Genomic DNA, 164,258 nt, shown 5'->3' on the forward strand with positions numbered 1-164,258 from the left:
GCTATATGGAAGCCGTGGCCGATCTGACTGCCCTCATCCTGGGCGGCGCCACTGAAGCGGCGGGACTTGTAGGTGAGGAAGGCGCCGGAGTCACGGGCCTTCCGGGTGCGCTGGAAGACGAGGCCCAAGCCGGCTAGGAAGCCACCTGCTGCTTAGGGCCGGTTCACGTCAGTAACCCTGACCACCGCAGTACCGGTCTCGTCTGAGATCTTTCGATGGGTGAGACGTCACGTATCCCAAAGGTTGTGAGACGGTCCGTGCTTCCATCGGCCGGCTTATGGGACGTCTCTGGCGTGAAGTCAGCGACGGCTCAATCTGTTGAACGAAAATATTCTCCAGGTTTCAACAAGCGATAGCAGCATACTCAGAAGTACGTGACGGGAGTTGAGGCTAAGCATTCGGAACCGAGGTTACCTGGCCAAGCCGGCTTTCTGCTTATCATCGGCGGGATGCTGGTCGTTGCGATTGGTTGTGCCTTCCTGTTCTTTATACTTTAAATTTTGAAGGTTTTGACACCAGTCGAGTTCCTCTCCGCCTCCGGCCTGACCTGGTCATCACATGCCGGGGACAACATCACACCCACTGCGAACCAGCCTGGGCTGGCTTACCCCCTCCGTCTCCACCGCCCTGACCGGACAGCCCACAGCGGTCACAGGTGACCCGCCGATCATGGTGCAGCGTCTACCAAGGCCAGTCAACCTATTCACAGCGACAACTTCAGCCTCACCGACCGGGCCCATCACCCAGACCGAATGCGCCATGAAATCAGCGAGGTCACAACGGTCACGGACCATGTCGTTGAGGCCGCACGCCCCACGGCCGGTCCCGGACTGCTGGCTCTCCCACGTGAGAGGATGTCAACCGTGCGGGTTCTGCTCGTGGAAGATGAAGTCCTGCTGGCTGAGGTGATCCGGCAGGGGCTAAAAGCTGCGGGCTTCGTCGTGGACGTTTCCCATGACGGTGTGGACGGGCTGTGGGCCGCCACGGAGAACCTGTACGACGTCGTCGTGCTGGATGTGATGCTTCCGGGCATGCACGGGTACGCGGTCCTAAAACAGCTGCGTGAACGGCAGAACTGGGTGCCTGTGATCATGCTGACGGCCAAGGACGGCGAATATGACCAAACGGATGCCTTCGATCTGGGGGCAGATGACTACTTGATCAAGCCCTTCAGCTTCCCCGTGCTGGTCGCTCGGCTGCGGGCACTCATACGCCGCGGCGCTCCGGAACGGCCGGCTACCCTGGCGGTTGGCTCACTACGGCTGAACCCGGCAACGCGGCACGTGACCCGAGATGGGCAGGTCATCTCCCTGACCGCCCGGGAGTTCGGTCTGCTGGAATACCTGATGCGCAGGCCCGACGAGGTTTTGTCGAAGGCCCAGATCCTCGACAACGTCTGGGACCCGGATTTCCGGGGCGATGACAACATCGTCGAAGTGTATATCGGGTATCTGCGGAGGAAAATCGATGAGCCGTTCGGCCTCAACACGCTCGGCACAGTACGGGGCATGGGCTACAGACTCAGCGCTGACTAGGATTCGCGACGGGGACATCCGCAGAGGGTTCGGTAATTGGCCGGACCATCGGCGGGAAACTAAATTCGAAGCGGCACCAGCCCTGTAACGTCTCGGTAGCAGTAACGCGACCGTTATGTGCCTCTACGATGCCACGGGTGATCGCCAGACCCAGGCCACTTCCGCCCTGCTGGCGCGACCGGCCCTGATCCAGACGGACGAAGCGCCCGAAGATCCTTTCCCTGTCGACCACCGGCACGGGGGGCCCATCGTCATCGATGGTCACAACCACAGCCTGAACCGTCACCGACAGCTTCACGGCAATGGCCCCTGCCGCATGGCGGTCCGCGTTATCCAGCACATTCCGGAAGGCCTGGCCCAATCGGACCGGATCTCCCGCGATCTTGGCCGGAACGAGGTCAGCGGTAATCCGGTGCCGGCTCGTGGCGTTCACTTTGCGCAATTCAGTGGCCAGAACATCATCGAGGTCGACGTCCTCACGGCGGACAGCCAGACCTTCATCGTCCGCCTTGGACAACGTCAGGAGATCCTCTACGAGGCCCTGCAGCCGTTGCGTCTCCTCGGTAAGGATCGGTTGCATCCCCCGCCACGTCTCTCCGGAGGCGTCCGAAATGGAGATGTCCAGACCCGTGCGGATGGTTGCAATCGGGCCCCGCAACTCATGGCTAGCGTCGGAGACGAACTGCCGTTGCCTTTGATCGCCCGCTTCAATCCTGTCAAGCATGGAGTTCATCGTGGCCGCTAGAGCCTGCAACTCGTCACCCGTGCCGGGAACATCTACCCGCTCACCCAGCCTTCCGGCGCCAATGCGGCTGACCTGCGTCCGGATCGTTTCCACTTGCCGCAGGGAACGCCCGACGAGGAAATGCACCGACCAGGCCACCACGCCCAGCAGCAATGGCATAGCCACCAGCAACAACCAGGAGACAATCCGGACCGAGTCAGACTGGGGCTGAATGGTCCGGGCCGCCAGAACCCAATACCTGCTGCCTTCATCATCGACGCCCAACACCACGAGATAGCGTTCGTCACCGTCCCCCAGGAGACCGGGCGCAGACACCTTGTCGGTCGCGATCTGACCCGCAGTCGGCCTAAGCGAACTGAGCGGCGTCTGCAAAATCTTGGGCTCGGAGGCCCCGACGACCTTCCCTCTGTCATCGATGATCTGCACCAGGGGGTCCTTCTTCACGGTCTCGGCGACCGAGATGCTGGCATCTTCGATGTCCAGGTTGTGGACTAATGCTGCTACGTCCTGGACCTTGGTCCGCAGGAAACTGTCTGTACCGGCAACGAGCGCGGACTGCAGTGTCAGGACCAGCAGCAGCCCACCGGTCAGTAGCGCGACGGCGACGACGGCGACTGCAGCCAGAGCGGACTGCCAACGGAGTCCACGACGCAAAGAGACCCAGCGCCCTTGCCGTGCTTGTGATAACCGAACCGGGAGCGCGGCGGTGGATGACGGATCCGGTCGGTCCATGGTTCAAGGATTCAGGCTGAACCGTCCCGGCGCAATGGGAGACTCTGCCGTCTCAGTTTCCTCTCAGGTGCTTTGCTGATCATGGAAGGTAGCTGGATATGGGGTACAGATACCAAACGAAAGCATCGGACCATGACCGTCATCGGCAATTGGCCAGACCCAATGTGATGTGAGCAGCGCGGCGTGCCGACTGCATTTACTTCTCGAACTGACGGGCGGTGTGGGTCATAACCTCAACCGCCGGATCAACGCAGCAAGAACCTCACGAACCGCCCGGGTCCCCCGGCGTGGTGCCGGCGTAATCTGAAGCCAGGTCGGTGGCGGGAACCTTGACGTTCGAAGCCAAGTGGGACGGGTACATTCACTGCACACTGTCAATCCATGGCCCATCGGCCTGCGGCCGGTCAGCCAACTTGTTGCGCGCCGATTAGCTCCGTCATGTGCCGCTCACGTGTCTTACAGCCGAGGCGACTGTTCGTTCGGTGAGACGGCTCAGATCCCAAGCCTTCCGAGACACTGGTGGGCTATTCGTGCATCGACATGATCAAACCGGCGGGACGGCGACAATGTGAATCAACGGTTGTACGCTCCGAAGATGCCGGAAACCTAACGGGCGCCCATCCGAAGGAGGAAGGGATGAACGCTGCTCTAGCTGTTTGGGCTTGCTGGCTCTATGCGGGGTCGCCCTCGCCGTTTTCGCCGCCGACACCGTTTCCAACGTCCTGGGGATTTTGCTGGGCGTGGTTGGGATTGTCGGATTCATCCTGGCCAAGATGCGTCGGAGTAAATAGATCCCGCAGTTCCTACCGGGTGCGATTCGTCATACCGGTCGCGATTCGGCCACACTTATTGGCCAGCGACCGGTCGCGCTCTGCTCAATCGGTTCGGGCCTGTGAGCTGCGACTCTTCGTCCCGAATCTCTTGCTCAATATACCCCCCGGGGGTATATTTAAGGTGTTGTCAGTGAAGTGGTATGTCCAGGTCGGGTGAGCCGCCGGCCGTCACAGCCGTTCAACCCCAGCAGCCATCGAATCGAACCGTTTTGAAGGAATGGAACTGACATGTGTGGAACTGAATCCCGCAAGGAACTGCCGCTGGTATCGGCCGCGTCCGGCTGCAGCTGCTGCTCAAAGGAAGCCGCCAAAGAGGTGACCGTGGCCGGGGATGCCGAATACGCCCTCGAAGGGCTCACCTGCGGCCACTGCGTGCAAACAGTTGAGAAGGCCGTCACCGCCGTGGCGGGTGTTGATGCGGCATCCGTCGTGCTCGTTCCCGGCGGCCGCTCACGCTTGGTTATTTCCGGAGCCGTCGCTGAGGCAGAGCTCCGTGACGCTGTTGTTTCCGCCGGGTACAGCCTGGCCACCCGCTAATCCGGTCCCTCCGCCCTGCCGGCGCCCTTTGGCTCTCGCAGGCCGGTCCGATCCCCGCAAGGAGGAATCATGGAAGACCACACTCGGCACCATAACCATTCCGCGCCCATCGGCGCCGCCCACGGCACTCCCCCCGCACCCGCCGCGGCTATCGCCACGGCTCCCGCCCACGACGGCCACCATGAAGGCCACGGCCCCGACGATGACCACGTCGTCCACACCCACGGCCAGCACGCCGGCCACAGCACGGCAATGTTCAAGGACAGGTTCTGGCTGACCCTGGTCCTGTCGGTGCCGGTGGTCTACTTCAGCCCGATGTTCGCTCACCTGCTCGGGTACATGCCGCCGGAGTTCCCGGGGTCGGCCTGGATCCCGCCGGTCCTGGGAACGGTGATCTTCCTCTACGGAGGCATGCCGTTCCTCAAGGGCGGCCTGAACGAACTCAGGACCCGGCAGCCGGGGATGATGCTGCTGATCGGCATGGCCATCAGCGTCGCCTTCGCCGCCTCCTGGATTACCACCCTGGGCATTGGCGGCTTCGACCTCGACTTCTGGTGGGAACTGGCCCTGCTGGTGGCCATCATGCTGCTGGGCCACTGGATCGAAATGCGCGCCCTCGGATCCGCCCAGGGAGCCCTGGACGCCCTCGCAGCCCTGCTGCCGGATGAAGCAGAACGCATCACCGACACCGGCACCGAGACCGTCAGCGTCTCCGAGCTCGAGTCCGGTGAAACCGTCCTGGTCCGTTCCGGTGCCCGGATGCCGGCTGATGGCACGGTCATCGACGGGCAGGCCGAGTTCGACGAGTCCATGATCACGGGTGAATCCAAGACCGTGCTCCGCTCCCCGGGCGACACCGTCGTGGCGGGCACCGTCGCCACGGACAACACTGTCCGGGTGCGGGTCACCGCCGTCGGGGATGACACCGCGTTGGCGGGGATCCAGCGGCTGGTCGCTGAAGCGCAGGCCTCTTCCTCACGGGCTCAGGCCCTGGCCGACCGGGCAGCGGCGTCCCTGTTTTACTTCGCCACGGTTGCCGGTGTCATCACGTTCATCGCTTGGACGCTGCTGGGCAGCGTCCCTGACGCGGTCACGCGCACCGTAACGGTTCTGGTGATCGCCTGCCCGCACGCCTTGGGCCTGGCCATCCCGCTGGTGATCGCCATTTCCACCGAACAGGCAGCCCGCGCCGGCGTGCTAATCAAGAACCGGATGGCACTGGAGCGGATGCGCACCGTCGACGTCGTCCTGTTCGACAAGACCGGCACCCTCACCAAGGGCGAACCCGAGCTCAAAGACGTCACCACGGCTGACGGCATCAGCCCGGAGGAGCTGCTGGCCCTGGCCGCCGCCGTCGAGTCCGACAGCGAACACCCCGTGGCGCGCGCCATCGTCCGGGCCGCCCGGCAACAGGGCCTGAACATTCCACAGGCCACAGGATTCACGTCCATGACAGGCCGCGGCGTCCGGGCGGCGGTGGATGGCCGCACCCTGCAGGTCGGCGGCCCGGCCCTCCTGAAGGAACTCGGCATCACGGAACCCGGCACCCTGTCGGCTTCCACCCGGGAGTGGATGGGACGCGGCGCGGCGGTGCTGCACATCGTGGACGGACAACGTGTCCTCGGGGCCGTGAGCCTGGAAGACGCGGTCCGGGAGGAATCGCGGCAGGCCGTGACTGCCCTGCAAAACCGGGGCATCAAGGTCGCCATGATCACCGGCGACGCCCGCCAGGTCGCCGCGGCCGTCGCGGCCGAGCTGGACATCGACGAGGTCTTCGCCGAAGTCCTTCCCGCGGACAAGGACAAGAAGGTCGCCGACCTCCAGGGACGCGGACTGAAAGTGGCCATGGTCGGGGACGGGGTCAACGACTCCCCGGCTTTGGCCCGGGCCGAGGTCGGCATCGCGATCGGCGCGGGCACCGACGTGGCCATGGAATCCGCGGGCGTGGTCCTGGCCGGCAACGACCCCCGGGCTGTCCTGTCCATGGTCGACCTGTCGCGGGCCAGCTACCGGAAGATGTGGCAGAACCTGGTGTGGGCCACCGGCTACAACATCATTTCCGTTCCGCTGGCCGCCGGGGTACTGGCCTTCGCCGGCGTCGTGCTCTCCCCGGCCGCCGGCGCGGTCCTGATGTCCGCCTCCACGATCGTGGTCGCCCTGAACGCCCAACTGCTGCGCCGGGTGAAACTGAACCCGTCCGAGGTTCGCTGACCTCAAAGGCACCACCGGCCAATGGGCGACATGGACCAGTGGCCGGTAGCCTAGAAGTCACAGCAAATCCCGCACAGTAAGGAGGAACACCTTGAGCGCAACGGATCACCGCCGCGCGGCCGCGTTCCTCCGCCGTGCGGGCCTGGTTGCCGCGGTGCTGGCCATCATCGCCGGCATTTTCGGCATGCACGTTCTGACCACCACCCATGCCATGCACTCCCCAGCCTCAGCCACGGCAGGTGCCGAGCCGCATGCCACGGCAGTATCCCCTGACCATGCAGGACACTCCATGACCGTCCCTCACCCAGGACGCTCCCTGGAGCAAGACCGGCCCGGGGCTGTCGTGGGGCAGTGTTCTGAGTCAGGGGACTGCACGAGCATGCACGCCATGACTGTGGCCTGCACCCCGTCAGCGAAAACCGCGTCCATGGCGGCACCGCCACCGGGCACACTCGTGCTCGGCATCAGCAACAACACCGCGCCAGCCGGTGCTGTTACCGGCCAGTGGTCCTATCTTCCCGGCAGCCCGTCACCCTGCGAGCTGTCCATCAGCAGGACGTAAAAAGGGCCCAGCGCCCCGGGCCCCGCCTGGCGCACGCCCCTTTTATCCTGGCCGGTCCCGTCCCGCGGGCCCGTCAGGGGCATCACCGATGCATCCTATCCCTGCGGCGCCATTGCGCCAGCTGATGTTTTGAAGGACCTGATTTCCCATGAACAAGAAGTTTCTGACCCTTTCCGCAACCGGCATCGCCGCGGCCATCGCGCTGGCAGGCTGCGCCTCCGGATCCGGCACCGGCTCCTCCGGCACCTCCATGCCGATGGACCACGGCAGCTCCTCTGCCAGCGCACCTTCGAGCAGCGCCCCGGCTGCGGCCGCGGACCACAACGCCGCGGACGTCACTTTCGCGCAGATGATGATCCCGCACCACGCACAGGCCGTACAGATGAGCGACATGATGCTGAAGAAACAGAACGTGCCGGCCGAGGTGACGGCCCTGGCCACCAAGATCAAGGCCGCTCAGGGCCCGGAGATCGAGACCATGACCGGCTGGCTGAAAGGCTGGAACGAACCCACCACGATGCCCTCGGGTCACAGCATGGACGGCATGATGAGTGACGCGGCCATGAAGACGCTCGAGTCCGCCCAGGGCGCCGAAGCGGCCCGGCTCTTCCTGAGGCAGATGATCTCCCACCACGAAGGGGCGATCATGATGGCCAAGACAGAAAACACCGCCGGCAAGAATGTCGACGCGGTCAAGCTCAGCAAGGACATCGTCACCGCCCAGGAAGCCGAGATCCAGGAGATGCAGAAGCTGCTGGCCACCCTCTAGCCAGCCCGCAAACGGCGCCGGCCCTCCGCCCCCTTGCGGCGGGGCCGGTGCCGGACACCGCGTCCCTTCTTCCCCTCGATTTCCCGGAGCTTCCCATGCCCATCTCCCCCAAAACCGTCCGGCGGGCCACAGCCGTCAGCGCCAGCATCGCAGCCCTCGTCCTCGCCCTGGCGGCCTGCACACCGGCGCCCGAACCATCAGCCGGCGCATCGACCGCTGGGCAGGCCGGCAGCGGCCTGCCCAGCGCCCACGTCCACGGCCTGACCGTCAGTGGCGACACCAGCCAGGTCCTGCTGGCCACCCACGATGGGCTGTTCGACGTGAGGAAACAGCCCGCCAGAAAGATCGGTGACACCAACGACCTGATGGGTTTCACCGCCGGCAAAGACAGCGGCGTCTTCTACGCCTCGGGCCATCCCGGTGAAGGCTCCGACCTCCCCAACCCGCTCGGGCTGATCAAATCCGTCGACGGCGGCAAGACCTGGGAACAGCTCTCCCGGCAGGGCGTCTCGGACTTCCACGCCCTGACCACCACCAAATCCGGCATCGTGGCCTTCGACGGAACACTGTGGACGAGCCCGACCGGCAAGACTAAAACCTGGAAAAGCGTGAGGGTCGACTTTGCCCCGGCCTTCCTCGCCGGGCACCCCGACACCGACACGGTTCTGGCGACCACTCCCAGAGGGGTCCAGCGCTCCACGGACGGTGGCGCCACCTGGAAACTGGTGAAGTCCAGTCCCATCATCATGTTCCCCGCCTTCGCCGACCCTGGCGACGCGGTCGGAGTCGAACCCGACGGGACAGTCCACCTCTCAACCGACGGCGGTACGACCTGGACGAAGAAAGGCCGGATCGACGGCCAAGTCAGGTGTATAGCAGCGGTCAAGGGCGCCAACGGCAAGCCGTGGATCTGGGCCGCCACCACGGAAAGCATCCTCGTCTCCACCGACGGCGGAACGACGTTCCGGCCATCTGACGCAGCCTGAACCATGGACCTCGCAGAATTCTTCGGCTCAACGACGACTTCCGACGCGCTGCTCATCGCCATCCCCCGGGCGATGACAGCGGGACTTGGTGCCCTTCCTTCTCCCCAAACACAAGGACAACCCGCATGAGTGTCCCCAAAAAGCCTTCCACCGATCGTCAGGCGATCCTGGCCTCCCTCAAAACCCAGCAAAAGGCCAAGCAAAGGAAAAGGAACCTCCTGGTCTACGGCGGCTTCGGGCTGCTCCTTGCGGCCATCATCGCCGCGGTGGCCATCACCGTCACCGGCTCCATCCAGGGAAAAAATGCGTCCGTAGAAGCTGCGAAACGGCCCATCGAGGGGATCCAGACTTACACTGGACTGTCCCGGAACCACGTCCAGGGCGCCGTCACCTACCCCCACGAACCCGGGGCCGGCGGAGACCACTCCCCCACCTGGACCAACTGCGGCATCTACACCGAACCCATCAGCGAAGAACGCGCGGTCCATTCGCTGGAACACGGCGCCGTGTGGCTGACATACAACCCCAGCCTCCCTCCAGCGGAAATCAACAAGCTCACTGCCCTCGCCAAAGACAAGCCCTACATGCTCCTCAGCCCGGACAAGGACCAGAAAGCTCCCGTCACCGCCACGGCCTGGGGAACCCAGCTGACCCTGCAGACCGCCGACGACACACGCATCCCCACCTTCATCAACGCCTACGCCCAGTCTCCGAAGGCACCGGAACCCGGCGCCCCCTGCACCGGAGGGGTTGACGGATGAGGAGCTGCAGCCCGAGCGTGCTTACTGCTGCGGGAGCCGTTGAGAACGGCGTTTCGTGACGGAAGCAGAAGACATCTGGCGTGCGGACCCGGATACGCTGCAGGACGTGATTCTGGACCGGCCCGCGGTCGAAGCACGACTGGATGAGTGTCCGCCGCTGGAGTGTGTCTGGATCCTGTCCCTGCTCGGACGCCACGCCGAAGCCGTGAAAGAAGGCCATCAGCTGCTCGCCCGCTCCCCGGACCGCTTCAAACCCTTGCTGGTCCTCGCGCACGCCTACCAGCGCCAGTACCGGTGGGCTGAAGCAGGGGCCCTCCAGGAGCAGGCGCTCCGCCTGGCCTTCACCCGGACCAGGGAAGCACTGGTCCGTCACCACATCGGCCGCCGCCTCTTCGACGAAGCACGCTACCGGGACGCCGCAGCGGAGTTCGAATGGGCCAGCGACCTGTACCGGACAGCCGGCCGCGCCCGCTTGGCCAAGGCCTCCCGGCGGGCAGCCATGCGCTCCCGGCAGGTCGACCAGCATGGGCGCAGCTCATGGCCCTAACCGGGGGATCCGGATTCGCTCCCCCGGCCGGTGATCGTCTGGCGTCCAAGGCAGCCGGACCAGGACGAACTGACCATGCGTGACCCGATCCTGGTCCTGACCGGTACAGCCATCTTTGCCGCCGCCATCGCACTGGGGATCGCCCTGCCCAGCGGCGGAAGCCGGACCGGGGCCGGTTGGCTGTCCCCTTTCCGGCAGGACCAGGCAACAGCCAGGGCCCCGCCGCCCTACCGCTGGGGACTTGCAGGCTGTGTGGCCGCGGCCGCGGCCGGTCTTGATCTCGCCGTGGCTTACGGAATCGGCAACCTCGCCCTCCGCGGGGTCCGGCATCACCGTCGAACTCGGCTTTGCCATGACGGTCCTCGCTGTCGTGTGGTTCATCTTCCGCCACGAGGTCCTCATCTATCAGCTTCGGATCGCAGCAGTACTGTACGACGCCCGGGGTCCGGCCGATCCGGAGCAGGTCAGGGCCGCCGAAGCAGTCGGAAGGTTCCTTCGCCTGGTGCTCTTCCTGCCCGGACTCTTCATCGTGCTGGCCAAGTTGATCCTTCGCCAGTAAACCGGTCCCCTGCTCGTGCCAGCGGCGGAGGCTGACGTCGTGACCGCAGCGGGTCTAGGGTGGCCGTGACGGCCGGGCCGGCCGCCACGGCCACCCTAATGGCAGGAGCTGCATCATGACTCACCACATGAGCGCCATGCTCAATTCCCACCCGCAAGGCGTCGATGCCGCCGGGACGGAAAGCCTCGCTGAATCCATCGCTGCCTGCTTCGAATGCTCCCAAGCCTGTACCGCTTGCGCCGATGCGTGCCTGGGCGAGAAGATGGTCGCTGACCTGGCCGCGTGCATCCGCACCGACTTGGACTGTGCTGACATCTGCGCCGCCACAGGCAACATCCTGACCCGTCAGACCGCCACCAACACAGCCATCACCCAGCCGGTACTCGAGGCCTGCCGGGCTGCCTGTGGAGCCTGGGCGATGAATGCGAGCAGCACTCCGGCATGCACGAGCACTGCAGGATCTGCGCCGAAGCCTGCCGCCGCTGCGAAGCCGCCTGCACTGCACTCCTCAGCGCCCCGGCCTGACCACCCGCACCGAACTGCGCGCTGGCGGCTCAGGAGCCGTTTTCAGGCTCTGAATTTTCCGTTGCTCCGGCTGCGGCGACGGGCTGCAGACCGGTCATGGTGACGTTCACCAGCCGCTGCACGGCGTCGCGGGACGGCAGCCCCGAAGCCGCTTCCAGTGCGTGCAGGCAAAAAGCGGCGAGTTCCTCAGGAGCAACATCGTCCCGGAAGGCCCCGCCCTCAGCGCCACCGCGGAGAAGATCCGTGAGGAAATCATTGAGGTGCCGCTGGGCGTGAGTGACGTGCGGACCTTGATGCAGCCGGGCACCCAAGGCGCCACCCCTGCGGGAGTAGGCCATCACTGCATACGCCTCCAGAACCGCTGCCAGCTGACGCACGGGCCCGTCCGCGCTGAGCCGCGCCTGCGCCAGCTGCTGCAGGTGCTCATGGACCTGGCGCTCGTGCCACGCATCGAGGATGGCATCGACATCAGAAAAGTACTTATACAGCGTGGCCCGCCCGATGCCGGCCGCCTGCGCAATCCGCGACATCGTCACCGAGGCCAGCCCATGCTCCTCCACCAGCGCAGCAGCTGCGTCCAGAACCGCCACCCGCACCGCACTGCGGTGCGTCTCGATCGTCTCGTTCCACAGCTTCGGCATGGACAAATCGTACAACCTGACGCTCCAATGGACAGACTGACGCTGACAATACATACTGTCTTACAAAACTCGCAGTAACCGTGAGTTCCAAACCAAGAGTGAGGGCAGGGCATGAGTGAAGGATCAGGGCCGGCAAGAAAGAGCGCCCGACCGGGGCGGACCAAAAAGCCAGAGCCCTCGACCCCGCGGTGGGTGAAAGCGTTCATCGCCGCTGGCGTGGTCCTGGTCGTCGCGTTCGTGATCCTGCACCTGACCGGAGGCGGCATGGGACTCCATCAGCCGTGAAGCTCATGGCACCGGGACCGCGCAAACTTGCCCTGACCATCCACGTTGCCAGCTCGGTCGGCTGGCTGGGCGCGGTCGCATCCTTTCTGCTCCTCGCAGCCACCGGGCTGACCAGCACGAACCCGCAGCAGGTGCGCGCCGCCTACCTGGCCATGGACCTGATCGGCTGGTCCATCATCTTCCCGCTGAGCCTGGCATCCCTGATCTCCGGCATCATCCAGGCCCTGGGCACCGTCTGGGGACTCTTCCGCCACTACTGGGTCCTGATCAAACTCATCATCACCACCCTGGCCACGGCACTGCTGCTCCTCCACCTCCAGCCCGTCAGCCACATGGCCGGCATCGCCTCGGTCTCCGACCTCTCCGCCACCGACATGACCGGAATGCGCGCCCAGCTCATCGCAGACGCCGCAGCCGCTGTCCTCGCGCTGCTCGTGACGACCGTGCTCTCGCTGTACAAACCCCGCGGCATTACCAAATACGGACGTACTCGTGCAGGAGGGCAGCAGCCCGTTCCGCACTCCTAACCCATGCCCTCATGCGGGCATCAAGGTAGGACGTATCAGGTCCGACAGCTGTGCAGTGTCGCATTACCCGTGTGTCCCGGATCCCTAGGCTTTCAAGACATCGAAACCGCCAAGTTGAGCTGTGAAAAACCGCCATTCTGAACTAACAGTCACACGCTGCTTGTCTCGATCTCCTGTCAGTCTGAAGCAACAGTTTTCTGCATTCGTCTGGCGACTGCTTCGGAGAATACACCGTCCGTTGCATCACGGTCAGTGGCGTACACCATGTACGGATTGATGATGCATCTGAAGTCAAGTGTCATCGACGATGCCAGTCCGGTGTAAGCGGTATAGCTGTGTGGCAGGCCCCCCACATAGGAAGGTAACAAATTTATCGAACCAGGCAGCCTTCCGGCCGTTCTCACCAGTCGCACCGGTATCTCGACCATGTTCTTTGTCGCGCTCCCAAGGGACCAGTTGTAGACCGGGGCAGCTATCACTACCGCATCCGCCGACACGATTGCATCCTTCAGCCTGACAACTCCGGCGTGATCATGGGCTGGCGCATTGTCAAAAGCAGGAAGCATCATCTCCTGAAGATCGACCAGCTCAACACATGCTCCCTTATCTTCCAGACGCCGGGCCGCATTGAATGCCAGAAAACGGCTCTGACTCAAGGGATCAAGACTGCAGGAACAACCAGAACCGAAAGTGAGGCGCTGAATCGCCGAGATCGTCCTCCTCGGCTAAACCATGATCAAAAATCATATACAAATCCTATTCGGCACTCGGACCGCTACCCGGTACGTGCTCCGCGAATAGGTCCGTGACTCTTGGGCACAAGACCACGACGGATGTATCCTGCTCGGAATCTTTTCCGCGTTCATGGTTCCGATACTTCTGTTCTTCGGAATCTGGACTGAAGGCCTCGACGACGAGGAGTCCTGCGAGATATTTCATCATCAGACCTATGACTGGGCGTACAGAATGGTGCACCCTGAAAATGCGGGCAGGAACATCTTCCCGTTGAGCAACAAGTGCAACGCCGACTACGACACGGTCCCCTTCTGGATGAACCCCGCGGTCGTCGGGTTCGCACTCCCTGCCGTCGGCGCCTTCGTAGTGCCACCACTGAGGAAACGGACGATCGGGCAACGGCCGAGCGGTCCTCGGTCAGGGGCCCTGTAGCTGTTCCGAAATCTCCACGGCAGCCGAGTCTCCGGACGGAGACCCGGCTGCATGGCCCGAGCTGTCTGGGGGCGGTCTGGACTACTGGCTCCCGCTGCCCCCAGCCGGGGACAATCCTGATGGGTTATCCACCGCTACTGCTGCTGAGGGAGCTTCCCCAATGGCTCCCAATTGGCAGCCGTGGATAACCCGGATTGACCCCAACTATGGACAGCAAGCTAGGCACCTTGGAGCTCCCGGGCGAAGTCCTGTCCGTTTTAGAACAGCCCCGCGGGCGGCTCCTCGCATGGCAGAGGGGACAGTTTGGAGCGGTGACCGTCCTCCGGGTTGCAGCCCCGGAACGGCCCATCAGTTGAGAGCAGCACGGACATGTGGTGATCTGCGTGGTCGCGCCACCACACGCTCATGCCCGTGGTCCCGTCCAGGCGCAGGAATTCCCACGCCCGCCAGAGTGCTTCCAGCCGGCTGATCGCTTCGGCATGTTTCCACCATTGCGGGCACCAGGTGACCCGCCCTGTACGTTGAGTTGCCTGCGGTAGGTGGCGGCCAGCTTTTTGGTGACGAACTCGGCGACGTTCGGGTAGAACAGCTCAGGGACGTCCGCGTCGGCCTCTGCTGCTGGCTCAGCGGCGGCCGCGGTGTCCTCGAGCTCGTCGTCCCATTCCCCGAGGCCTTCAGCCATCCGAGGCTCCAGCGGCTACCCAACGATTGGCTGCCGCAGGTGCCGGCCGGTTGGCCGGGTCGTGCGCAGCGATGGAGGCCCGCACTGCCTCGGCGTGCGCGCCCTTCATCCATGGCACGGTTTCAAGCAGCGCGGCGGGGGCGCCGGAGGCGAACATGATGGCGCGGCCGCGTGGGAACGCGGCCAGGTCCGAGACGTCCAAGGTGCGTTCTTTGCGGTCGTCGTCGTGGCTGTAGGAGGTGCCCTGTTTGGAGCGGCTTCTGGTCATGTTGGAGTAGCGATACTCGCCCACGAGCTGCGCGAGCTCGTTCAGGAATTCTGCTTCGGCCACACCGCCGCCGTAGACCTTAATGTTGGCTGCGGACCAGAGCTTGCGCATCCCGTCACGGCCCCAGACCTCCACGCCTTGGGACCATGACTGGAGGATGGTCATCAGGACGATGCCCCGGGAGCCGTAGTGGCTGTAGAGGTTCGGCAGTTCGCGCCAGCGGCAGACGTTTGCTGCTTCGTCCAGAACAGCGACCATGGGTGTGGCCAGCCGGCCGCCGGGTGAGTGGACGGCGAGTTCTTCGGCTGCCTCGACCGTGGCCACGGTCAGCGCCGTGACCAGTGGGCCGGCGGTGCCCTTGCCTTCCTTGGAGAGGCTGTACAGCGTGCCTTTGGACCGGACGAACTCTGCAGGGTCGAACTGGGGCCGTGCGTCGTTTTCGCCCTGCGGCGTCACCCACCGGGCCACTTGGCGGTTGGTGAGGCAGGACGCCATTTGCAGTGCCGTGCCGTACACGCCGCCGCGTTGCTTCTCGGGTGCGTTGATCACGCCGCCGACGGCGTTCGCGGTCTGCAGGAAGCCGTGGGCCTTGAGGATGTCTACCGCTTCGTCGTCGGCGGGCCGGGTCAGCCAGGTGTGAACCTGCGTGATCGGCCGGCCGTCGAGGGCGGCGGCGAGCAGGAGGCCGGCAATAAGATCCTGGCCGGCCGGATCGAAGTAGGCGTCCGTTTTGGCGTCCGGGCCGCGGGAGCCTGCGGCGAAGTGGTCGGCCAGGCGTGCCGCGCGCACTTCGTCAGTGACGTAGGACAGGGGGTTCCACCACCAGGTGGGTTCCTCGAGCGCGACGGACTGAGGGTCAAAGACCCACACCGGTCCGGCGGCGGCGCGGACGTCGCGGGTGCCGTCAACGATGTCGCGCTTGTTCGAGGTCACCAAGGCAGCGCCGGGGGCGGCAAGGATGGCCGGGATGGCCCGGGAGGTTGTCTTGCCTGTGCGGGGTCCCCAGATGTCGATGTGCATGTCTTCCCAGGAGCCGTAGACCATGTGCCCGCCCAGGACGGTCTTGCCAACCGGGACACCGGGTGAGCCTTTCACCCCCAGACGTTCGGCGGTGGCCGTGGCCCCGCGCAGGCTCAGGGCACGAAGGTCCCGGCCTTTGGCCATGTGCTGGGCGGCGGCATCCACGCGGGAGCGCTTGGACCGCCGGCGCAGCACCCCACGGACCACCACAACGGCCACGACGATGATGAGGACGCCGAAGCCGATCAGGACCCAGGTGGCGGCCGCAGGCCAGGTGACCTTGTGCGAGAGCAGGCCGAAGACCAGTTCAAACGGGTTGGCCGGCAGCTTCTGGCCATCCTTAGACAGCATTGACCCGAGGTGCACAGCGCCGGCCACCGAGCCGACACCGAGCACCACGACAGTGATGAAGACCCACAGCAGGATGGTTTCGCCGTCCATCCGGGAACGCTTGCCGCTGCTTGGTGCACCCATCAGTTCTCCCCTTCGCCGTTCCGGTTGATCGTCCAGCGCTTGTTGGTGTCGTGCAGTGCTTCCTCCACACTGGTTAGCTTGAGCGCGACGGGGATCCCGGGGCGGCCGCCGACTTTGAAGAGGAACTTGCCCAGGCCTGGGCGTACCCGTTTGCGGGATCCGCCGACGTCGGTCCATGACCCGGGGTCAGCCCATGAGATGAGGCGGGATTGCTCGGCCCGGGAGAGGGTGACGGCTTTGTTGAGTTTTTCCATTTCGGCGCCGGGCAGTGCGCCGCAGACGACCATGCCGGAGCGTTCGACGAAGCCGCGTGCTTTCATCCGTTCGGATTCGGTGGGCAGGGCTTCGAGGTCACTCATGGTGTGGGTGATCATGGCCTGCCCGACGCCTTCGGTGCGGTTCAGGCGGGTTAGCGAGTCAACCCGGTCCACCATGCCTTCACCGGAGCGCAGGGCCCGCCAGAGTTCGTCCATGACGACGAAGTAGTTACGGCGCGGTTCCAGGCCGGCGTCGGCCAGGGTGTGGGCCACTTGGACGGTGGCGAACCCGGTTGACCAGCAGGCCAGCAGGCAGGCGGCCTGGATGTCCCGCTGCGTGTCGGAGATCCCTGACAGGTCGAAGACGACCGGTTTGGTCAGGTCCATCGGCTGGTCGGTGGGTTTGGAGAACATGTCCGAGAACCGGCCCGAGCCGTCGAGGGAGTACAGCGAATGGCGCAGCTGGTCGGTGGCGTCGAGGTAGCGGCTCATGTCGCCACGGTCCAGGGCGATGGCCCGGAGCTCGGCGGGCGCGTCTTTGATGACCTCGATCAGATCCCCGATCAGGGGAACGCGGTCCAGGCGCTCGTCCAGGATGTGCAGCGCCCGGTCAATCAGGGATTCCTCGTGTGCGCTGGGCTTGGCGTTGCGCACGATGGTGATCAGCGCCGTGATCATGTTCAGGCGCCTGTTGTGGGAGTCGGCCATCAGCTGTTCGGCCAGCTTCTCCGCTTTCATCACAGCAGCAAAGAACGGCGCGGCCGCGGCCGGGTCGGTGGTCCGGTTCGCCGTGGCCCGGTGTTCTTCGGCGGAGGCGAGCAGCCTCAGGGCTGCGCCGGTGGCTTCACCGGGGTCCAGGACGTTCAAGTGGCCGCGCCCGGGGCCTAGGCTGATGACCTGGCCGCCGAGGGCTTCGATGAGGTCAACGTAGTCCGGTTTCAGGTCACCGAGGATCAATGGGTTGATGCCCCGGCCGGCCAGGCCCAGGACGATGTGCCGGACCAGCGTGGATTTGCCGTAGTGCGGCAGGCCGAGGACGAACATGGACGGGTTGTTGATCATCCCGTGCATGAACCAGCTGATGGGATCGGCTCCGAAGGGCGCTCCGGTGTCGGTGTGAACGCCGATCGGCACCCCGAGGATCGGGGTGCCGGACCCGCCCACGAACGGCCAGAGACCGCAGACCTGGACGGAGGTTCCGCGCCATTCGTCGGCTGCCGTGACGTAGACGGCTTCGCCCTGTCCGCGGCCGCGCCAGCCCCGCAGGCCCGGGCGGCGGGCGACCGCGGCCGCGAGCTTCGTGGCAGGAGCCTGCGTGGGCTGGTGCTTGGTACGGCTGCCGAACATCACATGGCCTCGCGGATCTCTTCGGGGACCTTCAAGTGCTTGGGCAGGACCAGTCCCAGCGGCAGGGACGCGGCAAAGGCAGAATCCTGCGAGCCGTAGGCACGCCGCAACAGCAGACGGGCCGATGGGCCGAGGTTGCCCTCGACCACGGCCACGGCGTCATCAAGGTCACGGGAGGACAGCACCGTGGCGGTGACCACCATGCCGAAGTTGACCAGCCCGGCGCCCTTGGCTTCCTCGGCTGCGGTGGCCTGCGCCGCGCGCGCATCGACCAGGGCGCGGGCGGTGGGCCGGTTAGTGGAGGAGGCGCGGGTGAGGGCGTTGGTCTGGTCGGTCTCCACGATGGCGGCCGCGCGGCCGGCTTCGATCGGCCGGTACAGCAAGGTGACGCGCTTGCGGGCAATCTCCCCGTGCGGAGCGACCAGGCGGGCCAGCGCGGATGCCAGAATGTGGCCCCGGGGAGCGCCTGTCATTGACCAGGACACCGAGTGCCCGGAATCGTGGCGGTAACCGTCCCAGTCGGCTTGATGGGCCGACGGCCCGACGTCGCTCCAGCTCAGCTCAACAGGTGTGCCTTGGTAGTGGGCTTCGTCAATGAGCCGGGCCGCTGCAGGGTCGTACGCCACCCGAACCACCTCACACAGTTCCTGGGCGTTCAACGGCGCGCACGCACCGGCACCGGTGGATTCCAGACGCTCGGTCAGGCTGGGAAGCCGTGACGCAAGATCCCTTGCGATCTCGTCGGCGGTGCGTCGCTTGCCCCCTGCCCGGGCAGCGGCGCTGAACGTCAGCGCGACCCACGCACGGATCGTGGCCGATCCCTGCGGGTAGGTCTCCAAGGCCTCCCGGAGCATGGCCTTGGCAATGTCCGGGGCGTCGTCATGGATGTTCGACTCAACTTCCCGGCGCAGCCGTGCCCCGGAATCGGGAGCGGTTTCAACCGTGACCGATGTGGCCACGACGGCAGGTTCATTCGACAACGAGGCCAGCCAACCGCCCCAGTTAGCCACCCAAGCATCAATCTGTTCGGGATCGACCAGCGACGCCCCGTCGGGCTGGGTGCCGAAGACAACGGTGTAGTGGGCGGTGGAGGGAAGGTGGATCAACGCGAACGGGCGCCCATACGAGTCCGTGAACTCGTACAGCCTGGAACCGGCAGAAATCCCCGGGAGCTGGAACTCACCCCAGGGCGTCAGTCCCAACGGGCCGGAACGGTAGATGTTGGCCTTCTTGCGCCGCGCCAAGCGAAAAGCCAAACGAGCAAAAACCCGTTCCCCCACAGACTTGTTGTGCTTATCGGTCACCGAGACGACGGCCAGCCCCAACCCCAGGACGAGCAGGGCAACCAGCCCGGCGAACCAGCCACCGACAAAGAAGCAGATCACTGTGATGATCAGGCCCACAAACAATCCTGCCGTTGCCAGCCCGCCAAGGGTGCCGATGCCGGCCTTACGCGGACGCCGCCAGTTGCCGTAGGTCGGTTCCCTGTACGTGTTTTCGATAGCTGCCAAGTCAGGCACCCCCCGTGCTTTCTTCGCCCATGTCTTTGATCGCCCCGGAAGCGGCTTGGCCGGCTTCAAGGCCTTTCTGTGCGGCCAGCACGGCGACACCGCCTGCACCCGCCGCCGCAGCTCCACCGCTGGCGACCGCTCCGCTGGATGCAGCTCCACTGCCCGAAGCAGCACTGCCTGCCCCGCTAGATGCTGTGGGGCCAGTTCCGGGTTGTGCACCCGTGGCTCCCGAACCCCGGGTGCCGGCCTTTCCAGCCGTGCCAGATGTTCCTGCCGTTCCCTGACTTCCAGTCCCTGACGGACCATCCGACCCCGGGTTCTGGGTCGATGTGCTGTTGGTCGTCGTATGGCTGGTGGATGTGCCTCCGCCTCGTCCGGCGCTGCCCATGCTGATAGCACCGGAAGCCAGTGCGCCGACTGTTCCCGCCGCCAGACCGCCACCACCGGCAGCGACGGCACCCACCATTGGGGTGACGAACCGCATGAGGGCTGGCATGGCGAACAAAGCAATGATCATCAGGGCCAGTCCGGTGACCGTTGTCAGGAGCGAGGAGCCGAAGTCCTTGCCGTCACCAACGTTCCCGAAGATCTTGCTGCCGCTCAGTTGGAAGGCCGTGGCGTAGACGATGGCGGCCGCGGGCTTGTAGAGAATGAAGGCGATCAGCCAGGCGGTGCACTTCTGGAACCAGCCCTTGCCGGCCTCGGTGTTGGTAAAAGCTGCAGCCGTAGGAAAGATCCCCGTCAGGATGACGAGCAGGCCACCGCGGACGATCATGAGGACGATCTGCATAACGGAGGCCAGAATCGCGATCAGCCCGAGGAAGATGATCATGATGGAACCGATCGGGCTGGTGGCCGAAAGCGCCAGCAGGGACGTGATGTTCTCGTTAAACGACGTCCCATCCGTGGAGCTCTCAATGATCCAGGCAGAGAATTTATCGGCCGCAACCGTCAGAAGACCCACTGCCGCCACGCCCGCGCCAGACACGACGACCAGGGTCGCCAGCGAACGCACCAGATCACGCAGGGGTGCACCCCTTCGCTCGATCACCATCTTGGCCGCGCCCACAAGGACGGACAGCACAGCCAGTGACGCTGTCCAAAAGTAGAGACTGTTCTGCACGAACAACACCGGATCGCTCGCGGTAGAGCCTCCCGGCGCTGCTGTCAGGTCGGGAGTCCCCACGTTCACCCAGAACGTCCCGAGCGTCTTCACAGTCTGTCCGACGGCGTCAGCAATCGCTTTGGCCATGTTCTTGATCGCATCATTGGCGGCGTCCTCGATTGCAGCCCCTGCATGGCAGCCGATGCTGAAGGCATCCCATCCTTCGCAGGCCATTAGACACCAGACCAGGGAATGTACCCGGACAAGTCACTTATCTGTCCCCCGCCAGTGCTGCCGGTTGCCGGAACAACAACCTTCCAGTCTCCGCCGTGCCACTGGAGCGGAACAGGCACAGAAACCAGCGCACCGTTGCTGCCCTTTGCTGCAATCACGATCACCGCGCGATCGGCGTCATATGAGCGGATCTGAAACCCTGCGATCTGCGCTGTCACAGCTGATGTCTCTTGCGGCTCAGGCTGATTCAGCAATGCATCCCGTTCGGGGCTAGGGACTGCTAGCTGCTCGTAGACGAGTCGAGCCTTCCCCGTAGCGGACAGCACGGCGACGTTCGACGCCGCATACAGCGCCCCGGTTGGTGAGTGTGCGAAGCAGGAGCGGAGGCCGTTGGCTTCGGTCTTGCCGGGTCCGAACTGGGTAGGTGATGTTGGCGCGGCGATCTTGCCAACTAATTCCCATTTGGTGTCGGTGGGTGTGGTGACTGGTTTGGCCTGGTCTCCGGAGGGCAGGCCGCATACGCTTGCGGCGGCCGTTGCGCTGGGTTGCGCGCTGGCCGTGGCAGATCCGGAATTGCTTGGTTCGGCTGTCGGGTTTCCGCCACCTTTGGGGAGCAGGGCAAGGATGATCCCGAGCGCGACCATGATCGCCACGACAACGGCCGAGATGATGAACTTAGGTTTGGTCAGCGGGTTCTGGTCTTCGTTCACTGTCGGTTCAGTCATGGCTGGAGCTCCTTAGACCAGTGCGCCTACGACGCCGCCTGCGGAGGCTGCCAGGATGCAGCCGCCGAGGACCCATGCCAGGCGGCCGGCGTGCTCGCCGCCTTCGCCGCGTCGGTTGTTGATCATCATCGTTCCGGCGGTGATCAGGATGCCGGCCACGGCCAGGCCGAAGACGATCCAGGCGATCCATTTGAGGATCGTGAGCAAACCTTCGGAGCCGGGAGGTGCTTCACCGGTGCCCGGGTTCGGTATCTCGGTGAGGGCGAAGCTGGACCATTCCATGGCCTTGGAGAACAACATAGGGGTTTCTTCTTTCTACTTGGCCGGGAGGGCGGCGGTGGCAGTTACTGCGATGCGCACCTGTTCAAGGGCGGTGCGGGCTTCTTTGGGAAGTTCTTCGGGGGCAACGTCGTGGCCGTAGCGCCATCTATCCACCCAGGGAAAATGCCACACGTGGGGCACTCCCCCACCGACGACATACGAGAAGTCGCGGATCTCTTTGGGGAGCCGGCCAGGAGCGTCGGCCATGACCACCAGGCCGGCGACCTGGATCCCGGGAAGTGACCGTGAAGCCCATTCAGTTGCCGCCAACCGTGCCGCACGCAGGCCGGGGATATTGGAACGGGCCACGAGGACGACGACGGATCCAGTTGCCGACAAAGGCCAGTGATGCTCCGCTGCCCTGGTGTTCTTGTCCAGACGTGCAAGCGACGTTTCGCCCGCGCCGCCGTGCACGCCAAGCCACCAGAAACCCGGTTCCCTCCCCGCTGCGTTCCTCCGGGGAAGCCGGTCCGCTTGGTCCGGCTGCGGAACACTCAGCTGCGGCCTCGTCGCCCCCGTAGGGATGAACGGCGGCTCTTCCGGGATGACTGGAACAGGTTCGTCGATAGTTTCTGCGCTGAGGGTCACCCAGCGATTCTTTGAGACCGGCATTTCACATCCCCTAGTAATGTCCGCAAAGATCGTATCGGTACCATCCGACACGAAAGGCCATAAGTGACCTCCAACAACAGCTTTAGTACCTTTCAATCACTTCCAGTACATCACAGTACCAATTTGTGGTCTACGATGGCTCTATGCGGTGGGACGGACTGAGCGTGGACCCCAAGTACCTGGAGGCACTCTTCGCCAAGTACCCGGAGCGTCTTACGCCTCAGGACCTCGAAGAGATCTTCGGGCTGTCCCGAAACACCGTCTACCGCTGGCTCCAAACCGGAGTGATTCCTGCTTACCAAGTCGAGAAGACATGGTTGATCGCCAGAGATCAAGTCAAAGACTGGGTCTGGGAGAACCGGAACACACTCAGGAAGGGCCAGACACCGGAAGTGAACGAGGACCAGCCCTAGGGCGAAGCACCGAACAGATGTGAGGGGGACACATGCAATCACCAAGGAGCGGACCCGTGCTGGTCGCCGGTGCCGTCCTTGCGCCCGTCGGTTTGGTGCTGTCCATCATCCTGTTCGGCGGGGGCTCCCAGGCCGCGGCCGACGTCTGCTCACCAACCGGTTCCAGCGTCAGCGTTGACGCAGCCCAGCTGCCCAAGGTCGCTGTCGCCGGCTACGAGGGCGAGCAGCTGAAGAACGCCGCCCTGATCATCAATGCAGGCAAAGCCCTTGGCCTGTCTGCCCGGGGGCAAACAATCGGTGTCATGACAGCCATGGGCGAGTCCGGGCTCCGCGTCCTGGACCACGGAGACGGACCGGGACCTGACTCCCGAGGACTGTTCCAGCAGCGCGACAACCGTGCCTGGGGCACCTACCAGGACCGCATGAACCCAACGACATCAGCCACGAACTTCTTTACGGCCCTTCAGAAGGTCAGCGGGTGGGAACAGCTTGAACCCACCACGGCCGCGCACAGGGTCCAGCGCAACGCCGACCCGTTCCACTACCAGCCCTATTGGCCGGCCGCCGTCGAGGTCGTCGCCGCCCTGGGCGATGTGAAGATCACCGACGCCGGCGGCGAAAGCTCCTGCGGCATCCCCGGCCAATCCGGGAAAGGCGATGACCTGCCGTGGAGCACGGCCCAGATCTACGAGCCATCTCCCCTGGGCATGTTCAACCGCGAATGCGTCGACTTCGCCCTTTGGCGCATCAACCAGCAGCTGGGCAGCACCACCGCCCCCTACAAGATCCTCAACGGCACCTTCCGGCCCGATGGCGCCCTCCTCGGCTCCGCCCTGACCTGGAAGGACGGTTGGGACGCCAAGGGCTGGCCCACCGGTGAAACGCCACGTGTCGGCGCGGTCGTCTGGTACTCCCCCGGCACCGGAGGAGCAGACGGCACTTACGGCCACGTCGCCGTCGTCAAAGCCGTCAACGGCGACGGCAGCTTCCTCGAAGAGGGCTACAACGGCAACCCCGCCCCAAACGACCACACCTACTACACCCGCACCGTAGAGAACAGCACTCCCAGCGCCTTTCTCTACCTGCCCGGCAGCAACTCACCGGAGGAACCATGAAACGCAACCTGACAGCCCTCGCGGCCCTGCTCGTGTGTACCGCCTGCGCGCCGGCAGCCAGCTCAACCCCTGCGGCGGAACCATCACCCAGCACTTCCACCACCGCGCCGGCCACCCTCAGCGCAGGCGGCAAGCCCCAAGCACCCGGCGGCACAGCACCGGCCACTTTGGGCATTGCCTGGGACGAGGCAAGCAAAACAGCCGCGCTGGACACCGCCACCAAAGCCATGACGCTTTACGCCCGCCCCACGGTCACGGACAAAGTATGGATCCAGGACCTCGGTCAGCTCCTTACCGCCCAGGCCACCGCCGACTACCAATACGTCGACCCCGCCAACATCCCGGTCACCAAGGTCACCGGAACAGGCCAGCTCAAGATCGATGAGAACAACGGCTTCGGCTGCCATGTCGTGTTCCCCACCGACGCCGGCAACTACGACGTCCAGCTGCTCCGCAGCGCAGCCGACAAGCCCTGGCAGGTCAACCGTTTCACACCCCCGAACGGCACAAAGTAAGGACAGATGATGGAAACCCAAGCACTCGACTTCCCCAAGATCAACGCCGTTCTACGCACCAACGGAACCGGCGAAGTCACCATCAACGGGACCTCCCACCCGATCGAGGCCGCCGACGAAGCCGCCGTCCTGACCGATGCGATACGCCTCATCACCGAAACCGCTGCTCAGCTCGGCCGACCCGTCCGCGTCAGCACCACCGACCCGGACGGGCAGGGCCTCATCATCGTCTCCCCCGACGGTGTCGTCAGCGAAGCAGCGTCGATCAAGCCCGCCTCCCGACGGGAGGACACTTTGCCCGTTAAGGCCGCCCCTTCACCCGAACCGGCCAAGGTCACGACCACGCCCGCTCCGGCTCCCGCCGCCCCTCAAGCCGAGGAAACGCCCGCACAACCAGCCGGCGCTGCACCGGCGGCCTTCGGTGCAGCTGTCACGGACGCGGCCGCCAAGGAGCCCGCACCGGCCTCCACAACAGCCGCTGAGGAGCAAGCCGGCCGGCGAAGCCTCAAAGACACCTCCTTCCTCATCAGCACGCCCGCGCTCCAACCCGCCACGCGCGGCTGGCGCGGCGCTCTCAGCCGCCTCGGCTTCCGCATGGACCCCTCACCCGAAGAGCTGGCCGAACGCGAAGACATCCGCACCGTGAGCCAACACTGGCCCGGCCCCCGCACCGTCGCGGTCGTCAACCGCAAGGGCGGCGCGAACAAGACCCCCACCGTCGTCATGCTCAGCGCCATCCTGGCCCGCTACAGCGGCGCAGCGACCGTCGCCTGGGACAACAACGAATCACAGGGAACCCTCGGTTGGCGCACCGAAAATGGCGGCCACAACAACAGCGTCCTGGACCTCATCGACTCCTCCCAGGCGCTGCTCTCCCCCAGCGCCCAAGCAGCCGAGATCGCCCGGTTCGTCCACCACCAGACCGCCGACAAGTTCGACGTCCTGCGCTCAGACGAGAACGACGAAGGCGATCACGAAGTAACCGCAGAGGAAGTGGACATCGCCCACCAGGTACTCACCCGCTACTACCGGCTCATCGTCATGGACTCCGGAAACACCGCCCGCGCCGCCAACTGGCGCCGCATGATCCACCACACCAACCAGCTCGTCGTCCCCGTAACAGCCATCGAAGACCGCGCCGAAGCCGCGCGCCTGACCCTCCAAACCCTCGAATCCCGCGGCGGCCACGACGCCGAACTGGCCCGCAACGCCGTCGTCATCGTCTCCGAATCCACCGACGCCAAGCGCAGCATGAGCGGAGATGCCCTCAAACGCGCCAAGGACGAGGCCCGGCGGATCGCTGACGGCTTCGCCCCCCATGTACGAGCGGTCGTTCGAATCCCCTACGACCCCGCCCTCGTCAACGGACCCATCCGCTACGAAGCACTCCAACCGGCAACACAGCGCGCATGGCTCGGTGCAGCCGCAGCGGTGGCTAAGGAATTCTGACGGACATGAAGGCAGAGTTCCATGTCACAAACGCGACACGCTTCCGTTTTCTGAAAACAAATCCCGAAGGGGTCGATTACCCGGTGATAGTTTCGGAGCAGTCGCAATGACACAACAGTCGGTCTGAGCGGCAGGCTAACAACGATGAAGATGTAACCGCGACTGCGGGGACGAAATTCAAAGGACACAGCACATGACGGCAGTAGCAGTAAATCGAGGCGGCGGGCGTCCCAGTAAAGGCCTGCGTAAGTTCATTGGTTTCCGCTCACCGGAACCCACTGCTGACGGTATCGCCAAGGTTGCAGCCCACAGGGGCCTCACAGTAACCGAATACCTTCTGTCCGTTGTGGAACCAAAGCTGCAAGAAGACCTGGCCGCACTAGACCGCGACGACTACCAGCAGGAGCTGCCCATCCGCATCGCCTCATGACAAAAAAGAAGGCCCGCACAAGGCGGGCCTTCGAAGCTTGAGACTTACCCTCTGGATTGCTTGCCGGCGGATCAGATTGTAAGTCGCGGAGGGCCAATCAAGGCCATCCTTTGTGTTGCTATGAAACCGATCTGGCAGGATCGGCCCTTTTTCATACCTCAATCCCCGAAAGGATTACCCACATCGTACATCAGCACGTCTCCGTGCTTCCAGCACGCCCAATTTCTGGCGTGTCAAAGCAGCCAGACGACCCAGCCCACCGTTTGGGCGGCGCTAGCACCCTTGCTTGCCGGCCAACCCCGCGTTCGACTGTCCCGTGACGCGGGCAAAACCTACCCCCAAAAACACGAGCGGAATCTCACCGAATCATTGCCTTCGCTGCCCGCTGCAGTGCGGATTTTTGGCAAGGACGGCACCTGTGCGGCGATCTTCCTCGACTTCGACTCCTCCGTAGCAGGTACGGACTGGGTCCAGGCCGACGTCCGCGCCGTCCAAACCTGGCTACACTCAGTCGGGGCCCGCTGGATTGAGGACTTTTCGCCGAACGGCGGCCGCCACGTCTACGTCCCACTGGCGCGGCGGGTAACCTTCTCTGAAGCGCGTGATCTTGTCGAGGCGCTCGGCACCCGGTACCGGAGCCTGGACAAGACCCCGCACCAGAACTTGCTCCACGGCTGCATGCGAACTCCCGGCTCACCGCACAAGCGCGGCGGCCACCAGGAACTGGCGATGAGCCTGTCCATGGCCTACGACATCGCCCGACGGCCCAACAGCGCCGCAGTCTGGGCGGCCATGACCAACGACCTGGCCTCCGAAATCAAGGCCGTCAGGGCACTGCGGCTGGAGGAAACGTTCACTCCGGCAACCTCCAATTTGCCCGTGGTTGAGCAGCCGGTGGGCCGCATGTCCCGAGCCATGCAGGTGCTCGCCCAGACGGGCATGTACGACACCAACCGGTATGCCTCTGATTCCGAGGCTCGCCAGGCGGTCATCCTCAGTGCCGCGACCGCCGGTTTGGAGCTGGTGGATGTGGAGCGCCGGATGCTGCAGGGAACCTGGCCTGGACTGGCCTCCTTCTACGCCCGCTATGCAGCCCGCCACCGCTTTCCGTCACTGCGGCGCGACTGGATGAACGCCCTCAGTTACTTAAGCAAAAAGACGGCTCAGACCGACCGGAATGACAATGTCCGCAGATTCCCCACAAGCCAGCCAACCACACAGGCGGCAGAGGTAAAGGGGATTGGTCCAATTTCAAATCCCGATGCAGAGCATCGGTTCATCCGGACCTGGCGAAACGCCTTGCGCATACGGGAGGTGAACTACCAACAATCCAGGACTGGTATGGCGCGGCGGATGGTTCTTAGGGCGTTAGGGGAGGCAGCTCACATGACGGGATCTCGGTTCATTGAATTCGGCGTCCGGTCCATTGCCGTGGCCACGGGTCTTGACCACACCACTGTTGGTCTGCATTTGAGGCAGTTGCGGGCGGAGAAGGATCCCTTGGTTACTCTCGTTGAAGAAGCCAGGGGAACCAAAGGCGATCTCTACATGTTGACCGTTCCCGAAGAGCTGAAAGGTGCCGCCGAGGATGCTACCTGGCAGAAAGGGAAAATTTACGCCCTGCGTCCTGTCTTCCGGGAACTGGGGCTGCCGGCGGCGTTCGTCTACGAAGCGCTGGAGCACGCCCCTGGGGTGCCAACTGTCGAGATTGTGCGGCTCACTCGGCTGTCTCGTTCCGCCGTCCACGAAGCTCTGGAAGTCCTCAGCGCTTGGAACCTGGTTGTTCGCAGTCCCAATAGGGCCTGGTCAATCGTAGCTGGTACCTCACTGAGACAACTCGCCGAACAATTTGGGGTCCTCGAAGCGGTGGCCCTCCAGTTACAGCGCTACCGCAACGACCGGATTATCTGGCGGGAATGGCTCGCTAAGAACGTCAACACCGTCCCAGAGCTGCTCTCCCCCGGTGAAGACTATCCTTGGGAGATATTCGAGGGGCCACCCGATGAATGGTCACTGTCCGACATGGCCTTCAACAGAACTGGATGAAGGTCAGCGCCAAAGGCCTATCAGTTGTGGGCCCACTCCCCCGGTCTGCACATCCTTACGGGTGTCGATGCGGCCGTCCACCGCATCCACTCCCGCGGTTGATTTGGTACGCTCCGTCTTCGTGCCATAAGTCATGCCATAAGCACTATGGGAAGACGAGCGTTGCTTGTCCCCAGGGGGTCCAGCATCACTCCCTAGGAGTCTGTACCGCCTGGATATGAAGTTTGAAGACGGCCGAGACGAGCGCGCTGCGTGACGGTGCGTCGAACTCGGTGACCTTCTCATCCAGCCAGGCAACCTGCAGCCCGTCGAGGCGTAGTTGGATCTGAATGCCGGCCTCCCCCCGTTTTCGCGGTGCGCGGCGGGGCATGCCGGAACGGGTCAGTGTTGTCTCGGAAGTGAACTCCTTGGCGATCTGCTTGTCATCGACGGCTTCAAAGGCGTCAACCAACAGCTCTGCGTACGTGGTCCGCTCCTGATAGACGGCATCCTTGACCTGGGCCAGGAGCGCTGGCGGCAGGTACACCCCGACGTTACGCAGCGCCCCGGGAACCAGCTCGGAGGCTTTGGTCGCGTTAGCTGCCCGCTTGGCATCAGGCTGCTGTCGCGCGGTGGCCTTTGCGGCCTTGACGGATGTAGGCGTGGGCTCCTCCCGCTCCCCTACCGCCTCAAGGGGCGTCTCCTCGACAGGTGCCTGTCCAGCGGGGCGCTTCTCCGCCTGCGGCTGGTCAGTAGGCACGTGCGTGTCAGCGGCGTCAGGTGCTGCTGGTGGCGGTACCTGCATAAGTTCCCGGGCCCGTGGCTCCGCCGATTCACCGGTTTCGGGTTCCGGTGCAGGGGCGCCCCTCCCCCGTTTCGGAGCCAGCAACCCCTGCAGTGTTGTACCGCGGGCAGGCGCTACAGGTGCGAATGCCCCGGCAAGGCTCTGTCGGCCGCTCATGCCTGGTTCCCGCTTTCGATCTCGTTCAGTCGGGCGAGGATCTCGCCGGTCAGTTGCTCGTATTCTTCAGCCAGTCCCCCGGCATTGCGCGAGAAGAAACCGTCCGCCGGCTTCTCCCCCGCCCGGAGCGCCTTCAGGCGGTTCTTCTGGGCGTCGGTAACGGCACCTTCAAGTTCGTGGAAGAGCAGGCCCTTGCGGCGGGCGTCGGCGCTTGCGCTCTCCAGGTTCCTGATTCGGGTTTCGAAGACCGGAGCGACGGTGCCGAGCATCTCTTCCAAGGTGTCTCGGACGCTGCGTTCCAAGCGCAGGGAGCGCGGCCCAACACCGAACAGGACGACGCCCGCCAACTGCAGGGACGGGTTGCGGTCACGTACCGCCATGAAGCGGCGTGCGATGCGTTCGACACCGTCGATGCTCGCATCATCTGAGCGGGTAGGAATGACGACGGCGCTGGAGATCGCGAAGGCGCCTTCTACGAGGATCCGCTCCCCCGGCGGGGTGTCGATCACGATCAAGTCGTAATCGTCTGCCAGCGGGGCCAGGACGGCGTAGAGCATGTCGCCAAAGTCGCCGGCGTCGGAGCGGCTGGAGCGGGACACCATGAGGCCTTGGATGTCTTCGAGGTCCTGGCCGCCGGGGATGACGTCAAGGTTTTCCCGCACGTCGCGCAGGATCATCGGCGCGGTGCCGGCGATGAGGGCTTGGAAGAATTCCCTGCCCGTCTGCCGCTCGTATCCGAGGTCGCGCGCCAGGTCGCCCTGCGGGTCAAGGTCGATCAGCAGCACGCGGGAGCCGGCCAGCGCTACGTACCCGCCAACGTTGGCTGCGGTGGTCGTCTTGCCGACTCCGCCTTTGCCGTTCGCCAGGGAGACAACACGGTCAATGGCCCGCGTCGCCTGAGGTTTTGGGGGGACGGGGGTTTGCAGTGATCGTGCCATCGGGCCGTAACTCTCCTACTTGGTGGGCGGCATGTTGTCCTGCCCTTAACGCTATGTGGACTTCCCCCGGAATACTGGCAATGACACGCATTTGACGAAGCGCGGTGCGTTAAGTAGGGCAGCACACGGGCGCACCTATTTGTCTTCCCATGGGGCTTACCGCGCGATCTAACGTGCGCAGTCATACGGGTTAACGTGTACGGATTTCTGCGGGAGAACATATGTGGTCTCCTGTTGGGCTTCCAACAGGGGCACCAGTGGTGTCAACGGCATGCCATCCCATGAGGCTACTGGGTGTACACCAAACACAGACTCTTACCTGTGATCGCCCCTGAACTATGGCCTGAAATCACACTGGCTGTCTAACCGACCATTCCCTTGAAGTTCCAACGGGACGCATGGCATGGCTTATGGCATGAACTGCTGTTTTATTGGATATGGTTTATATGCGTTCCCTTGGCTGTCCTATTAGGACAATGTCTCTGGAAGACGAAACCTGAACCTGCTTGGGAATGATAGTTCTGACCCCTTTTGGGATGACGTCGTTCAAGCTGCTTTCGTTGCTGCGGTCAGTTTCCGGCCGCGTAGTGGATGCGCTGGGTATGCGGCCACACGCCGGGGAATCGTTCTTCCCGGCCAGCCGCCTGATAGCCGACGACTTCAGCCAGGGCGCTGCTTCCACCGGACAGAGTCGGCAGCACGCTTAGTCGGGTAGTCCCGCCAACGGGCGATGGCGTCCAGGGCGGTGGCGTACGGCGGGGGAGGGGATGCCGTCGGCGGCGTCTTTGCGGCGGTGATCAGCAATCCGCCATGGTGGATTCCCGGCGTGATTTGACGAGATTTCAGAGAGTGCTCATATTTTTCGTCGTAAGAAAAAGAGAACGGAAGTTCCCCCGCTTAAAGTAGCTGTAGTTGCCTGTTTAGGGGGAAGCACCGTCGCAGTAATACCTGGTCGTCGGACAGCTTGAGATGGCCAGAGCAACACCAGTAATACCTGGTCGTCGGACAGCTTGAGATGGCCAGAGCAACACCAGTAATACCTGGTCGTCGGACAGCTTGAGATGGCCAGAGCAACACCAGTAATACCTGGTCGTCGGACAGCTTGAGATGGCCAGAGCAACACCAGTAACACCTGGTCGTCGGACAGCTTGAGATGGCCAGAGCAACACCAATAACACGAGGCGGGCAAGTTGAGAGCATCCTGATGCATTCCTTGCCCGCCCCTACCGTTCGGGTCCGCTGCCCGGTAAAAAAGATACCTAAAATCAACTCGGCCCCGCCAAACCGGTAGACCTCGTAGCCGACGAGCCTGAGCCGTCGGTCCTCGGAGACCATCTCGCTGTAGAGGGCCGGGCTCGCGGTATCGCCGTTCGCGTAGTGCTGCTTCCGGTCGACCTCGAGGACCACGCGATGTCTGCTGGAGAACAGGATGAGGAAGTCCATCCGCTGCCGTGCCAACGGGCTGCCGCTCTGGCCAGCAGATCGACGAGCCGACTGGGTCGCGGGGTCGAAGTGCAGGTAGACCTGTGGGATCAGAGCCGGGCCCCACTCTCGCCTGATACGTTCATGGCAGACCTGTTGCGACGTTGGTGAGAAACCGCCCAGCTTTGAGCTGTGCGGAGGGCTCCGCCTGCCCCCAGGGGGCACAACCCGTGCACCTCGGTGTTGGTGGTCTGCCTGTTGTCCGCGGGGAGGTCGCGGTTTACACGGTGCCGGTTCGGGGTCTGCGGCCCCGCTGACGGCCGGTGCGCCAGCCCGGCAGCACCTCATCCAGCGCCCGTGCCTTGTCCGGGTCGAGTTCGCCGCGGCGTGCCTTTTGGCGCTGGGCGTGCATCCAGACGCCCAGGTCGTGTTCTTCACCGGTCAGAGCGGCTTTGTGGCGGGGCCAGTCGTGCCCGTCCGCCCGGTACCGGGCCAGGGCGGCGAGCCGGTCCTGCCATCTGCCCTCATCCGCCACGGACCGCGGTGCCCGTTGCCAGCGGGGGAGCACGGCGAGTCCGTCACGGTAGGCGGGTGCGAGTGTGCCGGCCGCGGCGTCCCGGCGGCGCCGCTCCAACCATGACGCCAGCCTCCGCTCATCCGCATTAGCGGCGGTGCGGGAAGGATACCGCCCTGTTTCCTGGACCAGGGCCACGAGCTGGCGCATGCGAGCCAGCCCTTGCCCGCTCACCTGCATTGTTGGTGGGCCGGCGGCTTGCTCGTGGGCGGCCTGAAGCCCTGGGTCCGCTCCAAGTGCCACGGACAGGTGGTAGCCGATGGTCGCGGCCGGGACCCGGGTGAGCGCGGCGATCCGGGAGCGGGTCAGCCCGCCCCGGTACATCAGCACCCACTCCGCGTTCGGAGCCGCAGTACGCCGCCTAGTCGTCACGGCACCATCCTGCCAGCCGCACCGCTCCGCCTCCCGTCGGCCGCGCAGGCTAACTCCTCGTGTGACTGTTAGTTCAGAACGGCGGTTTTTCACAGCTCAACTTGGCGGTTTCGATGTCTCGGAACCCTAGCGTTGCGAGACGCAGAGGTTTCGAGGCAGCGAGCTGGATTGGGAGAAGGAGTCGGCGCCCGCATGCTGCTCCTCAGGGGGACAACCTTGGTGTAGCGAATCCGCCCCCGATGATGGGAAAGACGGGCGTAAGAAGACCGGCCCGGAAAGGCTGGGGGAGACATTCCGGGACGGCCAAGTTCATTAGATCTTCTTCTGGGCAGGCGAGTCCACTTCTGCGCGGCGAGGGCACGGGCGATGTAGGCAATCTGGCCGGTGCTCGCTTTCAGTCAGCTCGCCGTTACCTGCGACAGGACCTTCTCCTGGACATCCCGCGGCTTGCCGGTGCTGTATCCGCGCCAATTCACTCATTCCACTTGACGCGCGCCGTCGCACATCCTTGGAATTGGAATTGGAATTGGAATTGGAATGGGAATGGGAATGGCCCTGGGCCTAAGGGGGCAGGTAGCGATCGCTGCCCCGACATTCTATGACCGGTTCCCGTCCTGGTTCTCCACCATCTCTGTACCTAAACTGCATCCACTGAAGTGCGGGTGGGGCGGGCGCTTCCGTCGCCCATCTCCCTGCCGGGCCGGGCACAGGGCACCGCAGCCATCCCGGTGGACATCCAGCCCGCCGCCGGTCTCAAAGTCGCTCAACTGCTCTGGCTCGTCGGCACGCAGGGAACTGTAGTTTTGGGACCAGCGGGAGAGCACTTCCGTGCCGCCGGCGCCGTAAAGCCCGCGGGTGAGATGAAGAGTTGCTAGGGGCAGCGGGCATGGCAACAGGCACGGTTGAATGGTTCAACTCGGAAAAGGGCTTCGGTTTCATAGCCCCTGATGACGGCTCAGCCGACGCTTCGCCCATTACTTCGCGATCGCTTCCAGCGGTTACCGCTCCCTGGAGGAGAACCAGAAAAGAAGCGCGATGATCGGGGACCGTTATGGGGGAGGGGTGCCTCCGCTCTGATGCTGCTTGTGCGCTAAAGGCGCAGTGGCGCTCTTCGATGAAAGCCAACCGCCCGATAGGCAGCCCTGGCGTCGGCATCCCTCCCGGTCTGTTAGGCGCTGATCTGCTGTTGAGCACCCGCTCTGGAGGTGATTTCGATCTTCCGCGGCTGTGCCTTCTCGGCCATGGGGATGCGAACGGTCAGGACGCCGCCGCCGTCGTAGCTGGCTGTCACGTTTTCGGTATCCAGCGCTTCGCCCAGCATCAGTTGCCGGTTAAAGACACCACGCGGCCGCTCCGCAGCAATCAGTTCGACGCCTTTACCAACGGTGTCCTTGCGCTCGGCGCGGATGGTCAGAACGTTCCGCTCAACATTCAGATCGATCGACTCCGTCTCAACCCCGGGCAGATCAACCGCCACCACGAATTCGTTGCCTTCACGCCAGGCATCCAAAGCCATTGCGGCAGGACGCGCCGCCGTGCCCAGTACCTGCTGGGCCAGCCGGTCGAACTGGCGGAACGGATCGCTCATCATCAACATGACATACCTCCTGGATCATCAAATGAACCGGATCTATATCCGCTGACATAGATTTATATAGCACCGGGACCAAAAGCTGACAAGAGGTTGCCGACAAGAATTTCCCGCACTTGAGCTGCAAGCCGGATCAGGAGGGTCGCAGGCAACGCCGCGAATACTTCTACGCGGTACCAGCGTCATGACGGGCAATCGCTCATCACGTGCGGCGGGTCTCGCAAATAGTTCTCAAAATGATCGCGCCGAGACAGGAGCTCGAGTTGAGTTTTGAGAAGCGGACCCAATGGCTGCCTCCTAACGGCGGCGCCAGAGTGTCCGCCACCCGAGACCAAACCTTGGGCCGCGGTTAGCCGCCATAAGAGGTACAGGATGGATGCGTCGCATCTTGCCAGGCGGCGGAAGTCGCCGCCCCTGCCCGCGCGATCCCGCGGCCCGGACCTATTCCGCTGCCGGCCATTCTGGCTGAGGACTTTGGTAGGGGTGACCGGGCTGGCGCCGGGCATATCTTGCTCAGGGGAGAGGCCTTTGCGACCACGGCATGGTGAACAGGCCTATCGGCTAGTGGGTAAAGCGGCCGGATGCTGCACTGGAGACACCCCTTGATTCCACCCTCGCGCGCCTTCGCCTGAGCAGAAGACAGTGGCAGGTCATTAATTCGTTGGGCTCCGGCCCATCACACCCGTCGAACGGGCGGACGTCCTGCGCTCTCTCAACGCAGCCAACGGCGGTGCCGCCCAAGGGAGACCTTGGTGACCCTCTGTTCAAAAGATTGCCGCCTGTGTGTTCTGCGGGACGGCTCAAACTGGAGCGCTGATGTTCGGGTCGCCCCAGTCCGGCGGTGGTTCCAGAATGGTCTTGTAGTCCCCGGTGATTGCCGCCTAAAAAGTCTGTGCGAGGCGAGAGCGACCAGATTAAGGTCGGGACAGAGTGACCCGCCAGGCGGAAAGGCATGGCGATGGGCACGCTTCCATGCAAACTCAGCCGATGCCCTCAGTTTCTCGGGCTTGTCCGGCGCCTTTCACCCCGCAGGCTGTTAGCGTGAAGTCCCAGCCAATGAAGGAGGAGCTATGACGATCAGTTCACCTGACTCAATGCCCGAGGACGAGCCGCACAAGGGCGCGGCCGACGGCGGGATTCCCGAGGGCGGGGACGGGATCGGTATCGCTGCTGATTCTGAGCCCAACACATTTGAACCCGAAGAAGACCCTGAGGCCACGGAGGAACCAGGCCGCTAGGGCGCCGTTTGAGGTGAATGCTCGGCCACCCTTTCAAATCGGGCTGCGCATGCTGCTGTTCAAATCGGGCTGCTCACCGTGCTGCTTGGGAACCGGACGCGAACTTACGGCCGAGGCGGGTTAATGGCAATCGGGCTGGCCTGGACGGGTGAGACGGTTCAGGCGCTAGAAACCACACAGTTTTACGCTGTGTGGAGCTCTGCCTGCCCACAAGAGCTCTGCCGTTGCCGTCTTGCCGCCGAAGCGGACAGAATCCGTTAGCTCGAGCTCTGCGTTCCGCTGCGCCCCGTCGAGGAAGCAGTGCTCCTGGGCAGTAAAACGTCAGACACGAGACTGCCAGTTGCCCGATCTGCGACATTTGGTAAGTTTACTGATTATTACCACATGCCACGGACTTTGGTCCTCGGCCAACCAGATCATCGAGACCAGCAGTATCAGCAACGCTCAGCAGGAGGAAGCATGACACAGGAAAACCACGAGCTGGCTGAACCCGAGATGATTCTCGGCGGCGATTCCGAGGAGTCTGCGCCGGCTTCCTCGGGCTCCGGCCAGGAAGCCGCAGGCATCCCGAACGGCAGTGGCAACGACCTGCCCCAGGAGAAATCGCCCAATGACGAGGACGAAAGCTTCGACGCCGGATAAGGCGCATCATCAGAGTGCCGCAACCAGGGAAGCAGCCCGGAACTTCCAATCCTGCGATCAACTCGACTCGGTCGCGAAGCTCTGACGCAGCCCACGGGCGTGCCCTGGTTACCAGAGCACGTGTCCTCAGTAACGCGTACGAACTGTTTTCCCGGCGGAGTATCCGGGATGTCGGCGTTAACGAGCTGATCGAGACCTCCGGGGTTGCGAAGTCGACCTTCTACCGGCACTTCCCGTCGAAGGACGACTTGATCAAGGCCGTTCTGGCCTTCCAGCACGAGGTCTGGTTCGAGGAAATCGTTGCCGAGGCACAGCGTCGCAGCGACACTCCAGAAGAGGAATTGCTGGTCATCTTCGATGTCTTCGCGGACCGGCTCGGCAGCGGAGGCTACAAATCCAACATGCTTATCAGGGTCCTCATGGAAATGGGCCCTGACCATCCCCTGGGCATGGCCAGCGTCGAATACCTCGCCAGGATCAGGGGGCACGTGCGGGTTTTGGCCGAGGGCGGCGGGCTGGAGCGCTGCCACCTGTTCGCCCGGGCGTGGCATCTGCTGCTGAAGGGCTCCATCATCTCCACAATGGAAGGCGACCGGAAGGCCACCGAACTAGCCAAGCAGATGGCCTCGTGCCTCATCGAGCGCCACCGCCGCGCCGGGCTCTAACTTTGGTGCGCTGACAAGAGAGCAGTCCTGGGGAGTATGTCAACTGATTCAGGACCACTGAGACGGCCTGATCCAGGACCACCGGGCGTTCCGTTGCAGGAACCTCTACTGGGACGTTTTCACGGGACCCGGTGACGGCAAGATCATGGCATCTGCCATGACCGTCCGTGGCGGCATCGCGTTGCTATCAGCGGCCGTGAAGGACCAGCAGCAATCGACTCGGCAGAAGTCTTAGCGATCCCCTGCCCCGGCCGGGCCTCGTGCACTGCAAGGTCTTCTACCTTTTTCCCAAGGCGGCCGATGAGAATGATCTTGCCGGGTTGGATACCTGTCAGCACAGGAACCGGTAACGGCACCGGGGCCGGTACAGTCCTCCCCGGACCCGGTGCCCCCGCCGGAAACCGGCAGGGTGGGGTGTGCCGAGTGTGGACCGGCGGCCGACTGGGTGAGCCTCCTAGCATGGGGAACCAACGGGACCGCCCGCCGCCGGCACGGCGTCACACTACGCCCTCGTGACTTGGAATAGCTGTATTGCGAGGGCCCCAACGGGTCCCACCTTTCCCCAAGGGGCGCAGGACAGACTTCTCTCGATGTTCCGACCTGCGAAGGGATAGTCATGGATGAAAGCAGCGGCAAACCGCCCGCGGTGGGGTTCTCGATCGCAATGGTCATCGTTGTCCTGTTGGTAGCCGTCGCGGTGTGGTTCGGCATCCCTGTCCTGGCGCAATTCCTAGGTCACGCTTGGGATAGGCTCTTTGGCCACAGATAGAAATATCCGTACTGGCCGTGCTCCGACGTTCATCAGCAACGGGTTCTCACCTCAGCCGTGGCCCAAGCGACCTGCGGCAGCAGCGCGGAGGATCTTGCGCTGCTGAAGCGGCCGAAGGCGGGCGCACGAATGTCCCAAGTGCGGCTGTGACAGTTTTGTATGGCCCCGGTAATACGGTAATTCTCCGCCCCACATCATGAAACGCCGATCGAACGCGCAGCCCACGGCCACACCCCTCAAGCAGGCGGCGGTTGGACGTGGGAGGCCGCGCTTCCAAGGTTTTCCAACGCCGCCAGATGATCATTGGTTTTGCCGGTTTCGAACCTGCCAGCTCGGAGGCCGGCAATGGCACCGGGGAAGGTGCAGTCCTCCCGAACCCGGTGCCTTCGAAAGGAATCGTCCTCTCAAGCAGAACCCGGTGCGCCGTCGTTGAGAGTCACCCTGCCGATGACCAGGGTCCCCCTCAGGCCGCCGTGTGGAGCTCGAGGCTTGTGTCCGCGATGTGCAGGTGGTCGCCACTGATGACGAGGATCCTGCCCGAGCGTGCTACCGCCCCGACCCATTCAGCGTCGTCAGGGTTCTGCGGGTCGAGCTGTTCCCGATAGAGGACTTCTCTTTCGTTCATGGGGCAGGTTTCGGGACACCATCCGGGACGGTCCAGATACGCGGGACCCGCTGTCATTTTCCGAAGTGGCCTGCACGGAATGTTCGAAGTCGCTTGCGCTGTGCGCCCTGGTTTTGAAGGGGATGCTCACTGGCCGGCACCGTGCCGGCGGGATCTGGTCACGTGAGGGCGGGGACGGTGCCGGTGACCAGCGTGCCAAGCCGTGCCGCCGCGTTCAGCTGCAGGGCAGTTTCCGTGAACATCAGATTGTCCCCGCTGATGACCAGGACGCGCCCTGCCCTGGCTGCTTCCAGCCATGCGGCATCATCCGGGCACCGGGTGTCCAGCTGCTGGGAGTGCATCAGCACGCCGTCGACGTGGAGTTGAACTGTTCCGCTGGCCGCCACTGCGCACGTGCAGGTGTCCCGCACGGGGACGGCTTGCCGCAGGATTTCGGTGTAGCTGGCATTGAAAGATAATTGAAAGCCGTGGTTGAGCAGGGCCGAGACCAGAACTGAGGTCATCTCCCCGCCGGGTTCCCCGAAAACCATATTCGGCACCAGTGTGTAGGCCAGTACAGCGACGTCTCTTCCGGACGTGCCCCTGCTGGCGAGGATTAGCCGGGCGCCCACTGATGCAGGGTCCGCGGCAACACCGGCGGCCTCACGTATTGTCAGGCCGGGTTCCTGACATTGCAGGTGACAGATGGAATGGTCGAAGGTGAGGCAGATGATTCCGTCCAGGTCCCGGCCCTCGGTGATGTCCACGCTCAGGGACAGGGCCGCCCCGGGGCCCAGCGGCAGTTGGCATGCTGTGCAGCGGCTGGCCAGGGCAATGACCGTTGCGATGTACTGCGCGGTGTCCCTGCCCTTGAAGGCCTCTAATCTTCTGTCCCAGGCAACGTTGTTGGTGACAGGCATTTCCGGTCCAATCCGTGACGCCGCTTCGGTGACGCGGGGCCCGGTGGGCGTCGGCGCTCCTGAAGCGGAAGGGGGGGCCGGGCTTGGCATGGACGGGAGGGTGTGCCCTGCCGAGCCCGGCGCACTGACCGGAACCTGATACGGCTTTAACTTCCCGGCCAGATACCGACAGCTTGACGCCAGCGGGTTCGGAAAAGCCGGTGAACCTTATGACGTCCGGGCCCCGGATGCCGGTGATGGCCCCGCAACCGTGGCGTGCTGATCGGAACAAGGGGGGCACTTACAGGCCTGTGCCGCCCTTGCCGCCATGGGGATTACCGGCTATTCCCAGCGTTTTTGGCAGAACGTGTCTCCACGGCCCGAAAGAACAAAGCCCGGGCTAAGACGGACTGACAGTGAGACGGACTGACAGTGATAGGTGCGCCAGCGGCCAAGGGATGGCATCGCAATGTAACGCCCATGCTCCGGGTCGGCGTAGTGCTGTCGTCGGGCTTTTTTGGTCGAGGGCAGGGGTCAGGTGGCGGTGACGGTGACGGTTTTGGTTGCGAGCCTCTGCCCAGTGATCCAGTGCAGGAAGTCAACGGAAATGGTGTATTTTCCCGCGGCGGGGGGCCGGAGCAGGAAGTCGTATTTCTCGGCTGCACTGGCTTTGATGAGGCTGGTGAGCAGGGGCTGGCCGGCCATCGAGGGGTGCACCGCGGGCCCGTTCGGGTTGGGGGTGTTCCAGAAGGGGCGGCCGTCGTGGGCGACCAGTTCCGCGATGGGGGCCGGCCGGCCTGCGGCGTCGGTAAAGCGCGTGAGGGTGGGGAAGTAGTCGACGTTGACCATCCGCACCAGCGTGGGGTGCTTGCTTCCCCCGGCGACGTTAGCCCGCATGGAGGAGATGCTCCAGACAATGTCATCACCGACCGGCCTGCTGGCCAGTGCCCCGCCGAGGAGGAAGAAGTGCCTGGGCTCGAAGCGGTTCAGGCCCACGTCCTCGCCCGAGAGCCCCGCGGCGTGGTTCAGCTCATGCCATCGCGGATCGAGGGAGTAGGGCCCGATCAGGGTCTCCGTGGCGATGTCATACAGCGGACCGTTCACAGAATGACGCCGTGTCCCGGCCGGCCAGGGAGAGGTGGCGCTGGGGGATGGATCGACGATGACCGCCCCGAACATCCCCATCTGGACGTGCAGCGGGGTGTTGACATGGCAGTGATAGAAATAGGTTCCCGCGGCCCCGCGGTTGGGGTTGCCGGGCACGCCCACCTCCGGCCGCCACTGGTAGGTGTAATGCCCGGTGACTTCGAAGGACGTGTGGCCCACGCCGTCGTTGCGGGGATCGGGTTCGAGACCGTGCCAGTGGATGGTGTGGACCCTTTTGCCCGGCTTGACCGTGCCGTGGAAGATCTGGCCCTCCGTTAGCCGCAGCGACGGCCCTGGTAGCTGGCGCCCCAGTTTGTCGGACTCAAAGCTCCACACCTCGTGCTCGGAGCCGTCCGGGAACGGCATTTTCCGGTTGAAGAAGTCGAACTCCATGGCGACGTCCGGCGGCAGGGCATGCTCAGTCTCCGGTGCGCCCTCATGGGGCTGGTCGGAAGCGAAGTCCACCTGGCTGCGGAACAACTCATGGGGATCCGCGGCGGTGGGCGGCGTGCCCGGGTCGGGGATGGTTTCGGCGGCCAGCGCCCAGTCCGCGACCAGCCCGCCGGGGTAGAGCCCTCCGGCGGCGGTCTGGGACGGCTCCGCATGGCAGTGCATCGGGTATTTCCAGTCCTCGTCCCGCGCTTCCCAGACGGCGTCCACCACCTCGGGCGGTCGGCGAACGGGAAGCATGGCTTCCTTCCGCTCCAGCGGCTGCAGCTGGACGGTGTCCTCCCACTGCTGCAGGACAACGTCACCGCCGGTAACACGGCCGCCGGAGCGGGGGAAATCGACTCCGTTGGCGCGCACCGTCCAAACGTGGTTGCCGTGGTAGTGCAGCGAATGCACCACGATTCCGGCGTTGACCATTCTCATCAGCTGCCCGGTGCGGATGGCACCGGGAGCAGGGGAGGCGCTGAAATCCCGCACATCGGTTTCCCGGGGAAATCCGGAGGCCAAGGTGTCCTCCTCGCGCCGTTCGTTCAGTTCCTTGTCCGTGCTGACTGCCAGCGCCTCAAAGCCTGAATGCCCGTTGATGGTGAAGTACCGGGGAACTGCCGGTGTCGTGGCCGGGTTAACGGTCTGTCCCCGTGAGGCGATCCGTGCCCACTGCGCGTCGACGTCGTGGCAGATCCACAGCCACTGCCGTTCGAACTCGGCCGCTCCGGGGGCGAGGCGCCAGGCGTTGCGGGGGTCTATCACCACCAGTGCACCGAACAAACCCAGAGTCCTTTCAACTGGCTGGTTGCCCGGGTCGGTGAACAGATAGGTTCCAGGGGCCGGGGCCCTGAACTGAAAGAGCCTGGTCTTCCCCGGTGCGACCGGCCCCGAGCCCACGTCCGTGCCCGCGGTACCGGCACGGTGGAACCGGAGTTCGTGCGGTTGGGCCAGATGATTGTGCAGCAGTATGTGGATGGTGCTGCCTGTTTCGGCGATCAGCGTCCGGTCCGGGAAGAAGCTGGCCCAGTACCCCCGCCGCACCAGGAACTCATTGCGGTTCGCCGGATCAGGGCGCAACGCCCTGGGCCTGCCCACCGGGGGTACCGGGGCGCCGAGCGGGTAGGTCCTGCTGGCGACCACCCGTCCGGCGGCGGTGATCACCCGGGGGCTCATCACCAGTGCAGGCCGGGGATCGTTGACAGGCGTTGGCCGGTCGCCGAAGCCCCGATGATACACCAGTGACCCGTCCACCATCCGTACGAAACCCTCGTTGATGTGGATATCAAGGGTGCTCATGACCGGGCCTCGCTCGTGTTCAGTAGCGGCAGGGCCAAGCGCACGGGCTGGTCCCTCTGTGAGTCCGAATACTCCAGCGCCAAGCCCGCGGAATCGCGCGGTGCAAGGTAGCTGATCAGCATGTGCTCGATGGCATGTGGCTCCACAACGCCCAGGCTGCGGTCGGAGTCCTGCGGAGTGACCGTCGTACCCGAGGGGGCCAGCCTCAGACGCAACTCGCCCGGGCTGAACAGAACAGGCTGCAGTCCCCCGTTATGTACCTCCACCTCCACCACAACATCGCCCCAGGTGAGGTTCACCGGCTGTGGCCAGCCGCCCTGGTACAAGAGCGCGCCACCATGACCATGCCCGCCTGTGCCGGCCGTGCCCCCGGCAGCCCGGGCTAAACCGACGCCGCCCGCGGTGATCTGCGGCATTGCCGCCACCAGGTTGCTGGCTGCCATTCGCCCCTCGGAGTCCAGGCGGGCAAAGCGACCCGCACGAATAACAGACACCCTCCCGAAGGCTGTGGCGACGCCGGTTGCCGCACCGAGTCCACTGCGTGCAACAACGCCGTATGTCCCCCCGGCTACTAACAGGAAAGCCCCACCGCCGACCACCCAGCCAAACTGGCGGCGGGTCAACGCGCCTGCCGGAAATACGCCGGTATGAGAATCCATGACCACCCCCAATGCGGTTTGCGGAATAGGTCAATGCTCGTGGCCGAAACCTACAAAAACCTTGGGTCTGCACGGAAAGAAGACGAACCGAGAGCGTGTCGACCTTTTCAGGCGGCAAGCGCTCGGAATAGGCCACCACCGTTAGAGACACGAGGACCTCCTGCGAAGTGTGCTTGCTCGGCAGCCACCACACAACACCGGGAGTCTCTTATTGCGTCAAAATCCGCAGACCACACGGCTGTCGGTGCCGGTCCCGGTTGCATCGCAGGCTCCCGCGTTACTTCCTGAGCAGGAACGGGAGCTGGAGCCGATGCAGAGCTCGGTGCGAAGGCATGGGGCGGTCTCATTTCCTTGGAAGTGGAACGCCCAGAACCGTTCCGTTGAAAAGAGGGGGACACGCCATGGGATTGTGGCTTTCGGCGTTATTTGGCGGCGTTTTGTGATCGATAAATAGCGCGCAGAGCCACGGTGTCAGCGGCCATGAAAAACTGCCCATAGCGGCCCGGTGGCGTTGCAGGACCAGAGCTTTCTGCATCGTCGCGATCGAGGGCACCGGGTCCTATGGCGCCGGCCTGACCAAGGCACTCTCCAGCAGCGGACTGCAGGTGGTTGAGGCCCGGCCGCCCGGACGCGGTTCCCGTGGGAGCAGGGGCAAGTCAGACGCCATTGATGCCGTCGCCGCCGCCCGCGCGACGCTCTCATTAGACACCGCCCAGCTTGCCCGACCGCGGGCCGAAGGCCCACGTGAAGCGCTCACAGTACTCTTGGCCGCGAGGCGGCGCCCGGACACTGCACGAACCATCACGCGTGGTCTTGCTCTTTGCTGTACTTGATCCTGAGCGAACAGCGGGCTGATGATCCAAACATGGGCACACTCAAGCCGACAGACACCGCAACTAGAAACAAGAATCCTGCGCAGGCCAAGCGCATCCTGACGCACCTCATGCTTGCCGTCCTGGTCTTCGTCGCCGGGATGTTGACCTGTGCCGTCACGTCCGGCGGCACCAAGGAAACAGTGCGGGAGGTTCCAGGCCCGGTCAGGGAAGTGCCCAGGCCGTCCTGCCTACAAGCCCTCGACCACGCCGACCGGACATTCAGGACCTTCGCTAAGGTCCTGCGCTTGCTGCAGGCCGGCGACTACGCCGCAGCCGAGGCATGGACCCAAAAGCTGGCCGGAATCCCGCCGGAGTACAACGCTGCCAAGGCGGCGTGCCGCGCCGGGACAGGCCGCCTGGACGAACTCACCGGAGTCTTCAGGAGCCTGGGCTCCGACGCCCCAACAACCTTCCCTCTCGGACCGATAATCTGCACCAAGGGGTCCTTTTTCACAGTCCCCGCGACCGCAAGACTGAGCTAGCGCACAGCCAGAGGACCCTCGAAGGCCGCAAAGTAGTCAGCGGTGTGATGGTGTTCTTCCTCGCCGGGGAGGGTCCTTTTAGCCTTCATCGGGGCTCCGCCAAGGGGCAGACTCCTGGTCTCAGGAAGTTCAGGAGTCAGCCCCGCCTCTCGGCGCGCCGACTGATCCGTCAGCGTCAGAGCGGCAGAAAGAGCACGCCGGTGATTCGCAGCGCGTACGGCATCCAGCAGGGCTCGATGGGCGTGTGCGAACTTCCGTTCTGCTACAGAAGTCACCACACAATCCCCGGCAATCGCCCGCCTGCTTCACGGGTTTGCCGCTCCATGATGCCTTCTGCTCCTCAAGATTGGGTATGAATTGTCCAAGGATGAACACAATTTTGAGCTTCCTGGGGAAGGTGTCCACGAGGGGCACCACCAAATTCAAGAAACAAAGTGCCGGCCCTGCGAGTGGTCAGTGCTAACGGCGCAGCGTGGATTAGGGTCATGACTTGGGGGACCCAAAATCACTCGGGAAGGACCCCATGCGCAGTATCGAAATCACTGATAAAGGCACTCTTGAACACATGGACGGAATCCTCCGACTGTCTTGGCGAAAGGGCCAAACCATTGGGGTCGAGGATGTTCACTGCGCAGTCGCTGCCATAGATGCGCTCGGTCAGGGAAACAGCTTGCCGATGCTCATACTTCTTGAAGGGGTGAATTTCACCCGGGAATCCCGAAAAGTCTTTCCGTCGAAGGGAAGCGTTTCACGGATTGCGCTCTTGGGTTCGTCTCCCGTGGACTATGTCATCGCACTCTTCGTTCTGCGGGTAAGTCCGCTGCCCTGCCCGGTCAGCTACTTCACCTCGTCAAGGAAGGCCATGACTTGGCTTCGCAGGGGCACCGGCCCTACACCCGAAGGAAAGCCGTAATCGCCCCTGGGAGCGGCACCAAATTCCGCGCTTCCCTGGTGGGCTGACCGTGGAGAAGGCCCGCCGATTGGGGGGAACGGCGGGCTCTTACATCTGTGTGTCGTAACTACGTTCTTCAATATCGGCGAGTTCAGGTGGTGAGTGCAACACCCTGAATTGTGTGGGGTGTCGTCGATGGGCAGGCCGTGGTCGCCGTTGAGTGTTCGTTTAGCGTTCTGGGAAGGGCTGGATGCCGGGCTGTCGGTAGCCGTAGCGGCGCGGGCCGCGGGGGTGTCGCGTCCGACTGCGTACCGGTGGTTGAGCGACCATCAGAAGGTGTTGCCATCACCGGTTCAGGATTTGAGTGTGCCCCGTGCAGGGCTTTTGTCGTTGCGTGAGCGGGAAGAGATCGGGTTTCAGCTTGCCCAGGGTCATGGAGTGCGGCGTATCGCCGGCTTCCTGGGCCGGGCTCCGTCGACGATCAGCCGGGAGATCGCGAGGAACCGCGTCAGTGACCGGTATTCGCCATCGCTCGCGCAGGAGCAGACGTGGGCTCGTGCCCGCAGGCCGAAGCCGCGGAAGCTGGACGGGTTAGCGTTACGGGAACAGGTCACCACGATGCTCACCGACCGGTTCAGCCCGGAACAGGTCGCTGGCCGACTGAAGGTGGAGCATCCGGAGAATCCGGAGATGCAGGTGTCACACGAAACGATTTATCAGGCCCTCTTCGTCCAGGGCCGCGGATCCTTGCGCCTGGAAGTTGCGACGGCGCTGCGGTCCGGGCGGGTGCGTCGGCGCCCGCAAAGGCCGGAGGGTCCTCGCCCGCAGCGGTTCCAGGAGATGGTGATGATCTCTGACCGGCCGGCAGAGGTCGAGGACCGCGCCGTTCCCGGCCACTGGGAAGGGGACTTAATCATCGGTTCGACGGCATCGAAGTCCGCGATCGGGACCCTCGTCGAACGCACTACGGGATACGTGATGTTGCTGCATCTGCCCGAGGACCATACTGCCCGCACCGTCGCCGACGCCATGATCACCGCGATGAATACCCTCCCCGAGCAGTTGCGCCGATCGACGACCTGGGATCAAGGAGCGGAGATGTCCCGGCATCAAGAAATCACGATGGCGACCGGTATGCCGATCTACTTCTGCGACCCGCATTCACCCTGGCAGCGCGGCAGCAACGAAAACACCAACGGGCTCCTCCGCGAGTACTTCCCGAAAAGCACCGACCTGTCATTCCACGGGCCCGGAATCCTCGAAAACGTCGCCGCTGAACTCAACCGCCGGCCACGCAAACGACACGGCTACCGAACGCCCGCAGAAGTCCTCGCTGAGCTAGTCTCGAACCCAGTCAACTAAATCCGGTGTTGCAGGCACCACTGGAATTCGCCATCGATGCTCACCATTAGTTGCGAGACAGAGAGCTCGGCTTAGGGAATGTCAGCGGCATACTTCGCTTCGCAGTACGCCGGTTGGACTTCTTAGTCGCTCGTTGGCTGGATGCATGTCAGAAACGACCGTTTCTGACCTCACTCCGGCATGGCTCCCGAAAAAGGCGGAAAAGCCCTCCTACTGTTGGTCAAAACCGGTTTCCGAAATGAAAGCTGGTCAAAACCTGTAGTGGAGGATTATTGACGTGTCTGGCAACCTGATCGGGTACGCGAGGGTCAGTACTCGGGGGCAGTCTTTGGATTCCCAAGTGGATGCTCTAGTTGGGGCAGGGGCAGTGCGCGTGTTCCAGGAGTATGCTTCGGGCGCGACCCAGGCGAGGGCGCGCTGGAAAGAATGTCTGGACTATCTGCAATCAGGCAACGTGTTGATCGTGGCAGACCTGACTAGGTTGGGTCGCAGCACCGCGGATCTGGCGGACATCGTGACGGTGCTCGGCCATCGGGGGATAGGGTTCCGTTCCCTCGCGGAACCGTGGCTGGATACCACCAGCGCCCACGGCAAGCTCATTTTCGACATGTTCGCGTCACTCGCCGAATACGAACGCTCCCGGCTTTCTGAACGAACGAAAGCCGGCCTGGCAGCGGCAAAAGCCCGGGGCCGGCTCGGCGGGCGCCCACGAACCATGACCCCTTCAAAAACAGAGGCTGCTCAGCAGCTGCGTAACCAAGGGAAGACACTGAACGAAACAGCCCAGATCCTCAGCGTCAGCGTCTCATCGTTGACCAGAGCCCTCAGCCAACTTTCCCGAACAGAGGTACTGAGAGCGGGGCACGAAGATGATGGGTAAGAAAAAATCTGAGCATTATCGCGGACAACTCATGCTACAAATCGCGGCTGGCCGGTACTTTCGCCCAGACATTCCTCTCAGAGAGCATCTGCACAGGAGAACTTTTTACACGAACGTGTCGTTTCCGTTCGGGTCTCCGATTGGCTTGCCCGTGGGGACCGTCCTGTTTTCTACGGAAATCGCCGGCATGCCTACGGCCACGCTAGAGGCAATTGACCGTCTTGAGGCCCAAGGCTGGGATGGCACAGAAGAAGTGTTGATCGCTACTGGGGGCAACGAACTTCTTGACGACATTGCGTATGTGATGAGTTTTTCGCTCAATCGAACGTTCATGCGTGATTATGATCAAATGCGACGCTTGGTCCTGCCCGAGGGGCGGCCAGTGCGCCCTCAGGGAGCACCTAGCTTGTTTCCGCAGCTCTTTGCATCTGGGCAATTGATCAATTCTGGAGCATTGGATGAGTTGAAGAGCTTCATGGACGCCCTGTTGCAACTCCCACGTGTTGATTTTGCGCGAGCGATGCGGGTTATCCGTAACTCAGTTGATGCAACACGGAGGGCGGCGGATGACCCGACAGGTGCATACACGGACCTCGTTGCAGCGCTCGAATCTCTTTCCGAGGATTCGTTGACAATGCCGACTACGTGGGACCGGTATGACTCCTCCAAGCGCAAAATCATCGACGCGGCACTCTGCGATCTAGACGAAGAACAAGCAACAAGAGTCCGCAGCGCAGTATTGGAAGCCGATCGCGCCGGTTTGAAGCGTCGTTTCATTGCGTCAACACTTGCTAAAGTCTCCCCCGACTTCTACCGCACAGAGGCCAAAGGAACCATTAGGCCACCGAGGTCTGCCGAACTTGAACGCATGCTGAGTATCGCGTACGACATTCGTTCAAGAAGAAGCCACGTCCTGGAGAACCTAAGCCATGAAGCCTGGGTACACACAGATGGAGCGGAAACCACTTTCGAACCAAGCTTCCAGAGAGTTCTCACATTGGCCGGACTCTGGCGACTGCTTCGACATGTGCTCAAGCGATACGTCGAGGCTATTCCACCCGAGGCGCCCGAACCTTGGGATTACCGCGATTCCCTCCCGGGGGTGATCCAGATGCAACTTGCACCCCAGTATTGGATTTGGCAGCACGAGCACCTCGATAGCAAATCAGCTCTTAAGAGATTTTGCGCAGTGGCAGAGGCCATCATCGACTGGCGTGCGGGACACAACCAAGGATTCGATCTGACTCAAGTTGTAGAAAAAATCGAAAAACTGGTTCCTTGCCTTCCTGAAGGCGACGAAAAGACCGCGCTCATTGCCATCCACGTACTTTGGCACCAAATTAGCGATCCGAAGGACCAAGGATCAACGGCAGAAGGCTTCCTGAAGAAATACGCCCTAGTACTGGATAAACCCTCGGCTATCGCCTATACCACTGGGCTACTTTCGAATCACCGGCCTCCTGCATGGACACCAGAACAGTGGGCAGATTTGGCGGATTCTCGCCGCGCTTCCCGCGTCAGGGGAAAGGAGGCCCCGCTGCCTCCGGCCATCGATGCGTTGATACAGATTGAGGCGGCCGATCAGCTCGAAGCAGCCGGTAATCATCACGAGGCGATCAAGTTCGCCGCTAACGCGGTAGAGGAGTGCCCGGGCGACGACGCGGTCCTACTCTGGGAGCACCGGCTCATCTCCGGGGATCATGACCCGGGTTTTGATGTACACAAATTTTTGTTCGGTAAGACTGCCGTTGAGGAAACCGCGAGTTAGACGAGCAATAAGGCAGGGCAGCACAGATCCTCAGCGTCTCAATCCTTGACCCGGGCGCTTAGTCAACTCCCACCTGTCGGGACCATGGCCGTGGCCGCCCGGCTACCGGACGCTGTGCGTAGGCCCTTGGCATACATTTGACCGCGGTCGAGGTAACTCGGACTCTCAAATAAGATGAGCCGGTGATAACAGGCGAAATCAAATCTCAGGTAGACAAGGTCTGGAACGCGTTCTGGACCGGTGGCATCTCCAACCCCCTGGAAGTGATCGAACAGATCACGTATCTGCTCTTCCTGAAGCGTCTCGACGAGAACCAGACCCGAGCCGAGAACAAGGCCAACCGCACTGGTAAGCCGGTCGAAAACCCCGTCTTCCCCACGGGCCTGGATGACAAAGGCCGCTCCTACCAGGACTTCCGCTGGAGCAAGTTCAAGAACTTCTCCCGGGACGAGATGTACACCGTCTTCGCGGAGCACATCTTCCCGTTCCTGCGCACGGGGCTGGTCCAACTGGCCAACGGTGATGAGTCCTCGTATGCCCAGCACATGAAGGACGCCCGCTTCACCATCCCTAACGCCGGGCTGCTGGAGAAAGTGGTCGACATTATCGATGAGATCCCGATGGATGAGCGCGACACTAAGGGTGACCTTTACGAGTACATGCTGGGCAAGATCGCCTCGGCCGGTACCAATGGCCAGTTTCGCACGCCCCGACACATCATCGACCTAATGGTGAAAATGACAGCGCCTCAGCCGCTTGAGGCCATCTGCGACCCGGCCGCCGGCACCGCCGGGTTCCTGGTCCAGGCCGGTGAATATCTCCGTCGGCAGAACCCGAACCTGCTGACCACTCCGGAGCAGAGCCGGTTCTTCCACCACAGCCAGTTCCACGGCTACGACTTTGACAGCACCATGCTGCGCATCGGATCCATGAACATGCTCCTGCACGGCGTCGAAGATCCGGACATCGCCTACCGTGATTCTCTGGCGGACCTCCACCGCTCCGAGGAAGAAAAATACGACGTCATCCTGGCCAACCCGCCGTTTGCGGGCAGCTTGGACTACGAGAACGTCGCCAAAGATCTGCTCTCCCTAGTCAAGACCAAAAAGACCGAGTTACTCTTTCTGGCCCTGTTCCTGAGGTTACTCAAGCCTGGCGGGCGTGCCGCGGTGATCGTGCCCGACGGCGTGATGTTCGGCTCATCCACCGCGCACAAGGCGCTTCGGAGAATGCTGGTTGAGGACCACAAACTCGACGGCGTGGTCAAACTCCCATCCGGTGTCTTCAGACCCTACGCCGGCGTCTCCACCGCGATCCTGTTCTTCACCAAGACCAACTCCGGCGGCACCGACAACGTCTGGTTCTACGACGTAACTTCGGACGGCTTCAGCCTCGATGACAAACGCACCCCGCTGGAAACCTCCGACCTCGACGACGTCATGGCACGCTGGCAGCAGCGGACGACGACGGAAGGCGACCGCGCACGCACCAACCAATCCTTCCTCGTTCCCAAGTCCGAAATCGCCGAAAACGGCTACGACCTTTCCCTCAACAGGTACAAAGAGGTTGAGCACGAAGATATCGACCACGAGCAGCCGGCCGACATCATTGCTGACCTGGAGAAGCTGGAGCGGGAAATCACTCTGGGAATGGCCGAGCTGAAGGACCTTATCGGTGGTTGAGCTGACCAAGACACGGACGGTCCGTCTGGAGGATGTCGCACACGTGAACCCGCGCTTGTCTGAGAAAATCGATCCTTCAACATTTGTATCGTTTGTCGGCATGGCCGGCCTGTCCGCTGACCGAGCTGCCACCGAAACAGAAGACGCCCTGCCCTACGGTGAGGTTGCAAAGGGCTATACGGCTTTCCAGAACGGTGACTTGCTGCTCGCCAAGATCACGCCGTGTTTTGAAAACGGGAAGATCGGCCAAGCCAGGCTCAGCCACAGGCTCGGGTTTGGGTCCACGGAATTTCACGTAATCCGGCCCCGTCCAGAGCTCGCTGAGAGTCGATTCCTGTTGCATTTCCTCCGTTCTCCCAAGTTCCGCGCAGCGGGCGAAATGCGAATGACTGGAAGCGGTGGCCAACGGCGCGTTCCTGTTGATTACGTCAAACAGGCCCAGGTGTATCTCCCGCCCCTTGGCGAGCAGCGGAGGATCGCGGCCATCCTGGACAAGGCCGACGAGCTCCGTACCAAACGCCTCCGGGCTATCGGCCGCCTCGACGTCCTAGCGCAATCCATCTTCTACTCCATGTTCGGTGACCCTGCTCGAAATCCACATCAGTTTCCGAAGAGACAGCTTGTGGACCTTTGCGCCGCACCGGACGACATTCGGTGTGGACCCTTTGGAACGCAACTCAACAAGGACGAATTTAGGTCCACCGGAGTGCCACTATGGGGGATCAAAAACGTCAACAAGTCCTTCAAATTGCCCACGCACGAATTTTTGGAGCCAGCAACAGCGGAACGCCTCGATTCGTATTCGGTACTCCCTGGTGACATCGTGATGACCCGTAAGGGAACCGTAGGAAATTGTTCCGTATACCCGGAAAATTTCCCTCGCGGCATAATGCATTCTGATCTTCTCCGACTCAGGCTAGATCAAAATATTGCCAACGTGCGCTTTATTTCTGATCAGCTTCATTCAAGTCGGGACGTTTCCCATCAAGTGTCCCTGATTAGTGGGGGTGCGATCATGGCAGGAATCAACGTCTCAAAGCTCAAAACCATCAAGGTATTGGCCCCTCCCCTTGCCGACCAGAATGAGTACGCTACCCGGGTGTCGGCTGTAGATGGATTGAAGGACCGCTATCGAGTTCAGCTGGCCCAACTGGACGCCCTTTGCGCGTCCCTCCAGCACCGCGCGTTCAAGGGAGAACTCCGTTGATCGAGGTCGCGTCTTCCGTCGCAGAATCCGAGGTGCCGATTTGGCCAGTCTTTGTGGCCCACGTTCTCCGGGTGCTGTCTGCCGGCGAAACGCTGCACCGCCGCGACATCGTCAGCCGCGCCATTGACTCTGCCGGGCTGTCAGAAGTTGCCCGCGCGGAAACCCTCAATACAGGTGGCCTCCGGTCTGAGCAGCGGCTCGGCTGGGCCATCAGCAATCTCCTCAAAGCCGGATGGATTGAGCGGCCGGGCAGGAATGGTTCTCCAAGCACCCGAATGGGATCAGCGACTTCTCCACGGCACGGACGGTTTTCGCACCCTTCTGGCCGCACTCTGAATCCCGCAAACCGCAGCCCTCTGCAGTTGACGAAACACTCGCAGAGGATATTGACCCGATTGAGCAAATCGAATTGGGCATCAACCGGATCCACACAGACGTCGGCGATGCCCTCCTCACGCGTCTCCGGGAGAGTCACCCCGATTTCTTCGAGCAAGCGGTTGTCGATCTACTCCTCAAGATGGGCTATGGCGGAGCCGAGCAGCGTGGAAAGCGCATTGGCGGCAGTAACGACGGTGGTGTGGACGGAGTAATCGACCAGGACGCGTTGGGGCTGGACCGCATCTACGTCCAGGCCAAGCGATACGCCGACGGCAACACCGTTGGTCGTGAGGCTATTCAGGCCTTCGTCGGCGCGCTACACGGCGTCGGCGCGTCTCGCGGCGTTTTCATCACGACTAGCGCTTTCAGCTCCGGCGCGCGAGACTACGGGAAGGCTGTTCCCTCGAGGGTCATCCTGATCGACGGTGTGCGGCTTGTGGGGCTGATGATCAAGTACCGGGTAGGAGTCCAGGTGAAGCAGAGCTATGACATTGTCGAGCTCGACGAGGACTTCTTCGAGTAAGCACCGCCCACTCCGCGCCCCATTTGGTGCTAGCGGCGGCCTGAACCGAAATTGATGTTGCCCGGCAGACTGCGAGGGACATCAACTAGGCTCCACGTAGAGGATCAACAAGGGGAGCGGCATTGGGGGACGTGAACAGCAATTTCGCTGTACTGCAGACGGAGTGGCCGGTAATTGCCAAAGAGGCACGGCTGGCCGAGCTGTACGCTCGGAAGGACCCGCGGTCTTCGCTGCTCTACGCCCGGCGGACTATCGAAACGCTGCTGGCCTGGATGTACGACGCCGACGCTTCGCTTGCGTTGCCGTACAAGAGCGACCTCAACGCCCTGATGTCGGAACCGACGTTCAAGCGGCTCGCGGGCGAGACGATCGTGAGCAAGTTTCACCTGATCCGCAGAGTAGCGAACAGCGCGATCCACACCAACGTTGCCATCACGGTCCAGCATTCTGAGCAGACTGTTCGGGAGCTCTTCCATGTCTGCATGTGGCTGGCGCTTCGCTACACCCGCGATCCCGCCAACCGCCCGGACGCCGCAGCCGTCTTTAAGGGTGAATTTCTCAGCCCGCAGCCAAGAGCAGGCGTTCCGGCCCCCTCGGTGAAGCCGCGTACTGCGGACCAGACGGCGAAACTCGCAGAAGAACTGGCGGTCAAGGACGCGGCGCTGACCGCCCAGAAGCAGGACAACGAGCAACTGCAGTCCCAGCTCAGGGCGCTGCGTGCGGAGATCGCCCGGGCGAAGGAAGAGAACAAGAAGCTCCCGGACAGTCACGACTACTCCGAAGCAGAAACCCGGGTCTACATCGACCTGTATCTGGGCGAGGCAGGCTGGGCACTGGACAAGGTCGAGGACCGAGAATTCGAAGTTCACCACATGCCCACTCATGCCGGCCCCACCACCGGAACAGGGTTCGTGGATTACGTTCTGTGGGGATCAGACGGCAAGCCGCTCGCTGTCGTCGAGGCCAAGCGGTCCGCTAAGTCCCCCTACGAGGGGCAGCAGCAGGCCAAGCTCTACGCCGACGCGCTGGAAACGGAGAAGGGCCAGCGCCCGGTTATTTACTACAGCAACGGTTACGAGCACTGGATCTGGGACGATGCCTCTGGCTATCCTCCGCGGCCGGTCCAGGGCTTCCACACGCGGGACCAGCTCCAGCTGATGGTAGATCGCCGAACCACCCGTAAGCCACTCGCCACGGCGGCCATCAATACTCAGATCGCGGGCCGCAGCTACCAGCAGTCGGCTATCCGGGCCGTGACTGACGCCCTGGAAAGGGACAAGGAACGCAAGGCGCTGCTCGTGATGGCGACCGGCTCGGGCAAGACGCGCACCGTCGTCGCGCTCTCCAGCCTGCTGATGCAGGCGAACTGGGTCAAACGCGTCCTGTTCCTGGCTGACCGCGTCGCCCTGGTGGACCAGGCCGCCCGTGCCTTTAAAACCAATCTCCCCGGATCGTCCCCTGTGGTGCTGGGCCGCGATGTGCAAGCGGACAGCCGCGTCCACATCGCCACCTATCCAACGATGATGAACCTCATCAACGAGCGGACGGACGACGGCACAGTCCTGAAGCAACGGTTTGGGATCGGCCACTACGACCTGATCATCATCGATGAGGCCCACCGCTCCGTGTACCAGAAGTACCGGGCCATCTTTGAGTACTTTGATGCGTATCTGGTGGGTCTGACTGCCACCCCGCAGTCCGAGGTGGACCGCAACACCTACTCCCTTTTCGACATCGAGGACCACGTTCCCACGTTCGCTTACGAGCTGACGCAGGCCATCTCCGACGGCTACCTCGTACCGCCCAGGACCGTGTCCATTCCGCTGAAGTTCCCGGTCGAAGGAATCCGCTACGAGGAACTCTCGGACGAGGAAAAGGAGGAATGGGACTCCACGGAATGGGACGAGGACGGTGAGATCCCCGACGCCGTGGATCCAGCCATCCTTAACACCTGGCTGTTCAACGCCAACACCGTGGACAAGGCACTCGAGGTGCTGATGGTCAGGGGACACAAAGTCGCCGGGGGAGACCGCCTCGGGAAGACGATCGTCTTCGCCAAGAACCAAAAGCATGCCGAATTCATCGCCGAACGATTCAACATCAATTACCCGCAGTATGGGGGAACTTTCGCCAAAATCATCACCCACAGCGTCAACTACGTCTCCACTCTGATCGACGCCTTCGCCCGTCTCGAGGACAGTCCACACATCGCCGTGTCCGTGGACATGCTGGACACTGGAATCGATGTGCCCGAAGTCGTCAACCTGCTCTTCTTCAAGGTGGTACGCTCCAAGACAAAGTTCTGGCAGATGGTCGGGCGCGGCACCCGACTTAGGCCGGAGCTGTACGGACCAAGTGAAGACAAAGAGGACTTCTTCATCTTCGACGTCTGCCAGAACATTGAATACTTCAACGCCGAGCTGCCCGGTTCCGAGGGGTCCCTAGGCCAGTCCTTGGCGCACCGCAGCTTCGCCGTCCGAACACAGCTACTGGCCGAAGCCCGCACCGCCGGGCTCGACGGAAACTACGTGCCGACACTTGAATCCGGCCTGGTGGGGCAAGTAGCGGGGCTGCCCCGGGAGAACTTCCTGGTGCGACCCCAGTTGCAGTGGGTGGAGAAGTTCGCCAAGGCCGACTCGTGGGCAGCACTTGGAACACAGGATCTGACGGACCTGCAGACCAAGCTGGCCCCCTTGGCGACGCTGGCTTTCGCCGCCGACACGGAGGAGGCCAAACGCTTCGACCTGCTGATGTACCAGGCCCAGCTGGCTTCGCTGAACTCCGCGGCCGCCGTCGAGCCGTACCGCAAGAAAATTGTTGAGATTGCGTCCGCCCTGCAGGATCAGCCAAACATTCCCGCCATCGCCGCCCAGATGGCCCTTATCCAGTCAATTCTGGAAGGAGGGGAATGGGGACAGGTTTCACCGCAGTGGCTTGAACTGATCCGGGTCCGGCTACGGGGGCTGGCGCACCTCATCGAAAAGAAGCGCCGCAAGGTGGTCTACATGAACTTCGAAGACACCCTCGGCGAGATCGTAGAAGGTGAGCTGAAGGGAACCCTAACCGGATCGGTAGATCTAACCCGGTACCGGGAGAAAGCCCGAATGTACCTGCAGGGATTCCTGGATCACATGGCCATCCATCGCCTCCGTCGCGGACTACCCCTGACCCAAACTGATCTGGATGAACTTCAGCGCATGCTAATCGAGAGCGGCGCGGGTTCACCCGAGGAACTTGAAGCCGCCACTACACAAGCCGAGGGTCTGGGGCTGTTTGTCAGATCCCTAGTGGGAATGGACCGTCAGGCTGCCTTGGATTCTTTGGCGGACTTTGTGGGGGACAAAACCCTCAACGCCAACCAACTGCACTTCGTTGACATGATCGTCCAGCAACTCACCGAGAACGGAGTCGTGGATGTCGGCGCGCTGTACGAGTCTCCCTACAGTGACGCGGCCCCGGCCGGGCCGGAGAGCCTGTTCCCGGATGCGGACGTCGATCTCCTGGCCGAGGCGCTGAACAGGGTGCGGGTTTCGGCCATGGTTGGGTAAGTTTCGGCCATGCGATCCCCGTAGGGGTCTGGGCCCATGGGCCAAGAGCTACCCACCCCACTACTGCAGTAAAGAGTCACTTCCAGGGCTGTCGGTTTGTTGGGGCAGGGCAGAATGGGCGAATGACCAAACTTACCGAGATCATCGACGCCGCCAGCGATGACGCCTTTACGACCTCGAATCTTCTCAGGAAGGTTCAGACGGTCGCTTTCAGGCTGCAGGCCGAGAACCTGGGCAAGTGGGCACAACGAGAGCTATTCGGCTACAAGGAAGGTGAACCGGTACCCACCTACAGAGGACCCTTTCCGACGCCGGTCATCGGCACTTGGTCGGGTCCAGGTGGCAGCCAGCTCACCAACGCAGTTTCTGCGGCCGGAATACCGGAAGATTTCCTTAGTGCTTGCTTTCGGACCACGGTCCTTCAACCGGTGGCCGATCTCGAATTGCTGAGCAGCAGCGAAAAGAATCCCAGCATGAGTTGGGATCCATATACCGTGCAGGAGTACGCCCGGCTCGTGGCAGAGAAGAAGGGCGGTGCAGGCTTTTACATGATGGAGCTCATCTCCGCAAAGCAAACACTGCCGCAGAACGCTATACGCGGCATCATCGATTCCGTGCGCACTACCGCTCTACAGTTGGCCCTAGAGCTGGAACGGGTGTCTCCTAGAGCGGGTGAACCGGATGGGCCAACAACAGCAGACCCGGAGGTAAAACTGGTGACAAACAACTTCAACTTCACCATTAACGGTGATGGCAACAACGTCGCCGCCGGTTCAGATATCCGCCAAAGGGCGACGGTCAACAAGGGTGATATAGATTCTCTGGTCAGAGCGGCCATTGAGCTCGGATTGAAGCCGGAAGCTGTGGAGGACTTGCAGGCCGCCGTCCTGGCTGATGGACCTCGCCCCGGGGACCAGACCAGCAAATTCCTCTCCCAGCTCCGCACCGGGGGTTACGCCTTAGCCAGCGGCGTGTCTTCCAACCTTGCCGCCGAAGGCATTCTGCAGGCGGTCGGAGCCTTTTTCGGTGTGCCCGCCGCGTAGAAGTTCTCTTCGCTGCTCGTGCGTTTGTGCAACCAGTGGTGCTGGATTGATCGACCTGGCACAGGGGCCTTGATTGAGGGTCACCCATACGGCCGCTAGTGCGGGGAGGGTTTTCGGTCCGCCGCACAGGCGTTGCTGCCGGGCCGAGAAGTCCAGACGACCTTCGGTCCAGATCACGGTTTGGCCGTCAACCACACACCCCGGCGGGACCACAGTCTCCAAGGCTTGAATGAGTTCGGGGAAGTACCGTGTGAGGTCCTTATTCTGCCGCGACCACAGGCTGGCCCCGTTGTTGTCGCGGATTGCAATACGTCTGTACCCGTCGAATCTGGCTTCAAACGTCAAGGTTCCAGGCAACGCCCCGGCCCGGGGCATCTTCGTGATGGCCCGGGCCAGGGCGACTTTCACCGGTGGGGCAAGGCCCGCCGGCAGCCCAGCGCCGGCCCGCGGGTCAGGCACCGTCGTCGAGGCCTTCCAGTCCCTCAATTTCGACCCTGTCGAGCAGTTCTGCCGTGCTGATCCCGGTAGTCCGGGCCAGCCCATCGAGGGCGATGAACCCGGCCCGGGCCAAGGCGATGGCCACCTCCGCCAGATACTGCTTCCCGTTGCGCCGGACCAGGTCTTCCAGGACTTCATGCATGCGGCCCGTCAGCTCGCTGGGGTCATCGCTTTCTTCGGCGGCGATGCGCGTCAGCGTCAGCGCGGCCAGCCGCGGATCGTCGTAGATCAGTCCCATAGCCCCACGCTACGCAGGCCACTGTCAGTTGTCAGTGATCGCCTCCAGAAGCCACTGTTCGGCCAGAGGATTCCGGCGTAGCTCGAACGTCCGCAAAGCCGCCGCAGAACTCGATCGGACTTGGACCCGCCAGTGTTCAATGTCAACGACGTTCCCGACGCCTACGGGCGCTGTGCGGCGGTTTTCCCACCAGGAGTCCCTGGTGAACCAGTGCACTGGCTCGGCCGCGACGGCCCAGATCTGGCCGGCGTAGCGGACGGCTAGGGGAGTGCCGGTCGGGGTGAAGCGGACGTCCACCGGGGTGTCGATGGCCGGGGCTTCGGGGGTAATGGTCATTGTAGGGAGTCCCTTTGGAGTATCGGGCAGGCGTAAGTGTTTCAGGCGGCTTTGACGAGGGGGAGTTCGTCCCAGTGGGTGGTGTAGCGGGGGGAGAGCATGTCCCCTTTCATGGTCCAATCCGGCCCGCCCCGGATCCCGGCAAAGCCCAGGCCGATCGAGCCGCGGCCGTACCTTCGGGTGACGTCCTCCAGGAGTTCACCGATGTGGCGTTCCTCGTGGGGGTTTTCGAACAGGGACAGGGGTGCCTGGTTGCCGGTGGGGCGGAGGTCGGTGACCATGATGCCGGCCCGGGCGTACCGGATCCCTTCGACGATGCGGGGCAGGAGCGCGTGCGCGGCTTTGGTCAGGATGACCGGGTCCGCGGTGGGCATCGGCAACGGCACGCACACGGACGGGTAGGAGGTGTCTTTCGGGTTGAAATGTGAGGTACCGGCGAATGCGGTGAGGATTTTGGCCTGCAGCCCGTGTTTGGCCAGCCTTGCTGCGGCCTGTTGCCCGTACACGCTCATCACCTGTCTGATGCCGGCTGTGGTGGTGATGGGTTTGGCGAAGGAGCGGGAGAAGATCAGCTGGTCCCGGCCGATCCGTTCCTCCTCCATGGGGATGCAGGGGGTTCCCTGCAGTTCCAGGACGGTGCGCATGACCACCACGTTGAACTTGTCCCGGATCGTCACCGGGTCGACGCCGGCCAGGTCGGCGATCGTGAAGATGCCCAGGGCGTTCAGGCGCCGGGTGAGCCGCCCGGCGATGCCCCAGATCTCCTCCACGGACAGACGCCCCATGAGGTCCTCCCGCACTGCCGCGGGGACGGAGTCCCAGTGGCAGACTCCGCCGAAGGCGGGATTGTTCTTGGCCCACTTGTTGGCCAGCTTCGCCAGGGTCTTGGTGGGGGCGATTCCGACGCAGACGGGCACGCCGACGTTTCGCCGGACGGCCGCTTTCATGGCCCGGCCTAGGGCGAGGAGCTCGGTTGGGGTTCCTTTGACGCCGAGGAAGGCCTCGTCGATGCTGTACACCTCGAGCCAGGCCGAGTAGCGTCCCAGCAGTTCCATCACCCGGGCGCTGATGTCCCCGTACAGCTCGTAGTTGCTCGACAGGGCGACGAGGCCCCATTCCTTTGCCCGAGGTGCGAGTTTGAACCAGGGCTCTCCCATGGCGATCCCTAATGCTTTGGCTTCGGGGGAGCGGGTGACGGCGCAGCCGTCGTTGTTGGACAGCACGATCACCGGCCGGCCTTCCAGGGATGGGTTGAAGGCCCGCTCCGCGGAGGCGTAGAAGCAGTTCACGTCGACGTGCGCGATCTGCGGCATCCGCCGCATTACCGCCGGCCTAGACATGAGCGTTGTCCCGCTTGATGCAAGAGCGCGCGTTAGACATGGTGCAGGCACCTGGTCGCCACGCCCCAGATCACCAGGTCCGACAGGGCGGGGACCCTGATGTCCGGGAATTTCGGGTTCTCCGCCTGCAGTACCGCCCCGTCCGGGGTGATGCGCAGCCGCTTGATCGTCAGCTCCCCGTCCAGGACGGCCACCACGACCGAGCCGTCGGTGGGTTCCAGCGCCCGGTTCACGATCAGCTCGTCCCCGTCGCTGATCCCGGCGCCCTCCATCGACTCCCCGGTCACGCGCACCACGTAGGTGCTGCTGATGTCCTTGATCAGGTGCTCGTTCAGGTCGATCCGGCCGTCAAAGTAGTCCTGCGCCGGCGACGGGTATCCCGCCGCGACCGGTACCGGGGCCACCAGCACCGACAACAACGACACGCCCGCATCTATCACGCGGGGACCAATAATCACGCCCACAACACACCTTTATTCGAACATATCTTCGATTCTTTTAGTGTAGCCCGCGGCGCTGACAAAGTAACCGGACAGCTGCGGGTCCGCAGGCAGCAGGACTCGCTGTGGCGGCTGGGGGAGGGCGGCTGCCCACAACCGGGGACAATTCCGTCCGGGTTACCCACCGCTACGGCTGCCGTAGGGAGCTTTCCCCGTGGCTCCCAAAAGGACCAGCCGTGGATAACCCGAATTGCCTCCAATCATGGACAGGACCCGCGCGACAGTGCCGCCTCGCCGGGGGGAGCGGCGGCCGCCACATTCCGCTGCTCAAGCCGGAAGGGCGCCGGAGAGCCGACAAGCCGCCTGCCGCGGTGACACGGAGTCCGTGGCCGGCTTGGATCAATAGCCCCGGGGCAGCGCGCGTCCTTGCGTAGGTGCTGGGCGGTGCCGGTTCTCATTCAGCGGCCTGCGGCATCTGCAGCCAGTGGTCAGGCAGAATGGGCTCATGTGCGGCAGATATGTGATGTCCAAGGCAACGGGCGACCTTCTGAGCCATTTTGAGGCCAAGGAGGTGGAGGGAACCCCGCCGCCGCCGAGCTGGAATGTCGCGCCGACCCAGGACGTGCCCATTGTGGCCGAACGGCTGGACGAGGGCGCCCTGGAGCGGCACTTGCTGGTGGCGCACTGGGGTTTGGTGCCGTCCTGGGCGAAGGACATCAAGATCGGCAACAAGCTCATCAATGCCCGCAGCGAGAGCATCCTGGAGAAACCGTCTTTCCGGAAGGCCGCGGTCAAGCGCCGGGCCATCGTCCCGGCGGATGGCTATTACGAGTGGCAGAAGACCGAGGACGGGAAGAAGATCCCGAACTACTTGTACTCGGAGAAGGAACCGCTGCTGGGCTTCGCCGGCCTGTACGAGTGGTGGGCCGATCCGTCTGTTCCGGAGGATGATCCGGCCCGCTGGCTGCTCAGCTGCACCGTGCTGACCACCACGACCCAGGACGCCTTGGGCCACGTCCACGACCGGTCTCCGGTGATCATCCCCCGGGACCGGTTCGCCGAATGGCTGGACCCGGCCCTGACCGACAAGAACGACATCCAGCACCTCCTTGATTCCCTGCCGGAACCGACCCTGACACCGCGGATCGTCACCCCGCGGGTGAACAGCGTCCGGAACAACGGGCCCGAACTGATCGAACCCGCCGCAGAATAGACGGCGTGGCTTCCCGAGCACCACACAGCGAAGCCCCCGGAAAGACTGATCCTTCCAGGGGCTTCATTTTGTGCGCAGAGGGGGACTTGAACCCCCACCCCCTTTCGAGGACTAGCACCTCAAGCTAGCGCGTCTGCCATTCCGCCACCAGCGCATCGAGTGCAAAGAATCAGCTTTCGCTTTTCTCAGCAGCAGCGACAAAGAACCCTAGCACAAGGCTCCCCGACTCCCAGTGCCGGCAAGTCTGCAAGGGGCGGCGGTCGGCTCCGGCTCGGGGAGAACGGACAGGCGGGGTGCCAAGGGGTCAGCTTTGCGCTACCGGTCTAGCGGTTTCCGGGCGCTGATCAGGCTGATTGCTTTTCCCGGGCTTGCGGCCGCGTTGCCGGCCGGCCCGCCAGCCGGGCACGGCCTCATCCAGGGCCCTGGTCTTGGCTGGGTCGAGCTCCCCGCGGTGTGCCTTCTGGCGCTGGGAATGCAGCCAGACCCCGAGGCCGTGTTCCGCGCCGGTCACGAAGGACTTGTGCAGGGGCCAGTCATTGCCCGCAGCGAGGTAGGCCTTCAGGGCGGTGAGCCTGTCCTGCCACCTGGCCTCGTCAACAACAGGCCGTGGAAGGCGTTGCCAGTCTGGCAGCACGTCAAGTCCTTCGCGTAAGGCTGGTGCGAGTGTGCCGGCTGCGGCGTCATGGCGGCGCCGTTCCAGCCAGGACGCAAGCGTCCATTCCGCAGGGTTGGTCGAGGTGCGGGAGGGGTAACGGCCCGTTTCCTGGACCATGGCCACGAGCTCACGCATCCGCGCCAACCCCTGGCCGGTCACCCGGGGCGGTGCCTGGCGGGCGGCCTGTTCGTGGTCGGCCTGCAGGCCAGGGTCCGCGGCCAGTGCCAGGGCCAGGTGGTATCCGACCGTCGAGGTCGGAGCGTCGGTGAGCGCGGCGATCCGGGAGCGGGTCAGCCCCCCGGTACATCAGCACCCACTCCGCGTTCGGAGCCGCACCATGCCTGGCCACGAAACCATCCTGCCACCGCACCCCGGCAGTGCGCGGTTTCTGCTGGGTTCTAGCTGACGGTCCTGATGACAATCGCCCGGGAAGCCGCGGGGATCTGCGCCCTCGCGGCCGCCAGCGCGTCCTCATAGGTATCGCCAGTACCAGTGATGCGGGACAACGTTCCGTCACTGGCTTCCACCGTCAACACCACTTCCACGCCAATATCCTAGGCAACCTCTTTGGCCACGACGGCGCTCACCGGGCGGGCGCTGAAATGTTGGACGGCGATAATTCCGGCCGGGCGCGCCTATAGGTAACAGGGTGACGGAAAGACCTGCCGGACCAGGCGACGTCGGCCGAGACCTCGACCACGACCGGTTCGATCAGCGTGAGCCGCACGGGGCCTTTGTCCTTGCTGAATCTGTTCAGGGAGGACTCGCTGATCTCTTCAGGCCACGGATGTCCTGGGCCGGCAGCATGGAGGTACTGGCCCAGTTCACGCCCCGCTTTCGTGGAGAGGACCGTGGACCGGCCGACAATCTTCAGCTCGCCGCCCACCGGCAGGCCGGCGATGATGGCCTGCGGCTGGGCCAAGGACCCGATCACGGCAGCGCACACGACGTCCAAAACGTCTTTGTGTTTTAGCTTTAACCAGATCCTGCCCGCCTCGTACGGCTGGGCGGCGCCCTTGAACACGAGGCCTTCGATTCCTGTGGCGGGAAGATCCCGCAGCCAGGTCTTCGCCAGTTCCATGTCCGTGGTGGTGGGGGAGAGGTTCAACGGCGCGGTCCAGTCCCGGGCCAGTTCCTCGAGCAGCTGCCGCCCGGTGAGCGGGACGCCCCGGATGTCCTGCCCGGCAACGGCGAGGACATCGAAGGCCACGAACGAGGCGGGCAGCTCTTTGACCAGGGCCGGCAAGGCGGCCCTGGAAGTGACCATGCGCTGCTGCAATGCCTCGAAGTCCAGCCGGTCCCCATTCCAGATGACGGCTTCGCCGTCCAGGACTACGCCGGGAGGCACCTGGTCCGCGAGAGCTGCAGCTACATCTCCCAGGACTTTCGTAAGTTCTTTACCCTGCCTGGACCACAGCGTCACCTGGCCAGCGTCGATATAGGCAGTGGCCCGGCATGTTAACTGCACTTTGTGTCGATCAATCGAAATGCAGTTGGGCAGTGAAAGGCTGGGGGAGTGGCAATGGAGCCTGGCAGGGTCGTGAAATCAGCGGACGGTCTTCCGTACCGTTTGATCTTTCCTGATTCCGAGCATGAGGTGGTGTCCTCGTTCCTGCGGGACTTAGCGGCCTCTGACTGTTCCCCCTCAACGTTGCGCAGTTACGCCTACGATCTGTTGCGCTGGTTTCGGTTCCTTCATGGGAGGTTCACGCCCTGGGAACGGGCCGAGCGCTTGGATGTTCGGGCACTGGTGGAGCACATGCGGGTGGCGCCGACGGCGAACGCGCTGCGGAGGGGAGCTGAAAACCCTGCGACGACCAATGTCGTGACGCGGAAGCGGGGACCCGGGATGACGTTCTCACCGAACTCCATCAATCATCAGCTCACCGTGCTGTCCAGTTTCTACGACTTTGCGTTGGAGATGAATCTGGGTCCGTTGGTGAATCCAGTGCCCCGGCAACGCGCTGCCGGCTCGAGGGTCAACGCGCATCACAACCCGATGGAGGCGTTCCGGCCCGCCCGCCGCGGATCCTACCGGCAACGGGTTCCTCGGCCGGTGTGGCGGGGAATGCCGGATGACGCCGTCGTCAGGATCTTTGATGGGCTGACGAACCACCGGGACCGTGCGCTGTTGTCTTTCTGGCTCAGCAGCGGGGCGCGAGCTGAGGAACTGCTCGGGCTGCGGCATGGAGATTATGACTTCGGGGAGCACACGATCGTCGTGACCAGTAAAGGAACCCGCAACCGCGACATCGTCCCGGCCAGCTCGGACGCGTTCGTGTGGCTGGCCCTGTACATGCGGGAGGAGCAGCCGACCTCTCCCGGTGACCTTGTATGGTGGACTCTGTCAGCCAAGAACCGCAAGCCACTGACATACAGTGCCGCCCGGGGCATGTTTTCAAGGGCGCAAGCGCGTTTGGGATCGAACTGGACCCTTCACGATCTGCGGCATACCGCGGCCCAGCGGATGATCGCGGACCCCGGGTTCACCCTGGTGGACGTTCAAACGGTGCTGCGGCACGCCCATGTGACCACGACGACCGTCTACACTCAGCCGCGGATGGAGGACGTGCTTCACAAGGTGCTGGAGCACTATGCGAGGCCTAAGCCACCGGCTCCGGCCATTGAAGCGGATTACGATGCCGCGGCTCTTCGCGAACTCTTGGGGCTGGGAGAATGAACGGCACAGAAACGGTCGAGGACCTCAGATCACCGGCTGCGGTTGCAGCGAAAGAGACCCGACGCCGCAGCCGCGAACTCCGGCTCGCGGCAGACACCAGAACCGATACCAAAAACCGGCTGAGGGCCCGTCCGGCGTTCGATGCCGGCACGCCCGCCCCGTCGGAGCAGAACGAGCAGTTCCGTCAGCTGCAAACGATGAGCGTTGATGAAGCCATCGAGTGGATCAGCGCATGCTCGGCCACTGATGAACCCGGTAAATGGGACCGGCGGCGAAGGGAAGCATCAGCCCATATTCTGAACTGGTTGTCCCGGTTCCCGTCCGACACTTGGGACGGGCGATGGCTTGCCTCAGGCCTGGATCAGGCTCCCCGGGAGGGCCTGAAGGAGCTCAGCGAACGGCTGTCCCGTCCCGAATACTATCTGCTGACGGGAGTATCGGACGTCGTCCGCGCGCGGCTGGTGCGGCCCTCCTACGAATGGTTATTCGTTTCGAAATGGAACAGCATCCGCGGGAACATCGCGTTCCTTGATTTTGCCGAGCCAGAGGAAGCGGTTCGAATGCGCGAACTGCAGCTTTATCAGCGTTCCCATGAACTGCTCCGCCGGAACGCCGAGAACGCCATCGCCAGAATTCTTGTCCGGACCGGTAAGCGGCTCGGGCAGCTGACCGGCGAGGATGTGCTGGCCTACTCACACATCGCACGGAAGCCGGAACGGCATGCCAAGGAACATCTGGCATGGGAGCTGCTTGTCGCCTTGGGACCGCTTGCAGGAGAACCGCCGACGCTGCGTGCAGCATGGCACGCCAACGTGTCCAACCGGCGCTACACGGTGGAGACCTTGGTCCGCCGGTACGGGATCCCCGAATCAGGAGTCCGTGACCTGCTGATCGACTACCTTGAAGAACTAAAGCCCAACATTGACTACGGCTCCCTGGAAGGCCTGGCTTATCGGCTCGTGCGCTTGTTCTGGGCCGAAATCCTGGACCTCAACCCGGCTCAGAAAGACCTCCGCCTCACACCGGAACTTACTGCCAAATGGCATGAACGTATGCAGGTCACCCTGGAGGGAAGCCCCCGCCGTGAGATCGCCTCAACCTACTTCGCTGTCCGCGCGCTTTACCGTGACATCGCGGAGTGGTCACACGACCAGCCAGAGCGCTGGGCGATGTGGGTGGCTCCGATCCCTTTTCCGCGCGCCGAATCCCGTGCCCAGTCAAAACAGCGCCGCCAAGTCGAAGCACGGATGCAGCACAGAACCCGTTCCCTGACACCGCTTCTGCCGGCGTTCATGCGCTCCGCTGTGGCCCTGCGTGAACGAGGCACCCGCTTGTTCGAGCAAACCCAGGCCGCAGCCCATGGCCAGACCTACATGGTCGACGGGGTGACGTACTGCCGGCATGATCCGCCGATACGGACAGGTATGCCCCCGCGCGCCCGGATCTGGGCAGACGTCATCGCCTCGGAGGAAGGCGCCGTTCTGCTCGCCCCGATCGGGAAACGAGCCGATGTCACAGCGATGGAACAGGACGGTTTCTGGGGTTGGGCGGTGGCATCGACGTTGAAGGAGACCGGGGTGAGGGCTGAAGAGCTTTTGGAGCTCACTCAGTTGTCCTTGCGCCACTACGTTGCCCCGAACACCAACACGATCGTGCCCCTGCTGCATATCGCTCCGTCCAAGAACGACCAGGAGCGCCTCATCCCGATGTCTCCGGAACTGGTCAAGATCCTGGTGGAAGTCCAACGACGAGCGCGTGGAACCGACAAGTGCGTGCCGCTGTCAGTCCGCTATGACCCCTACGAGAAAACGTTCAGCGAACCCTTGCCCCACCTGTTCGCCAGGGTCTTCGGGCCCACACAGAACGTGCTTTCCTACGCTTACATCCGGGGACTCTTGAACCGTGTCGCCGAATACGCGAACCTGCAGGACGGAGGTTTGCCGGTCCGATTCACCCCGCATGATTTCCGCCGATTGTTCGCCACGGAGCTTGTCGGGTCGGGCCTGCCGCTGCACATCGCGGCAACGCTGCTGGGACATCTGAACCTGGAAACCACAAGGGGGTACACCGCAGTCTTCCCGGAACAGGTCGTCCAAGCCCACCACGCCTTCATCGAACGCCGCCGCAACAAACGCCCTGACTACGAGATGCGTGCGGCGACTGCCGCGGAATGGAAGGAGTTCGAAGAACACTTCCTCCTGCGTAGGGTCGCGCTGGGTAACTGCCACCGCCCGTATGCCACACCCTGCGTGCACGAACACGCCTGCATCAAGTGCCGGTTCCTGCAGATCGACCCGGACCAAGCCGGCAGGATCGAGGATATGACCGAAAACGCGGAACAACGACTCGATGAAGCCCGGAAACACCAATGGCTGGGCGAGGTCAGCGCGCTCGAGGAAAGCCTCGTGCACCTGCGCCATCGACGTGACGAAGCGCAGCAGCTGGCCCCGGCTCACTCACGGATGCCTAGGTAAACGGTGTCTGTCAGAGACGCTGTTCCTTGTCATCGGCGGACAGCCTGGCGGGAACTTCGACCCTCAGCGGGTCGAGCTCCGGACGGATCCTGCGGAAGCGCAGCGAATGTCTGAAAGACTGACCTGACCAAGCGGCATCCGCCTGGACTTCAACCACGATGGGATCAACGAGCGTCAGTTCAACGGGCGAGGCGTCCCGGTTGAAACGATCGAGAGCGGTTCCTTTGACCGTTGACGGCCAAGGGTGGGTCCCGGCCGCGGGCCGGAGCCAACGGCCAAGCATCCGGCTGTCCGCAGATTTCAAGGGCGAGCTCCGGCCGACGATTCGCAGCTCGCCACCCAGCGGCAGCCCCGCCACGATTTCAGTCGGCCGGTGCACAGGTCCGATGACGGCCCCGCACACGACGTCCAGTTCAGAAACATGCTTGGCCTTAAGCCAGATTCTTTTCCCGCCGGTATAAGGCCCGACGCTGCTCTTGGCTACCAGTCCTTCCATTCGAACCTCTGCCAGGCCTTCAAACCACTCCTTGGCCAGCTCCCGATCCGTCGTTTGAGGGGACACCGAGAGCGGGGGAGCCCAGATAGTTGCCAACTCCTCCAATAGCGCCCGCCGATCCACCAAGGGCAAGCCCCGCGCGTCCTGCCCGGCAACAGCCAGGACATCGAAGGCCACAAAGATCGCCGGCAACTCGAGGACCATCGACCGCAGCCGTTCCTTACCGGCTGACAACCTCCCCTGCAGGGCCTCGAAGTTCAATCTGTCTTCTGACCACACCACAGCCTCGCCATCGACAATGCAACCGGCCGGAATCATTGATAGTGCCGCCTCGACTAGCTCCGGGAAGTACCGGGTCAGGTCCTTCCCCTGGCGCGACCACAGGCTGGCCAGATCCCGATCCCGAAAAATCAGGACACGGTATCCATCAAACTTGGGCTCGAAAAGCATTTGACCCGGCAAGGCGGACGCCGGCGGAATGCCCTTCACACGCTTTGCCAACGCGACCTCCAGCGGCGGGCGGAGCGCCCAGGGAATCGTCTTACCGGACTGCGACATGCCCTCAGAATAGGTCCCTTTAGGATGCACGTAGCCAATTCAACCGGTGACCCTCACGGCGTCCTGCACTGGGTCCCTGAAAGGCAACCTTTGCCGAGATGGGTATAAGGCCTGGGATGTCAGCTGCCCGTATTGGGGCGCTGAGGCCGGCCGTTTAGTTTCTCGCGTTCGCGCTTCCACCCAATGCCCCGGGGAAGAAATACCGCCGCTGTCAGGACAGCAATCACGGCAATAGACCAGAACCCCAATCTGCCGTCAGCGACGATCATGCCCCCGACCAGTCCGACACCGACCGCGCAGAGGATGTCGCCGATAATCCAACGCCTTCGGATGGCCGAATACTCCTGGCTGTTCATGCCCTGAGGCTACTTGAGAGAGTTGAATTGGGCATTAGTTGAGGAACCCACTACGGGCGCTTCCACGCTATATGCGAGCAGGGCCCTCCTGCTGGCTGCCCGGTGAGGCTGCTGGCGATAAAACTAGCCCCGACCACCACGAACATGAGACCGAAAAATCGGGCGAAGGCAGGTTTAGCCATGAAGGATGCCGAATAGTCGATCCCCATGAGTTTCTCTTCAGCGACCGCCCCGGCGAGGCCCTCCGCAGCCTTGTTCAGATTGATGACGAGGCACAGCCCCAGGAGTAGGCCGGCAGTGCCGATGCCCACCGACATCCATCGTGAAGCGTCGGGAACGTGCAGCAGGACCGGGATGATGCCAGCGATGAAAACGACAATGAAGAGGATGTAGAGAGCCTTCAGAGGTTGCGGCAGCCGGGAAATGAACCGAAACATATTCATCCTTCACCCCTGATGCCGGAAGTCACGCGCTTACTCTTAGGAACATACTCTCCTGCCGTTCCCGCTCGGAGAGCGATTCGGGCAATATGAGTTCCAACTTGGCCAATTGGGAACCCGCTGCGGGACAGTCCGGTGGGAACGGCCAGTCCTTGCTGTGAATCCGGTGATACGACGTGTTAAGGGACGGGTAAAAGCGCGGGTTCCACGGCGACAATTTTCTCGCCATAGCGCCGGTCCATCTTTTTCTGGATGCTCCCGTCGTCGAAAATGACCTTCAAAAAGACGTAGCCGTTTTCGGCCAGTGCAGAAAGCATTGTCGGCTCGGCGGAGTTCAACAGTTCATTTTGGATCTTCCTCAGCTGATCCGCTGTGCCAGCCCCTCGATGCGCTGCATCCCGGCGTGGGTCGCTTGGCCCGCGGAGGAAATATTCATTGGAGCCGAGCGGCCGTGGAGGTGTTTGCCCGAGTGTGAACGTTTTGCCGTCCCACGTTCCCTGCAGCAGGTAATCGCCATGAGTGACCGTCCCTACGGTCGTCGATCCGGTGACCGAGTCCCAGTCCCAGCCGTCGATGACTGGACCCCTACACATGGGAGGATCAGACGTTGCTACGTAGCCTAAGCAGAATTCGGGCTCTGCGGGTCGCCGTTGAAGCACTGTTCCCTGGCCCATAAGTTCCGTTCCTGCGATGGAGGACTTCGACGCCTCGACGGTGGTACGGTCGCCTGGTTGAACGGTTGGGGTGCAGCCAGCGAGCACAACGGCGAGGCCGCCAATTAACGCGCTTCTGGCAATTCGGCGCCTCCTCATGCCTAAAGTATCGCTCTTGTGTTCCTGAGGTACCACGGGGAGTTTACGGATCGAAGGCCCACAAACCCTACCTGGTTCTGGCCGATGCTTCAGCCTCGTGAGTTGGCGGCTCCTCGGCTCTTGCGGGGAACCCAGACTGGGACGTGCTCAGTGCTACGGGTGGCACGACCGGGCCGACGGGAACTCGGCCTTTCGGAAATCGAGGTTCCTGCTTGGAGCTAATTGCGGCCGATCTTGCCGGCGAGCAGGGTCAGACCTGCTTCTCCGGTAGCTACTTCCAGGTCCCCCTTGTTTGTGCCAATTGCGGCGATTTTCCAGGACCGCTTGAGCCCGGCCGGCCTCTTCGCGGGAAGGTCGAGCAATCCGTGGGAGGACAATTCGCTGAACTCCCGCACATGCCCTGTGGGGGACCCCATTTCACCAAACAGAGGTCGGAATTTGATAAATCCATTGTTCACCTCGGCGAATCCTTGCTCCCACCTGCTGCTTAGCGAACCAGGGAGAGCCTTGGGGTGGCGGATTGCACATTCGATGAGTCCGCGCTCAACGTCCCGGGCGAGACGAGCCTCCCGCTCGGCCGCTGCCATCCGGGCGACTACGAGTGCAATGGCAGCGATAAAAGCGGCAGTGACTGCAAGTGAGGGCCAGAAACCGAGAGGTTCACGGAGGATGCTGGAGACCAAAATGCCAACGATGAGAACCCACCAGTATGATCGCGCGAGTGCCTTTTCCCACTTTCCGAGCGGTGAGGGATTCTCTATCTCAGCTGCCATTTTTTGGTCCTAGCCCGCATTGATGCCCTTCCGGGCGGAATTGAAGCTTGAACGTTTTGCGAACGTCGTGCCGCTACGGGTTCAATTGATCTGCCTCTGACGATTTGCGGTACCTGACGACGACCAGCCCGATGAGGTTGGCGGCCGCGAACCCAAACATCACCACAATTAGGATGACGTTGAAGGTGATCCAGAATGGCGAAGTATGTTCAGTTAAGAGTGCTGTAACTCCAAGGAAGAGCCCCAGAAACAGGCCGCTTATGGAGGGAAAGGATCGCCTCTTTAAAGTCCTGTTACTCAACTTACGGTTCATGGTGCGCTAGACCTCTTTCGCGATCCCAAACAGCCAGCCCTTGGCATAGATGCTACGCCTCGGATTATGAACAGCAACCGCCCTTCTCGTCTGTGGGCATGACGTTGATGGGCTTCGAATTGATGAGCGGTTCAGGCAGATGCCGAGCGAAGTAGCCGCGTCGGAATCCAAAAACGTCCCACTAGAGGCCAGCCCGCAAATCATCCCGCAAGCCGGTCGGCCATCAGGCTCCCGGCACTGTTATGGCTTTGTCTGACGTAGGTGACAGGAGCCTGCCCAGATGGCTGGTCCGATTGGACTCTTCGCCAACGAGCCCTAACTGAAACATCCGACGGCCTCAAGACTTCGGTCTCTGAGCCCTCCCACCGAGCGAACAATCGCCTAGGCTACTCTGCCTCTGATTTCCGTGGAATCGCACAAGTACGATGGTGGCCCGGTGATCAGCCCCGACAACAGGTGGCTGACCGGCAGCAGCCCAATGGCTGTTGATTGACATTGTGCAGTGAAGGAATCCGTCCCATTTGGGTTCGGCCCATAGGCCGCCGGGCAGTGCGTTGGGGCCAGGGAAGGCCTTGACGAGTTTCGCCAGGGCAACCGCGACCGGTGGTTGCAGTGCCGGCGGAAGGGACTCGGCCATGGGCCCAGCCTAAAGGAGAAACGCCAGCACGAACGTCCGCGGTGGATTTACTTGGCTGTAGGACCTTCTGTAACAGCGTCCTCCGCGTCGACGCGGCGGAGCAGGGCCGCGACGCTCCGAACGGCTGCCGGATCTTCCTGCCAGGGCTTGCCGCCCCTTGAGCAGGCATGAAAACCGGTGACAGCTGACCCTTTCGCCGCCTCGGCGAGCTCAGCCCACGCCGCTTTCAGATCTGCCACCTGGTCAGGAGCCAACGGCTCCTGTTCCTTCGGCTTAATCGCCGCTGCGACGGCGGGGCGACCAGCACCCGTTGCCGGCTTGCGCCGCCGGGCGAACCAGCTCCACAGACCCATAGGCTTTCCCTTCGTATCAACACTCCAATGCCCTTCCAAGGCAAAGCAGAGGGCGCAACCGGTGCCGAATGCGGCCCCCTGCCCTGCGGGGTAAACATCCTGCTGCCTACTCTTTCGAGCATGCCACACGGTAAGTAGTGGTGCATGCTCGCAGGGCTCGCACCCATGTGGGCGTCCGCTGGCGCGGCCGGCTGTTGGGCCCAGGTGGCGCCGTCGCAGAGCTCCGGACCCCCTGGCCCTGTCTTGTCTGCGACGTTTTGGCTGCTGTCCCAAGGGATTGTACGTGTCCGCTCCGGCCCGTCGAGCCCCTCCGTTCCTCCGGGGCCTGCGGCGCAGGAAATGTCCCTCCGGCGCTCCTTCGTCGCTGATTTCCTCCGGGAATTTCCCGCACCTTGCCCAAGGGTAGACAGGCCTCCGTCGGCCACAGCTCCGCAAGCTTCGCCAGCAGCCAAAACAACGGGGGGAGAGGGGAAGCTGGCCGGTCACCATTGGCCGCCCCACCCACCAACCCTTTCGGCAAAAAAGGAGCAACACCATGAACGCAGTCACTAAGAGGACCGTGACCACCGTCGACACCGGCGAAACAGTCCACGACGTACCCGTGCTCATCGACTACCACATGAACGACGGGTACGACTGGATGGACGTCATCAGCGAACACGGCTGGGCCGTGATCCCCAGCTGGGGCTGCGACGGCTGGGACCTGGGCCAGTGGCCTTACGTCATGGTCGCCGGAATCCGCACCGCGGACGCGATCGGCAACCTGTTCGGCATGGCCACCTATTGCGAGGGCGACGTTCGCACGTACTGGTTCAGGACAAAAGCCAGGTTCTGGACCGCGATAAGTGAGCAGGCGTTCTTCCACTGGAATAACGGACAGGCCCAAGGCCCCGATGACCTGCCCGAAGCCGCCGCCGAAATGCCCAGCCGTTACCGGATGCCCTGCACCCTCACAGGCGCGGCCTAACCCCATCACAAGCCGGTGCCCCGCCCCAAGCGGGCGGGGCACCGCACCACCCCAAGACACATCATCTGAGAGGACGAACCCCGATGAGCACCTGCACCGCCCTGATCATTCCCGCCGACCTGAAGGAACCGGCCCGCGTGGAAACCATCGACGCCGGGTTGGAGACGCTGCAAACCCTCGTGGCCGGGAACATCGAAGCCGTGAGCGGCGATGACTGGCACTTCTACCTGAACGAGGAAGGCAAGATCCTGAACCTCCCACCGAACCGCCGGACCGCGATGCTGGTCCTTGAAAAAACCGGGATGCTGGCAGACGTGTACTGCGGAAACGTCGTGTTCCTGGGAGAGACCCACGACGGGGACGAAGGCAATGTGCCCGAGCACCTGATCGACCTCGCGCAGCAGCTCTTTGGGCTCGAACGGGAAGCCGCCTAACAGGCCGGGCACTCACTTACTCAAATACTCAAATGAGTAAGTGGGTGCCCACCTCCGGCGTGAGGGTCCAGTTGCGGGCGGGCGGTCCGCCGCCAGTGGCTTGGTTGAGTGTCTGGTCGGCGGACCGCCATGTCGCCACAGAAGCCCACACCCGCCTGGCACAGGCGGCAAGCCGTGGCCTTCGCCGGACTGGGCGGGACCGGGCGGGGGCAGGGAGAGCATGCTCGCATGGCTCGCACCCCAATCTGGCGTCCACTCCGCAAGCTCCGTGGCCGGCTGTGGGGTCCAGTGCTGTCCTCCGCAGGGCTCCGGCCGTCCCTGGCCCTGTCTTGTCTGCGACGTTTTGGCTGCTGTCCTGACGGATTGTACGTGCCCGCTCCGGCCGGTCTAGCCCCGGTTCCGCAGGCTCCACCGGGGCCTGCGGTCCGGGAAATGTCCCTGCGGCGCTCCTTCGTCGCTGATTTCCTCCGGGAATTTCCCACACCTTGCCCTGAGGGTAGACAGGCCTCCGTCGGCCACAGCTCCGCAAGCTTCGCCAGCAGCCAAAACAACGGGGGAGAGGGGACGCTGGCCGGTCACCATTGGTCGCCCCACCCACCAACCCTTTCGGCAAAAAGGAGCAACACCATGACTGAAAAACTGACCATCACCGGTTCCGCTGACCTGATCGCCGCCGTCCCGCACCTGCTGGGCGTCCAGCCGAAGGAATCCTTCGTCGTGCTGACGGCCCGCTCCGGGACATTGGGCGCCAGCCTGCGCATGGATGCACCGGCAGAGGCCGCCCCGGGCGATTACGCGCAGATGATGACCACCTACGCAGCCCACGACGACAAGGCAACAGGGTCCTTCGTCATCGTCTACACCGACGAAGACCCGGAGTACGGCTACCCCTACGCCGCGCACGTCGCTGCTCTCACCACCGAGCTGGCCACGGCACGGATGCCCGTCCGGATGGTCCTGCTGGTCACCGGCACCTACTGGGCAACCTACGGCACGGCAGAGAAGAACCCCCTGGACGCGGTCAGGGACCGCAACGCCAACGTCACGCTGACCTACTACGGGTCCGCCCCGCACCTTGAGGTGTACAACCCCGAGCTGCTGGGCACGTGGGCGCTGCCCGTGGAGGCGCCGGAAGGCACCGAGGAGGATCTTGAAACCGCATGCCGGACGTGGGCGGCCACGCTGGACGGGACAGATATGCCGGACACGGACACCGCCCGGCAGCTGGCGGCAGCATTCCAGCACCGGCACATCCGCGACTACCTGTTCCGGGACACCATCACCACCCACAACGGCAGCTTCGGTGACGTGCTGACCGGAAAGTTCACCGCCCGTCCGGACTGGGACCGCGTGGACCGCGCCGAGGCTATCGCGTTCGAGCTGATGAAGGCCGTACCGGCCGGGCAACGCGCCCCAATGCTGACCCTGATGGGCTGGTTGGAATGGCTCAAAGGCCGCGGGTCCCAGGCCGACCGCTACCTTAAACTCGCCGCAGAGGACGTTTCGGATTTCCGCCTCGCGGAGTTGTTGCGGGAACTGATCAACCGGGGTCACGTCGCCGACGTCGCCCGAGACGCTGACACGTCCTACAAGCGCCGCCTCATCTAAGAGGGAAGCTGGCCGGGGCCCGATCACCACACGATCCCACCCGGCCCTCTTCTTGGCGGTGGCGGGGCGGCCTCCTCCGCTTCGCTCCCCCGGCCGCCGGCAACCCTGCGCGGGCGCAGCACCTTGCCAGTGAAAGACCACCAGCTCGACGACTGTAGTTCGACGACGAGCTATAACACCGGCGGCGACGCTGCCCGCGGATTTTCCTTTGTTGAGCGAAAACAGGGAAGGAACGCACCCATAGTGCGGGCCTTACCGCATTAACCGGCCACCTGTGCGGTTGAGGTTCCAGTCGTGCCAGCCTGATCGCCGCTCTGCTAGGTTCAGTGTCTCGCCGGTTGGCACGGCGAGGCGCTTGCTCCAGGACTTGAGGCGCACTAGAGAATGAACGGAGCATATGTCTACACCGGGATGAGAGCAGAACCCATGAGTCCTACCCGACCGTCAACCAAAGACGGCAACCGCACCATCTACGGTGTGACTATCTGCCTGCACGGCGCTGTTCCGGTACGGTCGGGGCGTGTTGAGGAGGTTGGGCGATGAGCACGGTCGATATGCACATCCGCAGCATCGACGAGACGATCTGCGGCAATATCGCCGTCCTCGGACATAACCGCGGACTTCTGTCGCAGAACATGCTCTCGCAGCTGCGGAACCTGGTTGAGGGTGTGGCAGTTCGCGTTCACACCAATAACGGGTATACCGAGCATGACTACGACGCGATCACAGCGGGCCTGGCATTCGTCAAGTCCCGCGGAAAACTGGCCTTTCTAACCCGCTTCTATACGTTGCTTCAACCCAGCGCCTCGCACTATACGTTCGATGGTGACGGATCTGAGCGGCTGATGCTGAAGTACTACGAGTACCTGCACCGCCTCCGGGCATTCATGCATGACTCGTTCGGAATGGACGTGCTGGCTAACCTTGAGTCGTTCCCGATCGACCTAGACCCATCACTGCGCGAGTACCACGAGAAGATTGCGGAGCGGATCACGGCCGTCCGTCAGCTTCCGAAGGACGGCGACACGTCGTCGCGTTATTACGTCCTCAAGACTCGTCCCTTCTTTGTCAGAGGCCGGATCTTTTATGAGGTTACCTTCTGCAACCCGGTCGACAAGATCAGCAAATTTGACCGGATCATCGCCTTCACGGACCAGGACATTGGCGATAAGTACGCTGCTATGCTCACCCTCCGATCTGAGGCGATCGAGGTGCTCGGTCAAACCATGCCGATTACGGTCATTCGCGGCTGGGAGGTCTCGATCCGCCCGTGCGAGCTGAACAACTTCGCGCGCTTCTTCGGGCCTAGGACCAACATTGGATCAGGCAATACCGAGTACCGCCTCCTGATGCAATACCTGACTGCGACCAGCTCGACGCTTGTCGACCTCGTTGATCTGCCGGATGACCGCTATGAGCGCGTGAAGTTGAAAGTCACTGAACGTGCCAAGAGCCCGCGCTTCTTCCCCATTCTCGACAAGGCACGTCGCATTATCCAGGAGAGCGAGCCGGGGCACGTCGTGCTTCGATATCTGATGCTTCACATGAAGAACGTGGTACTTCGGGAGCAGCATAGTCGTGACGAGTGCGGCCGGCTTTCGGGACTGAATCTTCAATGGGGGTGCATCCCATTTGATGAGATGCCGTTCTGCACGTCATTGCCGCGCCACAACCCGCGCTACTGGGATCTTATTGATGTACTCGACCCAAGCGACCGTATGCACGAGCTGCTCGCTCGCCGCGTCAAGAACAACGTCGATCGTCGGGGCATGCTCTACACGCCGCTTGGCGACCTGGCCCCTATGGGTGACGTCACAGCACTTATTAGGCGGCATAACGATGCTCTGTACTACAAGCACAAGGCTCGCTCGCTCGATGTTGATCGCGGACACGTATTCATCCGTGGGTACGAGAACGACATCGTGCAAATAGTCGAGAAGATCCAGGGACATGCCGCATCCGGCGTTGGAGGCTGGGAAGACGCCATCGAGCACTGGCTCGACGAGCGCCCAACGCTGATCGACGATGTAGCGAAGGTCGACGCGCTGAAGTCACTTTTTAATGAGTCCCGCGTTGCGCTGATCTATGGGGCCGCCGGCACGGGCAAGTCCACGATGGTCAACTACATCGCGAACTACTTTAATGAGGAGCAGATGCTCTTCTTGGCGAACACGCATCCAGCGGTAGACAATCTCAAGCGCAGAGTCCAAACGCAAAACGCCGACTTCAGAACCATCGCCAGTCATAACTGGAGGACCGGTGCCGATCCTGAGTACGAGGTTGTCGTGATCGACGAGTGCAGCACTGTGAGCAATGAGGACTTGCTCAAGATCCTGGAGGGCACCAGGTTCAAGCTCCTGGTGCTTGTCGGGGACGTCTACCAGATCGAGTCGATCCAATTCGGCAACTGGTTCGGAATCATGCGCTCTTTCGTCCCAAACCAATCGGTCTTCGAGCTAACAACGCCGTACAGGACCAAGAACGACGGGCTTCTCGGGCTGTGGCAGAAAGTCCGCAACGTCGATGATGACATCACCGAGGCAATGACGCGCGGCGGGTACTCGACAGTGCTGAGTGAAAAGTTGTTTGAGGCCCAGCGAGAAGACGAAATCATCCTCTGTCTGAATTACGACGGGCTCTACGGCATCAACAACATCAACCGGTTCCTGCAGAGCAGCAACCCGAACGCTTCGGTCCCGTGGGGCCCGTCAATCTACAAAGTCGGTGATCCGGTGGTGTTTAACGACGCTGAACGATTCAAGCCCGTTATCTTCAATAACTTGAAGGGCACAATTGTCGGTATTCAGAGGGAGCCTGGCCGGGTCCGGTTTGAGATTGACCTCGACCGCGACGTGACGGAGCTATCGGTTTACGGGACGGAGCTCGAATGGGTACGTGACTCAGTTGTCGCCTTCGACGTCTTCGAACTTGCGGACAGCGATGAGGACGACGAGTCGCTCAACACTTCCATTCCCTTCCAAGTCGCTTATGCCGTATCAATTCACAGGGCGCAGGGCCTCGAGTACGAGTCCGTCAAGGTCGTCATCACCGACGCCAACGAGGACGATATCTCCCACAGCATCCTCTACACGGCGCTGACGCGCGCTCGTGAGAATCTGCAGGTCTTCTGGACTCCGGAGACGCAGCAGTCTGTCATCGGGAAGCTCGAGCAAAGAACCAATAAGAAGGACGTGAACCTTCTTTCGGGTCGCCGCAGCCTGGCGCCCGTTACGTAGGTCAGCGCGGTCCGCAGAGGCGAACGGCGTGCACTCATATTGGAACATGGCTCATTTCATCTGATCAAAGTTGGTTCAACAAGAGAGGCGAAATAGGGGCTGGAGTTGTCTATAGGAACATCTCCCCCGGCCGCCGGTAACGCTGCGCGGGCGAAGCCACCTTTGCCAGCCGCGCGCAGAAACCACGGCTAGGGTGAAAGGGACAACAGCGTCCTATTCATCCAGGTACAAGGGGAGCAGCCCGTGGCAGCAGAATTCCATATGACCGACGACGACACCGTCAGCCCCGACGCCAGCCACCTCGAAGACCTGATCGAACTGAGCCTGCTCACCGCAGAAGACAAGGGCCCCGGCCCCGTGGACTATCCCGTCAAAGACCACCGACTGCCCGAGATGGAGCTGGACGGGCCGTAAACCACCCGGCAGCGAGGACGCTGCCCCGCAGAGATCTCCTTTAGCAGAGGAACCCGAAGGGAGCCGGCCACATGCCGGCTCCCTTCCGGGTTAACCCGGAATTGCGGGGTATAGGACAAAACGTGTGTAAGTTCCGGTGGTACCGCCGCTGACCCGCAGCGGTTTCCCGAACCAAAGCCGCGACCACAAATCCAACACTCCAGAGTTGCAAGCACCGCAGCCACCCTAAGCTCCAAAAGCTTAGCTGCCCAGGCATTTCCCGGCGTGACTGGGAAGCTGGCCCCTCCCATACACACGTTTTGTCCTATAACCCCCGCTCTCGCAACCCGCCCCTGCCGGCAGGAGTCTTCCGGCCGTCCTTCCGCAGGAGCAGGCCGTGGACGAGGCAAGGAACGGGCAGGACAAGCCCTGCGGGTGATGGGACTGCCGGGCGGTGGCTGCCGGTTCCGGTTACCCGGTGGATCACGCAAGAACTTGGGTACGTCTGATCTGGTGGGCCTGCCGCACGGCAGCGAACGGTAGGGAGACGGAATGGATTTCAAGCAGATCATCGAGACGGCCGGGCAGTACATGGACTTCGCGGGTGTCGCGATCATGGTCATTGGCGCCGTGGTGTCTATCCCACTGGCTGTCCGCGGCCGGAGCTTCCCCCAAGGCAGGGAAGGGCCGGAACGTCAGTCGGTGTACCGACAGTACCGGCAACTGCTGGGCCGTTCCATCCTCCTGGGCCTTGAGCTCCTGGTCGCCGCCGACATCATCCGCACCGTGGCCGTGACCCCCACTTTCACCAGCGTGGGGGTCCTCGCCGTGATCGTGCTCATCAGGACGTTTCTGAGCTTTTCGCTGGAGCTGGAGATCACCGGGCGCTGGCCCTGGCAGAAAGAGGAAAAGGCCACCACGGCGGCATCGTCCGCCTAAATGTGGGGCAAGTCCGGAATCATCAGCCCGCCGGGAAACGGGTCGCGGCGGGTACCGATGGGACCTGTGGCCGCGGCTGCTGACGCTGGGAGCCCTGTTTGAGCGCAGGGCGCGAAGAAACGCGTCGTCATCGCGAAACGCAGTGCGGCTTGCCCGTGGAGCGTCGCCCAGGCCGGATTCACGGTTGCCTCCGGCGGACCCTTGGCTATCACAGGGCCCTGGTTATTCCGTGGCCCTGTGACTGGCCTGTTGCTGGTGCCGGGCCAGCTTTGCCTCGGCTTCCCGGCGGCGATTCCCGATGGCCGAGACCTGGGCGGCGGTGGGGTGGCGGTGCTCGCGTTCCCAGGCGTGATCGTTCACCCCGGTCCGCAGCAGCTTCTCGTCGCTATGGAGGCCCTCTTCTTCATTCATGGCTGAAAATCCTTTCGTGGCCGCCCGGGGCAGCACCCGGGGCGGATGGTGGTGTGGATGTAACGCTCCGCTGTCAGGGGATTCATTCGGGCAGTTCCAACCGGAACCCGCACGCGCACGTCAGGACGCGGATCGGGAGGTAGACATCCAGCAGGTTCGGGCGTGCTTCCGCGGCCCAGGGTGCGGGGAGCCGACGGAGCTCCGAACCGGTCTTCTTCATGATTCGTCCGCAGTGCATGTAATGCCACCCGAAAATGAGCACGGTCGCTCTCCGGATCCCGTGGCCCAGGTCGGAGACGCGGGCGGGATGTTCGCTGAAAAGCTGGCACCGGGCGCAGGTGTAGGCCACGACAACGACGCCGGTCTGATGCTCCGGCGGATCGGTGACCGATCTGATGGTGAGGTCGCGGTCGGTGCCGCAGCGCTCACACATGACCGGCAGCACACGGGCCCGGCCGGCATCCCCGGACCCTAACCCGGGAAATCCGAGTGACACGATCAGCCCGGGCACGGGCAGATCGACGGGGAAGGGCTTTGGGCCGGGACCGGCCCGAGCCGGCTGCCGGAGCCCGCGGCGGCGCCAAAGTGAAGGGGTTGATGGGCATGCGAGGTGGCCATGGCAGGCTCTTTCCTCAGGTGCAGGACGGGCCGCCACGAGGCAATAGCGGCATCGCTCCTGGTGTGCTGCACATCGTCAGGAGGGGCTCCCTGCTGAAAACTGCGGCAACACAGACGCGCAGGGTCCTGTGCCGAAAGTACCCCGCGCTCCCAAGCCCTGTACATAGGCGCTGAATATACAAGACCGCACCGCACACTAAGCGGAGACCAAAGGTCCCCTGCCTGCGCGGGGGAGAGCGGGAACCAGCACCGGCCGGTCACCGCTGAAGCCGGCAGGCTGCAGGTCATGGAGGAGAGTTGGAGCGCGCCGGGACTCCGGAAGCGGGCAGATTCCGACCGACAAAAACAGGCCATGGACCACCATGTCGGCGGACGGTGCGGCCAGCAGCGGCCGGTTCCGTGGCCAGTCGTGGGCACTTCTACTGCGCTCTGTTCCGAGGACCAGGTGCCGGTGGTGTCGTTTTCAGAAGTCGACTGCACAGGCGCCCGCGGAATTCCGGGGTAGTGCAGACGAGTATGGACATTGAAATGTCAGAAGTGCCCTGCACGGAATTGCATTCTGCTCAATAGTCCTCAGCACCAACAGTCATTTTTTCAGGAGTCGCCTGCGCCAACCAGCAGGAACTACTTCCTTGGTGCCTCGGTCGAGCCTGTTGCCGGGATCCATCTGTAGAGGGTGGGCACGGAGACTCCCAGGGTGTCGGCGACCTCCCGGGGCGGTGTTCCCTGGTTGAGGAGCTTTCGGGCTGAGCGGATCTTGGCATCGGTCATGATGCGTTTGCGTGCCAGTCTCGACATTGCAGATATGGCCAATGTGTTTAGGTCCAGGCGGAGTCTCCACGCCATGCCTATGCCTGTTACCTTCGGCGCTGCCACTCGCCGCTGTACCCGGCGGGCCGGAACCCCAGCACCACGTTGATGGCCAGCATATGTCCGTTCTCCGCCGCGTTGAACGTGAGTATCCGTTCAACCGAAGGACGTTCAGCCTCCAACCGCCGCAGATTCAGTATCTTGACCAGCATGCCGAGCCGGCTGCCGCGATGAGCCCTAGCAACCAATGTGTCGTCCTGCACCGCTAACCAAGGTTTTGAGGCGGAGTATTGCAGGACCGAGTAGGCGGCCAGCTCGCCACTCGGCTTGTGCCGTGCTACGGAGACCAGCGACTCCATGCCTGACTGCTTCCACTCGTCCTCGACGTGCCGGACGCGCTTGGCATCCCAAACCTGCGACTCGAAGTGGAGCTCCCCTGACGGGCTGTCGGTGCTCATCCGGGACATGAGAACTGCCATCTCGTCTACGTAGTCGTCGGGGCAGCGGTCTGTCCACGTGAGGAGGTCATAGCAGTTCCCGGCGATCGAGCATGCCTTTTGTTCCAAGGCATCCAGCGTTCCATCCGGCACGGGAAGATCCAGGGCGCTGAATTGGGTGACCTGTTCCAGCGCGTAGCCGGCGGCCAGCGCGAACTTCACCGCACGGGAATCCGCGGGCACACCGCCCGTGCCGGTTCCCGGCTTCAGGATGCCGGGTCCATGGGGGTCAAAGCCTGCGGCATGTTCCGTGGAACTCTGCACTGTAGTGCGGCCGTGGCGGGCCGCGAATTCCTCGGCATGCCGCAGCAGCATCTGACCGATTCCCCTACCCGTGAACTCATTCAGAACGTCAACCCGGACCATCGCAACGTCGAGGTTCTCCGCCAAGGGCAGCCCGATGCTCGACCTTGCCACCATGCGCCCATTGACGCGGACGAAGTAGAACCGCGCCTGCTTGTAGTCGTCGTCCCTCCATGATTCAAGGCGTGCTTCGCGGGGAGCGGCCAAGTCCAGATTCCCCCACGTTTCCAGTATCAGTGCGTCGCTGAGTTCGCTGAATTCCAGGAAATCCGTAGCCTCCGGCGACTGGGTCGATGATGGCAGGATCAGAGGTTCTATACGGAAGGACGGCGCCATGTGATCAGCCTTAGCGAGATGAACACAATCCTCGACCGTAGCGATCAGTGGGGCTTCTTTGCTGTTGTTGTAAAACACCGTATTGCTCCTCAGGGAAGTGAATGGTTTGTCTGTCTTGCACTGCCAACCGAACACGTCGGGACGCGGCAGCCATTGCCCTTCCGGGAAGGCTGGCTTCACGCTTAGCAGCCGCCAGCAAGTCTCATCAAGGGATTCTTTGCTGAGACTTTGCCCGTCCGGGTCCGGATCCCGGATCCCGGATCCCGGATCCGGGATGTGAATGTTCTGGCGGACTGGCGGTTTAGTCGCAACTCACATTGGCGGTCCTGCGGCACCGGGCGTCGTGCATGCCCTGGGTTTCGAGTCGGGGCATGGACAGTCTGCTTCCTGCACATGACCTGTGCGTTCACCAAGCATCACCGCTCAACTGCTCCGCTGAGCATAGGGACTTCTTACGCCCGCACACTGCATGCCTGCAGCGCCAAGGTCCTGTCTCTGATCATTTGTAAAGTCCTAGGCAAGCAGAGAGGCCACCCCTGTTGTCGGAGTGCCCAGTGAGGAGTGGCGCGAGGGGGCGCCGAGTGTGGCGCCCCCTCATCTGACGCTATGGCCAGATGCTGAAGTTTCTGCTTGTCACAGTTATCGGTCCCTGGGTGAGTCCGTTGGACGTCACCCAGAACTGGACCCGGTGAAAAACTTCTTCCGCGGTCCCACCCTCGTCCCCTGTGGATGTCAGCAGAAGCGTGGGAGTCACCCACTTTATTCCAGGTGCCGAGAACTGCAGGGCTTTGCCATCCTGTGTGGGTGTGTACCAATTCTTCAGTACATCGTTCGAATTGCCAGGATCGTCCTCCTGGATTATCTGCCGCATGTGTACTTGGACGCCGCCTCTGGTGCAACTGGCGCTTATGGGGTAGTAGATCCACTTCTTGGACGTCAACGGGTCGAGGCGATTGAAGTATGGCTTCCCGGCCGTGACTTTGCACGGACCCAGATTCCCCGATGTTGCGGCATTGGCTGCTGGGGCGATCGCTAGCGGAAGTGCCGCCATGCCGAGGGAGAGAACCGCTGCTGCCATCGCCGCCCTCCGAGTGGCGCGCGTGCCTTTGGTGCCGTCGGTAGTGGAATGTGCGGTCCTTGTTGATTTAAACAATTTGACTCCTGGTTGGGAATTGATTTTCTGGTCATGCTGGGATGGGTTGCAGGTTGAGAAGCTGCCTAAACGCAACTGCTTCTCGGGGTTTCCTGCTTGGAAGCCTGAGCGGAACGTGGTTCCGTTCAGGCTTGTTACGCCGGGGTTAGGCGGCGAACAGTTCGCTCTCTGGAGCCCGTTCGGTTTCTTGTTCTGCTGCTTGCAGTGGAGCGAGTAGTAGTGATTGCTGCTCTTCTGTCAGCAGCTCGGGAAATACCAGAGCGAGCTGCGCGAGATGCAGCGCGGCAACGATGTAGTAGGTTCCAGCTATCTGCCCCATGGTCGCCAGGACCACGCACCGGACTTCGTGGACGCTTATCGTGCAGGCGTGTTCGGCTAGGGCTATCCGGGCTTCCACGTGAGCAAGGTGTTGTTGCACTTCTTGATCCTTTTCAGCAACGGCGCGTAGCTGTGGTGCTGACCATTTGCGTCCGACAACACGGTCATGACACGAAGCGGACTGGGGGGTGCCTTGGCCTTTGATGTCTATGGCTTTTGCTTGGAAGTCGTGCAGTGTTGCCGTCATTGTGGTGTCCTTGTGCGAGCGGAAGTTGCTAACTCCATTCGACCTTTCCGGGGAAGGTTCAACATCCGTGCTTGCCACTGAAAAACATTCCGTGGAGCCCTGTGCGGATCAAATACGTCATGCGATTCTTAGGACGTGCAGCGTGGATTGGAGATCCGGCGCCGTTCGCTGCGTGACGCTGGTGTGTCGAAGCGCGAGGTGGATGTTTTCTGGCTCGTGGGGGAGCGTCTGCGTAACAGGGAGATCGCCGAACGTCTGCATCTTTCAGAGCGCACCGTTGAAAGTCATGTGTCGTCCCTATTGCGCAAGCTCGGTCTGGCTGATCGGTCATCGTTGATCGACGCGGCACAACAAATGCGGGTATCCTCGGCGGCCCTTCCCTTGCCGATGCCGTTGTCCTCTTTTGTTGGCAGGAGTGAAGAAGTCTCAGAGCTGCTCGATCTGGTCCGCCGGGAGCGACTTGTAACGGTGATTGGGCCAGCAGGAGTCGGGAAGACACGATTGGCCCTGCAAGTGGCCGCCTCATCTGCCGGCGTACCAGCAATTCTGGTTGATCTGGCAACTGTTACCCCTGGAGGGAACGTGGAGCGCGTCTTTGCTGACGCCTTAGGCATGACCGCCCAGGGGGGACCGTTGCGGCCCCAGCTTCTGGAAGCGATTTCTGCAGGAGAATATTGGTTCCTGGTGGATAACTGTGAGCATGTCGCGGCAAATGCGACCTCGCTCCTGACGGCTCTGCTGACCCGCACCACGACTTTGCGCATTCTGGCCACGAGCCGCGGACCCCTGCACATCCCGGGGGAAGTGGTCTATGAGCTCATGCCGCTTGCTCTTCCAAGTCCTGTCGGTGACCACGAGGAACTTCTCAGCTCCCCTTGCGGCCGGCTGTTCGTTGACCGAGCGGGCTCGTCGGCACCCAAGTTCCGACTTACGACTGAGAATTCCAAAGACGTCGTACAACTGTGCGTCCGGCTGGAAGGGTTGCCGCTGGCCATTGAACTGGCCGCCTCAAGAATCCGCGCATTTTCGCCTCGTGAGATTCTTGATCATTTGAACGACCAGCTGGCTGCACTAAGGCAGGTCGACCAAGACACTCCTGCCCGCTACAGAACTCTGCGTGAAGCACTGCAATGGAGCTACGAGCTGCTCGATCAGAAGGAGCGAATCCTTTTCGAACGTTGCTCGATATTCCGAGCGGTCTTTGGCTATGGCACAGTGCTCGACACCCTCTGCTACCCGCCATTCCAGCCTTCAGAGGTAGCTGTCCTATTTCCTGGTTTGGTGGACAAATCCTTGATTTCCGCCAGCCGTGATGGCGAATATACGGAGTACCGCATGCTGGATAGCGTGCGGCAGTTCGCGTTCTCGCTCCTGGTGCAGCGCGGGGAAAGTGACTTTCTGCAAGGACATTACGCCCGTCATCTCTTTCACCGCGCTGCCTCTTTGCTGCAAGACCTGCAGGGCGGAGACCAGATATTCGCGCTCAAGTGGTTCAACCAGAACTGGATCGACGTGCGCTCCTGCATGGAGTGGAGCTTGGAACATGAACACCACGAGTTGGCATGGGAATTTCTGGCGGGAGTGGGAACAGGTTGGGAAATTCTTGGCGCAAAAGGCGAACTGTTCGATTGGCTGGATGTTCTACTGAAGTCCGGGGTTCCTGATGGAACGCTCGGGGTAAAGGCTGAAATCACAGCAGCAGTCCTGTTGGACTACCAGGACACGGCCCAGGCTCTGGTGCATGCGCAAAGAGCCCGCAAAGCCGCCACTGAACTGGGCGACGAAGGCAGCACTGCACTGGCCGAATGGTCACTGGGATGGGTCACGAAGTATGAAGACCAGGCCTCGGCCACGAAACACCTGCGCATAGCTGATCAACTATTCCTTCAACTGGGCGACGAATGGCACCATGCCCTGGTCCTTGAAACTTTGGGATGCGCGGAAAACGACACCGAGAGTGCTGTCGAGTTGCTGATGCAGGGCGCGCAGCTTTTCGGCGATCTTCACGATTATGTGAAACGAGCAAACTGCCTCTGGCGAATGGCAAACCGTGCGATCCGCGACGGCACGCGAGCGAACGATGCCCGTCAATGGTTGGACGAAGCCGAGCGCCTGGCCTACCGCACGGGAAACCGCCACGAGCAGCTCCACGCTGAACTATTTCGCATCAGGCTGGACCAATATCACACCCTGGATTCCGAGCATGGTCCTCGCCTTGATCAGTTACTCAACGACTTCAGAATCCTGGGCGATCAGCGCTGCATGTGCCGGTGCCTCCTCAGCCTCGGCTATGAGTCGATACACTCAGGCAACTTCCGATCCGCAGACCGGCAGCTCGCTGATTCTGTCAGACTCGCCGCGCGGCAATTCTAAACTCGCTGCAACCCTCCTAGGAGCGGCACGAACAGTAAGCGAAAAGCTGGAGGGAACAATCGTGGATGTCCCTCCAACTGACCCAGCCCTAAGCGACGTCCTTCGCACCAGCCTGGGAGGCGAAGCGTACGCCGAGGCCGTAGCGGTAGGGCGACGAACACCTATCGAGGAACTCCTCGCGTACAGGACCCCGGGCCTCCCGTTGCGACCTAGGAACTACTGATTCAGATGATTTCGTCGGTGAGCGGGTCTCTACATTTAAGGGTGCAGAAGATGAAGGTATGTGATGGAGTTGCTCCATGACCTCGCGCATCGAGGACTACGGATTCATCTCTGACCTTCACACCGGCGCCCTGATATCGCGCCGCGGCAGCATCGACTGGCTCTGCTTCCCCCGCTTTGACTCTGATTCCGTGTTCGGCGCCCTCTTGGGCACCAAAGATCATGGCCGCTGGCTCTTAGCACCCACGGACGAACATGCCTCCCTCCCAGCTCCCGCCACTGTGAACAGGACGTACCGAGACTCGACTTTCATTTTGGAGTCTCACTGGAGAACCGACGAAGGCGACGTTCTAGTGACCGATTTTATGCCGATCGGACACGCGGGCAGCTCCATCGTCCGCAGAATCGAAGGGCTTACAGGGACTGTTCGGATGCATCAAGAGCTCGAACTCAGATTCGGATACGGAAAAATCGTTCCCTGGGTTCGGCGAATACGTGACGATCATGGCGAGGCGCTACTGGCTATAGCAGGTCCCGATGCCGTACTCCTGAGAGGACCGGCTCTCCCTACAGCAGACTTCAACCGTTCCCATGTCGGCGAGTTCATCGTCGAGGCCGGTCAGGTCATGGATCTGCACCTATGCGGTTATCCCTCTCACGAAGGTGCTCCTGCTCCCATCGACATCAGTACGGCGTTGGAAGAAACGAGCGCCTACTGGAAAGGCTGGGCCAGTCATTACGTTAGCCACGGGCCCTACGGCGAGATCGTGAAGCGTTCACTTTTGGTACTGCGGGCACTTACTTACGAAAAGACAGGCGGAATCGTGGCGGCCCCCACCACATCACTTCCGGAACAATGCGGGGGCAAACGTAACTGGGACTACCGCTTCTGCTGGCTCCGTGACGCCGCCCTCACGCTCGAAGCGATGATGACCCATGGCTTCCGACGGGAAGCCCTGGTCTGGCGCAATTGGCTCCTCCGGTCAATCGCGGGTGACCCGCAGGACCTGCAAATCATGTATGGCGTAGCCGGGGAGCGGGAGCTGAGAGAGCGAGTGCTGACGCATCTGCCAGGATACGAAGGATCCTCGCCTGTTCGGGTCGGCAACGGCGCATACAAGCAGTACCAAGGCGACGTTGCAGGTGAAGTCATGCTGGCCTTGGAGAGGCTGCGCAACGATGGCGTGCACGAAGACCATTTCTCTTGGCCGCTTCAGCGCAGTTTGCTGCATTTCGTGGAGATGAGCATCACCCGCAAGGACCACGGCATCTGGGAAATGCGAGGCGAGAAGATGCACTTCACACACTCTCGCGTCATGATGTGGGCCGCTCTGGGTTGCGGAATTCGGGCGGTCGAAGAAAATGGGCTTGAAGGTCCGGCGGAGCGATGGAAGAAACTGAGGGACGTGCTCCGGGCGGAGATCATGGAACTTGGCTTCAACCGAGAAATATATTCCTTCACTCAGACCTACGGCGGCACTGAAGTCGATGCGTCGCTGCTGATCCTCCCGCAAGTTGGCTTTCTCCGCTACTCCGACGACAAAATGCTCGGAACCGTTGCCCGCCTAGAGAAGGACCTCCTCAACAACGGTCTCCTTCTGCGCTACCGGACCGAGACTTGCTCAGACGGACTTGATCCCGGGGAACATCCGTTTCTTGCGTGTTCGTTCTGGCTCGTGGAACAGTACGCCCGGACCGGCAGAGACATGGAAGCCCGGAGCCTCATGGACCGGCTGGTCAGTTACGGAAACGATCTCGGTTTGCTAAGCGAGGAGTACGACACGGACAATCAGCGGATGCTGGGCAACTACCCCCAGGCGTTTACACACTTAGCACTCATCAGAGCAGCCGACGCCCTCAACGTAGGAAATTAGATTCAGTCCCAGATCGGTTCTGGTGGTCGTCTCTTACCGGGAAAAAATCCCGGCCGCCGAGTGGCTTCGAAGTTCAACAAGAAACTTCCGTCCCGCTGCATCCTCGACTGACCAGGCGTGCTTGAGGGGTCTGGCGCACGTCGTTTACACACACGCGTCGTTTACAAACTACGGTCCGGAGACCACAATTAGTCGGATCATGGCCCCGCCGGGTGGCTGTGCGCGGAGTGGCGACCGCGGGGTTGCCCGCAGCCGATCCCAAGGAGCGTTCATGACCATCCTGAGAATGACGCCGGAAAACGAGGCGTCCGGGCTGACGGCTGCGATCTACGATGATGACCGCCGGTCCCTCGGCTACGTACCAAGCCATACGAAGGCCATGAGTCTGAATCCGGAGGCCTACATTGCATTTGAGTCTCTTATTAGTGCCATCAGGTCTTCTTTGGGCCTTCGCCGGTACGAACTGGTTACCCTGGCGGCTGCCCAGGGCATCGGCTCGACGCATTGCCGGTTGGCTCACGGGAAGAAGATGCTCAGCATCCTTGGCGAAAATGAATTGATTGCCATCGCCAGGGACTTCCACAACGCCGGACTTTCAGAGGCTGAGGTTGCGATGATGGACTACGGGCTGAAGCTCAGCACCGATCCCGCGAGCATGACGGACAGTGACGCGCAGAAACTCCGCGATTTAGGGTTCAGCGACCGGGAGATCGCCGATATTACGTTCGCGGCCGCCGCACGAAACTACATCAGTCGGGCGGTGTTGGCCATGGGCGTCGACCTGGACGTCCCCGAAGGCATTAGCGATGAGCTGCAGGACGCGCTACTGGCACCGCTGCCCCAGATGCAGCTTAAGTTGGCAGTGCCCCCGAAAAGCTCCGGCGGCAATTGAGGCAGGAACCAGAGTCGTGGTCTCCCCATGCGTTACGGGCCGATAGTTATATGCGATATGGCTCCTGTGCCATCGGAGTGATTCACGGGAATTTACGTATGGGCGAAACTGCCAGGGGGAGCCTCAGTTAGCAGTCACCCCTTCAGGATGACGTCATTTTCGCGGCAGCTGGGCCGCTACGACAGCGAATAATCGGTGATCCCGTTCTCAGTGAATAAGACTTCGTGACTTCCGGTGCAGACGGCTTCTGAAACTGACCCGTGCAGATGAGTTCTGAAATTCTGTGCAGTCGACTTCTGAAACTGACAGGCTATCCGCCGGCAGCTGACGGACCCACCACGAAATCGTAATAGTTATGGTCGGAGAAACCCCTAGAAATAGGGGAAAAAGGACTACTCATTCAGTTGAATGATTGCTAGAATAGAGGTAGAAAGTCAGCCAGACGAACCTAACTAAGAGTGATACGAAACCCAGGACTGAAAAATGACTCTCACCATCTACACCAAGCCCTCCGGATGCTTCGGCTGCACCAAGACCAAGCAGAAATTCGTTGAGGCCGGCCTGCCATTCCGTGAAGTGGACGTCACCACCAATCAGGCCGCCCTCGAGTACATCACCGAAGAACTCGGCTACTCCCAGGTCCCCGTCGTCGTCTACGACCGGGACGGCACCGAAAACCACTGGTCCGGCCTGAACCCGGGAAAAATCCAGCAGACCATCGACATCGAAACCCGCCAGGAAGGGGCAGCTTCATGACCTCCCCGAAGAACACCATCGAACGCATCCTCACCGAACAGGACATCCCGGCCACCCTGCAGGCCGACGAGGAACTCCGCGCCATCGCCCACAGCATCGCCCGCCTCGAGACCCTGCGAGAGATCTACTGCTCCCAGCTGACCGACCGGGCCAACGAACTCCTCCGCCCAAGCAACCCGCACCACCACGCCCGGAACTGAAACACCAAGGCCGTACGCCAGCCACGCCTCCTGATCATTACCGCCAATACGCAACCAGCACGAGAAGGAACGAAACCAAATGTCAGGCGAAATCACCATCACCGTCACCGGAAACCTCACCGCAGACCCCCAACTCCACCACACCGCCGCCGGGGCAGCAGTCGCGAACTTCACCATCGCCTCCACCCCCAGGACCTACGACACGCAGACCGGGGAATGGAAGGACGGCGACACCCTCTTCCTCCGCGCCACCGTCTGGCGCGAGGCGGCCGAGAACGCCGCGGCGTCCCTGGCGAAGGGAAGCCGCGTCGTCGCCACCGGCGTCCTCAAGTCCCGCACCTACGAAACCACGGCAGGGGAGAAGCGCACCGTCATCGAACTCGAGGTCGAGGAAATCGGCTTGTCCCTGCGCTACATCGCCGCCACCGCATCAACCCTGGCCGCCCGCCACGAGCCTGCAGGAGCCTCGGCCGGCGGTGGCCGGGCACCACCCGGCCGATGACTTCACCATCAGCCCGCGGGAATACGCCGATGACGACGCCTGGTTCGGCACCCGAGCCAACCCGGACGGCCGCGTCAACATCCACATCGCCGGTGTCACTGACGCTCCCGGCCTTCCAGAACGGCGTTACAGGCGTCTAGCCGGAAAGTAGTAGGAGTAGTATCGTTACTACTACTCCTACTACTTCTGTTTGTTGCCGGAGATGATGATGACGCCAAGCCCGAAAGACCGTGTCTACGCCGCCGCGGAGCGGATCAGCGCCGAGCGGCGGCCTACCGTCTCGACCGTCCGCGCCGCGGCGGGCGTGAGTAACGCGGACGCCACGCGGTACCTGAAGGAATGGTCCGAGGAACGGCAGGCCGCCGGCAGCCGGCTGGCCGCGACCCCGGCCGTCCTGCTCGAGGCCTCCGCGCGGCTGGCCGGCACGGCCTGGGCCGAAGCCTCCGCCCTGGCCGACGAACGGCACGCAGCAGAGGAAGCAGTCTGGGCGCAGGAACGCAAAGACAAGGACGCCGAGATCGCCGAGCTCGTCGCCGACCTCGACCACCTCACCGAAGAGCACGACGCCACCGTGTCCGGGCTGAGGACGCAGGTCGAGGAACTGCAGACGCAGCTGGCGGCCCTGTCCAGGGAACTGGACCAGGCCCGAGCCGCGGAACAGAAAGCCACGGCCGCGGCAGCAGACGCCGCGACAAAGCTCGCCGCCGCAACCGCCCGGGACACCGCCCTGCAGGCCGCCTACGACGCGCTGCTCGCCCGCATCACCCCACCCGGACCCGACACCATCAACCACACCCACGGCGACCACACCGCCAACACCGACGCCGCTAACCAAGACGCCGGGGATCAGGATGCCCGGGGAGACGGTAGCCGATGAGTGTGAAGAAGATTGCAGCGTTCACCCCGTACTTCACCGAGGACGAGGCCGGGCAGGTCCGTGCGGCGTTCCAGGCCGCCGGGCACCTCGAAGGGGACGCGAGCGTGTCAGACTTCATCGTCCGCGCGACCATGCGCGAAGTGAAACGCCTGCAACGCAAACACAACCAGGGCCGGGCATGGGAACCCGTCCCGGCAGGGTCGCTCCGGCGCGGACAACGAACCCGGGACGAAATCCGACAACGCGACACCAAGGACAACTGACCATGCCCCGAAAAACCACCGAACCGCCCACGGAACCGACCCCGGAACCACCGGTTCCGTCCGACCGGGAGCTGCCGCGGATGCTGTCCCTGGAACAGGTCCAAGAGGTCCTGAACATGAAGGCACCCCAGGTGTATTCGCTGGTGCGCAGCGGAGAACTTAAGGCCGCCCAATTCGGTGGACGCGGAATTTGGAGGGTTCGGGCCGACGACCTCTTGGCGTACATCGACGCCGCCTACGCCAAGACCGCCGAGCGGATCGCTTCCGGACAGATCCCGGAAGGCGAGACCGCCCCGGAAACCTGATCTGATCTGTTCCACGTGCCCGGTAAATGCTTACGCGTCTGAACAAAAACCCCAGCGCACGTCCCCGCTGAGGACGTTCCAGATGATATTCGCGGCCTAACGGGCCGGGCACTCACTTACTCAGATACTCAAGGAGTAAGTGAGTGCCCACCTCGGGCGTGAGGGTCCAGCTGCGCGGGGGCGGTCCGCCGCCACTGGCCGGTTTGAGTGCCTGGTCGGCGGCGGACCGCCATATCGCCACAGAAGCCCACACCCGCCTGGCACATGCGGCAAGCCGTGGCCTTCGCAGGACTGGGCGGGACCCGCGCGGGGCCAGAGGAAGATGCTCGCTGGGCTCGCACCCATGTGGGCGTCCACTCCGCTTCGCTCCGTGGCCGGCTGTGGGGCCAGGGCGCGCCGTCGCAGAGCTCCGGACCCCCTGGCCCTGTCTTGTCTACGACGTTTTGGCTGCTGTCCTGACGGATTGTACGTGTCCGCTCCGGCCGGTCTAGCCCCGGTTCCGCAGGCTCCCCCGGGGCCTGCGGTCCGGGAAATGTCCCTGCGGCGCTCCTTCGTCGCTGATTTCCTCCGGGAATTTCCCGCACCTTGCCCTGAGGGTAGACAGGCCTCCGTCGGCCACAGCTCCGCAAGCTTCGCCAGCAGCCAAAAACAACGGGGGAGAGGGGAAGCTGGCCGGTCACCCTTGGTCGCCCCACCCACCAACCCTTTCGGCAAAAAAGGAGCAACACCATGAATGCAGCACCCACGCTGGAAATGCTGGACCCGGCCACGCTGACGGTCGATGTCAACGTCCGTAAAGACGCCGCCCTGACCGCTGACTTCATCGCCAGCATCAAGGAGCACGGTGTGATGGAACCGGTGATCGCCCACCGCAAAGATGACGGAACCGTGCACGTGCTGATGGGACAGCGCCGCACCCGCGCCGCCGTAGAAGCAGAGCGGCCCCTGATCCCGGTGATGATCATCGAGTCCCCCGAGGAAGCCGAACGGATCGTGACGCAGGTGGTGGAGAACATCCAGCGCGCGGAACTGACCGAAGCGGACGAAGCAGACGCCTATCACCAGCTGTCGCTGATCGGTGTTTCGGCAGCCGCGATCGCGAAGAAGACCGGGCGAACCAAGACGACTGTGGAAAGCGCCTTGAAGGCCAAGTCCTCAGACGCGGGCGCCGCCGCCCTGGGCAAAGGATGGTCCATCGAGGAAGCGTTGATCATGGCCGAGTTCGAAGGCCACGAGGACGCCACGGAGGAACTCGAATCGGTCATCGTGGACGAACCCGACCAGCTCCTGCACGTCGCCCAGCAGCTGCGCGACCGCCGCGAAAGCGCCGCCGCCCTCGCCGCGCTTCGCGAGGAACTGGAAGCGCAGGGCAAGACCATCGTGGAGGACGCCGGACACTACGCCGACGACGACAACCTCCGTCACCGCCGCCAAAAGGGAGGACGGGGAACCGGCCACTGAAGACGACGCCAACGCCGTCCTGATCACCACGGACTACCGCGGTGAGCACCGGACGCACTTCGTGATCGCGGGGTGGAAGGACTTGGGCTTCGCGCCGAAGTACGAACGCTACGACGGCGGCACCAGTGTGCGGAAGGGGCCGATGAGTGACGAGCAGAAGGCCGAGCGCAAAACCCTGATTGAGAACAATAAGGCGATGTTGTCCGCGCAGGTTGTACGCCGTGAGTTTGTGACAGGCCTACTGGCGAAGAAGCAGGCACCCAAGGGCTGGCAGTACTTCACCGTCCACGCGATCACGCACCACCCGGAAACGGCCAGCGGCTACGACGGCGAGGTGGCCGCTGGCATGGCCGGGGCGAAGGTTGACGAGGCTAAGACCTGGGCGTGGAATCCGCTCCGCACGCACGTGGCGAAATCCACGGCACGTCCTGAGTTTTCGCTGATCGCACTGGTCTGCGCCGGGTATGAGAAGACGATCGCGAAGGACTCGTGGCGGTCCCCGTCCCAGACCCACAGGGACTACCTGAACCAACTGGTTCTGTGGGGCTACAAGGCATCAACTGTCGAACAGCTGATTATCGACAGCGCTGAGCCGACCGGGGAGGAAACCGCAGCGGCATAAGACACCATGGCCGGGCGGAACCCCACCGCCCGGCCATGGTTTCCCGCCGATCACCACGGCAGGGCCGGGAACCTCCCAAACGGCGGGCGGTCCGCCGCCAGGGCGAACCACGGCAGCCACTCACCAGCGGCGGACCGCCATTGTGCGCGGCCTGGCCGCATGCCTATCCAGGGGTGCCGCGCATACCAAAGCGGTGGGCAGCTGCCGCCGTTCTGGGCGCAGCGTGCAGCAGCCATCGGATGTGTTGGCGTGCCTATTCAATGCACGTTCAGGGGTGCGTTAGAGTGGACTACAGATTTCCTTTTGCCGAAGGACAAAAAAGGACCGGAATGTTCCGGTCCTTTTTTGTATGTTGTCGTGTCTCAGGCAGCCGACCGCGACCACCATTGTTTCGACAACGCGTGGTCCGAAGGGATTACTGTTCGCCGAAGGATGTGGCGTTGTCCTGGTCGGATCCCTGTTCCGACTCCGTGGAGCGCTTAGCCGTCCGCCGACGCTTTACGGCTGATGGTTCGAGACCAAGTTTCTTCAGTTCGTCTGCGCTCCATCCGTCCCGTGTTGCTTGCACGTAGGCGCGCTTATCGTCGCGTTCAGCCGCAACCAGCTGGTCACGCAATTCGTTGATGCGCTGGCGGCTCTTCACCAGGGCGGTGACGGATTCGATGCGGGAGTCCAGCAGTGCGCGGGCTTGGTTGCGTGTCTGTTCGATGTCGAGGGTAGCCATGAATCCAGACTAACGATTAGGCGACGTCGACTGGTGACTGACGCGCCCTTCGGCGCGCGATGTTCCCGCCGAGCCTGAAAGATTTCCAGCCAGGAGGCCGGCGTTTTTGGGGTCGTTGAACCAGTCGCGTAGATAGTCGTCGGAGTAGCTGATGGTTCGTGCGGTGAACTGGAAGTATTCGGGGCCGATGCCGCGCTGCCGCCACTGCCGCAGCTGCGTCGCGGAGACTCCGTATTGCCTGGCCACTGTGGTAGGTGAGATGAGAGCCAAAACTGTACCTTTCGCTTACCCTATGCCGCGTTCCTTTCGGCACGCTTGCCGAAACTGGGTCGGTGAGGGAATTGGCCAGTCGGAGTGGTCGGACCGTGGAATACCGGAGCGCAGCGGAGGATATGCCGCGAAAGCCGGCTGCGGAGACTTGCCAAGGAAGGACCGGGCAGTAGCCTCAACCAGCCGAAACGGAACGACGCAGTCGTTTGTACAAGTCAGACGCGCAGCGTCCTGCAGGGCAGTCCCCGGGAACCACTCAAAGCGCCAAATACAGGCACAGCCGGTTTTCCGGAGCAAGCTAGGTGGTTATGTGCCATAACCCGCGTGTCGATCCACCACCTGCGGCCGTTGATCGGCGACACTGAGGTGTCGGCCCGGAAATTCCGGGGCGCTGCGCTGGGCATGTGGGGGAGGGGATTCGATGTCTGAAGAGCAGAAGTCCCCGCGCCGGTTCGCCCGCCGCCGCCGGGCGAACATTGACGGTGACACCCAGTACGTGCGGGTGTCGATGTCGGAGTTCGAACGGGCGCAGCTGAAGGTCCTGGAAGAGCGGACAGGGCGCAGCCCGTCGGAGATTCTGGTCAGTGCAGCCCTGTACGCGGAAAACTCCGAATCGCTGGCTGAACGCCGGGCGATGGCAGTGGAGTTCATTGCCGCCCGCCGCTACCTTGCCGCCCTGTCGAACAATGTCAACCAGCTGGCCCGGCACGCGAACGCCACCGACGAGTTCCCGGAAGCTGCCCGCACCGTTCTGACCCGTGTCCGGGCGGTCGCTGACAGGATCAATACGATGCTGGATTCGATGGTGCGCTGATGATTCCCAACATCACCAAGGGCACCCGCATGCGCGGGCTCATCGCCTACCTTGCCGGTCCCGGGAGGGCGAACGAGCACACCGACCCGCACCTGGTCGCGGGCTCCCCGTCGATCATGGCCTGGCACAACGATGATGAACTGAACGCTGACGCCGCGCAGGCCATTGCCAAGGAACTGGACCGGGCGAGCAGTGTCCTGGGTGTCGAGATTCCAGGCGGCCACGTCTGGCACTGCTCACTGTCGCTGCGGGCCGAGGAAGGCGACCTGACCGATGAGAAATGGGCGGCCATCGCCCAGGACTTCATGGACGAGATGGGTTTCACCGAAGCCAGCGGACGGGCTCCGGCACAATGGGTGGCCATCCGTCACGGCCACAGTAAAGCAGGGAACGACCACATCCACATTGCCGCGTCCATGGTCCGCGAGGACGGCACCAAATGGAGCAGCTGGCGGGACTTCCCCCGCGCACAAACAGCGGCCCGCGGGCTCGAGAAAAAGTACGGCCTGGAAGAACTCTCACCCACCCATTCCACCCGCGGCCTGCGGCCCGGTGAACGCGAAGCATCCGCACGGCGCGGCGCACCCGAACCGGAACGCCGCTCCCTGGAACGCAAGGTCCGCGCCTGCGCCACCGCCGCCCAGGACGAAGCCGAATTCATCCGCCGGCTCCGCCGGACAGGTGCCCTGCTACGCCCCCGGTACGCGTCCGGACGCGACGACGTCGTGGTCGGCTACAGCGTGGCCGAACGCCCCCCAAAGGGTGGTCGGCCGGTCTGGTTCGGCGGGGGCCACCTCGCCAAAGACCTTGCCCTGCCCAAGCTCCGCACCGAGTGGCACGACACCCCGCAAGCGGCGACCGAAGCCGTCGCCGAATGGCAGGCAGCAGCCCGCGGACGGCGCCCGGTCAACATCGGCCGTGAAGCCCACGAACCGGACCCGCAAATGTGGGAGCACTACAGCAACGAAGTCGCACGACTGCGCGAAACCCTGCGCTCGGTCCCGCTGGATGACCACGCGACATGGGCTCACGTTGCACGCGAGACATCCGGTGCCTTCGCAGCCTGGTCCACGGCAACCGAGGCAACTCCCGGACCACTCGCGGCAGCAGCGGACGAGCTCTCCAAGACTGCACAACTGCGGCGCTACCCGGTCCGCCCCATCCGCAGCGTAGGACCGTCCGCCCGGGGAGCGTCGCTGATGCTTATGGCGGCCACTATGGGCGGCAGCGGAACCGCTGCGCAGGCCATCATGCTGCGCCAGCTGCTCAACGTCGCCAAGGCCGTCCACGACATGCACAAGGCCTCAAACGACCTTCGCAGGGCACGACAGATCAGCCACATGGTGAGGCACCAGCTGAGCCAGGTCGCCGCCGCGCTGCCAAGCACTCCCGCGCCGGCACCGGTTGGAGATAGTGAAGCCGCCGAAGCTGTACGCACGAGCACAATCGGCCAGACCCAAGGACGATCCGCCGGTTCAGTGCTGCCACCAAAGTACGAACAGGCACGCACCCACGCGATCATTCGAGGCGGGACCACCCGCCCCGACATTGAAAGATAAACACCAGGAGGGGGAACCATGAGTGAATCTGACGGCATCGAGGAAGCCATCGAAGGAATGTCCCGCATCGGACTGACCGTCGCCGGACGGCTCGGTGAGCAGCTGGCCAGGACACACGAACAGGAGCTGCGACGCGCCCAAGCGGCCGAAGAACAACAAGCCCGGGAACTGCAGGCCCGGTTCGATGCAGAGCGTGCTGCTGCCCGCGCCCAGCTCGCCCCGGTCATCGACAACCGATGGTGGGACACGGCCACCGGCCGAGACATCGAAAGGGTGCACGAAACCGCCACCGCTTGGAAGGACCACGACCCGACGGCTCTCAAGGCAGCAGAGACCATCCGTGACCAAGTGCAGCGTCGCTACGGTCTGGACGTGGACAACCTCGGTGCCGATGAGTCGTCCGTCGCCCAAGCCTTGGCAAAGGCCGAACGGGACCGCGACCAGGCGGAACAGGAACGCCGTGCCGGCCGTGACGAGACCGCCCAAGCTGTGCAGCTGCTGGCCGAGGCCGACAGTGAAGACAGGGACCGTGAACAGGACGTCACGGAAGAGAACCAACGCCCCGAGACGCTGCGGGAAGAGGCCGGCATTAAGTACGACTCAGCCGAACGTCGTCAAGAGCTTGCCGCCAGCCTGGAAGGCGTAGCCGACCCCGAGGCCGTCCAGGCGCGGCTCAGCGCAGACCAAGACCAGGGCACACCGCCCAGCGCCGCCGTGGCTAAGGCGCCGGGGCGTAGTCCGAAGGCCCGCAAGACGCGCGGAGCCAACGGCCAGACAAAGCTCCTTCAGAAGGGCATGAGCCGGTAGGCCCTTTAGGCCAGCCAGCCCAGGAAAGCGTGGTGGTCGGGGCTGACAAACTGTCCCCCGTTGGATGCTGGGCTGGCGGACGACGTCCCGGAGGAGGAGTAGGGGCGTCGGCGGGACGGAAACCCTGTGCGCTGGGCTGACCTGCGGGCTCCCCAGGGCCTACGCTAGCGTGCATGCATCCGCCGACACTGCCCTGCATAGCCGGGCCCGGCCAATCAGGCACCACGGCCCGAAGAGAAGGTCCCGGCGCTGCAGTAAGTCCCCGAAAACCAAGCGGTTCCGGCCAGTAAAGCGTCTTGCCCGCTGCGTTTCCTGACCGGGCAAGTGCAAGGCCTGGTTGCCGGCCACGTCCCCACAGGGATTCACAAGCCAGAACGGGCTATCTGCAGTCCAGCCCGTACAGACCGAGGACGTAGTTGAGGTCAGGGTCATCGCGGTGGATTTCAGCTTCGGCCTGGAGTTCAACGGGATCCGGGCCTAGCCTGTCGTCCTGGCGGCGAAGCCAATAGGCCCAGCACATGCCTCCACCATATTTTGAATGTGCCCGGACGCCGGCGGCGTAGTTTCCGTCGTCAAGGACCTGTTCGCGGAGCCACTCGGCGATGGCGGTGGTTGCTTCCCGGTCTTCCCCCGTCAGGGTGGCCAATGTGATGGCGGGGATGCCGTACGCTTCGTCCAGTTGCTGCCCGAGGTGCCGGTTCAGTGAAGCGATCGACTCGGCTGTCGTCAGGTCGATCCACCGCGTCGGGGTGTTGATGCGCAGGGTATAGATCAGGCGCCCGTCCCGCCAGTTGGCCGGCAGCCAGCCCGGGACCATATTTCCGTTTCGGGTCCAGTCATCCTGAATCAGCCTGCGGGCCTCCTCAACCGGGACTCCGAACTGGTGGGCGGCGAAGACGACAGCATCACGGAATTCTTTTCCCACCCGGGCAACTGCCAGCGTCTCCGCGTACGCGGTGCGGCGGTCTCCGGCCAGATATACCGTTGATCCGGGGGTGTCGAAACGCGACCATGATGACCGGTCAGCAGGACCAGCGGCCCGCGGGAGTGGGCTAAGAGGACCATAAGAGGATTTGGCGATCCTGTATCCGGTCACCGGTCCGTTGATGTACGCCAGTCCTGTTGTTGAGCAGACGGCCATTAACCGGAGAACCGGTCTTCGGTCATCGCTGCAGCGGCGGCCATCACGTCTTTGGCGCGCATCTCCTTGACGGCTTCGACCGGGGAGATTTCATCAAGCCAGGGGTTGGCGCCGACGAACCACAACCTGGCCACGTGCTCGCCTTCGACGCTGGCGACCGCGGTCCAGGCCCGGTGGGCGAGCTGGAGGCGGGCCTGGGCTTCCGGTCTGGGCTCCGGTCCGTCAGTGCGGGCCCACCTGTAACTGATCTTGGGATCCTTGCTGCCGGCCAGAGCAGCCACTAACGTAGCGCCGAGCGCGCTGTTCAGCTGGCGTACGATCTCCCGGATCCCTAGCCGGGCCGTTCCGCCATGTGCCGCGCCGACATCGATTGAGATACTCACGGTGCTCCACGCTCCCTTCCTGCATCCCACTGTAATACGGAACCTTCCGAAACTTCTACCAAAAAACCACTAAAAAACCACCGGCGATGGGCGGGAACCCCGTAGAGGATGGATTCTTAGACTTCGGCGCCCAGCCCGACCGGGGCAGTCGATACACGATCGCGCGCGTATCCGCCCCCGAAAGATTGGACCATGGGTTGGGGGACCTTCCGCATGCCTGTGAATGCGAACTCTGCAGGACTTCGACAACACACCGGCGACCGAGATGACGCCCTGTTCCATCAACACGGATTCGAAGAGTTGAATATCGCGGTGCGTGACCCGCTCCGTCTCCTGGGACACGATCCCGACGTCTAGAACTTGCAGTCGGGGCCGATAGTCCAAAGTACTTTGGACTATCGGCCGCGGCCCCGGAGAGAGCCTTCCCGTCGCCAGGGGCGCCACTCACGAACGACGGGCTGTTGCTTGCACCTAATCCTCCGCAACTGACTGGGTAGATGCCCTTCCACAGGCTCAAAGCACCGGCAGAGAACTGGAAGTTACTCGGGAAAGAGGTGAGGTATACGCCGGTCCCAAGGTGCCACCCTGTTTACTTGTCTCTGGTAACTCAGGAACGAGCTAAGAATATGGCGGTCGGAACGCCATTCCCAGCTATTGGCGGATAACCACGTCCTCAACCACGCATGGTATTTCACTGATAAAGTTTTGGTATGGCACGCAAAACAGTAATTATCCTCGAAGATGATCTTGACGGTTCTGAGGCCAGTGAGGAGGTGCAATTCGCCATCGACGGCACAGAATATGAGATCGATCTGAACGAAGAACATGCAGATGAACTTCGCCAGGCACTCGGCCGGTTTGCCAACGCCGCACGCAAGTCATCCGGCGGGCGCGGCCGACCGACTGGCCGCAGGGCACCGGCTGGCGGCATCGATGCTAAAGCTATTCGGCAATGGGCGCTGGATAAGGGGCTTCAGGTTAATTCCCGTGGCCGTATCCAGGCAGATATCGTCGAACAGTACCAGGCCGCCCACTGAACATGATGACTGCTAATACGCTGATTATCCGCGGACGCACCTAGTATGGGCATCACCAACAACTGCACTTTAACTAATTATTCGCGGCCATAATCATAGCCGCACTCGATTCTGAATGCTTTATGTGCTGATACTCACGGAACATTTCGCTCGGAACAGGGCTTCAAACATAGGCTGAAATATCGGCTATTTCCAGCAGCCAAGACGCCGTCGGCAACTGCTGACGGGCTCTTAAGTTACTAGCTGCAAGCCCGGAACTAAGATGGACCGGCAGGCAAACGAACATGGGGGAGCAGAATTCTCGGCAGGCTCGCAGTCGAACTGCGCGCGGAGTTCCCGCACATGAAATGATTCTCCTGGACCAATCAGTACAACATGCGGGCCTTCGCCGCGGCCTGGAGAGCGGCCCGGAACCAATTGTCCAGACACGGTCTGGACAATTGAGCTGGAGCCACCACGTCACTCTTCTGACCAAGCTCAATGGCCACGAACTCTGCAGGTGGTAGGCCTCAAAAGCCGTCGAACATGGCTGGTCGGTGGCCGTGCTGGAGCATCAGATCCTCAGCAGCCTGCACGCCGGCACGGGTGCAGCCCGAACAACCTTGAGGCGCGGCCGGCCGGCGAGGGCAGTGCCTTGGCATGGGCAATCGCCAAAGACCCCTTGGTGCTCGACTTTTTGGGTCTGACCCAAGAGGCCGAGGAACTTGCCATCGAGGAGGCCATCACCCTGGGCATGTCTCAAACCTTGGCGGAGTTCGGGTGAGGAGTCGAAGGCGAAGAGTCATATGCGCTGTTATCGGCGGTCTTCGTTTCTTTGGTGCCGGCGTTAGAGCTCGCGCAGGTAGCACAGCATCCGGCAGTCCGTGCCCGGCTGGAGGTTGGTGAAGCCGTGGCGTTCGTAAAAGCGGCGGGTGTCTTTATCAACCTCATCGACGTTGATGTGCATCTCCGCTCCGCCGCGCTCACGGACCTCCTGCACCGCCCTTGTCAGCAAAGCCGTGCCGACGCCCTGGCCGCGCAGGCCGGGCTGGACGTAGAGTTCCTCGAGCTGGGCCAGGGCTCCGTCGTAGTACGGGGTGGGCCTCAGGGTCAGGAATGCTAAACCGGTTGGAGCTGCCGGGGTCCCGGAGAGAAGGACAAGCATGTCAGTGCGGGCCAGGAGGAACTTGAACCGGGCGGCAAATTCCTCGGCGCTTGGACCAGGTGTTTCAAACTCAGTGTTGAACTCGTAGAGCAGGCGCCCGACCACGCCCGCCTCCCCGGTGGATGCAATGAAGACGTCTACGGCGGCCATGGGCCCATTCTGCGGGCAGGTTTCTACATCCGGAAGGCCCTGACAGCGGCACAGGGTGGCGGAGTAGGGGAATTCTGTCTGCGGCTATCGCTGGACCGGGGCGCAGGCTAGTCTCGCCGTATGAAACCGCTGATCCTCCTGGACATTGAGGGAGTGCTTAATCCTGTAGCGCATCCGAACGACGACGGCGAGAGTTCCGAGCGGTCATTGCCGGCGGCGAAGGCGTCGCTGGTCCGGAGGCTCGCCAAATGCGGACAGATCGCGTGGGTGTCGACATCACCCGAGGACCTGACCGAGGAGCTGGAGTCGCAACTGCAGCTCGAGACGGAACCCGTGCGCGTGGAGTTGGAGACGCGTGAGAGCGACGTCGAGGAGCCCACACCGAAGCTGCGGGCGGTGACCGAGTGGCTTGCCCGGAAGGACGCTGACGGAGAGGCCGGTTGGGACGCGCTCGTGTGGATCGATGACGTGCTCGGCCCGGACGCACACGAGTGGGCGGACGGATTCGGCCAGCCGGTACACCTGGAGAAGACGTCGCCGGAGGAGGGGCTGACCAAAGAGCAGGTCGCGTCTGTCGAGTCATTCGTGGATGGCATCTGACCGGCCCCGGTTTCGTATTTCATGCCGCTTTTAAATGAATCCGCGCCCGCGGCCGTGTTCAGCGTTAATGGTCTGAAGCAAGGGTAGCCGCGAGTGAATTCCGGGGAGGCGAAGATCGGGTACGCCTTGGTGCACGTGGCCCCGCCCATGCTTGCTCTGTGTAGACGCGTAACCGTGCGGAAGGGAAAACAGGTACCACCCATGCATGCCGTACGCCCCGTTCGGGAGTTAAATCAGAGTGGGCGGAAGTCGTGTTGAAGCCCATCCGGTAACTCAGGTTGTCCGGAGTGAGACGGGGCCGGCGACGTGAGTGCCCTCTGAGACCGGGGCATCTCCCCCCAGCCGTCGCCGGCCCTGCACACAGATCAGGACCGAGGGACCACCCTGCTGCGCCCAGCTGGGGCGATGGGACCATGAGTTACGTGAAGGACAGGCAGCTACCGAAAACACCCCCGCCATCCCCGAGCGGCCTAGGGAATCACGAGCAACCCGCTTATGGATGGGGGAAACCAGTGGATCGTCCGTCGCCGATAAAGGACTGACGAAGCCGCCTAGATTCACGGTTGTCTTTGGTCTCCAACCTGACACCCGAACTTCCGGCTACAAGTGTCAGGTTAGGGTCTGAGGCTTTCGAGAGCGGGCGTCAGGAAATGGGATTTCAGTTCCTATTCTGACGCTTTCCGGGTGGTGGTCTGACGTCAGGTTGGGGTGTACATCAGTCGGATGCATAGAAATAGTGAGGAACGGCGGTTTAAAGCCGCCGCTCCTCACTTGCCCTTCACCCGCTAGTTGCGGAAGAGGAACGGATGAAGAGCACCGTCAACCCAAAAGTGCCACGATTTAGGTTGACGGACGGGGAGAAAAATGGGCCTCTTTCGGAGATTAGCTGGTGTAGGGGTCGGCGATGCCGATGTACTGCGTGGTGGTGTATTCGGCGATGCCTTCGGTGCCGCCTTCGCGGCCGAGGCCGGACTGCTTGATGCCGCCGAAGGGTGCTGCGGCGTTGGAGATGACTCCGGCGTTGAAGCCGACCATCCCGAATTCGATCTGTTCGGCCACGCGCAGGAGGCGGTTGAAGTCACGGCTGTAGAGGTAGGACGCGAGGCCGTACTCGGAGGCGTTGGCGAGCCGGACCGCTTCCTCTTCGGTGGCGAAGGTGGCGACCGGGGCGACGGGGCCGAAGATTTCCTGGCCCAGGATCGCCGCGTCGTTGGGCACGTCGGCGAGGACAGTGGGCTGGTAGAAGTACCCCGGACCGTCCACCGGGGCGCCGCCCGTGACGGCTACCGCTCCGGCGTCGACGGCGGCGCTCACGAGGGCGTGCACGTCGTCGCGGGCGCCGGCGTCGATGAGGGGGCCTACCTGGGTTGCTGGGTGGGTGCCGCGGCCGGTGGTCAGGGCACCCATCGCGGCGGCGAACTTGCGGGTGAACTCCTGCGCGACGGACTCATGGACGAGGAACCGGTTGGCCGCAGTGCAGGCCTCGCCCATGTTCCGCATCTTCGCCGCCATCGCCCCTTCAACCGCGGCGTCGAGATCGGCGTCCTCAAAGACGATAAAGGGTGCGTTCCCGCCGAGCTCCATGGAGGTCCGCAGGACGTTCTGTGCCGCGTCGGCCATGAGCCGCTTGCCGACCGGGGTGGACCCGGTAAAGGAGACCTTCCGCAGCCGGGAGTCGGCCAGCAACGGCCCGGAAATCCCGGAAGCGGACGAGGATGCGACGACGTTGAGGACGCCGGCGGGCAGGCCGGCGTCGAGCATGGTCTGGGCGAAGTACTGGGCCGTCAAAGGTGTGAGTTTGGCGGGCTTCAAAACCATGGTGCAGCCGGCTGCAACGGCGGGGGCTACTTTGCGGGTGGCCATGGCGAGCGGGAAGTTCCACGGGGTGATGAGCAGGCAGGGTCCGACGGGTTTGTGCTGGACGAGGATCTTGTTCTTGCCCTCGGGGGTGGTGAGGTAGCGGCCGTAGTCGCGGACGGTTTCCTCGGAGAACCAGCGCAGGAACTCCGCCCCGTAGGTGACCTCGCCGTGGGCTTCGGCCAGCGGCTTGCCCATCTCCAGCGTCATCAGCAGCGCGAAATCCTCGGCGCGTTCGGTGACCAGGTCGAAGGCGCGGCGCAGGATCTCGGCACGGGTCCGCGGTGCGGTGCGGGCCCAGGAGGCCTGGGCGGCTTCGGCCGCGTCGAGTGCAGCGATCGCGTCCTCGCTGGTGGCGGAAGCGAGGGTGGCGAGGACCTTCCCGGTGGCGGGGTCGTGGACGTCGAACGTGCCGCCGTCGGACGCGTCCCGCCACTCACCACCAATCAACAAACCTGTTGGGACCGACGTGAGGAGGGACGCCTCGCGCTCGGGGGAGACGGCAGGGGAAAGGGCAGGGGCAAGAGACATGGTGCTCCTTTTGGAAGGGTCGCGAACCGGTTGAGCCTGTCTGGTCGACTGGCTCAACCACCGGGCTATGGTTCGGCGGATAACCGCCGGTCTTGCGGATGGTTTACGTCTGGGGCGTCCGGATCTTGTTGAGGTCGCTTTGGGTGACCGACCGGGTGCGGTCGAAGCGGGGGTCGTTCCGAAGTTCCTTGACCAGGCCCACGCCGAGGAGGGCGACGATCACGGTGAAGGGCAGGGCCGAGAGCATGGCCGCCTGCTGCAGGGCGCCCAGGCCGCCGACGATGAGGAGCACCACTGCGCACAGGCCGGTCAGCAGTCCCCAAGTGGTCAGGACGGGCTTGGTTGGATTCAGTGTTCCGCGGGAAGACATCATGCTCAGGACGAAGGTGTTCGCGTCTGCGCCGGAGACGAAGTACATCACCACCAGGATGATTGCCACGATGGAGGTGAGGCCGGACAGCGGAAGCTCAGCGAGGGTGGCGAAGAAGGCGGAGTTGACGTCGTCGAGGGCCGCGGCCCCGATCTTGCCGCCGTTTTCCATGTCGAACTTGATGGCCGTGCCGCCGAAGATGGTGAACCAGACGAAGAACACGACGCTGGGGACGATCATGACGCCGGCGACGAATTCGCGGATGGTTCGTCCCTTGGAGATCTTGGCGAGGAATACGCCAACGAAGGCACCCCAGCTCAGCCACCACGCCATCATGAAGTAGGTCCACCACTGCATCCACTGGACGTCCTCCGGTGTGCCGGGCGTCAGCAGGCTGACGGCGAAGAAGTCGCTGAGGTATGTGCCCAGGGAGCGGAAGAAGAGGTTGGAGATGAAGTTGGTGGGCCCGGTGAACAGCACATACAGTCCGAGCCCGACGGACAGGACCATGGTTCCCTGGCTGAGGTACTTGACGCCGCGGTGGACGCCGGACAGGGCCGACAGGGTGAAGATCACTGTGATGACGGCGATGATGAGGATCTGCCCCAGCAGGCTGGAAGGAATGCCGAACACACGGTTTACTCCTTCGCCGATTTGCGAGGCGCCGAGGCCCAGGGACGTGGTGGTCCCGAACAGTGTGGCGATGATGGCAAAGACGTCGATCATCTTGCCGAACCAGCCGTCCACGAGCTTGCCGAAAATCGGGCGGAGCATCGGGGACACCAGTCCGGGGTTGTTGCGGCAGTGCGTGGAGTAAGCGATCGCAAGGCCGAAGACCCCGAAGACTGCCCATGCGTGCGGGCCCCAGTCGAAGTAGGAGAACTGCATGGCGCGGACCGCGGCGTCCATGGTGCCGGCCTGGGCGAGGCCGTGCGGCGGGGAAGCGAAGTGGGAGATGGGTTCGGCGACGCCGTAGCTGATGAGCCCGATTCCCATGACTGCTGAGAGGATCATTGCCAGCCATGCCCAGGTGCTGAACTCAGGTTTCGCGTCCTGGGCGCCGAGGCGGATGCGTCCGAACCGGCTGATGGCGATGTAGATGAGCAGTCCGATGCAGCCGAGGGTGACCACCAGGTAGCTCCAGCCGACGCTCTGAGCTACCCAGTCCATGGCCGCAGTCATCACGGCGCTGAGGCTTGTGGGGGAGAGGGAAGCCCAGGCTGTGAAGGCGCCGATGAGTCCGACGGATGTCCAGAAGACGGCCCCGGGCCTGTTGCGCAGGCGGTCCGCCTCTTCCAGGGGTGTTTCGGTTATTGGTCGGTTGCCGTTGGGAGAGGTAAGGATGGTTGGGCTGTCGCCCGTGCCTGGGCTTTTCGTTTCCATCAGGTCCTCGGCATTTTGTGTGTGGGTCATGGGGTACTCCAGATGCAACGCTGCATGGGGTCGAAGTTGGTGATTCCCGGGTGGGGGGACCCCGGGTGCCTGGCCGGCCGCTGCTGGGCGGGTCAGGACGCTGATGGCACCTGAGGGTCAGAGTTCCTCGAGCTGCGCACCGTCGAAGAAGTGGCCTGCCTTGTAGATCATCGGGTTCACGTCGGCGACTTCGGCGTGCCGGACCCGGCCGACGAAGATCGTGTGGGTTTTGGCCTGGAAGCGTTCCTTGATTTCCGCCTCCAGTGATGCTGCTGATCCGTCGATGAGCGGTACGCCGTTGGGGCCGGCGTGCCATTGCAGGTCTGCGAACTTGTCCGGTGTCTTCGAGGCGAAGGTCTTAACCGTCCCAAGCTGATTGTTGCTGAGGATGTTGATGCCGAAGTGGGATGACTGGAACAGGGCGGGATAGGTCGACGACGTTTTTTGGACGCAGACGAGAACGAGCGGGGGGTCAAGGGAGATCGAGGCGTAGGAGTTGGCGGCAAGGCCCCTTGGGTTGCCGTCTTCATCAACAGTGGTCACCACGGTCACGCCGGTGATGAACTGCCGGTTGAATCCCTTCATGATGTCCTGCGGCAGGTTGCCGGACAGGTTATCGACGACGACTTCCCCAGTTTCTTCTTCCTCGAAGGCGGAGCCGAGGGACGGGATGCCCACGTGGGCGAGGAGTTCGACGGCGTCCCAGGTCACCTGTTCGTGGGCGATGCGCCCGTCCCGGAGAGTCAGGGCATTGGAGCCGCGGGTTTCCACGACGCGGCCTGTGGGCGGGACGCCCCGAAGGGGGTGGGTGAAGGTTCCGGTCGACTTCCAGAAGATGGCCATGTCGTAACCGCTGGCGATGACCTTCTCGATGCGGGTGGTCAGATCGGGAAAAGCGGCCCGCACATCGAGGATTTCCTGCTGCAGCTCCTTCAGTCCGGACACCTTTTTCGTGCCGGTGCTCTCACGCTGGTAGTCGGCGGTGACGATCGCGTCGAATGCGGTGACGTCACCTTCGTCCCAGGCTGCGGTCCAGGCGGCGGTCACGGCGTCATTGAGTGTTTGTTGCATGCCACAACCGTAGAACCGCGATGTGATCCCCGTCAATAGGAGAAAGAAAATTCCCGGTAAACCGCGGAATATAGTGAGGACCTTGACGGCCGTCTTGTATGCAACGTAGTTTTGATGCATGCAAGAAGTTACTCAGTTGCGAAAGGGCGCTCAGGCGTCCGCGACCCAGATCAGCCTGCTGGACAAGCTGCGGAAGCTGGTCCTCAGCGGCGAATACCCGCCTGGCGCGCCTTTGCCGGAATTGTTCCTTGCCGAGGAGTTCGAGGTGAGCAGGACGCCGGTACGTGAGGCGCTCAAGCAGCTGGAAAACGAGGGCCTGGTGGAGATCAGGCCCAAGGTAGGGACCTTTGTCCGGATCCCGACGCGCCGTGAGATCGTTGAGCTCTTCCAATTGAAGGAAAGCCTCGAGGGACTGGCCGCCGGCCTGCTTGCCCGGCGCGGTCCTGTGCCGGAACTGGAGATCCTCAAACGCAACATCGAGGAATCAGAGCGTGCCGATCGGCGTGCCGACACCGCCAAATACGCCGAGCTCGTCCACGAGTTCCACTGGACGATCGTCGAGGGCTCGAACAACTCAAAGCTCGTCGAGCACTACGGGCGCCTGATGAACCAACTCGCGTACCACCGGATTGTGCTCGCGACGGTTGAGCGTCCCGCCCGCATGCGCGCCTCCATCCGCGAACACCAGTCGGTGGTCGACGCCCTCCTGGAAAAGGATCCCGTTGGTGCCGAACTCGCCATGCGCGGCCACGTCAATGCCTCAAGCCTCGCAGCGGCGCGAGGCGCAGACGCCGGTTCTGTCACCGGCGCTGAAAAAGAAGCTTAGCCACCGAAAGGAACCCCATGTCTGCCACTAACTACCCAAAGAAGGGTTGAACCGTGTCCGAAACCATCACCCCTGTCGCCGAGCGCACCAACCCGGCGTCCGTCATCGAAGAACTCGCCCGCGAAGTTGGCGTTCGTAAGGTTTTCGTGCTGACGGAAGAAATCCTGCGCGACGGCTCCGGCGCCCTGACCACCAGCGTGACCAGGGCTGCCGCAGCGGCCGTCATCCGCAACCCGTGGAGCGGCTCGAGTGTTTCCACTGACCTCGCACCCGAAACCGAACGCATCGCTCCCGTGCTCGCGAAAATCCTCACCGACCGCCTCACGGCGGCCCTGGGAGGTGCCGGAGAGATCGAGGCATTCGGCAAATCCGCCGTTGTCGGTTTGAAGGGCGAGGTTGAGCACGCCGCAGCACTGATCCACACACCCTACTTCGGAAACCTGGTCCGCGAGTTCCTCGAAGGCACATCAATTCTGTCCTTCTCCGATGACCGGGCAGAGCCCGGAACCACGATCGCCGTGCCGATGTGGCACAAGGAAGCCGCCTCCACACGAAGCCACTACCAGACCCTGACGCTGAACCTGAGCGATGCGCCCCACCCTGACGAGATAGTTGTCGTCGCCGCCGCCTCAACCGGTTCGCGCCCGCATCCCCGCATCGGTGACCGAACCACCGACCGCCCCGTAACCGCTGAAATCCTGGAGGGAATCCTGCCGTGAAAATCCGCAAAATCGTTACACTGTCCGAAGAAATCCTGACCGAGGGCGGCCGCCCCGTAACCCCCGGGGCCCGGGTCGCGATCGCCGTTGCAGTCGTGGAAAACCCGTGGGCCGGCCAGGGCTTTGTCGAGGACCTCACCGAAGGCATCGATGCCACCGCCTCCGACCTCGGCGCGCTCCTCGCCCCCAAAGTCATCGAGGTGCTCGGCGCTCCCGTAGAGGCTTACGGCAAGGCCGCCATCGTCGGGATTGAAGGCGAGGTCGAGCACGGCTCGGCGCTGATCCACACACTGAAGTTCGGCGACCACTACCGCAAGGCCGCTTCCGCAACCACGCTGCTGCCCGCCGTCGAAAAGCGCGCACCCGCCGGCACGGTCTTCGACATCCCCATGAAGCACATCACGGACGCCACCATCCGCTCGCACCACCAGAGCGTCGAGGTCCGGGTGGCCGACGCACCCCACCCCGGTGAGATCCTCATCGCCCTGGCCGCGTCCGCGCAGGGCCGGCCGCAGGAGCGCCTGGCGCCCCTGTCCACGGAGCAATGACCCAAGTGCCTGAAACCCCCGTTGCCCTCCTGCACGGCGTCGGCCTGGACGCCAGCATGTGGGCGCCGGTTAGGGATGCCCTCAAGCGTGACTCAGTGGCCATCGACCTGCCGGGCCACGGACGCCAGCCAGCCCTGGCGGAACCAACCACCCTGGCTGAACTGGCCGAAGACGTGCTGGCCCGCCTCCCGGAGCGAAGCCACTTGGTGGGCTTTTCGCTCGGAGCACTGATCGCGCAGTACATCGCCAGGTTCCACCCCGACCGGATCGCGACTATGACCTGCGTGAACTCTGTGTGCCGGCGCACGGAGGACGAATCAAAGGCGGTCCTCAAGCGGCTGGAGGCGGCAGAGTCGGATTTCCCGGCCACCGTCAAAGCGTCCATCGACCGCTGGTACACCGGCACGTCCGTGCCTGAAAGTGTTGTGGAAGCAACGCGCCGCACCCTAGAAGCGAACGACGTCGAATCCTTTGTGCACGCCTACCGCGTGTTCGCGGTCGGTGACGCGGCCATCGGTCCGGAGCTTCGCAGCATCCAGGTTCCCACCCTCGCTGTCACCGGTGAGCTGGACCCCGGATCAACACCGGACATGACCCGGCGCCTGGCAGCAGCGATCCCTGGTGCCAAGAGCCTCGTGGTTCCTGGCGCACGGCACATGCTGCCGGTTCAGAACGCTGACGTCCTGGCTGGGGCAATCAATGACTTCATCCAAGAATCCGAAGGAGAACGGGCATGACGCTCCGACTTGACCACTTCATCGGGGGTACCTGGTCTGCTCCCGCCGGCGGGGAATACTTCCCCAGCACCAACCCGGCAACGCTCGAGCTGCTGTATGAAGCGGCACGGGGTACCGAAGAGGACGTCCGCCGCGCCGTGGCAGCAGCCAAGGAGGCGTTCGAATCCCCGTTGTGGCGCGACCTCACCGCCACCAAGCGCGGCCACCTCCTCCGCCGCCTTGGGGACCTGATCGGCGAGCACGCCGAGGAACTCGCCGAGCTGGAAACCCTGGACAACGGCAAGCTGCTGCGCGAGATGCGCGGCCAGCTGGCCTCCCTGCCCGAGTACCTCTACTACTACGCCGGGCTCGCGGACAAGGTCCAGGGAAGCCAGATCCCCACCACCTCGATCACCATGCTGAACTACACCCAGCGCGAACCCCTCGGCGTCGTCGGTGCCATCACCCCCTGGAACTCGCCCCTGACGCTGACCGCCTCCAAGCTTGCCCCGGCCCTGGCCGCGGGCAACACCGTGGTCATCAAGCCCAGCGAATACACCTCGCGGACCATCCTGCGGGTCGCCGAGCTGGCCTCCCAGGCAGGGCTCCCGGACGGTGTCGTGAACGTCGTTACCGGTTTCGGGCAGGAAGCCGGGGCAGCGCTGGTAAGCCACCGCGACCTGGCAAAGATCTCCTTCACCGGTTCCACGGCGACCGGTGCCCGCATTGCCGCGGAGACGGCGTCGCGTTTCATCGGTTCAACGCTTGAGCTTGGCGGCAAGAGCCCCAACATCGTGTTCGAGGACGCCGACGTGTCCAACGCTGCGATGGGCGTCATCGCCGGGATCTTCGCTGCAGCGGGTCAGACCTGCATCGCCGGCAGCCGCGTCTTCGCCCACCGCAGCGTCTATGACGAACTCGTCGAACGCGTCGCCGAGCGCGCGGCATCGATCATCATCGGTGACCCGCGGCTGGCCACCACCGAGCTCGGCCCCCTCGCCTTCGGCGCCCAGCTGGACAAAGTGAGCTCCTACGTGGAGATCGGTGTCAGCGAGGGCGCGACAGTCCGGACCGGAGGCAAGCGCCCCGACATCGAACTCCCCGGCTACTTCTTCGCACCCACCGTCCTGACCGACGTCGACAACACCATGCGCGTCGTACGGGAAGAGATCTTTGGGCCGGTTGCCGCGATCATGCCCTTCGACTCCGAGGACGAGGTTGTCGGTCTGGCCAACGACACCGAGTACGGGCTCGCTGCCGGTATCTGGACGCAGAACCTGGCCCGGGCCCACAGAATGGCACGCCGGCTGGAAGCAGGCACGGTGTGGGTCAACACCTACCGCGCCATGTCCCCCATGTCCCCAAGGCAGGGGTTCAAGAACTCGGGCGTGGGCATCGAGCACGGACTCGAGTCCATGCACGAATACACCCGGCTCAAGAGCGTCTGGATCAACACCGACGAAGGTCCCGTCTCCGACCCGTTCGTCCTTCGCAGCTAAGGAGCTGACCCAATGCCTCTTATCGAAGTGTCCATCGCCCGGGGCCGGAGCCCCGAGCAGCTCCGCTCGCTCATCAACGAGCTGCACCTGGCCGCAGAAAAGGCTGTGGGGGCTGTATCTGAAAACACCACCGTCATCGTCCGCGAAGTCGAACACGAGCACTGGTCCCGCGGCAACCAAACCATCGCCGAACGCAACGCGGCTGCCACCTAGGCAGGCTGTAGCCACAAATTTACGCGCAGGCGAACATCGCCGCAGAACGAAGGAGTAACAATGCGCTTTTCCCTCTTCGTCCACATGGAACGATGGGACGATTCCGTCTCCTACCAGGAATGCTTCGAGAACCTGACGGAACTTACCCTCATCGCGGAGGCCGGCGGCTTCAGTACCGTCTGGATCGGCGAGCACCACTCCATGGAATACACCATCTCACCGAGCCCCATGCCCCAGCTGGCCTACCTGGCGGCGCGGACCTCGAAAATTCGCCTCGGCGCGGGAACCATCATCGCGCCCTTCTGGAACCCGCTCCGGGTAGCGGGGGAGTGCGCGCTCCTGGACGTCATCAGCAACGGCCGGATGGAAGTGGGCCTGGCCCGCGGCGCCTACCAGTTCGAATTTGACCGGATGATGGGCGGAATGTCCGCGGTCGACGGCGGCAAGCACCTCCGCGAGCTCGTCCCGGCAGTCCGCGCCCTCTGGGAAGGCGACTATGAGCACAACGGGGAGGTGTGGCAGTTCCCCACCTCCACCAGCATCCCCAAGCCCGTCCAAAAGCCGAACCCGCCGATGTGGATCGCCGCCCGCGACATCTCCTCGCACGAGTTCGCCGTCGCCAATGGCTGCAACGTCATGGTCACGCCCCTGATGAAGGGCGACGAAGAGGTCGAGGACCTGGCACGGAAGTTCGACACCGCCGTGGAGAAAAACCCCGGTGTGCCCCGCCCCGACCTCATGGTCCTGCGGCACACGCACGTCCATTCCGCGGACGAGCCCGAGGGCTGGCGCCGGCCTGCCGAAGGCATCAACAAGTTCTACCGCACGTTCGACGCCTGGTTCGGCAACAAGACCACTCCGGTGAACGGTTTCCTCGAGCCCAGCCCTGAAGAGAAGTTCGCCGAAAGGCCCGAGTTCACCCCGGAGTCCCTCCACAAGACTGCCATGATCGGCACGCCCGCTGAAGTCATCGAACGCCTCCGTCGCTACGAAGAACTCGGGGTCACCGAATTCAGCGTCTGGTCCGACAACAGCCTCACCCACGAGGAAAAGAAGCGCTCACTGGAACTCTTCATCGAGCACGTCGTACCTGCTTTCCAGGAGCAGCCCGCCGCTGCGGCACGATAGATCCTCCTTCAACGGACGTTGAATAGGCGGCCGACCCACTGCTTGGGCCGGTCGCCTTTCTGCACCACACCGTGTTTCAGCGGCTTCAGTTGGCTGCGTCCGGCTAGTACACCGGCCCCCACAAGGACGCAGTAGAGGCATCCATCGAAAAGTACAGCCCCCGACCGGAGGAAGAGGCAGTGCCGGCCGCTGCCGCCGCTGCTGCCAATCCCTGGGTAACCGGGTAGGAGACTCCATCATGTCCATCAATATCGGCCGCTTCAGTGAAGCCCCCGGACCCGTGGCAGAAGAACCGGCTGCTACGGCCCGTGAAGACCAAAAACCGCGGGAACTGGTCTACGGCTCAGCCGAGGAGTTCCTGCACGAACAACTCCTGCCCACGTACGTCCGGGACCTTGACGGGCGCGCCGCAAGATGGTGCATCGAGTCGTACTTCCACCCCGAAGCCGTCTCCCGTATAGAAGCGCTGTGGCGGGCCTGGGAACATCTCAGGCTAGACGGAGCCACAGGCATCAGTGTCTGGTGGCGGGATCACGCAGACCACCACATGAACGTGCTCCTGGACGCGCGGCCCGTTCTACAAATGCGACATGCAAAAACACCGGGACCCCGAACACCTCGAGCCACAACGCGCACCGGCAGGATGGTTCCCTGATGTACGGCTCCAGGGCTAAGTGATGAGATGCCAGTGGGGGCGGTCCAATGGGACCGCACCTACCTTTGAGGTGTCAGGTTGAGCTTCTGAGACTTCGGCTGCGAGGTGTCAATAAACCAGGTGTGACTGTTAACGGGGAGTGGCGCTCAAGTCGCAGTTCAACTTGGCGGTTTTCACACTGTCGGCCAGGTTGACTGAGCTCTTTGGCGGACCGGGACGCTGTTAGTCCTTGAGAGCTCGGGACCGTCTATGAAAGGTCGCTCGAGACATTCCGAAATCGCGGGCAACCTGCGCGGCAGGTTGCCCGCCTTGGACCAAGCGGACAGCGCTTCGAATCTGGCGGTCAGTCACCCGGCGGGGTCGGGCACCCAGGGCCCTTCCGGCTTCTCTGCGTTTGCTGATGGAATCAGTGACGCGTTCGCGTTTGATCTCGTGTTCCATTTGCGCGAGAGCGGCCATGATCGTGAAAAGCATCGACCCCATGGGTGTTGCCGTGTCGACGTCACCCCCGCCGAGGTTCAATACAGGCAGTCCGGCGCCTCGACCGCGGAGTTCTTCGGCGAAGGCAAGCATGTTTTGGGTGGACCGCCCAAGCCGGTCCAGCGTCGTGATAACGAGGGTGTCTCCGTCAATCAGCGCGTCGAGTGCCTCGAACTGAGGTCGTGAGGCGTGTGCTCCCGATACACCCCGACAACGTAGAGGTCCTCGCGGCGGACGCCAGAAGGTCCGCTTGCTGCCGGTCCGTGGACTGCTGCCGCGTGGAAAGGCGGCCATCGGGAGGTGGGGCGGCTGGAGCGGGGAGCCCCGGCCCGGGCCACACGGCAACAGGTAGGGACTCCCCGGACAGGGCGGCTCTTGGGGGAAAGCCGCACCGCCAGCGATAAACCTACCGTGCATGACAGGACGTCGTTTGCTCCAGACAGGGATTCCAGTCATTCTTGAGCCAATCTTGAGCGTGGCCTCATGGTGTCCGGTAAAAGACTCTCAGTACGGCTCCGCTGCCATGCACGAGCCACCGACCAATGGCGGGTCGGATATCCAGGCCGGACCCGGAGGCCCGGGCAGCGACGGTTTCCGTCTGGATGATCCAGGCTGGCCAAACCCAGAGAGGGACGGCCGAGCAGGTATCCCTGCCCGGCCCTCATCCCTGATTGTATGACGGCCGCGAGTTCCTTCTCGGTTTCGATGCCTTCGGGGGCCAGGACGGCCCCGATTTCCCAGGCCACCGCTTGGAAAGGGACATCAACCGATCAAGATGGCGAGGCCGCTGAGCTACACGTGTTTTACCGCCCGGCCAAAAACAAAAGGAGCCGGTATCAGCCAAAGTCCGGGTGGTATACCGCTGGCGCAGCAGAATTTCCTTGCCAGCGGCGTATCGGCAGGGCAGATCCCCTCACCACTGAAGCTGGGAGGAGTACAAGAAGGAATTCCGGGGCGCTGCCGACGAGGCCAGGGCATACGCCTTTCTCGCCTCCGCTATTTCAAATGGACGGTGGTTAACCGTCAATTACTCGTTCTAGCGGCAGGGGGTGGATTGGGAACAGCCTTGGCGTCGTGGGCAACTTGGGGATCAGATAAAACGGGTCAGTATGCGGCACTTCTGTCAGCCGTGCTTAGCGTCTTCGGCCTGCGCTTCTCGCTAGTCAGCGATCAAGTGTGGGAGGAGCGCGCTACAGCCTACCGTGAGTTTGCCGAAGCGGAAGAAGTAGACCCCGGCGAAGCGCTCTTATCCGGTTCTTGGGTGGAAAACGCAAGTGGATAGACCGTTTCCAGCGGTAGACCGATGTGGAGGCAGTCGATGTCGACGATGTGCCGTCATGCGCGTCGCGCTTCAGGCCAGAAGCGACTGCTCCGGGTTCATCCGGGCGGTTGATTTTCGCGTTACAACCTGCGGATCGGACGGGATGATCAGATCCGCCGGAAGCCCACCGTTGAGCTGGTCGCAGAGGGCATTGACGGCTGTTCTTCCGAGTTCTACCAGAGGCATCGCGATTGTTGTGAGCGGGGGTTGGAGGTAGTCGGCAAGCGGCAGATCGTCGTAAGAGATCACCGAAATTCGTTCAGGTACGTTCAGTCCGAGCTCGCGCAAGGCATGGAGGGCGCCGATGGCCTGGTTCAATGTGCTGGTGTACACAGCTGTCACTTCCGGATGATGCTTGACGAGCCGAAGGGTTGCTTCATAGCCCCCTTTTTCACTGAAATCACCGTATTCGACCGAGGGATCGGGCAATCCCGCCTCCCGTGCCGCGTGCATCAACCCAATCCGCCGGCTCTGGCCCGGACTGAGCACCTCAGGTCCGGAGACGTGTCCGAGATGGCGGTGTCCCAGTTCCCGAAGATGCGAAACAGCGCAGGCACTGGCGGCTTCGAGGTTCATGATGATGTTGCGTCCAGAGCCGCTCACGGAACGGTTGACGAAAAGGTACGGGATATCGGTCTGGGGCAGCATGTTCAGCAGGGGATGCTCCGGCCGGGCGGAGGCGATGAGGAGCCCGTCCACCCGTCCGGACGCGACCAGGTCGGCAAACTGTTCATCGACGCCTTCTTCGGCAGTATCTTCGGCGAGCAACAGCGCATAGCCGCGGGTGCGGGCCTGGAAACAGGCGCCGCGGGTGATCCGTGAGTACACCGGGTTGGTCAGGTCCGGAATCAGGAGTGCCAAGGCCCGGGTGCGGGACCCGGCCAGGGCACGGGCGCCTACGTGGGGCTGGTAGCCGAGTTTCTTCGCCGATTCCAAGACCCGCAGCCGAGTCTCATCCCGGACCGACAGCGTCGCGTCGTTATTCAAAACCCGGGAAGCAACGGACTTCGTCACACCAGCCAACTCCGCGACGTCAATAAGCCTGGACCGTCCGGAATGCGCCGCCATGGTCTTCACATCGTCCCCCACAGTGCTCCTTCTCATGTCAGAAATCTGGTCCGGATGACCTGCTTCACTGAATGCTCTTGACACGCCGTTTATCAACATACTAGCTTGAGCTCAGCAAAAAAACCGGTTTTCTTAGGGTCTTTGGCGCTTTCGCTCAGGCTCTGCGGGTTTTTGGAAGCCGTTTCCAAAGTTCAAGGAGGAACCATGGCAAAAATCGAAAGTGTCAGGACGGATCTGTACAGAATCCCTTTGGCGCAGGCGCTGACGGACAGCACGCACGGGGTGATGCTGGACTTCGAGCTGATCACCGTGCGGGTCACCGACAGTGACGGGGCCGTCGGGCTCGGCTACACCTATACGGTCAATGACGGCGGGGCTGCGGTGGCCGTGATGATTGAGCGTTACCTGACGCCCAAGCTGCAGGGACGGGACGCGGACCACACCGAAAGGATCTGGCAGGACCTGTGGTGGACGCTGCACTACGCCGGGCGGGGCGGGCACGCGACCTCGGCGATTTCCGCGATCGACATTGCCCTCTGGGACCTGAAAGGACGCCGGCTTGGTGAGCCGCTCTGGCGGCTTTTCGGCGGGTTCGACCCCAGGGTGCCGGTCTACGCCGGCGGTATCGACCTGGAATTGAGCACCGATGACCTGCTGCGGCAGGCGGACCGGTTCCAGGAGCAAGGCTTCCGTGCGATCAAGATGAAGGTCGGCCGGCCCAACCTGAACGAGGACCTGGAACGCGTAGCCGCGATGCGCTCTCACCTGGGCGATAACTTCCCGCTGATGGTGGACGCGAACATGAAATGGAGCGCCGACGAGGCCATCCGCGCTGCTCGGGCCCTGGCGGAGTACAACCTGGTCTGGATCGAGGAGCCCACGATTCCCGATGACGTGGCCGGGTACGCCCGGATCCTGCGTGACGGCGGGCAGCCGATCGCCGGCGGCGAGAACCTGCACACCCTGTACGAATTCCAGCAGGCCATTACTGCCGGAGCGCTCTCCTTCCCGGAACCGGATGTCAGCAACTGCGGCGGTTACACCACCTTCCGGAAAATCTGCTCCCTGGCCGAGGCGCACAACCTGCCCGTCACCTCCCACGGCGTGCACGACCTGACGGTTCAGGCCTTGGCGGCCGCACCGAACCGCACCTACATGGAAGCCCACGGCTTCGGTCTGGACGCGTATCTGGCCAACCCGATGCGCATTGAGGACGGCTTCGCGATCGCCCCCGAACTGCCCGGGCACGGCGTAGACCTGGACTTCTCCGCCCTGGAAGCAGTCCGGGCGTGAGCACCGCGACGCAGGACCGGGCCAGATTCGCCCGCAAACCCATTCGCGGTATCAGGTGGCGGGTCCTGGGCGCCAACGCCGCGGTTCTGATGCTCAACTACGGCGACCGGGCAGCCCTGGGCGTCGCCGCGCCGCTGATCATCAGCGAATTCGGCCTAAGCACCGGAACGATGGGCATCATCCTGGGCGCCTTCGCGTTCACCTACGCCCCGGCCTGCTTCGCCGGCGGGGCGCTGGCGGACAAGTACGGGCCGCGCAAGACGATGGCCATCGCTGCCGCCTGGTGGTCGCTGTGCACGGCCTTGACCGCGCTGTGCTTTAGCTTCATGACCTTCTTCATCCAGCGGCTGCTGTTCGGCGCCGGCGAGGGTCCCCAGGGTGCGGTCACAGCCCGCACGATGGCCAACTGGTTCCCCAAGCGCGAATACGCCACTGCAATGGGCCTGACCTTCGCGGCCAACCCGCTCGGCGCAGCCCTGGGCATCCCCGTGGTGACCGGGCTGCTGGTGCTCTCCAACAACAACTGGCGGGTTCCGTTCATCGTCCTGGGCGCCGTCGGCCTGATCATCGCCGCCTGGTGGTATTGGATCATCCGTGACAAACCCTCCCTGCATCCCCGGATTTCTGATCAGGAACTGGCGCTGATCACCACCACCGACGCCCAAACCCGTGACCTGGCCACCGAGAGTGTCCCCCCGCTGCGCTTCTATCTGCGACAGCCCGCGGTCATAGCCAACGCGGTTGCCTTCTTCGGCTTCAGCTGGCTGCTGTTCATGTTCCTGTCCTGGTACCCGCTGTTCCTGGTCCAGACGCAGAACATCAGCCTCTCGAGCCTCGCCTGGGCCGGCTCCCTTCCCTGGGTCGCAGGGTCCATCGGAACCGCCCTCGGCGGTATCCTCTCGGACCGTCTCGCCCGCCGCTCGAACGCCCCGTTCCGGGTCAGGAAATGGATGACCGGGTTCTTCCTGGCCCTCAGCGGCGCCCTGTGCATCCCGCTGGCGGCGGTGAACTCCCTGGGCTTGGCCGTCGGCCTGTTCTCGGTCGTGTTGCTGCTGCTGTACCTAGCCAACGTGCAGTTCTTCGCCATCGTGCGCGACTTTGTCCACCCGGCACGGCTGGGCGGCGTCACCGGATTCGTGCACTTCTGCGCCAACCTCGCCGGCGTCATCGCCCCGATCGTCACCGGCTTCCTGATCCAGGACCTCGGCTCCTGGACGGGCGCGTTCGGACTCGCCGCCGGCCTGGCCATCACCGGAGCCGTCGCCCTGATCCTGGTCAAATCCCCCGTGGCAGGCGCCAAAGACACGCCCTCCGTCAATGCCACGGCCTTGAAATAAGAGGTCTGAGACATGGAAACGCCCATCCGAATCGTCATCACCGACTGCGACCACGACTCCACCGCCATCGAACGGGCCGTCGCCGCAGAACGCGGCGTCGAGCTCATCCTGGCCCAATGCCGCACCGAGGAGGAGGTCATCGCCGCCGCGGCGGACGCAGACGCGCTCGTCGTGCAGTACGCCCCCATCACCGCCAAGGTCCTGGGTGCCCTGCCCCGGCTCAAGGCCATCGGCCGCTACGGCGTTGGGGTCGACACCGTGGACGTGCCGGCAGCAACATCTCGGAACGTCGCGGTGTGTAACGTACCCGACTACGGAACCGAAGATGTCAGCGACCACGCCATCGCCCTGGCACTGACCCTGGCCCGCGGCACCGCCCGCTTCGACCGCAGGATGCGCAGGGGTGAACACGAGATCGGTCCGGTCCAGCCGCTGCACCGGATCAACACCCGGACCTTCGGCGTGCTCGGGCTCGGCCTGATCGGCTCCGCCACCGCCCGGAAGGCCAAAGGTCTCGGCTATGCCGTCATCGGTGCCGACCCGGCACTGGCGCCCGGGACCCGGACCGAAGACGGCGTGGACGTCGTCGGCTTCGACGAGCTCCTGTCGCGCTCCGACGTCGTGTCCCTCCACGTGCCCCTGACGGAGACAACCCGGCACCTGATCAACGCCGCGACTCTGTCCCGGATGAAGCCCGGGGCGGTGCTGGTCAACACCTGCCGCGGTGGCGTGGTGGACACCGCCGCCGTCGCCGCCGCCCTCACCTCCGGTCGGCTGCACGGTGCCGGACTGGACGTCTTCGAAGAGGAACCCCTCCCGCTGACCAGCCCGCTCCTGGGACTGGAGAACACCGTCCTGACCCCCCACGCTGCCTGGTACAGCGTCGAATCCTACGGCGAGCTCAAACGCCGCACGGTGGAGAACGTCATCGATGTGTGTACCGGCCGCGGGCCGCGCAACATCCTCAATCCGAAAGTACTGGCATGAAACCGCAGGAAGACACCATGAGCCAGACAGGCACCCTGAGCGGGACAGACACCGCGCACGAAACGGGGACGATGAGGGCCGCTGTCCTCACCGGCCCCGACACGATCGAGCATCGGCGCGTGCCGGTGCCGGAGGTTCCGGCGGGGTGGGCGCTGGTCCGCACCGAACTCACCGGCCTGTGCGGGACCGATTTCTCCATCCTTCACGGAACGCATCCGCGGGCGAAGACCCCGCTGATCATAGGCCACGAAATAACCGGCACCGTGGAAATCGCTGCAGCGACCGGCCCGGCCGCGGGGACCAGGGTCACGGTCGAGCCGTTGATCTCCTGCGGCACCTGCCCGCCCTGCGCGCACGGCAACACGCACGTGTGCCGCAACCTGCAGCTGTTCGGCATCGACGCCCCCGGTTCCCTCGCCGAATACGTGGCCCTGCCGGCACACGCATTGATCCCGGTCAAGGACACCGTGCCGGTGACCGAGGTCGCGCTGGCCGAACCCCTCGCCGTCGCCGTCCATGCCGTCGCCCGCTCGGGCATTTCCGGCGGTGAAACCATACTGGTCTTTGGTGCGGGCCCTATCGGCATCCTCACCGCGCTCGTTGCCCGGCACGCAGGGGCCAAGGAAATCCTGATCGCGGAACCCAGTGAGGAACGCCGCGAAGTCGCCGAACGGCTCGGTTTCGCCACCGTCCCCCAGGGCATGGACCCGGCCGAGACGGTTCTCGCCTTGACCGGCGGGAACGGAGCGGACATCGTCTTTGACTCCGCTGCCCACCCCTCCGTCGCCAGTATCGTGGCCAAAACCGTCCGGGTACTGGGCACCATCGTGCTGGTCGGTGTGTACAAGAAACCGGCCGAAATAGACCTGCAGGCGCTGACCTTCGGCGAAAACACGGTCCTCGGGGTGCGCGTCTACACCCGTGCCGACGTCGAACGCGCGGTCGAGCTGATCGAAAGCGACGCCCTGGGCCTGGGCCGGCTTCCGGTCGAGGTCTTCGGCCTGGAGGAAGCGGACCACGCCTTCGACAAGGCCATGTCTGCTGGCGGAGCCCTGAAAATCCTGATCAGCCCGGCACCCGCCACCGGCGGGCCCGGTTCCTATGACACCGCTGAGGATTCACGATGACGACACCGAACCCATTTGATCTGACCGGCCGGACCGCTGCCGTGACCGGGGCTTCCCGGGGCATCGGAGCCGCGATCGCCGCCGGCCTGCTGCGCGCCGGCGCCGACGTTGTCGCGATGCAGCGCAGCCCTGTGCCCTCCGATCTGGCAGCCGTGGCGGCGGACGCCGGCCGTACCCTGCGCCACGTGCCGATCGACCTCGGCAGCGAAACTTCCATCGCCGCCGCCATCGAAGACTCACAGGGCGGAGGATTCGTGGACATCCTGGTCAACAACGCCGGCACCCAGATCCGGCACGACTCCACCGAATTCCCGCTCAGCGACTTCGACACGGTGATGAACATCAACACCCGCGCGGTGTTTCAGCTCTGCCAGGGCTTCGCCCCGGCCATGCTCGAGCGGGGATACGGAAAGATCATCAACCTCGCATCACTGCTGACCTTCCAAGGAGGCTACCGGGTCCCCGCCTACGCTGCATCCAAGGGGGCCGTCGCCCAGCTGACCAAGGCCCTGTGCAACGAATGGGCACCCCGCGGCGTCAACGTCAACGCCGTCGCTCCCGGCTACTTCGCCACCGACATGAACGAGGCCCTGCTCGCCGACGAGGAACGGCGCGACCAGATCTCAGCCAGGATCCCGGCCGGGCGCTGGGGTGCTGCCGAGGACATCGCCGGGACCGTGGTCTTCCTCGCATCCGGCGCGGCTGACTACATCCACGGCGCCGTGCTGCCGGTGGACGGCGGGTGGATGGCCAGATGACCACCCGGACCGCCCGGCCCGCACCCTCGCCGGCCCTGCAACAGAACCCCATCGTCGCTGTCCTCCGCGCACACCACGCCCGCGACTACGCCCCGGTCATCGACGCCCTGCTCACCGGAGGGATCCGCTCCATCGAACTGACCCTCAGCACCGGCGGCGTCTTCGAGACCCTGCCCGGCCTCCTGGACAGGTTCGGCACCGACGCGGACATCGGCATCGGCACCATCACCACCCCTGAGGAGACGGCCCGCGCCCTCGACGGAGGCGCCTCCTTCGTCGTCACCCCGGTCACGGACACGGACATCGTTGCCGCCTGCGCCGCCCGCAATGTGCCCGTCTACCCGGGCGGGCTGACCCCCACGGAGCTACTGGCCGGCTGGAAGGCGGGAGCAACAGCGGTGAAAATATTCCCCGCCTCGACGGTCGGACCCTACTACCTCGCCCAGCTGCGCGGCCCCTTCCCGGACCTTGAGGTGATCCCCAGCGGGGGAGTAGGCATCCCCGAAGCGCCGGGGTGGATCACCGCCGGGGCCCTGGCCGTGAGCGTAGGCGGCCCGCTGCTGCAGGACGCCTTCACCGGAGGCGATGCGGCCGCTCTGGTTCGACGGGCACAACAGCTAACGGACACGGTCGCCCAAGCGGTATCAGCCCGGTCCGCCGGCGCGGCTGCAGGAGGAGCACGATGAGCAGCGGATTTGCTTCGCCGGCCAGCGGACAGGCAGCGTCAGAGGTCCTAACACTGGGCGAAACCATGGCCCTGATGAAAGCGGACACTCCCGGGCCGCTGGCCCACGCCGCATCCCTCAGCCTTGGCATCGGCGGCGCCGAAAGCAACGTCGCCATTGCCCTCCAACGCCTCGGCAGCACCGTGACCTGGGCCGGGCGTGTCGGCGCCGACAGCCTCGGCGACCTGGTGCTGCGCGAACTCCGCGCCGAAGGCCTCCACCTCGCCGCGACACGGGACGACACAGCCCCTACCGGACTGATGATCAAGGAACGGCGCACCCAGGACGCCCAGAAAGTCTGGTACTACCGCAGCGGCAGCGCCGGTTCCCGGCTGGCACCCGGCGACGTCCCGGCGGAGCAGATCGCAGCAGCCCGGCTGCTGCACATCACCGGGATCACCCTGGGCCTGTCCTCCTCGGCCGCAGACGCGATCGATTGCGCCATCGACTGCGCCAAGGAAGCCGGAACATTGGTCTCGTTCGACCTGAACTACCGCTCCGCCCTCTGGAAACATAAGGACGCCGGCAGCAGCTTCCGCAGGATCGCCGCGCAATCGGACATCGTCTTCGCAGGCGACGACGAAGCACCCATCATCGTCGCAGCAGGCACGCCGGCCGAACTCGCGCGGCGGATCAGCGACCTGGGCCCTTCACAGGTCATCATCAAGCGCGGAGCCGCGGGATGCCTCGCCCTGGTCAACGGAACGGAGTATGAGCAGCCTGCCATTCCGATCACCCCCGTTGACACCGTCGGTGCCGGTGACGCCTTCGTCGCTGGCTACCTCGCCGAACTCCTCGCCGGCCTGGCCGTTCCCGGCCGCCTGCTGACGGCAGTGAAAACCGGCGCCTTCGCCTGCCTTGTACCAGGAGACTGGGAAGGCATGCCCCGCCGCAGTGAATTGGCCCTCCTCGGCGCCCGCGAACCTGTATCCCGCTGAGTAAAAGACCACTGGACAAGACAGCGTAATCCATGTCACTCTGGAACCCAGAAAACCGGTTTTCCGATGGAGGGGAACCAGGTGCATGATCGGGCTGTCGGCCCGCAACATCCTCGACGGCGTCGTCGACTCACAGAAGGATCTCCATGAAGAACCAGCGCCGCTCTCTGCGGCTGGCAGCAGCGGCCGGTGTGATCGCCATTTCACTGGCCGGCTGCGCGAAACCCTTGCCCAAAGCAGAAATCGACACCTCCAGGCTGCAGGGCCAGACGGCCACCCAGGTCATCGAACGGACTTCCAGCCAGACCTGCATCAACCCCGCCCCAACTGGCAAGCCCCTGTCGGAGATGGTGGTGGGGTTCTCCCAGTCAGAGAACGAACAGAACCCCTTCCGGGCCTTGGAGACCGCATCCGTTAAGGCCGCCGTGGAGTCCAAGGTCAAGGGCTTTCGATACACCAATGCCAACAGCAGCCAAGCCAAGCAGCTCACCGACATCCTGTCCATGATCAATCAGGGCGTCGATGCCCTGGTCGTGGCCCCGATCAGCAGCACCGGGCTGCAGAGCGCCTTCGCGGCCGCCAAAGAGAAGGGAATACCGGTCGTCACCATCGACCGCAAGACCCAGGGCGAGCCGTGCACCGACTATCTGACGTTCCTTGGCTCCGACTTCTACCAGCAGGGAGTACGGGCCGCGCGTGCCATGGCGGACGCCACGGGCGGAACCGGGAGGGTCGCCGAAATCCAAGGCGCCCCCGGCAACGACGTCGCCACGATGCGCACCCGGGGGTTCCACGACGAACTGGCGAACCACCCGGGGATCCGGGTCCTCGCCCAGCAGACGGCCAACTGGGCCACCAGTGAAGCACAGCAGGTCACCGAACAGATCCTGGCAGCACGGCCGGACATCAACGGCATCTACACCCACAGCGACACCATGGCCCTGGGCGCCCTGACGGCGGTGCGCAACTACGGCAAAGCCGCAGGCGAGGACATCCACATCGTCTCCATCGACGGTACCCGCGACGCGGTCAAGTACGTGGCCGACGGAAAGATCCACGCGGTCGTGGAAACAAATCCACGCTTTGGCCCCGGCGCGCTCAAAGCCATCGAAGACTGGTTCGCCGGCCGGAAAATACCCGAGGAATCCATCATGAAAGATTCGCTCTTCACACACGAGAACGCCCAGCAAGCGGTGGATTCGGGGGCAGCGTACTAATGCATCCTTCGACAGCCTTCCCGGTCCCGCACGTCACCCTTTGACGAGAACGAGGTACAGCAATGCCAGTACGAGAGCTTCAACCGGTACTTGAGGCACGAAGCATCCGAAAGTCCTTCAACGGCGTCCATGCGCTCAAGGACGCCTCCCTGAAACTGTATCCGGGCGAAGTGCACGGACTGAACGGCGAGAACGGGGCCGGGAAATCCACGCTGATCAAGATCATCACCGGGTTTCACCAGCCCGACGGCGGGCAACTGCTGCTCAATGGCGACCAGGTTTCTTTCTCCAAGCCCCGTGATTCCCAGAACGCCGGGATCAGCACCGTCTACCAGGAAGTGAACCTGATCCCCGAACGCACCGTGGCAGAGAACATTTTTCTGGGCCGCGAGCCCCGCCGCGGAATGCTCCTGGACCGCCGCAGCACCCTGGAACAGGCGGCGGACATTCTGCGGCGCTATGACCTGAGGATCGACCCCAGGGCGAAGCTATCAACGCTGGGTCTGGGTATCCAGCAGATGATCGCCATTGTGCGGGCCGTTGCGGTCAACGCCAAGGTCGTGATCCTGGACGAACCGACGTCGGCGCTGAACGGGACCGAGACCGAGATCCTTTTCAGCATGATTCGCACCCTGCGCGCGGAAGGTGCGGCGATACTCTTCGTCAGCCACAGGATGTCCGAACTTTATGACCTCTGCGACCGGTTCACGGTGCTGCGCGACGGACGGTTCATCGCTGAGTCATCTCCCTCCCGCATGCCCCGCACTGAGCTGATTAACGCGATGCTTGGCGGGGTGAAACTGGATGAGCAGAGACGGGACCGGCATGAGGCCAAGGCCCGCACTGAGCGGCTCGCCCAGGCGCCTGTCGCACTCTCGGTGAGGAACCTGCACTGGAGCACCCGCGTCCAGGATGTCTCCTTTGACATCCACGAAGGAGAAATCCTCGGACTGCTCGGTTTGCTCGGGTCAGGCCGCACTGAGACCTGCAAGGCCATCTTCGGAGCAGCAAGGGCCGAAAAAGGTGAAGTGCTGGTCCACGGCCGGCCCCTCACGAAGGCAACCCCCGCCAGAGCGCTGCAGGCAGGAATCGCGTACCTGTCTGAAGACCGCAAGACCGAAGGCATTTTTCCCGGACTCAGCGTCAAAGAGAACATGACCGCCGCCATGCTCCGGCGGATCAGCCCCTTTGGATTCGTCCGCGCCGCAGAACAGGACAACACCCTCCGGAAATACTCCGCCGAGCTCAAAATCAAGGCGGCCGACCCTGACCAGGCTGCCTCGGAACTCTCCGGCGGAAACCAGCAAAAGGTCCTGCTGGCCCGCTGGCTCTCACTGGCCCCCAAAGTGGTCTTGCTGGACGATCCGACGCGCGGTATCGATGTCGGCGCCAAGGCAGAAGTACACAGGGTCATCCGGGCACTGGCTGACGACGGCATCGCGGTCCTGCTGACCTCCAGTGAAACAGAGGAGCTCCTCGCGCTCTCTGACCGCATGATCGTCCTCAGCGAAGGACATGTGACCGGCCAGGTGCATCCGCACGACGTCGAGTACGAAGACCTTCTGTCCCTGATGTCCGGACAAAACGCCGACGTAGGCAACCCGTCCGGGCCCGGGACAGCCGACGACAAAAACTCCGCAGCCATTGGAGGGAAACCATGACAGCCCAGACCCAGGCGCCGGTCCCGGCTGCCGCACGCGAAACACGTCCGGGGACGGCCCAAGCCCTCGCCTGGTCCCGCAGGAACACCGTTTATGTAGCCCTTGCAGCCCTCATGGCGTTCAACCTGATAGCGACCAGCGGCTTCGCCAACGTGTGGACGATCCAAAATCTCCTGTTCACCGCCGCACCGATCATCCTGATCGCGGTTGGACAGACCTTGGCCATCGGTACCGGCGGAATAGACCTTTCCGTCGGATCCGTCATGGCACTCGCCTCCGCGGTCATCGCCCAGTACCTGGGCTACGGGGAGCCGGCGGCGCTGCTCGCCGCGGTCGCCGCCGCGGGCCTCATCGGCGCCATCAACGGCTCCCTGATCACCTTTCTGCGCATCAATCCCCTGATCACCGGCCTGGGGCTGCTCGTGGCAGTCCGTGGCCTCGCCCAGGCGCTGACCGGAGGCGCACGCAGCGACCTGCCCTTTGAAGGCTTCTTCAGCTGGCTCGGAACCGCATCCGTCGCCGGCATCCCGGTAGTGGCGCTGGCCGCCGGCGGCATCGCCGTCGCCGTAGCGGTTGCCATCCGCCGCACCGCCTTTGGCCGCTATGCCCTGTTTGCCGGTTCCAACCGCACGGCAGCCTTTCTCGCCGGAACCCCGCGGCTCAGCACCCTGATGACGATCTACATCCTCAGTGCCGTGCTGGCCGGAATTGCCGGCGTGATGGTTTCGGACCGTATCGGCGCCTCGGACCCGAGCTTCATCGGCGTCAACTTCGAACTCACAGCCATCGCCGCTGTCGTGATCGGAGGCACACCCCTGGCCGGCGGAAAAATCTCCATACCCGGCGCGGTCGCGGCCGCAGTGTTCCTCCAGCTGATTGATACCACCTTCGTCATGCACGACCTCAACTTCGCCTTCGCCCAGATCCTCAAGGCGATTCTCATCGTCGCAGCGCTGTATCTGCAGCGTTCAGCTAAGGAGTCACGATGACCGCCACGGCATCCATCACCCCCGCCGGCACCGGCGTCCGGCCACGAAACCGGATCTTGGAACTGGCACAGTCCTACGGCGCGGCGGCGGTGCTACTGCTCATCTGCGCCATTACCGCTGTCTTCTCCCCGGCCTTCGCGTCCACCGGAAACCTCAGCGCCATCATCACAGCCGCGTGCTTCATGGGACTCATCACCGTGGGTCAAAGCTTCGTCCTGATTTCCGGCGGAATCGACCTGTCCGTCGGATCAATGGTCGGCCTGGGTACGGTGCTCGCCGCCATCGCCGCCCCCGCAGGCTTGCTCCCCGCGCTGCTGGCCCCGGTTATCGCCGGAGCCCTCGTAGGCCTGGTCAACGGGCTCCTGATCGGCAAGGCACGGATGGCACCATTCATTGTCACCCTCTCGGCCCTGCTCGCCGTCAAGGGGCTGGCCGTCGCACTGGCAGCCTCCAGCCTCACCATCGACCCGGCATCATCGTTCAACACCATCGCCAACGGCTCAGTCCTGGGCATCAACAACCTGATCTGGATCCTCATCCTGGCCTTCGCCGCGGCCGGCATCGTCCTGAACCGGACACGCTTCGGCTCCACGATATTCGCCCTTGGCGGCAACGAAGAAGCAGCGAAGATGCTGGGCGTGGATGTCGCGCGGGTCAAAACCCTGGTCTACGTCATCAGCGGCTCCCTCGCGGGACTGGCGGGAGCACTGCTCGCTTCACGGCTGTCAGCAGGGGTGGCCACGCTGGGGGCCGGCTACGAACTCCGGTCCATCGCCGCTGCCGTCATCGGCGGAGTGCTGCTCACCGGCGGCGTCGGAACGATGCTCGGCGCCCTCTGCGGCGTGCTCCTGCTCTCCGTCATCGACAACGTCATTAACCAGATCGGCACGCTCAACGCCTACTACCAGGACAGCATCACGGGCTTGTTCCTGGTCCTCGCCGTCGTCGTCCAGAGCACTCTCACCCGAAAACGCCGTTCCTGAACCCGCCCGGCCCGGCGCCACTCCCGAACTAAGCACCCGTCAAAACAAGCCAATCTAAACCACACCAGTAGAAGGAGAACCCTCATGGGAACGCTTGAGAACAAGATTGCCATTATCACCGGAGCCGCTTCCGGCATGGGCAAGGCCATGGCCCTGGGGTATGCCCGCGAAGGCGCCCACGTCGTGATCGCCGATCTAAACCTCGAGGGCGCCAATGCCGTAGCCGAAGAAATCAAACAGGCCGGCGGTTCAGCATCCGCCAAAGCCCTGAACGTGGCCAACCCGGAGGAATCCAAAGCCCTGGTCGAAGACGTTGTCAAAGAACACGGCCACCTAGACATCCTCGTCAACAACGCCGGCATCGGCCTGATCAAATCCGTCCAAGAAACCACTCCGCAGGAATGGGACCGGATCTTCAACGTCAACGTCAAGGGCCTCTTCTTCCTGACCCAGGCCGCCTGTGAACCGATGCGCAAACAGCGCAGCGGAAAAATCATCAGCATGGCCTCCATCGCCGGCCGCCGCGGCGAAGCCCTCGTCTCTGCCTACTGTGCCTCGAAGGCAACCGTCATCTCCATCACCCAGTCTGTGGCGATGGCCATGGCCCCCTACGGGGTGAACGTCAATGCCATGGCCCCGGGCATCGTCGATACCCCGTACTGGAAAGAAGTGGACAAGCAGTTCGGCGAAATCACCGGCAAGGCCGAAGGGGAGACATTCCAGGATGCAGCGCACGGCATCCCGCTCGGACGCACGTCCGTGGCCGACGATGTCGTACCCCTGGCCATCTTCCTGGCAAGTGCCGGCTCGGACTACATCACCGGCCAGACATACAACGTCGAAGGCGGCATGGTCATGAGCTAGCAGTTCCACCCTGCACGGCAGCCGGACCGGCGGGCTCTCCGCCACAACTGAACGACCCGAAAGGAATAACATGCCAGCGACTCTGCTAGGGGAGAAAGCACTCCTGGGCACCACACCGTCGATGTTCATCGGCGGTGAATGGATCACTACAGAGAACACCCGGCCAGTGGACAACCCGGCCACCGGCGAAATATTCACCGGTGTACCGGAAGCACAGACAGAACACATCGAACTCGCCCTCAACCGCGCCCGCGCAGCGCAGACGGAATGGGCCCGCCGGCCCCTGTCCGAGCGTGCCACCGTGCTCACGGAGATAGTCCGGCAGGTGGAAGACCATGCCGAAGAGCTGGCCCGGATCGTTGTTGCCGAACAGGGCAAAACGATTACCGAGGCCCGCGGGGAGATCGGAGGCGTCAAGGCCTTCTTCGACCACGCCCTGAGCCAGAAGTACCGCACAGTAGGGGAGTTGATGGCCACGTCTTCTCCCGGACAACAGCTGGCCATCCGGGAAGAACCGGTCGGTATTGTCGCGGCCATCATTCCCTGGAACTTTCCGGCAGCGATCTTCGCCCGCAAAGTCGCGCCCGCGCTGATGGCCGGCAACGCCATTGTGGTCAAGCCCAGCGAAGTCACACCCCTGTCCGCCCTGGCGATGGCTAAAATCTGCCAGCTCGCCGGCGTCCCGGACGGGCTGGTCAGCGTCGTTACCGGGCCCGGCCGTGTCATCGGCAAAGCCCTCGTCGAACATCCTCTGACCAACATGGTCACAGTGACAGGTTCGACACGCGCCGGCCGGGAAATATTGGCCCAGGCGTCAGAGAAAATCATCCCGGTCTCGCTCGAGCTCGGCGGAAAGGCCCCGGTCATCGTCTTTGATGACGCCAACCTCGAGCTCGCTGTGCAGCAGGCCTTTGAAGCACGGTTCTGGAACTGCGGCCAAGTCTGCACCTGCAACGAACGCACATATGTTCAGCGGGGCGTCTATGACGAGTTCGTCAGACGGTTTGTCGAGAAGGTCGCCGGCCTCAAGGTAGGCGACCCGACCGATGAGACGTCGCAGATGGGGCCCAAGGTGTCCGAGGCAGAACGGGACAAAGTCAGGGAGTTCGTTGAGGACGCCGTCAAGGCAGGGGCCAAAGTCGAGATCGGCGGCGGCATACCAGAGGGCATGGAAGACCAGGCAGGGTACTGGTTTGCCCCGACGGTGCTGACCAACGTCAATAACGATATGGATATCGTCCAGCAGGAAGTGTTCGGCCCGGTCCTGCCGATCATCCCCTTCGACAGCTATGAAGAAGTCATCGAATGGGCCAACTCCACCGTGTACGGACTTACCTCGCACGTCTACACAGAAAACATGCGCACAGCGATGAACGCCACCGACGACCTCGAATTCGGGGAAGTCTACATCAACAAAATCGGTCCCGAAGAAGTCCAGGGCTACCACACCGGCTGGAAACTCTCCGGCATGGGCGGTGACGACGGACAGCACGGGTTCGAACGCTACACCCGCCGGAAGACTGTCTACCTCGACTACGGGCTCCAGTCGTGACCGGCAAGAGCGGGCACTGAATCGGAAAACTTGGGCAAAATTCTTGCATCCCGTTCTCCGTGTACCAGGGAGGGCCGGGAGACCTCTTAGCCTCCCGTCCCGCGCTGAGTGGATGAACACAAAATTGCTCATTCATCAAGTGATCAATAGCCTGCCGCAGGCAACGAGGCTGCAAGGGAGAACCCCAATACCGTGACCGGGGTGCTGCCCCGCAACTGGACCCGGAGCGAACAATCTTCGGCACGGCAATCAAGCCGAAGACGTCCAAACTGAACGCCGATGACTGGGCCCTTCGTCCGGTTGTTCAGGAGGAGACCGCGTAGGGCACCAACCGGGTTACTGGTTCGGGCTTCCAATTGTCTCGGGTAGCGCGGCCGGGCCGTCCACCGTGGATAGCCCGGCCTCTCCCAAACCCTGCTGAGGGTGAACCCCAAGTGTTCTGAACCTGGGCGGCAGGAATGCCAGTACCGCCACCGGATTGGGAGCATGGTCTTCACAATGATGGCGGCTCTGGCACAGACGGAGGAGCCGAAGATCAAGCCGGATGATGCAACGACAGCGTCGGCAAGCGCCATGCAGCAGACGGGGGCCTGGTGGTTTCAGTGACCGCCAGGATGGCTTCCTCCGCCGCGTTCGCGTGCACCGGCCGCTTTAGCGCGGACACATGGCAGCACGGCCCATGGAACCGCGCGGGCCCATGGAAGCACACAAATTTTCAGCTCCATGGGGGCGCCGTCACAGACCGGTTCCGCTCGGACTAAGCCGTCCGCCGGTCCCCGCACTTAGCCCCACAGCGACGCACCTCATAAAATGAATACCGTTCATATAATGTGAGACGCTTTGCTTACGTGCCCGGTCTTTGGATCTGCAAGACAGAGAAGACCAATATGAGAGGCCCATACGGCCTATAAAGCCTTCGTCTGCAGCAGAGCCGATACCAACAACGCGATAAAGCCAACGGACACGAAGGAAGCAGATGGAAGCCCAGCCCAGCCAGAACTGGAACGACCTGATTGATCGTCACGTAGAAATCCGGAAAAACGGCCGAGTCGTGCGGACCGGACGGGTCGAGGCCGTCACCCATGCAGCAGATGCCCTCTGGCTCGAGGGCCACGGGTCTGACCTGCGTTCGATTTTTGAAAAGGCAGAAGGTTATTCAGCCATCCCCTTCTGCGACTAACGTGTTCCGAGATGGTGAACTTCCCGTCCGGCATGCTGAGGGCGAGTAATCCGTTGAACTTTTCCTCAGTCAGGCCCGCGAACTTCACCAAGCTTCACATGGGTTTTACATCAGTGACCTTTGCACACGCTTCCGGAGGGGTTCATGCTCGGCAGCTGACTGCGACGCTGCTGGGGGACCGTCGCGAGGGCTTCCTTACGGTTCTGCAGCGGGGGCGTGACCGGAGGCAGATCCGGCAGGACGCTGACCTGGAAACGGTGGTGGACGCCTTATACGGCGCCATCTACTATCGGCTCGTGGCCACCGGGGAGGTCATTGATGGCCCTTTCCTTCGTCACCTCAATGGCCTGGCCGTCCGAAGCTGCGCCACATCGGCTTACTTCCAGAAGCTGGCCGGACAAGGGTGAGACGTTCGGTGGCATTTCGTTCCATTTCTTCGCCCCTGGTATCCGGCCCAAATCATAGTTGAAGCAGCGCCGGAACAGACGCTGCAGGATTCAACAAAAGGACCGGAAGCCATGACCATCATCACAACTTCGGCGCGAACAAACGTTGGCACCCAGCACCCGGAGCTCTACAGCACACTTGCCAGCATGGCCGAAGCGTCGGACCAGGCCGCACTCGCCGAGGGCATCTCCCCGCTCCTGCTCGAACTCGTCAAGATCCGGGTGTCCCAGATCAATGGCTGCGCCTATTGCCTGCGGATCCACACGGCCGACTCCCTGGCCAAAGGCGAAACCCCTGAGCGCCTGGCAGTCCTGCCGGCATGGCGGGAAACACAGTACTTCGACGCGCAAGAAGGCGCAGCCCTGGGACTGGCTGAATATATCACCGGGATCAAGGATTCCCATGCCCACGCCGGCCTCTATGAAGCCGCCGCCGAGCAGCTGACCCCGGGGCAGCTGTCAGCCCTCATCTGGGTGGCCATCTCCATCAATTCGTTCAACCGGGTTGCCATCAGCAGCTCCTACAAGGTGGCGCCCGGCAGGCAGCGCTAAGCCGGCGCTACGTCGGCTGCCAGTGATCGGCGCCGGCGCCGGTTCCTGCGCAACCCCTAACCATGACTGGTCAGCCCTCGTCCTGAGAAATTCAGCTGGCGGGAGGCAGGACCTCACAATAAGTCCGTGCACGGTTGTACTTATTGAGTGCCCGAAGGAGGTTGCATACCCAAATCCTCGTGTAGGGCAACCCAGAGGCCAGGTTCCGTTGGTGATACTCGCAAGCCTTCCGGCTGCGCGCACGCCACCGATATACGCCTCCCTTTCAACGAAGTCATCGGGCCGGGATTCTACATATCGTCCTAGTCCTGTCACATAAAGCGGCCCCGCTAGCGGCCAAAAGGAGAAGCATCATGAACAGCAGAGAACGTCGTCTCGCGACTGGCGTCCTAGTCATCGGTACGGGTGGCTCTGGCCTCCGTGCGGCAATCGAGCTCGCCGAGGCCGGCGTCGATGTGATCGCCGTCGGAAAGCGGTCGCGTCTGGATGCGCATACATCATTAGCAGCTGGCGGTATCAACGCTGCCCTCGGAACTGAGGACCCTCTCGACTCTTGGCAGCAGCACGCCGCCGACACGATCAAAGAGAGCTACTTCCTCGCCAATCCACACACCGTGGAAGTCGTCACCAGCGGTGCGGAGGAAGGCATCCGAGATCTGGAAAGATACGGGATGTCATTCGCACGGACCGCGGATGGGCGCATCTCACAACGCTTCTTTGGAGCCCACACCTGGCGCCGCACCGCGTTCGCCGGAGACTACACCGGGCTAGAGATCCAACGTACACTCGTCTCCCGAGCTGAACAGCTAGAGGTACCCATCCTCGATGGCATCTACATCACCCGTCTCCTGGTCAACGACAACAGAGTATTCGGGGCGTACGGCTTCGACATCAACGATGGTACCCGTTACCTCATCCATGCTGATGCGATCATTCTCGCCGCCGGCGGCCACAACCGCATCTGGCGGCAAACAACTTCCCGTCGCGACGAAAACACCGGCGACTCGTTTCGCCTCGCTGTTGAGGCAGGCGCACGCCTGCGCGACGCCGAGCTCGTGCAGTTCCACCCCTCAGGGATTCTGGAGCCCGAAAATGCGGCAGGCACGCTGATATCCGAAGCCGCACGCGGAGAGGGGGGAATCCTGCGCAACGCACTTGGTGAACGCTTCATGGAACGCTACGACCCTGACCGAATGGAACTGTCCACCCGCGACCGCGTCGCACTCGCCGCATATACCGAGATTCAGGAGGGCCGCGGAACTGAAAAGGGCGGAGTCTGGCTGGACGTATCGCATCTCCCCCGCGAAACCATAATGCAACGGCTTCCGCGGGTTTATCAGACGATGCTGGAGTTGCAGATGCTCGACATCACGCGCGACCCAATCGAGATAGCCCCAACCGCTCACTATTCTATGGGTGGGGTCTGGGTGCGTCCCGAGGACCACGGCACGGATGTCGACGGACTTTACGCGATCGGTGAAGCGTCGAGTGGACTCCACGGAGCGAACCGGCTTGGCGGCAACTCACTCATCGAGCTCCTCGTCTACGGACGGATCGTGGGTCAGGCCGCGGCGAGCTACTCTGCCGGGCTGACCAATCACCGGCGGTCTTCAGCGGCAATAACAGAAGCGCGTGCTGAAGTTGACACCCTGCTTACCGCTGACGGCCGAGAGAACGTCCGAGTGCTCCAACGGGCGATCCGCAACACCATGACGAAGCATGCCGGTGTAGTCCGGGATGAGAAGGGCCTGATGGCCGGCCTGGACGAGATCAAACATATTGGTCAAAGGGTAGAGGACCTTGGAATCCACCCCGACATCGCCGGCTTCCAAGACCTCGCCCATGCATTCGACCTCAAGGCTTCCCTGATCGCGGCTCAAGCAACTTTGGAGTCTGCGCTGGAACGGCGCGAAACTCGAGGCTGCCACAACCGTAGCGACTATCCGGACTTAGACCCAAAGCTCCAAGTCAACCTCGTCTGGTCACCCACCACAGGTGTCGTCCGAGAAGATATTCCCCCTGTGCCTGATGAAATCGCCAAACTCATTCAGGACGTTTCAACCAACGGGAAGCTCGTCGAGTAGGGGCTTCGTTAATCGCTGAAGTGAACTTTATGTTTTGACGGCGGCCCGTAATGCGCTGATTAGAAAGTGCAGTTTAGACACCCAAGACTGTTGATGCTCAAGCGACCCCGCAACAGCCCCGCGCCCGCGAGCCGTCGCTCGATCCTCCCGCAGCTGTGGTTCGTCGAGGTGAGAAGGAGAATCTATATGTCCACGACTAGCAAGGCTCGCGCTCCGAAGAGCGCTGCCGTAAAGGTCACCACCGACAGCAGTCGCCCAGCATCATCGGTGCGCCGATCGTCAGTCGGACCGTTATTGCCTGGTGCCGTTCAGCCGGACGAGCTGTTGCTCGGCTTCTATCGGCAAATGGTGTTGATACGGCGTTTTGAAGAGCGTGCCGCCCGGGCATACACCGAGGCGAAGATCGGCGGCTACGCCCACTTGAATCTCGGGGAGGAGGCCACCGTCTCCGGCCTCATGGCCGCGACGCGGGCCGAGGACTACGTGTTTACAAATTACCGGGAGCACGGGTATGCCTTGGCGCGCGGCATCACGCCAGAGAGGGTTATGGCTGAGTTGTTTGGCCGCTCGGACGGTGTGTCGAAGGGGTGGGGTGGGTCAATGCATATGTTCGACATCGACTCCCGCTTCATGGGCGGGTACGGAATCGTCGGTGGCCAAGTACCGCTGGCGACCGGAGCCGCACTCGCGATCCACTACCGAAGCGGCTCGGAGGCTGTGGTGTGTTTGATGGGCGATGGGACGACGAATATTGGCGCATTTCATGAGTCGCTGAACATTGCCGCACTGTGGGATTTGCCCATAGTGTACGTTGTCATCAATAACGGGCTTGGTATGGGCACCACGGTGGAACAATCCTCTGCTGAGCCGGAGTTGTACAAGCGTGCCGTCGCTTATCGAATGGCTTCCGCCCGCGTTGACGGCAACGATCCAGTTGCCGTGCACGAGGCGGCCCAGACGGCGCTGGCCAGCGCCCGGGAGGGCAAACCATACCTGCTGGAAGCTGTGTCAGGCAGAATGAAGGGGCATTCGGTAGTCGACCCGGCCCGCTATCGCAGCCGCGAAGAGGCGGAGGCATTGAAGGCTGCAGATCCCCTCATCGCATACTCGGTACGCCTGCAGCAGCAGGGACTGCTGACCGATGACCTGATTGCACAAATCGAAACCCAGGCTAGGGATGCTGTCGCCGCTGCGGTCGAGTTTGCCGAGGCGAGCCCCCGCCCGGACGTGGCGACGCTGTTCAATTACACTTACGCCACGCCCGTGGCGAACGACTCTCGCCGGTTGCCAGGGGATGCCTTGTTCCCCACGCCTGCACGACCGAGCACGGATGGGTTCTCGGAGGTGACGGCGTGAGCGTGATCAGTTATCGGCAGGCCCTGCATGACGCGTTGCGTTCTGAAATGCTGCGCGACGAAGACGTTTTTCTGATCGGTGAGGAAATCGGCCTATTCGAAGGCTCCTACAAGATCACCGAAGGGCTCCTCGCTGAGTTTGGTCCCAAACGGGTCCGTGATACCCCCATCGCGGAGGAAGGATTCACCGGCGCCGCGATCGGCGCTGCGATGCTGGGTCTGCGGCCAGTGGTGGAGATCATGACGATCAACTTTTCGCTGCTGGCTCTGGATCAGATCGTTAACCACGCCGCGAAGATCTACGGCATGTTCGGTGGACAAGCTCGAGTCCCCCTTGTTATCCGCACCCCTGGTGGCGGTGGGCAGCAACTTGGTGCCACGCATTCGCAGAACATTGAACTCTACTATGCGTTTGTACCCGGTATGAAAGTCGTCGCTCCCTCAAGCCCAATGGATGCGAAGGCGCTCATGCTGGCCGCGATCCGCGACGATGACCCTGTGCTCGTCCTGGAAAACCTTGCCCTCTACAACACGACCGGCGAAGTCCCGGACGACATTGAACCGGCAGAGATCGGCAAGGCCGCCATTACCCGCGAAGGCAAAGACATCACGGTTGTCGCGTACTCTAGGATGGCCGCGGTCGCCCTCCAAGTCGCCGAACAACTCGCCGCCGAAGGGATCGATGCCGAAGTCGTTGACTTGCGCAGTCTCCGGCCCCTTGACCGCGATGCGATCATTACCTCTGTCAAGAAGACCAACTGCGCCGTCGTGCTCGAAGACGACTGGCTAACATACGGAATCGGCGCCGAGATCGCAGCGACCATCAGCGATGGCGCCTTCGACTGGCTTGACGCGCCCGTCCGCCGCGTAGCCATGGCTGAAGTTCCGATGCCCTACGCCAAGTCCTTGGAAACCGCCGCACTGCCCTCGGCAAACGATGCCAAGACTGCCATTCGTGAAACCCTTGACGCCGTTGCCCGGCGCCGCTGAGAGGAGCACACACCATGATCGATATCTTCATGCCACGCCTGTCCGACACCATGACCGAGGGTGCAATTGCTACTTGGCACAAGAAACCCGGCGATTCTGTTGCGCCGGGTGATCTGCTTGTCGAGATCGAAACCGACAAAGCACTCATGGAGCAGGAGGCCTATGACGCCGGCATCCTCGTCGAGATCCTCGTCCAAGAGGGCGAGAATGTCGCTATCGGCACCCCGATAGCGCGTCTCGATAACGGCACAGGAGATAAACCGGTGAACGTGTCTCTGTCCGCCGCGTCCCCACCGCCGATTGTGTCGCACCCGGAGGTGATAGTGTCGGCTGCCAATCAGGAGATGGCGGCGCCAGTGCGTGGGGCAGGCGTAACCGACCAGCAACCTACACGTCCGGCTGCAACACCGCTGGTCCGTCGGCTCGCGCGGGAACGTAGCATCGATTTAACCATGGTCGAAGGCACTGGACCCGGTGGCCGAATCGTCCGCGCCGACCTTGACGCCCTCACTGAGAACACGAACACCTCGCTCCAGGTCGAGACGATGGTCGCCGCGCCCGTCATGTTTGAAGGAGCCGTGAAGGTGAATACGACGGATACACGGGAACCCCGTCCGGTGCCGTTCGATGCGATTCGTCAAGCTCTCGCCGCCCGCTTGACCGAAAGCAGCACCACCATCCCCGCGTTCACGGCCACCACCTCCGCCGATGTAGCGGAGCTACTCTCGCTGCGCGCACGAATCAACCAAGCCTATGCTGAAACCGGGGTGAAGGTCAGCGTAAATGATCTCCTTGTCCGGGCGGTAGCGCTTGCGCTTCGAGTCCACCCAGGAGTCAATGCTTCTTACGCAGCCGACGGGCGTGGGCAGACCCTCCTCCACGGACGCGTCCACATCGGCGTCGCCGTTGCTTCACCCGCAGGCCTAGTCGTCCCCGTTATCCGGGATGCAGACAAAGCAGCTCTCAGCGCAATCTCTACGACAGCCCGTGACCTTGTCGCGAAAGCAACCGGCCGGAAGCTCACTGCCTTGGAGATGAGCGATGGTACGTTCACGATTAGCAACCTCGGCATGTACGGCATCGAGCACTTCACCGCGATCATCAACCCTCCTCAAGGTGCCATCCTCGCAGTCGGCGCCGCACGCGATGAGTTCACCCTCGTCGACGGTAATGTCGTCGGCCGCAAACGGCTTCGATACACACTCACCGCTGACCATCGAATCATCGATGGTGCCCTCGCAGCCCAGTTCCTAGCCACGCTCACGGAACTACTTGAGAACCCACTGCGGATCGTGGCGTGACCGCCCCTATATGCGGCGTCAGGAAGAGAGTGGCATTGTAGGCAGAACGTACAGGGCTTGATTCCGGGCATCACATGGCAGGAGAAGCTCCCGATAGACCGATACCGGACAAACCTCCAATTAAAGAGACGCTCCTCAGGCTGCCGCTGCGTGCCCTGGTGAAAGGGTTCGCCATGCAGCAGCGTGCGGAGTTCACTCGGCAAAGAATTATCTGGCTCTTGAACGCCCGGGAAACCGGGCGTATAAATCGCTGTAGCAAGTTGGTCAGGGATTTAGGGGGTCCTTGTCTGCCAGGCTGCAGGACAGACATGTCAGAGGATCGGCTATCTATGAGCACTCTTCCAATTTCGGACTACGCGCTGCTATCCGATAGGCATTCGGTGGCGCTGGTCAGTCGTGGTGGGTCGGTTGACTGGCTGTGTTTTCCCCGATTCGACAGTAATTCGGTGTTTGCCGCAATTCTTGGTGAAGGCGGGGGGAACTGGTCCATACATCCGCAGGGTCCTTGTGCCTCGAGCCGTCGGTACCTTGATGGCACCATGGTCTTGGAGACCACATTCCGGACAGATTCCGGGGAGGTCACACTTACGGATGCCATGGAGGTCGGCGAGACGCCAGATCCCCACCGACTTGGTGAGGGAGCACCCCACGCCCTGTTGCGGTCCCTGACCTGCACCAGCGGATCGATGTCTTTGGACCTTTGCTTCAAGCCGCGGCCCGAGTACGGACTCATTGTTCCCGTCATGACAAGTATCGGCTCGGGAATCCTGGCAAGCGGCGGATCAGGCAGGCTTCTCCTATCTTGCCCAGAGGTTCTTCATGCGGAGGCCGGAGAACTGAATGTCACTCTGGAATTACACGAGGGCGAAAGCCTGAACTTCGCTCTGCAGTATTCATCCCTAGCCGACGCCGTTCCAAGCGCGCATAGCCAGAGCCAGACGCAGCAGTCGCTGCTGAAAACGGTAGCTGCCTGGCACGAATGGACAGCAGACCACCAGTCTTATGAGGGCCCTTGGCGAGATCTGGTCCTGCATTCCGGCCGGGTGCTGCAGGCACTGAGCTACCAGCCGACCGGTGCGATTGTCGCCGCAGCGACGACCTCCCTGCCCGAACTGGAAGGTGGTGAGCGTAACTGGGACTATCGCTACTCATGGGTTCGTGATGCGAGTTTTACCCTGCAGGCTTTGTGGGTCGCCGCCTGCCCGGAGGAAGCGGAAGCGTTTTTTGCATTTGTCACAGCCGCTGCCGCCCATTCCGGCCCCAGTCATCCTCTTCAAATCATGTTTGGAGTCGGTGGGGAACACGACCTTACTGAACGCGTGCTTCCTCAGCTGGCCGGCTGGCGCGACAGCCGCCCGGTCAGGGTTGGAAACGGCGCCTGGAATCAGACCCAGCTGGATGTCTACGGGGAAATTCTCGACGCGGCCTTCCGGCTGCGCGACCAACTGGGCGACATTCCTCCGGAGATCCGGGGCTTCCTTGCCAACCTGGCTGATGCTGCAGCAACTCAGTGGCGCCAGACGGACAACGGTATCTGGGAAATCCGCGGGGAGCCTCAGCATTTCCTCTACTCAAAGCTCATGTGCTGGGTAGCTCTGGACCGGGCCATTAAGATGGCAGAGCAATTGCAGGCTCAAGACCGTGTCCAGCGATGGAGCGCTGCAGCTGAGGAAGTCCGTACGGCCATCCTGGAGCAGGGTTGGAATCCCAAGGTAGGGGCGTTCACGCAACACTTCGGGTCCGATAGCCTGGACGCTGCTGCTCTAATGCTTCCAATCGTCGGGTTTTTGCCAGGAACAGACCCCAAAATCCTTTCCACTATCGCTGCCGTCGAAGAGCAGCTAGTGGACGACCGAGGTTTGGTCCTGCGCTACCGTACTCAGACAGGAATCGACGGACTTCCCGGAGAGGAGGGCAGCTTCCTCTTGTGCACCTTCTGGCTCGCCGAGACGTTGGCCATGGCAGGGCGCACTGCAGATGCCAGGGAGGTGTTTGAAAGGGCAGCCCGCTACTTGAGCGATGTGGGATTACTGGCAGAGGAAATCGACACAGAGACCGGCCAGCAGATGGGCAACTTCCCCCAGGCCTTCAGCCACATCGGACTGATCAACGCTGCATGGGCCATTCAACAAGCGGCACAGAACCAGCTACACGACGAGCAGCAGACAATTCTCGATAACGTCATGCAAGACTGAGGCACTCCATTACCGGAGAACGGAGACTTTCTGCGGGGCAGGTCAGGCGCCGCAACGGCAATGTTCGGCAATGTCCTGCCAGCAACCGGACACCGAGGTCTTACCAGGCCATCCCATCCGCGGCGGCTTACCCCGGGCATCCAGTTCCAGGGAACAACTGCAGAGTCACGCCCCGAGCCGAAGCAGCGGTTGGCTAAAACCACCACAGATGCGAATGGGGAATGCCATCGCCATTCCGGAGCCTATGTGGCTGATCAACCATTCTGGTGCTGATTTGGCGAGCCCTGGATACGACAGGTGCCGCGGCCGGCTTCCTTCTTCGCCTCAGGAAGCCGCGTACCGCCGAAAACCGGACTCCTGACATGATCACGGCAATGGCCAGTGCAACGGTCAGGATGTTTTGTAGCTGAACCTGGTGCCACAAATCCAGCAGAAGGATGAGTAAGGCTACGCCTCCCGCAACCGCCATGAAGCAAGGGCCAGGACGGCCAGAATGCAGTCCTAAACCGCGTTTGAACATGCGGCCGTCCTTTTCTGTGTGCTTAGTCATTGATAATCCTTTATTCCTGGGGTGAAGTCCTGAAGGGGGAGGCCTGGGGCGATCCGGCGCCGGGAAGCACCTGCACACCGGAGGGGACGGGTGGTGCAGAAGCTGGCGTCGGCCTGTCACGCTCTTCAGCCGTGCCGGAACGCAGCGGAGCTTTGGCGTCCGGCCCGTCACCGGTTCAGCCGGTTATTATCTTGGCATCCACTGCATCACCTGTCAAACTGGTGATATGAAGCATTCCTTCCTCAGCGGCAACCCGGCGCTTGATTTCGTCGCGACGCTCCGCTCACGGCGCGGGGCACCTTTTGAGATGCTGGCTTCTGCGGAAAGCCTTGATTCGTGGTTTCTCGAGTCTGGGATCGTCGATGAAAACACCCGATGTGAACCAGCGGACGTCCGGCAGGCGGTGTCGGTCCGGGAGGCCATCTATTCTCTGGTTCTCGCCCGAATGGGCGGAGAAGCGTACAGCAACAAGGCCCTCTCGACGGTGAATGACGCTGCCCATACCCCGCCTGCCGTTCCGCAGCTCAGGCCTGGTGGCCGGCATATCGAAGCGACTCCGGCCCAGGCGTTGTCCACCGTTGCCCGCCACGCGATCGAGATTCTCAGCGGAGCGGATGCACCGCTGCTCAAGGAGTGCGCTGACCCCGAGTGCACGAGGGTTTTCATCGACCGCTCTCGTGGAGGCCGCCGTGAATGGTGCAGCATGGAGCCATGCGGCAACAGGATGAAGGCGGCCGCCTACCGGGCCCGCAAGAGAAAAGAACGGCAAGTTTCGCCATAGATGCGCGGCGAGGGGCATCCCTGCCAGCCCTCTACCTTCTGATATGCCGTATGCGAGCCCGGCTTGAAGATTTGCAGTAGGCCCTATCAGGCGTCAGGTACAAGCCGCTGAGCGCCTGGCGCTTAATGCGTCAGGGGGAAGTTGCCGAGTTACTTGTTGGGCGCACTGCACCTCTTTGGTGTCGACTCAGTCAGCGCCCCACTATCATTCAGGACGAGGATCAGATCCAGGTCCAGACGGTTGAGGAGGGCTTCCCGGTTGCTGACGACAATGAGTGCTCCAGGGTAGCTGAGAAGGGCGGCGAGGAGTCGGCTGGTAGCGCGCTTGTCGCAGCGGGCAGGTTCGTCCAGCACGAGAAGCTCCGGGGGTGGTCCTGTGAGCAGAAGCCGCGCCAGGGCAACACGGAAACGCTCGTCCGGTGGGATGTTGCTGACGCGGCGATTGGCGTTGTTTGCGCGGAGGAGGAACCGGGCAAGTTGAGTCCTGATGACGTCCGGGGGGACGTCCCGGGCGACGGCTTGGATGTTTTCCAGCGCGGTACTGTGCCGATCGAGTATGTCGCCATGCTGCGGCCAATAGCCGACATGATCTGTCAGCAGCCGCCCACCGGCTCTTCCAGGTGCGTGTGGCCTGCCGTGAATAAGGGATTCAAGGACCGCTGTCTTGCCAACGCCTTGGGCACCGGTAAGGCCGATGCGCTCAGTGGCTCTGATGATATGCGAGCCGCTGGTTCCCTGCAGTTCGGCCACAGCTGCCCCATTGCGCAGGCGCGATTTCAGTGTCTGCCGGTGGATACGTTTTTCCCCGCAGATATCGGATGATTCCGAGCGGTTCATATCGACTTTGTCTCTGTAGTTGTGATGGTCTTCGAAGTTCCGCAAATGCCGCTGCTGAAGGCTAAGGGAACTGTCAGGGCTGCTATACCCACCAGAAAAGGGTCCAAAATGCTGCATCGCCAAGGCCGCCTTTGAATAAGCGGTCCTTTTCCGGGGCTGTTTCGCCATCAATTGACGTGTCGCGCGAAGCACGCCGAGGGAGCTTGCTTCCCGTTCGGACGCTGCGCATCGTGGCGATGTACCCGCCAGCTATCTGGGCAGAGAAGCCCAGGATGCCGACGGTGATGCCGGCGATGGGTTCATGGAGGGAGGCGCCCAACAGCACAATGGAGATCCCGGCCACTGCGGTGAGAACGCCGAGAACGATCCTGAGTGCAGAGTGCTTTAAGACGGGTTCTGCCTGCATGGCATCCGCGAATTCCGGGTCGTCATCCCTGAACTGCTTCTCCAGTTGCTCCAGCGCGTTCCGTTCTTGTTCCGAGAGTGCCATCAGGTTCTCCCGGGCAGGGTCAGTGCCGGCTTCGCGCGGCCCCGGATATCCGAAGTGCCGGTGAAGGACAGTCCGTCACCGGTTTCCATGAGCGCGTTTGTATCGTCATGAATGGCGTTAGTCATGCGATGGTTTCCTTTCGTTGCGAGGTGCGAGGTGCGAGGTGCGAGGTGCGAGGTTCGGGGAGGGGTGGGTGACGGCCTTCAACGCAAGTGCGCGGGGAGACCGGGACGTCTCACCAGCAGGATCCTGGCAGGCGTCCCGGCCCCTTGGAGCAGGCAGTTCTTAGGTCGAGGGGCGTCCGTATGTTTCGAGGAGGCGCAACCAAATTTCGCTGACTGTGGGGTAGGCCGGGACAGCGTGCCACAAGCGGTCCAGCGGAACTTCTGCGACGACCGCGACTGTCGCGGCCTGGAGCAGTTCACTCACGTCGGGGCCAGCGAAGGTCACGCCCAATACAACCTTGCGCTTTTCGTCCACAACCATTCGTGCGGTACCCGTGTAACCGTCGGCGCGCACGCTGGCGCCGGCGACGTGCCCGATCTGGTAGTCGATAACGCGAATGTCGTAGCCGGCCTTGCGCGCCGCATCGGCGGTGAGGCCCACTGATGCGATCTCCGGGTCGGTGAACGTGACCTGGGGTACGGCGCGGTGGTCGGCGGTGGCTACGTGTGTTCCCCACGGCGCGTCCGATACTTCGGCTCCGGCGGCGCGTGCGGCGATCACGTCTCCGGCGGCCCGTGCCTGGTACTTGCCCTGGTGAGTGAGCAGTGCCCGGTTGGTCACGTCGCCCGCGGCGTAAAGCCAGTCGAAGCCTGACACCCGCAGGGTGTCGTCGGTCTCGATCCAGGTTCCGGGCTTGAGGCCGATGGCTTCGAGGCCGATGTCCGTGGTGCGGGGTGTGCGGCCGGTGGCGACGAGCACTTCCTGGGAGCTGATTGTTGTGCCGTCTCCGGTCTCGAGAACGACGCCGTTTTCGTTCCGTTGCACCCTCGTCGTTTTGGTATCAGTGAGTATCGTGACGCCCTGCTCGCGAAGGGACTTTGCGACGAGGTCACCGGCGAACTGTTCCATACCGGAAAGCAGCCCGCTGCGGGAGATCAGGGTGACGGCGGTGCCGAAGGAGGCAAAAATGGTGGCCATCTCGGTAGCGACAACGCCTCCGCCGATGATCGCAAGGCTCTCAGGAACAGTCTTGGTGCTCGTTGCCTCACGGCTTGTCCAGGGCCGGGCGTCGATAAGTCCGTCAATGTCAGGAAGGAGCGCATCGGATCCTGTTGCGATTGAAACGGCATGACGGGCGGTCAGCACTGTGCTGGAACCATCCTTGGCTGTGACGGTGACCTCCTTTGTGCCGCTCAGCCGGCCTTGGCCGCGTACGAGTGCGATGCCAGCGCTCTCGAGCCACCCGACCTGCCCGGCATCTGACCAGTTGCTGGCGAAGGAATCCCGCCTCGCCAGCACGGCGTCCACGTCGAGTTCCCCGGTTATTGCCTGGGCGGCGCCGGGTACCTGACGGGCGGCCCGCAACGCCTGGGAGGAACGAAGCAGCGCCTTTGACGGCATGCAAGCCCAGTAGGAGCATTCCCCTCCCACGAGCTCGCCTTCGACTATGACAGCAGTTAGGCCGCCCTGCACGGCACGATCGGCGATGTTCTCGCCGACCGCGCCGCCACCGAGCACGATCAGGTCGTATTCCGCGGAGCGGTTAGGCGTAGTCATCGTCCAGCCGCCTTGGTGGTGACGACGTCCTGCAGAATCCAGACGTTGCCGTCCGGGCCGCTGAGGTGGCTGTGTCCTCCACGGTTGTAGGCCAGGCCATCGGCTTCGTGCCGGGCGTTGGGAACGGGGACTACTGGTACTTCAAGTTTCATATCCATGGTGATGGTTCCTTTTCATGCTGTGGCTGTTTCTTGTTGTCGGGCAGCCAGTGTCTTGCCGGTGGATTGTGAGGAGGTTCTAGTCTGTGGTGAATCGATATCCTTCTTCGGCGAGTGCGCGCGCCATATGGTCGGCGTACCATTGCGGCCACTGGGCGTCGTAGACTCCGCCGAGGACTTCGGCTTCGTACACTCCGTGAGCGGCCGATGCCCGTTCCAGTGCGTCAGTTAGTATTTCCGTCGTGGTCTTAGACATGTGTGTATTCCTTGTCCTTTTGTGATGGGAGACGTTCTGCGTAGGCCGAATCAGGAGACACCGCGGCAGTTGGGTTTACTCGCACCGGGTATGTCGCTGCCCGGAGGCAGTGTGGCAGGAACCCGGGATCCCGTATTTGAACCAGTTGCTTAGTGCTTTAAGGAGAGATCCTGCTTGCTTCCAGACGAGGGCGACGCCGGTGCGGGGCCGGAGCCGATAGCGGCCTCATCCCTGAGGAGGGCAACCGGGGCAGCGCCGGGGCGCGGGACCCTGCCCGGAGATGACAAGGATTCCGAGCGCCATGACAGTAATCCCGAGAACGCCGGTGAAGACGTCTTGGGTTGAAATCCCGCCCAGGAACAGGAAGACGCCGATCATGTCGGCGAGGAGGGCCAGTGCGGTGTGACGCGTGAACCAGCTCCTCTCCGAGCCCCTTGGGATATCCGGAGATCCGGAGTGCCCGCGGAAGCGGTTCGCGATGACTGTGATTCCTCGTCGTCGGGCTCCGGCGCTGCCCTCGCTCTTGGCGGGGGAGTTTTTGTACAACATGACGTTCGCTTCTTCCTTCACGAGGGCGGCTCCGGGAGCAGGCATCCCAAGTGGAGCTCATTCTGCCGGCGGCCTGCGCCGTCACCGTTTTAACCGGTTACGCTCAGTGCTTTATTCCAGCGACCTGCGTTGAAGTGCATGTATGATCGGCAGCCTTTGCAGCCTTTGCAGCCCTTGCAGCCCTTGGGACGGCGGGGGGACGGCAAGTGGCTAGGGGCCGATTCCCGGTCCGCTCCCGCAACTCGCCCCGGCTGCCCTTGCAGTCGTCTTCTGGGCTCAGGAAGGCCAGCCGCGGCAATCTTCCTGTTACGGGTTTTGGCTGCTTCGCTGCGTTCGTGCAGCGACAGTAGCTGTGCGGCTTGCCGTCTGATGGGGTCTGCCTTCCGCGGGCGTGGGAGAAGCAAGGGAAAGCCCAGAGCCGAGGGAACGCGTATTTGCCGCTCGCGTTGCCGTTGAAGCGGCGCAGGTTGCGATGGTTGCTGCGGCCAAGGCTGTAAGAAGGGCAGCACGAATCGATTTGGGTGTCATGATTTTGCTCCTTGAGGGAAGTACTTGGTCCGTGAGTCAGTCCAGGCCATCGTGCTTGTAGACAATCCGGAGTTGCGGCTGGACTCTTGGTCGGCTTGTTGTGCAGTGCAGAGATCAGATCCGTGGTCTAGCAAGCCATGGCGAACCAGACCAATGGTTGGGAAACAGGAGGCGCGGGCCTTGAAGCAGGCGAGCCTTCGTGGCTGTGATGCACTGAGGCATGCTCTGCGGCTCCCGCTTGGCTCCGGATATCGCGGGTCATAATCTAAGACATGTCAATCGGACATGATTGTCGCGCCGCTCCTCGAGGCAGGAACGGCCGCAGCTGCGCGCCGGTCCTTGCCTAGCATGGCCAGCTGCGTGAACAGGCTAATGAGGCCAAGAACAGAAGTTACTGCCGCGTAAGCCGTAACGACCTGCACCAGGCCCAGGGGTGCGGCGAGCAGGCCAACCAGGACCACTGGGATGCTGAAGGCAAGGTAGGCCACTACATAGAGGGCTGCAACGCTGGCGCTCCTTTGCTGCGGGCCGGTGAGCGGGATGATGATGCGCAACGCCCCGGTGAATGCTGCTCCGAATCCGATGCCGCCAATGAGCTGCCCTGCCATCATGAGGATGATGCTGCCCGTGAGGACGCCGGCCAGGATACCTGCGGTACCGAGGAGGCAGGCAATGATTCCGATGATTACTCCCCTTCGGGGGCCTATCCGAATAAAGGCAAGGCCGGCGGCCGCGGATGTGGCCGGTCCGATGAAGCTGGTGATCCCGTTCAGGAGGCCGCTGTCGAGCTGGAAGACGCTTCGCACAAGGGTGGGAGCCAGGCCCAGAGATAACCCTGCAAGCATCCAGGCCGCCGCGACACCAGGAGCTGCCGCCATGAACTCCGCCCGCGCCGAAGGCGGAACCACGACGCGAGGCACGAGGGAGCCCAGCGTTCCTGATCGGCGGCTTCCGCTCTCCGGTGAGGCGGCGATGATCCCGGCGCCAAGGAGCGTAATGATGCCCAGGATCATGAACACCAGGCTGTTTGGCTGGGGGATGTATTCAATGGCAAGCCCGGCGAGCAGGGCTCCGGCTGCCAGGCCGCCGGTCACCCCCACACTGCCTATGATCGTTGCGAGCTTCTTCCGGTGGGCCGGGGCGAGCTCGACCAGGGCAGCTGTGAATGCGCTGGTGGCGGCGCCGGTTGCTATCCCCTGAACTCCCCGGGCGGCGATCACCCATCCGATATGGGAAGCGGTGAGGAACATGCTCACCGCTAACAGTTGGACGACGAGCGCTCCGAGCAGGACGGAACGACGGCCCAGATGATCGGAAAGTGAGCCAACGGTAAGGGAAGCGGCCAGGAAGCCGCCGGCGTAGACCGCGAACGCGAGGGTGAGCGTGGGCGCAGCGAAGTCCCATTGCTTTTGATAGAGCGCAAGCAGGGGTGTCGGCGCTCCGGCGGCCAGATACAGGCTGATGAAGGTGATGGCGCTGCCTGTGAAGGCAACCCCGGCGGGAAGCGTGCGGCCTGTGCGCGCCTCCGGCGTTCTCTGTTCGGATAAGGATTGCGTTGTGGACATTGTGACTTCCTGTGAGCGGAGGGATAACCGACAAAATGCCGTGCGGAGAATCAGCCAGGGCCTGACGCGCGAACGTCAACCGGCGCATCAGGCCCTGTTTCTGAAAGTGGTGGCGTGATTCGGGAGCACCTCAGCAGTGCTGCTGCCGCTGCCCCCGTAGGCGCCCGCCGTGGGTTATCGGCCGGGTGCCCGGGTGGTGACTTCCTGCAGGAGCCATTCATTTCCGTCCGGGTCACTGAGGGAGGCGAGCGAGAAATAGCTGGCTCTCTCCGGATGCAGACCGGGCAGACGTGCTTCGTTACCCAGCCGCAGGAAGGATCCGTCCGCGAAGTGGAATACCTCTGATACGTCGATACCCTTCTCGATGAGCTCCCCGCGTGCAGCAACGACGTCATCCACAGCTACAAGCGTGTTCTTCAGAGAACCGCGTGTGGCTTCGGTGATGCCCCTGCCGATGATTATTGAGGCTGCAGATCCGGGAGGTGTCAGGTGGGCCACGCGGAATCCGTCGCCGCCGCTGTCAACGTCGCCGCAAAAGCCGAGCTTTTCGTAGAAAGCCCTGAGCGGCCGACGTCGGTCACGGGAACAAGTTTCAAGCTCATGATGGGATTTATCCTTTTCATCGATTGCAGTGGGTTGCCCGTACCGTGCCGGCCGGGCCCCAGGCGCGGTGTTCCGGTTGCATTGGCGTCAGAAAATTGCAGTGTTGCGCAGTTCAAGTGAGATGGGTGTCCATGAAAGATCGGCCGTCCCATCCTCGTGTCGGAGATGAATGTTCCGCCGCGTGGGCATATCCCATCCGGCGACTTTCGTATGCTCGGTGATGTAATGAGCGACCGGGGAGTGGCCGTTGACCATTGGCTGGTAATCCATACGGCGCAGCCGGGAGGATTCGTCGAAGTAGTAGAGCTGGCTTTCGCTTTGCGTGTCGATCGAGGCAGGGAAGTCAACCTTCAGCACCCTCCACGTTTCTCCGTTCTCGTCCCAGGGGGAGAGTTCATGTGTCTCCACCCCCGGCCAAGTAAAGATGTACGGTTCGACGAGATAGTGCCAGGTGGCGTAGCTGCGGAAGTACGCTGCCTGCGCAGGAGACCACTGGGCTTCCGGGCCAAAGCCGACAAACGAAGCGCGGGGGCGATCCAAAGCGTCGAGCAGTGTTCCGTCTGAAGCGGCGATGGTGATGCTGTCCCGCTCCCGGCTGTAGTCCACCACGCGTCCGGTGGTGAGATTAGTGCTTGAGATCCGCTGCTGCTGCAGGTCGGCCTCAACGATCTCAACGCCAGCGAATTCCGGCCGACCCTTGAAGCTCCAGAAGGGGCCGCCATAAACAATTTCCGTTCTCAAGCTCCTGAGGTTTGCCCATCGGCTAAGTCCTCCCTGCGCCTGAAGGACGGTGCTAAGCAGCTGATTCATGCTGATCCTGATTCCTTTCTCGTGATTTGGGGGGGCACTTCGGCTCGCAGTGAATGAACAGGCGTTCCTTCTGGTGGCGGTGCCTTTAGCGGGTTGCGCCTTAGCCCTCGGGGCCGACCGGAACTAGTGGTAACGCCGGGTTCCCTCTAGTTCCGGTCGCTGTGCAGCTGGGCATGTCCCGTTCGGGAAGGCGCTACCCTGCCTTCCCGTAGGGAGCCAGGAAGGTGCGCAGCACCTTGACCAGTTCCTCGGGAGCTTGTTCGGCAACCCAGTGGCCGGCACCGGGTATAACGGCGGTTTCCACCTGGGGTGCCACGGCCGCTATCCCCTTTGCGGCGTAGGGGCCCCAGCTGTTTGCTCCACCGATCCCGATGACGGGGATCGTCAGCGGCTCCTTCGCGCGTGCCGCGTTTTGGGCAAGCAGGCTATCCCACTCACGGTAGAGCCCGAAGCTTGCTCGCAGGGTGTCCTTGTCGCGGTTGTAGAGCTTGACGTAGTACTTGATCACGTGGTCAGGCAGCGCCTCCCCACCGCCCTGAACATTGAACTCATAACGGTAGAACTGGTCCGCGTTGCCCCTGACCATGTTGACGATCAGTTCGTCATCGACCCGGTTGAAGGGGATGTGCCAGAGCCGGTTATTGGTCGCCTCGTCAAGGAAAAGTGGCGGGCCGTCCTTGGTGATGCCGGGAGGGCCCGGGACTTCGGTCACGGCGAGGCGCTCGACCCGCTCGCGGTGATCTGCAGCCAATGCATAGCCGATGAAGTAGCCGGTATCGTGGCCTACCACGGCGAACTTCTCATGGCCGAGCTCGGTCATCAATGCTGCAAGATCGTTCGCGAGTGTGGCTGTGTCGTAGCCGTCTGCCGGCTTTTCGGTCAAGCCGATGCCGCGCTGGTCGACGGCGACGACTGTGTAATCCTTGGCGAGCGGCTGCATCACCGAACGCCAAGCATAGGAATCTTCCGGCCAGCCGTGCACGAGCAGCAGCGGCGGACCGTCACCGCCGATCACCACGTGCTGACGAATGCCGTTGGCCTGGACGAACCTGCTCTCGAAGGTGTCGCTGAATCCCGCAGGCAGCTGCTGCCCATTGGTCACCCAGCTTTCCGGCTTCGCGTTTGGCGCAGAGGCGGCGGTCGACACAGAGCCGACCAGGAGCGCTGCAGCGAACACGGCTGCCGCGCCGATCCACCTGCGTCGTACGCGTCCCGGCCGGGCGGGACGCGGCGACGCGGCCAGGCCTCCCTGGTCCGAAGCGGAGGAAGAGTTGTGCATGGAGGTCCCCTTTCATGAGGCTCACCGAATGTGAATTAATGATTAGGTGCGGGAAGTAGACCGGTCGTCTCAGGCGGGACCGGGGACGCACTTCTAGCCTTGGAGTCGCGAGTTAATTCAGGATGTCCCGGAAGACTGTTTCAAAGAACACGTTGAGGGGCTCGCGTGACCCGGATACTTTCGCCCTCGACAAAGAACCTTCGAAACCTGAAATGACGAAGGAGGCCAAGCGTGCTGCATCTCCGGCGTTCCGGATCTCGCCGGCGTCCTGGGCTTCGGAGATTGCCTGCGCAAGGTGCTCTGTCCAGGATTGCAGGGCGTTTTCGACCGCTGCAGACACTCTGGCGCTCTGGGAGGGCATTTCGGTTGAAAAGTTACCCAGGAGGCAGCCGTGGCTGAAGTCCGCTACTTCTGCCATGTTGGCCAAATGAAGGAGGTGCTGGCGGATCCGCTGCAAGGCGGATCCGCCAGCACCGTCGAGCAGTTCGACGCGTGTGATCTTCTTGTAGGTTTCGACCGCTTCGAGGGCGAGGTCTTCCTTGCTGCTGAAGAAGTGGTAGAACGAGCCCTTGGGGACGCCGGCGGCTCGCGTGATGTCCAGGACACCTGTGGCGTTGTAGCCATTGGCGTGGAAGAGCTCCAGCGCTTCCTTGAGGATACGCTCCCTGGTGTTCACTGCTGCCTCCTGGATTGTTACGATGCTACAAGATTAGACCGGTCGTCTAATCTGGGTCAAGGAGTGACGCAGGGCGGCCTGCCCAAGCTCCCTAGGTGTGAGCGGCCAGCTTGACGACGGCTTTAGCTGCCTCTTCGGCCGAAGCGGGGTTCTGGCCCGTGACGAGGTTTCCGTCAACGACAACGAAGGAGCCCCAGACCGGACCGGATTCGAAAACAGCCCCGGACTCGCGCAACCGGCTCTCGAGGAGCCAGGGCGCCTTGTCGGCGAAGCCGGCCTGGGCCTCTTCCTCGTCGAGGAATGCAGTTACACGACGACCCTTGAACAGCCACTGTCCATCGCGGGTAGCAGGGAGGAAGCTGGCAGGGCCGTGGCACAGGGAGGCGACAACCTTTGACGCGTCATCCAGTGTCGCCTCGTAAATGCGTGCGATGTCGGCGTTGACCGCCAGGTCCTGCATCGGACCGTGACCGCCGGGGACAAAAACAATGTCATAATCAGCCGGATCGATGCTCTCGAGAGCGACGGCGCCGGCCAGGTTGCTTTCCGACTTGGCGAGATAGCTCCGGTATTCGGCGATCTTCTCGAGGTTGCCACCATTCATCTCCGGCGCCAGACTAAGTTCATCGGCGACCGGAACAACTCCGCCGGGTGTGGCGATAGTGATGTCATATCCTTCCTCGCGAAAGATCTGATCAGGGACGGTGAATTCTTCCGCCCAGAATCCCGTGGGATGCTGTGAACCATCTTTCAGTTCCCAAGCAGTGGCTCCCGTGAGGACCATCAGGACCTTTTTCATGTTGCACTTCCTTTCTAGACGACTGGTCTACTATTTATAGCGAGTCGCCCTCCGATGTGTCAATAGGGGATTTCTGAGCGCGGTCTCCAGCGCAGATACAGAAGGGGCGTCCCTGGCGCTTCCAGGGACCGGGGCCAGCATCGGCTTCCGTAGCCTGTGGGCCCGCAGTATGCTCGTGAGGCCTGCTACCCGGACGCCGCCCGGATACTCCCGCCGGTCCCGAAACTAAGTACAACTGAATCCTGCTGACATCCGCCCTGAAAGCTGCACGGTGGAGTTCCGTATCATCGCTTGTTCCGGATCATGGCATATGTTTCACTCAGTTTGTCGGAATCCGGCATCTGTCCCTTGAGGGACTGGAGAGACAGGACCGCCGGCTACCAAAAAGGCGGACCCAGCGTGAGTGCGAGTCTGCACCGCGTCCGTGGCGGAAAGGAGCCTCCTGATCTCCGGCATCGGCACGTCAGTCTGAGCCGGCCACCACGCGCTGCCCCGGCAGGAAAGTGATCTACCACGATGAGTGTTTCATCAGCACGTCCTCGCTTTAGTCTGGACAGGCTGTCGTTGCCTGTGATCCAGGCGCCCATGGCCGGGGGCCCGTCAACACCCGGGCTCGCCGCAGCCGTGAGCTCGGAGGGAGGACTGGGCTTCCTCGCCGCCGGCTATAAGACAGCCCAGTCCATGCGGGCAGAGATCGAGGCAGTCCGCCAACTCACCGATGCTCCCGTAGGGGTAAACGTCTTCGTGCCCCAACCTTCAGTCATTGACAGGGGAACCCTGCAGCAGTACGCACTATCCCTCACGCCCGTTGCTGAGCGCTTCGGCGTCGCCCTCGGAGAAGCGAAACACGACGATGACGACTGGGGCAACAAACTCGACGTCCTGCTCGAACTGGCCCCGGCTGTCGTCTCCTTCACCTTCGACGTGCCGCACGCCGGCACCGTTGCCGACCTGCAGCGGAAAGGCGTGTATGTGATCGGCACAGTTACTTCCCGCAGTGAAGCCGTGCAAGTGCTTGCGGCAGGCGTAGACGCCCTCTGCGTGCAGGGTCCAGAGGCCGGCGGGCACCGCGGAACATTTGACGCGACCGCCCCGGCTGGAACCCAACCGCTGCACCAACTGCTGGAAGAGGTTTCCGATTTGGGTACTACCGTGATCGCGGCCGGAGGCATCGTCACCGGGGACGAAACCGGGGCCGCATTTTCACGGGGGGCCATGGCCGTTCAGGCTGGCACCGCCTTCCTCTGCGCGGACGAAGCCGGCACCCGGCAGGTCCACCGCAACGCCTTGAGTTCACGACACTTCAACACCACCGCTGTCACTAAAGCATTCTCCGGTCGGTACGCCCGCGGCCTCTACAACGAATTCATGCGGCAGTATGACAGCACTGCCCCATTCGGCTACCCCGAGATTCACCACCTGACCAGCCCCATCCGTTCCGCTGCTGCAGCGAGCGAAAGCCCCGAGTGGATCAACTTATGGGCAGGCACCGGCTTCAGGCGAGCAGTCAAGGGGCCCGTCAGCTCTGTCCTGGCGCGGCTCCAACCCTGATCCGGTCGTGGGATCGGTGAGGACATCGCAACTTTCGTAGCCGGGCTTCGCGCAGCGCCAAGAACCGGATGGCGGCCACGCCCACAAAAGAGCCGGGCCGCAGCAAGGTCATACTGATCCTGCCGGTCGGGGGGCGGCTCATGCGCAGGGTCGGCGGGCGTCGGGGTGAAGCGGCACCCAATTCCCGCGTTCGGCTATATGCAGTAAGGAGGAGAGCCCTGCTTCATAGAAGGCGCGTTCAATGTCAGCACGGCCCTCAGAGAAATGTGCCCACCCGTCATAGTGAGCAGGGACCACGATTTTCGCGCCGAGAACAGCTGCCGCAGCGGCTGCCCCCTTACTGTCCAGGGATAGGGGCCGGCCATCGAACTTTGCAGGGACCCGAGCGGCGCCCGCGAACAGTACGGCGACATCAATACCATCAATAACGCGCGAGATCTGGGCAACTGTCCTTATTGAAGCGTTGTCGCCGCTTATGTAGATCGTGGGTAGTCCCTGACCCGACACCACAAATCCGATGGTTTCGCAATTGATATGGCCGTCGACATCACGCTCACCGTCTTCAGGTCCGTGGACTGCAGGGACTGCCATTATGGTCAGCCCGCCGAGTCCGTCTCCGCGAGGAAGGGTGCGGCTGGACCAGGGCGAGAGGCCGACCGCTGGCGGCCCAAGCCTCTGTGCGCTCAGGGCGCCGGACAGAATGAGGGGCGCCTTCAGTGCAAAAGCCCGGCCTCGGATGTCGAGATTGTCCGGATGCGCATCGTGGCTGATCAGTACGAGATCAACGGGCCCCAGGTCGGTTTCACTTGCAGCAGGTTCCGTTGTTTTGAAGAGGTATCCATGGGAACCGGCTTCGTCGAATGTCGGGTCAGCGAGGATTCGCAGGCCTCCGACGTCGATGAGTGTTGTGGGGCCACCGAGAACTGTTGCTGCACAGTCCCGCCTGGTGCTCATTATGTTAGCCATGTGACCAGCCCGTCCGGTGCATGAGAACGCTGAAGTGGAGATGCGAGTATAAGCAGTTCCATAGGGGGACTGCACCAAACCGTTGAGTTCGTTGTCCATGAACGGGGCGGCACCGGCACCCGCATGAACTCCGTGCCGCCGGGCCAGGGTGACAGGACGGCGGTCCTGTCGCCCGGCATGGACTGGCTAGAGCGCTGCGTGTTTTTCCCTGCCGAGCAGGTTCATGCTGTTCTGCCACAGCTGATCAAGTTGTCCCGGATCGTTGAACAGCTTCGCAAAAAGTACCAGGCCCTCGATCTGGGCGACGATGGATTTTGCTGCCGCACGCGGATCCGTCAACCTCAGCTCTCCGCTGGCTACGCCGTCCCGGATCACCGTTTCCACGATGTCTATTTGCTCGTGGAAGATTTCCTGAAGACGGGTGCGGGTCGGATCGTCGTGAGAGCTGATTTCAAGGGCAAGGTTGCCGAAGAGGCAACCTGTCACGGCTCCCGTTCCCTCCAATGCCTGACTCTGTATGTCAGCGGTGGTGAAGAAGAGACTCCGGAGGCGTTCGGCAACCGTGCCCGGTCCGCCCAGGATGCGGGCCCATTCGCCACGCTGCCAGTTCCAGTGCTCGTTGATAACTTCTATCGCAAGGGCCTGCTTCGATGCGAAAAAATAATAGAAGCTTCCCTTCGGCACGCCTGCCGCCGCACAGATTTCGGCGACGCCGATGGAGCTGTACGCCCTTTGCCTGAAGAGTTCGGCCCCGGCGTCGAGAATGCGCTGTCTTGCGTCTGATTTACGTCCCATGCTTGCAATTATACGACCGGTCATCTATAACTGGTAGTGGCTGCAATAGTAGACCGACCATCTAGTAAGGATTTTGCAATGGAAACTCGTAAAGTCGCCGTCGTTACAGGGGCCTCGCAGGGGATCGGAGCGGGACTCGTTTCTGCCTTCCGTGGCATCGGCTACTCTGTAGTCGCCAATTCACGATCGATCGGAGAGTCCGATGATTCTGGTGTCGTCACTGTTGCCGGTGACATTTCCGACCCGGCAGTGGCCGAGGTGGTGATCGCCACCGCCGTTGAGACGTTCGGCCGCCTCGACACGCTCGTGAACAACGCTGGCATCTTCATCTCCAAGCCGTTCACCGAGTACACACGGGAGGACTACGACCACGTTCTCCAGGTGAACCTTGGTGGTTTCTTTCACGTCACGCAGCAGGCAATCGCGCAGATGGTCGAGCAGGGAACGGGTCATGTGGTGAACGTAACCACCACGCTCGTTGAATACGCCAACTCCAGCCTTCCGTCAGCTCTAGCCTCGCTGACCAAGGGAGGACTGTCCTCGGTAACGAAATCCCTCGCCGTCGAATACGCCGGCCGTGGAGTCCGAGTGAACGCGGTTTCTCCTGGAGTCATTGGAACTCCCATGCACCCGGAAGAGACGCGGGCAACGCTGGCCGCCCTGCACCCGGTGGGACGCTTGGGGACGATTGACGATGTCACCCGCGGGGTCCTTTACCTCGAGCATGCGCCCTTCGTGACCGGCGAGTTCCTGCACGTCGACGGCGGACAGAGCGCCGGCAACTGAGCGCGAGCTGGCGGGTCAGACCTTGCTGGCTGCCCCGTCTTCGCCAAAGCGAAAAGGAAGATGATCACTATGAACAGCATTGCGCAACTTGCCACTCTGACTGAAGTTCTGGGGGAGTGGGCAGACGGAATTCGAAGACACCAACCAGAACGGGTTGCCTCCTACTTCACCCAGGATGCACTGTTCCAAGGTTTCGACAAGAAGCACACGATCGGCAGGCCTGGCATCGTCAGGTATTACGACAAGCAGCCCGTGGGCGTCCGTCCCCAGTTCCAGATTATGGAACACCGGCAGCTCGCGGATGATGCTCTCATCGCTTATGTCGATGTCGACTTCATTCGTCCTGAGGGCATTACCGTTCCGGTACACCTAACGGTTGTCCTGCAGCAGGTTGAGGATTTGTGGCTGATACGCCATTACCACGTTTCGAAAATTGACTAGCAACTGCCGCCTGGTCGCAGAGGGCAGCAATACCCCCGCTTGTGTTCTGGCGATCGAGCGGACCCTCCGGTACTCCTTCGAGAAGCTCGTTGCCGGATACGTGGCCCGTTATGGCACCGACGGCGACGGCGGTGTTCTGGGCCTACCTCGATACGCCGGCTCAGGTCGACCTCAACGATCGAGTACAACGGCCAGTTGCCGTCGAACGTCCTGCATTACTTCCTCCAGGCTCAGGGGGGCGTTCGCGCTGGCCGCCATGCTGAAAAAGATCACGGCGGATATGATTCGCGCCACCGCCGCGGCGTCGTCTTCTCCGTACCGTTTGTCCCGGCGAACCACGGTAGCGAGGATTTCCTCTGTCTTCGCGACTACGGCCAGAGCCTCGCCGTGGCGCGGCTCCTTTGGATCTCCAAAGACCATCTCGCGCAGGTACGTGCGGCCGTTCTCGATGTGGGTGCGGTTGCACTCCACGATCGGGCGGACGATAGCCAGAACCGCGTCCAACACACCCGGAACCGTCTCGGCATCTACCCGGCCACGCTCCAGCGCCGCCACGTACCCGGCGTTCTGCACCAGCAGCAGGAGTTCACCCTTGGTCTTGGCATAGAGAAACAGGGTCCCCGTGCCGATGTCGGCTTTATCAGCGATCTGCTGGGTAGTGACCTCGTCCACGCCATGCTCGGCGAACAACTCGCTGGCCGCGGCGGTGATACGGGCCAGCTTCTGCTGCTTGTTCCGCTCGCGTCGGCCCACTGACTGGGCGACAGGCATAACAGGTCCTCCAGGAATAATTACCGAGTGTACTCAGTTATGAGTGTAGTCGCTATTACCGGGACTACAAACGCAAGGATCATTCAGATCCGGAAAAACAGCCCTCTCGGGGCTCCGGCCGGAACCCGTCCGGTCGAATCGCACCACCCACCGCCCCAACCCAGTAAGGAATTGAAATGGAATACAAGCTCGAACTCATTGTTCTGCCCGTAGCCGACGTGGAGCGCGCCAAGGCGTTCTACGACAAGCTTGACTGGCGGCTCGACGTCGACATCCAGGGTGAGGGCGGCTTCCGGGCTGTGCACTACACCCCGACTGGATCCCCGGCATCCATCATTATCAGCAACGGCCTCACCGACGCCGCCCCGGGCTCCACGCGGGGCACCTATTTGGTCGTTGACGACGTTGAAGCGGCCCGCGCCGACATCGCCGGCCGTGGTATCGAGATCACGGAAGTTTTCCACGAGGCAGAGGGCGGCATCCCCAGCGTCAAGACCGAGGGACGCACTCCCGGCCTGGCTCCGGAGCGCGCCAGCTACTTCTCCTTTGCGATTTTCAACGATCCCGAGGGCAATGAGTTCATCCTCCAGGAAATCACCACGCGCTTCCCCGGGCGCGTCTAACCACCAGGGCCGGTCCGGGACAGGTTCCGGTTCCTAGACCCGGCACCATCCGGTCCGGATCATCCCGGCGCAATTCGTGCCACGTAAGGCGCCGGGGAACTGGTCAAGGTGCTGCGGACCTTCCCGGCTCCCACCTTCACGCCCAGTAGCGCTCCCCGGCCAGCCCGCGCTGCGGAGCCCATCACCAGGCCCGGTGGTGGGCTCCGCTGGTGCCGGTTTTCCGAATGTCAAGGACTGCTCAGTCCCGCAGCACTGGGTCTTCCCTTGGAGCCACTTGGTGTGAAGGAACCCAGCGTTTCCTTGACGGTCCGTCCTGCCCGGATGGGTTCTCTATGCCGTCCAGATGTTGCTTCTTCTACAGACGACTGCTGCGCCATCGTCCGCCGAGGTGGCCACGAAAGTCTAGGCGGAATCGTCCGTCCGAGAATCCGCACGCGCCTCCCCGAAACGAAGCGGGGAACGCGCTCAGGGGCAGCTGCCCTTTTCGTCTGTCCGAATCCTGATATTGGCTGAATCACTCCCAGCAAAACCGAACGGAAACCCACTATGTCCTCAAACTCGAGCATCATCACCGCTAACACGTTGACCATCCAGGCGGAAAACGACGTAACCTACGCCTACCGCATCCTCGGGGCCTCCAGGGGAGAGGTTCCTCTCGTTCTCCTCCAGCACTTCCGGGGAAACTTAGACAACTGGGATCCCGCGCTTGTAGACGCCCTCGCCCATGAGCGCGAAGTGATTATGTTCGATAACACTGGTGTCGCCTCCAGTTCCGGAACAACACCGGACACCGTTGAGAAAATGGCCGACGACGCCGCAGCATTCCTCAACGCCTTGGGTCTTGGGAAGGTGGACCTCTTCGGGTTCTCACTCGGTGGTTTCGTTGCCCAGCATCTCGCCCTTACCTACCCTGGACTCGTGCGCCGGCTCGTCCTGGCCGGCACCGGCCCCAAGGGCGCCCCCGGAATGGCCCGCTGGTCAGAGGACGTCGTGGCCCATCTCGTCACCCCGGAAGCCCCAGGCGCCGAGGACATCCTCGCAGTATTCTACGCACCAACCGTCGAGAGCCAGAGGGCGGGAGGGGCCGCCCTGGGGCGGATCTTCACCCGAAGCGAAGGCCGCGACATCGGCGTCAGTACCGAGACGAAGGACAGCCAGTACCATGGTGCGGTACTGGCCTGGGGCCAGCTGGACTGGGACGCGGTACACACTCTGACAAGCATTCGGCAGCCGACGCTGATCCTGCAAGGTGACAACGACCTGATGATCCCCACCGCCGCAAGTTACTTGATGGCAGGGCTTCTCCCGGACGCTCGAATCCGGATATTCCCCAACGCTTCCCACGGGTCTATCTTCCAGTACGCACCAGAAGCGGCCGCAGAAACGCTCTCGTTCCTCGCAGCCTGAGTAGAAGAAGGCGCTGCCACCGCCGTTAAACGCACCCGAGGTCTGCCTGAAATTCGACACCGCGGCGTTCGGTGCCGACGGCGAGGTTAAGGACGAATCCACGGAAACCTTCCTGCGGCACTATATGGATCAATACTGCGCCTTCGTCGAGCGCGTCCTGGCCGCGAACGCACCTGGCCACATCGGTGATCAAGACCCGGACACAAGCAAGTAGCGCGGGGTGGCCGGTCACATGGCCAGCTAAATGCGCCCCTGGAGGTGGCGCCATCACCCCGGACAACGTGGCGGCCACACGTGATGTGCTGCTGCTTCTCGTGGAAAACCACCGCACGTCTCTGGTGGACGTATCCGCGTTCGGGGTCAGTCGGCCATGACTCCCTCGGTGCCGTTTCCCAGGAGCGAATCATTTCAGTCATCGTGGCACTCGAGTTTTTGTCTTCGGGTTCGCCTATGATGTGACCGCCGCTGGGGACATCCTCGAGCCCCGAGCAATAGTGGATTCCAACCCGCACTTCAGGGTGGCCGTCCGCAGCTCCGCTCAGTCGACGGACTCGGTGCGTTGCGGGTCAATTAGCCACAAGAGGTTCCTCCGTTCCATAAGCTCTCCGGATCAGGCCTCGGAGCCCTGCTAAGCGGCGTACCTCTTGAAGCGGAGCTCAGCGTTGCGTTGTTGGTGCGACTTTAAGGAGCTGCTGATGGCGATGCGGTTGAAGGTGTTGATGGACATTGCCACCCACGTGATGGCTGACATCTGGCCCGGATCAGGTGTTCTGAGGCGGACCCGTACAGGTGCCGGTTGTCGTGGGAGTCCTGGATCAGGGTGAGGTATTCGGCCAGGGCCAGGGCTGAGCGTTCCTGCTCATCGAAGTACCGCGTCTCGCGCCAGGCTGGCAGGACGCTGAGCCGTTCCAGGCTTTCTCCTTTGGCGAGGGAGTCGGCTGTGTGGATGCGCAGGCAGTAGGCGCAGCCGTTGATCTGGGAGACCCGGATCTTGATCAGCTCGATCAGCAGCGGGGAGAGGCCCTCGGCGAGGGCGGCCTGGGCAGATATAGTGGCCACGGTCGTGATGGTTCCGTACAGCTCGGGGTGCCTGCTGCCCACATTTGTCCGGGGTGCCGTTTTTGTGCTGGTCATAGGTGCATTCCTTCTCGTTGTTTGCGTGCGCTCGTTCCGGCGCTGGGTTCAACTATCGAGCCTGCGTCACGCCCAGGAGTAAGGAATGGAACGAAGTGGCACCAAAACGTTCCACCGGTGCATGCGGTTGCGTCAGGAGGTTTTCCCCTGCGGCTCCAGGTAGGAAGGAGTGGCACAGCCCAGCATGACGAACCCGTTCAGCTGGCGCAGGAAGTGGACATCGATGGCTTCCCCGGTCGCAATGAGGCGGTGATAAATCGCCCCGTACATCGCGTCGACCACCACCCCCAGGTCCGCGTCCCTGCGAACCTGCCCGCGGCGCTGCCCCTGCCGGAGAATGGCCAGGAAGCCCTGCCGGCGCTCCCGCAGGAGAGTCTGCCGGTACAGCCGGGAAAACTCCTCGCTGCGGATGGCTTCGGCCAGCAGGTTCGAGACCGTCGAGGCAGTTTCTCCTTCGTCGAGGCATCTTGTCAGTGCCACCAGATAGGAGTGCAAGTCACGCCGAACGTCCCCGGTATCCTCGACGTGCGTCAGCAGATTGGTTTTGTAGGTGAACGCTTCCAGCACCAGGATCTGCCGCGAGGGCCAGTGACGGTACAGGGTTGACTTGCTCACCCCCGACGCCCTTGCAATGGCATCAATGGTCACCTCGTCGTAGCTTAGGCGGTCAACCAGTCCGCTGGCAGCTTCCAGCACGCGCAGGCGGACCTCGGATTCGCGGGAGGCCATCTCGGGGTGAGCCGGATCAGCAGCCCTCCGACGCGCACGAGAGTGCTCCCTCCGCGCCGCTTGCCGGTTTCCGGCGGAGTTGTCTGCAGTTCCCATAAAAACTCCTGGCGACGTCTTTCATTCACGGTGCATGACAATAATCCCCCGCCTTGGAGGGTTGTCTAGCCGTCTTGGGGACCACGTCAAATTCCCGGACGCACTCCCGTGTCATTGCTGCCGTTCAGCATGGACCCGGATGGCCGCCCGCACAAGCCTGGTTCTAGTCCCCACAAACGTTGTGAACAGCCTGGCGTGATGTAAAGGACGAGCACCGCCTCCGGTATTGGCTTGGGTTACGGCACTCATCGATGCCCAGGAGGCCCTAATGTCCGGCCTTACCCATGCCAGCGCTGACCTGACAGCTGTAGCGAGGGCAAAGGCACGCGGGTCAGGCCTTGAAGACAACCAAATGTGTCATTAGCGCAAGCCAGCAGGCTCGAACTTCCAGTCGATATCGGGTACGTCAGTCAGGTGCCCCTCGCCTCCCTCAGCGAAGGAACGTCATGAGAATTCGGGGTACAGGGCGGAAACGCCCCCCGCCAGTCCGGCGCGCACGCTTTCGCTGAGCTGATCACCGAGAATCTCGGTCTCACCGGACTCAATGGCGTCGACCGCGGTCCGCGCGATGTCGGCGGGATCGAGCTTCGGGCCGTCGATGCCTGCTGCCAGATCGGTGTCCATGAAGCCGACGTGCAAGCCAGCGACGGTGGTTCCCTGCCTGGCCAGCTCCTGCCGGATCCCGTTGGTGAGCGACCACTGCGCCGACTTCGAGGCGGAATATCCACCGAGTGAGGGGAGGCTGAACCACGAAAGCACCGAGAGAACGTTGAGGACCGAACTCTGCTGGTGCCGCCCCAGCTGGGAGGCGAACGCGCGCGTCACGGATAGCGTGCCGAAGAAGTTCGTGTCGAACTCCAGGCGTATCTGGTCAAGGTCACCGGCAAGCAGTCCGGCACCCGTGGCAACGCCTGCGTTATTGACCAGGATCGACACGTCCTGGGCTGTCGCTGCCGCAGCGGCGACAGAGGACTGGTCCGTTATGTCGAGGGTTAGTGGGATGACCCCCTCCAAGTCGACCGAGCGGAGATCCCGCGCCGCTGCATAGACATTGGCACCGCGGTCGCGGAGCTGCTGGGCGATGTGGCGACCGAGGCCGCGATTGGCGCCTGTAACGAAGGCCGTTGCACCTTGAATTTGCATGATGTAGTCCTTTCGCGACTAAGTTGGAAAAACCAACTTAGTCGCCTGAGGGGAAATAGGCAACCTCCGGGATGACGTGAGACCCATTGCAGAGGTGCCGAGCACGAGCTGCCCCGCCACTCGAAGCC

General features: G+C 62.7%; 158 protein-coding genes, 1 tRNA gene and 7 pseudogenes (1 of these 166 only partly in view). 96 read left to right on the forward strand and 70 right to left on the reverse strand.

Going from position 1 to position 164,258, the window contains the following annotated elements; genetic code table 11:
* Together QF036_RS24360 and QF036_RS24365 are read left to right on the forward strand one after the other, a co-directional pair.
* Nucleotides 1-137, forward strand: the 3' portion of a protein-coding gene (locus QF036_RS24360) for a hypothetical protein (protein ID WP_307106256.1). 88 nt of this gene lie to the left of the window's left edge; the window shows 137 of its 225 coding nt (coding positions 89-225); the start codon falls outside the window, past its left edge; its stop codon occupies nt 135-137.
* A 726-nt stretch (nt 138-863) separates the two neighbouring features.
* Complete coding sequence (locus tag QF036_RS24365; RefSeq protein ID WP_307106529.1) at nt 864-1,535, forward strand: response regulator transcription factor; 672 nt, start codon at nt 864-866, stop codon at nt 1,533-1,535.
* Here the strand turns inward: QF036_RS24365 and QF036_RS24370 are convergent.
* A complete protein-coding gene (locus QF036_RS24370) occupies nt 1,522-3,012 on the reverse strand; it encodes a sensor histidine kinase (protein WP_307106258.1) in 1,491 nt (496 codons plus the stop codon). The genes QF036_RS24365 and QF036_RS24370 overlap by 14 nt on opposite strands.
* A gap of 1,061 nt (nt 3,013-4,073) precedes the next feature.
* On the opposite strand from QF036_RS24370, the gene QF036_RS24375 reads away from it, so the two are divergent.
* The 9 genes and pseudogenes from QF036_RS24375 (at nt 4,074) to QF036_RS24415 (ending at nt 11,302) form a co-directional block, all read left to right on the forward strand.
* Nucleotides 4,074-4,382, forward strand: coding sequence for a heavy-metal-associated domain-containing protein (locus QF036_RS24375; protein ID WP_307106260.1), 309 nt, complete (start codon nt 4,074-4,076; stop codon nt 4,380-4,382).
* A 69-nt stretch (nt 4,383-4,451) separates the two neighbouring features.
* On the forward strand, nt 4,452-6,593 hold the full coding sequence (locus tag QF036_RS24380; protein WP_307106261.1) for a heavy metal translocating P-type ATPase: 2,142 nt from the start codon (nt 4,452-4,454) through the stop codon (nt 6,591-6,593).
* Between the two features lie 91 nt (nt 6,594-6,684).
* On the forward strand, nt 6,685-7,155 hold the full coding sequence (locus tag QF036_RS24385) for a hypothetical protein (protein WP_307106263.1): 471 nt from the start codon (nt 6,685-6,687) through the stop codon (nt 7,153-7,155).
* Between the two features lie 148 nt (nt 7,156-7,303).
* Entirely contained in the window at nt 7,304-7,924 is a 621-nt protein-coding gene (locus QF036_RS24390; protein WP_307106264.1) for a DUF305 domain-containing protein, read from the forward strand.
* A 95-nt stretch (nt 7,925-8,019) separates the two neighbouring features.
* Nucleotides 8,020-8,910 (forward strand): F510_1955 family glycosylhydrolase, encoded by an 891-nt coding sequence (locus tag QF036_RS24395; RefSeq protein WP_307106266.1) that lies wholly within the window; start codon nt 8,020-8,022, stop codon nt 8,908-8,910.
* A 125-nt stretch (nt 8,911-9,035) separates the two neighbouring features.
* The gene (locus QF036_RS24400; RefSeq protein ID WP_307106267.1) at nt 9,036-9,671 is read left to right on the forward strand and encodes a DUF3105 domain-containing protein; all 636 of its coding nucleotides are present in this window, start codon (nt 9,036-9,038) and stop codon (nt 9,669-9,671) included.
* Between the two features lie 55 nt (nt 9,672-9,726).
* A complete protein-coding gene (locus QF036_RS24405) occupies nt 9,727-10,218 on the forward strand; it encodes a hypothetical protein (RefSeq protein ID WP_307106268.1) in 492 nt (163 codons plus the stop codon).
* A gap of 241 nt (nt 10,219-10,459) precedes the next feature.
* Nucleotides 10,460-10,777: a hypothetical protein gene (locus QF036_RS24410; protein WP_307106270.1), complete on the forward strand. Its 318-nt coding sequence runs from the start codon at nt 10,460-10,462 to the stop codon at nt 10,775-10,777.
* A gap of 115 nt (nt 10,778-10,892) precedes the next feature.
* Nucleotides 10,893-11,302: pseudogene (locus QF036_RS24415) on the forward strand (four-helix bundle copper-binding protein).
* Between the two features lie 29 nt (nt 11,303-11,331).
* Here QF036_RS24415 and QF036_RS24420 read toward each other — a convergent pair.
* Complete coding sequence (locus tag QF036_RS24420; RefSeq protein WP_307106271.1) at nt 11,332-11,943, reverse strand: TetR/AcrR family transcriptional regulator; 612 nt, start codon at nt 11,941-11,943, stop codon at nt 11,332-11,334.
* Between the two features lie 281 nt (nt 11,944-12,224).
* On the opposite strand from QF036_RS24420, the gene QF036_RS24425 reads away from it, so the two are divergent.
* Nucleotides 12,225-12,755 carry a DUF2269 domain-containing protein gene (locus tag QF036_RS24425; protein ID WP_307106273.1) on the forward strand — a complete coding sequence of 177 codons (531 nt, stop codon included), beginning with the start codon at nt 12,225-12,227 and terminating at the stop codon, nt 12,753-12,755.
* A gap of 176 nt (nt 12,756-12,931) precedes the next feature.
* Here the strand turns inward: QF036_RS24425 and QF036_RS24430 are convergent, their stop codons facing one another.
* Complete coding sequence (locus QF036_RS24430) at nt 12,932-13,468, reverse strand: NADPH-dependent FMN reductase (RefSeq protein WP_307106531.1); 537 nt, start codon at nt 13,466-13,468, stop codon at nt 12,932-12,934.
* Between the two features lie 151 nt (nt 13,469-13,619).
* Between QF036_RS24430 and QF036_RS24435 the strand changes: the two genes are divergently transcribed.
* The gene (locus tag QF036_RS24435; protein WP_307106275.1) at nt 13,620-13,922 is read left to right on the forward strand and encodes a hypothetical protein; all 303 of its coding nucleotides are present in this window, start codon (nt 13,620-13,622) and stop codon (nt 13,920-13,922) included.
* Nucleotides 13,923-14,179: 257 nt separating this feature from the next.
* On the opposite strand, the pseudogene QF036_RS24440 reads toward QF036_RS24435, so the two are convergent.
* The 9 genes and pseudogenes from QF036_RS24440 to QF036_RS24480 all read right to left on the reverse strand — a co-directional run.
* Nucleotides 14,180-14,395: pseudogene (locus QF036_RS24440) on the reverse strand (DUF4913 domain-containing protein); the annotation flags it as partial.
* On the reverse strand, nt 14,326-14,604 hold the full coding sequence (locus tag QF036_RS24445; RefSeq protein WP_307106277.1) for a hypothetical protein: 279 nt from the start codon (nt 14,602-14,604) through the stop codon (nt 14,326-14,328). The pseudogene QF036_RS24440 and the gene QF036_RS24445, both read right to left, overlap by 70 nt.
* Nucleotides 14,597-16,366, reverse strand: coding sequence for a type IV secretory system conjugative DNA transfer family protein (locus tag QF036_RS24450; protein ID WP_307106278.1), 1,770 nt, complete (start codon nt 16,364-16,366; stop codon nt 14,597-14,599). The genes QF036_RS24445 and QF036_RS24450 overlap by 8 nt, the downstream gene beginning before the upstream one ends.
* Nucleotides 16,366-17,970, reverse strand: a complete 1,605-nt coding sequence (locus QF036_RS24455; RefSeq protein WP_307106280.1) for an ATP/GTP-binding protein — start codon at nt 17,968-17,970, stop codon at nt 16,366-16,368. Before QF036_RS24455 ends, QF036_RS24450 begins: the two co-directional genes overlap by 1 nt.
* A complete protein-coding gene (locus QF036_RS24460) occupies nt 17,970-19,481 on the reverse strand; it encodes an SCO6880 family protein (RefSeq protein WP_307106282.1) in 1,512 nt (503 codons plus the stop codon). The genes QF036_RS24455 and QF036_RS24460 overlap by 1 nt, the downstream gene beginning before the upstream one ends.
* Before the next feature lies 1 nt (nt 19,482).
* The gene (locus QF036_RS24465) at nt 19,483-20,820 is read right to left on the reverse strand and encodes a hypothetical protein (protein WP_307106284.1); all 1,338 of its coding nucleotides are present in this window, start codon (nt 20,818-20,820) and stop codon (nt 19,483-19,485) included.
* A complete protein-coding gene (locus QF036_RS24470; RefSeq protein WP_307106285.1) occupies nt 20,820-21,545 on the reverse strand; it encodes a hypothetical protein in 726 nt (241 codons plus the stop codon). The genes QF036_RS24465 and QF036_RS24470 overlap by 1 nt, the downstream gene beginning before the upstream one ends.
* A 12-nt stretch (nt 21,546-21,557) precedes the next feature.
* On the reverse strand, nt 21,558-21,845 hold the full coding sequence (locus QF036_RS24475; protein ID WP_307106287.1) for a hypothetical protein: 288 nt from the start codon (nt 21,843-21,845) through the stop codon (nt 21,558-21,560).
* Nucleotides 21,846-21,860: 15 nt separating this feature from the next.
* Nucleotides 21,861-22,454: a DUF6668 family protein gene (locus tag QF036_RS24480; protein ID WP_307106288.1), complete on the reverse strand. Its 594-nt coding sequence runs from the start codon at nt 22,452-22,454 to the stop codon at nt 21,861-21,863.
* 167 nt (nt 22,455-22,621) lie between these two features.
* Between QF036_RS24480 and QF036_RS24485 the strand changes: the two genes are divergently transcribed.
* From QF036_RS24485 to QF036_RS24510, 6 genes are all read left to right on the forward strand, one after another.
* Nucleotides 22,622-22,891 (forward strand): helix-turn-helix domain-containing protein, encoded by a 270-nt coding sequence (locus tag QF036_RS24485; RefSeq protein WP_087874229.1) that lies wholly within the window; start codon nt 22,622-22,624, stop codon nt 22,889-22,891.
* Between the two features lie 32 nt (nt 22,892-22,923).
* A complete protein-coding gene (locus QF036_RS24490; RefSeq protein WP_307106291.1) occupies nt 22,924-24,006 on the forward strand; it encodes a CHAP domain-containing protein in 1,083 nt (360 codons plus the stop codon).
* Nucleotides 24,003-24,521: a hypothetical protein gene (locus QF036_RS24495; protein ID WP_307106293.1), complete on the forward strand. Its 519-nt coding sequence runs from the start codon at nt 24,003-24,005 to the stop codon at nt 24,519-24,521. Before QF036_RS24490 ends, QF036_RS24495 begins: the two co-directional genes overlap by 4 nt.
* Nucleotides 24,522-24,527: 6 nt before the next feature.
* Nucleotides 24,528-25,970, forward strand: coding sequence for a MinD/ParA family ATP-binding protein (locus QF036_RS24500; protein WP_307106295.1), 1,443 nt, complete (start codon nt 24,528-24,530; stop codon nt 25,968-25,970).
* Nucleotides 25,971-26,163: 193 nt separating this feature from the next.
* A complete protein-coding gene (locus QF036_RS24505) occupies nt 26,164-26,400 on the forward strand; it encodes a hypothetical protein (RefSeq protein WP_307106296.1) in 237 nt (78 codons plus the stop codon).
* Between the two features lie 369 nt (nt 26,401-26,769).
* Nucleotides 26,770-28,446: a MarR family transcriptional regulator gene (locus QF036_RS24510; protein WP_373460323.1), complete on the forward strand. Its 1,677-nt coding sequence runs from the start codon at nt 26,770-26,772 to the stop codon at nt 28,444-28,446.
* Nucleotides 28,447-28,633: 187 nt separating this feature from the next.
* Here the strand turns inward: QF036_RS24510 and QF036_RS24515 are convergent, their stop codons facing one another.
* From QF036_RS24515 to QF036_RS24525, 3 genes are all read right to left on the reverse strand, one after another.
* Entirely contained in the window at nt 28,634-29,185 is a 552-nt protein-coding gene (locus QF036_RS24515) for a hypothetical protein (RefSeq protein WP_307106298.1), read from the reverse strand.
* A 197-nt stretch (nt 29,186-29,382) separates the two neighbouring features.
* The gene (locus QF036_RS24520; RefSeq protein ID WP_307106300.1) at nt 29,383-30,324 is read right to left on the reverse strand and encodes a ParA family protein; all 942 of its coding nucleotides are present in this window, start codon (nt 30,322-30,324) and stop codon (nt 29,383-29,385) included.
* A gap of 1,702 nt (nt 30,325-32,026) precedes the next feature.
* Nucleotides 32,027-32,692 carry a helicase associated domain-containing protein gene (locus tag QF036_RS24525; protein ID WP_307106302.1) on the reverse strand — a complete coding sequence of 222 codons (666 nt, stop codon included), beginning with the start codon at nt 32,690-32,692 and terminating at the stop codon, nt 32,027-32,029.
* Nucleotides 32,693-33,578: 886 nt separating this feature from the next.
* Between QF036_RS24525 and QF036_RS24530 the strand changes: the two are divergent.
* A pseudogene (locus QF036_RS24530) lies at nt 33,579-33,718 on the forward strand (cold-shock protein); the annotation flags it as partial.
* 142 nt (nt 33,719-33,860) lie between these two features.
* Here QF036_RS24530 and QF036_RS24535 read toward each other — a convergent pair.
* Nucleotides 33,861-34,289: an Hsp20/alpha crystallin family protein gene (locus tag QF036_RS24535; RefSeq protein WP_307106304.1), complete on the reverse strand. Its 429-nt coding sequence runs from the start codon at nt 34,287-34,289 to the stop codon at nt 33,861-33,863.
* 1,064 nt (nt 34,290-35,353) lie between these two features.
* Here QF036_RS24535 and QF036_RS24540 point away from each other — a divergent pair.
* The 3 genes from QF036_RS24540 (at nt 35,354) to QF036_RS24550 (ending at nt 36,828) form a co-directional block, all read left to right on the forward strand.
* The gene (locus tag QF036_RS24540; protein ID WP_307106305.1) at nt 35,354-35,521 is read left to right on the forward strand and encodes a hypothetical protein; all 168 of its coding nucleotides are present in this window, start codon (nt 35,354-35,356) and stop codon (nt 35,519-35,521) included.
* Between the two features lie 459 nt (nt 35,522-35,980).
* On the forward strand, nt 35,981-36,163 hold the full coding sequence (locus tag QF036_RS24545; protein WP_307106533.1) for a hypothetical protein: 183 nt from the start codon (nt 35,981-35,983) through the stop codon (nt 36,161-36,163).
* Between the two features lie 14 nt (nt 36,164-36,177).
* Nucleotides 36,178-36,828: a TetR/AcrR family transcriptional regulator gene (locus tag QF036_RS24550; RefSeq protein WP_307106306.1), complete on the forward strand. Its 651-nt coding sequence runs from the start codon at nt 36,178-36,180 to the stop codon at nt 36,826-36,828.
* A 1,232-nt stretch (nt 36,829-38,060) separates the two neighbouring features.
* On the opposite strand, the gene QF036_RS24555 is transcribed toward QF036_RS24550, so the two are convergent.
* From QF036_RS24555 to QF036_RS24570, 4 genes are all read right to left on the reverse strand, one after another.
* A complete protein-coding gene (locus QF036_RS24555) occupies nt 38,061-38,222 on the reverse strand; it encodes a hypothetical protein (RefSeq protein WP_307106307.1) in 162 nt (53 codons plus the stop codon).
* 158 nt (nt 38,223-38,380) lie between these two features.
* Nucleotides 38,381-39,121, reverse strand: coding sequence for a hypothetical protein (locus QF036_RS24560; RefSeq protein WP_307106309.1), 741 nt, complete (start codon nt 39,119-39,121; stop codon nt 38,381-38,383).
* Nucleotides 39,122-39,634: 513 nt separating this feature from the next.
* The gene (locus QF036_RS24565) at nt 39,635-41,980 is read right to left on the reverse strand and encodes a multicopper oxidase domain-containing protein (RefSeq protein WP_307106310.1); all 2,346 of its coding nucleotides are present in this window, start codon (nt 41,978-41,980) and stop codon (nt 39,635-39,637) included.
* Entirely contained in the window at nt 41,977-42,423 is a 447-nt protein-coding gene (locus QF036_RS24570) for a hypothetical protein (RefSeq protein WP_307106311.1), read from the reverse strand. Before QF036_RS24570 ends, QF036_RS24565 begins: the two co-directional genes overlap by 4 nt.
* A gap of 1,081 nt (nt 42,424-43,504) precedes the next feature.
* Here QF036_RS24570 and QF036_RS24575 point away from each other — a divergent pair.
* The 11 genes and pseudogenes from QF036_RS24575 (at nt 43,505) to QF036_RS24620 (ending at nt 57,279) form a co-directional block, all read left to right on the forward strand.
* Nucleotides 43,505-43,996: a hypothetical protein gene (locus tag QF036_RS24575; protein ID WP_307106312.1), complete on the forward strand. Its 492-nt coding sequence runs from the start codon at nt 43,505-43,507 to the stop codon at nt 43,994-43,996.
* Between the two features lie 565 nt (nt 43,997-44,561).
* Nucleotides 44,562-44,909: a DUF7793 family protein gene (locus QF036_RS25470; RefSeq protein ID WP_444875992.1), complete on the forward strand. Its 348-nt coding sequence runs from the start codon at nt 44,562-44,564 to the stop codon at nt 44,907-44,909.
* Between the two features lie 174 nt (nt 44,910-45,083).
* A complete protein-coding gene (locus QF036_RS24580) occupies nt 45,084-46,250 on the forward strand; it encodes an IS30 family transposase (RefSeq protein WP_373460331.1) in 1,167 nt (388 codons plus the stop codon).
* A 277-nt stretch (nt 46,251-46,527) separates the two neighbouring features.
* Nucleotides 46,528-47,130, forward strand: a complete 603-nt coding sequence (locus tag QF036_RS24585; protein ID WP_307106316.1) for a recombinase family protein — start codon at nt 46,528-46,530, stop codon at nt 47,128-47,130.
* The gene (locus tag QF036_RS24590; protein ID WP_307106318.1) at nt 47,120-48,898 is read left to right on the forward strand and encodes a hypothetical protein; all 1,779 of its coding nucleotides are present in this window, start codon (nt 47,120-47,122) and stop codon (nt 48,896-48,898) included. The genes QF036_RS24585 and QF036_RS24590 overlap by 11 nt, the downstream gene beginning before the upstream one ends.
* A gap of 182 nt (nt 48,899-49,080) precedes the next feature.
* Nucleotides 49,081-50,580, forward strand: a complete 1,500-nt coding sequence (locus tag QF036_RS24595; RefSeq protein WP_307106320.1) for a type I restriction-modification system subunit M — start codon at nt 49,081-49,083, stop codon at nt 50,578-50,580.
* Complete coding sequence (locus QF036_RS24600; RefSeq protein ID WP_307106322.1) at nt 50,573-51,787, forward strand: restriction endonuclease subunit S; 1,215 nt, start codon at nt 50,573-50,575, stop codon at nt 51,785-51,787. The genes QF036_RS24595 and QF036_RS24600 overlap by 8 nt, the downstream gene beginning before the upstream one ends.
* A 71-nt stretch (nt 51,788-51,858) precedes the next feature.
* A pseudogene (locus QF036_RS24605) lies at nt 51,859-51,981 on the forward strand (restriction endonuclease); the annotation flags it as partial.
* A 215-nt stretch (nt 51,982-52,196) separates the two neighbouring features.
* Nucleotides 52,197-52,688 (forward strand): restriction endonuclease, encoded by a 492-nt coding sequence (locus QF036_RS24610; RefSeq protein WP_307106324.1) that lies wholly within the window; start codon nt 52,197-52,199, stop codon nt 52,686-52,688.
* 131 nt (nt 52,689-52,819) lie between these two features.
* A complete protein-coding gene (locus QF036_RS24615; RefSeq protein ID WP_307106326.1) occupies nt 52,820-56,236 on the forward strand; it encodes a DEAD/DEAH box helicase family protein in 3,417 nt (1,138 codons plus the stop codon).
* A 122-nt stretch (nt 56,237-56,358) separates the two neighbouring features.
* On the forward strand, nt 56,359-57,279 hold the full coding sequence (locus QF036_RS24620) for an AbiTii domain-containing protein (RefSeq protein ID WP_307106328.1): 921 nt from the start codon (nt 56,359-56,361) through the stop codon (nt 57,277-57,279).
* On the opposite strand, the gene QF036_RS24625 is transcribed toward QF036_RS24620, so the two are convergent.
* The 5 genes from QF036_RS24625 to QF036_RS24645 are packed head-to-tail and all read right to left on the reverse strand — an operon-like array spanning nt 57,196 to nt 60,155.
* A complete protein-coding gene (locus tag QF036_RS24625; protein ID WP_307106330.1) occupies nt 57,196-57,822 on the reverse strand; it encodes an ATP-dependent DNA ligase in 627 nt (208 codons plus the stop codon). The two genes, QF036_RS24620 and QF036_RS24625, sit on opposite strands and share 84 nt — an antisense overlap.
* On the reverse strand, nt 57,731-58,015 hold the full coding sequence (locus QF036_RS24630) for a hypothetical protein (RefSeq protein ID WP_307106332.1): 285 nt from the start codon (nt 58,013-58,015) through the stop codon (nt 57,731-57,733). Before QF036_RS24630 ends, QF036_RS24625 begins: the two co-directional genes overlap by 92 nt.
* Before the next feature lie 24 nt (nt 58,016-58,039).
* Nucleotides 58,040-58,351, reverse strand: coding sequence for a hypothetical protein (locus tag QF036_RS24635; protein ID WP_307106334.1), 312 nt, complete (start codon nt 58,349-58,351; stop codon nt 58,040-58,042).
* A 41-nt stretch (nt 58,352-58,392) separates the two neighbouring features.
* A complete protein-coding gene (locus QF036_RS24640; protein ID WP_307106336.1) occupies nt 58,393-59,673 on the reverse strand; it encodes a Y-family DNA polymerase in 1,281 nt (426 codons plus the stop codon).
* A 50-nt stretch (nt 59,674-59,723) separates the two neighbouring features.
* Nucleotides 59,724-60,155 carry a LexA family protein gene (locus tag QF036_RS24645; RefSeq protein WP_307106338.1) on the reverse strand — a complete coding sequence of 144 codons (432 nt, stop codon included), beginning with the start codon at nt 60,153-60,155 and terminating at the stop codon, nt 59,724-59,726.
* A 481-nt stretch (nt 60,156-60,636) separates the two neighbouring features.
* Here QF036_RS24645 and QF036_RS24650 point away from each other — a divergent pair, with 481 nt between their 5' ends.
* Nucleotides 60,637-61,344: an SOS response-associated peptidase gene (locus QF036_RS24650; protein WP_307106340.1), complete on the forward strand. Its 708-nt coding sequence runs from the start codon at nt 60,637-60,639 to the stop codon at nt 61,342-61,344.
* A 71-nt stretch (nt 61,345-61,415) separates the two neighbouring features.
* On the opposite strand, the gene QF036_RS24655 is transcribed toward QF036_RS24650, so the two are convergent.
* From QF036_RS24655 to QF036_RS24670, 4 genes are all read right to left on the reverse strand, one after another.
* A tRNA-Leu gene (locus QF036_RS24655) sits at nt 61,416-61,498 on the reverse strand.
* Nucleotides 61,499-61,648: 150 nt separating this feature from the next.
* Complete coding sequence (locus tag QF036_RS24660; RefSeq protein WP_307106342.1) at nt 61,649-62,134, reverse strand: helicase associated domain-containing protein; 486 nt, start codon at nt 62,132-62,134, stop codon at nt 61,649-61,651.
* 263 nt (nt 62,135-62,397) lie between these two features.
* Nucleotides 62,398-62,544: a hypothetical protein gene (locus QF036_RS24665; protein WP_307106344.1), complete on the reverse strand. Its 147-nt coding sequence runs from the start codon at nt 62,542-62,544 to the stop codon at nt 62,398-62,400.
* A 38-nt stretch (nt 62,545-62,582) separates the two neighbouring features.
* Nucleotides 62,583-63,467 carry an ATP-dependent DNA ligase gene (locus tag QF036_RS24670; protein WP_307106346.1) on the reverse strand — a complete coding sequence of 295 codons (885 nt, stop codon included), beginning with the start codon at nt 63,465-63,467 and terminating at the stop codon, nt 62,583-62,585.
* A gap of 72 nt (nt 63,468-63,539) precedes the next feature.
* On the opposite strand from QF036_RS24670, the gene QF036_RS24675 reads away from it, so the two are divergent.
* Together QF036_RS24675 and QF036_RS24680 are read left to right on the forward strand one after the other, a co-directional pair.
* On the forward strand, nt 63,540-64,679 hold the full coding sequence (locus QF036_RS24675; protein ID WP_307106347.1) for a tyrosine-type recombinase/integrase: 1,140 nt from the start codon (nt 63,540-63,542) through the stop codon (nt 64,677-64,679).
* The gene (locus QF036_RS24680) at nt 64,676-67,153 is read left to right on the forward strand and encodes a tyrosine-type recombinase/integrase (protein ID WP_307106349.1); all 2,478 of its coding nucleotides are present in this window, start codon (nt 64,676-64,678) and stop codon (nt 67,151-67,153) included. The genes QF036_RS24675 and QF036_RS24680 overlap by 4 nt, the downstream gene beginning before the upstream one ends.
* 10 nt (nt 67,154-67,163) lie before the next feature.
* On the opposite strand, the gene QF036_RS24685 is transcribed toward QF036_RS24680, so the two are convergent.
* The 6 genes from QF036_RS24685 to QF036_RS24710 form a co-directional block, all read right to left on the reverse strand.
* Entirely contained in the window at nt 67,164-68,207 is a 1,044-nt protein-coding gene (locus QF036_RS24685; protein WP_307106351.1) for an ATP-dependent DNA ligase, read from the reverse strand.
* A gap of 119 nt (nt 68,208-68,326) precedes the next feature.
* Nucleotides 68,327-68,563: a hypothetical protein gene (locus QF036_RS24690; RefSeq protein ID WP_307106353.1), complete on the reverse strand. Its 237-nt coding sequence runs from the start codon at nt 68,561-68,563 to the stop codon at nt 68,327-68,329.
* A gap of 50 nt (nt 68,564-68,613) precedes the next feature.
* Entirely contained in the window at nt 68,614-69,000 is a 387-nt protein-coding gene (locus QF036_RS24695) for a hypothetical protein (RefSeq protein ID WP_307106355.1), read from the reverse strand.
* 182 nt (nt 69,001-69,182) lie between these two features.
* Nucleotides 69,183-69,341, reverse strand: a complete 159-nt coding sequence (locus QF036_RS24700) for a hypothetical protein (protein ID WP_307106357.1) — start codon at nt 69,339-69,341, stop codon at nt 69,183-69,185.
* Between the two features lie 692 nt (nt 69,342-70,033).
* Nucleotides 70,034-70,588, reverse strand: a complete 555-nt coding sequence (locus tag QF036_RS24705; RefSeq protein WP_307106359.1) for a hypothetical protein — start codon at nt 70,586-70,588, stop codon at nt 70,034-70,036.
* A gap of 997 nt (nt 70,589-71,585) precedes the next feature.
* Complete coding sequence (locus QF036_RS24710; RefSeq protein ID WP_307106361.1) at nt 71,586-71,891, reverse strand: hypothetical protein; 306 nt, start codon at nt 71,889-71,891, stop codon at nt 71,586-71,588.
* A gap of 535 nt (nt 71,892-72,426) precedes the next feature.
* Here QF036_RS24710 and QF036_RS24715 point away from each other — a divergent pair.
* The 6 genes from QF036_RS24715 (at nt 72,427) to QF036_RS24740 (ending at nt 79,468) form a co-directional block, all read left to right on the forward strand.
* Nucleotides 72,427-72,858, forward strand: coding sequence for a hypothetical protein (locus QF036_RS24715; RefSeq protein WP_307106362.1), 432 nt, complete (start codon nt 72,427-72,429; stop codon nt 72,856-72,858).
* An 83-nt stretch (nt 72,859-72,941) separates the two neighbouring features.
* On the forward strand, nt 72,942-73,292 hold the full coding sequence (locus tag QF036_RS24720) for a DUF3846 domain-containing protein (RefSeq protein ID WP_307106364.1): 351 nt from the start codon (nt 72,942-72,944) through the stop codon (nt 73,290-73,292).
* 627 nt (nt 73,293-73,919) lie between these two features.
* On the forward strand, nt 73,920-74,900 hold the full coding sequence (locus tag QF036_RS24725) for a DUF4192 family protein (RefSeq protein ID WP_307106366.1): 981 nt from the start codon (nt 73,920-73,922) through the stop codon (nt 74,898-74,900).
* A gap of 539 nt (nt 74,901-75,439) precedes the next feature.
* Nucleotides 75,440-78,136: an ATP-dependent DNA helicase gene (locus QF036_RS24730; RefSeq protein WP_307106367.1), complete on the forward strand. Its 2,697-nt coding sequence runs from the start codon at nt 75,440-75,442 to the stop codon at nt 78,134-78,136.
* A gap of 243 nt (nt 78,137-78,379) precedes the next feature.
* Complete coding sequence (locus QF036_RS24735; RefSeq protein ID WP_307106369.1) at nt 78,380-78,550, forward strand: hypothetical protein; 171 nt, start codon at nt 78,380-78,382, stop codon at nt 78,548-78,550.
* 531 nt (nt 78,551-79,081) lie between these two features.
* Nucleotides 79,082-79,468 (forward strand): DUF1622 domain-containing protein, encoded by a 387-nt coding sequence (locus QF036_RS24740; protein ID WP_307106371.1) that lies wholly within the window; start codon nt 79,082-79,084, stop codon nt 79,466-79,468.
* A gap of 222 nt (nt 79,469-79,690) precedes the next feature.
* On the opposite strand, the gene QF036_RS24745 is transcribed toward QF036_RS24740, so the two are convergent.
* From QF036_RS24745 to QF036_RS24765, 5 genes are all read right to left on the reverse strand, one after another.
* A complete protein-coding gene (locus QF036_RS24745; protein ID WP_307106372.1) occupies nt 79,691-79,879 on the reverse strand; it encodes a hypothetical protein in 189 nt (62 codons plus the stop codon).
* 82 nt (nt 79,880-79,961) lie between these two features.
* On the reverse strand, nt 79,962-80,375 hold the full coding sequence (locus QF036_RS24750; protein WP_307106373.1) for a hypothetical protein: 414 nt from the start codon (nt 80,373-80,375) through the stop codon (nt 79,962-79,964).
* Between the two features lie 746 nt (nt 80,376-81,121).
* Entirely contained in the window at nt 81,122-81,268 is a 147-nt protein-coding gene (locus QF036_RS24755) for a helix-turn-helix domain-containing protein (protein WP_444875991.1), read from the reverse strand.
* Between the two features lie 86 nt (nt 81,269-81,354).
* Nucleotides 81,355-82,443 (reverse strand): GNAT family N-acetyltransferase, encoded by a 1,089-nt coding sequence (locus QF036_RS24760; protein WP_307106375.1) that lies wholly within the window; start codon nt 82,441-82,443, stop codon nt 81,355-81,357.
* Nucleotides 82,444-83,741: 1,298 nt separating this feature from the next.
* Nucleotides 83,742-84,161, reverse strand: coding sequence for a hypothetical protein (locus QF036_RS24765; protein WP_307106376.1), 420 nt, complete (start codon nt 84,159-84,161; stop codon nt 83,742-83,744).
* Nucleotides 84,162-84,296: 135 nt separating this feature from the next.
* Here QF036_RS24765 and QF036_RS24770 point away from each other — a divergent pair, with 135 nt between their 5' ends.
* From QF036_RS24770 to QF036_RS24820, 11 genes and pseudogenes are all read left to right on the forward strand, one after another.
* Nucleotides 84,297-86,534, forward strand: coding sequence for an ATP-binding protein (locus QF036_RS24770; RefSeq protein WP_307106377.1), 2,238 nt, complete (start codon nt 84,297-84,299; stop codon nt 86,532-86,534).
* Between the two features lie 299 nt (nt 86,535-86,833).
* On the forward strand, nt 86,834-88,630 hold the full coding sequence (locus QF036_RS24775) for a glycoside hydrolase family 15 protein (protein ID WP_307106378.1): 1,797 nt from the start codon (nt 86,834-86,836) through the stop codon (nt 88,628-88,630).
* Nucleotides 88,631-88,901: 271 nt separating this feature from the next.
* Nucleotides 88,902-89,522, forward strand: a complete 621-nt coding sequence (locus tag QF036_RS24780; protein WP_307106379.1) for a carboxymuconolactone decarboxylase family protein — start codon at nt 88,902-88,904, stop codon at nt 89,520-89,522.
* Nucleotides 89,523-90,005: 483 nt separating this feature from the next.
* A complete protein-coding gene (locus QF036_RS24785; protein WP_307106381.1) occupies nt 90,006-90,278 on the forward strand; it encodes a glutaredoxin family protein in 273 nt (90 codons plus the stop codon).
* Nucleotides 90,275-90,478, forward strand: a complete 204-nt coding sequence (locus QF036_RS24790) for a hypothetical protein (RefSeq protein ID WP_307106383.1) — start codon at nt 90,275-90,277, stop codon at nt 90,476-90,478. Before QF036_RS24785 ends, QF036_RS24790 begins: the two co-directional genes overlap by 4 nt.
* A 79-nt stretch (nt 90,479-90,557) precedes the next feature.
* Entirely contained in the window at nt 90,558-90,980 is a 423-nt protein-coding gene (ssb, locus tag QF036_RS24795) for a single-stranded DNA-binding protein (RefSeq protein ID WP_307106384.1), read from the forward strand.
* Nucleotides 90,955-91,131, forward strand: coding sequence for a hypothetical protein (locus tag QF036_RS24800; protein ID WP_307106386.1), 177 nt, complete (start codon nt 90,955-90,957; stop codon nt 91,129-91,131). Before ssb ends, QF036_RS24800 begins: the two co-directional genes overlap by 26 nt.
* Nucleotides 91,132-91,188: 57 nt before the next feature.
* On the forward strand, nt 91,189-91,857 hold the full coding sequence (locus tag QF036_RS24805; protein WP_307106388.1) for a DNA-binding protein: 669 nt from the start codon (nt 91,189-91,191) through the stop codon (nt 91,855-91,857).
* Nucleotides 91,854-92,120 (forward strand): ParB family protein, encoded by a 267-nt coding sequence (locus tag QF036_RS24810; protein WP_307106390.1) that lies wholly within the window; start codon nt 91,854-91,856, stop codon nt 92,118-92,120. Before QF036_RS24805 ends, QF036_RS24810 begins: the two co-directional genes overlap by 4 nt.
* A 2-nt stretch (nt 92,121-92,122) precedes the next feature.
* Nucleotides 92,123-92,425: a helix-turn-helix domain-containing protein gene (locus tag QF036_RS24815; RefSeq protein ID WP_307106391.1), complete on the forward strand. Its 303-nt coding sequence runs from the start codon at nt 92,123-92,125 to the stop codon at nt 92,423-92,425.
* Between the two features lie 729 nt (nt 92,426-93,154).
* Nucleotides 93,155-94,508: pseudogene (locus QF036_RS24820) on the forward strand (ParB/RepB/Spo0J family partition protein).
* Nucleotides 94,509-94,923: 415 nt separating this feature from the next.
* Here the strand turns inward: QF036_RS24820 and QF036_RS24825 are convergent.
* On the reverse strand, nt 94,924-95,232 hold the full coding sequence (locus tag QF036_RS24825; RefSeq protein ID WP_307106393.1) for a hypothetical protein: 309 nt from the start codon (nt 95,230-95,232) through the stop codon (nt 94,924-94,926).
* A gap of 9 nt (nt 95,233-95,241) precedes the next feature.
* On the reverse strand, nt 95,242-95,478 hold the full coding sequence (locus QF036_RS24830) for a hypothetical protein (RefSeq protein ID WP_307106395.1): 237 nt from the start codon (nt 95,476-95,478) through the stop codon (nt 95,242-95,244).
* Between the two features lie 445 nt (nt 95,479-95,923).
* On the opposite strand from QF036_RS24830, the gene mobC reads away from it, so the two are divergent.
* From mobC to QF036_RS24845, 3 genes are read left to right on the forward strand one after another with little or no spacing between them, the layout of a single operon-like run.
* Nucleotides 95,924-96,316, forward strand: coding sequence for a plasmid mobilization relaxosome protein MobC (mobC, locus tag QF036_RS24835; protein ID WP_307106397.1), 393 nt, complete (start codon nt 95,924-95,926; stop codon nt 96,314-96,316).
* Nucleotides 96,316-97,875, forward strand: a complete 1,560-nt coding sequence (locus QF036_RS24840) for a relaxase/mobilization nuclease domain-containing protein (protein ID WP_307106399.1) — start codon at nt 96,316-96,318, stop codon at nt 97,873-97,875. The genes mobC and QF036_RS24840 overlap by 1 nt, the downstream gene beginning before the upstream one ends.
* 18 nt (nt 97,876-97,893) lie before the next feature.
* Nucleotides 97,894-98,682, forward strand: a complete 789-nt coding sequence (locus tag QF036_RS24845) for a hypothetical protein (RefSeq protein WP_307106401.1) — start codon at nt 97,894-97,896, stop codon at nt 98,680-98,682.
* Nucleotides 98,683-99,061: 379 nt separating this feature from the next.
* Here the strand turns inward: QF036_RS24845 and QF036_RS24850 are convergent, their stop codons facing one another.
* The gene (locus QF036_RS24850; protein ID WP_373460324.1) at nt 99,062-99,607 is read right to left on the reverse strand and encodes a hypothetical protein; all 546 of its coding nucleotides are present in this window, start codon (nt 99,605-99,607) and stop codon (nt 99,062-99,064) included.
* Between the two features lie 215 nt (nt 99,608-99,822).
* Entirely contained in the window at nt 99,823-100,206 is a 384-nt protein-coding gene (locus QF036_RS24855; protein ID WP_307106404.1) for a hypothetical protein, read from the reverse strand.
* 710 nt (nt 100,207-100,916) lie between these two features.
* Between QF036_RS24855 and QF036_RS24860 the strand changes: the two genes are divergently transcribed.
* The gene (locus QF036_RS24860; RefSeq protein WP_307106405.1) at nt 100,917-101,243 is read left to right on the forward strand and encodes a histone-like nucleoid-structuring protein Lsr2; all 327 of its coding nucleotides are present in this window, start codon (nt 100,917-100,919) and stop codon (nt 101,241-101,243) included.
* 634 nt (nt 101,244-101,877) lie between these two features.
* Complete coding sequence (locus QF036_RS24865; protein ID WP_307106406.1) at nt 101,878-102,006, forward strand: hypothetical protein; 129 nt, start codon at nt 101,878-101,880, stop codon at nt 102,004-102,006.
* 63 nt (nt 102,007-102,069) lie between these two features.
* Here QF036_RS24865 and QF036_RS24870 read toward each other — a convergent pair whose 3' ends face one another.
* Nucleotides 102,070-102,537, reverse strand: a complete 468-nt coding sequence (locus QF036_RS24870; protein ID WP_307106408.1) for a GNAT family N-acetyltransferase — start codon at nt 102,535-102,537, stop codon at nt 102,070-102,072.
* 120 nt (nt 102,538-102,657) lie between these two features.
* On the opposite strand from QF036_RS24870, the gene QF036_RS24875 reads away from it, so the two are divergent.
* Entirely contained in the window at nt 102,658-103,137 is a 480-nt protein-coding gene (locus QF036_RS24875; protein WP_307106410.1) for an HAD domain-containing protein, read from the forward strand.
* An 882-nt stretch (nt 103,138-104,019) separates the two neighbouring features.
* On the opposite strand, the gene QF036_RS24880 is transcribed toward QF036_RS24875, so the two are convergent.
* The 3 genes from QF036_RS24880 to QF036_RS24890 all read right to left on the reverse strand — a co-directional run bounded on the left by QF036_RS24880 (nt 104,020) and on the right by QF036_RS24890 (nt 108,379).
* A complete protein-coding gene (locus QF036_RS24880; protein WP_307106412.1) occupies nt 104,020-105,525 on the reverse strand; it encodes an NAD-dependent succinate-semialdehyde dehydrogenase in 1,506 nt (501 codons plus the stop codon).
* 103 nt (nt 105,526-105,628) lie between these two features.
* Nucleotides 105,629-107,308: a BCCT family transporter gene (locus QF036_RS24885; protein WP_307106413.1), complete on the reverse strand. Its 1,680-nt coding sequence runs from the start codon at nt 107,306-107,308 to the stop codon at nt 105,629-105,631.
* Between the two features lie 117 nt (nt 107,309-107,425).
* Nucleotides 107,426-108,379, reverse strand: coding sequence for a flavin reductase (locus tag QF036_RS24890; protein ID WP_307106415.1), 954 nt, complete (start codon nt 108,377-108,379; stop codon nt 107,426-107,428).
* Between the two features lie 118 nt (nt 108,380-108,497).
* On the opposite strand from QF036_RS24890, the gene QF036_RS24895 reads away from it, so the two are divergent.
* The 8 genes and pseudogenes from QF036_RS24895 to QF036_RS24930 all read left to right on the forward strand — a co-directional run bounded on the left by QF036_RS24895 (nt 108,498) and on the right by QF036_RS24930 (nt 114,702).
* The gene (locus QF036_RS24895) at nt 108,498-109,205 is read left to right on the forward strand and encodes a GntR family transcriptional regulator (protein ID WP_307106417.1); all 708 of its coding nucleotides are present in this window, start codon (nt 108,498-108,500) and stop codon (nt 109,203-109,205) included.
* Nucleotides 109,206-109,258: 53 nt separating this feature from the next.
* The gene (locus QF036_RS24900; protein WP_307106419.1) at nt 109,259-109,924 is read left to right on the forward strand and encodes an amino acid synthesis family protein; all 666 of its coding nucleotides are present in this window, start codon (nt 109,259-109,261) and stop codon (nt 109,922-109,924) included.
* Nucleotides 109,921-110,472, forward strand: a complete 552-nt coding sequence (locus tag QF036_RS24905; protein ID WP_307106421.1) for an amino acid synthesis family protein — start codon at nt 109,921-109,923, stop codon at nt 110,470-110,472. The genes QF036_RS24900 and QF036_RS24905 overlap by 4 nt, the downstream gene beginning before the upstream one ends.
* Entirely contained in the window at nt 110,469-111,209 is a 741-nt protein-coding gene (locus QF036_RS24910; protein WP_307106423.1) for an alpha/beta fold hydrolase, read from the forward strand. The genes QF036_RS24905 and QF036_RS24910 overlap by 4 nt, the downstream gene beginning before the upstream one ends.
* Nucleotides 111,206-112,687, forward strand: coding sequence for an aldehyde dehydrogenase (locus QF036_RS24915; RefSeq protein ID WP_307106425.1), 1,482 nt, complete (start codon nt 111,206-111,208; stop codon nt 112,685-112,687). The genes QF036_RS24910 and QF036_RS24915 overlap by 4 nt, the downstream gene beginning before the upstream one ends.
* Before the next feature lie 12 nt (nt 112,688-112,699).
* Nucleotides 112,700-112,900 (forward strand): tautomerase family protein, encoded by a 201-nt coding sequence (locus tag QF036_RS24920; protein WP_307106428.1) that lies wholly within the window; start codon nt 112,700-112,702, stop codon nt 112,898-112,900.
* 60 nt (nt 112,901-112,960) lie between these two features.
* Nucleotides 112,961-114,028, forward strand: coding sequence for an LLM class flavin-dependent oxidoreductase (locus QF036_RS24925; protein ID WP_307106430.1), 1,068 nt, complete (start codon nt 112,961-112,963; stop codon nt 114,026-114,028).
* 238 nt (nt 114,029-114,266) lie between these two features.
* Nucleotides 114,267-114,702 (forward strand): annotated as a pseudogene (locus tag QF036_RS24930) (DUF4913 domain-containing protein).
* A gap of 203 nt (nt 114,703-114,905) precedes the next feature.
* On the opposite strand, the gene QF036_RS24935 reads toward QF036_RS24930, so the two are convergent.
* Both QF036_RS24935 and QF036_RS24940 read right to left on the reverse strand, forming a co-directional pair.
* Nucleotides 114,906-115,619, reverse strand: coding sequence for a recombinase family protein (locus QF036_RS24935; RefSeq protein WP_373460325.1), 714 nt, complete (start codon nt 115,617-115,619; stop codon nt 114,906-114,908).
* A gap of 895 nt (nt 115,620-116,514) precedes the next feature.
* Nucleotides 116,515-117,573: a LacI family DNA-binding transcriptional regulator gene (locus tag QF036_RS24940; RefSeq protein WP_307106431.1), complete on the reverse strand. Its 1,059-nt coding sequence runs from the start codon at nt 117,571-117,573 to the stop codon at nt 116,515-116,517.
* 183 nt (nt 117,574-117,756) lie between these two features.
* On the opposite strand from QF036_RS24940, the gene QF036_RS24945 reads away from it, so the two are divergent.
* From QF036_RS24945 to QF036_RS25045, 21 genes are all read left to right on the forward strand, one after another.
* Nucleotides 117,757-118,845, forward strand: coding sequence for a mandelate racemase/muconate lactonizing enzyme family protein (locus QF036_RS24945; protein WP_307106433.1), 1,089 nt, complete (start codon nt 117,757-117,759; stop codon nt 118,843-118,845).
* Nucleotides 118,842-120,182, forward strand: a complete 1,341-nt coding sequence (locus QF036_RS24950; RefSeq protein WP_307106435.1) for an MFS transporter — start codon at nt 118,842-118,844, stop codon at nt 120,180-120,182. Before QF036_RS24945 ends, QF036_RS24950 begins: the two co-directional genes overlap by 4 nt.
* 12 nt (nt 120,183-120,194) lie before the next feature.
* Nucleotides 120,195-121,169 (forward strand): C-terminal binding protein, encoded by a 975-nt coding sequence (locus QF036_RS24955; protein WP_307106437.1) that lies wholly within the window; start codon nt 120,195-120,197, stop codon nt 121,167-121,169.
* Nucleotides 121,166-122,296: a zinc-dependent alcohol dehydrogenase gene (locus QF036_RS24960; RefSeq protein WP_307106439.1), complete on the forward strand. Its 1,131-nt coding sequence runs from the start codon at nt 121,166-121,168 to the stop codon at nt 122,294-122,296. Before QF036_RS24955 ends, QF036_RS24960 begins: the two co-directional genes overlap by 4 nt.
* On the forward strand, nt 122,293-123,054 hold the full coding sequence (locus QF036_RS24965; RefSeq protein ID WP_307106441.1) for an SDR family oxidoreductase: 762 nt from the start codon (nt 122,293-122,295) through the stop codon (nt 123,052-123,054). Before QF036_RS24960 ends, QF036_RS24965 begins: the two co-directional genes overlap by 4 nt.
* Complete coding sequence (locus tag QF036_RS24970) at nt 123,051-123,740, forward strand: bifunctional 4-hydroxy-2-oxoglutarate aldolase/2-dehydro-3-deoxy-phosphogluconate aldolase (RefSeq protein WP_307106443.1); 690 nt, start codon at nt 123,051-123,053, stop codon at nt 123,738-123,740. Before QF036_RS24965 ends, QF036_RS24970 begins: the two co-directional genes overlap by 4 nt.
* Nucleotides 123,737-124,717, forward strand: a complete 981-nt coding sequence (locus tag QF036_RS24975; protein ID WP_307106445.1) for a sugar kinase — start codon at nt 123,737-123,739, stop codon at nt 124,715-124,717. The genes QF036_RS24970 and QF036_RS24975 overlap by 4 nt, the downstream gene beginning before the upstream one ends.
* 146 nt (nt 124,718-124,863) lie before the next feature.
* Nucleotides 124,864-125,934 (forward strand): ABC transporter substrate-binding protein, encoded by a 1,071-nt coding sequence (locus QF036_RS24980; protein ID WP_307106447.1) that lies wholly within the window; start codon nt 124,864-124,866, stop codon nt 125,932-125,934.
* A 62-nt stretch (nt 125,935-125,996) separates the two neighbouring features.
* Complete coding sequence (locus QF036_RS24985; protein ID WP_307106448.1) at nt 125,997-127,595, forward strand: sugar ABC transporter ATP-binding protein; 1,599 nt, start codon at nt 125,997-125,999, stop codon at nt 127,593-127,595.
* The gene (locus QF036_RS24990; protein WP_307106450.1) at nt 127,592-128,584 is read left to right on the forward strand and encodes an ABC transporter permease; all 993 of its coding nucleotides are present in this window, start codon (nt 127,592-127,594) and stop codon (nt 128,582-128,584) included. The genes QF036_RS24985 and QF036_RS24990 overlap by 4 nt, the downstream gene beginning before the upstream one ends.
* Nucleotides 128,581-129,567, forward strand: coding sequence for an ABC transporter permease (locus tag QF036_RS24995; protein ID WP_307106452.1), 987 nt, complete (start codon nt 128,581-128,583; stop codon nt 129,565-129,567). Before QF036_RS24990 ends, QF036_RS24995 begins: the two co-directional genes overlap by 4 nt.
* A gap of 84 nt (nt 129,568-129,651) precedes the next feature.
* A complete protein-coding gene (locus tag QF036_RS25000; protein ID WP_307106454.1) occupies nt 129,652-130,431 on the forward strand; it encodes a glucose 1-dehydrogenase in 780 nt (259 codons plus the stop codon).
* Between the two features lie 70 nt (nt 130,432-130,501).
* Nucleotides 130,502-131,983 (forward strand): aldehyde dehydrogenase, encoded by a 1,482-nt coding sequence (gene aldA / locus QF036_RS25005; protein WP_307106456.1) that lies wholly within the window; start codon nt 130,502-130,504, stop codon nt 131,981-131,983.
* Between the two features lie 976 nt (nt 131,984-132,959).
* Nucleotides 132,960-133,163, forward strand: coding sequence for a hypothetical protein (locus tag QF036_RS25010; RefSeq protein WP_307106458.1), 204 nt, complete (start codon nt 132,960-132,962; stop codon nt 133,161-133,163).
* Nucleotides 133,164-133,261: 98 nt separating this feature from the next.
* Complete coding sequence (locus tag QF036_RS25015; RefSeq protein ID WP_307106459.1) at nt 133,262-133,570, forward strand: TetR-like C-terminal domain-containing protein; 309 nt, start codon at nt 133,262-133,264, stop codon at nt 133,568-133,570.
* A 111-nt stretch (nt 133,571-133,681) separates the two neighbouring features.
* The gene (locus QF036_RS25020; RefSeq protein ID WP_307106461.1) at nt 133,682-134,161 is read left to right on the forward strand and encodes a carboxymuconolactone decarboxylase family protein; all 480 of its coding nucleotides are present in this window, start codon (nt 133,682-133,684) and stop codon (nt 134,159-134,161) included.
* A 353-nt stretch (nt 134,162-134,514) separates the two neighbouring features.
* Nucleotides 134,515-136,245, forward strand: coding sequence for an L-aspartate oxidase (locus QF036_RS25025; protein WP_307106463.1), 1,731 nt, complete (start codon nt 134,515-134,517; stop codon nt 136,243-136,245).
* Nucleotides 136,246-136,431: 186 nt separating this feature from the next.
* On the forward strand, nt 136,432-137,601 hold the full coding sequence (pdhA, locus tag QF036_RS25030) for a pyruvate dehydrogenase (acetyl-transferring) E1 component subunit alpha (protein ID WP_307106465.1): 1,170 nt from the start codon (nt 136,432-136,434) through the stop codon (nt 137,599-137,601).
* A complete protein-coding gene (locus tag QF036_RS25035) occupies nt 137,598-138,590 on the forward strand; it encodes an alpha-ketoacid dehydrogenase subunit beta (RefSeq protein ID WP_307106467.1) in 993 nt (330 codons plus the stop codon). Before pdhA ends, QF036_RS25035 begins: the two co-directional genes overlap by 4 nt.
* Before the next feature lie 14 nt (nt 138,591-138,604).
* On the forward strand, nt 138,605-139,891 hold the full coding sequence (locus QF036_RS25040) for a dihydrolipoamide acetyltransferase family protein (protein ID WP_307106470.1): 1,287 nt from the start codon (nt 138,605-138,607) through the stop codon (nt 139,889-139,891).
* Between the two features lie 329 nt (nt 139,892-140,220).
* On the forward strand, nt 140,221-142,086 hold the full coding sequence (locus tag QF036_RS25045) for a glycoside hydrolase family 15 protein (protein WP_307106472.1): 1,866 nt from the start codon (nt 140,221-140,223) through the stop codon (nt 142,084-142,086).
* A 193-nt stretch (nt 142,087-142,279) separates the two neighbouring features.
* Here the strand turns inward: QF036_RS25045 and QF036_RS25050 are convergent, their stop codons facing one another.
* Nucleotides 142,280-142,636 (reverse strand): hypothetical protein, encoded by a 357-nt coding sequence (locus QF036_RS25050; RefSeq protein ID WP_307106473.1) that lies wholly within the window; start codon nt 142,634-142,636, stop codon nt 142,280-142,282.
* Nucleotides 142,637-142,862: 226 nt separating this feature from the next.
* Between QF036_RS25050 and QF036_RS25055 the strand changes: the two genes are divergently transcribed.
* Nucleotides 142,863-143,417 carry a CGNR zinc finger domain-containing protein gene (locus QF036_RS25055; protein WP_307106475.1) on the forward strand — a complete coding sequence of 185 codons (555 nt, stop codon included), beginning with the start codon at nt 142,863-142,865 and terminating at the stop codon, nt 143,415-143,417.
* Between the two features lie 149 nt (nt 143,418-143,566).
* On the opposite strand, the gene QF036_RS25060 is transcribed toward QF036_RS25055, so the two are convergent.
* The 13 genes from QF036_RS25060 to QF036_RS25120 all read right to left on the reverse strand — a co-directional run bounded on the left by QF036_RS25060 (nt 143,567) and on the right by QF036_RS25120 (nt 153,688).
* The gene (locus QF036_RS25060; protein ID WP_307106477.1) at nt 143,567-144,253 is read right to left on the reverse strand and encodes an ATP-binding cassette domain-containing protein; all 687 of its coding nucleotides are present in this window, start codon (nt 144,251-144,253) and stop codon (nt 143,567-143,569) included.
* 82 nt (nt 144,254-144,335) lie between these two features.
* The gene (locus QF036_RS25065; RefSeq protein WP_307106478.1) at nt 144,336-144,743 is read right to left on the reverse strand and encodes a DUF3040 domain-containing protein; all 408 of its coding nucleotides are present in this window, start codon (nt 144,741-144,743) and stop codon (nt 144,336-144,338) included.
* Nucleotides 144,743-144,868 carry a hypothetical protein gene (locus QF036_RS25070; RefSeq protein ID WP_307106480.1) on the reverse strand — a complete coding sequence of 42 codons (126 nt, stop codon included), beginning with the start codon at nt 144,866-144,868 and terminating at the stop codon, nt 144,743-144,745. The genes QF036_RS25065 and QF036_RS25070 overlap by 1 nt, the downstream gene beginning before the upstream one ends.
* A gap of 160 nt (nt 144,869-145,028) precedes the next feature.
* Nucleotides 145,029-146,465: a dihydrolipoyl dehydrogenase family protein gene (locus tag QF036_RS25075; RefSeq protein ID WP_307106482.1), complete on the reverse strand. Its 1,437-nt coding sequence runs from the start codon at nt 146,463-146,465 to the stop codon at nt 145,029-145,031.
* Complete coding sequence (locus QF036_RS25080) at nt 146,462-146,623, reverse strand: hypothetical protein (RefSeq protein ID WP_307106484.1); 162 nt, start codon at nt 146,621-146,623, stop codon at nt 146,462-146,464. Before QF036_RS25080 ends, QF036_RS25075 begins: the two co-directional genes overlap by 4 nt.
* Before the next feature lie 79 nt (nt 146,624-146,702).
* Nucleotides 146,703-146,879: a hypothetical protein gene (locus tag QF036_RS25085; RefSeq protein ID WP_307106486.1), complete on the reverse strand. Its 177-nt coding sequence runs from the start codon at nt 146,877-146,879 to the stop codon at nt 146,703-146,705.
* A gap of 225 nt (nt 146,880-147,104) precedes the next feature.
* Nucleotides 147,105-147,473 (reverse strand): hypothetical protein, encoded by a 369-nt coding sequence (locus QF036_RS25090; RefSeq protein ID WP_307106488.1) that lies wholly within the window; start codon nt 147,471-147,473, stop codon nt 147,105-147,107.
* A 758-nt stretch (nt 147,474-148,231) separates the two neighbouring features.
* Nucleotides 148,232-149,521 (reverse strand): MFS transporter, encoded by a 1,290-nt coding sequence (locus QF036_RS25095; RefSeq protein WP_307106491.1) that lies wholly within the window; start codon nt 149,519-149,521, stop codon nt 148,232-148,234.
* 174 nt (nt 149,522-149,695) lie between these two features.
* Nucleotides 149,696-150,019 (reverse strand): glyoxalase, encoded by a 324-nt coding sequence (locus QF036_RS25100; RefSeq protein WP_307106492.1) that lies wholly within the window; start codon nt 150,017-150,019, stop codon nt 149,696-149,698.
* Nucleotides 150,020-150,211: 192 nt separating this feature from the next.
* Nucleotides 150,212-150,934 carry a hypothetical protein gene (locus QF036_RS25105; protein ID WP_307106495.1) on the reverse strand — a complete coding sequence of 241 codons (723 nt, stop codon included), beginning with the start codon at nt 150,932-150,934 and terminating at the stop codon, nt 150,212-150,214.
* 193 nt (nt 150,935-151,127) lie between these two features.
* Nucleotides 151,128-152,213, reverse strand: a complete 1,086-nt coding sequence (locus QF036_RS25110) for an alpha/beta fold hydrolase (protein ID WP_307106497.1) — start codon at nt 152,211-152,213, stop codon at nt 151,128-151,130.
* A gap of 112 nt (nt 152,214-152,325) precedes the next feature.
* Nucleotides 152,326-152,889 carry a TetR/AcrR family transcriptional regulator gene (locus QF036_RS25115; RefSeq protein WP_307106498.1) on the reverse strand — a complete coding sequence of 188 codons (564 nt, stop codon included), beginning with the start codon at nt 152,887-152,889 and terminating at the stop codon, nt 152,326-152,328.
* Between the two features lie 91 nt (nt 152,890-152,980).
* On the reverse strand, nt 152,981-153,688 hold the full coding sequence (locus QF036_RS25120; RefSeq protein ID WP_307106499.1) for a type 1 glutamine amidotransferase domain-containing protein: 708 nt from the start codon (nt 153,686-153,688) through the stop codon (nt 152,981-152,983).
* Nucleotides 153,689-154,258: 570 nt separating this feature from the next.
* Here QF036_RS25120 and QF036_RS25125 point away from each other — a divergent pair.
* A complete protein-coding gene (locus QF036_RS25125) occupies nt 154,259-155,239 on the forward strand; it encodes a nitronate monooxygenase (protein ID WP_373460326.1) in 981 nt (326 codons plus the stop codon).
* A 138-nt stretch (nt 155,240-155,377) separates the two neighbouring features.
* On the opposite strand, the gene QF036_RS25130 is transcribed toward QF036_RS25125, so the two are convergent.
* Nucleotides 155,378-156,304: an MBL fold metallo-hydrolase gene (locus QF036_RS25130; RefSeq protein ID WP_307106501.1), complete on the reverse strand. Its 927-nt coding sequence runs from the start codon at nt 156,302-156,304 to the stop codon at nt 155,378-155,380.
* A gap of 87 nt (nt 156,305-156,391) precedes the next feature.
* Entirely contained in the window at nt 156,392-157,000 is a 609-nt protein-coding gene (locus QF036_RS25135) for a TetR/AcrR family transcriptional regulator (protein ID WP_307106503.1), read from the reverse strand.
* Between the two features lie 78 nt (nt 157,001-157,078).
* Here QF036_RS25135 and QF036_RS25140 point away from each other — a divergent pair, with 78 nt between their 5' ends.
* The gene (locus tag QF036_RS25140) at nt 157,079-157,786 is read left to right on the forward strand and encodes an SDR family NAD(P)-dependent oxidoreductase (protein ID WP_307106505.1); all 708 of its coding nucleotides are present in this window, start codon (nt 157,079-157,081) and stop codon (nt 157,784-157,786) included.
* Between the two features lie 69 nt (nt 157,787-157,855).
* The gene (locus QF036_RS25145; protein WP_307106508.1) at nt 157,856-158,227 is read left to right on the forward strand and encodes an SgcJ/EcaC family oxidoreductase; all 372 of its coding nucleotides are present in this window, start codon (nt 157,856-157,858) and stop codon (nt 158,225-158,227) included.
* Between the two features lie 171 nt (nt 158,228-158,398).
* Here the strand turns inward: QF036_RS25145 and QF036_RS25150 are convergent, their stop codons facing one another.
* Nucleotides 158,399-158,998 carry a TetR/AcrR family transcriptional regulator gene (locus QF036_RS25150; RefSeq protein ID WP_307106510.1) on the reverse strand — a complete coding sequence of 200 codons (600 nt, stop codon included), beginning with the start codon at nt 158,996-158,998 and terminating at the stop codon, nt 158,399-158,401.
* Between the two features lie 176 nt (nt 158,999-159,174).
* Here QF036_RS25150 and QF036_RS25155 point away from each other — a divergent pair, with 176 nt between their 5' ends.
* The 3 genes and pseudogenes from QF036_RS25155 to QF036_RS25165 all read left to right on the forward strand — a co-directional run.
* The gene (locus tag QF036_RS25155) at nt 159,175-159,621 is read left to right on the forward strand and encodes a VOC family protein (protein ID WP_307106512.1); all 447 of its coding nucleotides are present in this window, start codon (nt 159,175-159,177) and stop codon (nt 159,619-159,621) included.
* 546 nt (nt 159,622-160,167) lie between these two features.
* Nucleotides 160,168-161,028 (forward strand): alpha/beta fold hydrolase, encoded by an 861-nt coding sequence (locus tag QF036_RS25160; RefSeq protein ID WP_307106514.1) that lies wholly within the window; start codon nt 160,168-160,170, stop codon nt 161,026-161,028.
* 19 nt (nt 161,029-161,047) lie between these two features.
* Nucleotides 161,048-161,242 (forward strand): annotated as a pseudogene (locus QF036_RS25165) (ACP phosphodiesterase); the annotation flags it as partial.
* Between the two features lie 467 nt (nt 161,243-161,709).
* Here QF036_RS25165 and QF036_RS25170 read toward each other — a convergent pair.
* From QF036_RS25170 to QF036_RS25180, 3 genes are all read right to left on the reverse strand, one after another.
* A complete protein-coding gene (locus QF036_RS25170; protein ID WP_307106516.1) occupies nt 161,710-162,162 on the reverse strand; it encodes a carboxymuconolactone decarboxylase family protein in 453 nt (150 codons plus the stop codon).
* A gap of 132 nt (nt 162,163-162,294) precedes the next feature.
* Nucleotides 162,295-162,987, reverse strand: coding sequence for a TetR/AcrR family transcriptional regulator (locus tag QF036_RS25175; RefSeq protein WP_307106518.1), 693 nt, complete (start codon nt 162,985-162,987; stop codon nt 162,295-162,297).
* 444 nt (nt 162,988-163,431) lie between these two features.
* Entirely contained in the window at nt 163,432-164,130 is a 699-nt protein-coding gene (locus QF036_RS25180) for an SDR family oxidoreductase (RefSeq protein ID WP_307106520.1), read from the reverse strand.
* Nucleotides 164,131-164,258 lie beyond the last annotated feature (128 nt).

Origin of the sequence: Arthrobacter globiformis (assembly GCF_030817195.1) — a bacterium.
In the GTDB taxonomy this organism is placed as follows: Bacteria; Actinomycetota; Actinomycetes; order Actinomycetales; family Micrococcaceae; genus Arthrobacter; species Arthrobacter globiformis_D.

Coding starts and splice junctions, on each gene's coding strand:
- QF036_RS24370 (WP_307106258.1), bottom strand. CDS start 3,012: ATGGACCGACCGGATCCGTCATCCACCGCCGCGCTCCCGGTTCGGTTA.
- QF036_RS24375 (WP_307106260.1), top strand. CDS start 4,074: ATGTGTGGAACTGAATCCCGCAAGGAACTGCCGCTGGTATCGGCCGCG.
- QF036_RS24380 (WP_307106261.1), top strand. CDS start 4,452: ATGGAAGACCACACTCGGCACCATAACCATTCCGCGCCCATCGGCGCC.
- QF036_RS24390 (WP_307106264.1), top strand. CDS start 7,304: ATGAACAAGAAGTTTCTGACCCTTTCCGCAACCGGCATCGCCGCGGCC.
- QF036_RS24395 (WP_307106266.1), top strand. CDS start 8,020: ATGCCCATCTCCCCCAAAACCGTCCGGCGGGCCACAGCCGTCAGCGCC.
- QF036_RS24400 (WP_307106267.1), top strand. CDS start 9,036: ATGAGTGTCCCCAAAAAGCCTTCCACCGATCGTCAGGCGATCCTGGCC.
- QF036_RS24420 (WP_307106271.1), bottom strand. CDS start 11,943: ATGCCGAAGCTGTGGAACGAGACGATCGAGACGCACCGCAGTGCGGTG.
- QF036_RS24435 (WP_307106275.1), top strand. CDS start 13,620: ATGGTTCCGATACTTCTGTTCTTCGGAATCTGGACTGAAGGCCTCGAC.
- QF036_RS24445 (WP_307106277.1), bottom strand. CDS start 14,604: ATGGCTGAAGGCCTCGGGGAATGGGACGACGAGCTCGAGGACACCGCG.
- QF036_RS24450 (WP_307106278.1), bottom strand. CDS start 16,366: ATGGGTGCACCAAGCAGCGGCAAGCGTTCCCGGATGGACGGCGAAACC.
- QF036_RS24455 (WP_307106280.1), bottom strand. CDS start 17,970: ATGTTCGGCAGCCGTACCAAGCACCAGCCCACGCAGGCTCCTGCCACG.
- QF036_RS24465 (WP_307106284.1), bottom strand. CDS start 20,820: ATGGCCTGCGAAGGATGGGATGCCTTCAGCATCGGCTGCCATGCAGGG.
- QF036_RS24470 (WP_307106285.1), bottom strand. CDS start 21,545: ATGACTGAACCGACAGTGAACGAAGACCAGAACCCGCTGACCAAACCT.
- QF036_RS24475 (WP_307106287.1), bottom strand. CDS start 21,845: ATGTTGTTCTCCAAGGCCATGGAATGGTCCAGCTTCGCCCTCACCGAG.
- QF036_RS24485 (WP_087874229.1), top strand. CDS start 22,622: ATGCGGTGGGACGGACTGAGCGTGGACCCCAAGTACCTGGAGGCACTC.
- QF036_RS24490 (WP_307106291.1), top strand. CDS start 22,924: ATGCAATCACCAAGGAGCGGACCCGTGCTGGTCGCCGGTGCCGTCCTT.
- QF036_RS24495 (WP_307106293.1), top strand. CDS start 24,003: ATGAAACGCAACCTGACAGCCCTCGCGGCCCTGCTCGTGTGTACCGCC.
- QF036_RS24500 (WP_307106295.1), top strand. CDS start 24,528: ATGATGGAAACCCAAGCACTCGACTTCCCCAAGATCAACGCCGTTCTA.
- QF036_RS24505 (WP_307106296.1), top strand. CDS start 26,164: ATGACGGCAGTAGCAGTAAATCGAGGCGGCGGGCGTCCCAGTAAAGGC.
- QF036_RS24520 (WP_307106300.1), bottom strand. CDS start 30,324: ATGGCACGATCACTGCAAACCCCCGTCCCCCCAAAACCTCAGGCGACG.
- QF036_RS24535 (WP_307106304.1), bottom strand. CDS start 34,289: ATGTTGATGATGAGCGATCCGTTCCGCCAGTTCGACCGGCTGGCCCAG.
- QF036_RS24540 (WP_307106305.1), top strand. CDS start 35,354: ATGACGATCAGTTCACCTGACTCAATGCCCGAGGACGAGCCGCACAAG.
- QF036_RS24545 (WP_307106533.1), top strand. CDS start 35,981: ATGACACAGGAAAACCACGAGCTGGCTGAACCCGAGATGATTCTCGGC.
- QF036_RS24555 (WP_307106307.1), bottom strand. CDS start 38,222: ATGAACGAAAGAGAAGTCCTCTATCGGGAACAGCTCGACCCGCAGAAC.
- QF036_RS24560 (WP_307106309.1), bottom strand. CDS start 39,121: ATGCCTGTCACCAACAACGTTGCCTGGGACAGAAGATTAGAGGCCTTC.
- QF036_RS24565 (WP_307106310.1), bottom strand. CDS start 41,980: ATGAGCACCCTTGATATCCACATCAACGAGGGTTTCGTACGGATGGTG.
- QF036_RS24570 (WP_307106311.1), bottom strand. CDS start 42,423: ATGGCAGCCAGCAACCTGGTGGCGGCAATGCCGCAGATCACCGCGGGC.
- QF036_RS24575 (WP_307106312.1), top strand. CDS start 43,505: ATGGGCACACTCAAGCCGACAGACACCGCAACTAGAAACAAGAATCCT.
- QF036_RS25470 (WP_444875992.1), top strand. CDS start 44,562: ATGGACGGAATCCTCCGACTGTCTTGGCGAAAGGGCCAAACCATTGGG.
- QF036_RS24580 (WP_373460331.1), top strand. CDS start 45,084: ATGGGCAGGCCGTGGTCGCCGTTGAGTGTTCGTTTAGCGTTCTGGGAA.
- QF036_RS24590 (WP_307106318.1), top strand. CDS start 47,120: ATGATGGGTAAGAAAAAATCTGAGCATTATCGCGGACAACTCATGCTA.
- QF036_RS24620 (WP_307106328.1), top strand. CDS start 56,359: ATGACCAAACTTACCGAGATCATCGACGCCGCCAGCGATGACGCCTTT.
- QF036_RS24625 (WP_307106330.1), bottom strand. CDS start 57,822: ATGGGCTGGCCCGGACTACCGGGATCAGCACGGCAGAACTGCTCGACA.
- QF036_RS24630 (WP_307106332.1), bottom strand. CDS start 58,015: ATGGGACTGATCTACGACGATCCGCGGCTGGCCGCGCTGACGCTGACG.
- QF036_RS24635 (WP_307106334.1), bottom strand. CDS start 58,351: ATGACCATTACCCCCGAAGCCCCGGCCATCGACACCCCGGTGGACGTC.
- QF036_RS24640 (WP_307106336.1), bottom strand. CDS start 59,673: ATGCGGCGGATGCCGCAGATCGCGCACGTCGACGTGAACTGCTTCTAC.
- QF036_RS24650 (WP_307106340.1), top strand. CDS start 60,637: ATGTGCGGCAGATATGTGATGTCCAAGGCAACGGGCGACCTTCTGAGC.
- QF036_RS24660 (WP_307106342.1), bottom strand. CDS start 62,134: ATGCGTGAGCTCGTGGCCATGGTCCAGGAAACGGGCCGTTACCCCTCC.
- QF036_RS24680 (WP_307106349.1), top strand. CDS start 64,676: ATGAACGGCACAGAAACGGTCGAGGACCTCAGATCACCGGCTGCGGTT.
- QF036_RS24685 (WP_307106351.1), bottom strand. CDS start 68,207: ATGTCGCAGTCCGGTAAGACGATTCCCTGGGCGCTCCGCCCGCCGCTG.
- QF036_RS24690 (WP_307106353.1), bottom strand. CDS start 68,563: ATGAACAGCCAGGAGTATTCGGCCATCCGAAGGCGTTGGATTATCGGC.
- QF036_RS24695 (WP_307106355.1), bottom strand. CDS start 69,000: ATGTTTCGGTTCATTTCCCGGCTGCCGCAACCTCTGAAGGCTCTCTAC.
- QF036_RS24705 (WP_307106359.1), bottom strand. CDS start 70,588: ATGGCAGCTGAGATAGAGAATCCCTCACCGCTCGGAAAGTGGGAAAAG.
- QF036_RS24710 (WP_307106361.1), bottom strand. CDS start 71,891: ATGGGTCTGTGGAGCTGGTTCGCCCGGCGGCGCAAGCCGGCAACGGGT.
- QF036_RS24715 (WP_307106362.1), top strand. CDS start 72,427: ATGAACGCAGTCACTAAGAGGACCGTGACCACCGTCGACACCGGCGAA.
- QF036_RS24720 (WP_307106364.1), top strand. CDS start 72,942: ATGAGCACCTGCACCGCCCTGATCATTCCCGCCGACCTGAAGGAACCG.
- QF036_RS24725 (WP_307106366.1), top strand. CDS start 73,920: ATGACTGAAAAACTGACCATCACCGGTTCCGCTGACCTGATCGCCGCC.
- QF036_RS24730 (WP_307106367.1), top strand. CDS start 75,440: ATGAGCACGGTCGATATGCACATCCGCAGCATCGACGAGACGATCTGC.
- QF036_RS24740 (WP_307106371.1), top strand. CDS start 79,082: ATGGATTTCAAGCAGATCATCGAGACGGCCGGGCAGTACATGGACTTC.
- QF036_RS24745 (WP_307106372.1), bottom strand. CDS start 79,879: ATGAATGAAGAAGAGGGCCTCCATAGCGACGAGAAGCTGCTGCGGACC.
- QF036_RS24755 (WP_444875991.1), bottom strand. CDS start 81,268: ATGACCGATGCCAAGATCCGCTCAGCCCGAAAGCTCCTCAACCAGGGA.
- QF036_RS24760 (WP_307106375.1), bottom strand. CDS start 82,443: ATGGCGCCGTCCTTCCGTATAGAACCTCTGATCCTGCCATCATCGACC.
- QF036_RS24765 (WP_307106376.1), bottom strand. CDS start 84,161: ATGACGGCAACACTGCACGACTTCCAAGCAAAAGCCATAGACATCAAA.
- QF036_RS24775 (WP_307106378.1), top strand. CDS start 86,834: ATGACCTCGCGCATCGAGGACTACGGATTCATCTCTGACCTTCACACC.
- QF036_RS24780 (WP_307106379.1), top strand. CDS start 88,902: ATGACCATCCTGAGAATGACGCCGGAAAACGAGGCGTCCGGGCTGACG.
- QF036_RS24785 (WP_307106381.1), top strand. CDS start 90,006: ATGACTCTCACCATCTACACCAAGCCCTCCGGATGCTTCGGCTGCACC.
- QF036_RS24790 (WP_307106383.1), top strand. CDS start 90,275: ATGACCTCCCCGAAGAACACCATCGAACGCATCCTCACCGAACAGGAC.
- ssb (WP_307106384.1), top strand. CDS start 90,558: ATGTCAGGCGAAATCACCATCACCGTCACCGGAAACCTCACCGCAGAC.
- QF036_RS24805 (WP_307106388.1), top strand. CDS start 91,189: ATGACGCCAAGCCCGAAAGACCGTGTCTACGCCGCCGCGGAGCGGATC.
- QF036_RS24810 (WP_307106390.1), top strand. CDS start 91,854: ATGAGTGTGAAGAAGATTGCAGCGTTCACCCCGTACTTCACCGAGGAC.
- QF036_RS24815 (WP_307106391.1), top strand. CDS start 92,123: ATGCCCCGAAAAACCACCGAACCGCCCACGGAACCGACCCCGGAACCA.
- QF036_RS24825 (WP_307106393.1), bottom strand. CDS start 95,232: ATGGCTACCCTCGACATCGAACAGACACGCAACCAAGCCCGCGCACTG.
- mobC (WP_307106397.1), top strand. CDS start 95,924: ATGTCTGAAGAGCAGAAGTCCCCGCGCCGGTTCGCCCGCCGCCGCCGG.
- QF036_RS24840 (WP_307106399.1), top strand. CDS start 96,316: ATGATTCCCAACATCACCAAGGGCACCCGCATGCGCGGGCTCATCGCC.
- QF036_RS24845 (WP_307106401.1), top strand. CDS start 97,894: ATGAGTGAATCTGACGGCATCGAGGAAGCCATCGAAGGAATGTCCCGC.
- QF036_RS24860 (WP_307106405.1), top strand. CDS start 100,917: ATGGCACGCAAAACAGTAATTATCCTCGAAGATGATCTTGACGGTTCT.
- QF036_RS24870 (WP_307106408.1), bottom strand. CDS start 102,537: ATGGCCGCCGTAGACGTCTTCATTGCATCCACCGGGGAGGCGGGCGTG.
- QF036_RS24875 (WP_307106410.1), top strand. CDS start 102,658: ATGAAACCGCTGATCCTCCTGGACATTGAGGGAGTGCTTAATCCTGTA.
- QF036_RS24880 (WP_307106412.1), bottom strand. CDS start 105,525: ATGTCTCTTGCCCCTGCCCTTTCCCCTGCCGTCTCCCCCGAGCGCGAG.
- QF036_RS24885 (WP_307106413.1), bottom strand. CDS start 107,308: ATGACCCACACACAAAATGCCGAGGACCTGATGGAAACGAAAAGCCCA.
- QF036_RS24890 (WP_307106415.1), bottom strand. CDS start 108,379: ATGCAACAAACACTCAATGACGCCGTGACCGCCGCCTGGACCGCAGCC.
- QF036_RS24895 (WP_307106417.1), top strand. CDS start 108,498: ATGCAAGAAGTTACTCAGTTGCGAAAGGGCGCTCAGGCGTCCGCGACC.
- QF036_RS24910 (WP_307106423.1), top strand. CDS start 110,469: ATGACCCAAGTGCCTGAAACCCCCGTTGCCCTCCTGCACGGCGTCGGC.
- QF036_RS24915 (WP_307106425.1), top strand. CDS start 111,206: ATGACGCTCCGACTTGACCACTTCATCGGGGGTACCTGGTCTGCTCCC.
- QF036_RS24920 (WP_307106428.1), top strand. CDS start 112,700: ATGCCTCTTATCGAAGTGTCCATCGCCCGGGGCCGGAGCCCCGAGCAG.
- QF036_RS24925 (WP_307106430.1), top strand. CDS start 112,961: ATGCGCTTTTCCCTCTTCGTCCACATGGAACGATGGGACGATTCCGTC.
- QF036_RS24935 (WP_373460325.1), bottom strand. CDS start 115,619: ATGACTGGAATCCCTGTCTGGAGCAAACGACGTCCTGTCATGCACGGT.
- QF036_RS24945 (WP_307106433.1), top strand. CDS start 117,757: ATGGCAAAAATCGAAAGTGTCAGGACGGATCTGTACAGAATCCCTTTG.
- QF036_RS24955 (WP_307106437.1), top strand. CDS start 120,195: ATGGAAACGCCCATCCGAATCGTCATCACCGACTGCGACCACGACTCC.
- QF036_RS24960 (WP_307106439.1), top strand. CDS start 121,166: ATGAAACCGCAGGAAGACACCATGAGCCAGACAGGCACCCTGAGCGGG.
- QF036_RS24965 (WP_307106441.1), top strand. CDS start 122,293: ATGACGACACCGAACCCATTTGATCTGACCGGCCGGACCGCTGCCGTG.
- QF036_RS24970 (WP_307106443.1), top strand. CDS start 123,051: ATGACCACCCGGACCGCCCGGCCCGCACCCTCGCCGGCCCTGCAACAG.
- QF036_RS24975 (WP_307106445.1), top strand. CDS start 123,737: ATGAGCAGCGGATTTGCTTCGCCGGCCAGCGGACAGGCAGCGTCAGAG.
- QF036_RS24980 (WP_307106447.1), top strand. CDS start 124,864: ATGAAGAACCAGCGCCGCTCTCTGCGGCTGGCAGCAGCGGCCGGTGTG.
- QF036_RS24985 (WP_307106448.1), top strand. CDS start 125,997: ATGCCAGTACGAGAGCTTCAACCGGTACTTGAGGCACGAAGCATCCGA.
- QF036_RS24990 (WP_307106450.1), top strand. CDS start 127,592: ATGACAGCCCAGACCCAGGCGCCGGTCCCGGCTGCCGCACGCGAAACA.
- QF036_RS24995 (WP_307106452.1), top strand. CDS start 128,581: ATGACCGCCACGGCATCCATCACCCCCGCCGGCACCGGCGTCCGGCCA.
- QF036_RS25000 (WP_307106454.1), top strand. CDS start 129,652: ATGGGAACGCTTGAGAACAAGATTGCCATTATCACCGGAGCCGCTTCC.
- aldA (WP_307106456.1), top strand. CDS start 130,502: ATGCCAGCGACTCTGCTAGGGGAGAAAGCACTCCTGGGCACCACACCG.
- QF036_RS25010 (WP_307106458.1), top strand. CDS start 132,960: ATGGAAGCCCAGCCCAGCCAGAACTGGAACGACCTGATTGATCGTCAC.
- QF036_RS25015 (WP_307106459.1), top strand. CDS start 133,262: ATGGGTTTTACATCAGTGACCTTTGCACACGCTTCCGGAGGGGTTCAT.
- QF036_RS25020 (WP_307106461.1), top strand. CDS start 133,682: ATGACCATCATCACAACTTCGGCGCGAACAAACGTTGGCACCCAGCAC.
- QF036_RS25025 (WP_307106463.1), top strand. CDS start 134,515: ATGAACAGCAGAGAACGTCGTCTCGCGACTGGCGTCCTAGTCATCGGT.
- pdhA (WP_307106465.1), top strand. CDS start 136,432: ATGTCCACGACTAGCAAGGCTCGCGCTCCGAAGAGCGCTGCCGTAAAG.
- QF036_RS25040 (WP_307106470.1), top strand. CDS start 138,605: ATGATCGATATCTTCATGCCACGCCTGTCCGACACCATGACCGAGGGT.
- QF036_RS25045 (WP_307106472.1), top strand. CDS start 140,221: ATGAGCACTCTTCCAATTTCGGACTACGCGCTGCTATCCGATAGGCAT.
- QF036_RS25050 (WP_307106473.1), bottom strand. CDS start 142,636: ATGACTAAGCACACAGAAAAGGACGGCCGCATGTTCAAACGCGGTTTA.
- QF036_RS25055 (WP_307106475.1), top strand. CDS start 142,863: ATGAAGCATTCCTTCCTCAGCGGCAACCCGGCGCTTGATTTCGTCGCG.
- QF036_RS25060 (WP_307106477.1), bottom strand. CDS start 144,253: ATGAACCGCTCGGAATCATCCGATATCTGCGGGGAAAAACGTATCCAC.
- QF036_RS25065 (WP_307106478.1), bottom strand. CDS start 144,743: ATGGCACTCTCGGAACAAGAACGGAACGCGCTGGAGCAACTGGAGAAG.
- QF036_RS25070 (WP_307106480.1), bottom strand. CDS start 144,868: ATGACTAACGCCATTCATGACGATACAAACGCGCTCATGGAAACCGGT.
- QF036_RS25075 (WP_307106482.1), bottom strand. CDS start 146,465: ATGACTACGCCTAACCGCTCCGCGGAATACGACCTGATCGTGCTCGGT.
- QF036_RS25080 (WP_307106484.1), bottom strand. CDS start 146,623: ATGGATATGAAACTTGAAGTACCAGTAGTCCCCGTTCCCAACGCCCGG.
- QF036_RS25085 (WP_307106486.1), bottom strand. CDS start 146,879: ATGTCTAAGACCACGACGGAAATACTAACTGACGCACTGGAACGGGCA.
- QF036_RS25090 (WP_307106488.1), bottom strand. CDS start 147,473: ATGCCTGCTCCCGGAGCCGCCCTCGTGAAGGAAGAAGCGAACGTCATG.
- QF036_RS25095 (WP_307106491.1), bottom strand. CDS start 149,521: ATGTCCACAACGCAATCCTTATCCGAACAGAGAACGCCGGAGGCGCGC.
- QF036_RS25105 (WP_307106495.1), bottom strand. CDS start 150,934: ATGAATCAGCTGCTTAGCACCGTCCTTCAGGCGCAGGGAGGACTTAGC.
- QF036_RS25110 (WP_307106497.1), bottom strand. CDS start 152,213: ATGCACAACTCTTCCTCCGCTTCGGACCAGGGAGGCCTGGCCGCGTCG.
- QF036_RS25120 (WP_307106499.1), bottom strand. CDS start 153,688: ATGAAAAAGGTCCTGATGGTCCTCACGGGAGCCACTGCTTGGGAACTG.
- QF036_RS25130 (WP_307106501.1), bottom strand. CDS start 156,304: ATGGACAACGAACTCAACGGTTTGGTGCAGTCCCCCTATGGAACTGCT.
- QF036_RS25135 (WP_307106503.1), bottom strand. CDS start 157,000: ATGGGACGTAAATCAGACGCAAGACAGCGCATTCTCGACGCCGGGGCC.
- QF036_RS25140 (WP_307106505.1), top strand. CDS start 157,079: ATGGAAACTCGTAAAGTCGCCGTCGTTACAGGGGCCTCGCAGGGGATC.
- QF036_RS25145 (WP_307106508.1), top strand. CDS start 157,856: ATGAACAGCATTGCGCAACTTGCCACTCTGACTGAAGTTCTGGGGGAG.
- QF036_RS25150 (WP_307106510.1), bottom strand. CDS start 158,998: ATGCCTGTCGCCCAGTCAGTGGGCCGACGCGAGCGGAACAAGCAGCAG.
- QF036_RS25155 (WP_307106512.1), top strand. CDS start 159,175: ATGGAATACAAGCTCGAACTCATTGTTCTGCCCGTAGCCGACGTGGAG.
- QF036_RS25160 (WP_307106514.1), top strand. CDS start 160,168: ATGTCCTCAAACTCGAGCATCATCACCGCTAACACGTTGACCATCCAG.
- QF036_RS25170 (WP_307106516.1), bottom strand. CDS start 162,162: ATGACCAGCACAAAAACGGCACCCCGGACAAATGTGGGCAGCAGGCAC.
- QF036_RS25175 (WP_307106518.1), bottom strand. CDS start 162,987: ATGGGAACTGCAGACAACTCCGCCGGAAACCGGCAAGCGGCGCGGAGG.
- QF036_RS25180 (WP_307106520.1), bottom strand. CDS start 164,130: ATGCAAATTCAAGGTGCAACGGCCTTCGTTACAGGCGCCAATCGCGGC.